General features: G+C 64.4%; 202 protein-coding genes, 1 tRNA gene and 1 pseudogene (2 of these 204 running past the window's edge). 95 read left to right on the top strand and 109 right to left on the bottom strand.

What is annotated here, in order from left to right; translation table 11 throughout:
* The 5 genes in view from iolD to C8J98_RS09280 are tightly spaced (at most 21 nt apart) and all read right to left on the bottom strand, a layout consistent with a single transcriptional unit that may run on beyond the window.
* Positions 1-1,825 carry the 5' portion of a 3D-(3,5/4)-trihydroxycyclohexane-1,2-dione acylhydrolase (decyclizing) gene (gene iolD / locus C8J98_RS09300; RefSeq protein WP_107912911.1) on the bottom strand. 59 nt of this gene lie to the left of the window's left edge, so 1,825 of the gene's 1,884 nt are visible here — the first part of the coding sequence; the start codon lies at positions 1,823-1,825; its stop codon lies off the left edge, out of view.
* Complete coding sequence (iolC, locus tag C8J98_RS09295) at positions 1,822-3,792, bottom strand: 5-dehydro-2-deoxygluconokinase (protein ID WP_107912910.1); 1,971 nt, start codon at positions 3,790-3,792, stop codon at positions 1,822-1,824. The genes iolD and iolC overlap by 4 nt, the downstream gene beginning before the upstream one ends.
* Before the next feature lie 13 nt (positions 3,793-3,805).
* Positions 3,806-4,594, bottom strand: a complete 789-nt coding sequence (locus C8J98_RS09290) for an ATP-binding cassette domain-containing protein (RefSeq protein ID WP_107912909.1) — start codon at positions 4,592-4,594, stop codon at positions 3,806-3,808.
* Positions 4,595-4,604: 10 nt separating this feature from the next.
* Complete coding sequence (locus tag C8J98_RS09285; RefSeq protein WP_107912908.1) at positions 4,605-5,738, bottom strand: ABC transporter permease; 1,134 nt, start codon at positions 5,736-5,738, stop codon at positions 4,605-4,607.
* 21 nt (positions 5,739-5,759) lie between these two features.
* Positions 5,760-6,803 carry a sugar ABC transporter substrate-binding protein gene (locus C8J98_RS09280; protein ID WP_107912907.1) on the bottom strand — a complete coding sequence of 348 codons (1,044 nt, stop codon included), beginning with the start codon at positions 6,801-6,803 and terminating at the stop codon, positions 5,760-5,762.
* Between the two features lie 52 nt (positions 6,804-6,855).
* Here C8J98_RS09280 and C8J98_RS09275 point away from each other — a divergent pair, with 52 nt between their 5' ends.
* The 5 genes from C8J98_RS09275 (at position 6,856) to C8J98_RS09255 (ending at position 11,720) form a co-directional block, all read left to right on the top strand.
* The gene (locus C8J98_RS09275) at positions 6,856-7,872 is read left to right on the top strand and encodes a MurR/RpiR family transcriptional regulator (RefSeq protein ID WP_233260176.1); all 1,017 of its coding nucleotides are present in this window, start codon (positions 6,856-6,858) and stop codon (positions 7,870-7,872) included.
* Positions 7,865-8,857 carry an inositol 2-dehydrogenase gene (gene iolG, locus C8J98_RS09270; protein ID WP_107912905.1) on the top strand — a complete coding sequence of 331 codons (993 nt, stop codon included), beginning with the start codon at positions 7,865-7,867 and terminating at the stop codon, positions 8,855-8,857. Before C8J98_RS09275 ends, iolG begins: the two co-directional genes overlap by 8 nt.
* A 15-nt stretch (positions 8,858-8,872) precedes the next feature.
* Positions 8,873-9,889, top strand: coding sequence for a Gfo/Idh/MocA family oxidoreductase (locus C8J98_RS09265; protein WP_107912904.1), 1,017 nt, complete (start codon positions 8,873-8,875; stop codon positions 9,887-9,889).
* Positions 9,890-10,106: 217 nt separating this feature from the next.
* A complete protein-coding gene (locus C8J98_RS09260) occupies positions 10,107-11,294 on the top strand; it encodes an MFS transporter (RefSeq protein WP_233260175.1) in 1,188 nt (395 codons plus the stop codon).
* Positions 11,295-11,324: 30 nt separating this feature from the next.
* Positions 11,325-11,720 carry a hypothetical protein gene (locus C8J98_RS09255; RefSeq protein WP_107912902.1) on the top strand — a complete coding sequence of 132 codons (396 nt, stop codon included), beginning with the start codon at positions 11,325-11,327 and terminating at the stop codon, positions 11,718-11,720.
* Positions 11,721-11,827: 107 nt separating this feature from the next.
* On the opposite strand, the gene C8J98_RS09250 is transcribed toward C8J98_RS09255, so the two are convergent.
* Positions 11,828-12,592 (bottom strand): prolyl oligopeptidase family serine peptidase, encoded by a 765-nt coding sequence (locus tag C8J98_RS09250; protein WP_107912901.1) that lies wholly within the window; start codon positions 12,590-12,592, stop codon positions 11,828-11,830.
* Between the two features lie 161 nt (positions 12,593-12,753).
* A complete protein-coding gene (gene cls, locus C8J98_RS09245) occupies positions 12,754-14,163 on the bottom strand; it encodes a cardiolipin synthase (protein WP_107912900.1) in 1,410 nt (469 codons plus the stop codon).
* 128 nt (positions 14,164-14,291) lie between these two features.
* Between cls and C8J98_RS09240 the strand changes: the two genes are divergently transcribed.
* Both C8J98_RS09240 and C8J98_RS09235 read left to right on the top strand, forming a co-directional pair.
* Positions 14,292-15,479 (top strand): MFS transporter, encoded by a 1,188-nt coding sequence (locus C8J98_RS09240; RefSeq protein WP_107912899.1) that lies wholly within the window; start codon positions 14,292-14,294, stop codon positions 15,477-15,479.
* A gap of 17 nt (positions 15,480-15,496) precedes the next feature.
* Positions 15,497-16,543 (top strand): zinc-binding alcohol dehydrogenase family protein, encoded by a 1,047-nt coding sequence (locus C8J98_RS09235; protein WP_107912898.1) that lies wholly within the window; start codon positions 15,497-15,499, stop codon positions 16,541-16,543.
* Here C8J98_RS09235 and C8J98_RS09230 read toward each other — a convergent pair.
* Together C8J98_RS09230 and C8J98_RS09225 are read right to left on the bottom strand one after the other, a co-directional pair.
* A complete protein-coding gene (locus C8J98_RS09230; RefSeq protein WP_107912897.1) occupies positions 16,540-17,934 on the bottom strand; it encodes an FAD/NAD(P)-binding protein in 1,395 nt (464 codons plus the stop codon). The two genes, C8J98_RS09235 and C8J98_RS09230, sit on opposite strands and share 4 nt — an antisense overlap.
* Before the next feature lie 46 nt (positions 17,935-17,980).
* Positions 17,981-18,553 carry a cysteine dioxygenase family protein gene (locus C8J98_RS09225; RefSeq protein WP_233260174.1) on the bottom strand — a complete coding sequence of 191 codons (573 nt, stop codon included), beginning with the start codon at positions 18,551-18,553 and terminating at the stop codon, positions 17,981-17,983.
* Between the two features lie 172 nt (positions 18,554-18,725).
* Between C8J98_RS09225 and C8J98_RS09220 the strand changes: the two genes are divergently transcribed.
* Positions 18,726-19,019 (top strand): hypothetical protein, encoded by a 294-nt coding sequence (locus C8J98_RS09220; protein ID WP_233260173.1) that lies wholly within the window; start codon positions 18,726-18,728, stop codon positions 19,017-19,019.
* Between the two features lie 42 nt (positions 19,020-19,061).
* On the opposite strand, the gene C8J98_RS09215 is transcribed toward C8J98_RS09220, so the two are convergent.
* Positions 19,062-19,724 carry an energy transducer TonB gene (locus C8J98_RS09215; RefSeq protein WP_107912895.1) on the bottom strand — a complete coding sequence of 221 codons (663 nt, stop codon included), beginning with the start codon at positions 19,722-19,724 and terminating at the stop codon, positions 19,062-19,064.
* Positions 19,725-20,040: 316 nt separating this feature from the next.
* Positions 20,041-20,868 carry a universal stress protein gene (locus C8J98_RS09210; protein WP_107912894.1) on the bottom strand — a complete coding sequence of 276 codons (828 nt, stop codon included), beginning with the start codon at positions 20,866-20,868 and terminating at the stop codon, positions 20,041-20,043.
* An 85-nt stretch (positions 20,869-20,953) separates the two neighbouring features.
* Here C8J98_RS09210 and C8J98_RS09205 point away from each other — a divergent pair, with 85 nt between their 5' ends.
* Entirely contained in the window at positions 20,954-21,622 is a 669-nt protein-coding gene (locus tag C8J98_RS09205; protein WP_107912893.1) for a hemolysin III family protein, read from the top strand.
* A gap of 164 nt (positions 21,623-21,786) precedes the next feature.
* Here C8J98_RS09205 and C8J98_RS09200 read toward each other — a convergent pair whose 3' ends face one another.
* The 3 genes from C8J98_RS09200 to C8J98_RS09190 form a co-directional block, all read right to left on the bottom strand.
* Positions 21,787-23,559 (bottom strand): DUF885 domain-containing protein, encoded by a 1,773-nt coding sequence (locus tag C8J98_RS09200; RefSeq protein ID WP_107912892.1) that lies wholly within the window; start codon positions 23,557-23,559, stop codon positions 21,787-21,789.
* Between the two features lie 72 nt (positions 23,560-23,631).
* On the bottom strand, positions 23,632-24,114 hold the full coding sequence (locus C8J98_RS09195) for a DUF456 domain-containing protein (protein WP_107912891.1): 483 nt from the start codon (positions 24,112-24,114) through the stop codon (positions 23,632-23,634).
* Entirely contained in the window at positions 24,114-24,884 is a 771-nt protein-coding gene (locus tag C8J98_RS09190; protein WP_158272659.1) for an RsiV family protein, read from the bottom strand. The genes C8J98_RS09195 and C8J98_RS09190 overlap by 1 nt, the downstream gene beginning before the upstream one ends.
* Before the next feature lie 83 nt (positions 24,885-24,967).
* Between C8J98_RS09190 and C8J98_RS09185 the strand changes: the two genes are divergently transcribed.
* On the top strand, positions 24,968-25,630 hold the full coding sequence (locus tag C8J98_RS09185) for an RIO1 family regulatory kinase/ATPase (RefSeq protein WP_107912889.1): 663 nt from the start codon (positions 24,968-24,970) through the stop codon (positions 25,628-25,630).
* 164 nt (positions 25,631-25,794) lie between these two features.
* On the opposite strand, the gene C8J98_RS09180 is transcribed toward C8J98_RS09185, so the two are convergent.
* Positions 25,795-26,571: a ferredoxin--NADP reductase gene (locus tag C8J98_RS09180; RefSeq protein ID WP_107912888.1), complete on the bottom strand. Its 777-nt coding sequence runs from the start codon at positions 26,569-26,571 to the stop codon at positions 25,795-25,797.
* A 187-nt stretch (positions 26,572-26,758) separates the two neighbouring features.
* Here C8J98_RS09180 and C8J98_RS09175 point away from each other — a divergent pair, with 187 nt between their 5' ends.
* On the top strand, positions 26,759-27,145 hold the full coding sequence (locus tag C8J98_RS09175) for a hypothetical protein (protein WP_107912887.1): 387 nt from the start codon (positions 26,759-26,761) through the stop codon (positions 27,143-27,145).
* Between the two features lie 128 nt (positions 27,146-27,273).
* On the opposite strand, the gene C8J98_RS09170 is transcribed toward C8J98_RS09175, so the two are convergent.
* Positions 27,274-30,318: a TonB-dependent receptor gene (locus C8J98_RS09170; protein WP_107912886.1), complete on the bottom strand. Its 3,045-nt coding sequence runs from the start codon at positions 30,316-30,318 to the stop codon at positions 27,274-27,276.
* A 621-nt stretch (positions 30,319-30,939) separates the two neighbouring features.
* Between C8J98_RS09170 and xth the strand changes: the two genes are divergently transcribed.
* The 5 genes from xth to C8J98_RS09150 all read left to right on the top strand — a co-directional run bounded on the left by xth (position 30,940) and on the right by C8J98_RS09150 (position 38,905).
* The gene (gene xth / locus C8J98_RS09165) at positions 30,940-31,803 is read left to right on the top strand and encodes an exodeoxyribonuclease III (protein ID WP_199229861.1); all 864 of its coding nucleotides are present in this window, start codon (positions 30,940-30,942) and stop codon (positions 31,801-31,803) included.
* Positions 31,804-31,945: 142 nt separating this feature from the next.
* Positions 31,946-34,120, top strand: a complete 2,175-nt coding sequence (locus C8J98_RS09160) for an ATP-binding protein (RefSeq protein ID WP_107912884.1) — start codon at positions 31,946-31,948, stop codon at positions 34,118-34,120.
* A complete protein-coding gene (locus C8J98_RS22030; protein WP_158272658.1) occupies positions 34,117-34,974 on the top strand; it encodes a lysophospholipase in 858 nt (285 codons plus the stop codon). Before C8J98_RS09160 ends, C8J98_RS22030 begins: the two co-directional genes overlap by 4 nt.
* A gap of 41 nt (positions 34,975-35,015) precedes the next feature.
* Positions 35,016-38,066: a sensor histidine kinase gene (locus tag C8J98_RS09155; RefSeq protein WP_158272657.1), complete on the top strand. Its 3,051-nt coding sequence runs from the start codon at positions 35,016-35,018 to the stop codon at positions 38,064-38,066.
* Entirely contained in the window at positions 38,063-38,905 is an 843-nt protein-coding gene (locus C8J98_RS09150) for a class I SAM-dependent methyltransferase (RefSeq protein WP_146171606.1), read from the top strand. Before C8J98_RS09155 ends, C8J98_RS09150 begins: the two co-directional genes overlap by 4 nt.
* A gap of 16 nt (positions 38,906-38,921) precedes the next feature.
* Here the strand turns inward: C8J98_RS09150 and C8J98_RS09145 are convergent, their stop codons facing one another.
* Together C8J98_RS09145 and C8J98_RS09140 are read right to left on the bottom strand one after the other, a co-directional pair.
* Entirely contained in the window at positions 38,922-39,419 is a 498-nt protein-coding gene (locus tag C8J98_RS09145) for a hypothetical protein (protein ID WP_107912881.1), read from the bottom strand.
* Between the two features lie 104 nt (positions 39,420-39,523).
* Positions 39,524-40,330, bottom strand: coding sequence for a plasmid replication/partition related protein (locus tag C8J98_RS09140; RefSeq protein ID WP_107912880.1), 807 nt, complete (start codon positions 40,328-40,330; stop codon positions 39,524-39,526).
* 216 nt (positions 40,331-40,546) lie between these two features.
* Between C8J98_RS09140 and C8J98_RS09135 the strand changes: the two genes are divergently transcribed.
* From C8J98_RS09135 to C8J98_RS09125, 3 genes are read left to right on the top strand one after another with little or no spacing between them, the layout of a single operon-like run.
* A complete protein-coding gene (locus C8J98_RS09135) occupies positions 40,547-41,386 on the top strand; it encodes a DUF2167 domain-containing protein (RefSeq protein WP_107912879.1) in 840 nt (279 codons plus the stop codon).
* Positions 41,387-41,394: 8 nt separating this feature from the next.
* Positions 41,395-42,108: a hypothetical protein gene (locus C8J98_RS09130; RefSeq protein ID WP_107912878.1), complete on the top strand. Its 714-nt coding sequence runs from the start codon at positions 41,395-41,397 to the stop codon at positions 42,106-42,108.
* Positions 42,105-42,434, top strand: coding sequence for a J domain-containing protein (locus C8J98_RS09125; protein WP_107912877.1), 330 nt, complete (start codon positions 42,105-42,107; stop codon positions 42,432-42,434). The genes C8J98_RS09130 and C8J98_RS09125 overlap by 4 nt, the downstream gene beginning before the upstream one ends.
* Positions 42,435-42,444: 10 nt before the next feature.
* On the opposite strand, the gene C8J98_RS09120 is transcribed toward C8J98_RS09125, so the two are convergent.
* Positions 42,445-42,687, bottom strand: a complete 243-nt coding sequence (locus tag C8J98_RS09120; protein WP_107912876.1) for a hypothetical protein — start codon at positions 42,685-42,687, stop codon at positions 42,445-42,447.
* A 184-nt stretch (positions 42,688-42,871) separates the two neighbouring features.
* Here C8J98_RS09120 and C8J98_RS09115 point away from each other — a divergent pair, with 184 nt between their 5' ends.
* Positions 42,872-43,342: a MarR family transcriptional regulator gene (locus C8J98_RS09115; RefSeq protein WP_158272656.1), complete on the top strand. Its 471-nt coding sequence runs from the start codon at positions 42,872-42,874 to the stop codon at positions 43,340-43,342.
* 6 nt (positions 43,343-43,348) lie between these two features.
* On the opposite strand, the gene C8J98_RS09110 is transcribed toward C8J98_RS09115, so the two are convergent.
* Positions 43,349-43,855 (bottom strand): GNAT family N-acetyltransferase, encoded by a 507-nt coding sequence (locus C8J98_RS09110; protein ID WP_107912874.1) that lies wholly within the window; start codon positions 43,853-43,855, stop codon positions 43,349-43,351.
* 132 nt (positions 43,856-43,987) lie between these two features.
* On the opposite strand from C8J98_RS09110, the gene C8J98_RS09105 reads away from it, so the two are divergent.
* Positions 43,988-44,188, top strand: coding sequence for a hypothetical protein (locus C8J98_RS09105; protein ID WP_199229860.1), 201 nt, complete (start codon positions 43,988-43,990; stop codon positions 44,186-44,188).
* On the opposite strand, the gene C8J98_RS09100 is transcribed toward C8J98_RS09105, so the two are convergent.
* From C8J98_RS09100 to C8J98_RS09080, 4 genes are all read right to left on the bottom strand, one after another.
* Entirely contained in the window at positions 44,142-44,903 is a 762-nt protein-coding gene (locus C8J98_RS09100) for a hypothetical protein (protein WP_107912872.1), read from the bottom strand. The two genes, C8J98_RS09105 and C8J98_RS09100, sit on opposite strands and share 47 nt — an antisense overlap.
* The gene (locus C8J98_RS09095; RefSeq protein WP_146171605.1) at positions 44,900-45,337 is read right to left on the bottom strand and encodes a hypothetical protein; all 438 of its coding nucleotides are present in this window, start codon (positions 45,335-45,337) and stop codon (positions 44,900-44,902) included. The genes C8J98_RS09100 and C8J98_RS09095 overlap by 4 nt, the downstream gene beginning before the upstream one ends.
* A 1,021-nt stretch (positions 45,338-46,358) precedes the next feature.
* Positions 46,359-46,967: a mobile mystery protein B gene (locus C8J98_RS09085; RefSeq protein WP_199229859.1), complete on the bottom strand. Its 609-nt coding sequence runs from the start codon at positions 46,965-46,967 to the stop codon at positions 46,359-46,361.
* Positions 46,960-47,445 carry a helix-turn-helix domain-containing protein gene (locus C8J98_RS09080; RefSeq protein ID WP_107912868.1) on the bottom strand — a complete coding sequence of 162 codons (486 nt, stop codon included), beginning with the start codon at positions 47,443-47,445 and terminating at the stop codon, positions 46,960-46,962. Before C8J98_RS09080 ends, C8J98_RS09085 begins: the two co-directional genes overlap by 8 nt.
* Positions 47,446-47,675: 230 nt before the next feature.
* Between C8J98_RS09080 and dusA the strand changes: the two genes are divergently transcribed.
* The 4 genes from dusA to C8J98_RS09060 all read left to right on the top strand — a co-directional run bounded on the left by dusA (position 47,676) and on the right by C8J98_RS09060 (position 51,146).
* Positions 47,676-48,656: a tRNA dihydrouridine(20/20a) synthase DusA gene (gene dusA / locus C8J98_RS09075; protein WP_107912867.1), complete on the top strand. Its 981-nt coding sequence runs from the start codon at positions 47,676-47,678 to the stop codon at positions 48,654-48,656.
* 65 nt (positions 48,657-48,721) lie between these two features.
* On the top strand, positions 48,722-49,009 hold the full coding sequence (locus C8J98_RS09070) for a PepSY domain-containing protein (RefSeq protein ID WP_107912866.1): 288 nt from the start codon (positions 48,722-48,724) through the stop codon (positions 49,007-49,009).
* The gene (locus C8J98_RS09065; RefSeq protein WP_036115892.1) at positions 49,009-49,701 is read left to right on the top strand and encodes a response regulator transcription factor; all 693 of its coding nucleotides are present in this window, start codon (positions 49,009-49,011) and stop codon (positions 49,699-49,701) included. Before C8J98_RS09070 ends, C8J98_RS09065 begins: the two co-directional genes overlap by 1 nt.
* Positions 49,702-49,757: 56 nt before the next feature.
* Positions 49,758-51,146 (top strand): ATP-binding protein, encoded by a 1,389-nt coding sequence (locus C8J98_RS09060; RefSeq protein ID WP_107912865.1) that lies wholly within the window; start codon positions 49,758-49,760, stop codon positions 51,144-51,146.
* A 23-nt stretch (positions 51,147-51,169) separates the two neighbouring features.
* On the opposite strand, the gene C8J98_RS09055 is transcribed toward C8J98_RS09060, so the two are convergent.
* Entirely contained in the window at positions 51,170-51,934 is a 765-nt protein-coding gene (locus C8J98_RS09055) for a M90 family metallopeptidase (RefSeq protein ID WP_233260172.1), read from the bottom strand.
* Positions 51,935-51,953: 19 nt separating this feature from the next.
* A complete protein-coding gene (locus tag C8J98_RS09050) occupies positions 51,954-52,292 on the bottom strand; it encodes a hypothetical protein (RefSeq protein ID WP_107912863.1) in 339 nt (112 codons plus the stop codon).
* A 169-nt stretch (positions 52,293-52,461) separates the two neighbouring features.
* Between C8J98_RS09050 and C8J98_RS09045 the strand changes: the two genes are divergently transcribed.
* The 4 genes from C8J98_RS09045 to C8J98_RS09030 all read left to right on the top strand — a co-directional run bounded on the left by C8J98_RS09045 (position 52,462) and on the right by C8J98_RS09030 (position 55,209).
* Complete coding sequence (locus C8J98_RS09045; RefSeq protein WP_107912862.1) at positions 52,462-53,442, top strand: biotin--[acetyl-CoA-carboxylase] ligase; 981 nt, start codon at positions 52,462-52,464, stop codon at positions 53,440-53,442.
* The gene (locus tag C8J98_RS09040) at positions 53,439-54,197 is read left to right on the top strand and encodes a type III pantothenate kinase (protein ID WP_107912861.1); all 759 of its coding nucleotides are present in this window, start codon (positions 53,439-53,441) and stop codon (positions 54,195-54,197) included. The genes C8J98_RS09045 and C8J98_RS09040 overlap by 4 nt, the downstream gene beginning before the upstream one ends.
* Positions 54,198-54,262: 65 nt before the next feature.
* Complete coding sequence (locus tag C8J98_RS09035) at positions 54,263-55,117, top strand: SPOR domain-containing protein (protein WP_107912860.1); 855 nt, start codon at positions 54,263-54,265, stop codon at positions 55,115-55,117.
* Between the two features lie 16 nt (positions 55,118-55,133).
* A tRNA-Thr gene (locus C8J98_RS09030) sits at positions 55,134-55,209 on the top strand.
* 91 nt (positions 55,210-55,300) lie between these two features.
* On the opposite strand, the gene C8J98_RS09025 is transcribed toward C8J98_RS09030, so the two are convergent.
* The 4 genes from C8J98_RS09025 to C8J98_RS09005 form a co-directional block, all read right to left on the bottom strand.
* The gene (locus C8J98_RS09025; protein WP_107912859.1) at positions 55,301-55,741 is read right to left on the bottom strand and encodes a helix-turn-helix domain-containing protein; all 441 of its coding nucleotides are present in this window, start codon (positions 55,739-55,741) and stop codon (positions 55,301-55,303) included.
* A gap of 407 nt (positions 55,742-56,148) precedes the next feature.
* Positions 56,149-56,595 carry an RES family NAD+ phosphorylase gene (locus tag C8J98_RS09015; protein ID WP_107912857.1) on the bottom strand — a complete coding sequence of 149 codons (447 nt, stop codon included), beginning with the start codon at positions 56,593-56,595 and terminating at the stop codon, positions 56,149-56,151.
* On the bottom strand, positions 56,595-57,050 hold the full coding sequence (locus C8J98_RS09010) for an antitoxin Xre/MbcA/ParS toxin-binding domain-containing protein (protein WP_158272655.1): 456 nt from the start codon (positions 57,048-57,050) through the stop codon (positions 56,595-56,597). Before C8J98_RS09010 ends, C8J98_RS09015 begins: the two co-directional genes overlap by 1 nt.
* A gap of 67 nt (positions 57,051-57,117) precedes the next feature.
* Positions 57,118-58,014, bottom strand: a complete 897-nt coding sequence (locus tag C8J98_RS09005; protein ID WP_107912855.1) for a LysR family transcriptional regulator — start codon at positions 58,012-58,014, stop codon at positions 57,118-57,120.
* A gap of 98 nt (positions 58,015-58,112) precedes the next feature.
* On the opposite strand from C8J98_RS09005, the gene rocF reads away from it, so the two are divergent.
* The 3 genes from rocF to C8J98_RS08990 all read left to right on the top strand — a co-directional run bounded on the left by rocF (position 58,113) and on the right by C8J98_RS08990 (position 60,830).
* Positions 58,113-59,033: an arginase gene (rocF, locus tag C8J98_RS09000; protein WP_107912854.1), complete on the top strand. Its 921-nt coding sequence runs from the start codon at positions 58,113-58,115 to the stop codon at positions 59,031-59,033.
* 94 nt (positions 59,034-59,127) lie between these two features.
* Positions 59,128-60,501, top strand: a complete 1,374-nt coding sequence (locus C8J98_RS08995) for a tryptophan--tRNA ligase (RefSeq protein ID WP_107912853.1) — start codon at positions 59,128-59,130, stop codon at positions 60,499-60,501.
* Positions 60,502-60,503: 2 nt separating this feature from the next.
* Positions 60,504-60,830: a hypothetical protein gene (locus C8J98_RS08990; RefSeq protein ID WP_107912852.1), complete on the top strand. Its 327-nt coding sequence runs from the start codon at positions 60,504-60,506 to the stop codon at positions 60,828-60,830.
* Between the two features lie 106 nt (positions 60,831-60,936).
* Here C8J98_RS08990 and C8J98_RS08985 read toward each other — a convergent pair whose 3' ends face one another.
* The 4 genes from C8J98_RS08985 to pdhA form a co-directional block, all read right to left on the bottom strand.
* On the bottom strand, positions 60,937-61,398 hold the full coding sequence (locus C8J98_RS08985) for a DUF1456 family protein (RefSeq protein ID WP_107913060.1): 462 nt from the start codon (positions 61,396-61,398) through the stop codon (positions 60,937-60,939).
* Positions 61,399-61,557: 159 nt separating this feature from the next.
* Entirely contained in the window at positions 61,558-62,946 is a 1,389-nt protein-coding gene (locus C8J98_RS08980; protein WP_107912851.1) for a dihydrolipoamide acetyltransferase family protein, read from the bottom strand.
* A 13-nt stretch (positions 62,947-62,959) separates the two neighbouring features.
* The gene (locus C8J98_RS08975) at positions 62,960-63,940 is read right to left on the bottom strand and encodes an alpha-ketoacid dehydrogenase subunit beta (protein ID WP_063573737.1); all 981 of its coding nucleotides are present in this window, start codon (positions 63,938-63,940) and stop codon (positions 62,960-62,962) included.
* 12 nt (positions 63,941-63,952) lie between these two features.
* Positions 63,953-65,032 carry a pyruvate dehydrogenase (acetyl-transferring) E1 component subunit alpha gene (pdhA, locus tag C8J98_RS08970; RefSeq protein ID WP_107912850.1) on the bottom strand — a complete coding sequence of 360 codons (1,080 nt, stop codon included), beginning with the start codon at positions 65,030-65,032 and terminating at the stop codon, positions 63,953-63,955.
* Positions 65,033-65,257: 225 nt separating this feature from the next.
* On the opposite strand from pdhA, the gene C8J98_RS08965 reads away from it, so the two are divergent.
* Together C8J98_RS08965 and C8J98_RS08960 are read left to right on the top strand one after the other, a co-directional pair.
* Positions 65,258-66,106, top strand: a complete 849-nt coding sequence (locus tag C8J98_RS08965) for a tryptophan 2,3-dioxygenase family protein (protein ID WP_107912849.1) — start codon at positions 65,258-65,260, stop codon at positions 66,104-66,106.
* Positions 66,107-66,176: 70 nt separating this feature from the next.
* Positions 66,177-67,685 (top strand): peptide MFS transporter, encoded by a 1,509-nt coding sequence (locus C8J98_RS08960; protein ID WP_107912848.1) that lies wholly within the window; start codon positions 66,177-66,179, stop codon positions 67,683-67,685.
* Between the two features lie 79 nt (positions 67,686-67,764).
* Here the strand turns inward: C8J98_RS08960 and C8J98_RS08955 are convergent, their stop codons facing one another.
* Positions 67,765-68,214, bottom strand: a complete 450-nt coding sequence (locus tag C8J98_RS08955) for a MarR family winged helix-turn-helix transcriptional regulator (protein ID WP_107912847.1) — start codon at positions 68,212-68,214, stop codon at positions 67,765-67,767.
* Between the two features lie 89 nt (positions 68,215-68,303).
* Here C8J98_RS08955 and hppD point away from each other — a divergent pair, with 89 nt between their 5' ends.
* The 3 genes from hppD to C8J98_RS08940 all read left to right on the top strand — a co-directional run bounded on the left by hppD (position 68,304) and on the right by C8J98_RS08940 (position 71,786).
* Complete coding sequence (hppD, locus tag C8J98_RS08950; RefSeq protein ID WP_107912846.1) at positions 68,304-69,392, top strand: 4-hydroxyphenylpyruvate dioxygenase; 1,089 nt, start codon at positions 68,304-68,306, stop codon at positions 69,390-69,392.
* 87 nt (positions 69,393-69,479) lie between these two features.
* Positions 69,480-70,790, top strand: a complete 1,311-nt coding sequence (gene hmgA, locus C8J98_RS08945) for a homogentisate 1,2-dioxygenase (RefSeq protein WP_107912845.1) — start codon at positions 69,480-69,482, stop codon at positions 70,788-70,790.
* 15 nt (positions 70,791-70,805) lie between these two features.
* Complete coding sequence (locus tag C8J98_RS08940; RefSeq protein ID WP_107912844.1) at positions 70,806-71,786, top strand: fumarylacetoacetate hydrolase family protein; 981 nt, start codon at positions 70,806-70,808, stop codon at positions 71,784-71,786.
* Positions 71,787-73,480: 1,694 nt separating this feature from the next.
* On the opposite strand, the gene gap is transcribed toward C8J98_RS08940, so the two are convergent.
* Positions 73,481-74,497 (bottom strand): type I glyceraldehyde-3-phosphate dehydrogenase, encoded by a 1,017-nt coding sequence (gene gap, locus C8J98_RS08935; RefSeq protein ID WP_107912843.1) that lies wholly within the window; start codon positions 74,495-74,497, stop codon positions 73,481-73,483.
* A 174-nt stretch (positions 74,498-74,671) separates the two neighbouring features.
* Here gap and C8J98_RS08930 point away from each other — a divergent pair, with 174 nt between their 5' ends.
* The 6 genes from C8J98_RS08930 to C8J98_RS08905 all read left to right on the top strand — a co-directional run bounded on the left by C8J98_RS08930 (position 74,672) and on the right by C8J98_RS08905 (position 81,923).
* Positions 74,672-75,493, top strand: coding sequence for a S1/P1 nuclease (locus tag C8J98_RS08930; RefSeq protein ID WP_107912842.1), 822 nt, complete (start codon positions 74,672-74,674; stop codon positions 75,491-75,493).
* Positions 75,494-75,497: 4 nt separating this feature from the next.
* Positions 75,498-76,967 (top strand): pyruvate kinase, encoded by a 1,470-nt coding sequence (gene pyk, locus C8J98_RS08925; protein ID WP_107912841.1) that lies wholly within the window; start codon positions 75,498-75,500, stop codon positions 76,965-76,967.
* Between the two features lie 253 nt (positions 76,968-77,220).
* Entirely contained in the window at positions 77,221-77,664 is a 444-nt protein-coding gene (locus tag C8J98_RS08920) for an energy transducer TonB (RefSeq protein ID WP_107912840.1), read from the top strand.
* 82 nt (positions 77,665-77,746) lie between these two features.
* Positions 77,747-78,772: a class I fructose-bisphosphate aldolase gene (locus C8J98_RS08915; RefSeq protein ID WP_107912839.1), complete on the top strand. Its 1,026-nt coding sequence runs from the start codon at positions 77,747-77,749 to the stop codon at positions 78,770-78,772.
* A gap of 84 nt (positions 78,773-78,856) precedes the next feature.
* Positions 78,857-81,076: an RICIN domain-containing protein gene (locus C8J98_RS08910; RefSeq protein WP_158272654.1), complete on the top strand. Its 2,220-nt coding sequence runs from the start codon at positions 78,857-78,859 to the stop codon at positions 81,074-81,076.
* 136 nt (positions 81,077-81,212) lie between these two features.
* Positions 81,213-81,923, top strand: coding sequence for an outer membrane beta-barrel protein (locus C8J98_RS08905; RefSeq protein WP_158272653.1), 711 nt, complete (start codon positions 81,213-81,215; stop codon positions 81,921-81,923).
* Positions 81,924-81,983: 60 nt separating this feature from the next.
* On the opposite strand, the gene C8J98_RS08900 is transcribed toward C8J98_RS08905, so the two are convergent.
* Together C8J98_RS08900 and C8J98_RS08895 are read right to left on the bottom strand one after the other, a co-directional pair.
* The gene (locus tag C8J98_RS08900; RefSeq protein WP_107912836.1) at positions 81,984-82,565 is read right to left on the bottom strand and encodes a porin family protein; all 582 of its coding nucleotides are present in this window, start codon (positions 82,563-82,565) and stop codon (positions 81,984-81,986) included.
* A 216-nt stretch (positions 82,566-82,781) separates the two neighbouring features.
* The gene (locus tag C8J98_RS08895; RefSeq protein ID WP_107912835.1) at positions 82,782-83,513 is read right to left on the bottom strand and encodes an outer membrane beta-barrel protein; all 732 of its coding nucleotides are present in this window, start codon (positions 83,511-83,513) and stop codon (positions 82,782-82,784) included.
* Between the two features lie 225 nt (positions 83,514-83,738).
* On the opposite strand from C8J98_RS08895, the gene tkt reads away from it, so the two are divergent.
* On the top strand, positions 83,739-85,751 hold the full coding sequence (tkt, locus tag C8J98_RS08890; protein ID WP_107912834.1) for a transketolase: 2,013 nt from the start codon (positions 83,739-83,741) through the stop codon (positions 85,749-85,751).
* A 447-nt stretch (positions 85,752-86,198) separates the two neighbouring features.
* Complete coding sequence (locus C8J98_RS08885) at positions 86,199-88,301, top strand: acyltransferase family protein (protein WP_107912833.1); 2,103 nt, start codon at positions 86,199-86,201, stop codon at positions 88,299-88,301.
* A gap of 24 nt (positions 88,302-88,325) precedes the next feature.
* Here the strand turns inward: C8J98_RS08885 and C8J98_RS08880 are convergent, their stop codons facing one another.
* The gene (locus tag C8J98_RS08880) at positions 88,326-88,976 is read right to left on the bottom strand and encodes an HAD hydrolase-like protein (RefSeq protein WP_107912832.1); all 651 of its coding nucleotides are present in this window, start codon (positions 88,974-88,976) and stop codon (positions 88,326-88,328) included.
* The gene (locus C8J98_RS08875) at positions 88,976-90,157 is read right to left on the bottom strand and encodes a phosphoglycerate kinase (protein ID WP_107913059.1); all 1,182 of its coding nucleotides are present in this window, start codon (positions 90,155-90,157) and stop codon (positions 88,976-88,978) included. Before C8J98_RS08875 ends, C8J98_RS08880 begins: the two co-directional genes overlap by 1 nt.
* A 91-nt stretch (positions 90,158-90,248) precedes the next feature.
* Between C8J98_RS08875 and maiA the strand changes: the two genes are divergently transcribed.
* On the top strand, positions 90,249-90,896 hold the full coding sequence (maiA, locus tag C8J98_RS08870) for a maleylacetoacetate isomerase (RefSeq protein WP_107912831.1): 648 nt from the start codon (positions 90,249-90,251) through the stop codon (positions 90,894-90,896).
* A gap of 123 nt (positions 90,897-91,019) precedes the next feature.
* On the opposite strand, the gene C8J98_RS08865 is transcribed toward maiA, so the two are convergent.
* Positions 91,020-92,129 (bottom strand): PilT/PilU family type 4a pilus ATPase, encoded by a 1,110-nt coding sequence (locus C8J98_RS08865; protein WP_107912830.1) that lies wholly within the window; start codon positions 92,127-92,129, stop codon positions 91,020-91,022.
* A 220-nt stretch (positions 92,130-92,349) separates the two neighbouring features.
* On the opposite strand from C8J98_RS08865, the gene C8J98_RS08860 reads away from it, so the two are divergent.
* The 6 genes and pseudogenes from C8J98_RS08860 to C8J98_RS08835 form a co-directional block, all read left to right on the top strand.
* A complete protein-coding gene (locus tag C8J98_RS08860) occupies positions 92,350-92,754 on the top strand; it encodes a DUF4398 domain-containing protein (RefSeq protein WP_233260171.1) in 405 nt (134 codons plus the stop codon).
* Complete coding sequence (locus C8J98_RS08855) at positions 92,754-93,413, top strand: DUF4398 domain-containing protein (RefSeq protein ID WP_158272652.1); 660 nt, start codon at positions 92,754-92,756, stop codon at positions 93,411-93,413. The genes C8J98_RS08860 and C8J98_RS08855 overlap by 1 nt, the downstream gene beginning before the upstream one ends.
* 294 nt (positions 93,414-93,707) lie before the next feature.
* Positions 93,708-93,935 (top strand): YdcH family protein, encoded by a 228-nt coding sequence (locus tag C8J98_RS08850; protein WP_107912828.1) that lies wholly within the window; start codon positions 93,708-93,710, stop codon positions 93,933-93,935.
* A gap of 183 nt (positions 93,936-94,118) precedes the next feature.
* Positions 94,119-95,489: a pyridoxal-phosphate dependent enzyme gene (locus C8J98_RS08845; RefSeq protein WP_107912827.1), complete on the top strand. Its 1,371-nt coding sequence runs from the start codon at positions 94,119-94,121 to the stop codon at positions 95,487-95,489.
* An 18-nt stretch (positions 95,490-95,507) separates the two neighbouring features.
* On the top strand, positions 95,508-97,337 hold the full coding sequence (gene glmS, locus C8J98_RS08840; protein ID WP_107912826.1) for a glutamine--fructose-6-phosphate transaminase (isomerizing): 1,830 nt from the start codon (positions 95,508-95,510) through the stop codon (positions 97,335-97,337).
* Between the two features lie 29 nt (positions 97,338-97,366).
* A pseudogene (locus tag C8J98_RS08835) lies at positions 97,367-97,819 on the top strand (acyltransferase); the annotation flags it as partial.
* Here C8J98_RS08835 and C8J98_RS08830 read toward each other — a convergent pair.
* Entirely contained in the window at positions 97,819-98,775 is a 957-nt protein-coding gene (locus C8J98_RS08830) for a glycosyltransferase family 2 protein (protein ID WP_107912824.1), read from the bottom strand. The pseudogene C8J98_RS08835 and the gene C8J98_RS08830 sit on opposite strands and share 1 nt — an antisense overlap.
* A 116-nt stretch (positions 98,776-98,891) precedes the next feature.
* Between C8J98_RS08830 and C8J98_RS08825 the strand changes: the two genes are divergently transcribed.
* A complete protein-coding gene (locus C8J98_RS08825) occupies positions 98,892-100,490 on the top strand; it encodes a glycosyltransferase family 39 protein (protein WP_146171604.1) in 1,599 nt (532 codons plus the stop codon).
* Positions 100,491-100,539: 49 nt separating this feature from the next.
* The gene (locus tag C8J98_RS08820) at positions 100,540-101,883 is read left to right on the top strand and encodes a phosphomannomutase (RefSeq protein WP_107912822.1); all 1,344 of its coding nucleotides are present in this window, start codon (positions 100,540-100,542) and stop codon (positions 101,881-101,883) included.
* 49 nt (positions 101,884-101,932) lie between these two features.
* Here C8J98_RS08820 and C8J98_RS08815 read toward each other — a convergent pair whose 3' ends face one another.
* From C8J98_RS08815 to rfbB, 5 genes are read right to left on the bottom strand one after another with little or no spacing between them, the layout of a single operon-like run.
* Positions 101,933-103,345 carry a mannose-1-phosphate guanylyltransferase/mannose-6-phosphate isomerase gene (locus C8J98_RS08815; protein WP_107912821.1) on the bottom strand — a complete coding sequence of 471 codons (1,413 nt, stop codon included), beginning with the start codon at positions 103,343-103,345 and terminating at the stop codon, positions 101,933-101,935.
* Positions 103,346-103,352: 7 nt separating this feature from the next.
* A complete protein-coding gene (gene rfbD / locus C8J98_RS08810; RefSeq protein ID WP_107912820.1) occupies positions 103,353-104,282 on the bottom strand; it encodes a dTDP-4-dehydrorhamnose reductase in 930 nt (309 codons plus the stop codon).
* Positions 104,279-104,836, bottom strand: a complete 558-nt coding sequence (rfbC, locus tag C8J98_RS08805; protein ID WP_107912819.1) for a dTDP-4-dehydrorhamnose 3,5-epimerase — start codon at positions 104,834-104,836, stop codon at positions 104,279-104,281. The genes rfbD and rfbC overlap by 4 nt, the downstream gene beginning before the upstream one ends.
* Entirely contained in the window at positions 104,833-105,717 is an 885-nt protein-coding gene (gene rfbA, locus C8J98_RS08800) for a glucose-1-phosphate thymidylyltransferase RfbA (protein WP_107912818.1), read from the bottom strand. Before rfbA ends, rfbC begins: the two co-directional genes overlap by 4 nt.
* Positions 105,714-106,763, bottom strand: a complete 1,050-nt coding sequence (gene rfbB / locus C8J98_RS08795) for a dTDP-glucose 4,6-dehydratase (protein ID WP_107912817.1) — start codon at positions 106,761-106,763, stop codon at positions 105,714-105,716. Before rfbB ends, rfbA begins: the two co-directional genes overlap by 4 nt.
* Before the next feature lie 207 nt (positions 106,764-106,970).
* On the opposite strand from rfbB, the gene C8J98_RS08790 reads away from it, so the two are divergent.
* The 8 genes from C8J98_RS08790 (at position 106,971) to C8J98_RS08755 (ending at position 120,407) form a co-directional block, all read left to right on the top strand.
* Positions 106,971-108,140, top strand: coding sequence for a PLP-dependent aspartate aminotransferase family protein (locus tag C8J98_RS08790; protein ID WP_107913058.1), 1,170 nt, complete (start codon positions 106,971-106,973; stop codon positions 108,138-108,140).
* Positions 108,141-108,177: 37 nt separating this feature from the next.
* Complete coding sequence (locus C8J98_RS08785; protein WP_107912816.1) at positions 108,178-109,005, top strand: ABC transporter permease; 828 nt, start codon at positions 108,178-108,180, stop codon at positions 109,003-109,005.
* Positions 108,995-110,347 carry an ABC transporter ATP-binding protein gene (locus tag C8J98_RS08780; RefSeq protein WP_107912815.1) on the top strand — a complete coding sequence of 451 codons (1,353 nt, stop codon included), beginning with the start codon at positions 108,995-108,997 and terminating at the stop codon, positions 110,345-110,347. Before C8J98_RS08785 ends, C8J98_RS08780 begins: the two co-directional genes overlap by 11 nt.
* A 6-nt stretch (positions 110,348-110,353) precedes the next feature.
* Positions 110,354-112,330, top strand: a complete 1,977-nt coding sequence (locus C8J98_RS08775) for a class I SAM-dependent methyltransferase (RefSeq protein WP_107912814.1) — start codon at positions 110,354-110,356, stop codon at positions 112,328-112,330.
* Entirely contained in the window at positions 112,330-114,624 is a 2,295-nt protein-coding gene (locus tag C8J98_RS08770; protein ID WP_107912813.1) for a glycosyltransferase family 2 protein, read from the top strand. Before C8J98_RS08775 ends, C8J98_RS08770 begins: the two co-directional genes overlap by 1 nt.
* Positions 114,625-114,671: 47 nt before the next feature.
* Complete coding sequence (locus C8J98_RS08765) at positions 114,672-116,957, top strand: glycosyltransferase family 2 protein (protein ID WP_107912812.1); 2,286 nt, start codon at positions 114,672-114,674, stop codon at positions 116,955-116,957.
* Positions 116,958-117,136: 179 nt separating this feature from the next.
* Positions 117,137-118,357, top strand: coding sequence for a hypothetical protein (locus tag C8J98_RS08760; protein ID WP_107912811.1), 1,221 nt, complete (start codon positions 117,137-117,139; stop codon positions 118,355-118,357).
* A 187-nt stretch (positions 118,358-118,544) separates the two neighbouring features.
* Entirely contained in the window at positions 118,545-120,407 is a 1,863-nt protein-coding gene (locus C8J98_RS08755) for an alkaline phosphatase family protein (protein WP_158272651.1), read from the top strand.
* A 16-nt stretch (positions 120,408-120,423) separates the two neighbouring features.
* Here the strand turns inward: C8J98_RS08755 and C8J98_RS08750 are convergent, their stop codons facing one another.
* From C8J98_RS08750 to C8J98_RS08685, 14 genes are all read right to left on the bottom strand, one after another.
* Entirely contained in the window at positions 120,424-122,727 is a 2,304-nt protein-coding gene (locus C8J98_RS08750) for a hypothetical protein (RefSeq protein WP_146171603.1), read from the bottom strand.
* Between the two features lie 92 nt (positions 122,728-122,819).
* Positions 122,820-124,274: a hypothetical protein gene (locus C8J98_RS08745; protein WP_107912808.1), complete on the bottom strand. Its 1,455-nt coding sequence runs from the start codon at positions 124,272-124,274 to the stop codon at positions 122,820-122,822.
* 33 nt (positions 124,275-124,307) lie between these two features.
* The gene (locus C8J98_RS08740; RefSeq protein WP_107913057.1) at positions 124,308-124,700 is read right to left on the bottom strand and encodes a GtrA family protein; all 393 of its coding nucleotides are present in this window, start codon (positions 124,698-124,700) and stop codon (positions 124,308-124,310) included.
* Positions 124,701-124,744: 44 nt separating this feature from the next.
* Positions 124,745-126,031, bottom strand: a complete 1,287-nt coding sequence (locus C8J98_RS08735) for an NAD(P)/FAD-dependent oxidoreductase (RefSeq protein WP_107912807.1) — start codon at positions 126,029-126,031, stop codon at positions 124,745-124,747.
* Between the two features lie 80 nt (positions 126,032-126,111).
* Positions 126,112-128,160, bottom strand: coding sequence for a hypothetical protein (locus C8J98_RS08730; protein ID WP_146171602.1), 2,049 nt, complete (start codon positions 128,158-128,160; stop codon positions 126,112-126,114).
* 120 nt (positions 128,161-128,280) lie between these two features.
* Entirely contained in the window at positions 128,281-129,225 is a 945-nt protein-coding gene (locus C8J98_RS08725; protein ID WP_107912805.1) for an NAD-dependent epimerase/dehydratase family protein, read from the bottom strand.
* A 2-nt stretch (positions 129,226-129,227) separates the two neighbouring features.
* Positions 129,228-129,965 carry an SDR family oxidoreductase gene (locus tag C8J98_RS08720; protein WP_107912804.1) on the bottom strand — a complete coding sequence of 246 codons (738 nt, stop codon included), beginning with the start codon at positions 129,963-129,965 and terminating at the stop codon, positions 129,228-129,230.
* A 2-nt stretch (positions 129,966-129,967) separates the two neighbouring features.
* Positions 129,968-131,272 carry an FAD-binding oxidoreductase gene (locus C8J98_RS08715; protein ID WP_107912803.1) on the bottom strand — a complete coding sequence of 435 codons (1,305 nt, stop codon included), beginning with the start codon at positions 131,270-131,272 and terminating at the stop codon, positions 129,968-129,970.
* Positions 131,272-132,717: a UbiA family prenyltransferase gene (locus C8J98_RS08710; protein ID WP_107912802.1), complete on the bottom strand. Its 1,446-nt coding sequence runs from the start codon at positions 132,715-132,717 to the stop codon at positions 131,272-131,274. The genes C8J98_RS08715 and C8J98_RS08710 overlap by 1 nt, the downstream gene beginning before the upstream one ends.
* A gap of 89 nt (positions 132,718-132,806) precedes the next feature.
* Positions 132,807-133,748, bottom strand: a complete 942-nt coding sequence (locus C8J98_RS08705; protein ID WP_107912801.1) for an electron transfer flavoprotein subunit alpha/FixB family protein — start codon at positions 133,746-133,748, stop codon at positions 132,807-132,809.
* A gap of 22 nt (positions 133,749-133,770) precedes the next feature.
* Positions 133,771-134,517, bottom strand: coding sequence for an electron transfer flavoprotein subunit beta/FixA family protein (locus tag C8J98_RS08700; protein ID WP_107912800.1), 747 nt, complete (start codon positions 134,515-134,517; stop codon positions 133,771-133,773).
* Positions 134,518-134,607: 90 nt separating this feature from the next.
* Positions 134,608-136,662, bottom strand: a complete 2,055-nt coding sequence (locus tag C8J98_RS08695; protein ID WP_107912799.1) for a glycoside hydrolase family 99-like domain-containing protein — start codon at positions 136,660-136,662, stop codon at positions 134,608-134,610.
* Complete coding sequence (locus C8J98_RS08690; RefSeq protein ID WP_233260170.1) at positions 136,659-138,740, bottom strand: glycosyltransferase; 2,082 nt, start codon at positions 138,738-138,740, stop codon at positions 136,659-136,661. The genes C8J98_RS08695 and C8J98_RS08690 overlap by 4 nt, the downstream gene beginning before the upstream one ends.
* Positions 138,741-138,744: 4 nt before the next feature.
* Positions 138,745-140,352, bottom strand: coding sequence for an electron transfer flavoprotein-ubiquinone oxidoreductase (locus tag C8J98_RS08685; RefSeq protein ID WP_107912798.1), 1,608 nt, complete (start codon positions 140,350-140,352; stop codon positions 138,745-138,747).
* Positions 140,353-140,503: 151 nt separating this feature from the next.
* Between C8J98_RS08685 and C8J98_RS08680 the strand changes: the two genes are divergently transcribed.
* A complete protein-coding gene (locus C8J98_RS08680) occupies positions 140,504-141,904 on the top strand; it encodes an amidase (protein ID WP_107912797.1) in 1,401 nt (466 codons plus the stop codon).
* 100 nt (positions 141,905-142,004) lie between these two features.
* On the opposite strand, the gene C8J98_RS08675 is transcribed toward C8J98_RS08680, so the two are convergent.
* Genes C8J98_RS08675 through C8J98_RS08660 form a run of 4 tightly spaced genes read right to left on the bottom strand, consistent with a single transcriptional unit; the run spans position 142,005 to position 145,474 of the window.
* Positions 142,005-142,613 (bottom strand): ABC-type transport auxiliary lipoprotein family protein, encoded by a 609-nt coding sequence (locus C8J98_RS08675; RefSeq protein ID WP_107912796.1) that lies wholly within the window; start codon positions 142,611-142,613, stop codon positions 142,005-142,007.
* Entirely contained in the window at positions 142,610-143,548 is a 939-nt protein-coding gene (locus C8J98_RS08670) for an MlaD family protein (RefSeq protein ID WP_107912795.1), read from the bottom strand. Before C8J98_RS08670 ends, C8J98_RS08675 begins: the two co-directional genes overlap by 4 nt.
* A gap of 4 nt (positions 143,549-143,552) precedes the next feature.
* Positions 143,553-144,335, bottom strand: a complete 783-nt coding sequence (locus tag C8J98_RS08665; protein ID WP_107912794.1) for an ABC transporter ATP-binding protein — start codon at positions 144,333-144,335, stop codon at positions 143,553-143,555.
* A complete protein-coding gene (locus C8J98_RS08660) occupies positions 144,332-145,474 on the bottom strand; it encodes an ABC transporter permease (RefSeq protein ID WP_107912793.1) in 1,143 nt (380 codons plus the stop codon). Before C8J98_RS08660 ends, C8J98_RS08665 begins: the two co-directional genes overlap by 4 nt.
* A gap of 108 nt (positions 145,475-145,582) precedes the next feature.
* Here C8J98_RS08660 and gcvT point away from each other — a divergent pair, with 108 nt between their 5' ends.
* Positions 145,583-146,692, top strand: coding sequence for a glycine cleavage system aminomethyltransferase GcvT (gcvT, locus tag C8J98_RS08655; protein ID WP_107912792.1), 1,110 nt, complete (start codon positions 145,583-145,585; stop codon positions 146,690-146,692).
* A gap of 87 nt (positions 146,693-146,779) precedes the next feature.
* On the opposite strand, the gene C8J98_RS08650 is transcribed toward gcvT, so the two are convergent.
* Positions 146,780-147,949: a DUF3103 family protein gene (locus C8J98_RS08650; protein WP_158272650.1), complete on the bottom strand. Its 1,170-nt coding sequence runs from the start codon at positions 147,947-147,949 to the stop codon at positions 146,780-146,782.
* 246 nt (positions 147,950-148,195) lie between these two features.
* Between C8J98_RS08650 and gcvH the strand changes: the two genes are divergently transcribed.
* The 3 genes from gcvH to C8J98_RS08635 all read left to right on the top strand — a co-directional run bounded on the left by gcvH (position 148,196) and on the right by C8J98_RS08635 (position 150,977).
* Complete coding sequence (gene gcvH, locus C8J98_RS08645; protein ID WP_107912790.1) at positions 148,196-148,597, top strand: glycine cleavage system protein GcvH; 402 nt, start codon at positions 148,196-148,198, stop codon at positions 148,595-148,597.
* A 432-nt stretch (positions 148,598-149,029) separates the two neighbouring features.
* On the top strand, positions 149,030-149,671 hold the full coding sequence (gene metJ, locus C8J98_RS22475) for a met regulon transcriptional regulator MetJ (protein ID WP_107912789.1): 642 nt from the start codon (positions 149,030-149,032) through the stop codon (positions 149,669-149,671).
* A 274-nt stretch (positions 149,672-149,945) separates the two neighbouring features.
* Positions 149,946-150,977: an energy transducer TonB gene (locus C8J98_RS08635; protein WP_107912788.1), complete on the top strand. Its 1,032-nt coding sequence runs from the start codon at positions 149,946-149,948 to the stop codon at positions 150,975-150,977.
* Between the two features lie 423 nt (positions 150,978-151,400).
* Here C8J98_RS08635 and C8J98_RS08630 read toward each other — a convergent pair whose 3' ends face one another.
* Positions 151,401-152,741, bottom strand: coding sequence for a serine hydrolase domain-containing protein (locus tag C8J98_RS08630; RefSeq protein ID WP_107912787.1), 1,341 nt, complete (start codon positions 152,739-152,741; stop codon positions 151,401-151,403).
* Between the two features lie 249 nt (positions 152,742-152,990).
* Between C8J98_RS08630 and C8J98_RS08625 the strand changes: the two genes are divergently transcribed.
* Complete coding sequence (locus tag C8J98_RS08625; RefSeq protein WP_343125720.1) at positions 152,991-154,274, top strand: translocase; 1,284 nt, start codon at positions 152,991-152,993, stop codon at positions 154,272-154,274.
* Here the strand turns inward: C8J98_RS08625 and C8J98_RS08620 are convergent.
* The 3 genes from C8J98_RS08620 to mtgA all read right to left on the bottom strand — a co-directional run bounded on the left by C8J98_RS08620 (position 154,271) and on the right by mtgA (position 156,472).
* Positions 154,271-154,699 carry a CBS domain-containing protein gene (locus tag C8J98_RS08620; RefSeq protein WP_107912786.1) on the bottom strand — a complete coding sequence of 143 codons (429 nt, stop codon included), beginning with the start codon at positions 154,697-154,699 and terminating at the stop codon, positions 154,271-154,273. The two genes, C8J98_RS08625 and C8J98_RS08620, sit on opposite strands and share 4 nt — an antisense overlap.
* A gap of 78 nt (positions 154,700-154,777) precedes the next feature.
* Positions 154,778-155,722 (bottom strand): glycosyltransferase family 2 protein, encoded by a 945-nt coding sequence (locus C8J98_RS08615; protein ID WP_107912785.1) that lies wholly within the window; start codon positions 155,720-155,722, stop codon positions 154,778-154,780.
* Positions 155,723-155,731: 9 nt separating this feature from the next.
* A complete protein-coding gene (gene mtgA / locus C8J98_RS08610) occupies positions 155,732-156,472 on the bottom strand; it encodes a monofunctional biosynthetic peptidoglycan transglycosylase (RefSeq protein ID WP_107912784.1) in 741 nt (246 codons plus the stop codon).
* Between the two features lie 106 nt (positions 156,473-156,578).
* Between mtgA and C8J98_RS08605 the strand changes: the two genes are divergently transcribed.
* Positions 156,579-157,496 (top strand): Hsp33 family molecular chaperone HslO, encoded by a 918-nt coding sequence (locus tag C8J98_RS08605; RefSeq protein WP_255417731.1) that lies wholly within the window; start codon positions 156,579-156,581, stop codon positions 157,494-157,496.
* 233 nt (positions 157,497-157,729) lie between these two features.
* Here C8J98_RS08605 and C8J98_RS08600 read toward each other — a convergent pair whose 3' ends face one another.
* On the bottom strand, positions 157,730-160,630 hold the full coding sequence (locus C8J98_RS08600; RefSeq protein WP_107912782.1) for an EAL domain-containing protein: 2,901 nt from the start codon (positions 160,628-160,630) through the stop codon (positions 157,730-157,732).
* Between the two features lie 260 nt (positions 160,631-160,890).
* Here C8J98_RS08600 and C8J98_RS08595 point away from each other — a divergent pair, with 260 nt between their 5' ends.
* Positions 160,891-161,847: a hypothetical protein gene (locus C8J98_RS08595; RefSeq protein ID WP_107913054.1), complete on the top strand. Its 957-nt coding sequence runs from the start codon at positions 160,891-160,893 to the stop codon at positions 161,845-161,847.
* Positions 161,848-162,282: 435 nt separating this feature from the next.
* Here C8J98_RS08595 and C8J98_RS08590 read toward each other — a convergent pair whose 3' ends face one another.
* From C8J98_RS08590 to C8J98_RS08570, 5 genes are all read right to left on the bottom strand, one after another.
* Positions 162,283-163,191 carry a DUF4097 family beta strand repeat-containing protein gene (locus C8J98_RS08590; RefSeq protein ID WP_107912781.1) on the bottom strand — a complete coding sequence of 303 codons (909 nt, stop codon included), beginning with the start codon at positions 163,189-163,191 and terminating at the stop codon, positions 162,283-162,285.
* Between the two features lie 25 nt (positions 163,192-163,216).
* The gene (locus tag C8J98_RS08585; protein WP_107912780.1) at positions 163,217-163,636 is read right to left on the bottom strand and encodes a hypothetical protein; all 420 of its coding nucleotides are present in this window, start codon (positions 163,634-163,636) and stop codon (positions 163,217-163,219) included.
* Positions 163,633-164,187 (bottom strand): sigma-70 family RNA polymerase sigma factor, encoded by a 555-nt coding sequence (locus tag C8J98_RS08580; protein ID WP_107912779.1) that lies wholly within the window; start codon positions 164,185-164,187, stop codon positions 163,633-163,635. Before C8J98_RS08580 ends, C8J98_RS08585 begins: the two co-directional genes overlap by 4 nt.
* 176 nt (positions 164,188-164,363) lie before the next feature.
* Entirely contained in the window at positions 164,364-166,154 is a 1,791-nt protein-coding gene (locus C8J98_RS08575; RefSeq protein WP_107912778.1) for a phosphoenolpyruvate carboxykinase (GTP), read from the bottom strand.
* Between the two features lie 96 nt (positions 166,155-166,250).
* Positions 166,251-166,841, bottom strand: coding sequence for a TetR/AcrR family transcriptional regulator (locus C8J98_RS08570; RefSeq protein ID WP_107912777.1), 591 nt, complete (start codon positions 166,839-166,841; stop codon positions 166,251-166,253).
* A 191-nt stretch (positions 166,842-167,032) separates the two neighbouring features.
* Between C8J98_RS08570 and C8J98_RS08565 the strand changes: the two genes are divergently transcribed.
* Together C8J98_RS08565 and C8J98_RS08560 are read left to right on the top strand one after the other, a co-directional pair.
* Complete coding sequence (locus C8J98_RS08565) at positions 167,033-167,869, top strand: alpha/beta fold hydrolase (RefSeq protein ID WP_233260184.1); 837 nt, start codon at positions 167,033-167,035, stop codon at positions 167,867-167,869.
* Positions 167,870-167,874: 5 nt separating this feature from the next.
* Complete coding sequence (locus C8J98_RS08560; RefSeq protein WP_107912776.1) at positions 167,875-170,346, top strand: acyl-CoA dehydrogenase; 2,472 nt, start codon at positions 167,875-167,877, stop codon at positions 170,344-170,346.
* A 362-nt stretch (positions 170,347-170,708) separates the two neighbouring features.
* Here C8J98_RS08560 and C8J98_RS08555 read toward each other — a convergent pair whose 3' ends face one another.
* The 3 genes from C8J98_RS08555 to C8J98_RS08545 are packed head-to-tail and all read right to left on the bottom strand — an operon-like array spanning position 170,709 to position 172,566.
* Entirely contained in the window at positions 170,709-171,761 is a 1,053-nt protein-coding gene (locus C8J98_RS08555; RefSeq protein ID WP_146171601.1) for an XVIPCD domain-containing protein, read from the bottom strand.
* Entirely contained in the window at positions 171,736-171,942 is a 207-nt protein-coding gene (locus tag C8J98_RS08550) for a hypothetical protein (RefSeq protein ID WP_107912774.1), read from the bottom strand. The genes C8J98_RS08555 and C8J98_RS08550 overlap by 26 nt, the downstream gene beginning before the upstream one ends.
* 12 nt (positions 171,943-171,954) lie before the next feature.
* The gene (locus tag C8J98_RS08545) at positions 171,955-172,566 is read right to left on the bottom strand and encodes a hypothetical protein (protein ID WP_107912773.1); all 612 of its coding nucleotides are present in this window, start codon (positions 172,564-172,566) and stop codon (positions 171,955-171,957) included.
* Between the two features lie 643 nt (positions 172,567-173,209).
* Here C8J98_RS08545 and C8J98_RS08540 point away from each other — a divergent pair.
* Complete coding sequence (locus tag C8J98_RS08540) at positions 173,210-173,509, top strand: hypothetical protein (RefSeq protein WP_107912772.1); 300 nt, start codon at positions 173,210-173,212, stop codon at positions 173,507-173,509.
* Positions 173,510-173,768: 259 nt separating this feature from the next.
* Here C8J98_RS08540 and ptsP read toward each other — a convergent pair whose 3' ends face one another.
* From ptsP to C8J98_RS08480, 12 genes are all read right to left on the bottom strand, one after another.
* Positions 173,769-175,517 (bottom strand): phosphoenolpyruvate--protein phosphotransferase, encoded by a 1,749-nt coding sequence (gene ptsP / locus C8J98_RS08535; RefSeq protein ID WP_107912771.1) that lies wholly within the window; start codon positions 175,515-175,517, stop codon positions 173,769-173,771.
* A 3-nt stretch (positions 175,518-175,520) separates the two neighbouring features.
* Entirely contained in the window at positions 175,521-175,790 is a 270-nt protein-coding gene (locus C8J98_RS08530; RefSeq protein WP_107912770.1) for an HPr family phosphocarrier protein, read from the bottom strand.
* Complete coding sequence (locus C8J98_RS08525; RefSeq protein ID WP_046967004.1) at positions 175,783-176,175, bottom strand: PTS system fructose IIA component family protein; 393 nt, start codon at positions 176,173-176,175, stop codon at positions 175,783-175,785. Before C8J98_RS08525 ends, C8J98_RS08530 begins: the two co-directional genes overlap by 8 nt.
* 39 nt (positions 176,176-176,214) lie before the next feature.
* The gene (gene rapZ / locus C8J98_RS08520; RefSeq protein WP_107913052.1) at positions 176,215-177,096 is read right to left on the bottom strand and encodes an RNase adapter RapZ; all 882 of its coding nucleotides are present in this window, start codon (positions 177,094-177,096) and stop codon (positions 176,215-176,217) included.
* 20 nt (positions 177,097-177,116) lie between these two features.
* Positions 177,117-178,067, bottom strand: a complete 951-nt coding sequence (gene hprK / locus C8J98_RS08515; RefSeq protein ID WP_107912769.1) for an HPr(Ser) kinase/phosphatase — start codon at positions 178,065-178,067, stop codon at positions 177,117-177,119.
* Positions 178,068-178,144: 77 nt separating this feature from the next.
* Complete coding sequence (raiA, locus tag C8J98_RS08510) at positions 178,145-178,495, bottom strand: ribosome-associated translation inhibitor RaiA (protein ID WP_107912768.1); 351 nt, start codon at positions 178,493-178,495, stop codon at positions 178,145-178,147.
* A gap of 117 nt (positions 178,496-178,612) precedes the next feature.
* Positions 178,613-180,094 (bottom strand): RNA polymerase factor sigma-54, encoded by a 1,482-nt coding sequence (locus C8J98_RS08505; RefSeq protein ID WP_107912767.1) that lies wholly within the window; start codon positions 180,092-180,094, stop codon positions 178,613-178,615.
* Between the two features lie 99 nt (positions 180,095-180,193).
* On the bottom strand, positions 180,194-180,913 hold the full coding sequence (lptB, locus tag C8J98_RS08500; protein WP_107912766.1) for an LPS export ABC transporter ATP-binding protein: 720 nt from the start codon (positions 180,911-180,913) through the stop codon (positions 180,194-180,196).
* Positions 180,914-180,917: 4 nt separating this feature from the next.
* Positions 180,918-181,580: a lipopolysaccharide transport periplasmic protein LptA gene (lptA, locus tag C8J98_RS08495; RefSeq protein WP_107912765.1), complete on the bottom strand. Its 663-nt coding sequence runs from the start codon at positions 181,578-181,580 to the stop codon at positions 180,918-180,920.
* Positions 181,543-182,133, bottom strand: a complete 591-nt coding sequence (gene lptC, locus C8J98_RS08490; protein ID WP_233260182.1) for an LPS export ABC transporter periplasmic protein LptC — start codon at positions 182,131-182,133, stop codon at positions 181,543-181,545. Before lptC ends, lptA begins: the two co-directional genes overlap by 38 nt.
* Before the next feature lie 5 nt (positions 182,134-182,138).
* Positions 182,139-182,687, bottom strand: coding sequence for an HAD-IIIA family hydrolase (locus tag C8J98_RS08485; protein WP_107912764.1), 549 nt, complete (start codon positions 182,685-182,687; stop codon positions 182,139-182,141).
* Between the two features lie 20 nt (positions 182,688-182,707).
* Positions 182,708-183,721, bottom strand: coding sequence for a KpsF/GutQ family sugar-phosphate isomerase (locus tag C8J98_RS08480; protein WP_107912763.1), 1,014 nt, complete (start codon positions 183,719-183,721; stop codon positions 182,708-182,710).
* Between the two features lie 169 nt (positions 183,722-183,890).
* On the opposite strand from C8J98_RS08480, the gene C8J98_RS08475 reads away from it, so the two are divergent.
* Complete coding sequence (locus C8J98_RS08475; protein WP_107912762.1) at positions 183,891-184,130, top strand: BolA/IbaG family iron-sulfur metabolism protein; 240 nt, start codon at positions 183,891-183,893, stop codon at positions 184,128-184,130.
* Positions 184,131-184,181: 51 nt separating this feature from the next.
* Positions 184,182-185,441: a UDP-N-acetylglucosamine 1-carboxyvinyltransferase gene (gene murA / locus C8J98_RS08470; RefSeq protein ID WP_107912761.1), complete on the top strand. Its 1,260-nt coding sequence runs from the start codon at positions 184,182-184,184 to the stop codon at positions 185,439-185,441.
* Between the two features lie 171 nt (positions 185,442-185,612).
* Here murA and C8J98_RS08465 read toward each other — a convergent pair whose 3' ends face one another.
* The 3 genes from C8J98_RS08465 to purM form a co-directional block, all read right to left on the bottom strand.
* Complete coding sequence (locus tag C8J98_RS08465) at positions 185,613-186,314, bottom strand: DUF3108 domain-containing protein (RefSeq protein ID WP_107912760.1); 702 nt, start codon at positions 186,312-186,314, stop codon at positions 185,613-185,615.
* A gap of 286 nt (positions 186,315-186,600) precedes the next feature.
* Positions 186,601-187,239, bottom strand: coding sequence for a phosphoribosylglycinamide formyltransferase (purN, locus tag C8J98_RS08460; RefSeq protein WP_107912759.1), 639 nt, complete (start codon positions 187,237-187,239; stop codon positions 186,601-186,603).
* 8 nt (positions 187,240-187,247) lie between these two features.
* Positions 187,248-188,285 (bottom strand): phosphoribosylformylglycinamidine cyclo-ligase, encoded by a 1,038-nt coding sequence (gene purM, locus C8J98_RS08455; RefSeq protein WP_107912758.1) that lies wholly within the window; start codon positions 188,283-188,285, stop codon positions 187,248-187,250.
* A gap of 136 nt (positions 188,286-188,421) precedes the next feature.
* On the opposite strand from purM, the gene C8J98_RS08450 reads away from it, so the two are divergent.
* The 3 genes from C8J98_RS08450 (at position 188,422) to hda (ending at position 191,328) form a co-directional block, all read left to right on the top strand.
* On the top strand, positions 188,422-189,408 hold the full coding sequence (locus C8J98_RS08450; RefSeq protein WP_107912757.1) for a DUF2066 domain-containing protein: 987 nt from the start codon (positions 188,422-188,424) through the stop codon (positions 189,406-189,408).
* A 70-nt stretch (positions 189,409-189,478) separates the two neighbouring features.
* Positions 189,479-190,636: an AI-2E family transporter gene (locus C8J98_RS08445; RefSeq protein ID WP_107912756.1), complete on the top strand. Its 1,158-nt coding sequence runs from the start codon at positions 189,479-189,481 to the stop codon at positions 190,634-190,636.
* Entirely contained in the window at positions 190,633-191,328 is a 696-nt protein-coding gene (hda, locus tag C8J98_RS08440; RefSeq protein ID WP_107912755.1) for a DnaA regulatory inactivator Hda, read from the top strand. Before C8J98_RS08445 ends, hda begins: the two co-directional genes overlap by 4 nt.
* 103 nt (positions 191,329-191,431) lie before the next feature.
* On the opposite strand, the gene C8J98_RS08435 is transcribed toward hda, so the two are convergent.
* Positions 191,432-192,484: a metallophosphoesterase gene (locus C8J98_RS08435; RefSeq protein WP_146171600.1), complete on the bottom strand. Its 1,053-nt coding sequence runs from the start codon at positions 192,482-192,484 to the stop codon at positions 191,432-191,434.
* Between the two features lie 264 nt (positions 192,485-192,748).
* A complete protein-coding gene (locus C8J98_RS08430) occupies positions 192,749-193,552 on the bottom strand; it encodes an inositol monophosphatase family protein (RefSeq protein WP_107912753.1) in 804 nt (267 codons plus the stop codon).
* Positions 193,553-193,686: 134 nt separating this feature from the next.
* Between C8J98_RS08430 and C8J98_RS08425 the strand changes: the two genes are divergently transcribed.
* Positions 193,687-194,463 (top strand): RNA methyltransferase, encoded by a 777-nt coding sequence (locus C8J98_RS08425; protein ID WP_107912752.1) that lies wholly within the window; start codon positions 193,687-193,689, stop codon positions 194,461-194,463.
* A 349-nt stretch (positions 194,464-194,812) separates the two neighbouring features.
* Here C8J98_RS08425 and C8J98_RS08420 read toward each other — a convergent pair whose 3' ends face one another.
* Positions 194,813-196,135 (bottom strand): hemolysin family protein, encoded by a 1,323-nt coding sequence (locus tag C8J98_RS08420; protein WP_107912751.1) that lies wholly within the window; start codon positions 196,133-196,135, stop codon positions 194,813-194,815.
* Between the two features lie 210 nt (positions 196,136-196,345).
* Between C8J98_RS08420 and C8J98_RS08415 the strand changes: the two genes are divergently transcribed.
* Positions 196,346-196,975, top strand: a complete 630-nt coding sequence (locus C8J98_RS08415; RefSeq protein ID WP_107912750.1) for a pit accessory protein — start codon at positions 196,346-196,348, stop codon at positions 196,973-196,975.
* A 13-nt stretch (positions 196,976-196,988) separates the two neighbouring features.
* Positions 196,989-198,113, top strand: a complete 1,125-nt coding sequence (locus C8J98_RS08410; protein WP_107912749.1) for an inorganic phosphate transporter — start codon at positions 196,989-196,991, stop codon at positions 198,111-198,113.
* A 1-nt stretch (position 198,114) separates the two neighbouring features.
* On the opposite strand, the gene C8J98_RS08405 is transcribed toward C8J98_RS08410, so the two are convergent.
* Positions 198,115-198,519, bottom strand: coding sequence for a hypothetical protein (locus tag C8J98_RS08405; RefSeq protein WP_107912748.1), 405 nt, complete (start codon positions 198,517-198,519; stop codon positions 198,115-198,117).
* A gap of 76 nt (positions 198,520-198,595) precedes the next feature.
* Between C8J98_RS08405 and C8J98_RS08400 the strand changes: the two genes are divergently transcribed.
* On the top strand, positions 198,596-198,955 hold the full coding sequence (locus C8J98_RS08400; protein ID WP_107912747.1) for an MGMT family protein: 360 nt from the start codon (positions 198,596-198,598) through the stop codon (positions 198,953-198,955).
* Positions 198,956-198,968: 13 nt separating this feature from the next.
* Here the strand turns inward: C8J98_RS08400 and C8J98_RS08395 are convergent, their stop codons facing one another.
* A complete protein-coding gene (locus C8J98_RS08395; RefSeq protein ID WP_107912746.1) occupies positions 198,969-199,259 on the bottom strand; it encodes a hypothetical protein in 291 nt (96 codons plus the stop codon).
* 177 nt (positions 199,260-199,436) lie between these two features.
* Between C8J98_RS08395 and recQ the strand changes: the two genes are divergently transcribed.
* The 4 genes from recQ to zwf all read left to right on the top strand — a co-directional run bounded on the left by recQ (position 199,437) and on the right by zwf (position 206,797).
* Positions 199,437-201,254 (top strand): DNA helicase RecQ, encoded by a 1,818-nt coding sequence (recQ, locus tag C8J98_RS08390; RefSeq protein WP_107912745.1) that lies wholly within the window; start codon positions 199,437-199,439, stop codon positions 201,252-201,254.
* A 130-nt stretch (positions 201,255-201,384) separates the two neighbouring features.
* Complete coding sequence (gene ybaL, locus C8J98_RS08385; protein WP_107912744.1) at positions 201,385-203,049, top strand: YbaL family putative K(+) efflux transporter; 1,665 nt, start codon at positions 201,385-201,387, stop codon at positions 203,047-203,049.
* A 68-nt stretch (positions 203,050-203,117) separates the two neighbouring features.
* Positions 203,118-204,944, top strand: a complete 1,827-nt coding sequence (locus tag C8J98_RS08380; protein WP_107912743.1) for a glycoside hydrolase family 15 protein — start codon at positions 203,118-203,120, stop codon at positions 204,942-204,944.
* Positions 204,941-206,797, top strand: coding sequence for a glucose-6-phosphate dehydrogenase (zwf, locus tag C8J98_RS08375; protein WP_107912742.1), 1,857 nt, complete (start codon positions 204,941-204,943; stop codon positions 206,795-206,797). The genes C8J98_RS08380 and zwf overlap by 4 nt, the downstream gene beginning before the upstream one ends.
* A 163-nt stretch (positions 206,798-206,960) precedes the next feature.
* Here zwf and C8J98_RS08370 read toward each other — a convergent pair whose 3' ends face one another.
* Positions 206,961-208,727, bottom strand: a complete 1,767-nt coding sequence (locus C8J98_RS08370; protein WP_158272649.1) for a DUF3300 domain-containing protein — start codon at positions 208,725-208,727, stop codon at positions 206,961-206,963.
* A 595-nt stretch (positions 208,728-209,322) separates the two neighbouring features.
* Between C8J98_RS08370 and C8J98_RS08365 the strand changes: the two genes are divergently transcribed.
* From C8J98_RS08365 to C8J98_RS08345, 5 genes are all read left to right on the top strand, one after another.
* Positions 209,323-211,944 carry a TonB-dependent receptor gene (locus C8J98_RS08365; protein ID WP_107913050.1) on the top strand — a complete coding sequence of 874 codons (2,622 nt, stop codon included), beginning with the start codon at positions 209,323-209,325 and terminating at the stop codon, positions 211,942-211,944.
* The gene (locus C8J98_RS08360; RefSeq protein WP_107912740.1) at positions 211,944-214,571 is read left to right on the top strand and encodes a glycoside hydrolase family 2 protein; all 2,628 of its coding nucleotides are present in this window, start codon (positions 211,944-211,946) and stop codon (positions 214,569-214,571) included. Before C8J98_RS08365 ends, C8J98_RS08360 begins: the two co-directional genes overlap by 1 nt.
* 53 nt (positions 214,572-214,624) lie before the next feature.
* Positions 214,625-216,004, top strand: a complete 1,380-nt coding sequence (locus C8J98_RS08355) for a glycoside hydrolase family 125 protein (RefSeq protein WP_233260181.1) — start codon at positions 214,625-214,627, stop codon at positions 216,002-216,004.
* Positions 216,005-216,028: 24 nt separating this feature from the next.
* Entirely contained in the window at positions 216,029-218,461 is a 2,433-nt protein-coding gene (locus C8J98_RS08350) for a GH92 family glycosyl hydrolase (protein ID WP_107912739.1), read from the top strand.
* Positions 218,462-218,550: 89 nt separating this feature from the next.
* Positions 218,551-218,994: a hypothetical protein gene (locus tag C8J98_RS08345; RefSeq protein WP_107912738.1), complete on the top strand. Its 444-nt coding sequence runs from the start codon at positions 218,551-218,553 to the stop codon at positions 218,992-218,994.
* Here C8J98_RS08345 and C8J98_RS08340 read toward each other — a convergent pair.
* Entirely contained in the window at positions 218,969-219,178 is a 210-nt protein-coding gene (locus C8J98_RS08340) for a hypothetical protein (RefSeq protein ID WP_107912737.1), read from the bottom strand. The two genes, C8J98_RS08345 and C8J98_RS08340, sit on opposite strands and share 26 nt — an antisense overlap.
* Positions 219,179-219,331: 153 nt before the next feature.
* Here C8J98_RS08340 and C8J98_RS08335 point away from each other — a divergent pair, with 153 nt between their 5' ends.
* The 3 genes from C8J98_RS08335 to C8J98_RS08325 all read left to right on the top strand — a co-directional run bounded on the left by C8J98_RS08335 (position 219,332) and on the right by C8J98_RS08325 (position 221,993).
* Entirely contained in the window at positions 219,332-219,622 is a 291-nt protein-coding gene (locus C8J98_RS08335) for a hypothetical protein (protein WP_199229856.1), read from the top strand.
* Positions 219,623-219,711: 89 nt separating this feature from the next.
* Entirely contained in the window at positions 219,712-220,632 is a 921-nt protein-coding gene (locus C8J98_RS08330; RefSeq protein WP_107912736.1) for a PAS domain-containing protein, read from the top strand.
* A 101-nt stretch (positions 220,633-220,733) separates the two neighbouring features.
* Entirely contained in the window at positions 220,734-221,993 is a 1,260-nt protein-coding gene (locus C8J98_RS08325; RefSeq protein WP_107912735.1) for a hypothetical protein, read from the top strand.
* Here the strand turns inward: C8J98_RS08325 and C8J98_RS08320 are convergent.
* The 3 genes from C8J98_RS08320 to crcB are packed head-to-tail and all read right to left on the bottom strand — an operon-like array spanning position 221,922 to position 224,955.
* Positions 221,922-223,358: an MFS transporter gene (locus tag C8J98_RS08320; protein ID WP_107912734.1), complete on the bottom strand. Its 1,437-nt coding sequence runs from the start codon at positions 223,356-223,358 to the stop codon at positions 221,922-221,924. The two genes, C8J98_RS08325 and C8J98_RS08320, sit on opposite strands and share 72 nt — an antisense overlap.
* A gap of 35 nt (positions 223,359-223,393) precedes the next feature.
* Entirely contained in the window at positions 223,394-224,518 is a 1,125-nt protein-coding gene (gene cfa, locus C8J98_RS08315; RefSeq protein ID WP_107912733.1) for a cyclopropane fatty acyl phospholipid synthase, read from the bottom strand.
* Between the two features lie 47 nt (positions 224,519-224,565).
* Complete coding sequence (gene crcB / locus C8J98_RS08310) at positions 224,566-224,955, bottom strand: fluoride efflux transporter CrcB (protein WP_107912732.1); 390 nt, start codon at positions 224,953-224,955, stop codon at positions 224,566-224,568.
* A 90-nt stretch (positions 224,956-225,045) separates the two neighbouring features.
* Here crcB and C8J98_RS08305 point away from each other — a divergent pair, with 90 nt between their 5' ends.
* Positions 225,046-226,314 carry a multidrug effflux MFS transporter gene (locus C8J98_RS08305; RefSeq protein WP_107912731.1) on the top strand — a complete coding sequence of 423 codons (1,269 nt, stop codon included), beginning with the start codon at positions 225,046-225,048 and terminating at the stop codon, positions 226,312-226,314.
* 98 nt (positions 226,315-226,412) lie between these two features.
* Here C8J98_RS08305 and C8J98_RS08300 read toward each other — a convergent pair whose 3' ends face one another.
* The 5 genes in view from C8J98_RS08300 to C8J98_RS08280 are tightly spaced (at most 34 nt apart) and all read right to left on the bottom strand, a layout consistent with a single transcriptional unit that may run on beyond the window.
* A complete protein-coding gene (locus tag C8J98_RS08300; protein ID WP_107912730.1) occupies positions 226,413-226,892 on the bottom strand; it encodes a hypothetical protein in 480 nt (159 codons plus the stop codon).
* Positions 226,889-227,158, bottom strand: a complete 270-nt coding sequence (minE, locus tag C8J98_RS08295) for a cell division topological specificity factor MinE (RefSeq protein WP_107912729.1) — start codon at positions 227,156-227,158, stop codon at positions 226,889-226,891. Before minE ends, C8J98_RS08300 begins: the two co-directional genes overlap by 4 nt.
* Positions 227,159-227,160: 2 nt before the next feature.
* Positions 227,161-227,973, bottom strand: coding sequence for a septum site-determining protein MinD (gene minD / locus C8J98_RS08290; protein WP_046980031.1), 813 nt, complete (start codon positions 227,971-227,973; stop codon positions 227,161-227,163).
* 34 nt (positions 227,974-228,007) lie between these two features.
* Positions 228,008-228,778 (bottom strand): septum site-determining protein MinC, encoded by a 771-nt coding sequence (gene minC, locus C8J98_RS08285; protein ID WP_107912728.1) that lies wholly within the window; start codon positions 228,776-228,778, stop codon positions 228,008-228,010.
* Positions 228,775-229,165: the 3' portion of a GNAT family N-acetyltransferase gene (locus C8J98_RS08280; RefSeq protein WP_107912727.1), read on the bottom strand. It continues 206 nt past the right edge of the window; only the last 391 of its 597 coding nucleotides appear in the window; the start codon falls outside the window, past its right edge; its stop codon occupies positions 228,775-228,777. Before C8J98_RS08280 ends, minC begins: the two co-directional genes overlap by 4 nt.

The raw sequence follows: 229,165 nt of genomic DNA, 5'->3' as shown, positions 1-229,165 counted from the left end.
CGTCGCGCACGGCTTCCCGCGTGGAAACTTCCGGCACCGCCACTTCCCACCATACGCCGCCTTCTTCGGTCGTGCGCGTGTGGTCGGTATCGATGCAGATGAGATAGGTACGGTCGGCGTCGCGGGCGCGTTCCATCGCCGCTTCCAGCCCGGCGATATCGGCGACGTGCTCGGCAATCGCTCCCAGCGAACGGGCGTGCGCGGCAAAGTCGATTTTCGGCATGCCGTGGCTGCCTTGTACGCAGTCGTCGAACATGTTGTTGAACGGCGCACTTCCGGTCGCCTGCTGCAGGCGGTTGATGCAACCGTAGCCGCGGTTATCGAGCAGCACGATGATGAGTTTGGCGTCGAGCATCACCGAGGTGGCGATCTCCGAGTTCATCATCAGGTAGCTGCCATCACCGACCATGACGATGACCTCGCGTTCGGGCGCGGCCATCTTCGCGCCAAGCCCGCCGGCAATCTCGTAACCCATGCACGAGTAGCCATATTCCATGTGGTAGCCGCCCGGGGTCTCCGTGCGCCACAGTTTTTCCAGTTCGGCGGGCAGGGTGCCTGCGGCACAGACGACGATGTCGTCGATGGTCGACTGCAATGAGGAACGCTGTACCGCACCGATTACTTCACCGTCGTACGGCAGGCGTCCTGGGGGCGCGCTGCGCTGTTCGGTGATGCGCGAGACCACGTGCACCCACTCGCTGGCCGCATCGCGGGCGCGGGTGGTCCATGCATCGGGTGCGGCCCAGTCTTCGAGGCCGAAGCTAAGGTCGTCGAGTACCTGTCGCGCGTCGCCGATGACTTCAAGGCCTTCGCCCTTCAGCGCGTCGAATGCGTTCACGTTGACCGAGAGGATCGGCACGTGGGAGAACAAGGCGTTCGAGCCTGTGGTGAAATCCTGCAGGCGCGTACCCACCGCGATAATCAGGTCGGCATCACGAAGCAAGGCATTTGCGGAGGAGGAACCGGAAACGCCGGCCGGTCCCAGGTGCAGCGGATGGTTCCAGGGCAAGGCGCCCTTGCCGGCCTGGGTCTCGCACACCGGTACGCCGTGCTTGTCGGCGAAGTCGAGTAGCGCGTGCGAGGCCTTCGCATAAAGGACGCCACCGCCGGCGATGATCACCGGGCGCTCCGAGGCTTCGATCGCGTCGAGCGCGTACATCAACTCGTCGTCGGTCGGTTGCGGTGCGCGGAAGACGATCTCGCGCGGCTCGAAGAACGCGACCGGGAAATCCCACGCTTCGGCCTGCACGTCCTGCGGAAGGGCCAGGGTCACCGGGCCGCAGAGCGCGGGATCGGTCAGCGCACGAATCGCGCGGGGCAGCGCGACGAGGAGCTGTTCGGGCCGCACGATACGGTCGAAGTAGCGCGACACCGGGCGCAGCGTATCGTTGACCGACACCGTGCCGTCCGAGAAATCCTCGAGCTGCTGGAGTACCGGATCCGGCGCGCGGGAAACGAAGATATCGCCTGGCAGCAACAACACCGGCAGGCGGTTCACGTGGGCGAGCGCGGCGGCGGTCACCAGGTTGGTCGCACCGGGGCCGATCGAGGTCGTCACGGCCATCATGCGGCGACGCATGTGGGTCTTCGCATAGGCGATGGCGGCATGCGCCATCGCCTGCTCGTTGTGGGCGCGGTAGGTCGGAAGCACGTGGCGCGATTCGTACAGCGCTTCGCCGATGCCGGCCACGTTGCCATGGCCGAAGATGGCGAAGACGCCGCCGAATAACGGCGACGAGTCATCGGAATCCGCGTCCCGGCCACGCAGTGCGGCGAGATAGCGGATCAAGGCCTGGGCGGTGGTAAGGCGGATGGTTGCGCTCATGCGGCGGCGCCTTCCTTCATCCGCTGGTCCGGCGTGCGCCGTCCGTCGCGCCACAGCGCAATCATCCGCTCGAAGGCGGCCCTGGCCTGCGCGATCAGGGTGGCGTCGTCGATCTTGCCGGCCAGCCAGGCGGACGCCGGCTCGATGAAGAGGGTGCGGCCCACCGCGAAACCACGCACGGTGGTGCTGTCCGTGGCATCGGCAAAACCGGCGGCCAGCGCTTCCGCCGGCGCGTTGAGGCCGAGCAGAAGCACGCCGCGGCAATAGGGATCGCGCTCATGAATCAATGCATCGATGGCGCTCCATGCCTCGCGGCGCGGCGGGCATAGCTTCCACCAGTCCGGACGGATGCCGAGGTTGTAGATACGCTTCATCGAGCGGAGCACCTGGTCGTCGCGGTGCGCGGCGTCCTTGCAGCCAGGCGGAATGACCTCGAGCAGCAACTCATGGCCGCTGACTTTGGCAGCGTCATAGAGGGCCAGTAGCTGGGTCTCCTGCTCCACGCGATGCATGGGGTCGGCATCCGGATCGAAGGCGACCAGGCACTTGATGACGTGCTCCTTCGGCCAGCTGACCAACTGGGTGCCAATGGAGCGGCCGCGTTCGAATTCGAGCGGGTTGGAGCCGGGTACTTCCACCGGCCGGCCGATCCACCAGCCGCGGCCACTGGCCGCGTTCAGTGCGTCCTGACCATAGCGGTCGTCGGCGAGCAGGCCGATGTGGCCGTGCAGCTGGCCGGCGCGCTCGGTGGCGGCGACGGCCTCGACGAGCAACTCCTTCAGACGCGGAATCTTCGCTTCGTTGCCGCCGACGTCGCGGCACAGTTCGAAGAACGGCGTGCGGTGGTCGAAGGCGAACACATAGAGTTCGTCCCACCGCTTGCGCGGCACGGAGGTGCGGTGCAGGTGGGAAAGCTCCTTGTCCAGGTCCGGCCGCGGAATGCCACCTTCGCGAGCGAGGAAGGCGTCCAGCTCGGCGCGGCTCGGCATGGCCGGTGCGCAGCCGTGCCGCGACACGACGATGGCGCCGCAGGCATTGGCGAAGGCACAGGCGCGCTCGACGGTTTCGCCGCTGAGCCAGCCGGTGAGGAAGCCGGAGAGGAAGGCATCGCCGGCGCCGAGGACGTTGAGTACCTCGACGCGGCTGCCCCGGTAGGTGGGGGCATCGTCGATGCTGGCCGGGATGGCCCCTTCAATGACGCTGCAGCCGACGGCACCGCGCTTGACCACCAGGGTCGCCGCGGTGATGCCGCGAACGGCGCGCAAGGTGGCCATGAGGTCTTCACTGCCACCGGCGATATGGAACTCTTCTTCCGTACCGACGATGAGATCGAAACCGGGAAGAATGGCCTGGAGGTGGCGGGTGACGTGGTCGGCGGCGACAAAGCGCTGTTCGCCTTCGCCGCGTCCGGTCAGGCCCCAGAGCACCGGGCGGTAGTCGATGTCGAGCACGGTGCGCACGTCGTGCTTGCGCGCCAGTTCGATCGCACGCGAGCTCGCCGCGTGTACGCCGGGCTCGGAGAAATGCGTGCCGGTAATGGCCAGCGCGCGACAGCCGGTGATGAAGGCTTCATCGATATCGTCGGCGGTCAGCGCCATGTCGGCGCAGTTCTCGCGATAGAACAGCAGTGGAAAGGTTTCCCGATCCTTGATGCCAAGGATGGCCAGCGCGGTCAGGCGCTCGTGGTCGATCCGGATCTGGCTGACGTCACTGCCCTCGGCGGCGAGCGTCTCGGTAAGGAAGCGGCCCATGTGGTCGTCGCCGACGCGGGCGAGCATGGCCGAGTGCATGCCAAGGCGAGCCGTGCCGAAGGCGACATTGGCCGAGGAGCCGCCGAGGTACTTGGCGAAGCTGGTGACATCCTCGAGGCGGGCGCCAATCTGCTGGGCGTAGAGATCCACGGCGAGCCTGCCGAGGCAGGCGACGTCGATGGGGCGGGAGGGGGAACGGGGCAGGGGGCTTCGCATAAGGGTTCCGTGATCAGGCCGCGCGGCCTTCCAGTTCGTCGACCAGGCTCTGGATCTCCGTGCCACCGGCCATCATGTCCAGCACGGCTTCCTTGGTGATGTCTTTCTTGGAGAAGGTGCCCATGGACTGGCCGCGGTTGAGCAGCGTGAAGCTGTCCGCGATGGGATAGGCGTGGTGCACGTTGTGCGTGATGAAAATCACCGAGATGCCGCGCTCGCGTGCCTGGTGGATAAGCTTGAGTACGTTGCACGACTGCTTCACGCCGAGTGCGGCCGTCGGTTCGTCGAGGATCAGTACCTTGGCGCCGAAGTGAATCGCGCGGGCGATGGCCAGGCACTGACGCTCGCCACCGGACATCGTGCCTACCGGCTGGCTGGCGTCGCGTACGCGAATGCCCATCTCGGCCAGTTTGTCGCGCGCGGTCTCGTTGGCGTAGTTCATGTCGATGACGGGAATGACCCCGAACAGTTTCTTGCGCGGTTCGCGACCGGCGAAGAAGTTGCGCGCCACGCTCATCAGCGGAACGAGTGCCAGGTCCTGGTAGACCGTGGCGATGCCGCGGTCGAGCGCCTCACGCGGCGAGTTGAAACGGACTTCCTCGCCGTCGACGCGATACGTGCCGGAGCTCGGCAGGTGCACGCCGGCCAGGGTCTTGATCAGCGTGGACTTGCCGGCACCGTTGTCGCCGAGCAGGCAGTGCACCTCACCGCGCTTAAGGCGCAGCGTGACACCCTGCAAGGCAATGACAGTACCGAAGAACTTGCTGACGTCGTCGAGTTCGAGGATGTAATCGTCGGCCATGGTGGCGCTCCTACTTCGTCGCCGCAGCACGGCTGCGGATGTAATGGTTGAACAGCACCGCCAGCAGCAACATGCCGCCGAGGAAGACGCGGTACCAGTCGGAATCGATATTGGTGTACGAAATGCCGATCTGCACGACACCGAAGATCAGCGCACCGAAGCAGGCGCCGATGACCGAGCCGAAACCACCCGTGAGCAGGGTGCCGCCGATGACCACGGCGATGATCGCTTCGAACTCCTTCTGCAGGCCGCGATCGGCCGCGGCGGAACCCACGTCGGCCACCTGCAGCACGCCGAACAGGCAGGCGCAGAAAGCGGTGAGCACGAACAGGGAGATCTTCACGCGGCGCACCGGCACACCGACGTTCTTCGCGGCGTTGGAATCGCCACCGACGGTGTAGATCCAGTTGCCGAAGCGGGTGCGGGCAAGCACGAAGCCAGCCGCGAGCGCCATCACGATCCACCACACCAGCACCTTGGGCAGGCCGCCGACCACCGGGTCGCCACTGGGCAGCTTGGTGATCAGGTCCATGCTGGCCAGGCCGTTGAACAGCCAGTGGAAGGTGGTGCCCTGGAACAGGGCGGAGATCACCGGATCGTCGGTGAACTTGTCGCCGATGCCGCTGACGATGGTGCTGTTGGCGAAGCTGGTCGAAAGCACCAGCGTCAGGCCACGCAGGATGAACATGAAAGCCAGCGTCACGATGAAGGACGGTAGCTTGGTGCGCACGACGAGGTAACCGTTGAGGGCGCCCAACGCCATGGAACCGACGAAGGCGAAGATCACCGCCGCCCACAGGGGCCAGCCCAGATACATCGGTGGAATGGCCACCATGACACCGGCGAAGCCGATCATCGAACCCATCGACAGATCGAATTCACCGGCAATCATGAGGAGGCAGGCGCCCACGGCGATGATGCCGAGGTAGCCGGCCACCTGGGCCCAGTTGATGATGCCATCGAGCGCGAACATGCCCGAGCCGCCGGCGAAAATGCCGAAGAAGGCGAAGACGAGCACCGTGCCCGCGATGGACCCCAGTTCGGGCCGGTCGAGCAGGATGCGCCACGGTGACAGCTTGCGTACGCGTTCGTCCGTGGGTTTCTGTTCAATCATGGTTGTAACGCTCTGGTTGATGGCACTCATGTCAACTTTCCTTCCGATCGCTTAGCGGTACGTGCCCGCGTACTTCTCAACCGTCGCCACGTTGTCCTTGGTGACGAACGCAGGACCCGAGCTGACGCCCGTGGCGGTGTAGACCGGGTGCAGGTCGTACTGCTTCAGGCGCGCCTCGAACTTCGGGTTGGCCTTCAACGCGGCAATGATCTTTGCCGGGTCGTTAGTCTTCTGGTCATGCGCGATCACCAGCGCGGCGATGCCCATGTAGCCCTGCAGGTAGGGCTGTTGGTCGATCGCGTACTGGATGGTCCCGGACTTGATGCCCGCGATGATCGCCGGCGACAGATCGAAGGTGCCGAAGTTGATCTTGCCGGCCAGGTGCATGTCGTTGACCACCTTGATCGTCGGCTCGGCGGCATTCGGGCCAAGGGCCAGGATGGCCTGGGTCTTCGGGTTGCTGCGCAGGTACGCGCTGACCTTGCTGGCGACGACGGTCGGGTCCATGCCTGTATCGATCATCGAGGTCTTGCGCCAGTCCTTCACGCCGATGGCGTCGGCGAAGCCCTGGCAGCGCTCAAACGAGGCGTTGTTGGTGGCGTAATGGTTCACGCAGACGAAGCTGGTGACGCCGGCGGCCTTGGCGCGGTCACCCGCGGCCTTGCCCGCGTCGTACTCGCCCTGGCCCACGTGCATGATCGCGCCGAGCTTCTTGCTCTCCTCCGGCGTACCGGAGTTGATCGTGACGATGGGAATGCCCTTGGCCGAAACCTTGGCGGCCGGGGATTTGAGCACGGCGAAGCTGGCGATGTCGAAGGCGACACCCTGGTAGTTGCGGGCGGCGGCCGATTCCAGCTGGCGGGCCATTTCGCTGAGGTCGCCATTGCCGGAACCGCGGTAGTCCACGTCGACGCCGAAATCTTCACCGGCCTGCTTGATCGAGTTCTTGATGGTGTTCCACCACGAATCCGAGTCGGCGGCGTGGGTAACCAGGACATAACGGTCGCCCGGGGCCGCCTGGGAGGCGGGGGCGGCCAGGCCGAGGCCGAGGGCGAGGGCTGCAGCCAGGGTGGCTTGAATCAGTTTGGATCGCATATTGCCTCCACAGGAGACCGGGTCTACCGGCCGGACGGGGTGTCGAATCGCGATGCGGCCGTACGAGCCGCTTTTTTGCCGAGAGCGGACCGAGCATGGACCCGCCGTTCCAGCGTTGCAATTTGCATTGCAGCAAAAAAATAAATGGAAAATACGTTCCATCGCGTGCTTCAATGCGGCCGGTCCCCTGATGGAGCTCGTGATGGCCAAACGCAGCGAAGCCGATGCCCTCATGCAGCGCATCGCCGAGGAGTTCGAGGCCTTGCCGCGCCAGCTGCAGGGCGTCGCCCGATACCTTGAGGAACATCGCAGTTCGATCATGGTCCGGCGCGTCGGTGAGATTGCCGAAGGCTGCGGGGTGCATGCGTCGGCGGTGGTCCGTTTCGCCCAGCGCTTCGGCTATTCAGGCTTCACCGAGATGCAGTCGGTGTTCCGCGACGCGTTCACCGCGCAGACGTCGCCTTCGCGCAGCTACCAGCAGCGCATCCGCAGCGTCATCAAGAACCGCGCCTCGACCATGCCGGCGGTGGAGATCGCCTCGCGCTTCATCGACGCCAGCCGCGCAGGCCTGGACGAACTCGCCGAGGAGCTCGACGAGACGCGCTTCCAGAAGGCCGTGGACTTGCTTGCCACCGCTGAAAACATCTATGTGATGGGTGTGCGCCGTTCGTTCGCCATCGCCACGTATATCGCTTATGCGCTGCAGCACACGCAGAAACGCGTGCATCTGGTCAGTGGCCTGGGCGGGATGTTCCGCGAGCAGCTGCGCAGCATGGGCAAGGGCGATGCGCTCATCGCGATAAGCTTCCCGCCCTTCGGCAAGGAAACCCTCTACGCGATGCGCGTGGCGCAACAACACAAGGCTAGTGTGCTTGCCATCACCGAGAGCGATCTCGGTCCGCTCGCCCGCCATTCGGACGTTTTACTCAAGGTGAAGGAGGGGAGCGCCTTTGCGTTCCGTGGCCTCACCAGCACCATGTGCCTGTGCCAGGCGCTGTTCGTCGCGCTGGCCTACCGGCTCGAACTCACAGTTGAAGAAACACTTCCCCGAGGAGAATACGATGATTGAAGTTGCCGTTTTCGGTGCCGGTCGCATCGGCAAGATTCACGCGGGCAATGTCGCCCGCCACCCGCAAGCGCACCTGCGCTACGTGGTGGACGTGCACGCGCCTTCGGCGCAGGAACTTGCGGAGAAGCATGGCGCGAAGGTCGCCACGGTGGACGAGGCCCTCAATGATCCCGCCGTCGGTGCGGTCGTCATCGGCTCCAGCACGGATACGCATTCCGACCTGATCCACCGTGCCGCCGCGGCGGGCAAGGCGATCTTCTGCGAGAAGCCGGTGGATCTGGACGTGGAACGTGCGCGTTCCTGCCAGGCCGCCGTCGAGAAAGCCGGCGTGGTCTGCATGATCGCGTTCCAGCGCCGTTTCGATCCGACCTTCTCGGCGCTTAAGAAGCGCCTGGAAGAGGGCGAGATCGGCACGCCGGAACTGCTCATCGTCACCAGCCGCGATCCGGGTGCACCGCCGGTGAGCTACATCAAGAGTTCAGGCGGCATCTTCAAGGACATGCTGATCCACGACTTCGACATCTTCCGCTGGATCCTCGACGACGAGGCCGTGAGCGTGCATGCCACCGGCAGCTGCCTGACGGATCCGGCGATCGAAGCGGCGGGCGATATCGACACCACCGCCGTGACGATCCGCACGAAGAGCGGCAGGCTCTGCCAGATCAATACCTCACGTCGCGCTGCTTACGGTTACGACCAGCGCTTCGAAGTACTCGGCAGCAAGGGCATGCTCCAGGCCGGCAATGTATCGCCGACCGAGGTGGTCTCGCATACGTCGAAGAACATCGCGCACGATCTCCCGGAGCATTTCTTCCTCGAGCGCTATCGCGAAGCGTATGCCGCGGAAATCGCCCATTTCTTCGACGCACTGGCGGCAGGTACGCCGGTACGCACGACCATCGCCGATGGCATCAAGGCGCTCGAGCTGGCCGAAGCCGCCGCACGGTCCTGGCGTGAAGGCCAGGCCGTGGCCGTGAACATCTGACGCGGAGCGCCTTACATGACTTCCCTTCGCATCGGCCTGGCCGGCCTCGGCCGACTTGGCCAGCGTTACGCCGAGAACCTCGCCCGCGCGGTGCCGCGGGCAGAGCTGGCTGCCGTGTGCAGCCCCGTCGAGAGCGAGCGTGCCTGGGCGCGTGACACGCTCGGCATCTCCAGGATCTACAACGATTACGAGGAGATGCTGGCCGATCCCTCGCTCGACGCGGTCTTCCTGGTCACGCCGACCTCGTTGCATGCGACGCAGATCGAGCGCGCGCTCGACGCCGGCAAGCACGTGTTCTGTGAGAAGCCGCTTTCCCTGGAGCTGGACGATTGCCGCCATGCCGCCGCGCATGCGGCCAAGGCGGGCAAGCGCGCCATGGTGGGCTTCGTCCGTCGCTTCGACGAGAGCTATCAGCATGCGTTCCAGCACATCGAGGCAGGCGGCATTGGTCGTCCTTTCCTGGTCTATTCGCAGACCACGGATCTGGCCGACCCGAGTGGCGCGTTCCTGAAGTTCGCTCCCACCAGCGGCGGTATCTTCCTCGATTGCAGCGTGCACGATGTGGACCTCGCCCGTTGGCTGCTGGGTCGTCCGAAGGCGAAGAAAGTTTATTCGGCCGGCACCGTGGCGATGTACCCGCCGCTGGAAGCGATGGGCGACGTTGACAATGGGATCGCCATCGTCGAGTTCGAAGGCGGCCGCATGGCGATGTTCTATGCCTCGCGCACGCAGGCGCATGGGCACGATACGCACACGGACATCACGGGTACGGCGGGGCGGTTAAGCGTGGGTCGCAATCCGCGCGCGGACCGCATGGAGATTGCCGATGCCAATGGCGTTCGCAACACCGTCGTGCCGTCGTTCTATGAGCGGTTTGCCCCGGCCTTCGTGACCCAGGCGAAGCACTTCGTGGATGCGGTATTGGATGACACGCCGTTCGAGCTGACGATGGATGATGCGGTCGAGGCGACGCGGATTGCGATTGCGTTGCGGGAGTCGTTGCAGAGTGGGCAGCCGGTGTTGTTGGATTGAGAGCATCGCCGCTGAAGCGGCTCCCACAGGAAGCGGGCCCACAGGAAGCGGGCCGCGCCCGTTGTGGGAGCCGATTCATCGGCGATGGGTGCCAGAGGAAACCCCTCATGAAAATCCCTTCATAAACCCGCCATGACGCACCGCAACAAGCCCACGGTATAATGGCCCAGCCATGTCTCTCCCCTCCCTAGTTCCCACCCGCGGCCGGCGCTTTGCCGTGACCGCGCGCATCCTTTCTTCGGTCGTCTTCTCCTTCGTCTGCTACCTGTGCATCGGCATACCCCTTGCCGTGCTGCCGGGCTTTGCGCACCTCGACCTCGGCTATTCGACGATCATCGCCGGCCTGGCGGTGAGCGCGCAGTATCTTGCGACCCTGCTCAGTCGCCCCCACGCCGGGCGCATGGCGGATGCGATGGGGCCCAAGCGGACTGTCATCGCGGGTCTGGTGGTGCTGGCGATTTCCGGCCTGTTTCTCGCCCTCGGTGCCATCGTGCCGAAGATGCCGGGGTTATCGCTCACCCTTATCCTGCTCAGCCGGCTCGGCCTCGGTTTCGCCGAGAGCTGGGTGAGCACGGGAGCGATCACCTGGGGCATCGGTGGCATCGGCGGCGAGCACACCGCCCGGGTGATCTCCTGGAACGGCATTGCCACGTACGGTGGTATCGCCGTGGGCGCGCCGCTCGGCGTGATGCTGGCGCGGGACCATGGCCTGATTTCCCTGGGCATCCTCACCTTTGTACTTGGTCTCGTGGCGCTGCCCTTCGCGCTGATGAAGGCACGCATCGCGCCGAGCCATGGTGAGCGTCTGCCGTTCAAGAGCGTGCTGACGCGCGTCATGCCTTACGGCGTGGGGTTGGCGCTTGGCTCGATCGGCTTCGGTTCGTTATCGACCTTCGTGGCGCTTTATTACGCCAGCCGCGACTGGTCGGACGCGGCCCTTTCGCTCTCGGTGTTCGGCGGCTGTTTCATTGGTATCCGGCTGATCTTCGGCAACGCGATCGACCGCTTCGGTGGGTATCGCGTGGCGATCGTGTCGTTCGTCGTCGAGTGCCTGGGCCTGATCCTGCTCTGGTTGGGCACGACGCCGCATGCCGCTCTTGCTGGCGCCGCGCTGACGGGCTCGGGCTTCGCCCTGGTCTTCCCCGCGCTGGGTGTGGAAGCCGTGGGCCGGGTCAGCACGCACAACCGCGGTGCGGCGCTCGGCGCCTATTCGGTGTTCCTGGACGTCGCGCTGGGCCTTACCGGCCCAGTGGGTGGCTGGATCGCAGGCTTGTACGACTATCCGGCGATTTTCCTGCTGGCGGGTTTTGCCTCGCTGGCGGCGGTGATCCTTTCGGTGTCGCTGTACCTGCGTTTCGGTCGCGATACGTTGCCACGCGATCAACGGGCCGATGCACGGGCATAATGCCTGCCTGATCCCTCACGAGTTCTCTTCATGCCGTACGATCGCAGCTGGATGGGCTTTGGCATTATCGGTGCCCTCGAATCGGGCGGCATCGCCCTGCTGGCCGGCATTGTCGTCTACGCGCTGCTCCATGCCTTCGTCGGCAAGAGCAACGGCTGGAGCGACGGCAAGGAGCTCTCGATCGCCTTCGTCCTCACCGCCGTGCTTGGTGGCGGCCAGGACATGTGGGACCTGCTCTACTTCACCATGGCGCCGCTGCAGTCCCTGACGCTGTTGCAGCTGAAGCTGGCTGCCGTGCATGATCCGGACGCCATCGGCCTGCGCGTGTTCTTCGACATCGTCGGCGCGCTGATCGGCGCATGCATCGGCTGGACGATGTTCTCCGGCGGCCTCAAGCGCCTCCTCGCCGGCATGCGCTCGTCGTAGTGTGCTTCTCCCTGTAGGAGCCGATTTATCGGCGATCCCGCGGCAGCGGGCCAGTTCATCGCGAGCACCCATCGCCGATGAATCGGCTCCCACAGTGAAGCCGCGGCTCAGGATTTGTGAGCGAACATCCAGTCCCAGAGGTCCGGCGTGGCATACGCCTTTTCCCAGGAGCCGTGATTCACGCCGGGGAACTCCGTGTACTTCACTTCGGCATGGCGCTTGAGCAGCGCGGCGTTCATGCGGCGCGACTGTTCGGTCGGCACGACGTTGTCGTCGCCGCCGTGGAAAATCCAGACCGGTAGCTTGCCGATCTTCTTCGCCACCGCGGCGTATGCATCGTCGCCCTTGGGCACGCCGTGAACGTAAAGGTTGCGGCCATCGTCCGGAAGCGCGTTGACGCCACCGCAGATAATGGCGGCCGCGGCGAACATGCCGGGATGGTCGGCGGCGATCTGCCATGAGCCGAAACCGCCCATCGACAGGCCGGTAAGGTAGAGGCGTTTACGGTCGCCGTGGAACTCCTTCACGCTCTTGTCGAGCGCGGCCAGCGCCATGTCCGCATCGGCCTTGTCGGTCCACTCGGTATCGTTCGGGGCTTGCGGGATCACCACCACGGCAGGGAAATCCGTGTGCTGTTTCAGCCACGGCGGCAGGCCCTGCGATAGCTGTGCCTGGTTGTCGTTGCCGCGCTCACCGCTGCCGTGGAGGAACAGGACCACGGCAGGCTGCTCGCCTTCGACATCGGCGGGGACGAAGACCTGGTAGCGGTAGGTTCTCCCGTGGACATCTACGCTGCGCTCGACGAACTGCGCGGGCGCGGCGGAGGCGCCGGTGGCGATGATGGCGGTGGCGAAGGCGAGGCTGCGAAGCATGTCGGGTTTCCTAAGCTGTCGTGTGTGTGTAGGAGCCGATTCATCGGCGATCCCGCGGTAGGGGGGTGGTGTGTCGCAAGGACCCTATCGCCGATGAATCGGCTCCCACAGGAAAGCATCGCCGATGAATCGGCTCCTACAGGGGGAGGGCGGCGGGCACGTCATAGGACGGGGTCGAAGAGGCGGGCTACGTGCAGGGCTACGCGTTGCAGGTAGGTCAGGCGCTGGTAGTCGTTCTGGTTGACCTCTTCGGACTGGGCGAAGTCATGGGTCAGCATCATTTCGACCTCGGTGGCGAAGGTCGTGTCCACGTTCAATGCCGAGATTTCGAAGTTCAGGCGGAAGCTGCGGTTATCCATGTTCATGCTGCCGACCACGGCGGTGTCGTCATCGATCAGCATTACCTTCTGGTGGATGAAGCCAGGCTGGTAACGGAACATGCGGATGCCGGCCAGCGTGGCCTCGTGTGCATAGAGCGTGGAGGCCATGAACACGGTGCGATGGTCGGGGCGGCAGGGAATCAGGATGCGCACGTCCACGCCGCGGAACACGGCCAGGCGCAGCGCACCGAACACGGCCTGGTCGGGCACGAAGTAGGGCGTGGTGATCCATACACGCTGCTTCGCCGCGTGGATGGCCTGGGCGAAGAACAGCGAGCAGCTTTCCTGGCGGTCGGCCGGGCCCGTGGCGACAATCATCGTGTTGGCGCGGCCGCAGCGCTCCGGTGGCGGTGAAGACGGCGGCCGTTCGCCGGTGACCCAGTACCAGTCTTCGGCGAACACGCGTTGCAGGTCGGCCACGGCGGGGCCTTCGATTTCCATGTGCGTGTCGCGCCATGGCGACAGCGGCGGCTTCGCACCGAGGTATTCGTCACCGGCGTTGAGGCCGCCGACGAAGCCGCGCACACCGTCGACGACGAGCACCTTGCGGTGATTGCGGAAGTTCAGCTGGAAACGGTTGCGCCAGCGACGCGTCGCGAAGCGGCGCACGTTTACGCCACCCGCGCGCAGCGCGTCGATATAACTGCCGGGCAGGTCGTGGCTGCCGATACTGTCGTACAGCAGGCAGACCTCGACGTCGGCGGCGGCGCGCTCGAGCAGCGCATCGCGCAGGCGCCGACCCAGCACGTCGTCGTGGATGATGAAAAACTGCACCAGTACGTAATGTTCCGCACGCGCGATGGCGGCGAACATCGCCTTGAACGCGTCCTCGCCGTCGATATGCAACGCCAGCCCGTTACCACCATGCATGGCCGTCTTCAGCATGCGGCCGATGGCGTCGTAGCGTTCGTCGCTTACCGGCGTGGTCACCGGGAGCAGGCCTGGTCGGGCGGAGAGCTCGGCCTCCTCGTGGAGCATGAAGAAACGTGCCTGGCGCTGGCGGTGCAGGTCCACGTAGCCGCCAAAGTGGCTGGCGCCGAGGAAGAAATAGGGAACCAGGGTCACATAGGGCAGCAACACCAGGCCGAGTACCCAGGCGAACGCACCTTGTGCCGTGCGCGTATGCATGACGGCGTGCATGGCGGCGAAGATCCCTGCCACATGCAGGGCCAGCGCGGCGATAGCGATCATTGATCCGATCACAGGCTTTCCACTCCGATCTTCAATCCTGCGGCAAGAGTCTTTGTCGCGTACGGGTGTATGTGCATAAGGGCCTGGGGCGGACAATCCACGTTATCGCTTTCCCACGAGCCTAACCCATGAACCCCTCTCCGTCCCGCCTGCCCTTGCTGGCACTGGCAGTAGCCGCCTTTGCGATCGGTACCACCGAGTTCGTGATCATGGGCCTGTTGCCGGAAGTCGCCACCGACCTCAAGGTGAGCATTCCCTCCGCCGGCATGCTCGTCTCCGGCTACGCCCTGGGCGTGGCCGTTGGCGCGCCACTGCTCGCCGCGCTCACCGCGAAGATGGAGCGCAAGCACGCCCTGTTGCTGCTGATGGGCCTGTTCATCCTCGGCAATGCCTTGTGTGCCATCGCGCCGAACTATGACGTGCTGATGGTGGCGCGCGTCGTGGCCGCCTTCTGTCACGGTTCGTTCTTCGGCATTGGCGCGGTCGTCGCCGCCCACCTCGTTCCGGCCAACCAGCGCGCACGCGCCATCGCCCTGATGTTCGCGGGCCTGACGCTGGCCAATGTGCTCGGCGTTCCCTTCGGCACCTTCCTCGGCCAGTGGGCCGGCTGGCGTTCCACGTTCTGGGCGGTGACCGCGCTGGGCGTGATCGCCGCGTTGGGTGTGGCCCGCTTCGTTCCGTCGCTGCCGGACCTCAAGGCACCGGACATGCGCCGCGAGCTGCGCGTGCTGCGCGAACCACAGGCCCTGATTGCCCTGGGCATGACGGTGCTGGGCTTTGGCGGGGTGTTCACCGTGTTCACCTACATCGCGCCGATCCTGCAGGAGCAGTCGCACATCAGCCCGCACTGGACCGGTGCGGTCCTGATCCTGTTCGGCATCGGCACCACCATCGGCAACATGCTGGGTGGCCGCCTGGCGGACTGGAAGCTGATGCCGTCGTTGATGGGCATCCTCGTGGTGCTCACCGTGTTGCTGGTCGCCTTCGCCTGGACGATGCATTCGACCGTCGCTTCCATCGTTACCGTGTTCCTCTGGGGCATCGCCGCGTTCGCCACGATCGCGCCGCTTCAATCGCGCGTGGTGCACGTGGCTGGCGATGCGCCGAACCTGGCATCCACGCTGAATATCGCCGCCTTCAACCTCGGCAATGCCGGCGGCGCGTGGCTCGGTGGCGCGGTGCTGGCCGCGGGCTATGCGATGCCGACGGTGAGCCTGACCGGCGCTGCCGTCACCGTGACGGGCCTGCTTGCTACGATGGCCAGTGTTGCGCTCGAACGCCGCCGCCCCATGGTGGCGGTGGCCGAAGGCGCCTGACTTCCAGGAGATTTCCCATGAAAGCCGTCGCCTATCGCACCCCGCTTGCCGTGAACGATCCGCAGAGCCTGCTCGATGTCGAGTTGCCCACGCCTGAGGTGCGGGGACGCGACCTGCTGGTGAAGGTCGAGGCGATCTCGGTGAACCCCGTCGACACCAAGATTCGCAAGAACACCGATCCCGAAGGCGCCGACAAGGTGCTTGGCTGGGATGTGGCGGGTACCGTGGTCGCGGTCGGCCCGGAAGTGCGTCGCTTCAAGGTTGGCGACGCGGTGTGGTACGCCGGTGCACTCGACCGTCCCGGCGCCAACAGCGAGTTCCATGTGGTCGACGAGCGCCTGGCCGGGCGTAAGCCGTCCACGCTTACGATGGCTGAAGCCGCCGCGCTGCCGCTGACCACCGTGACCGCCTGGGAACTGATGTTCGAGCGCATGGGCATCCCGCACGGCACGCAGGGTCGTCCCGCCACGTTGCTGGTGGTGGGCGCCGCGGGCGGTGTCGGTTCCATCGCCGTGCAGCTCGCACGTCGGCTCACGGGTCTGACTGTGATCGGCACGGCTTCGCGACCGGAAACCCGTGAGTGGGTCGAGGCGATGGGCGCGCATCATGTGGTCGACCACTCGAAGTCACTGGTCGACGAAGTGCGCGCGGTGGCGCCTGACGGCGTCGACTATGTGCTGAGCCTGACGCGTACCGAAGACCATTTCCCCGCGCTGGTCGAATTGCTCAAGCCCCACGGGAGGTTCGGCCTGATCGACGATCCTGCCGAGCCGATCGATATTCGCCTGATGAAGCGCAAGAGCCTGTCACTGCATTGGGAACTGATGTACACGCGCTCGCTGTTCCACACCGACGACATGGCCGAGCAGGGCCGTATCCTCGACGAGGCGGCGAACCTGGTGGACGCGGGTGTGCTGAGGACGACGATGCGCCAGAACGTGGGCACGATCAACGCGGCTAATCTGCGCAAGGCCCACGCCGTGCTCGAGAGCGGCACGACGATCGGCAAGGTCGTGCTCGAAGGCTTTGCCTTAAGAGGCGACTCCCGCGACTCCCGCGCTTAGCGGGAGTGCGCGCGTTCGGCGCTCTCGGCCATGAGCATGTTCGCCACGCTCTGGGCCTGCTTGCGGATTTCCGGAATCGCCGTGGATTCCCATAGTGCGCCGCGAAGCAGGCTGCCGATCGCAAAAAGATTCGCGCGAGGCCGGCCATTGCCATCGAGCAGATGGCCGTCGGCCACGGCGGCGAAGCCCAGGCCGAGCGGATCCGGCTTGACCAGGCCGTCGATGACCAACTGGCGCACCAGGCGATGCTCGGTGCGCAGGGTGTCGGTGTTGAGGCCGACGGTCTGGATCACGATGTCGTAGGACTCGACCGCTTCACCGCCGCCGGGAAGCGCGCGTTTGACGTCCAGCGCGCCTTCGGAGGACAGCGACACGCCACGCATTCGCCCACGGCCGCGCGTGAGGCGACCGGCGCGCTCCAGTTCGGCAATCGAGGCCGCGACCTGCGGTGGCATGCGATGGCGCGCCCGCTCCCACGCCCAACGGGCGTGACGGAGAAAACGTGCGCGCTCGCCCGTAGGCAGTTCTGCCCACAGCGATTGCGTATACGGACGCAGGCCGTCGACCAGCGTGCGCCAGTCCTCGGCTTCGGCCGCAGCGTCGCGCAGGGCGCGTATCCAGGCGCGCACGTTGGCGTCGTCGCGAAACGATTCGATGAGCTCCGCGTCTTTCTCGCCGGGGGCGGAGGCGGCAGCCAGGTGCGGCTCAGGTAGCTTGCCGTGGCGCGAGAGCGCGGTGAAGCGTGCGTTCGGCCAGCGCGCCGAGAGGTCAAGGAGTACGTCGACGGCGGTGAGGCCCAGGCCGATCACCAGTACGCGCAGCGGCCGCTCATCGGCGCGCGCGGCGACGAGGTACGGCCACGGATCGGTGACGTAGCGGCCACTGGCAATGGCGGCATCGTCGACGCCTGGCAACGGGCGAGGCGGCAACGAGCCGATCGCCAGGACCGCGGCTTCCGCATGGCCCACTTCATCGCCATAGCCGATCGTGACGCCTTCGCTCGACGGCACCAGCGATTCGGCGACAAAAGGGATGATGTTCACGTCGTGTCCGAACGAGCCGGCGTTCTTCACGGCCTGGTTCACGCGAGACTGCAGGAAATCGCCGTAAAGGCGGCGAGGCAGGAAGTCCGAGCCCTTGACGGTCGGATCCAGCGCCTGCGCGTATTCGAGGAAACCGCCCGGCTTGCCGACGAACATGCCCATGGATGCGGCGCGGACGTTGAGAAGATGGCGTTCCGACGGCGTGCCGTACGCGACACCGCGCCCGGCGCCCGCGGCGCCGGTGTACCAGTCCAGGTGTAACGGCCGGGGCGTACGACGCTCCAGCAATTCGCTCACCAGCGTCGCCGCTGCTGCGCCACCGCCGATGATGGCGACCTTATGAAACATGCTTTGGTCCTTCGCCCTTGGGTTGGGGTGGAGGGCCGTTAGACCGTCAGGCCGTCAGGCGTCCCGCAATAATCGATTGCCTCGGTCGTGCGATCCAGTGTCCGGACGGACCGGGCTGCTCATACGCGAGGTACTGTGCCAGATCGCCACCGTACACGTGAAGCGTGAGCGCCGTGTCATGGCGCGACAAATTGCGACAGCGGTGGGCGTGCACTTCCGTAGCTTCGAACCACGTCGCGTCTCCCGGACCGAGCCAGGTGCGGCCGGTGCTACGCAGCGAATGGTCGGTGTCGTCCTTGTCGAAGGATTCCACTTCGAGGGCGCCGGCGATCGTGGCTTCGAGGCCCCAAAGGCCGCCGTGGTCGTGCACCGGCGTGGCATAGCCCGGTGGCCACGCCAGGACCAGGATGCTGACACCCGGGCGCGCGCGCTCGGCGACCATCCAGCGCTCGAAACCGCGGCGACGTTCGCGCAACGGCCCCAGTGCTTCGATGACGTCCGCGCTGTGGCCATGCAGCACCCGGCCGATCTCACGCCCCATCGAGGCGAGGTCGGGGTGCTCCACGTCCGAATGTTCGAGCGCGATGTCCCGCAAGGTTTTGATGATGGAGGAACGCATACCCATGGCCCAGGGCCACCCGCATAAATCGACTGGCGGGAAGTGGAGCATGGCGCCCGTTAAACCCTCGTAACCCGAAAACCTGCGGACGGCTTTAAACTCTTCTGGCGCAGGCCGCATCGAACTGTCGGAACCGCCCCCTGGCGGCTGTCGTCCCACGGAGAGCAAAGCCATGATCGTCCTCACCTCGCTCGTCGTCCTTGCCGTTGGTTTCTGGCTGGTCTTCGCGCTGCTCGGCGCCGTGCTGAAGCTGGTGTTCGGCATTATCGGCGGTGTTTTCAGCCTCGTCGGCGGCATCCTCGGCGCCGTCATCGGCGGCGTAGCGATGCTGCTGGTGGCGCCCGTCGTCGCCCTGGCGCTTCTGCCGGTGCTGCTGCCGGTGGCCTTCCTCGCGTTCATCGTCTGGGCCATCGCGCGGTCGTCGCGCCGCCCGGATGTGGTCGTGATACCAGCCGCCAACCGCTGAAACGGAACGCCCCCGGCCCATGCCGGGGCGCGTCGGCCTGCCTTAGATACTTCTGAGGTCGAAGGTCACCGGGATGCGCGCCCAGGCCTGGACCTTGCGGCCATTGGACTGCGCTGGCTGAAAGCGCCAGTTGGCGAGCACCTGATCGCGCGCCGCACGGTCGAGCAGGTCGTGGCCGCTGCTGGACTCGATGACGACATTCAGCGGCTTGCCCGTCTCGTCCACCAGAACGCGTAGCGTCACCGTGCCCTGCATGTGACCGCGGATGGCCTGTGCCGGATATTTCGGCGCGGGTGCGGCCACGTAGGCCAGGGTCGCCTCGACCGGTCCTGCCTGCGCGGAGGGTGGTGCGATGGTATCGACCACGGGGGCAGGTGGAACCATGGGTGCCGAGCCTTCGACGCTGGCGACAGGCGGGCTGACCACCGGCGGCGCCTCCACGTGTCGGGTCGGCTGGGTCGGTGGCGGCCTGACAGGCAGACGCTCGAGCTCGATCGGTGGTGGTGGTTTGACCGGCGGAGGCGGTTCGAGGAACTGGATCACGAACGGCTGGGACAACGCCGGGGCTTCCACGATGTGCGCGACCATGGGTCGCATCACGGTGATAAGCGCGGCAGCGTTGAGCGCGATGGCCGCACTCATGGCGACAATGCGGACGGTATCCGGGTGAACCCCGGCCAGGGACTGCGGACGAGCGAACGACATGAGCCACCTCCTGCAACATGGGGGGAAGGTGATGCGCGGTCGGGAACACGGCCGGGTGGGGGCCGGCGGGGATCGTGTTCAGGTCCAGTTGCAGAGTAGGCAGGGTTCGAAGGAAGTTGCAAGTTAGACGTTTGGACGGCCGTTTGCGTTATCGGTTACGGTTTTGGCGAGCACCCATCGCCGATGAATCGGCTCCCACAGAGAGCATCGCCGATGAATCGGCTCCCACAGAGAGCATCGGCGATGAATTGGCTCCCACAGGGAAAGGCAGCCTGCTCTTTGTGGGAGCAGCTTCAGCGGCGAAAACCAGCTCGCCTCAGTGCGCAACCAACATCGGTACATCCGACTGCATGAAGAGGAACCGGGTCGTCCCCCCCAGCACCATCTCCGACAACCGCGACCGCCCCCATGCCCCCATGACGATCAGATCGGCATTTTCCGCATGGGCAAGGTCGAGCAGCGCCGGCCCGGGCGAAGCCTGGGCGGCCGCATCCAGCCGTCGCACTTCGGCCTTCACGCCGTGGGTGTCGAGCCAGCCGCAGATGTCGGTGTCGGGCAGGGCGCAGGTGTCGAGGTCTTCATCGCGGCTGCCGTCGATGACGGTGACCCGCGCGGCCTTGCGCAACAGGGGAAGGGCAGAGCGCACGGCCAGTGCGGATTCGCGGCTGCCGCTCCAGGCCACCAGCACGTGTTCGCCGAGGGTCTCGACCGGCGCCGCCTCGGGCACCACGAGCACGCCGCGGCTGGCACCGAAGACGGTGCGCGAGACGATGCCGAAACCGACCGGCGCGTCGCCGCGCATGGTCGAGGAACGTTCCATCACGAGCATGTCGTAGCCGGCCGAGGCATGGCAGAGCAGGGTGACGGTGTCGCCATTGGCCACTCGCCAGTTGCCTTTGAGGCCGCGTGATTCGAGAAGAACCGACCAGTCCGCGCCGACCGCCTTGGCGTCCGTCGCGCGCTGGCGCACCGCGTCCAGTTGCATGGGCACCGCCTCCGGTACCGTGAACGCCGCCGCAGGCAGGTCGACCACGTGCATGGCGTCGAGCCTCGCGCCGATGCGCGTGGCCATGGCCAGTGCGGCGCGAAGGCCTGCGCCTTGCGGGGGAAGACGACCGATGTGCAGGAGCAATTCGAGAGTCATGTCTCAATAAAGCACCAATTGCGAGCGTTTCGCAACAAGGGGGGCATCGGTTACCCTCGGTACTTTAGTTTTTCCCGGAATCACCATGGCCACCGAAATCGCTCAGCCCAGTTATCCCTTCGCTGAGGAAGTCGCCAGTAGCGTGATCCATGCCGTCGGCCTGGTGCTGAGCATCGCCGGCCTGGCCATCCTTGTCGCGTTCTCGGCGATGTATGGCGGGACGCGCGCGGTGGTCGCCAGTTCGGTCTTCGGTGGCACGCTGATCCTGCTGTACACCGCTTCGACCCTGTATCACTCCATCCCCGGCGTCATGGCCAAGCGCGTGCTTCGCACGTTCGATCACATTGCGATTTTCTTTCTTATTGCCGGCACCTATACGCCGTTCACCCTGCTGGCACTGCCGGGTGCGTGGGGGTGGGGCCTTTTCACCACCATCTGGAGCCTGGCGGTCATCGGCAGCCTGGCCGAGCTTGGCATCCTCAAGCGTTATCGCAAGGCTGCCGTGCTGATGTATGTGTTGATGGGTTGGGTGGCCGTGATCGCGATCGAACCACTGCGTGAGCATGTGGAAACCGGCGGACTGGTCCTGCTCTTCGGCGGCGGCATGGCTTACATGCTGGGCGTGCCCTTCTACATGGCGCGCAAGCTGCCGTATCACCACGCTATCTGGCACGTGTTCGTGCTTGCAGGCAGCGTGCTGCATTTCCTGGCGGTGTTGCTTTACGTCATCCCGGATGCGCCACGGCCCACATAAATGTGGGAGCCGCTTCAGCGGCGATGGGGTGCTTGCCTTAACCTGGCCCGCTGCCGCGGGATCGCCGATGAATCGGCTCCCACGGTGACGAATCGGCTCCCACCGTTACGGTGCGAGCACCCCATCGCCGATGAATCGGCTCCTACAGAAAAGCTAAACCGGCCTCAGCCTTTCTTTTTTTCCTGCTCGGGAATGAAGCGGGTGCGCACCGCGTCGGCCAGGAGGTCCGGCGGGAGCAGGCCCTGGGCGATCAGGAAGTCGTTGAAGGCCTTGCGGTCGAACTTGCTGCCCAGCTTCGTCTGCGTCTCTGCGCGTAGCTGCAGGATGCGCGTGTAGCCGTAGAAGTAGGCCGTGGCCTGGCCCGGGCTGTTCAGCGTGTAGCGATCCAGCTCCTGGCGTGCCATCGGCTCGGACAGGCCGACGTCGTTGACCAGGATCTCGTGCGCGCGCTCACGATCGATCAGGCCCAGGTTGAGCATCGGATCGAGGAAGGCGCGCGCCGCACGCAGCAGGCGGAACTGCAGCGCGATGAACTGACCCGCCGGCGGCTCGTACGGCATCATTTCCATTTCGGAATAGAGCGCCCAGCCTTCCACGTTCACGCTGTTGAAGGCGAACAGGCTGCGCGTCAGCGATACACCCTGCTCGACCATCGCGGCGAACTGCAATTCGTGCCCCGGTCGACCCTCATGCGCGGTCAAGGTCCACGCTGCGGCCTCGAAGGTGAAGTCGTCGTAGGTCTGCGTCTTCTCGCCGCTCTTGGGCGGGTTGCCCGTGGTGAGCACGAAGGTGCCGCGCTGCCCGGTATTGCCGACGAACGGCGGCGGATCCATGTGCGGTGCCGGGGTGCGTGCGTTTTCGGCTTCGGAAGCCAGGCGCATGGCCATCTGCCGCTTCGGCAGCTCGACGATGCGCTGCTTGCGGATCGTGTCTTCGATCTTCAGCAGCACCTCGTGGTAGGTGGGTTCGACCTTGTCCTTGGCCAGCTGCTTCTTCTTCAGCCCCTTGAGCACCTCGCGATAATCGCCCTCGGGCAGCCCTTCGGCCTTCGCGACCACGGGTGCGAGTGCCTGCAGCGCATAGGTGGTTTCCATGAACTCCAGCTCGGCACGACCGATCAGGTCGCGCGGTGTGATGTCCAGGCCGACCTGTTCGAGGTTGTATGCATAGAGCGGCTCGGGCAGCCGGAAGTCCGTGCGCGCGCGCGGCAGCACGGTCTTCTTCACCCAGGCGTTGTAATCCTTCAGTTGCTTGTCGAGCTTCGCCATGGCTTCGTCGCTGCCGGCGACTTTCTTCTCGACGAAGAGTTTGCGGATGCCATCCACGTAACGCTGCGTGTTGCCGAGCTTCTGTTCCACATCGGCCTTGACCGGGCCAAGCAGCGCCTTGTCGTTGAGTTTCTCGTTGGTGCGGGCACGCGCTTCGTCGACCAGCGCCGTGCAGCCCTGGGTCATGCCGACGTAGCACTTGAGGCGACCGAGGGCAGCCTGGTTCTGTTCGGGCGTGCTCTGTTCGTTGAGCAGGGAGAATTCACCACTGAAGACGATCTGCCCGGCGTCGTACCAGGGCAGCAGGTACTTGTCGTTGAGGTCGAGGCCCTTGATGCTGCCGTCGATCTGCTTGATCAGGATCTGCAGGTCCTGGTGCACATTCGGGTCCTTCTCTTCCGCCAGGCGCTGCGCGTATTTCGCGCGCGCGGCGACGAGCGCCTCGCGTTGACGCTTGTCCGTGTCGGGGCCCAGATCGGCGGTTTTCTCGTCGTAGCCTTTCACGCCGATATCGGTTGCCGATTCCGGGCTGAAGCGAGCCGTGATGTCGAGCAGGGCCTGGGCGTCCGCATTGCTGCGCGCGATCCAGTCAGCCGGCTTGGCGTCCTGCGCATGGACAGTACCGATGGCGAACGTGACGGCGGCAGCGAGGGTCAGTCGTCGGAACATGGGTATCTCCCCTTGATGGTCCGCCGAGACTAGCCGCTGCGCCCGGGCCCCGCCAATGTGCCGGAAGGCCCGTCAGCTGAAGAGCAGGGCCACGCCGGCCATGCCGATCATCAGGAACGAAAGGACCACCTTGGCGACGATACCCAACAGCATGCCGAACCAGGTGCTGACGCCGACATGGGCCGAACGCAGGATGCTCTTGCCCGACCACAGCTCGCCGATCACGGCACCGGCGAAGGGGCCGATGAGCAGGCCGGGCAGGCCGAAGAACATACCAATGGTGGTGCCGATGCCGGCGCCCCAGAGTGCGCGTGGACTTGCGCCGATCTTCTTTGCACCCAGCGAGCCGGAAATGAAGTCCACGGCGATCCCCAGGGCCGCCACGATTCCGATCGCCACCAACCAGCCCCAGCCCAGGTGCCGGTACTCGTCCACGGCGGCTGCCAGCCAGATACCGCCGAAAATCATCGGGACACCAGGCAGAATCGGCAAGATCGCACCCGCCAGACCGCCGACGACCAGGGCGGCGGCGAGCACGTACAGGAACAGGTCCATCAACGGAAAGCCCCGCGGTACTCCGGTTTCAAGTAGGCCGAGAAGGCATCGCTGGGCACGTCCACGGCCTGTGGACCGGCCGCGTAGGAGGCCACCTGGTAGGGCGGGAAGATGAAGGTCAGGCCGTGCACCTTGTTGTCCGGGCCGGTGAGCAGGCTGAAGACACGGAAGTGGTCCTTGCCCGGCTCCGTGCCCGCGTCGATCTGTTCACTGTCCGAAGCCAGTGGCTCGTCCTGGTCGTCCAGCGCGGTGAGTAACTGGCGCCGTGCTTCGGCGGCGAACGCCTTTTCGGCCCCGTGCGGATCGGCGAACAGCTCACGAATGCCGATGACGCGGTGGGCTTCGACGTCATAGGTGAAGCTGTCGACGATGGGCGCCGGATGCGACGCGCCGGTGAAGGCCGAGCCATCCACCTGGACGTTGATGAAGCGGTCGGTGCGCGAGGCGACAGCGATGTCGAGGTTGAGGTCCCAGGGCAGCGCGCGTGCGCGTTCACGGGCGCCGGGAGCGTCCAGGCTGTCCATGAAGGCGCGTTTTTGCCGGTCTACGTAGCGTTCGATCGTCGCGCGCAGCGGCGCGGCCCTCGGCGGCAGGTCGGGCAGGGACAATTCCATCGTATAAAGGCCCTCCTGGCCGGATTCGGTATCCTTGTCGACGCTCGCCCGCGCGGGCGGCGGCGAGTCTCCGCCGTTCGTCCGGTCCGTTCCGCCACGGCAGGCTGCAAGGCCGGCCATGGCAAAGACCAGCGACAGAATGTGTCGCACCAACATGTCGGCAATTCCTCCCTGCAAGGCTCGCATCTTAGCGTAGCCCTCCCGCAGCGCAGGTAGCGTCAACGAACTAAAGGAACAGCGTGCACGACACGACCAGCGAAACCGTCACCCTCCTCAAAGCCGACGAACTCGGCCGCATCGAGCGTGTCGAGCGCAATGGCGTGCTGTTGATTCGTCGCGATATCGACTCGGCCCGCTGGTGGGCGCGTGGGTTTGCCCGCCGCGCCGCGGCGCGTGAGGCGCGTGCGCTGGCTCGTCTGGATGGGATCGACGGCGTGCCGCGGCTGCTTGCGTGGAACGGGCGGGTGCTCGAGCGCAGCTATATGGCTGGCGAGCCGATGCAGGTCGGCAAGCCTTTGGACCCGGCGTATTACCGTGACGCCCTGCGCCTGCTCGCCAGGTTGCACCGGCGTGGCATCGTGCATAACGACCTGGCCAAGGAGCCGAACTGGCTGGTACGTGAAGACGGCTCGCCAGCGCTGGTGGATTTCCAGATCGCCTGGACACGCGGACGCCGGGGCAATCTGTTCCGGCTGCTGGCGCGCGAAGACCTGCGTCACCTGCTAAAGCACAAGCGTACCTATGCACCGGACCGACTTTCCACCCGCCAGCGGGCGATCCTGTCCACCCCGGCGCCACATTCGCGGCTCTGGCGCGCCACCGGCAAGCGCCTCTACAAGCTCATCGCCCGGCGCATCTTCGGCTACTGGGACAACGAAGGCCAAGGCCGCATCCGCCGCTAAAAGAGCCCCTGTAGGAGCCGATTCATCGGCGATTGCTCTTATGGGAGCCGATTCATCGGCGATTGCTCTTGTGGGAGCCGATTCATCGGCGATGCTCTGGCCCGCTTCGCGGGATCGCCGATGAATCGGCTCCCACATCGCCGCTGAAGCGGCTCCCACAGGGATCACTTCTCTACAAACGCCCGCTCGATCACATAATCCCCGGGCTCCCGCGTACGCGGCGAGGCCTGAAACCCTTCACCGTCCAGCAGTACACAAATATCGTCCAGCATCGACGGACTACCGCAAAGCATCACCCGGTCTTCGGCCGGATTGATTTGCGGCAAACCCAGGGCGCGAGCCATCTCGCCGTCCGCAATGGCGTCCGTGATCCGACCCCGATTGCGAAACTCTTCGCGCGTCACCGTGGGGTAATACCGAAGCTTCTCGCGCACCAGTTCACCCAGGTATTCATGCTCGGGCAGCACCTTCTCGATGTACTCCGAGTAGGCCAGGTCGTTCACATGACGAACGCCGTGCGCCAGCACGATCGTGTCGAAGCGCTCGTAGGTTTCCGGGTCGCGGATGATCGACAGGAACGGCGCCAGGCCCGTGCCGGTGCCCAGCAGATACAGGCGCTTGCCAGGCTTCAGGTCGTTCAGCACCAGGGTGCCCGTGGGCTTGCGGCTGACAATGATCGGGTCGCCCGGCTTCAGGTGCTGCAGGCGTGAGGTCAACGGGCCGTCCTGCACCTTGATGCTGAAGAACTCCAGGTGCTCTTCGTAATGCGCGCTGGCGATGGAATACGCACGCATCAGCGGGCGGCCCTCCACTTCCAGGCCGATCATGACAAAGTGCCCGCTTTCGAAGCGGAAACCCGGATCGCGCGTCGTGCGGAAGCTGAAAAGCGTGTCGTTCCAGTGGTGCACGTCGATGACGTGCTCGGTCGCCAATGCCACCATGGTCTGTTCGAACCTCGAAAACGAAAGTGACGGAGCTACCGCGCCGTGCGCGGTAGCCGGGGGATCAGCTGGGGAAGCGGCCTGCGGGGCCGCGCTGCCTCGCGCGTCGTGGCGGTAAGGATAATCCATATCCTCGGGTGGCCCCAACCTCTAAGATGCAAAGCCCTGCTGGAACAAGGCGCTACCGATGACGAAGCCCGACTATGCCGAGGGCCAGGTCTGGACCTACGACCACCGCCCCGGTGAGGACGGCTCGCGCGTCGTCATCCGCAAGATTGGCGTCGAGCCGGAAGACGGCGAGGTGTTTCACGTCTCCATCCTCGGCGTGAGGCTGCGTAACCACCGCGTTCCCGGTGGTGCCCAGCCCGCCATGCACCATGCGGCGGTGCTGCGGACGTCGCTGGATAAGAGCCTGCGCGAACTGACCACGGCGTCCGACCAGGACACCGCCTGGGAGAACGGCTATGCCGTCTGGCGCCAGGCTTACGACAACGGCGACGCCGGGGTTTTCGAGCTCAGCGTCGCGGAGATCCTGGGTTACATCGAGATGGTCGTGGCGGCTTCGGGCGAGTAGGAGCCGATGAATCGGCTCCTACATTGCCTATAAAAAAAGAGCGCCCGGCTTCGGAAACCGGCTGGGGAGGAGCCGGAGTCCGAAGGGGGCGCAAGAGTTACACAGGGATGTAAAGGGTTTAAGCGTTCTTAGAAGTCGTACGAAACCGCCAGGCGCGCGTAGCGGGGGTCCTGGGTGTACAACCCAACGCCGTAGATCGGACTCGGTGTGCCCGGTGAGGAGAACTCGGTCGGATAGCGGAACGTGGGACGCTGCTCGTTCAGTACGTTGAAGACGTTCGCCGAGAACGCCAGCTTTGACGCAGCCCATTCCGGACGGTACGTGACGCCGAGATCCAGCTGGAACGTCCACGGCAGGCGACCCGCGGCACCCGGGGGTGACGGCTTGCCATCGCATGAGTGGTACGAGCTGCCGTAGTGGGCGGGATCCGGATCGGTCACGCCGTCACCGTAGTAACCGAGGCAGTTCTGCGGCGCGCCACTGGCGGCCGTGAAGTTGCCCGAGGCCTGCCATTCCGGTGCGAACTGCCAGTAACCGTAGGCCTTGAACACGTGCGGGTGATCGTTGCCGAGCACGCCGTTGGAGTTGGCCATAACGTACTGGTTGTCCCAGTCGACGCTGCCGGCGGCACCGGACTGGCGCGTATCGGTGCGCGACTGGCCTTCGGTATCGCCGTACGAGCGCGAGAAGACGTAGTCGAACTTGCCGTACCACACGCCGTCGAACTCGTGCGTCATGAAGAGCTCGGCGGAGTAGTAACGCCGCTTCGGCTTCGGCATGCCCATCTCTTCGCGGCTGAGCGGCACTTCCTGCGCATTGCCGGCAGTGTCGAGAATCGTGAAGGTGTTGGCCTGGCCGCCGTTGACCAGGTAGCAGCTATTGGTCGAGCCGACCGTATAACCGAGGGCAGCGGCCTTGTCGGTCACCAGACCGATGTCGCAGAAGTCATCGATGACCGAGTTGAGCTTGCGTACCGTCAGCTTGGCGCCGTAGGTCCAGTTGGCGGACAGGAGCTTATCGAAGCCCAGGATGTACTCGTCCTGGTTCTCGGCCTTCAGCCCCTTGCCGGCGACCGTACGCGGGTCGGGCGGAATACCGTACGAGTTGTTGCCCGAGACGACATTACTGAACTGCGTGAGGCCCGTCGGCGCGCCGGTCACCGGGTCGATCCCGGAGTACGTGAAGTACTGCTGGGTGGCCGTGTAGCCAGCGGCAGCGCCGGTCGCCGGGCTCAGCGGCAGGCCAAGGTAGTAGCGGCCTGCATTAGCGTAGATTTTGAAGCTGCCGTCGCCATTCACGTCCCACGCAGCACCCAGGCGCGGGGCCCACTGCGGTGAGGTCTGCTTGATGAAGGACTCACCGTTCTGGTTGTAGTCGGTGAACTGGTCATTGCGCAGGCCGATGGAAACCAGCCAGCGGTCACTGACCTGCCACTTGTCTTCGATGTACTGCGCCTTCTGGTCGGAGCGCACGTTCACCGAGTTGGCGACGACGGCCTTGTTGACCCAGTAACCGCTCTGGCCGTTCGGGAACAGGGCTGGCGCCGGCACGAAATTCTGCCCCGGCGTGTTGTCGATGGCGATGTTCGGATCCTTCTGCACGCCGTACGTCCAGGTATAGCCTGGCCCGGGACTGTTGGTGCCGAAATCCAGGATCTGCGACTTCACGTTGTCGATACCGACCGAGATCGTGTGGTCGCCCGCTTTGTAAGCGACATCGAAGCGCAGGTTGTTGGTCTTGTTGCCACGGCCCGCCGAGCTGATGTCGCCAACCTGGCTGTTCTGGATGGGCTTGCCGCCGTTGAGCGCGGGGTTCTGCAGGGTCGAGCTGTCGACGCGCGACAGGGTCGGGTCGTACTCACCACCGGGCTGGTCGTAGTTCTTGTTCGACATCTTGCCGTAGCTGGCGCTTACGGTGAGATCGTCGGTGATGTAGCCGGTGTACTTGGCCAACCACAACGTGCCGCCGGTCTTGGTGTTGTCCACGGGGCCGATGGTCGAGGTACGTGTCAGGTTCTGGTAATCGTACTTGTAACGCGTGCCCGAACCCTCGCGCTTGTCGCCAACGTCAGTGAGTTCGATGATGTTGTTGTCGTTGATGTTCCAGTCGAGCTTGGTGTACCAGCGCGGGTCCTTGTAGACGTTGTTCGACGCAGGCGTGGTGTTGCCGACTTCGTTGACGGTATTCGAATTCTGCTTCTCGAATTCACCCGCGACGAAGAAGAACAGCTTGTCCTTGATCAGCGGGCCGCCGGCATAAACGCTGGTGGTCGTGGTCCACTGGGTGTTCTGGCTCTTCGGCTGGTACAGGTCACCTGCCGGGGCCGACGCCGGGACATTGGCGTAACGGAGGTTCGGACCCGAGGCGCGTGCCCACTCCGGCTCCCAGATCACCTGTGCGCCGAAGTGCCATTCGTTCGTGCCGCGCTTGCCGACCTGGCTGATCACGCCGCCATCGGAACGGCCGTACATGGCGCTATAGCCGCCCGACAAGGCCTCCTGCTGGTCGATCGCGCCGTACGGCAGCTGCAGGCCACCGAGCGCGTTGAGCGGATCGGTCGTGTTGAAACCGTTGATGTAGTACGCGTTCTCGTTGGCGGCGGCACCGCCGAAGCTGACGACCGAGTTGCCGTTGTCGCTCTTGAAGTTGCCGCCGTTATTGACGACGCCGGGCGCCAGCGACGCGATGGCCTCGGCGCTACGACCCAACGGCAGCTTGGCAAGCTGCTCGGAGGTGATAACAGTGCGCGAGTCGGTGGAGGTCACGTCGATGTTGGGCAGGGCGGTACCGGTGACGGTGACACCACTGAGCGAGGTGGCGTCGGCGGCATCGCCGGCAGATGCCGCGGCTGCATTGAACGACACATCGGTACTGGCGCCGACGCGCAGGCTCACGTCCTTGCGCGAATCGACGGTGGCACCGTCGCGCAGCAAGCTGACCGAGTAGGTGCCGAGCGGAAGCTGGTTGGCGGCGTACTTGCCGCGTGCGTCGACCTGAACCTCGCGGCGGAAGCCGTTGGTGTTCTCGATGACCACGGTTTCATTGCCCGCAACCGGCACGTTGCCGTTGATACTGCCGGTAGTGGACTGCGCGTAGACGCTCGAAACGCCGCCCAGGCAGGTACATACCGCCAGTGCGAGTGCGCTCCTGCGAGAGAGAAACTGGTTTTTCATGCCTTCCCCGAAATGTCTTTTGTCCCGAAATGACGGCAGCACGGGACCGCGGCGACAGGCCCCCGCCTTTCGCCGCGCATGGAGCCTCGAAGACCCCTCCCCGCGCTCCGTCGCTGATCCGTTCATTTGTCTCGATCCAAATGAACTGGTCTTACGGTTTACACGAGGCCTCAGTCGTTGTCCAGAGGTCCGAACGGACGTTTGGATGGCCGTCCAGCCGTCTAAACGCCATGGCGCGGCGCAGCAGAAAACGGTGTAACTATGGGTATTTGAGCGAGTTTTTGTGTTTAGTCAGTCTTGCCGAAATTGCGTAAGCGCACGCTCTCGGGGGTCGCAAAAAAAACCGGAATAAAGGGGTGGTTTGGTATTTCGCGTTCACAAATCGTGCACATCGTTGGATCGTGGCAAATCTTGTGCCAGCCCGAGCACCCAGGGCAGAGCTGAACTTGTGGGAGCCGGCTATGCCGGCGATCCCGCGGCAGCGGGCCAGGTCGAGGCAAGCACCCATCGCCGCTGAAGCGGCTCCCACCATGAAGCGGCTCCCACCGTGAAGCGGCTCCCGCAGGGAGTTGCTGTGTCCCGTCACCGGGCGTCGACTGGGGCTGCCGGACATTGCCCGCCATGAAGATCGCCACCTTCAACGTCAACGGTATCCGCTCGCGGCTGGACCATCTGCTGGCCTGGTTGGAGCGGGAGGCGCCGGATATTGCCTGCCTGCAGGAACTCAAGTCGACGGATGTTGCCTTTCCCGTCGACGCGATCAACGACGCCGGGTACGGTGCCCTTTGGTCCGGCCAATCGGCCTGGAACGGGGTGGCGATCCTGGCCAAAGGTGTGGACCCCGTCGAGAGCCGTCGTGGCCTGCCCGGCGACGTAAAGGACACCCAGAGTCGTTACCTGGAAGCGGCGGCCCACGGCGTCCTCGTCGGTTGCCTCTACCTGCCCAACGGCAATCCCCAGCCGGGTCCCAGGTTCGACTACAAGCTGGCCTGGTTCGAGCGCTTCGTGCGCCATGCGGGCGCGCTGGTGAAAAGCGGGCATCCCGTGGTCCTGGCCGGTGACTACAACGTCGTGCCTACCGACGAAGACATCTACGACCCCAAGGGCTGGCGCCGTGACGCCTTGCTCCAGCCGGAGAGCCGGGCGGCGTATGAGCGCCTTCTGGCTCAGGGCTGGACAGACGCCCTGCGGGCGGCGCACCCCGATGAGCGCATCTATACGTTCTGGGATTACTTCCGCCAGCACTGGCCCCGTGATCGGGGCCTACGCATCGATCACCTGCTCCTGTCGAGGGACCTCGCCGCCCGGTTGAAGGACGCCAACGTGGACCGCTGGGTGCGCGACCTGCCCAAGGCCAGCGATCACGCGCCCACCTGGGTTGAACTGGGCGCGGCGTCGGGGAAGCCAGCGGCCAGGAAGGCCGTAGCCAGAAAGACAGCCGCGAAGAAGTCGGTCAGGACGCCAAAAGTGGCAAAGCCCGGTTAGTCTGATGGCTGAAATCGGTTAATTCGCGCCCGAACGCCAATGTAAGCGTTTACGGGGCACCGTCTCCGCAACCCCCACTTGCCACCACCCGCACAGGTCCTAGACTAGGCAGCTATCAGGGGAGGGGGCGGACCGGGCGGTAATGAAGATCGATGGCGGCAGCTTTAATCGCCCCGAACCGGTAATGCTGAGCGAGGTTGCCGAGCGGCTGCGCAATCCCCGCATCGACCGCATCGTGGCGAGCTTCCGCGAGTACCGCGTATCGCTCATGCGCACGGTCATCCTCGGCTTCGTGGTCATCTGGACCGCCGCCTGGCTTCACGGCCCCACCACCATGGCGCTCGAAGCGCATCGTGTCTTCCCGGTCGCGCTCGCCCTGTTCGCGGTAAGCACTCTGTGGATGCTGTTTATCCGGGCGCAACAGGAAGGCCAGAGCAGCACGATCGACGTGATAGGCAGCGTGGCCAACTTCGTCATGGTCGCGCTGCTGCTCAAGGCCGCCTTCATGCTGGTGATCACGGTGACCGCCGTGCTGCCGTTCCTGTCGGTCGCCGTGGGGGTGCGGTACAGCCGCCGGGCCTTCGCCGCCGGCGTGGTCGCCTCCGTGGCGATCCTGCTGGTCAGTGCGCCGGATGGCTACTGGATCGGACGGCCCGCCTATGCGCTGTACGCGCTGGCCCTGGTGATCGTCCTGCCGATGACGCTGTACCGGATGATGGATGCGCTGCGCGAGGTGTCCGCCGAGGCGATCGCCTCTCGCGAAGCGCAGCACCGTTTCATCTCGATGATGAGTCATGAGATGCGAACGCCGTTGAGCACGGTCATCCACTCGGCCTCGCTGATCGACACCGCCGTGATGAGCGACGACCAGCGTCGCCTCGTCGCGCTGCTGGCGACCAACGCCAACGCGCTCCTGCACCGGGTTAACGCGGTGCTCGACGTGGCCTCCTTCGCGGGGGGCAGTTTCACGCTGCGCCACCAGGCGTTCGCCTTCGACGAGGTGCTGGCGACGGTGGGCGCGGTATGCCGCCCCTTCGCCGCGGAGAGGCGCATCGCCTTCAGCCTGGCTCGCGATGCCTCGGTGGAGGGTGTCTTCAATGGTGACCCGGGACGCATCGAGCAGGTGCTCTCCAATCTGGCGTCCAATGCCTTGAAGTTCACCCCGCCGGGTGGCTCGGTCAACGTGCACGTGGAACTTCACGAGGGCGTCGGTGGCCGCGATCCGACCATCACGTGCAGTGTTTCGGATACCGGCATCGGCATTGCCGACGTCGACAAGCAGCGCATTTTCGACCCCTTCCATCAGCTCAGCGCGGGCGAGAGCCGGCGGCAGGAGGGGGTGGGCCTGGGCCTGTATATCGTGCGCAACGTGTCCGAACAGATGCAGGGCGGCCTCGATGTAACCGATAACCCGCTGGGTGGGTCGGTCTTCACCTGGCGCTTCCCGCTTCCGCGTGCGGCGGCGGGTGCGCGTAGCGCGGCGGACACGCCACTGGTCGAACTGCTGGACGATCACCGGGCGCGCGTGGAGTCGCAGCGCTGCCTGGTGGTGGACGACAACGCGGCCAACCGCGAGATCGTTGGACGCATTCTCGAGCGTGCGGGGCACCAGGCCGTTTTCTGCGCGAATGGCGACGAAGCGCTCGAGCGCCTGGGCATGAACGGCTTCGACCTCATTTTCATGGATCTGCACATGCCCGGCAGCTCCGGCTGGGACGTGCTCGGCCGCATCGACGTGATTCGCCGCACCGAGAGCGTACCGCCCATCGTCATGCTCAGCGCGGATTCCAGCCATGACGCGGTGCGCATTGCCTTCAAGGCGGGTGCACGCGCGTACCTGACCAAACCCATCGCCGCGCAGCGCCTTCTCGACGTGATCGAGTCCATCGCGGCGGAACGGCGCATGGAAGAGACCGCGCGCGGATGGCAACAGCCGCTGCAGGACGTGCCAGCGGAACGCCGCACCGCCGGCACGCCGCTGGATGAGATGCGTGCCTTGACCAGTGTCGAGGAATACATGGGCTTCATCGACCTGTGTTCGCGCTCTGCGCAGACCCACCTGGACACCTTGCGCAACGCGGTGCTGTCGCGCGATATCGCCACGGCGGCCGAATGCATCCACGCCCTGCGTAACGTGCTGGGCAACCTTGGCGTGCCGGGCGCGTCGAGGGTCTGCGACGACCTCTCCGTGTTGATCGATGCCGGTGGTGACATGCGCGCCGCCGTGGTCGAACTGGATGCGCTGGATCGCTCGGTGCGCCGTTTCGTCGAAGCCCAACGCCAGGGCACGCGCTCGTCGGCGGATGCCGGCGCGTGAGCGAACTCGACTGCCTCGCGCGCGAGATCGAACAAGGCGAGCTGGCGGCGGCGGCGATCAAGCCCGACAACGAGGCACGCATCGTCTTCCACGGCGAGGTGCCGCATGGCCGCTTGCCGCTGGCCGTGGTCTACCTGCACGGATTCACCGCAAGCCAGGCCGAGGGTGCACCGGCTCACCGGGAAATCGCGCACGCCGCTGGCGCCCATCTCTACCTCAACCGCCTGAGCGACCATGGCAGCGACGCACCCGAGGCCATGGCCGGCGCGTCACCGGAGCGCTGGCGCGACGAGGCCCGGCACGCGCTCGACATCGGCCTCCGCCTCGGCGAGCGCGTGCTTCTGGTCGGTACGTCCATGGGTGCTTCGCTGGCGCTCGACCTGGCGGCGAGCCGGCCGGATGTTGTCGCCGGCGTCGTTGCCTGGTCGCCCGGCATTCGCGTGCACGACCCCGCGCAGCTGCGCGCCGCGGTGATGCTCCAGGGCGCCGTGGCTTCCCCGGGCGAGCGCAGCACCTTCCAGCGCCGCTACTGGTCATCGATGGTACATACCGATGCCTACCGCGCCATCGCCCGCCTGTTCATCGAGCGGATGCGGCCTGAAGTCCTGCAGGAGATAGTCTGCCCGGCGTTCTTCGGCATGTGGGATGGCGGGGAGGGCGATCGCGACACGCTCACGTCGGTCAGTGCCATGCGCCACGCGTTCGGATGGCTGGGCACGCCGGCATCGCAACGTCGCATGGTGGCGTACGACCATGCCGCGCATGTGCTCGCGTCACCGGAGCGTTCGCCTGCTGCCGGTCGTGTCCTCGCCGATTCGCTCGCCTTCCTGCGCGACGTCGGTCTTACGCGCTGAAGCCCGGCGCGCGCTATCGTGCAACCTCGACGGGTGTGGGGGTGAACGGGGTGCGTTTCGGTCGCGCGGCGCTTGCGTGGATACTGCTGGCTCTTGGCGGCTGGCTCGCCGTCGTACCCGGTGTTCGCGCGGCGGACAGTCGCGACCGCGCGATCGACCAGTTCTATCACACCGCCTGGACCGTTCGCGAAGGCGCGCCCGGCCAGGTCACGGCGCTGGCGCAGACCAGCGATGGCTACCTCTGGCTCGGCACGCAGACCGGTCTTTACCGCTTCGACGGCGTGAAATTCGAACGGTACCGGCCGCGCGAGGGCGGTGATTTTCTCGCCTCCAGCGTCGCGTCGCTTTATGCCCCACCCTCCGGTGGGCTATGGGTCGGCTTTCGCTATGGCGTCGCCAGTTTCATCGAGGGCGACCGCGCCACGCACTATGCCGCCTCGTCGGGGTTGCCCACGGCCACTATCTACGCGATCGATGGCACCCGGGATGGCCGCATCTGGGCCGCGACGTTCAATGGACTGGCTCTCCTGAACGGACAGCGCTGGTCCGTCGTGGGCGCATCGATGGGATTGCCGGGCAATCGCGCGCGCAATCTGACGGTCGATCGCGAAGGGCGCCTGTGGGTCGCTACCGACCAGGCCCTTGCGTGGCTGCCCAGGGGCGGTACGCGCTTCGAGCTGGCGACGCGGGCGATCGGCCGGGTTAACCGGATCGCCGAAGCGCCGGATGGCACGATCTGGGTGGCCGAAGCCGATGGTGGCGTGCGGCCTGCCTGGGCCGGCGAGTCACCTCCCGAGGACCACGGCCCCAGCCTCAATCTTTCCTCCGCCGGGCTGCTGTTCGATCGCGATGGCGCCTTGTGGATGCCCACGCTTGGCGACGGCATCCGCCGCGTACCGCGTGTGCGCGATCTGCGGCGCCAGCAAATCGAAGCAAGCGGCACCGCAGGACAAGGTTTCACCGGGCGCGAGGGGCTCAGCTCCGACTATCTCAGTGCGGTCATCCAGGATCGCGAAGGCAACATCTGGGTCGGCGGCAGTCGTGGGCTCGACCGCTTTCGCGTCAGTCGTCTGCTGCCCGCACCGCTATCGCCGGGCGCGACCGACTTCGCGCTGGTTGCCGCGCAAGGACACGGCGTCTGGGTCGGCACGAAGAACCGCCCGTTGACGCGGGTGGATGCGATGGCCGTGGTCCCCGGTGATTTTCCGGAAGCGATCACGGCGGCATCGCGTGATCGCGAGGCTACCTGGCTGGGCGGCCCGCAGGGGCTCTGGCGCCTGCACGATGGCGTTCCCGAGCGCTTTGCTCCGCTACCTGCCGAGGATTACACCGGCGTACAGGCTGTCGTCGGTGATGGCAAAGGCGGTGCATGGTTGTCGATCAACCGACCCGGCATCTACCACTACACCGACGGCAAATGGGCTCATGACCCGATGCCGACGATCGCCAACGATCCGGCCCCGTTGGTACTCATGAACGATGCCAGGGGACGCTTGTGGATGGCCTTCGCACGCAACACCATCGTCATTCGCGAGGAAGGGCACGACACGGTGCTCGGGCCGGCGGACGGCCTGGCCGTAGGTAACGTGACAGCGCTGCTGGAGGATCGTGGCGCGGTGTGGCTGGGTGGCGAGCTCGGTATCGGCGTTGTCGTCGGCAGGCAGGCGCACACGGTGGGCACGCTGGGCGAACCGCTGCGTGGCGTGTCGGGCCTGGTGCGCGATGCGCGCGGCGATTTCTGGGCGAATACCGCGCAGGGTGTGGCACGGATCGGTGGTGCTCACATGGCGCGCGCCCTGCAGGACCCCTCCTATCGCCCACCGGTCACCCTGTTCGATTCACTGGACGGGCTTCCCGGCACGCCGGCCCAGTTCCGGCCGCTGCCCACCGCCGTGGTCGCCGACGACGGCCGCTTGTGGTTCGCCACCACCAGCGGCGTCGTTTCGATCGATCCGGCCGACGTGCCGCGCAATCCACTGCCGCCGCCGGTATCCATCCGCTCGATCACCACCGATACGGGAAGCTGGCCCGTGGCCTCCACGGTACATCTTCCTGCGCATACGGAGCGCCTGCGGATTGCCTACACGGCCACCAGCCTCTCGATGCCCGAGCGCGTGCGCTTCCGCTACCGCATGGAAGGCATCGACACACGCTGGCGCGAAGCGGGGACGGAGCGTGAAGCGGTGTACACCGACCCGCCGCCCGGCAGCTACCGGTTTCGGGTCACGGCGGCCAACGAAGACGGTGTGTGGAATGAAGACGGCGCCTCGGTCACGATCGTGGTCGCGCCGACCTTCTTCCAGACCACCTGGTTCGTCCTCATCTGCATGGTCGTCGCGTTCGCCGCGCTGTGGCTGGCTTTCTACCTGCGAATGCGCCGGATGGAAGCGCAACTGCGTGCGCGCCTGCACGAACGCCACGCCGAGCGCGAGCGTATTGCCCGTGAGTTGCATGACACGTTGCTGCAGAGCATTCAGGGCCTGACGATGCGGTTCCAGGCTATCGCCAATCGCGTGCCCGCCGAACAGCCACTACGCGTTGCGATGGAAAGCGCGCTGGATCGCGCCGAAGAAGCCCTTGTGGAAGCGCGCGATCGCGTACGAGACCTGCGTGGGCACGCTGGCGAATCGTCCGCACTGGACGTCGCACTTGTGGAACTCGCGCGCGTCTATGCCACGGAGCACACGGTACCTGTACTGGTACTGGCGGATGCGGCGATCGATATGCGCGATATGGACCCGCTGGCGCGCGACGAGCTTTACGGCATCGCGCGTGAAGCGATGCATAACGCGATCGCCCACGCCGAAGCGTCACGCATCGATGTGGTGATCGCATCCGAGGGCGGGGAGCTGGTGTTGCGCGTTCGCGACGATGGCCGCGGTATCGACGATGCCGTGCTTAGCGGCGGTGGCCGTGCCGGACACTGGGGCCTGCGTGGTATTCAGGAACGAGCCCACAACATCGGTGGTACCGCCATCTTCTCGTCGCCTGCGGACGGTGGCACCGAAGTCACCGTGCGCACGCCGATGAACCGGATCTTCCCCTCGCGCGCCGGGTGGTGGCGTCGCTGGTGGCGGGAACGCGCGTCTTGAGCGAGAGCGCCGTACTGAATACGTGGATCGCCCGACTGCTGGCAAACGAAGGCTGGCGCGAACCGGCGGCATTCGTCGATCGCGCGGACGCGATGGACCGGCTCGACCTGCATCTGGTGGGTGCGCCCTACGGTGATGCGCGCGACCGGGCCGAGCGCTTGATCGAGGCGATGGAAGCGATCGACCGCGACCTCTTCGATCATCTGCGCCAACGCATCCGTGTTGGCGAAGGGCGGCAGGCGTTGTCGCCATGGCTTGGCGGCGCGGTGTCGCCGGGCCAGCATTATGACGCGCTGGATGCCTTGCTCGCGGGCGTGCTGGCTATCGACGAACCGGAGATAGACGATCCCTCACCGCCGCCCGAGATGGTGTTCTATCAGCCGACGCCAGCGCGCCACATCGTGGATGGCATCCGGCGCGCGTCGATCTCGGCGGGCGACATCGTGCTCGACCTGGGTTCGGGACTCGGTCACGTGCCGATGCTGGTGCACGTTCTTACCGGGGCGCGTACGCGTGGCGTGGAGCGCCACCCGGCATACGTCGACAGCGCCGCGCGGGCGGCCTCGGCGCTGGCTTTAGGGGGCGTGTCGTTCGTGGCGGGCGATGCCCGCGAGGCGAGGCTGGCCGGGGTGGACGTGTTCTATCTGTTCACGCCGTTCCTCGGCGGCGTGCTGCGGGACGTGCTGGCGAGGATCGAAGCGGAGGCGGCTTCCCGTCCGCTGCGGGTCGTGGTGCTGGGACCGTGTGCACGCACCTTCGCCCGGATGCCCTGGCTGCGAAGTGACGACCCCGACCCGTCGGCGACGGATCGCATCGTGGTGTTTCGTTCGTCGCCCTAGGTCGACCGGCGCCGGCTTACCAGCGCCCGCGACCGCCACCGAAGTTGTTGTTGCCGCCGCCGACCGAAATGCTGACGCCCCCGGTGGGGTGCTCGCAATCGCCAAAGGCCTGGCTGAGACTGACCACGCCGGCCTGATAGCTGCCGCTGCCGCCATGGCTTGCGCTGACGACGCCCGTGCTGAGGCTGCCATGGACCTGGGGCTTGTTATAGGTGGCGTCATCGCAACGCGGCACGCCGCTATCGGCTTCCGTGTTGGCCATGCGACCGCTGGTGTCACCGTAATAGGCGCCCGGTGGGTCCTTCGGGCGTGAAGGGGTCACTGCCACGCTGTCGCCGTTCTTCGGCGCGGTCCCGGTGACGCTGCTGGCCGACGCGGGCGCCGCGGCGGTGCTGCTGGCCGGCGCCGGCACGTAGTCCGCCGGCAGCCGCAGGTTCAGGGGCTTGCTGGCGTCCTGTGCCCACGTGGAGGTAGCGACGAGGGCGAGGGTGGCGAGAACAACGATGGCTTTCATAGGGACGCTCCGGGGACAGACTCTCGAACGCTCGAGAGCGCGTCCGGTGTACCGGCCTTTGAAAGCCGGATGCCGGTCGGAGTTCCCGGCCGGCGCCGCTAACCTTACTCCGCGAGTGCCTCGTCGGCGTCCTCGGGGACGCTTTCGCCCAGACGGGCGCGCAGGGTATCGATCTCGCGGCGCAGGTTGCGGTTCTCCGCTTCGAGGTCGGCCACCTGCTCGCGCAAGGCGATCACGTCGTCCGAGGGTTTTTCGCGGGGCTTGCGCTTGGACTCACGCACCCGCTTGGCGGCCTGCTTCAGTTCGTCGTCGCCTCCGGTGGCGGCGGCACGCTGTTCGTCCTCGGGCAGGCTGGCCACCGCGGCGGCGGCACTGATCGACAGGGCGCCGGACTTCACCGCGGCAACCACCTCAGGGGCGGCTTCCTTGCGGATCTTCTCGATCATGCCGACCTGGTTGCTGCTGATCCGGGCCTCGCGGGCGATGTCCTTACGACTATCGGCCTGTGCGGGCCTGGGCGGCTTGGGTGCGGCGGGGTGCGCGTCGGTGGTGTCGAAGGGCACGTCCGCCTCGGCCAGCTGTGCCCGGCGCTCGGCGAGGATCTCGCGCTTGCGCAGGGCGAGCACACCGCGCTGGAAGTCCGACACGCTGCGCCGGCCCAGGTGTTGCTCGATCATCCACAGGTGCACGTCGTCGATCGAGCGGAAGCGCTCGTTCTGCACGGTCTGGAAGGGGATGTCGTGCTTGCGGCAGATGCCGTAGCGGTTGTGACCGTCCACCAGGGTGTCGCCCCACAGGACCAGCGCATCGCGGCAGCCCTCGGTGAGCAGGCTGCGCTCCAGCGACTCGTACTCGTCGGGCGTCAGCGGGTCGATGTAAGCCTTGAGTTCTTCGTTGACGACGATGTGCATGAGGGGCTGCCCTGTAAACCACAACCCACCATTCTACCGGAAGCACCCGATGGGGACGGGGCGCAACCCTGCGTCCAATTCCATCGGGCCGACTTTTGTTGCAAACTCCTGAGGGTCGTGGCAGGGGCTTCCACGACCCATGAAGGACACCGGATTCGCGCCACGGCGCGCGTCTGATCGCGCTTGCGCTCGGCGCATGGTTTGGGAAAAACGCAGATGACCGGATTTTCAAGGACGTTGGCAGTCGCGCTCACATTCGCGCTGTCTTTGCTGGCGCTCGTGGCACAGGCTTCTGAGATATCGGAGCTGCCGTGGAAGGTCGGACCCGTCACGGTGCAGGTTGGCCCGCAGGCGACGCTGGACGTGCCCAGGGGCTATGCCTTCCTTGACCCGGAAGGCACTAAACGCCTCAACGTGCTGATGGAGAATCCGCCCGACCAGACCGACACGTATACGCTGGCCCCGGAGGGCATGGCGTGGGCCGCGTACTTCGACTACGACGATATCGGCTATGTGAAAGACGACGAAAAACTCGACGCCGACGACATCCTGAAGAATGTTCGCGAAGGTATCGAGGAGGGCAACAAGGAGCGCCGCTCGCGCAACTGGGACACGCTCACCCTCATCGGCTGGAAGAATCCGCCGAAGTACGACAACGAGTTCAAATCGCTGGCCTGGTCGTTCGTCGCGCGCAATGACAAGTCGCAGACCGACGTGGTGAATTACAACGCGCGCCTTCTCGGTCGCAGTGGCGTGATGAATGTCGTGCTCGTTGCCGATCCTGACGCGCTCACCACCGCGGTCAACCAGTTCAAGGGCACGATGGGTGGCTTCACGTTCGCGCCGGGTCAGGCCTATACCGACTTCCACAGCGGCGACAAAGTCGCCGAGTACGGTCTTGCTGCGCTCATCACCGGTGGCGTCGCTGCCGTGGCCGCGAAGAAGGGCTTCTTTGCGGTGATCGGTACCTTCCTCGCGGCCGCGTGGAAATTCATCCTGATCGGTTTCGCCGCGTTGGGTGGTGCCATCAAGCGCCTGTTCGGCCGCAAGGCGTAACGGGCACCATGCCGCTGCAATCGTGGTGGCTGCTCGCTGGTGTCGTCGGCATGTATGTGTACGACGCCACGTTGCTGCTGTACCACAACGAGGTCGTGTTCTTCGAACGGCGTGACGGCACATGGTCGTTCTCGGTGGGTTCGGAGTTCGAGCTCGCCGGGCGCCATGTCTACGTTCCCGCGTTGCTTGCACCGCATCGCGCCGTGCTTCGTCTTCGCTGGTCGTCGGCGCAGACGCTGTCCGCGTCGAGACCGCTGCGCGGGCTACGTGCGTGGCGGGTCGGCGTGTCGGCATCGGCATGGCCGGTGATGCTCCTGGTCATGGTCTTTGCCGCGCTGCCGGTCGTGCTGTTCAACTCCGTACTCGTGCTGCTCGGTTGGATGATCGTGCTCTATGCGGTCATCGTATTCGCGGTGCTCCGCGTATGGCGCCTGCGCAAGGTCACCGGTATCGGCGGCAAGGAATTCACTGGTATCGCTTCCGATGCGCTCCTGTGCGCGCCGTATTCCCTCGACCTGGTGCGCAAGCAGGGTTTACGCGCCGCGGAGAGCTTTGACGTGGTGTCTACCGCACACCGCTTGCTGGATGCGAGTGAACGCCTGCGTCTGTCCGCATCCATCCGTGCCAAAGTGCAGCGCCAGATGGATATCGAAGAGACAGGCAGCGAGCGCCACGCTCAACTGACCACCTACCTCCAACAGATCGAAGGCGCGCTGGCATGACCCTGGTCGACATCATCGTTATCGCGATCTGCCTTGCACTCGGCTACAAGTTTGCTTCGGCGATGATGAGCAAGTCGGACCCGGTGAGCGAGAGCCGCCGCCCCGAGCCGCCCAACCTGTTTCAACGTCAACCGCCCTGGCACGACGTGCTCGGGGTATCGCCCGACGCGACCCACGATCAGATCGTCAGTGCCTACCGTGCGCGGATGAGCGAGTACCACCCGGACAAGGTAGCCAATCTCGGCCCGGGCATCCGCGCGCTGGCCGAGCAGAAGGCAAAAGAAATCAACGCGGCCTATGCCGAAGCCACGGCCGGACGGGCATAGCTGGCTGGGCTCACATCCGTTTCTCACAGGCACGAAGTCCTTCCGCAATGAACGGTTGGAGCTCGCGTGTCGCTTGGTGGTCGGGGTGGGTGTCGAACCAGGTTCTTGCTTTCACCAGGGCCTTGCTCTCGTAGTTTTGGCAGAACCAGCCGTCGTCTTTCGATGCGAGCGCAACGAAGGCAGTCCTGAGCCTGGTAATAGCGAGACTTTCGGAAAACGCGAGGTCGTTCCTTTCCAGCTCGGCCAGGGACACGGAGATCTTGGAGCACGGTGGCGAACCAGGCCATGTGGACGTTCCATCGGCGCTTGATCATGCACTTCCCCTGTGACGTGGCGACGGGAGCTTGCTTGATGGCGGGTTGACTCGCAAGGGGCTTGAAACTCTTGTTGACAGTCAACTATATTGACTGTCAACCCAGTTGATGAGGTGCGCCGCCATGGCCCGTGAACAGTCCGCCTGGTATGAAGACATCGTCGTGCCCGCGTTGCTCAGGCACGCCCGCGGCACCTATGCCTCCGCCATGCGCGGCGCCCTCGATGAAGCCGGCTATGACGACATTCCTGAGAATGGCCTCTACGTGATCGGCGGTCTGGCGATGGGTGCGGGCGACGTACCGCTGGGCCGCCTGGTCCAGGAGCTACGCATCTCCAAGCAAGCCGCCGGACAGCTTGTCGACACGCTGGTCACCCGCGGCTACCTCACCCGCGAAGGCGATCCGGTGGATCGCCGCAAGCTGGTCATCACGCTGACCGAGCGCGGCCGCGATGCCGCCGCGGTGCAGGGCGCCGCGCGGGACCGCATCGACACTGACCTGCATGCGCGTATCGGCGACAGCGGCCTTCGTGGTTTAAAACGTGGACTGGCTGCGCTCGTGGAAATCGGGCGCAAGGATCGCGAGTCGGCCTGAGCCTGCCTAGGGGAGGCGCTCGAACATCGTCACCGTTTTGTCCTTGTACGCTGCCTCACCGAACGGGCGATAGCCGATCCGCTCCGCCACTCGAACCGAGGGTAGATTCTCGGGGGAGATGATGCATACGGTGCGGACCGCTTCGCGCCGGGTGAAGAACCATTCGTGCGCCGCCTGGATGGCTTCCGTGGCGTAGCCCTTTCCCTGTGCCGACCGGGCGAGCACCCATGCCGCTTCCGGAAAAGGGTCGAAGTTCGCGCCGAGATCGCGATGAAACGTGGCAAGGCCCACGTCACCGACGAAGCGACCGCCATGTCGTTCCCGCACGGTGAACAAGCCGTGCCCGTACGCGGACCAGTGGCCTATGTTCCTGAGCAGCTTCAACCAGGTCTCCTCCGACGATGCCGGTCCGCCGATGAAGTGCATGACCTCCGGATCGGTACGCGCCGCGTGGCAGTCGTCGAAATCGGAGACAGCGGTGGGGCTGAGGATAAGACGTTCGGTGACGATCATGCGCGTGGCTCGCAGGGACGACGGTACTCCGCAGTCTAAGCGTCATGGCCGTTCGGGTGCGAGCTGATCCGGGTTGCCGAGCGGATGCCGATCGGGAAGAATCGGGCTCGATGGATGATCGAGGGCAAGCGCATGAAGAAGTCAGATCCGATCGAGACCGAGAAAGATCCGGCGAAGCTCTTCAACTCCAGTCTCGACGGCGGCGTACGACGTGCCATCGATATCGGCGAAGGTGAGGAAGTTGACGCGAAAGCGTTCAAGGCGCTCGTTCGTGCTGCCGTGGAGCTCAATGCGGCTGGCAAGAAGACGGGTGTGGCAAAGAAGACGAAGTAGTCCGCATCCGCATCAGAATCAGCACGAACAGAAGCGCGATGAAGCCGGCGTACGCGTACTGGCCCCGTGCCACTCCCGTTCCGTAAGGAAACCAGATCCCTGGTACGCCCAGCGCGTTGAGCTCCGTCGCGAACAGGCCGATGCCAACCAGGATCGCGGCGAGCGCTCCAGGATAAGACAAGGGCTTCGCCGATCGGATCACGCCCAGTCCGGTGATCCATAGATAGAGCGCGGCAAGGGCCAGCCGAATGCCTCCGACTACGGAATCGGCAGCCACCTTCAGGCCTTGAGGCACGTCAGGCACAAACCACGGGCGGCCGAGAAGTGCAAACACGATGTACACCACGGTAAGCACACCGATGACGTAGTGCAGCCATGGACGCTTGCTGATGCGAAACCAGTCGCGCCAGGCCAGGGTCCACGCCGCAAGCACGAGAGGTCTGAGTAGCACGGTAGTCAGGGCGTCATACCAGCGCAGACTGAGAATGTCCGTCCAGTAGAACAGCACCTGATTGACGCGCAGGAGCGCAAGAAGAACCAACGCAGTGATCAGCCAGTGGTATGGGGCACGGGTTCGGCACGAGACCAGCCCAAAGAGCATGAGGGCAAGCAGAACGAAGGCGACCGGCTCGATTGCATCGACCACGTAGCCTTTGAATGTCTGTAACCATTGCACTTGATGCAGGAGCTCGATGCCAGCCGCATCGCCGATCACCGGCGCGACATGAATGCCACTGTACCTGTGAACAAGCCCGGGCCGCCGAGCAGTTTTCCATCTACATAGAGTTGGTATGTCGAATCGACCAGGGTCGGCCCGGCCAACGCAAGCGGAGTATCCGTGTCGCTATCGACGCTGACTTTCATCCGATACCACGCATACCCCGTGTACCCCGCGTGGCCGCGTCGGCTCCAGCCAGGAACGTACCCCGGTAAACCGACATCGCCGTCATGGGCACCCGGAGCAGGTGTGAGGTCGACGGTTTCCCACGAACTGTCGTCGAAGTCGGGCGAGGACCAGCGATGGTCGTCACCGACCTGGAACCGCCAGGGTCCATTCAAGGGGACGGTCGAATGACCAAGGACGATGTGCGAGCTGGGAGCAGGGTCCGCCGCCGCCATGCGACTGTTGGTCGTGAGAGCGATAAGCATGCATACGAAAGCCATAAGCACTGAACGTCGCATCACGTCATTCCCCTTTGCATCTGCCACGAAGGCTAAGTGGCGACTCGCCGCGGTGGCCCTACTCGGTTGGCGACCTGGAATTTATCTCGTATCTGACTCGTGGCTCTGGAACGGTCGTCTCGTCCGTCGGTGCTATCTCAACGATGTCCGAAGGTGAAAGCGGGTGCTGTACCCAGTCATACAAGTACTTCTTCCCATCTTCCATGCAGACGGCGCTCGCGAATAGTTCGGACCCTTCGCTATCCTCATGGCGATGGCAAACCCACTGCACTGCCAGGTGCATGTTCAGGACATGGGGGTGACCGAACACGCCGAAGTCTGATCCGTTGATCCGTACCTTGAAGTACATGCGTGGCTTCCGTTGCATCTGGTCGCTGGATGCTACCAATATAGTGACAGCAGGCCGAGAGCGCGTACTCAGGACCGGCGAGTGGACCTCATGGCGGGTGATGGCGTCAGCCGCCCCGTCATCGGTGACATCGTCGAGCTCGACCACGGGTTCACCGGCCAAACGGCGAATCGATGGGTATCGTTGCCTGCGTCAATGACGATCGAAGCATTCGTTGGGCTGCGGACGTGATGGACTCGGCGATCGAGCTGATACCGAAGAATTCTGTCCATTAGCCATCATGGTGCGAGAGCTTGAAGAAGGGAGTTCGATGAAGGAATTCATTGCCGGGTACCGACGTTTCGTCCTGGATAAGCCCAGACGTTCCGCTTATGCCGTCGTCGGGACACCGCTGGCGCTCTCGACGTGACCTACCTTCGTGGGTACCCGTCGGTGAGCATCGGCGGGAGCATGCACACGTGGTGGCAACAGCTTGGGTGGGATGTGGTTCTTGGCGCCGTGGTCCTGGGTCCCTTCGTCTTGCTGATGATGTTCCTGCGAAAGCGGCTCGACAGCCGGCTTACTTAGGTTGTCGTCGGTTCGTCCGATACAAGGTGACTATGGGTCGGCACCCGGTCACGTGCGATATGAGTGTCCGTACTATCGGCTGCGCACGAACTCCAATAGCTGACGCATGTCTCCGGTGTCCGCTTGGCGGATGGCTGCAAGGTATTGCTGCCTCACAGGCGCACCGTGCGGTGCCGGACCCCAACTGAAAGGCTCGGCACCATGAAGCTGCAGGAACAGGTCGGCCATCACGCGTGAGCAACGGCCATTCCCATTCGGGAAGGGGTGGATGAAGGTCAGCTTGTGGTGCAGGCGTGCGGCCTGCTCATCCAGGGAGTAGAACCCGAAATCCCGCCAGGCCTGCGCGTCATCGAAGAGCTGCCGCAGTTGCATCGCGATCTGGTACGGCGCTACACCGATGTTGCGTTCGGTCTGACGAAACGTTCCGGCCCATTTCCAGACGTCCCCGAACATACGGGTGTGCAGTGCGCGCAGGAAGGCCTCGGTTGCCACCTCCATCGGTTTCTTGGCTCGGCTCTGACGGCTACCCCATCGCATGCTGGAAACGATGTTTGCGCCTTCGGCGTCGTTGAGGTCCGACCTTGTTGCAACCCAGGCGAGCTTGAGGCCGGTGGCTTCGTCACGATCGAGCGGAGTCTGGCCGTCTTCAAGCTCGAAGAGTGCAGTCGGTCGATTAGCCAAGACCGGACTCCCTCCAAAGGGAACTGTCCGGAATCGATTCCTCGGCATCCCTGAGCATGACCTGCTTGAGTTCGGGGGATACCGATTGATCCTCAAGGCTCATGTGGGCCGCTGCTTTGTCATAGAGCTTGCCGTAGAGCTGCAGCCGGCGCTGATCGACGCTGGCCTGCAACGACTGCCGAGGCACCATCAGGACGACCAGCTCGCAATCCATGGCATGGGCGGCACGCCTTAGGCTGTCCATCTGGGCGGATCCGGCCCGCTCCCTCATTTCCAGCTTAGCCACTGCGCTTTGGCTTAGGCCCATCCGATTGGCTAGATCTGCTTGGGACATGCCCAGTGCGTCACGGATGCTGGCCACCCAACCCCCGTGCGGTGCTACAGAGAGCGCGTTGAGGTTTGAGCGTAGCCAGCTGCCTGTCTTGTCGAGCTTAGAGCGCGCGAGGCGCCGCATGTTCTGGCGAGCTGAGACGGACATAGTTGCTCCAGAGGCCGACGGTACCGCCAACTTTATGAGTCATACGGAATTAGTTTTACTATTTTAAGTCGCCATAGTGACTTAAAAATATCAGATACATGAATCATAGCGACTTGAAGTTCGTATTTACAAGTCGCTTTAAGTCATATTTAACCTGATTTCCAACCCGCTATGGGGACTTGCGGTCTACATGGAGGCGGCAGCCCTGCTGGGGTTGCTACCATATCCCGATGCAATCCATTGACCCCTCAGCCTTCCGCCTCACCGTCGCCCCAATGATGGATTGGACGGACCGCCACTGCCGCTATTTCCACCGCCTGCTGTCGCCCCATGCCCGTCTCTATACCGAGATGGTGACCAGCGCCGCCCTCGTGCGCGGCAACCAGATCCGCCTCCTCGAGCACAGCCACGAGGAGCATCCGGTGGCCTTGCAGTTGGGTGGGAGCGATCCGGTGGAGCTGGCCAAGGCGGCGGTGATGGGTGCCGAGGCCGGGTACGACGAGATCAACCTCAACGTGGGCTGCCCGTCGGACCGCGTGCAGTCGGGCAAATTCGGCGCCTGCCTCATGCGTGAGCCAGCCCTGGTGGGCGAGTGCGTCCGGGCGATGGCCGGGGTGGTGGACATCCCGGTGACCGTGAAGTGCCGCATCGGTGTGGACGACCAGGACGAATACGCCGACCTTCAGCGTTTCACCACCACCATGATCGAAGCCGGTGTGGGCATCCTCGTCGTGCACGCGCGCAAGGCCTGGCTGGAGGGTCTCAGCCCCAAAGAGAATCGTGAGATCCCGCCGCTCGACTACGAGCGGGTGTATCGCCTGAAGCGCGAGTTCCCGGAGCTGACCGTCGTGATCAACGGCGGCATCACCACGGTGGAGGCGGTCCGCGAGCACCTGGGCCAGGTGGATGGGGTAATGATCGGCCGCGCGGCCTACCACGACCCCTTCGTGCTGGCGAAGCTGGAAGCCGACCTCTACGGTACGCCGCTGCCGGAGCGCGGCGAGGTGCTGGAGCGCATGCGAATCTATATCGAGGCCGAACTGGCCCGGGGTGGCCAGCTCAAGCACATCACGCGGCACATTCTGGGCCTCTACCAGGGCGAGCCAGGCGCCCGCGGTTTCCGCCGTCAGCTCAGCGAGGGTGCCCACCTTCCGGGCGCCGATTGGGGCCTGATCGAGGCCGCCATGGCGCCACTTCGTCAGGCAGCCTGATTTCGTTCAGCTTCGGGCTGGTCGGGCGTGGGCATGATCGGTCGACCAGTCTTTCTGCGCCAGACATGAAAATCACGTTTCGTCCGCTATTTTTCGCCGCACTTTGCCTTGCGTCGCCCTTTGCCGTACAGGCCGACCAGTCGTTGACGCTGGAGCAGGCGGTAAGCAAGGTGCAAAAAGATACCGGGGGCAAGGTGCTGTCTGCGGACACGCGGCTCGTCGAGCGCGGTCGCTTCACCGAATACCGGGTCAAGGTGCTTACGCTGGACGGTCACGTCCGCGTGGTGCCGGTCCGTACCGAAACCGCCAAGCCCCTGGACGCCAGCGCCGGGGATAACAAGGAGAAACATTGATGCGAATCCTGCTTGTAGAGGATGAAGCCCCGCTGCGCGAGACCCTCGCTGCGCGCCTGAAGCGCGACGGCTTCGCCGTGGACGCCGCCCAGGATGGCGAAGAAGGCCTGTACCTGGGTCGCGAGGTGCCGTTCGATCTGGCCATCATCGACCTGGGTCTGCCCAAGCTGTCGGGCATGGATCTGGTCAAGGCCCTGCGTGAGCATGGCCAGCGCTACCCGATCCTGATCCTTACGGCTCGTGGTAGCTGGCAGGACAAGGTCGAGGGCCTGAAGCATGGCGCCGACGACTACCTGGTCAAGCCGTTCCATGTCGAGGAACTGCTCGCCCGCATCAATGCCCTGGTCCGTCGTGCGAGCGGCTGGTCCAAGCCGGTGCTGGCCTGCGGCCCGATCAAGCTGGACACCACGGCGCAGACGGTCACCGTCGAAGGCCGCCAGGTCGACCTCACCAGCTATGAATACAAGGTGCTGGAATACCTGATGCTGCACGCGGGCGAGCTGGTCTCCAAGGCCGACCTTACCGAGCACATTTACCAGCAGGACTTCGACCGCGACTCCAACGTGCTGGAGGTCTTCATTGGCCGCCTGCGTCGCAAGCTGGACCCGGAAAGCGCGCTCAAGCCCATCGAGACCGTGCGCGGCCGCGGCTACCGTTTCGCCATCCCGCGGAACGAAGCGGACGAAGATTGATCCATCCGCGGGTGGCGCGACCCAGTCGTCGCGCCACCCCGAGGTAAGCTCGAAGCATGGACAACGCTTCATCCACCAAACGCCGGCCTCTTTCGCTGGCCGCGCGCGCGGCGCTGGCGACCGGTTTTGCGCTCGCCGCGTTCCTGGGCCTCACCGGCCTGGCACAGAACAAGGCGAACTACGCCTCCGAGCTGTCGGCCATGCACGACCGGCTGCACAACTACGCCATCGCCTATATCACCGGCACGGACACCACGCGCGCCGGCAAGGTCACCACGCCTGACAGCCAGCCGAACCCCGACTTCTCGCGTCCGGGCTCGGGCCTCTACGCCATCATCGTGGGCAATGACGGCTTTCGTTGGGAGTCGTCGTCGGCCCTGGGTCGCGATTTCGATTTCGTGCGGATGTTGTCGCCGGGCGAGACCGCTTTCGAACCGGTGGAAACGCGTAGCGGCAAGCTCTATGTCTTCAGCTACGGCGTATCGCTGGACACCACCGACAAACGCAGCGTGCCGCTGACCTTCGCGGTGGCGCAGACCGAAGACCAGTTCGAACGCCAGGTGGCCACCTACCGGCGCACGCAGTTCCTGTGGCTGGCCATGCTCGGCATGATGCTCATGCTGCTGCAGCTATTCCTGTTGCGTTGGAGCCTGCTGCCATTGCGTCGCGTCTCGAGCGATCTGGCGCACATCGAACGCGGCACGCGCGATCACCTCGACGGGCCGTATCCCGTCGAGCTCACCGTGCTCACCCGTCGCCTCAACGCCTTCATCGATAGCGAGCGAGAGCAGCGCTCGCGCTATCGCGACACACTGGCGGATCTCGCGCATAGCCTGAAGACACCACTGGCCGTCGTGCGATCGCAGCTGGAAACCGATGGTGATGCTCCCAGCCTGCGTGGCGACATCCTCGACCAGGTGCGCAAGATGGACGAGATCGTCGCCTACCAGCTGTCGCGCGCAGCCACCTCCGGCCGACGCACCATTGCTGCGGAAGAGCCTATCGCTGGCCACGCCGAAGATCTCGTGCAGAGCCTGGAGAAGGTCTACGCCGCCAAGAACGTCCTGTGCGAATTCGAAATCGACGACGGCGCGGCCTTCGCCGGCGAGCAGGGCGACCTTCTCGAGCTGATGGGAAACCTGGTGGAGAACGCCTTCAAGTGGGCCTCGCATCGGGTGTTGCTCACCGCGCGTAGCAGCAGCGGCAAGGGCAAGGGGCGTCGCGGCCTCGAGCTGATCGTCGAAGACGATGGCCCCGGCATCGCCGACGACAAGATCGAGAAGATCCTGCAGCGCGGCGTACGTGGTGACGAGCGCGTCCAGGGGCACGGTATCGGCCTGTCGATCGTGCAGGACATCGTCAAGGCGTATCAGGGCGAGCTGCACGTCGATCGTTCCGAGGAACTCGGTGGCGCCCGTTTCAGCGTTCGTCTTCCACCCGGTTGAGCGGCAGGCTTCGGCGAGACGCTTCAGCCGGCCGGTGACGGCCCGTAAAAAGCGTCAAGCAGGCGAGCGACATCCGGTGCGGCTTCACGAAGCAGCGCCGGTTGCGAAAAATGCAGTTCGCTTGTCACCGCGAAGTACTCCTCCGGCGCCTCGGCGGCATACGGATCGATCGCTGTCTTGCGGCCACGACCGACCTGTTTCGAAAGCGTGTCGAAGCCGCGTTGCATCGTTTGAATCCACTCGCGCCGATTCATCGACGACGGCAGCGGCGGCACGCCGTTCGCGGGTCCGGCCAGCATGTCGAGTTTGTGCGCCATCTCGTGCACGACCACGTTGAAGCCATCCCACGGCGCGTCGATATCCAGTGCCACGTCGGCCAGCGACAGCACCATGGGTCCGCGTTCCCACGCCTCGCCGATCAGGGTGTCATGGCTGTCGGTCACCACGCCGGTCGGTGCGTCGTAGTGGTTACGCCGCACGTTGAACTCGCCGGGATAGACAAGCACGTTGGTCCAGCCCTTGAAGGCTTTCGGGCCGTGGGGCAGGGCGGGCAGGCTGGCCTGCATGGCGATGACCAGGCGCCAGAAATCGTCCAGCGCCGCGTCACCCAGCGCATGAAAGTGCTTGGTATGCAGGAAGCCGGCGGCCAGCTGGCGCAGGTAATTGGCGCGGGGCGCATCGAGGGCGCGGACCAGGGGAAGGCGGGAAACCGCCTGGCGCCATAGTGTGTCGTCAATGGGCGGAACCGGCGCACGGAACCGCGCTAGCAACGACTGGATGAAGCTCACTACGGACGACCGGGGAGGCTCAGAGCATCGAGCCGGGAAGCATCGACTGCCAGCTGGGAGCGGGCGAGCGCATCGGGGCCGCGCCGTCATGCGGGCCCTCGTCGGTGTCGACGGGGGAGGGGGCGGGTGCCGGCGTGGTGCTGCGCTGGGAGGCATTGCCGGAACGGTTCGACATGACATCGCCCGAACTGTTCTCGCGATTGCCCGACGACGAGTGCGCGCTATTGCTTTCGAACGACGACGAAACGGCGCTGCCCAGCGAGAGCAGGCCACCGGTCAGGTCGATGTCGGAAGCGGCGGCGGTGCCGGTGGCACCGACGAGGCACAGACATCCGAAGATGTAGGGTCTGGCGTTCATCGGTAAACCCTGAGAAACCTCCGGACATGCCGGGGGACGACCGATCCTCTCAGAAATTTCACAAGGCCGCCAGTGCTGGAGGTCCGGCAGGCGGTGCCTGCTAGAATCCCGGAATGTCCCGGCTTTCCCCACCCCCGACAGCGGCCACCTGACGGCCCGACGGCTACCCATGCTCGCACGCGATCTTCTCGAAGCCCTTGCTGGAGGCGACGCCGTGTCCGGCGCCACCCTGGCCAGGACGGCCGGCGTCACGCGCGCGGCGGTCTGGAAACAGATCGAGTCCCTGCGCCTGAAAGGTGTGCCCGTCGAGGCAAAGGTCGGCGGTGGCTATCGCCTGCCGTGGCCGACCGAACTGCTCGAGGCACAGCGTATTCGCGCCGGCCTTTCTCCTGAGGCGCTGGCCGATGTGGGCATGGTCGAGGTGCACTGGGACATCGACTCCACGTCGAGCGAACTGGCCCGGCGCATCCCCGTGCTGGACGACCTTGCCTTCGTCATGGCCGAGACCCAGTCCGCCGGCCGCGGCAGGCGAGGGCGCACCTGGCTCTCGCCGCCAGGCATGAACCTTTATCTGTCCGTGTTGAAGCGTTTCGACTCGGGCTTCGCTTCGCTGTCCGGCCTGTCGCTTGCCGTCGGCGTCATGCTGATTCGTGCCCTCGACGACCTGGGCATCCGTACCGCGGGGCTCAAGTGGCCGAACGACGTGATGGCCGGCAACGCCAAGCTGGCCGGCATCCTCGTGGAACTCTCCGGTGAGTACTCGGGCCCGTGCGCGGCGATCATCGGCGTCGGCCTCAACATTCGTCTTCCTGACTCCCTGCACGAACGCGCGGGCCAGCCGATCACCGACCTCGCGTCGCTGAGCGGCGGTCAGCCGCCGGGGCGCAATCGCGTCGCCGCCGCCGTCGTCGCCTCACTCAGTGAGGGCCTTCTCAGCTTCGAGCGACACGGCTTCGCCGCGTTCGCCAGGGAGTACGCCGCGAGCGACCTTCTCCAGGGGGAACCGTTGCGTGTTATCGACCCGCGCGGCGAGTACAACGCCACGGGCGAGGGTGTCGACGAGCGTGGTGCCCTGCGCGTGCGTCGGTCTACCGGTGAGATGGTGACGGTCGATAGTGCTGAAATCTCGGTCCGGCGGAGCGGCACATGATCCTGCTTCTCGACCTCGGCAACACCCGGCTTAAATTTGCGCTGCTCGACGGTGACACCTTCGTCCACCGTGGCGCCTTTGGCTGGGATGCGGACATCGCGCATGAACTGGCCACGCTATGGGCCGAGTGGCCGCAGCCGACGCGCATCGTCGGTGCGTCGGTGGTTGATACGGCCCGGGAAACAGCGGTCGCCGTCGCCGCCGGCAAGGCTTTCGATCATGCGCCCGTGTGGGTGCGTACGCCGGCTGAAGCCTGCGGCGTCATCAATGCCTACGCCGAGCCGCACCGTCTTGGTGTCGATCGGTTCCTTGCCATGGTCGACGCCTTCGCGGCCGGGCGGGCGCCTTGCGTGCTGGCCAGTGTCGGCACCGCGCTGACCCTCGATGCGCTGGACGCCGAGGGCAGGCATCTCGGCGGCTGGATCGCGCCGGGCCCCTTGCTCATGCAGCAGTCCGTGCTCGGGGCCACCGTGCAGGTGCGACCCGGGCATGCAGGTTCCATTCGCGACCTCGCAGACAACACGGCCGATGGCCTCACATCGGGTTGCTGGCAGGCCTGCGCGGCCTTGGTCGACCGCTTCACCGATCGCTCTGCCGCGCTGCTCGGTGGTTCACCGACCGTCACCCTGGGTGGCGGCGACGCCACCGTGTTGGCGCCCCTGCTCCAGCGTGAGGTGCTGCTCGTGCCCGATACCGTTCTGCGCGGGCTGGCGGTCTGGGCGAAAGCGCACACTCAAGCGGATTATTTCGCCTAGAATCGCGACGCCACCGGTTCTTACAGGGGAACGCGCGCTGGCCCACCCGGAAACCTAAGGCCGCCATGCTTCTGCGTTTGATGTTCGTCCTACTGATTGCCCTCAATATCGCGGTGGCCGCGTGGCTGCTGCTGGGCGAATCGGGCACGCATGCGGTAGATCCGGCCGATAAGGGCGTACCCAAGCTCAAGTTGCTCGCCGAACTTCCGACGCCTGCGTCGACCGCGCCGGCGGTCTCGGGTTCGGCCGCGACGTCGGCATTGGCTGCGGCTGCAGCGACCCCGGCGCCAGCATCCACGGAGAGGACCGCTGCAGTCGCGACGCCCGCTGTCGCGTCAGCTCCGCAGGCAGCAAAGCCGGCCCCGCGTGAGCGCGAGAAGAAGCCACCCGCCGAAGCTGTTGCGACTCCCGTCGCCCTGGCGACGCCTTCCACCGAGAACGCGCCGACGAGCGCCAGGCGCAGCTACAGCTGCCTGGCGATCGGGCCTTTCACCAACCAGGTCGACCTGCGCAGCACGCGCACCGCCCTTGCCCCGCGCACGGTACGTAGTCGCCAGCGACAGGAGCAGACCAGCGAATCCCATGGCTGGCGCGTCTTCCTCCCAGCCCAGGCCACGCGCGATCTTGCATTGGCGCAGGCGCGCCGTCTGGAAGCGAAGGGCGTTAAGGATTATTTCGTTGTCAGCGCCGCCGGCGAGCTGCAGAACTCCGTTGCCCTGGGCCTGTTCCACGACCCCGCGAATGCCAAGAAACGCCGGGACGAAGTCATCGCCGCCGGCTTCCCGGCGCGCATGAGCGAACGCACCGAAGTCACGCCCGTCTGGTGGCTCGATGTGGTCGTACCCGACGATGCCAATGCCGACATCCGCCGTGGCATTCGCAGTCCCGGCGCAAGCGCCAAACCGACCGGCTGCTTCTGATAAACTCCCCGCCTTCGCCGGCATAGCTCAGTTGGTAGAGCAACCGCCTTGTAAGCGGTAGGTCCCCAGTTCGAATCCGGGTGTCGGCACCACCAACGTGTATCTCGCTTAGCGCTACGAAACACCGGCATAAAGCCAGCCCGCAATCCAGTGGGCTTTTTTGTGCCCGACATGCGGCCTCGTTTAGCCGACCGCCTTCCATTTCTTGTCGGATTCCTGAAAGACAAGGCGCGCGGCATGATCTTCCTGATCGCGATGATTCAGCGCATCGATAGCTCGCCGAACAGTGACCTGGCCGCTGTAGTGGCCCTTTACAATCAGACGGAGCAGCTTGTCTGACGGCGCGGTAATGGGAGCTCGTCCTTTTTCCCACAAGGCAAGCGATTGATCGGTCACACCGATCAGCTCAGCGAGCGAAACTTGCGACATCTCCATCTGACGCCGCAGGAAGCGAATTTCAACGCCGGTTAGCCTACCCGCCTGCTCCACGATGGCGAGTGAGATGCTCTCATGGAGGCCAAGAATATCTTTGAACGCCACGGTCGGTCCGTAGGGCGTGTTCTCTTCGATGTAACCGTTCCGCAGCCAGATATTGTCCAGGCCGGATTCGACATAGTGGTACATGGTCGCTTCACCCAGAATGCAGTGATGATGGCGCGCGGTTCGTCGAGGTCGATCGCAACCGCGCAAGCTAGGTTCTCGCCACTGGCATAGCGCTCGACGCGCATCTGCCAGTTCCCTTTCACATTGAAAACGGGTGACTCGGTGATCATGCCCTTGCGCAAGCAGTTGAGAACGAGCTCTGGACCTATGCCGCGCCGTCGCATTTGCGAGCGAGCATGCTGCGTGAACTTCACGCGTTCGGCGTCAGCCGCGATGCGTTCGAGATGATGCTTTGCGGTGGCATCCGCCAGCCTGAAAGGCACGATTCCTGACTTGGGCATCGCGGACGCGTCCTGCGTTGAGGAAGAGTCTACGAACTATAGAAATTATAGGCAAGAACGGATGTAGGTAGCGACTGCGTCGGCATGTCAGCGAAGGTACCGGCGGTCGAACCAGAACGGCTCGATCTCCACCTCGCTGAGCAGGGTTGCTGCTTCGGGACGCGCCGGGTTGATCAGGTAGTTGGTCGAGTGCGCGAGGATCGCCGACGGTAGGCGCAGGAGAAGGGACTCTCCGCGCGCAATCCATGCATCACCGATGGCCTGGCTTGTGGGTTCGTTGGCCTGCCAGCCCGCAGGGAGGTCGGGTGTGGTGGTGATGGTCGCGGCATCGGCTACATCGATGGCGATCAGCTTGAGAGTTAACGGTATGGCCGTGACGCCGAGTCGCATGTGCGCCATCGCTTCCACCATCGCCAGGGCAGGGTGCTCGGACGCATAGAGAATGGCTTTGCCGCGCGTATGCCAGCGACCGTCCGCATGATGGCCGCCCACCCCGCTCAGGCCGGGGTAGGACGAGATGCGCCAGAGCCGCATCAGAACATGCCGTGGGCGGTGCGAAGGATGCGCGATTCGATCAGGCGGGCACCGTTGTCGGTGGCGGCCAGGGCCATGGGCGTGACCGGCTCGTCGCCTTCGAGGTAGTCGGCCGGCGTGGTGAACCACGTCAGCGCCATGTTTTCGTCACCGAAGAGTTCGACGGCCTCGGCGAAGACGCGCGCGACGCGCACGACGCGCTCGGACTCGACCTCGCTGAAACGGCCTTCGCTAAGACGCCGGCGCACGGTGCTTTCGGGGGCGACCAGGTTGACCGGAAAACGTAGCTTCTCGGCGACGTGCTTATAGGCGTGTACGGAGACGCCCTTGTTGACCAGACGGATGGCATCGGCATCCGATTCGAGCTTGAGATCGAGCAGGCGGCCCATCCGGGTGAAGACGGTTTCCCGGGCGAGATACGGCATGGGATCGGCATCGGCAACGTAGGCAATCATGGCTTTCTCCATTTGAGCGCCATTCTACGCCAATTGGCGGGTTGCTGCAGTATCGGCTTCTGGCGCGTCAAGGCAGCAGTGCAGCCAGTTTTTCTCGTAGGAAATCCCTTAGGTGCTGTACGGCGGGCGTGAGCTGGGCTCGGTGGGCGCTGACCATGTTCACGGGCGCGCGCTGACCAAGGCCGGGTAACAACTCGACCAGCCGCCCGGCGGCGATATCGGCCGTCACGTCCAGACTGGATTTGTAGATCACGCCGTGGCCGGCCAGGCCCCAGCGGCGAACCACGTCCGCGTCGTCGCTGACGCGGTTGCCACAGACGTCCACGCTGTGCGGCCCATCGGGCAGGTCGAACGTCCAGCGGTCGTGGACCTGATCGCCCCAGACGAAGCACAGGCAGTTATGGCTACGGAGGTCATCGGGATGGGTGGGTAACTCATGTCGCGCAAGGTAATCGGGCGCGGCACAAAGCACGCGGCGATTGTCGGCGGCGAGAGATTGCGCGACAAGTCCGGAGTCGTCCAGCGCGCCATAGCGGATCGCCGCGTCGATAGGGTGCCGGAGGAGGTCAGCGGCGCGGTCGCTGATCCAGAGCTGGAGGGACAGGCCCGGGTGCCGCGCCTGGAACTCATCCAGCCAGGGCAGCAGCACATTGCGGCCGAGGTCGGAGGGCAAGGACAGGCGCAGCGGTCCCGCGATCTCACCCCGGCTCTCGGCCAGGGCCTGGCTGCCACCAGCAAGCGAGGCAAGCATGGCGCGGGCGTGCGGGAGGTAGCGCTCGCCGTCATCGGAGAGCCGCATGCTGCGCGTGGACCTGACGAAGAGCCGCGCGCCGAGCTCGCGCTCCAGTCGCTGTATGGCGTTGCTGGCCATGGCCGGCGTGGTGTCGATCAGCCGGGCGGCGGCCGAAAAGCTGCCGGCGTCGGCCGTCTGCACGAAGACTTGCAGGTCATCCAGTCGGATCACTACGACGCACCAGTGGGAACGATCAGTCTATCGTGCCTGCTTTTCACCCCTGACGCGGTGCAACGTGGGTGTTCTAAAGGCCGGTGTAAACTTGCCGGATGAGTCCAACTACACGTTCGGTCGCCCTTATCGGCGCTCCCACCGATATCGGTGCAGGTCATCGCGGCAGTTCCATGGGGCCCGAGGCCCTGCGTGTGGCCCGGCTGGGTGAACGCCTCGCCAAGCGCGGCCTGCATGTGGTCGATCGCGGCAACCTTTCCGGTCCGCTCAACCCGTGGATGCCGCCAACCGATGGCTACCGCCACCTGGGTGAAGTGGTGGCGTGGAATACCTCGTTGCACGACGCCGTCTACGCCGAATTGAACGCGGGACACCTGCCCATCGTGCTGGGTGGCGACCATTGCCTGGCCATCGGCTCGATTTCCGCGGTATCTCGCTACTGCCGCGATACCGGCAAGAAACTGCGCGTGCTGTGGCTGGATGCCCATGCCGACTTCAACACCAGCCAGATCACCCCGTCCGGCAATATCCACGGCATGCCGGTGGCCTGCCTGTGTGGTTATGGTCCGGACGAGCTCACCCATATCGGTGGCACGGTGCCGGCGACGACGCCGGATGTATTCCGGCAAATCGGTATCCGCTCGGTCGACGAGGGCGAGAAGCGTTTCGTCCACGAAGTCGGCATCGACATCTACGATATGCGTTACATCGATGAGATTGGTCTGAAGGCAGCGATGGAAGAGGCGCTGGCCGGGGTCGACCAGGACACCCATCTGCACGTGAGCTTCGACGTCGACTTCCTCGACCCGAGCATTGCGCCGGGCGTCGGCACGACCGTGCGTGGCGGCCCGGGCTATCGCGAAGCCCAGCTGTGCATGGAGATGATCGCGGATACCGGGCGGGTCGGGTCGCTGGACATCGTCGAGCTGAACCCGGCGTTCGACAAGCGGAACCAGACGGCGAAGCTGGCGGTGGATCTTGTCGAGTCGTTGTTTGGTAAGTCGACTTTGATGCGCTGAGGCGAGCACCCATCGCCGATGAATCGGCTCCTACACAGGGGGCATGGCGCGGGCTAAACTCGAAGGGTTACCGTCTGCAGCCCTCAAGGTCCCCATGCATACCCGCGTCCTCACCGGCATCACCACCACCGGCACGCCGCATCTCGGCAATTACGTTGGCGCCGTCCGTCCTGCCGTCCTTGCCAGCAAGGACCCGAACGTCGACGCGTTCTATTTCATGGCCGATTACCACGCCCTGATCAAGAGCGACGACCCGGACCGCATCGAGGCCTCGCGCTTCAAGATCGCTGCCACCTGGCTTGCCGCCGGCCTGGATCCGAAGGTTGCGACGTTCTATCGGCAGTCGGATATTCCGGAAGTGCCTGAGCTGATGTGGCTGCTGACCTGCGTCACCTCGAAGGGCATGCTCAACCGCGCGCATGCCTACAAGGCGGCCGTCGACCGGAACGTCGAGGCCCAGGAGGACGCCGATGCCGGCATCACCGCAGGCCTCTACATGTATCCCGTGCTGATGGCGGCGGACATCCTCGCCTTCAACGCGAACAAAGTGCCCGTGGGCCGCGACCAGATCCAGCACATCGAAATGGCGCGCGATATCGCGCAGCGCTTTAATCACACCTTCGGCCGCGAGTTCTTCGTCATGCCCGAGGCGCTGATCGAGGAGCAGGTTGCGACATTGCCCGGCCTCGACGGCCGCAAGATGTCCAAGAGTTACGACAACACCGTGCCTTTGTTCGAAGGCGGGGCCAAGGGCATGCGCGACGCGATCATGAAGATCGTGACCGATTCCCGCGCGCCCGGCGAGCCGAAAGACACCGACGACTCCGCGCTGTTCACCATCTTCAAGGCCTTCGCCACGCCAGCCGAGACGGCAGCCTTTGCCGATGCGTTGCACGGCGGCATCGGCTGGGGCGAAGCGAAGCAAGTGCTGTTCGAACGTGTCGAGGCCGACGTCGCTCCCATGCGTGAGCGCTACGAAGACCTGATGTCGCGGCCGGACGACATGGAAGACATCCTGCTCGCCGGTGCGGCCAGGGCGCGCGCGATTGCCGCCCCGTTGGTGGAGACGCTGCGCGACGCCGTGGGCCTGCGCAGTGCGCGTCATCGCAGTGCGCCGGTCGCCGAGCCTGTCGTGACGAAGCCGGTAAGCAAAGGCAAACCGCCGCGGTTCGCCAGTTTCCGCGATGACGACGGCAGCTTCCGTTTCCGCCTGTTCGCCACCGATGGCGAAGAGCTGTTGTTGTCGAAATCCTTTGCCGACCCGAAGGAGGCGGGCGTGCTGCGCCAGACGCTGTCGACGGTGGGCGGGACGAATGCGGTGATCGAATCGCAGGGTGACCACGTTGCCTTGCTGCTCGCGGGTGAGGTGGTCGCCAACGGCGCCTCGTATCCCGACGAAGTGGCACGTGCCGGCGCGGTGCTTCGGCTGCGCACCGCGCTCGATGCACTCGCCGCGGCGCAGGACTGACCATGCGCTATCTCGCCCTCATGCTGCTGGCGCCCTGGCTCATCGTTCTGGGCTGGGCGTACTGGGCGTATCCGAAGGCGTTGCTGAAGAACGCCACACGTCGCGCGTTCGACGTGCTGGCGCTGATCGCAGCCGTTGCCGCCGCGGTGCAGGCAGCGATGACATCCTTCGACGCCGTGGTGCTACCGGCGGCGGACAAGTTCGGCCCGAAGAGCGGCGCCATCTGGCAGCAGGTAGTGCCGGCGCTTTGGGGCTACGGCGCGTTCGTCGCTGTGCTGGTAGTCGCGCTGATCATCCGCCAACTAGTGTGGAAGCCCCGAACGCCCTGATTTCTGTAGGAGCCGATTCATCGGCGATCCCGCGGCAGCGGGCCAGGTTAGCGCAAGCACCCAATCGCCGATGAATCGGCTCCTACAAAGGGCAACAGGCAGCTGTTCAGCCGCGCAGGCGCTTCGTCAGGCCCTTGAGGAAGTTGCGCAGGAACTGGTCGCCGCAAAGGCGGAAGTTGCTGTGCTTGGGCTGGCGGAAGAGAGCGTTGATCTCGCCACGGGTGACCTTGAAGCTGGCGGCGGACATGAGCTCGAGGATGTCGTCTTCCTTCAGTTCGAAGGCGACGCGCAGCTTCTTCAGCACCACGTTGTTGTTGATGCGGCCTTCCACGGGCCGTGCCGGCTGGCTGTCGTCGCGACCGCGGCGCTGCAGGATCAGGCCGTCGAGGAAGTGGGCCATGGCCAGGTCGGGCATCTCGACGAAGCCGGGTTCGTCTTCCTTGAGCAACCAGGGGTCGACGGATTCGCGGCTGGCTTCGAAGCCAGTGAGCTTGAGGATCTCGACCACATGGACCTCACCGAGGTCGAGCATGTAGCGGATGCTGCGTAGGGTGTCGTTGTTGAGCATGTGCATAGGGTAGCACTGGGGCAGGAGCATCGCCGATGAATCGGCTCCTACAAAAAAAGAAGCCCGGCTTGCGCCGGGCTTCGGTTCTCTGGTTCCCAAAAGACCTGCGCAGGTCTTGTGTGGGAGCCGCTTCAGCGGCGATGCCCTGCGGCGATGCCCTTAGTTCGGCAGGCCCAGATCGTCGATCATCGCCTTCAGGAACCGCGCCGCCTCACCACCCGTGGCAGCGCGGTGGTCGAAGGTCAGTGACAGCGGCATGCGGCGGTGCACTTCGATACCGCCCATCACGGCGACCACGTCGTGGCTGAGCTTGCCGGCACCGACGATGGCCACGGTCGGCGGGACGACCACGGGGGTAGCGTAACGACCGGCGAACATGCCGAAATTCGACAGGCTGATCGTGTAACCCGACAGCTCCGACGCGGCAATGCTGCGATCTTCCACCGAGCTGCGCAGGCGCTTGATCGCGGCACGAATGCCGGCACCGTCGAGCACGTCCGCATTACGCAGGGCGGGCACGAAGAGGCCGTCGTCCGTATCCACGGCAATACCGATGTCCACGTGCGGATGCAGCGTGCGCGTGAGGTCCTTGCCGTTGAACCAGGCGTTGAGTGCCGGCACGGCCTTGCATGCCACCACGACCGCGCGGATGAGGCGGGCGGTGATGTCCTGCTTGCCGATCCAGGCGTGCAGGTCGGCGTCGTCGACGATGGAGGTCGGGACAACCTGGGCGTGAGCGTCGGCCATGACGCGCGCCATGTTGCGGCGAACGCCCTTGAGCTGCTCGGGCTGACCCATCGCTTCCTTGCCCGGAGGCGAGGTGCGAACGGCCTTGCCGGCCAGCGACACCGGCGTACGCGTCGGCGCCGGACCCGGCTCCGGAAGCGTCGGGGCGAGGTGCTGTGCGGCAGCCGGACGAGCCGGTGCCGAACCGACGGCGGCGCTGCCGTTGGCGGCGGCGTTCTTTACGTCGTTCATGGTGATGACACCACCGGCGCCGGTCGGCTGCACGCGGGTGAGGTCGATCTTCATCTTCTTGGCGAGGGCGCGCACGGCCGGGACGGCTTTGACGCCACCGGCGCTGGAGACCTGCTCGGTGTGCACGGCGTTGCCGCTGACCATGGCGCCGACGACGGTACCTTCGTCTTCGCGCTTGGCCGGCGCGGGGCCGTCCGAATCGATCTCGCCGCCGTCGTCGGAAGCGATGACCTTGGACGCGTCGTCCGGTGCCTGGCTGCCGACGCTCTTCTTCGGGCCATGGTGATGGCCGGTGGATTCGGCCTCGGCACGCTGGCGGGCGTTCGGGTCGATCTCGAAATCGGCCAGCGACGCGCCGGTTTCGATGATGTCACCCACGGCGCCGTGCAGCTTCTTCACGGTGCCGGAATACGGCGAAGGCACGTCGACGACGGCCTTCGCGGTTTCCATCGACACAAGCGGAGCGTCGAGCTTGATCGTGTCGCCTTCCTTGACGTGCCATTCGACGACGGTCGCGTCGGGAAGGCCTTCGCCGAGGTCCGGCAGGTAAAAGGTCTTGATGTCGGCCATTGCGATAGGTTCCTCAGGATGCCGCGAGCGTACGCTCGGCGGCCTCGACGATGCGTTCGACGCTGGGCAGGTACTTCATTTCCAGGCGGAACAGCGGGATGTGGGTATCGAAACCGGTAACGCGCTGCACCGGTGCGAGCAGGCTGTAGAGGCACTCTTCGGCCAGGCGGGCGGCGATTTCCGCACCGAAACCGGCGGTCTTCGGTGCTTCGTGCACGATGACGCAGCGGCCGGTCTTGGTCACCGATTCGGCGATCGTGTCGAAGTCGAGCGGCGTGAGCGTCGCCACGTCGATCACTTCGGCGCTGATTCCCTTCTGTGCCAGTTCGTCGGCAGCTTCGAGGCATTCCTTCACCTGCGCGCCCCAGGTCACCAGGGTCACGTCGGTACCGTCGCGCAGCACGAAGCAGACGTCGAGCGGCAGTGCCTCGCCGTCATCGGGCACTTCTTCCTTGTACTGGCGATAGATGCGCTTGGGCTCGAAGAAGATCACCGGATCCGGATCGCGGATGGCGGCGAGCAGCAGGCCATAGGCACGCGCCGGTGACGACGGCATGACCACGCGCAGGCCCGGGATGTTGGTGAACAGGTGCTCGTTCGCCTCGGAGTGATGCTCCGGTGCACGGATGCCGCCGCCCCACGGGGCGCGCCACACGGCCGGCACGGTCATGCGGCCGCGCGTGCGGTTGCGCATGCGGGCAGCGTGGCAGGCGATGTGCTCCATCATCGGGTAGATGAAGCCTTCGAACTGGGCTTCCGCGACGGGCTTCATGCCCTGCACGGCGAGGCCGATGGTCAGGCCGGCAATGGTGGCTTCGTCCAGCGGCGTGTCGATGACGCGCATTTCGCCGAACTGTTCCTGCAGGCCCTGGGTGGCGCGGAACACGCCGCCGTTGACGCCGACGTCCTCACCGAGCACCACGACGCTTTCGTCGTTGCGCATCTCGTAGGCGAGCGCCTGGGTCACTGCTTCGATAAGAGTGATTTGTGCCATGGGAAGAATTCCTTACGACGTGCGATCGAGGGAAGCGACAAGCTCGCGCTGCGCTTCGAGGTCGGCCGGGAGTTCGGCGTACAGATAGTCGAACATCGCCGTTGCCGGCTGGTTCTTCGTTTCCAGGTACGCATTGACCTCGTTGTCCATCCAGTCGTCGCACTCGACCTTCCAGGCCTCTTCCTTCGCTTCGTCCCACTTGCCCTTGCCTTCGAGCCACTTGCGCAGGCGCGGAATGGGATCGCGTTCCCAGGCGTCTTTCACTTCCTGCTCGCCGCGGTAACGGCGGGCGTCGTCGGCGGTGGTGTGATCGCCGAGGCGGTAGGTCACCGCTTCGATCACGCTGGCGCCCTGGCCGGAGCGGGCGCGCTCGAGCGCGATCTCCATGGCGGCGCGCACGGCGATGATGTCGTTGCCGTCCACCTGGATGCAGGGCAGGCCGGCGGCGATACCCTTCTGGGCGAGCGTGCCGGAGCCGCTCTGGATGCGACGCGGCACCGAGATCGCCCACTGGTTGTTCACGATCACGGCGACCATCGGCAGCTGCTGCGCGCCGGCCACGTTGATCGCGCCGTAGAAGTCGCCCTTGGACGAACCGCCGTCACCGATCGTGCAAACGGCCACACGGGCCTCCTTGCGGATCTTGAACGCCAGCGCGGAGCCGGCGGCGTGCAGGCACTGCGTACCGATGGGCACGCACCAGGCGAAGTCGTGGGCGGGGGCGTCGGCGAAATCATTGCCGCGCTCGTCGCCACCCCAGTAGGTGTAGACCTCGCGCGGCTTCACGCCGCGGTACAGCTGGGCGCCGTACTCGCGGTACGACACGGCCAGCGAGTCTTCGCGGCGCATGGCGCTGCCGATGCCCACGTGCGCGGCTTCATGGCCGAGGCAGGAGGCGTAGGTGCCGAGCTTGCCGGTGCGCTGCAGGGCGATCGACTTGGCGTCGAACACCCGCGTGGACACCATCAGCTTGTAGAGCTCGACCATGTGGTCGAGGTCCTTGGCGAATGCGGGGAGTTCCTTTCCGGTTTCCTTGCCGTCCTGGTCAAGGTATTGCAGATATTCGATTTCGAACTTGGCGGCGATGGACACGACTCGCTCCCAGGGGAAGGGTTAGAAACGACACGCACGATTGGGGAAGCGGACGGGCCCATCCAGTGGGGCACGAGCGACTTTCGGGTTGTTGCGAGCCGGACTAGATATCAGGGGTATTATGGCCCGGCAAGGCACGGCGCAGCATAGAACCGGCCATCTCCAGTCCCGAAACCGCGCCACGGCGCCGTTTGTGGCCGGTCCACCCTGAATGTGAAATCGTCCATGGCCAATTCCCAGCGCGACCTCGAACCCGGTATCCGCACCGATCTCGACGGTCGCCTTACCTATGGCGAGTACCTCAGGCTGGACCAGGTGCTCAGTGCCCAGGTACCCCGCAGCCAGCCCGCGCACCACGACGAGATGCTCTTCATCGTCCAGCACCAGACCTCCGAGCTGTGGCTTAAGTTGATGATCCACGAGCTGGACGCCGCCCTGGCGCACCTTCGCGCGGATGACGTGGACGGCACGCTGAAGATTCTCGCCCGGGTCAAGGCCATCCAGCGCCAGCTCTACGAGCAGTGGGGCGTGCTGGAAACCCTCACGCCGGCCGAATACCTGCAGTTCCGCGACGTGCTGGGCCCTTCGTCGGGCTTCCAGTCCCTGCAGTACCGCATGGTGGAGTTCCTGCTGGGCAACAAGCACGCCGACATGCTCCGGGTGTTCGAGCACGATGCCGTCGCCCATGAGCGCCTCAAGGCGATCTTCGAGGCGCCGGGGCTCTACGACGAGTTCCTCCGTTACCTGGCACGTCGCGGCCATCCGGTCCCGGTCGACCTGCTGGAGCGCGACCTGACCCAGCCCTGGCGAAGCCAGCCCGCGCTGCTGCCCGTGTTCAAGCGGATTTACGAAGACACCGCCCATCATTGGCCTGAGTATCATCTCAGTGAGGAACTGGTCGACATCGAAGAATCGTTCCAGCTCTGGCGCTTCCGCCACATGAAGACCGTGGAGCGCATCATCGGCTTCCGCGCCGGCACCGGCGGTTCGTCCGGCGTGGCCTTCCTGCGCAAGGCGCTGGAACAGAGTTTCTTCCCGGAACTGATCGAAGTACGCACCATCCTGGGAACGTAAATATTTGACGGGCGGCTGCCCGGACGGTTAAACACCCTGCACGAAGCGTCTTCACGCCCAAGGGAACTGCATGACACCGACCGCCCCAGCCACCGCCCGGCCCGTGCCCGACTACCCGCAGACTCTGGGTCACCCGCGTCCCTTGTGGATGCTGTTCATGACCGAGTTCTGGGAGCGCTTCGCGTTCTACGGCATGCGCTGGGCGCTCACGCTGTACATCGTGGCGCAGTTCTTCCACGGCGATCAGGCAGGGCAGGGCTATGCCAGCCGCACCTACGGCTCATACCTCGCGCTGGTCTATGCCTCGGCGATCTTCGGTGGCTATGTGGCCGACCGCATCCTCGGTTACCAGCGCTCCATCCTGGTCGGCGCGGCGGTGATGGGCGCGGGCCTGTTCATGGTGATGGTGCCCAACCAGGACATCTTCCTCATCGGCCTGGCCACGGTGATCGTCGGTAACGGCCTGTTCAAGCCGAATATCTCGTCGCTGGTGGGCCAGATCTACCCGGTCGGCGACGACCGTCGCGACCGCGGTTTCACCATTTTCTACATGGGCATCAACATGGGCGGTTTCCTCGCCCCGTTGGTCACCGGCTGGCTCGCTTCGGTCTTGACCGACACGCCGCTGCAGGACAACTACAAGGCCGTGTTCGCCGCGACCGGCTTCGGCATGGTGGTCTGCTTCATCTGGTTCCTGATCGGCAAGCGCCAGCTCAAGGGCGTCGGCCTGCCGCCGCCGGAGCGCCATGAGGGCAAGAACCTGATCGGCGTCATCATCGGCATTCTCGTCGCCATTCCGCTGGTGTACCTGCTGATGGCCAAGGCCGGCGCGATCTTCATCGCCTGGTTGCTCGGTGCGCTGTTCATCGGTGTGGCCGTGATGCTCGTGATCGAGGCCGTACGCCACGACCGCATCCAGATCCATCGCGTTATCGCGATGCTGCTGCTGTTCGCTTTCAACGTGCTGTTCTGGATGTTCTTCGAGCAGGCCGGCAGCTCGTTCAACTTCCTCGCGCAGAACATCGTCGACCGGCACATGTTCGGCGGCTGGGAGTTTCCGACCGGCTGGTTCCAGTCGGTGAATTCGGCGGCGATCCTGGTCTTCGCACCGCTGGTGGCGCTGGCCTGGGGCTGGTCTGCAAGGCATCGCCTGGAGCCGTCGATTCCGCGCAAGTTCGGCCTCGGCCTGATCTTCAACGCGCTGGCCTTCCTGGTACTGATGTATGCGCTGCAGAGCCTGGTCGGCGGCGATGGCCTCATCCCGTTCTGGCCGCTGGCGGCGTGCTACGTGCTGCAGACCATCGGTGAGCTCTGCCTGTCACCCATCGGCCTGTCCATGGTGACCAAGCTGGCACCGATGCGCGTGGTCGGTCTGGCCATGGGTGGCTGGTTCCTCTCCACGGCCATCGGCAATAACCTCTCGGGCCTGCTCGCCGGCCACATCAGCGGCGAAACCGGCATGACGGTGGGCTCGGCGCTCAGCGGCTTCACCTTCAGCTTCGAACTGCTGGTAGGCGCCGGCATCGTGCTGTTCCTCATCGCTCCGCTGATCAACCGCCTGATGCACGGCGTGAAATAAATGTGGGAGCCGCTTCAGCGGCGATGCTCTTGCCAGAAGCATCGCCGCTGAAGCGGCTCCCACACGGAACTAGCCCCCTTCAGGTCGCCAGTAGCTTGTCCAGAATGCTGTTCAACTGCGCCTGCTCGCCCTGGTCGAGGCGCGCCAGCAACTCCCGCTCGTGCGCACGAGCCAGCGGCGCGACCTCGTCGTGAATCGCCCAGCCAGCCTCGGACAGCTTCAGCACCGAGCGGCGCTTGTCACCGTCGTGGATGCCGCGGTCCACCCGGCCCGCGTTGACCAGCCGTGCGACGGCGCGGCTCACCGCCACCTTGTCCATGGCACTTCTGTCCACCACTTCACGTGCTGAGATCTCCGGAAACCGCGCCAGGATGGTCATCACACGCCATTCCGTCATGCTCAGCTCGAAGCGGTCCTGGTATTCCGTGGCGATCGACTGGCTCACCGTGTTCGACAGGATGGACAGGCGGTATGGCAGGAAATGCTCGAGCTCCAGCGGGGCATGGGCGGCAACGGTTTCTGGGGTCATGCTGTGCTGGTCCTTGCAATTGGTTACAAGTGAAACTATAACGTAAGAGTAGTCGGCGCAAGCCGTGCCCAATGCCAGGAGTATCGCCTATGAGCGCCCAGCCCAATATCGGTATGGAAGTCACCACCTTCGAAAACCCGCAGGGTGTCGATGGCTTCGAGTTTGTCGAGTTCGCCGCGCCGGATCCGACCCTGCTGCACACGCTGTTCCCGAAGCTCGGCTTTTCGGCGGTGGCAAAGCACAAGACCAGGAAGATCACCCTGTATCGCCAGGGCGAGTGCAACTTCCTGGTCAACGAAGAGCCGGACTCGTTCGCCTCCGACTTCGCCGCCGAGCACGGCCCGAGCGCCTGTGGCTTCGCTATCCGCTTCAACCGCCCGGCGACGGACGTGCAGGCCACCGCGTTGTCCAACGGTGCGGAGAAGGTCGAGCACAAGGCCGACACCCTCGCACTGAACGTGCCGACCATCCAGGGCATCGGTGGTTGCGCGCTGTACCTGATCGACACCTACGGCGCCAAGGGTGACGTGTTCGACAGCGAGTTCGAGTTCATTCCGGGCGTGGACCGTCATCCGAAGGGTTTCGGCCTGACCTTCATCGACCACCTGACCCATAACCTGCACTTCGGCAACATGCAGAAGTGGTCGGACTACTACGAGCGTCTGTTCAACTTCCGCGAGATCCGCTACTTCGACATCAAGGGCGCGAAGACCGGCCTGGTGTCCAAGGCGATGACCGCGCCGGACGGCATGGTGCGCATCCCGCTCAACGAATCGGCGGACGAGAAGTCGCAGATCAACGAATACATCCGCGAGTACAACGGCGAAGGCATCCAGCACATCGCGCTGTTCACCGACAATATCTACGAGTCGGTGGAAGCCATGCGCGCGCTGGACGTGGCCTTCCTCGAGACGCCGGACACGTATTACGAAGTGATCGACATCCGCGTGCCGGATCATGGCGAGGACATTCCGCGCCTGCAGAAGAACAAGCTCCTGATCGACGCCGACGACGAGACCAAGAAGAAGCTGTTGCTGCAGATCTTCACGCAGAACAACATCGGTCCGATCTTCTTCGAGATCATCCAGCGCAAGGGCAATGAAGGCTTCGGCAACGGCAACTTCAAGGCGCTGTTCGAATCCATCGAACGCGACCAGATGCGCCGCGGCGTGCTCTGAGCGCGGAGCGCTCGCGAAGGTAGACTAAGCGCGGCGCGGTCCCGAGACGGACCGCGCCGCGATGCGTTCATCCCAAGGATCCCCCCGATGAGCCACACCGACGATACGCGCGGTTACCAGACCGGCTTCGGCAACGAGTTCGCCACGGAAGCCGTGGCCGGCGTGCTGCCTACCGGCCAGAATTCCCCCCAGCGGGTGGAGCACGGTCTCTACGCCGAACAGCTTTCCGGCAGCGCGTTCACCGCGCCGCGCCATCGCAATCGGCGCAGCTGGCTGTACCGCATTCGCCCGGCGGCGCAGCATTCGCCGTTTGCCGAGCTGCCGCACGCCACCTTCCACAACCGCTTCCACGAAGCGCCGGCCACGCCGAACCAGATGCGCTGGGACCCGTTGCCGATGCCGTCGCAGCCGACGGACTTCGTCGAGGGCCTGGTCACGCTCGGCGGTAACGGCGGTGCGGAAGAGCAGGCTGGCGTGGGTATCCACCTGTACTGCGCCAATCGCTCCATGCAGGGGCGCTACTTCTACAACGCGGACGGCGAGTTGCTCATCGTGCCGCAGCAGGGTCGCCTGCGCATCCGCACCGAGCTTGGCGTGGTCGAGGTCGAACCGCTGGAAATCGCGGTCGTGCCGCGCGGCGTGCGCTTTCTCGTGGAGCTTCCCGACGGCGAAGCCCGTGGTTATGTCGCCGAGAATTTCGGCGCGCCGCTGCACCTTCCGGATCTCGGGCCGATCGGGGCGAACGGGCTCGCGCATTCGCGCGATTTCCTGACACCGGTCGCCGCCTTCGAAGACCTCGACGGCGACTTCGCGCTGGTGGCCAAGTTCCAGGGTGTGTTGTGGTCGGCCAGCATCGATCACTCGCCACTGGACGTGGTTGGCTGGCACGGCAATTACGCGCCGTACAAGTACGACCTGCGCCGCTTCAACACCATCGGCTCGATCGCCGTGGACCATCCGGATCCGTCGATCTTCACCGTGCTCACCTCGGCAAGCGACACGCCGGGCACGGCGAACATGGACTTCGCCATCTTCCCGCCGCGCTGGCTGGTCGCCGAGCACACCTTCCGCCCGCCTTACTTCCACCGCAACGTGGCCAGCGAGTTCATGGGCCTGATCGATGGCGCGTACGATGCGAAGCAGGGTGGTTTCGTGCCCGGCGGTTCAAGCCTGCACAACTGCATGAGTGGCCACGGTCCGGATGCGGCGAGCTTCGAGAAAGCATCGAACGCCGACGTCTCCCGTCCCGATCATGTCGTTGGCACCATGGCCTTCATGTTCGAGACGCGCAAGGTCATCCGCCCGACCCGCCAGGCGCTCGAATCGCCGACGCTTCAGGGCAATTATTACGAATGCTGGCGCGGGCTGAAGAAACACTTCACACCGCCGTCGGCCTGATCGAAAAGGAATCGCATGAAACTCGCTTCGCTTAAGGAAGGCGGCCGCGACGGCACGCTCATCGTCGTCAGCCGTGACCTCTCGCGCGCCGTCAAGGCTACCGGCATCGCGCCGACCCTGCAGGCTGCGCTGGATGAATGGAGCAGCATCGCACCGCGTCTCAATGCGCTGTCGGAAGATCTCAACGACGGTAACGCGCAGGGCGCTTTCGACCTCGACATGAGCAAGCTCGCCGCGCCGCTGCCGCGCGCGTATGAGTTCGTCGACGGTAGCGCGTATCTGCCGCACGTCGAGCGCGTGCGCAGGGCGCGTGGCGCCGAGGTGCCGGCGTCGTTCTATACCGATCCGCTGATGTACCAGGCGACCAGTGCTGGCTTCCTTGGCCCCCGCGATCCGGTGGTCGTCGGGAGCGAGGAATTCGGGATCGACCTGGAGGCCGAAGTGCTCGTGATCACCGACGACGTTCCCATGGGCGTGACGCCGGCGCAGGCCGCTGCTCACATCCAGTTGGTCGGCTTGGTCAACGACGTCTCGCTGCGAGGTTTGATTCCCGGCGAACTCGCCAAGGGCTTTGGCTTCGTGCAGTCCAAGCCGCGTTCCGCGCTGTCGCCCGTGTTCGTGACACCGGATGAACTGGGCGATGCCTGGATCGACGACAAGCTGCACCTGCCGATGCGCACCTGGATCAACGGCAAGTGGTTCGGCGAAGCCGAATGCGGCGTCGACATGCAGTTCGATTTCTCGCAGCTCGTAGCGCATGTTGCGAAGACGCGTCCGCTGACTGCCGGCACGCTGGTCGGCTCCGGCACCATTGCCAACGAAGATACGGGCAAGGGCGCGTCCTGCCTGGCCGAACAGCGCACCGTGGAAACCCTGCGTGACGGCAAGCCGAGCACGCCGTTCCTTTCGTTCGGCGACACGGTGAAGATCGACGTCACCGACGCGAACGGTGCGACGATCTTCGGCGCAATCGAGCAGGTCATCGAAAAACTGTAGGAGCCGCTTCAGCGGCAATCCCGCGGCAGCGGGCCAGGTTGCCGCGAGCACCCTTCGCCGATGAATCGGTTCCTAAAGAAATCTGTCGGCTGAAACGAAAGGGCCTGCAAGTTGCCGTGCAGGCCCTCCTTTTTTTGCAATTCTTGCCTACGCATAAGACAGCTTGCGCTTGCATCGAAGACGATGTCCGACGCCTATCTTGATGTTCTCCAATCCGTCTGAATGAAGCACGGATCTGGAGTTCCTATTATAGACAAGGATGAACGGATGACCGTCACACGTTTAGCTGTAATAACGCTCATGTTTGTAAGCGCGCCCGCAATCGGTGCTGGCATGTGGCGCCCTAAGGCCAGTCCGTGCTTGTACAACTGTCCGGCCCCTGTGGGAAGCGTTTCCGCGCCAGCCCAAGTTGTTGTTCCAGCGAGCGGAACAGGCAATGCCACGATCCGGTGGAGTTGGAACCAATCGCGCAGTAAACCTGTGGCTGAATACAGCTGCCTTTGGATTAGTAGGGCAGAGGAAACCGTTGCGCGCGTGCTTCAGTGCGAGCATCCGGGCCACACCTACTCGCAGAACTTCTCATGGATCGGTGTTGGCGTACAGACCTTCCGCGTGGCGCCGGGGAACCCCAGCGGGCCCTATACGAGGCCGATTAGCGCGCTTCGAACGGTCGCCCAGACGACGGTGGTCGGCATTGCTCAGTAAAGGTCAGGGGCCTGTTGGTGGGCCTGCGCGGATATGCGCAGGCCTTTGCGCAAGCGGACCTAGGGTTTGTACGGCAAGAGTTAGAGACCCCTACGTCTGATACAGAAAATGCCTACATTCGAAACAACTTTGACGGGATACGGTGTGGTGATCCTCCAACTAGGATTAACGCATGAAGGCGATATGTTGGATCATCGGATGTTCCGTGATCGCCGTAATCATTTGGCTTTGCGGTCCACTCAGGTCAGAGGGTGGCGGGCATGATGATGTGATCGCCGACGCCATCTCGCGCACCACGAAACTAGTCGATGGCAAGCCTCGTGTTTATGACCCTTCTCCACAGCAAAGGACTGAGCTCACTTACGCTCTGTCTGTTCCTCCCGGCGATGGTGGGGCTCGAGCAATGCGAAGTCGTGATATTCGGTGTTATCACAACTGCCCACCACCGGTGGGTAGCGTGACTGCGTCACCACAGGTCGTGAGCGTACCTGTCGGTACTCTCGGCGACGCCAACATTCACTGGCGGTGGGATCAATCTTCCACGCAGCCGGTTACCCAGCACAGCTGCCTCTGGGTGAGTAGCGGCGAGGAAAGCGAAGCGCATCTAGTGGATTGCGGGACTCCAGGTCATACGCACCAGACCAGTGTGCGTTGGATCGGCAGGGGCAACTACGTTTTTCGCGTCGCGCCCGGTAATCCGGAGGGGCCTTTCACCAAGCCCGTGGCAGGGTTGTTCCAGTTAGCCCAGACCATCGTAGTCGGTGCCCCGTGGTAAGCCCGCGCGGTGCACTCCGGTAGCTTTAGGAACCGATTTATCTGCGATCCGCGGCAGCGGGCCAGGTTGCCGCTAACACCCATCGCCGCTGAAGCGGCTCCTACAGAAGCGTGGCAGCGGGGCAACTCCTCGTAAACAAAAGAAGGCCCGCACGTTGCCGTGCGGGCCTTCTTTCGCCGATAAATCGGCTCCTACAACAGCGGGAGCAGCCAGATTACCTGGCAGCCATCAGCGCCTTGGTCATGTCGAGCATGCGGTTCGAGAAGCCCCACTCGTTGTCGTACCACGACAGGACCTTGACCAGCGTGCCTTCCATGACGCGCGTCTGCGTCGCGTCGTAGATCGACGAGTGCGGGTTGTGGTTGAAGTCGATCGACACCAGCGGCTGCGTGTTCACCGAGAGGATGCCCTTCAGCGCGCCGTTGGCGGCTTCGTTGATGATGGCATCGATCTCTTCCTTCGTCGTCGCGCGGGCGGCGGTGAAGACGAGGTCGACCACGGATACGTTGATCGTCGGCACGCGCATGGCGAAGCCGTCGAGCTTGCCATTGAGTTCCGGCAGCACCAGGCCGACCGCGGCGGCAGCGCCGGTCTTGGTCGGGATCTGGCTGTGCGTGGCGCTACGGGCGCGGCGCAGGTCCGAGTGGTAGACGTCGGTCAGCACCTGGTCGTTGGTGTACGAGTGGATGGTGGTCATCAGCCCGTGCACGATGCCGATCTTCTGGTGCAGCACCTTGGCCAGCGGAGCCAGGCAGTTGGTGGTGCACGACGCGTTGGAGATGACTTCGAGCTTCGAGGTCAGCTTGTCGTCGTTGACGCCCATGACGAAGGTGCCGTCCACGTCCTTGTCGCCCGGTGCCGAGATAATCACCTTCTTGGCACCGCCGGCGATATGCGCGCTGGCCTTGGCCTTGGACGTGAAGAAGCCGGTGGACTCCAGCACCACGTCGACGCCGTGCTCGCCCCAGGGCAGCTTGGAGGGGTCGCGCTCGGCGAAGACCTTGATGCGGTCGCCGTTGACGATCAGGTCGCCGCCGTCAACCGAGACTTCACCCGGGAAACGGCCGTGCGCCGTGTCGTACTGGGTGAGGTGGGCGTTGGTGTTGGCATCGCCGAGATCGTTGACCGCGACGATCTGGATGTCCTGGCCATTCTTGTTGGCTTCGTAAAGCGAGCGCAGGATATTGCGACCGATGCGACCGTAACCGTTGATGGCGACCTTGATGGTCATAGGGCAAGCCTCCGGATGGGATGTGCTGACTAGGTAAGGGCGGGTGGCGTAAACGTCCATGGTAACGGAAGGTCGCAGGGGCCGGCTTGCTGCGCCGCCGCGATCTGTCATCCGGGTCTCAGTCCGGCTGTGGCACACTTGGCCGTTCGCCCGTCCGGAAACGTTTACAGCTCCATGAAAACGACTCATAAGCGCGCGCTAGCCGCCTTCCTGGCCCTCACCGTCCCCGTCTTCGCCAGCACCGTGCAGGCCTGGGGCGACATCGGCCACCGTATCGTCGCCGAACTGGCCTGGCGCCAGCTCGACCCCTCGGCCAGGGCCGAAGTGGAGCGCCTTCTGAAGGCCGACGGCTCCGATTCCCTGGCTGACGTCGCCAGCTGGCCCGACCACCTGCGCAACGACCCTGACCAGAAAGAGCTGGGCAAGGCCACGGCCAAGCTGCACTACATGGACTTCCCTGACGGCAAGTGCGTCTATGTGCCGCCCCTGGACTGCAAGGACGGCCAATGCGTCGTCGGCGGCCTGGAAAAGTACGTCGCCATCCTCGGCGACCGCCACAAATCCAATGCCGAGCGCGCCGAAGCGCTGAAGTTCGTCGTCCACTTCGTGGGCGACGTGCACCAGCCGCTCCACGCCGGCAACCGCGACGACAAGGGCGGCAACGACTTCCAGGTGCAGTTCGATGGCAAGGGTTCCAACCTGCACAAGGTCTGGGACTCCGGCATGCTCTACACCCGCGACCTCCAGTGGCCTGCCTATACCGACCGCCTTGCCGCCCAGGGCCCGGTAACGTTGCCCAAGCCGATTCCACCGCTGGACAACCCGTACGCCCAGTGGGCCGAGGAATCCTGCTCGATCGTCGCCGCCAACGGGTTCTACCCGGACAACCACGCGGTCGACGATGCCTACGTGGCCAAATACCTTCCGGTCGCCGAGACACGCCTGCGCATTGCGGGAAAGCGTCTCGCCGACTTGCTCAACCATACGCTGGACTAAAAAAATGACCGATATCCAGGTTCGCCGCACCAAGATCGTCGCCACCCTCGGACCCGCCACGGACGCGCCGGGCATGCTCGAGAAAATCCTCGAGGAGGGCGTGGACATCGTCCGCCTGAATCTCTCGCATGGCACCCCGGACGACCATCGCGCCCGCGCCGCCGCGGTCCGCGCGGCAGCGGACAAGGTGGGTCGCGAGGTCGGCATCCTGGCTGACCTGCAGGGTCCGAAGATCCGCATCGAGAAGTTCGCCGACGGCCCGATCGACCTCATGGCCGGTGACAGCTTCGTGCTCGACTGCCGCGCGGATGCTCCGGCTGGTAACCAGGCGCGTGTGGGCGTCAGCTATTACGACCTGCCCAAGGACGTGGTTGCCGGCGACGTGCTGCTGCTCGACGACGGCCTGATCGCCCTTTCGGTGATCGAGATTGCGGGCAGCGAAATCCGCACCCGTGTCGTCATCGGTGGCCGTCTGTCCGCGCGCAAGGGCCTCAACCGCCAGGGCGGTGGCCTCAGCGTCAGTGCGCTTTCCGACAAGGACCGCAACGACATCAAGCTGGCCGCCGAGATGGGTGCCGACTTCCTTGCCGTCTCCTTCGTCCGTTGCGCTGAAGACCTGCATGAAGCCCGTCGCCTGATGCGCGAAGCCGGTGGCGATGCCGCCATTGTCTCCAAGATCGAGCGCGCCGACGCCATTCCCGTCCTCGGTGAAATCATCGACGCGTCCGACGTGGTGATGGTCGCTCGCGGTGATCTCGGTGTGGAAATCGGCGATGCCGAGCTGCCGGGTCTGCAGAAGAAGATCATCCGCGAGTCCGTGCAGCGCAACCGCTCGGTGATTACCGCGACGCAGATGCTGCAGTCCATGGTCCGCGCGCCCATCCCGACCCGCGCCGAAGTGCTCGACGTGGCCAATGCCGTCATCGACGGCACCGACGCCGTGATGCTTTCGGAAGAAAGCGCCGCCGGTGCGCATCCGGACAAGGCCGTCGCCGCCATGCGTCGTATCTGTCTCGGTGCCGAGCGTCAGTTCGAGCCGCGCGACGACCTGCGCCCGGACACCCACTCTCTGGATCGCAGTGACCAGGCCATCGCGCTGGCCGCGATGCTGCTGGCAGCCCAGGTGGGCGTGCGCGCCATCGTCGCCCTGACCGAGTCCGGTGCGACCGCCCAGTGGCTGTCGCGTTATCGCTTCGCCGTGCCCATCTACGCGATGTCCCCGTCGGACATGGCCCGCCGCCGCATGCTCATGCTGCGCGACGTGCAGCCGGTGGACTTCGAGCAGAGCAACCTCGACCCGGCGCACACCGCACGCGCCGCGCTCCAGCACCTGTTCGCGCTGGGCAAGCTGGCCAAGGGCGACCGCGTCATCCTGACCCACGGTGACCACATCGGCCGTGGCGGCGGTACCAACACGCTGAAGCTGCTCGTCGTCGGCGAAGACGGCATCGCCGACAGCCTGCGCGACCTTTAAGGCCGGCTCTTGTGGGAGCCGATTCATCGGCGAAAACCAGGGTGAGGTAACCCTCATCGCCGCTGAAGCGGCTCCCACACAAGGCCCCACACAAGGCCCCACACAAGGCCCCACACAAGGCCCCACACAAGACCTGCGCAGGTCCTGTGTGGGAGCCGCTTCAGCGGCGATGCTCTGCCACCGCACGATTTCACACGCATCGCATGCGTGCGCAGGGTTAAACTTGAGGTCCTGGCAAATCACCGAGGGCGTCATGATCCGACTCAAGCTCCGTACCGGCGCCATTGCCGCCACCGTTCTTCTGCTGGTCGCCGGCGCCGCCGAGGCGCAGAACCTCCGCCGTGTCGCCCCCGAGCGCCTGACCGGTTACTGGTTCCTGACCAACAAGTCGGTCAATCCCGACGTTCCCAACACCGGCAAGAACCTCGACCAGCCCACCTGCGTCGCAGTGAGCTACATGATCGGCTCCGACGGCCGCACGCAGAACGCCAAGATTGAAAAGGTGGTCCCCGCAGGCGACCTCGGCCAGGTCGGCGTGAGCATCGTCAAGCAGCTCACCTACGTGAAGGGCTCCCAGAACGGCACGGCCGTACCGGTGCAGACCTACTACGTGACCGGCTTCAACCTGCCGGAAGATCCCGCTAAGAAAACGGCGATCCTGGACAAGTGCAAGCTGCCGGGCTACCAGACCACTTGATCGCGCCGCACAACGGTTTTCGCGGAGTCGTCCCTTATACTCCGCCGGTTTTTGCATACCACTACACCTAAACGGAGTTGTCATGAGCATCGAAAATCTCGATCAGGTCGCGCTGGCGATGGTGGCCACGGGGAAAGGCATCATTGCCGTCGACGAATCCACCAACACCATCAGGAAGCGCTTCGAAGCCGCCGGTGTCGAGAACACCGAGGAAAATCGTCGTCGCTATCGCGAGTTGCTGCTGACCGCGCCCGGCCTGGGTGAGCACATTTCCGGTGCCATCCTGTTTGACGAAACCATTCGCCAGAAGACCAGCGACGGCACGCCGCTCGTCGACGCCATGAAGAAGGCCGGCATCATCCCGGGCATCAAGGTCGACAAGGGTCCGGTGCCGCTGGCGGGTTTCCCGGGCGACGTCATCACCGAAGGCCTCGACGGCCTGCGTGACCGCCTCAAGGAATATGCGCAGCTCGGCGCGCAGTTCGCCAAGTGGCGCGCAGTGATCAACATCACCGACGACAACCCGAGCTCCACGGCCATCGAGGCCAACATGGAGAATCTGGCTCGCTACGCCGCGTTGTGCCAGGAAGCCGGTCTGGTGCCGATGGTCGAGCCGGAAATCGTCATGGACGGTCCGGAGAGCACGCACGACATCGACGTGAGCTACGAAGTGCACGAAGCCGTGCTGCGCAGCCTCTTCAATGCGTTGTATGCGCATAACGTCATGCTCGAAGGCCTCATCCTGAAGGTCAGCATGGTAATTCCGGGCAAGAATGCGCCCGCGGATGAGCAGGCTACGCCGGAACAGGTCGCCGAAGAGACCGTGCGCGTCCTCCGTACCACGGTGCCGGCAAGCGTGCAGGGCATCGTGTTTCTTTCGGGCGGCCAGAGCGACGAGCAGGCCACCGAGCACCTGGACCTTATCAACAAGCTGGGCCCGCATCCGTGGCCGGTCAGCTTCTCTTACGGGCGCGCGCTCGTTGCCGAGGCGCTGAACGTCTGGTCGAAGGACCTGACGGGTAACTACGAGAAGGCGCAGAAGGTTGTGCGTGAGCGCGCCAAGGAAAATGGCGACGCTGCACTGGGTCGTTGGACCAAGCGCGGCTGATCGAAAGCACATTTGTGAAGACAGACGCCGGGTTCATCCCGGCGTTTTTCTTTATTATCGAAAGAAATGCCTGGGGGGGGACGGATGAAGCGCAAGGATCGACTCGCATTGGGGTTGGCGTTGGGGGGCGTGCTGCTGGTTGCAGCATGGGTGGCGGTGGCGCCGCCGGCGAAGCTTGTGGGGCAGGGTAGTGCGTCGAAGCCAGTGTCTGCCGCCAGCACGCCGTCACGGGTCGTTTCCACACCGCTCCCGGCACAGCGGCGGACGGCGGGTGTACCTGTGGGGCTGGCCTCCATAACGGCCACGCCGGGTGCCGAACCGCCGCCTCTCTTCACGTACAACCAGGAGGTGACGCCGCAGAAAGAGGACGGCTACACCCTGTACCCCGTGAAGATCGACGTGGACCAGGCGCTCGCCGCCGCACTCTCGGGGCGGATGACACTGGTGACGCCGGATGGAACGAAGGTGTCCCTCGCCTACGATCGTCATATCACGCACGATGACGGCAACTGGACCTGGATCGGCAGGGAAGATAGCGACGACACCAAGACGGACAGCGTCATTACGTTCGGCTCCAACGCTACCTTCGGCACGCTTCCGTCGGTAAACGGGCAGCAGTTGAAGTTGACGACCATTCACGGCAAGACCTACCTCGCGTCCGCGCCGCTGGCGCAGCTCAAGGAAGGCGTGCGCCCCGGCGGTGACACGCTGGTCACGGCTGGAGGAACGAACGTGGCCGCATCTGCCTCGCCATCGGTTGTCACGTCGGCTGCTCCGTCATTGTCGGGCACGATTCCTACCGTCGATGTCATGATCGGGTTCACCACCGGATATGCGGCCTATCGCGGCGGTACGGACGTGGCTACGACGGCTATCACCAACCTGGTGGACAACGCCAACAGCATTCTCTTGAACTCCAATGTGCAGGCCGATTTCAGACTCGTCGGCACGATGGAGGTCGCGTACCCGGACACGGGCGACAATGGCGACACGCTCAGCCTCTTGGCATCGGGCAGCACGGCAGCCACTCCCGGCTCGTTGCGCTTCTATCGCGACCAGTACGGCGCGGACCTCGTATCGCTTGTTCGGCGCTACGACACCAGCCAGAACGGCTGCGGCATCGCCTACATCCCCCAGGCCAATTACGCCACGACTGGGCCCGACCAGGCGTTCTCGGTCATCGGCGATGGTTCCGTCGATCTGGGGAACGGCTACACGTCGTATTGCGCCGTGACCACGCTGGCTCATGAAATGGGGCATAACCTCGGCGCGCAGCATAATCGCCAGACCAACTCGACGGGTGGTCTGTTTGCGTTCTCGTATGGATACAGGAACGATTCGGCGGGATTCTACGACGTCATGTCCTATGGTCTCGACGGGCAGGAAGCTGAACGCCTTTACTCGACACCCAACCGTTCCATCTGCAAAGGGCTTCCCTGCGGCGATGCGGCTTCCGCCGATGTCGCACGGACCCTTAGCCAGACCATGCCTATCGCGGCGACATTCCGCGCGACGGTGGGACCTCCTGTCGACACGTCGCAGCCCGGCCAGATCGTCGGACAGAATGGACGTTGCCTCGACGGCCGCGGCGGTAGCACCGCCAATGGCACCGCTGTGCAGGTATGGGCTTGCAACGGCTTGCGCCAGCAGCAATGGGTGCAGCACCCGTTCGACGATACGATCTGGGGTGGCGCGGACCTTGTCCTGGATGTGACCGGATACGGAACCACTAGCGGTACACCGGTGCAACTGTTTGCACCAGAGAAGACGTCCAACCAGCGGTGGTCGTTCCATGAATCGGCGATAGTCGCAGCCGGCGGTCGCGTCCTCGACGCCATCAGCTTTGGCAGCGCAAACGGTACGCGGCTACAGCTTTACGATGATGTCGGATCGCCCAATCAACGATGGATGTTCTATCCAGCATCCGGCCAGATACGCATCGACACCGGGCGGTGCCTGGATGTGCAAGGCGGAGGTAACTCGCTTGGAACGCCGGTCCAGCTGTGGGATTGCCTGGGGAATCCAAACCAGACATTTCACCTCGGCCCCAACGGAAGCATCGTAAGCGCCGGTGGGCTTTGCCTGGACGCAACGGGATACGGCATGACAAACGGCACGCTTCTGCAGATGTGGAACTGTACGGGCGCGGCGAACCAGCGCTGGCGCCTGCGCGGCGAGATCCGCGCGTTGAACTCGGACATGTGCCTGCAGGACCCGGGCAACGGCCAGATCAATGGTGCGCAGACCCAGGTCGGCGCTTGCCAGGGAACAGCCAATCAACGTTGGGAATATCAGCCGAACTAAAGCACTGTGGCCGCCCCGTTGCCAATCCGCATAGGGGTTCGCAATCGACGATTGGTAGTTGCGTTAGAATCGCGTCCGTCCCGCCATGCGGGGCCTCGCGTCTTGCACGGACGCGGGCAACGGAACAGGGAAATTCATGAAGAAAGTTCTTCTTACGGCGGTCCTGACGGTCGCCACTGCGGCAGCTTCTGCCGTTCGCGCAGATACCGCGGAGACCGGTGAAGCGTTCCTCTCCGTCCAGGCGGGCCGCAGTCAGTTCGCCTCGAATCAGCTGCTGATGCCTCGTCCATCGGGTCTTTTCATCGGTACGCGCGACGATCATTCCGATCGTAGCGATCAGGCATTCGGCATCTCGGGCGGGTACCGATGGCCTGTGTCGGAGTCGATCAAGGTCGGTATCGAGGGAGGTTACGTCGACCTCGGCAATGCGACCGCGCGCTATAGCCAACACCAGGATTTTATCGGTTCGTACATCGACTCCCGGGAGAACCGTCGCGAAAAGGCGCAAGCGCCTTTTGTTGGCTTCAACGGTCGCTGGATCATCGGTGACGCCTGGTCGCTAACGGCCAGGGGCGGTATTGCCCGTTATCGGTCCCGCCTTGACGTCGACGGCGCCTCGACGCTCAGCAGCGGCTCCTCATCTGAAAGCCATGAAAAATACGAGCGTACGAGCCTGTCCTACTACTACGGCCTGTCGTTCGGCTACGACATTACGTCGCGGCTTGGTATTGCGCTCTCGTTCGACCGATACAACCCCGAGGTCAAGGGGCAGGTTTTCGGCCAATTGCGGAAAGAAAATGTGCGGGTGACGGTCCCCGGCCTTCGCGCCGAGTACCGGTTCCAGTAACGCGAAAGGCCGGCACTCCAGGGCGCCGGCCTTTTTCTTGCTACACGTTGAGCCGCTCTATCAGAAGCGGTATTCAGCACTCACCGAGGCCACGTTCGTGGACAGGTTGAGACCGTTCTTCTTCGCGTCGTAATGGTCGTAGTTCACGCCGAGGCTGAAGTCCTGCGTGAGGTTGTAGCCCACGCCTGCGCCGGCATACCAGCTGGTCTTGTCAAAGTTGTGGCGCGTGATGTCGTCGTGGCTCACACCGTCGCCCTTCCAGGCGTAGAGACCGGCACGGCCGCTGATGTACCACTTCGGATCGATGTTGAAGCGACCGTTCACGCCGGCGGTCCAGCCATGCAGGCTCGACTTGCGGCCGTCGATGGCGTTGCCACCGGTGACCAGGTGCTTGGCGTGGATGTTGCCAAGGTCGTTGTAACCGCCTTCGACACCCAGCGCGAGCGACGGGCTTACAGCCCAGCGATAACCGCCGTTGATGTCATAGGCGACGTCATGCCCGTCGTAATTGCCCTTGTTCACTTGCGCGCGTCCGGCACTGCCGTTGACGAAGAAGCCGGCGCCGCTGGCGTCCTGCGCGAAAGCCGGGGCCGCAACCATACCGGCCGCCATGAGGCCAAGGGCGATGAGGGTCTTTTTCATGGGGAAAACTCCTGCTTATTCTTTATGCGTTCGATGCGGGTGGCATGGGGATGCCAACTCGCCACAACACACGAGCGGGGGTGCCGTGCGTCCAGAAATGAGATGCGGCGTCGCCGCAATAGATTCAATACCCATAAGTTCACTATTAAGAGAAGATTAAGCCACGGCGATTTCGCGCCGTGGCTCATCACATCTAAACAACGAACGGGCATTCGATCAGAAGCGGTATTCGCCAGCCAGCGAAACGATGCCGGTCGAGCGCTTCAGGCCCACGCTGGTGTCGCCCGTGGCGTTGTCCATGACCTTGCCCGCATTCGCATGGAAGTAGTCATAGGTCAGGCCCACACCGAAGTGCTCGTTGATGTCCCAGCCGGTGCCGACGCCGGCGTACCAGCTGCCGCGGTTCGGGCGACCGCCGTTGGAGAAGCCGAGATCCTGGCCGACGCTGTTGTTGTAATTGTTGTTGTTGTCATTGGCGCGGAAGTAACCGCCGTGACCACTGAGGTACCAGCCCGGCACGAGGTTGATCTTGCCGTTGACACCGAGCATCCAACCGCGCAGCGCGTTCTTGGTCTTCTTCTGGTCGACGTCCTGGTCCGCCTCAAACGCGTTCTTCACGCGGAAATTGCCCAGATCCGTGTAGCCCGCCTCGACGCCGAGGCCGAGATCGGGACCGACCTTCCAGCGGTAACCGCCGAGAAGACCGTAGCCGGTGCGACGACCCTGTTCGCCGTGCAGGGGATTGAACCCACTGGTATTGCTGCCGAAGCCGCCGGTGTCGCTACCGTTGGTGCGACCGACGTTGGCGCCGATGAACCAGTTACCGCTACCCACGGCCTGGCTCGGCTGGTAATTGCCGGTGACAGCCGGGTTGCTGTCCTGGGCGAAGGCCGGAATGGCCGCAAACGAGACGCAAGAAACTGCAAGGGCAAGAGCTGCCTTTTTCATGGGAGTGTTCCTCTTATTTTCGGGGCGGCAACCGACCCGTGGGGGTGGGGGAAGATCGGCTGCCGTGGTCGATTAGAGTCCTCCGAACCTGAAGAGATTCAAAAAAGCGAAGGGAAAGATTAAGGCGGAGTTAACTTTGCGCTTGCAGCATGAACGTCCACGACAAGCTGCGACCAATGCGCGACAATCATGGTTTTTCCGCCGCCTGTTAACTGGAGAACGCCGATGACGACACGTCGCGAACGCGCAAACGCGATCCGCGCCCTGGCCATGGATGGTGTGGAAGCCGCCAATTCCGGCCACCCGGGCATGCCGATGGGTATGGCCGATATCGCCGAGGTCCTGTGGGGCGATTTCCTGCATCACAACCCGACGAATCCGCATTGGCCCAATCGCGATCGCTTCGTGCTGTCGAACGGCCATGGCTCCATGCTGCAGTACGCGCTGCTTCACCTGACCGGCTACGACCTGCCGATCGGTGAACTCAAGCGCTTCCGCCAGCTCGGTTCAAAAACCGCTGGCCACCCGGAGTTCCATCACACCCCCGGCATCGAGACGACCACCGGTCCGCTCGGCCAGGGCCTGGCCAACGCCGTCGGTTTCGCGATCGCCGAGGAAGTTCTCGCCGCGCGCTTCAACCGCCCGGGCCACGACATCGTCGACCATCACACCTTCGTGTTCGTGGGTGACGGTTGCCTCATGGAAGGCATCTCGCACGAAGTGTCCTCGCTTGCCGGCACGCTCAAGCTCGGCAAGCTCGTCGCGGTTTACGATGACAACGGCATTTCCATCGACGGCGAAGTCCACGACTGGTTTACCGATAACACCGCCGAGCGCTTCCGCGCCTACGGCTGGAACGTGGTCGTCGGCGACGACGACAAGCCGGTCGACGGGCACGACGCCGACGCGATCAAGAAGGCGCTTGCCGCCGCCACTTCGCAGAGCGAAAAGCCCTCGCTGGTCATCTGCAAGACGATCATCGGCTTCGGTTCGCCGAACAAGGAAGGCAAGGAATCCTCGCACGGCGCCGCGCTGGGCAAGGAAGAGGTTGCTCTCGCCCGTAAGCAGCTGGGTTGGGAATACGGTCCGTTCGAAATCCCGCAGGCCATGTACGACTCGTGGAGCGCGAAGAAGAGCGGTGCCGATTCCGAAAAGGCCTGGAACGACAAGTTCGACGCCTACGCCAAGGCGTTCCCAGAACTCGCCAGCGAGCTCAAGCGTCGTCTGTCCGGTGAGCTGCCGGTCAACTGGAAGGAAGGCGCTGCCGCCTTCATCAAGAAGATGCAGACCGAAGGTCCGGTCGTCGCTTCGCGCAAGGCATCGCAGATGTCGCTCGACGCCTATGGCCCGCTGCTCACCGAACTCATCGGTGGCTCCGCGGATCTGGCCCCGTCGAACCTGACCATCTGGAAGGGCTCGAAGAACATCGCCACCGGCGGTGCCGAAGGCAACTACATTCATTTCGGCGTGCGCGAGTTCGGCATGACGGCGATCTCCAACGGTATCGCGCTGCACGGCGGCTTCATTCCGTACGACGCCACCTTCCTGGTGTTCTCCGACTACGCCCGCAACGCCGTGCGCATGTCCTGCCTGATTCCGGCTCACGCCATCCACGTGTACACGCATGACTCGATCGGCCTGGGCGAAGACGGCCCGACCCATCAGCCGGTCGAACATCTGGGTTCGTTGCGCCTGATTCCGAACAACCGCGTGTGGCGCCCTGCCGATGCGGTCGAGTCGGCGGTGTCCTGGAAGGTGGCGATCGAGCGTGCGGGTAACCCGTCCTGTCTGATCTTCTCCCGCCAGAACCTCAAGCATAATCCGCGCACCGACGAGCAGGTGGCGAACATCGAGAAGGGCGGTTACGTCCTTTGGGAACCGGCGGAGAAGTTCAAGGCGATCATCATCGCCACGGGCTCGGAAGTCGGTATCGCCGTGGAAGCCGCGCAGGCGCTGGGCGACCAGGGCGTGCCGGTCCGCGTCGTATCCATGCCCTGCACGGAAGAGTTCGACGCACAGCCGGTCGAATATCGTGAAGGCGTCCTGCCGTCGTGGTGCCGCGCACGCGTCGCCGTCGAAGCGGCCAGCGTGGACTTCTGGTTCAAGTACGTCGGCCTGGACGGCAAGGTCATCGGCATGACCACCTTCGGCGCTTCCGCCAAGATCGACGACCTCTACCAGCACTTCGGTATTACGACACCGAACATCGTCGATGCGGTCAAGAGCGTGATCAAGTAAGCGGTAAAGCGTTACCGCGTGTATGAAAAGGGCCTCCGAAAGGAGGCCTCTTTTTTTGCGCGTTTGTTAAGGTCGATGGCGTGTTTTCGCCTCGCATGTTCTCCAGTTCTCATAGCAGTGCGGCGGGGTACCTCGGCGGTCGAAGTTCTTGTCAACGGGGCTCATGAAGACGGGGACGACGCGCAGGCGCTGGTAGAGCGGAAGGAGCGCGCCGGGCGTTGTCCAATGCACCTGCCCAGGTGCCATTCGAGTCACCATGGGTCTTTTTCCTCTTACTAGTTGAGCCCTCCAGGGGCGTCATCAAGTTAGGGGTGTCGACGTGTAATCAGCAGGTCGCCAGATGGCCGCGAAAGGCGGATCCGTGGCGGCGAAGGACTACGCGGCAACTTTTTCAGGGGCGCGTCCCGTCTGGTAACCTTGCCATTCCGGGCACCGAATCCACCGTTCATGACACCGACCCCCCAACGACACGCGTACCTCCCGTACGTCGACGGACTGCGAGCCATCGCGGTCCTCGCGGTGGTGCTCTATCACCTGAATCCGGCATGGTTGCCGGGCGGGTTCGCGGGCGTCGACATCTTCTTCGTGATCTCTGGCTTTGTCGTAGCGGCCTCGGTCGGCGAGCGCGAGCGCACGTCGCTGCCCTCGTTCATCAGTTACTTCCTGTCGCGACGCATGTTGCGCATCGCCCCCGCGCTGATCGTGTGCCTGCTGGTGACCGGACTGGTCGCGGCGGTGTTCATCCCCGATGCCTGGTTGAGCGAAAGCAACCAGCGCACAGGAACCTACGCCTTTTTCGGCTTCGGCAACCTGATGCTGGCGCGCTACGGCAACGACTACTTCTCGCCGATCTCCGAGTACAACCCGTATACGCATACCTGGTCGCTTGGTGTCGAAGAACAGTTCTACCTGTTGTTCCCGCTCCTGTTCTGGGTGTGGAGCTTTCGCGGGCGCTGGCGCAGCGTCGTCGCGGGGGCTTTCATTGTCGGTGGCCTCTGGTCGTTCGTTCATGCCATGCGCATGGGGTCGGTCGACCACGCTGCAGCGTTTTACCTGCTGGCGAGTCGGTTCTGGGAGTTGGCAGTGGGCGTGTTGCTGTACCTGGGCATGTCCATGGCGGGGCGCAGGTTCGACACGTTCGATCCGGTAACGCCTCGCTGGTTGCTTCCGGTGGCCGGCCTCGCCTCCATCGCCTTGTTGCTAAGCCTTTTCACGTCCCAGCCGAGCACCTTCCCCGCTCCCGGCGCCGTGCTGCCGGTGCTCGCCACGGCGGCCTTGCTCGGCTTGTTGCACGGGCGGCCGATGAGCTTTCCGCTGGTGCGCGCACTGACCTGGCATCCGATGCTTCGGATCGGTCGGCTGTCCTATTCGCTTTACCTGTGGCACTGGCCGGTGTTCGTCCTGTTTCGCTGGACCGTCGGCACGGGTTCGCTTGCCACGCGTATCGCCGCGCTGGCGATCGCCGTGATTCTCGCCGTACTGTCCTGGCGTTACGTTGAAACTTCCGTTCGTCGGGCGCCGCGACTCAAGGCCATGCCGCGCATCGCGGTGGTCGCCTGTGGCGTGGTGGCGCTTTACGCAGGCATGTGGATCAGCAGCTGGGTAGATCGTCGCCAGCCCGTGCTTTCGGTCAGCTCCGTTTCGCGTCACGCGGAGGATTGGTACCCGTCGCGGAAAGCCACGGTCACGAGTGCGGCGGGATGTTCCGTGACGCCGATTCGCGAGCCGGTGGGCGACGGCTTCCGGGTGATCTTCGAACGCAAGGCCTGTACCGGTCCGGTGACGGCGCCGGATGTGTTCGTGATCGGCGATTCGCACGCCATGGCCTACGGCACGATGTTCAGCGATTACGTGCTGGATACCGGTGCCCGCGTCGTCCTCTACAACAACGGCGGCTGTCCCTTCCTGAGCCTGCAGCCATGGCGCGAGCAAACACCGCGTTGCCTCAAGGTGGCGGGACAGGCGCTCGAGCATATGCTGCCGAAGCTGGGCTCCGGCGATGTGGTTTTCATGCCGTCGTTGCGGGTGCCGCGCTTTGTCGACCAGTGGGATCGTCTGCCTCAGGACGATATCCCGGCGCGCGTGTTCAGCGATGCCGCGGCGAAGGAGCGCGACGCCGCTGTGCTTGCTGGAGCGCACGTGCTCCAGCGCATCCAGGCGACCGGCGCACGCACGATGCTCGAAGCGCCGGACCTGGTAATGAAGGCGCCGCTGTTTCGCTGCGCCGATGTATGGACCACAAGCAATCCGGTCTGCGCCGATGGCACCGTGGTGAACCGCGCCGAGTTCGAGCACCTGCGCGCGCCCATGCTGGGCTCGATCCATTCGCTGGCGGGCCAGGTACCCGGCTCGTACGTCTGGGATCCATTCCCCGTGCTTTGTCCCGCCGGCGTGGAGTGCAACGGGTTCCTTGACGGCAAACCGCTGTTCTTCGATGGCGATCATCTCAGCGGCTTCGCCAATCATCTGCTGTTGCCGTCATTCACACAGGCGACCCGGCAGCTCCAATCGACTGTCGTGCCGACGGCCGCAGCAGCGACCGTCGACTAACGACGCGGGGCCAGCAAGGCGCCGCTAGTCCGCCATGACCGCCGCAGTGAGCGTCGCGATATCGGCAGGCGTGTTGGCGACCTTCCAGGCACCGGCGGCTTCCAGCTCCTCGCGATCGCCGAAGCCCCAAAGCACGCCGATGGCACGTACGCCATTGGACACGGCGCCTTCCATGTCATAGAGGCGGTCGCCAACCATGATCGTTTCCTCGGGCGGTTGGCCGAAATCGGCCAGTGCGGCTGCGATCATCGTGGCCTTCTCGCTGTGCGCGGTCGACAGGTCGGGCGCGTAGACGCGCTCGAACAGATGACCGAAGGGCAGGTGGGCGATGATCGGACCCGCATGCGGCAGCGGCTTGCTGGTCACGACAGCGAGGCGATGGCCGGCCGCGGACAGCGAAGCGATCAGCTCGGGGATGCCGTCGTAGACGGTATGTTCCGACCAGCCCACGTCGCGGAAGCGTTCGCCGTAAGCTGCGACAGCAGCCTCGATGCGTTCGTTGTCGTCACCGAGGATCGCCGCGTAGCTGACGCGCAGCGGCGGGCCGACCCAGGCGCGCAACGCGGCGTCGTCCGGCGACTCCGCGCCGACGGTCGCCAGGGAATGGCGAACGCCGGCGAAGATGCCGATTTCGGAATCGATGAGGGTGCCGTCGAGATCGAAGAGGTACAGCATCAGTTCTTATCCGCGCGGGCCTTGAGCGCCGCGACCGCCGGCAGCTCCTTGCCTTCGAGGAATTCGAGGAAGGCACCGCCGCCGGTGGAAATATAGGAGACGCCGTCTTCAATGCCGTACTTGTCCACGGCAGCCAGCGTGTCGCCACCGCCGGCAATGGAGAAGGCCTTCGAGGCGGCAATCGCGCGGGCCAGTGTCTCTGTACCCTTGCCGAAGGCGTCGAACTCGAACACGCCGACCGGGCCATTCCAGACCACGGTGCCTGCCTTGGCGATCAGCTCGGCGTAGCGCTTTGCGGTGTCGGGGCCGATGTCGAGGATCATCTCGTCGTCGGCGACCTCGCTCACCTTCTTGACGGTGGCCTTGGCCGTGGCGGCGAATTCGGTGGCGACGACCACATCGGTCGGCACCGGCACGTCGGCGCCGCGCGCCTTGGCGTCGGCGATGATTTTCTTCGCGATGTCGAGCAGGTCGGCTTCGACCAGCGACTTACCGACCTTGTGGCCTTCGGCGAGGATGAAGGTGTTGGCGATGCCACCACCGACGATGAGCTGGTCCACGCGGCCGACGAGGTTCTGCAGCAGTTCGAGCTTGGTCGACACCTTGGAGCCGGCGACGATGGCGAGCAGGGGCTTGTCCGGGTTTTCCAGGGCCTGACCCAGGGCATCGAGCTCCTTCGCCAGCAGCGGACCCGCCGCGGCAATCGGCGCAAAGCGGATCACGCCATGGGTGGATGCCTGGGCGCGATGCGCGGTACCGAAGGCATCCATGACGAAGACGTCGCAGAGTGCGGCGTACTTCTTCGACAGGGTTTCGTCGTCCTTGCCCTCACCGACGTTCATGCGGCAGTTCTCGAGCACCACCACTTCGCCCTCGGCCACGTCGACACCGTCGAGGTAGTCGCGCACCAGGCGCACGTCCTTGCCGAGCTTCTTGCCCAGCCACTCGGCGACCGGCTTCAGCGAGGAGGCTTCGTCGAACTCGCCTTCCTTCGGCCGTCCCAGGTGGGAAATGACCATGACCTTCGCCCCGGCGTCACGCGCGGCGACGATGGTCGGCAGCGAGGCGTCCAGGCGCTGGGTGGAGGTGATCTTCCCGTTTTCCACCGGGACGTTGAGGTCCTCGCGGATCAGCACGCGCTTGCCGCGCAGGTCGAGGTCTTGCATGCGGATGACGGACACGTTGGACTCCAGCTTCGGTTCGGAGAAACGCCCATTGTATGTGGGAGCCGCTTCAGCGGCGATAATTCCGCGGTCCGCCAAAGGAAGCCCCATGCCCCTCGTCCTCTATACCTACTGGCGCTCCAGCGCCGCCTATCGCGTCCGCATTGCCCTGAACCTGAAGGGCCTGCCTTACGAAGCCCGTCCGGTGCATCTCCTCAACGAGGGTGGCGAGCACCTCAAGCCGGCCTACCGCGAGCTCTCCCCGCAGGCGCAGCTGCCGACCCTGCTCGATGGCGACCGCACGATCCGCCAGTCCATGGCCATCCTGGAATATCTGGACGAGACCCGCCCCGAGATACCCCTGATGCCGGCCGATGCGCTGGGCAGGGCGCGTGTTCGCGAGCTGATGCAGGCCGTGGGCACGGATATCCACCCGCTGGGCAACCTGCGGGTTCTGAGAGCGATCGAGGCGGAGTTTGGGGCGGACCAGCCAGTCAAGGAGGCGTGGTCGCGGCGCTGGATCAAGCAGGGTTTCGACGGGATCGAGGCGCTGCTGGCGCAAGGGCCATCAGGGCGCTTCAGTTTCGGCGACACGCCGACACTGGCCGATTGCTGCCTGGTGCCGCAGTTCTACAACGCGGTGCGCTGGAGTGTGGACCTGACGCCGTACCCGACGATTCGCCGGGTAGTCGAGGCTTGCCAGGCGCTGGAGGCATTCCAGAAGGCCGCGCCCGAGGCGCAGCCGGACGCTCCATGAGATAGGGCAGGTAGGACAGGGTCTTTATGTGGGAGCCGATTCATCGGCGATGGGCCTTACAGCTTCCTCGCTCCGTTGGCTTTTCGCCGCTGAAGCGGCTCCCACATGTCTCCTATTCGCCTCTCAGACGCCGATGCCGTAGGGATCGCTGGAAGCGAACTCGTTGCTCGTCGAGCCTTCGGACAGGCGGATCTTCAGGGCCAGGCCATCGCGCGAGTCCGCCTTATTCAGGGTTTCCTCGAGGGTGATGTAGCCGTCCTTGTACAGCCGGTACAGCGACTGATCGAAGGTCTGCATGCCTTCCTGCAGGCTGCGGTCCATGGCGTCCTTCACCTCGTGGATCTGGCCGCGACGGATCATGTCGCGGATCAGCGGGGTGTTGAGCAGCACCTCGGTCGCCGGCATGCGGCGGCCGTCCTTGCCGATCACCAGACGCTGGCTGATCACCGCGCGCAGGTTCAGGGCCAGGTTCATCAGCACGTTCTTGTGCGCCGACTCGTTGAAGAAGTTCAGGATGCGCTCGAGCGTCTGGTCCGCATTGTTCGAATGCAGGGTGGCCAGGCACAGGTGACCGGTTTCCGAGAAGGCGATGGCGGCCTCCATGGTCTCCGTGTCGCGGATCTCGCCGATCATGATCACGTCCGGCGCCTCACGCATCGCGTTCTTCAACGCCTCGTGGTAGCTGTGCGTGTCCAGGCCTACTTCGCGCTGGTTGATGATGGAACGCTTGTGGCGGTGCAGGTACTCGATGGGATCCTCGATGGTGAGGATATGGCCCGAGCTGTTGTTGTTGCGGTGGTCCAGCATGGCCGCCAGCGTGGTCGACTTGCCGGAACCGGTGGCACCGACGCAGAGGATCAGCCCGCGCGGCTCCATGATCAGGTCACGGAAGATGGTGGGCAGGCGCAGCTCTTCCAGCGACGGAATCTCGCTCTTGATGGCACGGATGACCATGCCGATCTCGCCGCGCTGCTTGAACACGTTGATGCGGAAGCGCCCCGCCTCCTTCACGGCCAGGGCCATGTTGAGCTCGAGATCGCGCTCGAACTGGGGCACCTGGCCCTCGTCCATGAGCGAATAGGCGATTTTCTTGACCATGCCGCTGGGCAGGCCTGTGTTTCCTAACGGGTAGAGCTTGCCTTCCACCTTGATGTTCACAGGGGCGCCGGTCGTCAGGAACATGTCCGACGCGCCCTTGTCCACCATTAGCTTCAGGAAATAACCGATATCCACCTAAACCCCCGGGCGTTCGCATTACAATCGAGATGAGGTCTGCCTAGACCTTCATATATCGACAATATCTCGCAAACCTGTAAGAGGATAACGAGTGATGGTGCACATCTTGCCGTCGAAAGCCCTTTCCAAGGGCCGCCGGCTCCTCGCCCTGGCCTCCTTAGGCCTGGCGATTGCTACTCTCGCTGGCTGCGCCAGTGCTCCGCCGCCGGATGGTGCCATGAATCAGGCACTAGCTCAGCTACAGGCGGCGCGCGACGCAGGTGCAGCCGATTATGCGCCGGTCGACCTCGACTATGCGCAGGGTAAGTTCCGCCAGGCGCAAACCGCCATGGCGAGCCGCAAATACGACGAGGCGGCCGTGCTGGCCGACGAGTCGCGTGCGGATAGCGAACTGGCCCGGGCCAAGGCCCGCCTGGGTGCCGCCCGTGCCCAGAACCAGACCAAGAGCCAGGAAAACTCGCATATGCGCGTCGAGATGATCGACAACCACGCGAACGACACGGTGCCGATCCCGACCAACGTGCAGGAAACCGAAAGCGTCCTGCCCGAGCCGACCGACTCCACGCCGCCGCCCGTGGGCGGTGAGACCCAACCGCTGAACGACCATCAGGGAGGCCAGTGATGAAGCGCTCGACTATCCTCCTTGCCGCCCTGGCTCTTGCCGTTTTCTCGGCAGGGTCGGCCATGGCCGCCACGGACGACCTCGATATCCGCCGGCTGAACTCGAGCCTGGACCAGCTCTCGGCCGATCCCGTCCTCGGCGGCTACGCCCAGGCCGAGCAGGCCCGCGCCCGGGAAGCCATCAACCAGATGGCCCAGTTCAAGCCCAAGGAAAAGGAGCACGCGCACTACCTGTACATTGCCGAGCGCCGCGTGGACATCGCCAAGGCGATGGCGCAGTTCCAGGACGCTCAGGGCAAGTCGGCGCAACTGGACCGCGAGCACGACTCCATCCTGCTCGAGGCCAGCCGCCTCGACGCCGAGATGGCCCGTCGTCAGCTTGAGCAACAGCGTGCCCAGAACCAGATGATCCAGGAAGAGGCCGCCCGCCTGCAGCAGCAGGGTGTGGAGTACTCCCAGGCGCTGGACCAGGCCAAGGCCGAGGGCGACAAGGCCCGCCAGGTCGCGGCTGCCCAGGCCAAGGTCGCCAACGCGGCCAAGAAGCAGGCCGCCCTGGCCGAGGCGGCGGCACGCGCCATGCGTGACGCCAGCTCTTCCGACGGTGCCGCCGACCCGGCGCCCACCCCGAAGAAGTCGAAGAAAAGCAGCAACGGCAACTGAGCCGGCCTGACCCTGTGGGAGCCGCTTCTGCGGCGATTGGGTGCTTGCGGATGAGTTGGTTGATCCGCTCTGCAGGAATCGCCGATGAATCGGCTCCCACACCAGTAAGTCCCAGCCCCGCCATCTGGCGGGGCTGGCGGCTTGGTTGAGGCGTAAACCGTTGCGCCTGCAACCGTTTTTTCGTGCGTGAATTGAGAAAGATCGGTCTTGCGACACCCCTCTGGGCGGAGTAGCTTCGAACTCCCGTCACGCGAAAAACACGTGACGGCCCCTCCCCAACGCGAGGAGTTCGCTATGTTCGAAAACCAGCAGCGCGACGACGTAGAGCAGTTCATCCACGCCGATGCCGACACCCGTCGTCTCTTCTACCGCCACCAGGAACTCGACACCAAGTTGCATGACGCCAACACCGGCTGTCTGCCTATGGACGATCAAAGCCTGGCGGGACTCAAGAAAGAAAAGCTGCACGCGAAGGAAAAGCTCCAGCGAATGTGGGATAGCTGGCAGCAATCACGACACTGACCCGGTCTTCGGGTACACAAATTCATAAGAACGGGCACGGGAACGTGCCCGTTTTTTTTGTCCGTCGCCTACACCGAATGGATCGGCCGATCAGCCGGGCATCGGTTCAGGGCGTCACCCTTTATCATGTGCGCCCATAGGGCGAGGTCGCAGGGACCGTGCCCGGAAAAAGACGGAGTTCCAATGAGTGTTCATGACAGCGTCCTCGATCTGATCGGCCACACCCCCATGGTGCGCGCCCAGCGTCTGGATACTGGCCGTTGCGAGCTCTTCCTGAAGCTGGAAAGCGCCAATCCCGGCGGTTCGGTGAAGGATCGTATCGGCATGTCGATGATCGAAGGGGCTGAGCGCGCCGGAAAGATCAAGCGGGGCGACACCCTCGTGGAAGGCACGGCCGGCAATACTGGCCTGGGCCTCGCCCTCGTCGCGCAGCAGAAGGGCTACCGCCTGGTCCTGGTCGTGCCCGACAAGATGAGCCGCGAGAAGATCTTCAACCTCAAGGCCATGGGTGCCGAGGTGGTGCTTACCCGCTCCGACGTGGCCAAGGGTCACCCCGAGTACTACCAGGACATGGCCGAGCGCATCGCCCGCGAAACCCCTGGGGCCTACTTCATCAACCAGTTCGGCAACCCGGACAACCCGCTGGCGCATCAGCAGACCACCGGCCCGGAAATCCTCGAGCAGATGGATGGCAAGGTCGACGCCATCGTCGTTGGCTGCGGCTCGTCCGGGACGATGAGCGGCCTCACGGCCTACCTGCGCGAGCATTCGCCGCATACGCGCATCGTCCTGGCCGATCCCGTCGGTTCCATCCTGGCCGAGTACATCAACGAGGGCACGCTCTCGGAGAAATCCGGTAGCTGGATGGTCGAAGGCATCGGCGAAGATTTCCTCCCCTCGATAAGCGACTTCTCCATGGTCGAGAAGGCCTACGCCATCAGCGACAAGGAAAGCTTCCTGGCCGCGCGCGAACTGCTGGCGAAGGAGGGCGTCCTCGGTGGTTCGTCCACCGGCACACTGCTTGCCGCCGCGCTGAAGTACTGCCGCGAGCAGACCGAACCCAAGCGCGTGGTCACCCTGGTCTGCGACACGGGTAACAAGTACCTGTCGAAGATGTACAACGACTACTGGATGCTCGACAACGGCTTCCTCGAGCGCGAACGCTACGGCGACCTGCGCGACCTGATCCTGCGTCCCTATGCGCAACGCGATACGGTCGTGATCAAGCCGGACGACATGCTGGTCACCGCCTATAACCGCATGAAGCTGTACGACGTCTCGCAGCTGCCGGTGATGGAGGGCGAGCGCATCGTCGGCATCCTCGATGAGTCCGATGTGCTGATGCACGTGCACTCGGACGAAACCCGGTTCCGCGATCCGGTCTCCACGGCGATGATGGCTTCGCCGGAAATGCTCCAGGTCCGCGAACCGATCGATGCACTATTGCCTGTGTTCGAGAAGGGGCACGTGGCCATCGTCGTTGATGGCGAACAGTTCCTGGGGCTGATCACCCGGATCGACCTGCTCAACTACCTGCGCCGCAAAGTCAACTAAGCATCAAGGGGAAGCGTCATGTGTGGAATCGTCGCCGCTGTTGCGCAGCGTGATATCGCGCCCATCCTCATCGCCGGACTAAAGGCCCTCGAATACCGCGGGTATGACTCCGCCGGCATGGCCATCGCCGACGGCGGTGAAATTCGCCGCGTCCGCGCGAAAGGCAAGGTTCGCGAGATGGAAGCCCTCTACGACGCCGATCCGGTGCCGGGCAGCACGGGTATCGCGCACACGCGCTGGGCCACGCACGGCGTGCCTAGCGAAGTGAACGCGCACCCGCACGTGCAGGGCCGTATTGCCATCGTGCACAACGGCATCATCGAGAACTATGCCTCGCTCCGCGACTCGCTTCGGGCCAAGGGCCGTACCTTCCATTCGGAAACCGACACCGAGGTCATGGGTGCGGTGATCGACGAGCACGTGCAGGCCGGCAAATCGCTGCGCGAGGCCGTGACGGCCGCCGTACGGGAACTCGAAGGTGCTTACGCCATTGCGGTGATGAGTCTGGATGAGCCCGAGCGCATCGTCGGCGCCCGCCGTGGTTGCCCCCTGTTAGTCGGTATCGGCATCGGCGAGCACTTCCTCGGGTCCGATGCGCAGGCGCTCATCAAGGTCACCAACCGGATGATGTATCTCGAAGAGGACGATGTGGTCGAGATCACCCGCGAGACCGTCGAAGTGTTCGGCCTCGATGGCCAGCGTGTCGACCGCACCGCGCATGAGAGCGAGATCAGCGCAGATTCGGTTGAGCGTGGCGAGTATCGCCATTACATGCAGAAGGAAATCTTCGAGCAGCCGCGCGCCGTCGCCGACACGCTCGAAGGCCGCATCGGTCCGCATGGCATCCTGCCGAACATCTTCGGTATCGACGCCGACCCGATCCTCGAGAAGACCCGCGCCATCCACATCGTTGCCTGCGGCACCAGCTATCACGCCGGCATGGTGGCGAAGTACTGGATCGAGCAGTTCGCCCGCATCCCGGTCGTGGTCGAAGTGGCCAGCGAGTATCGCTATCGCGACGTCGTCGTTCCGGAGAACACGCTTTTCGTCGCCGTGTCGCAGTCAGGCGAAACCGCCGATACGCTGGCCGCCATGCGCGAATCGCGCCGCCGGGGTTACCTTGCCACGTTCGCTATCTGCAACGTGCCGGAATCATCGGTGGTCCGAGAATCCGACCTGCGCTTGATGACGCGCGCCGGCCCGGAAATCGGTGTCGCCTCGACCAAGGCATTCACCACCCAGCTCGCCGCGTTTGCCTTGCTGGCGCTGGACCTCGGGCGCCGTCGTGGTCTGGATGGCGCAAAGTACCTGGAGCACTGCAAGGAACTGCAGTCACTGCCGCGTTACATCGAGAACGCACTGAAGATCGAGCCGGAGATCCTCAGGATTGCCGACCACTTCATCAACAAGCAGCACGCACTGTTCCTCGGTCGCGGTGCGCAGTTTCCCGTGGCGCTGGAAGGCTCGCTCAAGCTTAAGGAAATCTCGTACATCCACGCCGAGGCTTACCCTGCGGGCGAGCTGAAGCACGGTCCGCTGGCGCTGGTCGACGAGAACATGCCGATCGTGGCCGTGGCGCCGAACGGCCCGCTGCTCGACAAACTGAAGTCGAACCTGCAGGAAGTGCGGGCTCGTGGCGGTGAGCTGATCGTCTTCGCGGACGAGCGTGCCGAGATGGATGAAAGCACCGAGCACGTAGCCATGGTTCGCGTCGATGGCGGTGGCGACCTGATCGCGCCGGCGGTGTTTACGATTCCGCTGCAGCTACTGGCTTATCACGTGGCGGTGCAGCGGGGGACGGATGTGGATCAGCCGCGGAACCTGGCCAAGTCGGTCACCGTGGAATAGCGGCTCCTCACGTGACCGACCAAGCCACCATCCACGCGCTGTCCGACGTTCAGTCGACGAACGTCGGCGCTCGCACGCGAGTCTGGCAGTTCGTCGTGATCCTGCCTCTGGCTGTGATTGGCGAAGACTGCAATATCTGTTCGCACTGTTTCATCGAGAACGACGTGGTGGTCGGCGATCGGGTTACGGTGAAAAGTGGGGTGCAGTTGTGGGACGGCGTCCGGCTCGAGGACGACGTTTTCGTCGGGCCGAACGTGACATTTACGAACGATCGAAAGCCCCGGTCCCGCGCCTACCGAGGCACCTTTCCGCAGACCCTCGTACTCCGGGGCGCGTCGATCGGTGGCGGGGCGACGATCCTGCCGGGGCTGCAGATTGGTGAGCGGGCGATGGTTGGCGCAGGCGCGGTGGTCACGAAGGACGTGCCGGCGCGGGCGATCGTCGTCGGATCGCCCGCGAAGGTGATCGGTTACGTAGACGACTAGTCGACCGCCTCGCCCGGGGCGGGGATGCCGAGATAGAACAATCGCTTCATTTCCCGACGCCCCCTCGTCACGGCATCCATGACCACGCCGCAGACCAGGGACAGCGCGGCAATGAGCGCCAACCCCGTCGAAAGCATTGCCGTCGGCAGTCTGGGAACCTCGTGCGTCGCCAGGTAGGTGCCGAGCAGCGGAATCGCAATGGCGACACCCGTGGTGAACGTGACCAGAGCTATGGTCCCGAAGAATTGCAGGGGGCGCTCCGCGACGAAGAGGCGGAGGATCATCCGGAGGATCCGGTAGCCGTCCTTGTACGTTGACAGCTTGCTCTCCGAACCCTCGGGCCGCGATGCATAGGGCGTGTCGACCTCGCTCCAGGCCATGCGCAATTCAAGCGCGTGTACTGTCAATTCGGTTTCAGTCTCGAAGCCGACGGAAAGTGCCGGGAACGACTTGACGTAGCGCCGGGTGAAGACACGGTAGCCCGAGAGCATGTCGGTGAACCGGCCGCCGAAGATAAGGGCCACGCACCCGGTGAGCATCCGATTGCCGAGGCGGTGGCCACTGCGATACGCACCCGTGACATTGTCGTCCTTGCGCACGCCGACCACCATATCGGCACCTTCCTGGAGGAGTCGCCCGATCATGACGGGCGCGCTTGATGCGTCATAGGTGGCATCACCATCCACGAGTACGTAGATGTCCGCGTCGATGTCCGCGAACATCCGCCTGACGACATTACCCTTGCCCCGGAGGCCCACCATGCGAACGGAGGCGCCCGCCGCCCGGGCGACCTCGACGGTCCGGTCGGTCGAGGCATTGTCGAAGACGTGGATACTGGCGTCGGGAAGGGCCGACCGAAAACCCTGGACGACCTGGGCGATAGCGAGCGCCTCGTTGAAGCAGGGAATGAGCACGGCGACCTTCTGATCGGGTAATGCGTCGTCGTTGGGCATGTGTCGGTCATCCTTGCTTCGTGAGTTCCCGCGGGTGCGCCCGGCGGATTCGTCTGGCGATTGTATAATCTTGCGGGCAAACGCCGCCGCTGGGTAGGCGGAATCGGGAGATCGGTTTGACTCATTGGAAAGAGGGGTGGCCTGCACGCGCTTCCTGGCTGATGCCGGTGTTCGCCTTCGTTAGCCTGGTGCTGCTGCACTCGGACCTCCCGGGCATCTACATGGACGGGGTCAATCCCGATTTCATGGCGGCGCAGTGGTTGCACCGTGGACATAACCCTGGCGCAGGCATTCCGTCGAAGATATTTCCGATTCTCGGCAGCTTCTACCATGGCTTGCAGAACGCTTACCTTGGCGTGCCGCTCTTTGCCATCGGAGGGTTCAGCGTCACCTCGTTGCGCCTGGAACAGGCGGTGTTCGGCGTCATCCTGCTCGTAGCCCTTTCCCACCTGGCGCGAAGGCTGACGGGCTCGCTCGGGTGGGCGCTCCTTGCCGCCATGGGCTTGGCCACGGAATTGGCATTTACCGCGTCATTCCGGACACAGTTCTACATTGTCGTGGGTGGGGCCGCCTGGCTGTTCGTCTCGATGCTTCTTGCGCTTCCCGCCGATGAGCAGTCTCGCATCGTCAGGCGGCGCGTCTTCTGGTCAGGCTTTTTCTTTGGGTTGGCAAGTTATGGCTACTTCGTGCTGGCCTTCTTCGCACCGGCGATGGTGTTGCTTGTGGCGATATCCACGCCTCGTCGGCAGTGGGGAAGCTGGATTATCGGCGCCGCTGTTGGTGTTTCGCCGTTCTTACTCGGCTTCTTATCCCTCCTCGCCAAAAAGCACGGGATCGAGCCGACGCTGGAGTTCGTGCGGGGGATGCTCGGCCAACTCAAGCCCTTCGACGCAGGTGACGTAACCGGCTCTCGCGCGCAGTATGTCTGGGAGCTCATCCGGCTCGCGACCAGCGATGCGGCGAACGAAGAAATGATCTTCGGTGAGCCGACGTCAGGTAAGTGGGTGCAGGCAAAGGCCTGGGTTCTTGTAGCGAGTGTCCTGTTCCTCCTTGTTTGTGCGGGCATAAACCTTGCGAGGAAGGACGAGCGCCTGGTTAAGGCGTTGCCTGTGCTGATGCCGCTCTCTTTCGTCGCCATAGCATCGCTGTTCGGGCATCGCCTCTGGGCGCACCACTTTAGTGTGCTGGTACCGTTTGTCTATCTTCTGTTGGCTCTAAGTCTGCACAGGCTGTCGGCAGCGTTTGATCTGTCCGGGCGGCGTGAGCAGGCCATCGTCGGGGTTCTGGTCGCGGCATTGGTTGCCGGCAATCTCGCCCAGCAGGCGAATTTTCACGAGAAGCTGGTAGCCACGGGTGGGCGAGGGCACAGTACCGACGTGCTGACGCAGCTCGGCGTCGAGGCGCGCCAAGCGCCTGAGAACGTGGCTTATGTCTTTCCAGAGTGGGGATTCTTCACGTCGTTCTGTTTCCTCACCGGTAATCGCGTACGTTACGTCATTGACGCCGAGCCGAAGACGATCGCTCGCCTCCAGCGCGAAGGAATTACCGAGATTCGACTGGTCTATTGGGACGCCGGCAGCGAGTCATCCTACGATCACGTGCTGCGGGACGCTGGCGCTATACCCACGGACCACAGGGCCTTCGTGTCGCGCGAGCAACGGGCGGTCTTCCACTGGATTCGAGCAACCCTGTCGCCGCCTCCATCGGCACCTTGAGCCGAAAGCCCGAGTGATCGAGAATGTTTCTTTCCCAGGGAACGCCGCAATGAAGTGTTTCAAAGCCTACGATATCCGTGGCCGCGTTCCCGATGAGCTCGACGAAGACGTTGCCTATCGACTCGGACGCGCCTTCGCGCGCACGGTGGGGGTGGGCGAAGTAGTGGTGGGCTACGACATCCGCCGCGACAGCCCTGCGTTCGCCAGGGCGATCGTTCAAGGCCTGAACGACGAAGGGCGCGATGCCATCGACATCGGTCTCTGCGGAACGGAAGAGGTCTATTTCCAGACCTTTCACCGCGGTGTGGCCGGCGGCATCATGGTGACCGCCAGCCATAACCCGATCGACTACAACGGTATGAAGCTGGTTCGCGAAGGCTCGCGTCCGATCAGTGGCGATACGGGGCTGCGCGATATCGAGCGCATGGTCGAAGACAACGCCTTCGGCGAATTCGCCGAGGTTCGCGGGCGCGTCGTTCACGACCACGACAAGTCGGCCTATGTTGCCCACCTCCTGAGCTATATCGACGTAAGGGCCCTTCGTCCGCTGAAGATCGTGGCCAATGCGGGTAACGGTGGTGCCGGTCGCGTGATCGACCTTCTCGAGGCCCACCTGCCGTTCGAATTCATTCGCGTGAACCATGAGCCCGATGGCAGCTTCCCGAACGGCATTCCCAATCCGCTCCTCCCGGAGAATCGCGACGCCACGGCTTCCGCCGTTATCGCGCATGGCGCCGACTTCGGCATTGCGTGGGACGGCGACTTCGACCGCTGCTTTCTCTTCGATGCCCACGGGCGGTTTATCGAAGGCTATTACATCGTCGGTCTGCTTGCGGCTCAGCTACTCGCGAAGCACCCGGCGGCGAAAATCATCCATGACCCGCGCCTGACGTGGAATACCATCGAGATGGTGAAGGCGGCGGGAGGCGTGCCGATCGAAAGCAAGACGGGGCATGCCTTCATCAAGGAGCGGATGCGTGCCGAGGATGCGGTGTACGGTGGAGAAATGAGCGCGCATCACTACTTCCGAGAATTCGCTTATTGCGACTCGGGGATGATTCCGTGGTTGCTCGTGGCCCAGCGGCTTTCAATGGCAGGGACAAGCCTGGCCGCCATGCTCGCCGAACGCATGGCCGCCTATCCGTGCAGTGGCGAGATCAACTTCGTCGTCGACGACGCAAGGGCGACAGTCGCCCGCGTGCTCGACTTCTATGCGAGAGACGAACCGCGCCTCGAGCGCGTCGACGGCGTGAGCGTTGAGTTTGCCCAGTGGCGTTTTAACCTCCGTTCGTCGAATACGGAGCCGTTGCTTCGTCTCAATGTCGAGTCGCGTGGCAATGCCGCGCTGATGGAGGCTAAGACGGCGGAACTTTCGGCACTTATCAACGGATGAAGCAGGGGCCGCAATGCGGCCCCTTTTTTTCACTTTTAACGCGGGAGCATCAGGTTCGTCCGTAGACGTCATCGAAGCGGACGATGTCGTCTTCACCGAGGTAGGCGCCGGACTGAACCTCGATCAGCTCCACCGGTACCTTGCCCGGATTGCGCAGGCGATGACGGCTACCCAGTGGCAGGTAGGTGCTCTGGTTCTCCGCGAGCAGGAACACCTTGTCGTCGCAGGTGACTTCGGCAACACCTTTCACCACGATCCAATGTTCGGCGCGGTGATGGTGCATTTGCAGGCTCAACGCAGCGCCAGGCTTCACCACGATGCGTTTCACCTGGAAGCGGTCGCCCGATTCAAGCGAATCGTAGCTTCCCCACGGTCGACGAACGACGCGATGCAGGTCGTGCTCGGTGCGGCCCGCCGCCTTTAGTTGATCGACGATTTTCTTCACGTCCTGCGACGAGTCGCGGCGGGCAACAAGCGTTGCATCCGGCGTCGTCACGACGACGACATCGTCGAGGCCTATCGTGGCCACCAGGTGGCGGTCGTGGGAGCGGACGAGGGAGCCCTTCGTGTCCAGCGCGATGACGTCGCCCTCGAAGTGGTTGCCGTCCGCATCCTTGTCGGCGGCCATCCAGAGCGCATCCCAGGAGCCAATATCGCTCCAGCCGCAGCCGACCGGTACCACGGCGGCACGAGCCGTCTTTTCCATCACCGCATAGTCGATGGAATCGTTGGGCGCCGCAGTGAAGGCCTCGGTATCCAGACGAATGAAGTCGAGATCGGTGTTGGCCTTCTCGAATGCTGTCCTCGCGGCCTCGAGCATGGCGGGCGCCTGCTGCTGCAGCTCCTCGAGGTATCGCGAGGCACGGAACAGGAACATGCCCGAATTCCAGTCGTAATCCCCACTCGCCAGGTACTGCTCGGCGACCTCCAGCCGGGGCTTCTCGACGAACTGCTCGACGCGGAAGGTATCGCCTTCAAGCGCCGATCCGCGCCGGATGTAACCGAATCCGGTCTCTGCGCGGTCCGGCCGGATGCCGAAGGTCACCAGCCATCCCTGCTCGGCAAGCAGCCGCGCACGAGCGACCGAGTCGGTGAAGGCTTCGGCATCGCCGATGAGATGGTCGGCGGGAAGGACGAGGATCAGGGCATCCGCGTCGCGCTTGAGTGCTTGCAGCGCGCCCACGGCGATGGCCGGCGCGGTGTTGCGGGCTACGGGCTCGAGCAGGATGCTGGCGCCGGAAATCCCTAGTTCCTGCAGCTGCTCGGCAGCCAGGAAACGGTGGTCGTCACTGGCGACCACGACGGGCGGCGCGGCATCGGGAAGCGCTGCCGCGCGACGCAGGGTCTGCTGGAAAAGGGTCTCGCTCCCGGCCAGGGAGAGGAACTGCTTTGGCAGGTTGCGGCGCGAGATCGGCCACAGGCGCGTGCCACTACCGCCGCTGAGGATAAGGGGAATCAGCATGACAGCCTCACTGCGTGGAGAGTTGACCCAGTGTCGCGCGGAGTCCGTCGCGCCAATCGGCCAGCGGGTATCCGAAAGTAGTGGCGAAGCTCGTCGTGTCCAGTACGGAGTACGCCGGCCTTTTTGCGGGCGTCGGGAATTCGCTGCTGGCGATAGGGTGGACCGTTGGTCGCCTGGCAATAAGACCGGCGCCGGCCGCTTCGTCGAAGATGGCCTGGGCGAAGCCATGCCATGTCGTCTCACCCGATGCGGTGAGGTGGAACGTACCCGTCAGCTTGCCGCGATCCGCGCCAGCCGCCAGGTAACGGTCGATGGCCGCCAGCGTTCCCTCCACGATCAAGCTCGTGGTCGTGGGGGTTCCACGCTGGTCGGCCACGACGCGGAGCTCGTCGCGGTCCGCGCCGAGCCGCAGCATCGTCTTGAGAAAGTTGTGCCCAACTGCGGAGTAGACCCAGGCGGTGCGCAGAATCAGGTGCGGCGCACCGCTATCGCGCAAGCCGTCTTCGCCGGCGAGCTTGCTTTGGCCATACATGCCCTGCGGGCCGGTGAGGGCGTCGGGGGCATAGGGTACCGAGGCGTCACCCGGGAACACGTAGTCTGTTGAGAAGTGAACGACCAGCGCGCCATGACGAGCCGCCCAGCGACCGATGGTCCCGGGCGCCTGTCCGTTGACGAGCATGGCGGTCGCCTCGTCATTCTCGGCCTTGTCCACGGCGGTGTAGGCGGCCGCGTTGACGACAATGTCCGGTTGCTCCGTATCGAGCAGGGCTTCCAGCTGCGCCAGGTCGGCGAGGTCGCCGGTGACAGCGTTGGCCGCCTTGACCGTGAGTTCGCCGTTGCGGGACGCCGCAGCCACGTCGCCTCGCGAGGCGAGACCACCGTGTATCAGGAAGGTCTGGCCGAGCTGTCCATTGGCCCCAAGCAACAGGATCTTCAAGCCCGGAACTCCGGCAGACGCTCCGGGGCGATATCCGCGAGCAACGGTGCCTTTTTGTCTTTGTCCGACAACAACGGCTCCGAGATGGGCCAGTCGATGCCAATGGCCGGGTCATCCCAACGGACGGCGCCGTCAGCCTTGGCGTCGTAAAGATCGGTGCACTGGTAGGAGAACGTGGCGTGCTCGGACACGACGCAGAAACCGTGGGCAAAGCCTTCCGGGATCCAGAAGTGACGATGGTTCTCAGCGGTCAGCATGACGCCGGCCCACTGGCCGAAGGTCGGCGAGCCACGGCGGATATCCACGGCGACGTCATATACCTCGCCCTCGAGCACGCTCACAAGCTTGCCCTGCGGGTGTGGCCACTGGTAATGCAAACCGCGCAGAACGCCACGCGCGGAGCGCGAAACGTTGGACTGCACGAAACGGCGGTCGATGCCGGCTTCGCGATACTTCGCGTCGTTGTAGCTCTCATAGAAGAAGCCGCGGGCATCGCCGAACACCTGCGGCTCTATGACGACACAACCGGGCAAAGCGGTTTCGTTGAACTTCATCCGACGTAGCCCTGCTTGATCAGGTTCTGCAGGTACTGGCCGTACCCGGTCTTGGCGAGCGGCTCGGCGAGCTTCAGCAACTGCTCGGCATCGATCCACTTGTTGACGTAGGCGATCTCTTCCGGGCAGCAGACCTTGAGGCCCTGGCGGTTTTCAATCGTCTGGATGTATTCGCCCGCTTCCATCAGCGACTCGTGCGTTCCCGTGTCCAACCAGGCGTAGCCGCGACCCAACTGCTCGAGGTGCAGCGACTGGTCGTCGAGATAGCAACGGTTGAGATCGGTGATTTCGAGTTCGCCGCGCGGCGACGGCTTCAGGTTGGCGGCGTAGTCCACGGCACGGTTGTCGTAGAAGTACAGGCCGGTCACCGCGTAGCTGGACTTCGGGATCGCCGGCTTCTCTTCAAGGCCGATGACCTTACCGTTGGCGTCGAATTCCGCGACGCCGTAGCGTTCCGGATCCTTGACGAAGTAGCCAAAGACGGTGGCGCCGCTGTCCCGCGCCGCTGCCCGCTTCATGCGCTCGGTCAGGCCGACACCATAGAAGATGTTGTCACCGAGCACGAGACAGCTGGGGTCCTTGCCGATGAAGTCCTTGCCGATGATGAAGGCTTGGGCAAGGCCATCGGGCGAGGGCTGGACGGCATAGGTGATGCTGATGCCCCACTGGCTGCCATCGCCGAGCAGGCGCTGGAACAGCTCCTGCTCATGCGGCGTATTGATGATCAGGATGTCGCGGATGCCCGCCAGCATCAGCGTCGCCAGCGGGTAATAGATCATCGGCTTGTCGTACACCGGCAGCAGCTGTTTGCTGACGGCCTTGGTGATCGGATAGAGGCGCGTGCCCGATCCGCCTGCGAGGATGATGCCCTTGGTCGTCATGCGCCGAGTCGCTCCATTTGGTAGCTGCCGTCGAGGATGCCCTGCACCCAGGCCCGGTTGTCGAGGTACCACTGCACCGTGGCGCGGATGCCCGACTCGAACGTGTGCGCCGGGGTCCAGCCCAGTTCGTCCTTCAGCTTGCTGGCGTCGATCGCGTAGCGGCGGTCGTGGCCGGGGCGATCGCGCACGAAGGTGATAAGGCTTTCGTGAGGCTTGCCGCCGGCCAGCGGAGCGACCTCGTCCAGGATCGCGCAGATGGTCTTCACGACGACGAGGTTGGCCCGCTCGGAGTTGCCGCCCACGTTATAGGTCTCTCCGATACGGCCCGCGTCGAGTACGCGGCGAATCGCGCTGCAGTGGTCTTCAACGTAGAGCCAGTCGCGAACGTTCATGCCGTCGCCGTAGACCGGCAGCGGCTCGCCGGCCAGCGCCTTCTGGATGACCAGCGGGATCAGTTTCTCGGGGAACTGGTAAGGGCCGTAGTTGTTCGAGCAATTGGTCGTCAGGACCGGCAGGCCGTAGGTATGGTGGAAGGCGCGGACCAGATGGTCGGACGCGGCCTTCGACGCGGAGTACGGCGAATTGGGGGCGTAGGGGGTGGTTTCGGTGAAGAAGCCTTCGGCACCCAGCGATCCGTACACCTCGTCCGTGGACACGTGAAGGAATCGGAACGCTTTTCCACCGGCGTCATCAAGCCCGCGCCAGTAGTCGCGGGTGGCCTCGAGCAGGCCAAGGGTGCCGACGACGTTGGTTTCGATGAACGCACCGGGGCCGTCGATCGAACGGTCGACGTGGCTTTCGGCGGCGAAGTTGACGACCGCGTCCGGCTGGTGAGTCGCGAGCAGGCGTGAGATTAGCTCGCGGTCGCCAATGTCGCCCTTGACGAAGAGGTGGGACGGATGATCCTTGATCGAATCCAAAGTCTGAACGTTGCCGGCGTAGGTCAGCTTGTCCAGGTTAATAACCTTCAGGCCATCGGCGACTGCCTGCAGGACAAAATTGGCGCCAATGAAGCCCGCGCCGCCGGTCACTAGTAAGGTTTTCATGTAGTTACGCGTAATCCGTTGATAGCCGGGCCGCTATTCTCGCATGGCTCGGACGGTAGGGGACCGGGGCTTCCGACGCGTTCAAAAACATGAATGGGCGCGTCCGGAGGCGAAGCGTACGGGTCCGGATTCCTTAATCTGGGTATCATACGCGGTCATCTGCGCCCGGCGCAGCCCGCCGCGCGGCGGCTCCAGAAGTCAGAGTCCATGGCCAAGAAATCCTTAAAATCACCCGTTCACGGGCTCGGCACCCGCGCCATCCATGCGGGACAGTCGCCGGATCCCTCCACCGGGGCGATCATGACCCCGATCTACGCGACCTCCACCTATGTGCAGCAGAGCCCAGGCGTACACAAGGGCTACGAGTACTCGCGTACGCAGAATCCCACACGAATGGCGTACGAACGCTGCGTCGCGGATCTGGAAGGTGGTGTCGCCGGTTTCGCGTTCGCCTCAGGCCTCGCGGCAGCGGCGACGGTGCTGGAATTGCTCGATTCCGGTAGCCACGTCATCGCCATGGACGACCTCTACGGCGGCAGCTACCGGCTATTCGACAAGGTCCGGCGTCGCTCCGCCGGACTGGACTTCAGTTTCATCGACCTGAACGACACGGCGGCGCTCGCCGCGGCGCTCCGTCCGGAAACGAAGATGATCTGGGCGGAAACCCCTACCAACCCCATGCTTAAGCTGGTGGACCTGGCAAAGCTCGCCAAGTTCGCCCGTAAACACGAACTGATCCTGGTGGTGGACAACACCTTCTGTTCACCCATGCTCCAGCGGCCTATCGAATACGGCGCGGACCTGGTCCTGCATTCAGCGACGAAGTACCTCAATGGTCACTCGGATATCGTTGGCGGCATCGTCGTCGCCGCCGACGATGAGCTGGCGCAGCAGATGGCGTTCCTGCAGAACTCGATCGGCGCCGTCGCCGGCCCGTTCGACGCTTTCCTGGCCATGCGTGGCCTGAAGACCCTGCATCTGCGTATGCGTGCGCATTGCGAGGGTGCACTCGAACTCGCGAAGTGGCTCGAAAAGCACCCGGCTATTGAGCGGGTTATCTATCCCGGCCTGAAATCTCATCCCCAGCATGCCCTGGCGCGCAGGCAGATGGATGGGTTCGGCGGGATTATCTCCGTCGAGGTAAAGGGCGGGCTCCGCAAGGCCCGGCGTGTACTAGAGCGGTGCGAACTGTTCGCCCTCGCTGAGTCACTGGGCGGCGTGGAGAGCCTGATCGAGCATCCGGCCATCATGACCCACGCCTCGATTCCTGCCGCCAATCGCAAGCGTCTTGGTATTTCCGACGGTCTCATACGTCTATCAGTAGGTGTCGAAGATATCGGCGACCTGCGCGCCGAACTCGCCGCCGCTCTGAGTTGACAAAGAAAGGGCGTCTGCGCCCTTTGGAGGAAACCCCTTGACCCAAATTGCTGACGCCAAGACCCGCTCCGACGGGCCATTCGGCGCGTTCTTCCGACATCGTTCGCTGACTGTCGAGCTGGCCCGGCGGGAAGTGCTCGGGCGCTATCGCGGTGCAAGCTTCGGGCTTCTCTGGTCGCTGATCAGTCCGTTCCTCATGCTCATCGTCTACACGGTGGCGTTCGGATACATCCTCAAGAGCCGTTGGCCGCATACGTCGGGCAGCACGACCGAGTTCGCCTTGATCCTTTTCCTGGGCCTCATCGTGCATGGCTTTTTCGCCGAGTGCCTCACGAGGGCGCCAACGTTGATCGTGGGCAATACGAACCTGGTCAAGCGGATCATCTTTCCGCTCGAGATCCTGCCGTGGCCGATGGTGCTTTCGGCGCTGTTCCATGTGTTTGCAAACTGCATCGTCTTCGCCATCCTCTTCCTGGCATTCAATCACTACCTGCCCTGGACGATCGTGTTCTTGCCACTGGTGATCCTGCCGCTGGTTATCCTGACCGTAGGCGTCGTCTGGTTCCTGGCCGCTCTCGGCGTTTACATGCGCGACATCAGCCAGATCACAGGTGTGCTTGCCACCGCCATGCTGTTTCTGTCCTCGGCCATCGTGCCCGTGGAGACGTTGCCGGAGCGGTACCAGTTCGTCTTCGCGCTCAATCCGCTGACATACATCATCAACCAGGCGCGAGCCGTCGCGATCTGGGGCAATCTGCCGAACTTCATCGGCCTGGGTCTGTACACGATCATTGCGCTTGCCGTTGCCCAGCTCGGTTTCATCTGGTTCAACAAGACGAAGCGGGGTTTTGCCGATGTCCTCTGAGAGCGCGCTCCAGCCCGTGCAGGCTGCCGACGCCGCTGACGCGGTTATCACCGTCTCCGGCGTGGGCAAGTGCTACCAGATATATGCCCGTCCCATCCATCGCCTCATGCAGGGGATCATGGGTACGCGCAAGCGTTACTTCCGCGAGTTCTGGGCATTGCGCGACGTGAACTTTTCGATCTCGCGCGGGCAGACGCTGGGTATCATCGGTCGCAACGGATCGGGCAAGTCGACCCTTCTGCAGATGATCGCCGGGACACTCTCCGCCACGGAAGGATCCGTTCAGGTGAACGGGCGCGTTGCTGCCCTGCTCGAACTGGGTAGCGGCTTCAACTCCGAGTTCACCGGACGCGAGAATGTCTACATGAACGCTTCGATCCTCGGCCTGAGCCGTGCGGAGATCGATGCGCGTTTCGATGACATCCTGGCGTTTGCGGATATCGGCGAGTTCATCGAGCAGCCGGTCAAAAATTATTCAAGCGGCATGGTCATGCGCCTGGCCTTCGCGGTCATGGTGCACGTTGATGCGGATATCCTCATCATCGACGAGGCGCTGGCCGTTGGCGATGCGTTCTTCACCCAAAAGTGCATGCGCTACCTGCGTGAATTCAAGGAGCGGGGCACGCTGTTGTTTGTCAGTCATGACGGTGGCGCGGTCACGGGCCTGTGCGACAAGGCGATCTGGCTGGATCAGGGTCACGTCAAGGCGAGCGGTGACGCTAAGGATGTCATGAGCGCCTACGTCGAGGAGTTCCTGGCGAAACGAAGCGTGGATCCGGTGCGGACCGAAGCCGCGCTGCGCGCTCACACGCGCCACGATCCCCGTCGGGAACTGATCGACAGGTCGACATTGCGCAACGATATCCAGGTGTTTCCGTTCGACCCCGATTCGCCTGGCGCCGGTACGCTCCACGCCCGCGTCGCCGACGTCGCGATGTTGAACGCCGAAGGCGATCCGATCGCCTGGATCATCGGCGGAGAGTGCGTGATCCTTGAGATCGCCGTCGTCAGCGACATCGATCTCGACAGCGTCATTGTCGGCTTCTACGTGAAGGATCGCCTCGGACAGTACCTGTTCGGCGACAACACCTACCTTACATATCACGACGCAGCCTTCAGCATGAAGGCCGGCGAAACCGTACGCGCCCGGTTCAAGTTCGACATGCCGCGCCTGCAGCACGGCGAATACTTCGTAACCGCCGGTATCGCAGAAGGTACGCAGGACCAGCACGAACTGCAGAACTGGTTGCATGAAGCGCTGATGTTCAAGTCGCAGGCGTCGAGCTCCCCTGTGGGAATCATCGGCCTGCCGATGCTTGATATCGAACTCATCAAGGACTAACCGACGATGTCGGATTTTCGTTTAGAAGACCATCCGGTCGTATTCCTGAAGCCGCGTCTTTCCTACCCGTATGCGTGGGTCGGACATATCCCGTTTGCCTACCTGCTGATCGATCTGTTGCGACCGCGGCAGTTGGTCGAACTGGGCACGGATTCCGGTAATTCATACCTGGCCTTTTGCCAGGCCGTACAGATCCTGGGCAGCGACACGCGTTGTACCGCCATCGATTCGTGGCAGGGCGACCCGCATGCCCGTCGCTATGGCGAGGGCGTGTACGAAACGCTCAAGCGGTACCACGATCCGCGTTACGCGGCGTTCTCCCGTATGCATCGCAGTTTTTTTATCGATGCGCTCGGCGAGTTCGAAGATGGAAGCATCGACCTGCTGCATATCGATGGACTGCATACCTACGAAGCGGTCAGCGAAGACTTCAATACCTGGCTGCCTAAATTGAGCGACCGGGCCGTCGTGATTTTTCACGACAGCCAGGTCCGCGACCGGGGCTTCGGCGTCGCTCGTTTCCTCGACGAGATTCGCGGTCGCTACCGCATCGCCGAGTTCGAGCACAGCAACGGCCTGGGTATCGCGCTGGTCGGCGCCAACGTCCCGGAAGCGTTCGTCGCCTTCATGGATGCCTTCGAGCAGCGTCCTGAGGCTCTGCGCCGCTTCTTCAACGAGCTCGGCGATTCGCTCGTGGACGACGGCGGTCGGCCCGGTGGCGCGCGTGCCGAGCAGGTCACCCCCGATGTCACCTGCCGTGTCTTTTATCGAGACGGCAACCAGGATTACGACGAATCCCGGGTGGTCATGGCCGAATTCGCTGCGCCCGAAGGGCCGCTGGCGCTGGATTTTGCTTTTCCCGAGGGCGTCCGTCCCGAGTTCATCCGTATCGATCCCGCCGATCACGCGGGCGTCTTCCGGCTGTCCGGCATGGCTTTCTCCGTGGCTGGGACGTCCTCGTCGATCGACGATCCCGCCGCTCGCGTCGGCCATGTCAGCGGCGACCTCCTGCCGGACGTTCCGCGTGGTGAAATACGGCTGGTGGCGTTCACCGAGGATCCGCACGTTGAGTTCTCCGTGCGCGATGTCGTGCAGCGGCTGCCGGAAGACGGCGACCTGCAGTTGGCGGTCACGATCGGTTTCGACGTGGTGCTCAACGAGCCATCGCTGTGGTCCCTGGCGCGTGCCCAGGAGCAGGCGCTGCAGACCCTCAAGCAGACGATTTACGCGGCCGCTCCTGTCGTGCAGGCGGGCGCCGCGCTTGGCGATATCGCAACCGCGGTGAGTGCTCTCCACGTGGCGGGCATGGTGATGATTCCCGGGACCGGCCCCAGCTTGTATACCCGCGGCCTGAACGAGGGCTTCGGACCGGAGCGTCGCGTCCGGGGGCACCTCACGGGGCTGGAAGATGTTGCCGTCGTGCGGTTCGACATCGCCGCCGGCGAGCAGCCGGCGTTCGTTCGCGTGGATATTCCCGCTTTGCCGGGGGCCTATCGTCTGTCGAATCTGGTTGTCGACGGAGTCGCCGTGCCAGATCTGCGCCGCCGTGTGGTTGCCGCCCATGGGCAGATCATCGGTGCCGAGGAGCCGGGAGCCGTCACAGTGGCCTCGCCGGATTCGCCCCCGTATATCGAGCTGGATGTCAGTGACCTGACCATCGCGCGGTCGATTGGCATCTCCGCGGGGCGCGATCTTAGACCATCCTGGTCCGGCCTCTCGGCCGTGGCCGATCTCGGCGTCGGTCCGTCCGGTGGCGTGCCGCAGTCGCTCGCCGCCGTTGAGGCGGCCGCTGCTGAGCAGGCCGAAACCCTTAACCTCAAACTCGATCGCATGCTCCACGGCATGCAGCTGCTGAACGAGCAGAATGCCGTGCTGCGCGGCGATGTCGAGGCGGGGCGCCAGGAACTTGCGGCCCTCACGCGATTTGAGCAAAGTCGTGGCATTCTTCGACGTATCTTGCGACGGGCACGTAGGAAAAGTTGATGAGCCGAATTTCGATGTCTCTCGCTGGGTCGCCAGGTATCCTGGTTGACTACCAGCCGATCCATCAACTCACGCGCTGTGAGACCAGTGGGTTGTTCCGGGCGACTGGAGAAGACCCGCAGGTGCTTTTGCACCTGCCGGACGGGACATTGGGGCCAGGCTTTCATCGTATTTCGGTCGAGCTGTCGCCGGTGGATGGCTCGCTGGGTAAGCCCTTACTGTATGTGCACAACGAGCCCTTCCTGTTGCGCCCGCGCATGTACGGCACCGAATGGACGGCCATTGTGTTGGCGCCGGCCACGGGTACCACCCATGTTCGCCTCGATCCGTCGGATCGGGAAGCGACCTTTATGCTCGGTGATATTCTGATCGAGAGCCTGACCGAGCAGGACGCCATCCACGAACTCACCGAAGAGCTCCGTCGAAGACCTCCGGTCGGCTTTGTGTTCGGCTCAACGGTGTTGGGCGACCAGGCGGACGCGCTCTACAAGCGCTACGTGGCGGGTAATGCCGTGGCGTTGGGCGGCGGCAGCGAGCAGCCTGCCGGCACCTATCAGGAGTGGGTGGCACAGTTCGACACCCCGGACGCGAACACGGTCAGCCGTTGGCGCCAGGAAGTCCTGGGCTGGTCGCGGCGTCCCTTCATTTCGATCCTCGTCCCGGTTTACAACACCGCAGAGCAGTGGCTCCGGGCCTGCCTTGACTCGGTCAGGGCCCAGGCGTACCCGGACTGGGAGCTGTGCATCGTCGATGACGCATCTCCGGAGCCCCACGTGCGGCGGGTGCTGGAAGAATACGCGGCGGGCGACAGCCGGATCAGGCTCTGCTTCCGCGACGAGAACGGGCACATTTCCCGGTCGTCGAATTCGGCGCTGGCGATGGCGAGAGGCGATTTCGTCGCGCTGCTCGATCATGACGACGCCCTTCCTCCCCATGCTTTGCTCGAAGTCGCCCGGGTCCTTGCTGCGCGCCCCGATGTCGGCATCGTTTATTCGGACGAGGACAAGATCGACGAGGCGGGGGTGCGCTTCGATCCGTACTTCAAGCCTGCCTGGAATCCCGACCTCTTCCTCTCTCAGAATTACGTGAGCCATTTCGGCGCCTACCGGACGTCCCTGGTTCGCGAGGTGGGCGGCTTCCGCATCGGCTATGAAGGAAGCCAGGACTACGATCTTGCACTTCGTTGCATTGAGCGTCTGAGTGACCAGCAGATCGTCCATGTTCCGCAGGTGCTCTATCACTGGCGAGCCATCGCCGGCTCGACGGCACTCGCCCTCGGCGAAAAGAACTATGCCGTGGACGCTGGGCAGCGCGCACTGACTGACCACCTTCAGCGCAAGGGTGTCGAGGCGGTTGTGACGCCCTCGCCCGGTGGTTACCGCATCCGCCGCGCACTGCCTGCGAAGCTGCCCACCGTCGAACTGATCATTCCTACCCGGGACCGCGTCGACCTGGTTCGTATGTGCGTCGAAAGCATCCTGGCGAAGACGGCCTATGCGGCCTACTCCATCATCATCGTGGATAACGGCTCGGTCGAGCAGGAGACGCTGGAGTACTTCGCACACGTGAGCGAGGACCCTCGAGTCCGCGTAATACGGGACGACAGTCCGTTCAATTATTCAAGGCTGAACAACCGGGCCGTGCGCGAGAGCGCGGCAGACATCGTCGGGTTGATCAATAACGACATCGAAGTGATTTCCGCGGACTGGCTCGACGAGATGGTGAGTCAGGCCGTGCGCCCGGAAGTCGGTGTGGTCGGGGCGATGTTGTACTACCCGAACGACACGATCCAGCATGCGGGCGTTATCCTCGGCATGCATGGCGTTGCCGGGCACGTGTACAGCGGTGCGGAACGCGGCCATAACGGCCAGATGGGACGCGCGCGCCTTGTTCAGAATCTTACTGCGGTCACCGCGGCGTGCCTGCTGATCCGTCGTGACGTGTGGGACGACGTCCAGGGTCTGGACGAGACACTCACCGTGGCGTTCAACGATATCGACCTGTGCCTGCGCGTTATTCGCGCCGGGTACGTCAATGTCTGGACGCCCTTTGCCGAGCTCTACCACCACGAGTCGGCCTCCCGGGGGAACGAAAACACGCCTGAGAAGAAGGTGCGCTTCCTGGGTGAGATCGCGACCATGGATCAGCGCTGGTCCTCGTGGTATGTCGCGGACCCCGCACATAACCCCAATCTTTCGCTGTACGCATTCGCAATGGTGCCGTCGTTTCCGCCCAGGCCCGGCATCGCGCGGCTCGGAGGCCGTCAAGGCGTCCCGCAGTCGTCCGTGGCCTAGCGCCTCAGGCGCCGCCCCGACATCCTTCCGCAGGCTCATTCATACGCATGTCCGACGTTCTTGCTTTTCATCTCATTCCCAACGAACAGATTGAACCTGTCTCCGAGAGGGGCCTGGGCCACTGGGAGGCAATCGGCAACGGTGGCATGTTCGAATGCGTCGCCGAGGGCGCATTTCCTCTCGCTGGCGGCTGGTATCGCTTTTCGTCGCGGATGATTGCTCGCGGCGGCGAGCTCGTCGGTCCCGTGTTCTACCCCGACTACGGTTTTGGCGCGATCGAAGGTGCTCGCGTTCCGTTGCCGTTCGTGCCCACGGCAGAAGGTAGTTGCCTGGTGCGATTCGCCTCTGACGTCCAGTCGTTGCGATTCAAGCCATCGCTCGCAATCAGTGAGTTCGAGCTGGATGGTATTCGTTTGCAACGCGTCGGTCGTATTGGCGCCTTCGCGGATATGTTCAACAACCTCTTCGATCGCACGCCGGGCAAGAGGGCCAGGCTCGGCCTGGTGAAGCGCGCGTTGCAGCGGCTCATATCGGGAGGGCCGCGGTCGCTTGGCGACTGGCTCTACGCCACCTACTCGGGCGCCGATCAGGCGGAGGCTGCGGATACCTACGCTGAGTGGATCAAGTTCTACGATCGCGAGGGCGCTGCCCAGAAGCGTGTCATCGAGCGCCGGATCGACGCGCTGAAGCACAGCCCCCTGATCTCTATTGTCATGCCGGTCTACAACACGGATCGCATCTGGTTGCGGGCCTGCATTGAAAGCGTGCGGGCACAGCAGTATCCGCATTGGGAGCTGTGCATCGCCGACGATGCCTCGCCCGCGCCTCACGTAAAGGCGGTGCTCGACGATTACATGGCCCGGGACTCGCGCATTCGCGTGGCCTACCGGCCGGAGAATGGCCATATTTCTGCCGCGTCCAATACAGCGTTGGAACTGGCGACGGGCGAGTTCATCGCCTTGCTCGACCACGACGACGAGCTTCACCCGAGTGCCCTTCTTGCCGTCGCTGAGGCAGTCAACGCGCATCCGTCATGGCGGATGATGTTCTCTGACGAGGACAAGGTCGACACACGCGGCCGCCGTTACGAGCCTTACTTCAAGCCTGATTTCAATTACGACCTGTTCCTTGGACAGAACTGTATCTCGCACCTGGGTATTTACTCGACGCAGCTCCTGCGCGAAATCGGTGGATTCCAGTTGGGGATGGAAGGCAGTCAGGATTGGGATCTGGCCTTGCGCTGTGTAGAGCGGTTGAGGCGCGACGAGATCGGGCATATTCCTCAAGTGCTGTATCACTGGCGTGCCATTCCGGGCTCAACGGCGCTTTCAGGCGACCAGAAGAGCTACGCGCACGATGCGGGCTACAAAGCGGTGACGGCACATCTTTCCCGTGTGCGCCCTGGGGCAACGGTACTGCCAGTCGCCGGATTGCCGGGGAACTATCGGGTCCGCTATCCGGTGCCGTCTCCCGAGCCTCGGGTGAGCTTGATTGTCCCGACACGGGACCGTCTTGGCTTGCTGAAAATGTGTGTCGAATCGATTCTCGCTAAGACCGATTACCGGAACTTCGAGATCCTGATTGTCGACAACGGATCCGTCGAAGAGGAAACGCTCGCGTATTTCCGCGCGGTGGTGGCGGATCCCCGCGTTCGCGTGCTGCCTTATCCACATCCGTTCAATTACTCCGCGATCAACAACTTCGCCGCCGCGCATACCGATGCGGAAATCGTCGGACTGGTCAATAACGACATCGAGGCCATCGCGCCGGATTGGCTCGGCGAGATGGTTTCGCAGGCCGTTCGTGCCGACGTCGGCTGTGTGGGTGCGCTTCTTTACTATCCGAACGACACCGTGCAGCACGCTGGCGTCATCACTGGCTTCGGTGGCGTCGCTGGACACGGGCATCATGCGCATCCGCGCGGCAGCCTCGGGTACTTCGGGCGGCTCGCCCTCGTGCAGGAATACTCTGCGGTGACGGCGGCGTGCCTGCTCGTTCGTCGCGCCATATTCGAAGACGTTGGCGGTCTCGATGAAGCCCTGCAGGTGGCGTTCAACGATGTCGACTTTTGCCTGCGGGTTCGAGCAGCTGGATTCCGGAATGTATGGACACCGTTTGCTGCGTTGTACCACCACGAATCGGCGAGCCGTGGCACCGAGGACACGCCGGAGAAAGTCGCCCGGTTTGAAAGTGAGATCCGATTCATGCGGGAGCGTTGGGGAGACCTGCTCGATTCTGACCCGGCCTATAGCCCGAATCTGTCCCTGAATACGACACCTTTCGCGTTCGCGTTTCCGCCCCGCGAGGCAACGGCGGCGACACCGGTCCCCTAAGCGAGTCTTCGCTCCGAAAGTTATGCGGTAGAGACGCCGAGGCGACGGGTTTCGATTGCAATTCGTAAAATAATCAATAGTATCGTCGGTAGTTGCGGAGCCCGGGGGGAATCGGGTTGCGAGAATTCGGCGCTGTGCCAGCGCCCGCACTCCCGAAACTTTCGAATTGGAATCCGCGGATGTCGCATTCACTCAGGCGATGGCTGTCGTCTTGGCCTGCCTTTATCATGCTGCTCGTCGCCATTTTCATATGGCGGCGGCCCGACCAGTTCCTGCACCCTTATGTGTGGGTGGAAGAGGGAACGGTAACTCTTCCTGCTTATCTGGCCGAAGGGTGGAAGTCGCTTTTCGCTCCGGTGGCTGGCTACCTGGTCGTGCCGGCGAAATTGATCTTCTTGATAGCGGCTTCACTGTCGTTTGCGCACCTGCCCAGCATTGAATATTGGCTCACGCTGATTTTCGAGGTCGGCACCCTCGCGCTTGTGGCGTTTAGTCCGACGCGCCTCCGCTTTCCGAAGCTTGCGGCGCTGGCGATCGCTTTTCTGCCGACCGACTCGGAAGTCTTTGCGGTGTCGGAGTACGTGTTCTGGTGGGGGACCATCTGGGCTTTTGTCGCCATTTTCTGGGATGAAGGGGACAAGCCGCGAACCCTATGGCGCTGCGTGCTGGTAGCTGTTGGCGGTCTGTCGTCCCCGATGGCGATGCCAATTGCCGCGATCCTGGGTTTCCGTGCCGCGGCCCTGCGAAAGCGGGCGGATCTCGTGGTGTTTGCGGTAGCTGTATGTGTCGCTGCCGCGCAGTGGGTCACGATGCGTGCGACCGGCGCGCTCAAACCTCCAGCGGGCATGGCAGTGGAAGTCTCTGCCGTGGTCACGCGTTTCTTCGGGCATTTTTTCCTCGCCTCCGCCAGCGTGCCCGTGCCAGTCGCACTTATCGTGGGTTCTGCCATAGTTCTTGGTGGCGTGGTTTTCGTGGTCGTCCGAAAGAAGTGGCAAGACCCGTATTTCCTGATGCTCTCAGCATGCCTGGCGGCGGCGATCCTGGCATCGGCGACGCGAGTCCCGGTTGAGATCATTCATCCCTTCAATGCCGGTCCTCGATACTTCTTCTTTCCGTATATATTCCTGGCCTGGCTTCTTCTCTATGCGATTCCCGAGATAGGGCGCGTTCCAAGATCGCTGGTCTATGTGATCTTCGCCGGTGCATTTGCGCAGTTCGTGTTTCATTCGCAGCGAAACCACGAACGAGTCTCATGGCGTGCTGAGTTGAACAAATGCGTTGCTGTGGGCCCAGCTGTTTACCCGCTACCCATCCATTACGATGGAGCGCAGTCGAGGATGTGGCATGTCGACCTCACGGGGAATCAGTGCAGCGACCTTAAATCACGAAGCATCTTCTGATCTGATCTGATCTTACGGCACGTGCGCATGCCAGCATGTTATTGCGAATCCTGCTTTGACCCGTGCAATCGACTCCCCATCACATTTCCGTAATAATTGGGAATCTGTAGGGGGTGGCGAGCTTACGGGTTTCGCTTCTATGCAAGTTTCGACTTGTCCCCTTGGCGTTTGCCTAGGAGGGCTCATCGTGCTTAAGCGTCGTGTCGGTTGGTATTTGCTCGGGTTGTACTTGGCGTATACCCTCGAGTTGTTCGGGTTCTCCTCATTTCCCGACCGCGGGAATGTGGGTCACGATCTGGTGCGTTTGGCCATGCCGTTTGTCGAGCTCGGCATCGCGTTCTTCGCCATGGTCTGGCTGCTCGGACGTCGCCCGGAGGCTAGGTCATGGTGGCGTCGTGCCTCTTTCATTACTGGCCTCGTTCTCGCCTTCGCCGTAGCCCTGGCGTATGCCGCGCAGATCGTATCGCTCGATATGTCGGATAACTTCATCACGGTGCTGGCGCTCGAGAACGGCGGTGAGGGGCGGCTCGTCCGTGGAACGAGCCTGTACTCACTCCTTGCAATTGGTTTCGCCTGGTGGTGTCTGTTCGCGTGGTTGAGCCTTCGCGAGAGGACGTCGGGACATGTGTCGAAGGCATCACTGTCGCGTACGGAGATCTGGGTGCTTATTGCACTTGTCGCTTTGCTGCCGTGGGTATCGCGGGCGCAGGCGGGTAATGGACGACTGGAAGTGCGCTATCGCCAGGCGCCTGTAGCGTCGCTTCTGCGCAATGTCGTCGAGGTGCAGAAGGCAAGGAGCTTCTTTCAGTCGGGTCGGGACCCCCAAGCCGCGCTGGACTTAAGCAAGCTAGGCGCCAATGCCTACCCTTTCGAGCGGCGCACGATTTATGCTTCGCCACTGCCGTTTCCCGCGAAGGAAGGCGTGCCGGGTCGTCCGAATGTCGTTGTCATCTTTAGTGAAGGGCTGTCAGCGCGGCTGATTGGGGCATACGGTGGAACGTATCCCGGTCTGACACCCAACATCGACCGGTTTGCCAAGCAAGGGATGCGGGTCGACAACTACTTCAACCACACCGCAGCGACCTACCGCGCGTTGCAGGGGCAGCTAGATTCCGGGTATCCGGAGGCCGGCGGCAAAGGTGAGGTGGTTTCGTGGGAAGGATCTGAGGGAACCGAGAAGCTGGTGCGAACGCGATATCAGACAGTCCCGCTTCTGCTGCGACAAGCTGGTTATCAAAGCTATTTTTTCTCGCCCCATGCGGACACCGTCACCCTCAACACGATGATTCGAGCCATCGGTTTCGATACCGTTTTCAACCTCGAATCCGCGGTGAAGGTTTCGCCACGCTATGGCGAGAACCTGATTTTCGGTTCACTCAATGACGTCAGCCTCTTCGATGAAATGATCGACTTCCTCAAGGTGAGGGAGGGCGATGCGAAGAAACGACCGATGTTCGTTGGTGCGTACAACATCGGGACCCACGCCTTCATGGATCGGATCGACGGTGCTGAGCCATACGGCGACGGTTCGAACAAGGTCCTGAATCGCGTTCACGACTTCGACCTCGCATTCGGCCGATTCCTGACGTACTTCCTCGCCAGCCCATACTCGAAGAATACTATTCTCATCTTCACCTCCGATCACGCCTCCTTTCCGGAGCCGGCCTACAGGGAAGTCATGGTCGAGCCTTTCAAGGCTTACTTTGTCGACCGAATTCCTTTGATCGTCTATGACCCGGGTCATGTACTGCCCGCCCAGTACGACGCATCGGGGCGTACGTCGCTCGACTTCGCTCCGACGCTCATGCACTTGTTGGGAGTCAAGACGGCGAACAACAGTTTCCTGGGCGACACCCTGTTCGAACCCAGCGAAAGTCCCTTTGGCTTCTCAGCGATCGGTAACGACTTCTTCATGAGCAAGAAGACGGGTGTATACGCAGAGGCCGAGGTGCCTGCCACCGACAGGAAGGAGTTCGACCGCCGCAAGGCGGCAATCATGATGTACTACCGCCTTGCGCGCGAGGACCGCATTTTCAATGCGGCCCCGTAACCTGGGAGTGCGTCCCTCAGTCGATGCGTATCCGCGAGCGAGCGCTGCTGCACAGGAGTTCGCGGTTGCCGGACTTCTGCATCACACGCACGTCAAACTCGCCATGCAGACCCCGCGTGTCGATGAATGATTCGAAGCCCGCACCGGTCAGGGCCGGATGTCGGAAGTGGTCGCCGATATCGCCCCGTGGCGTAGTGCGAACTCCGGCAAGGTAGGTCGCATCGCCCTGGATCAGGGCGATGTCTCGCGTATCCGCGAGTCGTCCGTCTACGCCGGATGCAAGCGCCCATCCTGTGACCGTGATCAGTCCACCCTTCGCCTGAATAAGCGGGGTAGTTCCGGGTTGGCCATCAATAAAGTCGATCGAACAATCGCCACCGGGCACCGCGTCGGCTGCCGTATGCTGCAGGTCGGGATGGGCAAGAAGCAGTGCGTCGGCCTGGGGCGATGGCCCAATGTCGACGTCCTGTAAGGTCAGTCTGTATTCCGCACGCCAGAACCAGCGGGTACCCGCGTCGCCAAAGACGTCGATGTGCGTCACATAGTTGCCCGCAAGGAGCGATTGCTGCTCACGCGAATGGAGTGCGACGAAGGCTGTGCTGTCGGCGACCGTGGGCGAGAGCAGGAAGCCCTCGGAAGCCATGCCGGGAACGAACCGATACCGGCGCGAACTACCATTGTCGTAGCCGACATCCAACGTCAGGAGCGGTAGCTTGTATACGAGGGACGCTATGCGTCCAAGCCATGTGGGCTGAATGTCGATCTTCGCCCAAATCGGCCTTTTGGCCGCTCCCAAAGCGATCGTAGCCCCTGTGGCGACGGTGCGAGTGACTTCGGGTCCGAACTGTACCTTACCGCCAGCACGGCCATGCTCCAGCACCGCATAGGTGCCTGCGAACCCCGATACGCTGTAGTCCTCAAGGAGGATCGGCCAACTCAGCCCGTCATCCAGCGAAGGATATCGTAGGTCTACGGTGCCGATGTCAAAGTAGATTCGTGAGGGCGGACGCTCACGCAGGTGGTCCGCGTCGGCCTTCGCAAGCGATGGCGTGTAGGCGGTGTAGCTCAATATCGTCGGTCTCGGATTCCAGGGGGTTCCGCTTGCGATCAGGGCCGCGGCGTTCACGGGGTAGATGTCGGCCGTCCCGCCATAAGCTGGCAACGGAAATACCTGGCGAAGCCGCGCGTTCTCTTCGGCGAACCGCTTACCCAGGTCATCGGGGTGGGTGATACGTTGGCCCAGACCCCTCGCGGATTCGCTCAGAAGCATGGACATACGATGTTGCATCTTGTCGACGTCATACGATTGATAAGCCATCGACGTGACGACCGCGCCAGAAAATCCTGCGAGCAGCCCGAGGACTGCCTTACGGCTGACCGCTGGCTTCTCGACGAATGCGATCAGCCCAGCGAAGGCGAGGGCACACGCGGAGATTGTCGGATGTGTGTCGTGCCTGACGAAGCCAGCCTTGAACGCAATGAACAAGAGGATCGCCGCTGCCAGGGTAACGTGCCATCGCTGCAGGATGGGCGCGCCCAGCACTGCTAGAACGACGCAGAACGCGAACAGCGGAAACACGACGGCTTCCCAAGTGTTGCCATTTATGGCCATCGCTGAGGTGTAGCCCGTCATGACCGGCACTTGGCTGACGAAAAATGTCGGAAGCGCCGCCAGTGGCTGACCTACGTACAGCCAGGTGCCCGTGAGTACGGCTGCGCAGGCGGCGATCATCGTCACTGCAACGACTGGCCGCCGACGAACGAGCGCCAGGAAAGCAAGTCCTGCGCACGCTACGACGGCGACGGCCATCGTGCCCTTGATCAGGGGCAGCGTCGTGCATGCCACCGCAACGATGAAGAGTGACACGAGAAGTCGCCTGCCACCCTCCTTGGCGGTCTTCTCCGCCACGAGGACGAGCAGGAAGGGCAGCGCGAGCAGCATGGCTCCCTCGAAAGGAAGCTGGCTTATCAGCAGCGGCACGAACAAGAGCCATGGCCGGCGTTGGGGTGGGGTGATCGCGGCCATACCCATGCAGAGGGCCACGGCAAGGAGCGCCGAACCGGCAAGGAGGATCCCGTCGGTCGCAGGGTGATACGCGCGGGTATAGATGGTGCTGAGGGGACCTGCGGTAAAAATGATGTCACGACCGAACACCATGTGGTCCGCGACAGCGACATTCATCGCATACCTCCAGGGCTCACCATCTAACCCAGCGACATACGGCGAAAACGGTATGACGAGGAGTACCGTCAGGATGAGGGTCAGCAGCACGCTCCCCCGACTGACCAGCATCGCGTAATCGGCGCGCGGCATTCTCATGCAATTTCCCTTTCTGGAACCCGGTTTGTCCGGCTAAGCGATCGAAACGACCTCATGGCGATCTCCGAGCCATGGCGACGATTGCAAATGGATTATGACTTCTGTTGTACGAAAGCCTGGAGGTGCCTCGCCCACAGCGTGAGCGTACCGTCCCTGCTTGCTGGATCGCCCGTCTTGTCTCCGGCCGGAGAAACAGGGTTGATCGTCGAAGGTAGCGAAGACCGGATCGTTGGGTTGTCCAGCAGCGACTGCAAGCGCTTGGCGTCAGGGTAAGGTATTTCGAAAAGCGGTTTGATCAGCCACTGGGGGTCGTTGGTGCGAATATACGCAGCGACGTTGTCCGTTTGTGCCGTTCCGAAGCGAGCCGTTGCGCGTACATTCCAGAGATCCGCGGGTGTACGCGACACGAGGCCGGATCCGGCGGCAATCACGAACAAGATTGCGGGTACGCCAAGGACAGGCCATCGGGCACCGGGCGCCGTCAGCATTCGCGATGCCAGCCAGGCATTGCAGATCAGGCCGATGGCAAAGATATCCGTGTACCGCGACGGGACACTGAGCAAGTCGTGACCGCGGGAATGGGCGATGGCGGCGAGTTGAAGCGCCACCCATAACGCGACGGCGACGACGAACAATTCATCGGTTTCGAACTCCCGGACGCGAATGCGCTGGATCAGCCACGTCAGCAAGGGCGCCCAGACGCAGGCTGCGTAGACGATCTTGCGGCCTTCGTGCCACTCACGCCCGCTGCGTGATTGCATCGGCCACATGAAGTTCGTCGACAACGCATGGATATGTCCTTCCACGCCGCTCGCAGCCAGATTGCTGCCGAGGATCGGGAACAGGATCACGCCGAGAGCGACGGTCGCAGCGAGCCCCAACGAGGCGGCGATGAGAAAGCCTCGGTTCTTCGGATTGTTACCGTGGCAGATCCACAGCATGGCAATGGCGAGACCCGGTGCGAACATGCCCGAGGCCATAGTGAACAGCGATGCAAGTCCCAGAGCCGTCAAGCCGGCTGCAGTTCGGTAGGTCGGCCTTGCGTAGCATGCGGTTGCCAGGATGAGTAAAGCAAACTCGGCCATGAAATAGAACTGGCTCTGGAATCCGACCAGGGTGTTCTCGAAATCGAAGGGAAGCATGGCGAGTGCGCAAGCGGCGAACGCGCCGACCACCATCGGGATTCGTGATCCGCCGTTCCGTGAGGCAAGCCAGACGAAGGTCGCCGGGACCGCCGCGTAAATGACAGACGACGCGTAGGCCTCGACGAGGTTGTTCCATTGGCCGCTATTCAACTTGAACAGCGCCAGCGAAAGCAGTCTGGAGAAGAGAATTCGATGCTCGTTGTGCGAAGCGAACATTTGTCCTAGCGAGAGTGACGATTCCTGGAGCGGACGAAGGAGGCGGTCTGCTTCGGCGTCCCACTGATCCCAGAATGGAATTTCATGCGCATAGAGCGACACGTAAATGACGTGCGCGATGAGGCAGGCCAGATAGACGGCAAGGGTGACGCGTCGGGTAAAGGACGCGTTCAGCGTGTCAGCCATTGGATACATGTCCTGGTTGCTCATCTACCTTACTCAGTGGCGAAACGACAGATACTTGTGACCGAAGTAACTGGACACCAACGGCAGCATGATCCCGATCATGTGAGCCACTGCATCCGGATGCCAATGAAACCCAAGCGCAGGAAAGACGATTCTTGCGAGAAGCACGCTGACGGCGAGCGTTTGAAGCAGAGCGAATGCGTTGACCAACACGAACCACGTGGCCTGGTGACGCATGGGTCGCGTTGACTGCTTGAAGACGAACAGGCGATTGAGTACAAAAGCCGTTGCCATGCCGATGCAGTAGGCGAGAGCGACAGACCATGCATAACCCGTCCACTGGTTGATAAGCATGCGTGAGCCGAAATTGACCGCCGCCGCCACGCCTCCGACGATTAGGAAGAGGACGAACTGCGATCGCAGCAGGGCGTGCACGCGTTCACTGAGTGCTCCGAACGCGGGGCTCGCCGTCACGCGGTGACTTCCCTGGCCAGCATCCGGCCGAAATCGATGCTTTCCGAGATGCCGCGATCCTCCGGGTAGTAGTGCGACGTGTCGGCGGCCCAGAGACCTTCCACGGGTAACTTGCGCTGCGGAATACTGTCGAGGTAGGCGGGTGGACAGATCGGCTGGGCGTAACGATAGCGATTGGCCCTGATATCGATGAAATCGTCGTCCATAAGGTCGGGATTGATTTCCTTCAGGTAGCGCTTGACCTTGTCGGTAAACACCTGGTCAGTGTCGCCGTATTTCGGATGCTCGCCGGGCATGTAGAACGGCACGTAGACGACGTGCTCGGGCAACGGACGCAGGTTGGTGTACTCGACCAGTCCGGGTATGTCCATATCATCGTCGTTGATGTTTAGCCAGAAGTTCTCGGTGACTGGCTTGCGCAACTTGGCGATGACACAAACGACGGCAATATTCTTGAGCGCACTGAAGCGCGCCAGTATGTCGGCGGGGAGATCCGGTATCAGGCGCGGCACGAACGGCAGCGGAATCGTGCTCACGACCTTGTCGAACACTTCCATGCCCGCCGCGGTCTGCAGGCCAGCCACAGCCCCGTTCTCGATGACTACCTTCTGCACAGGCGTCCCGAGGCGAATCTCCCCGCCATGGGATTCGATCCAGGTCTTCATGCCCAGCAGCAGCGTATCGGAGCCGCCGTCGAGGTAGCCGAGCTTTTCGCGAAAGAGGTTGTAGCGCGAATTGCCGATTCGACGGATGCGGCTCCAAATCCAGGCGGCAGAGAGGTTGTCGCTGTAGTCGTAGAATTTGTAGTCAAACAGACGCTTCCAGAGCACGCGATATGCCTCGGCTCCGACCCAGCGACGGATCCATCCGGTGGCTTCCACGTTATCGAGTGGCCGCCAGTCCTTGCGTTTGGTCGACAGGAATGCGTGCAGGCCGTAGCGTAACTTTGCGACGAGACCGAGGCCCTTGAATTTAAGCAGGGCGACCGGATTACCCCACGGCTGGAGCCGCTTCCCGTACCAATAGCCCATCTTCGTTTCCGTCCACTTCATGTGTCCGGCCAGGCCCAATTCGTCGAGCATGGTGAGAAAGCCTGCGTCTGAGATGCAGTGGAAGTGGTAGTAGCGCTCGATCTTCAGTCCGGAGAAGTCGAAGCTGGCGGTCATGCCTCCGACGCGATCGTCGGCTTCGAACACCACGGGGTGATGTCCATCGCGAGCCAGTTGGTATGCCACTGCCAGACCCATGGGCCCCGCTCCGAGGACGGCGATGCGCTCTGCCATGTTGGAAACTCCGTTGGGGCGCCATGGAGCGCCGGATAGGGAATGATAACGGTTGTACGGTGCCGGGCCGAGCCGTGCGGCTATGGCGCTGGCAGACTGTCACCAAGTGCGATGGCGGACCACTCGCCCCAGCCGTCACCGTCGTCACGGATGGTGACAAGGAATGCATCAGGCAAGTTGGGATCGTCGAACGAGACTCGGGTCCACTCGCGGAGCGCGGGAAGGGGGATCGCCGCCGTTCCCGTGCCGACGAGCAGCCGTTGGCGCCCCGCCATGGGGCCCGAGCGATAGTAGATATGTTCGCCCCGATGAACCGTGAAGCTTACGGAGCCCGTGTCCTTGTCGGCGTGGATCCATGAGCCGAGAACGCGAATCCCGTTGAACCGGCTTCTATCCACATCGCTTCCGGAGTAACTGGAGTCCCCGGCGAGGGCAGCCGCGGGGACCAGCCCCGCGCCCGGCGCCGGGGTTTGCGTAGCGATGCTGAAGACCCGGAGCGGCGTCACGGAGAACGCGCAACCGTCCGCCGTTACCAGTGACACCGGTGCATCGGCGGCGCTGGAGAGGATATATCCGACGAAGTCTGATGCCTGCAGGCGTTCTTGCCCCTGATGGGGGCCTGGTGAGGTGATCCTTGGCGCGCCATCCAGCGCCAGGCCGACGATTCGTCCGTCGGTGGCAACGACCTCGATACGCTCGGTGACCGTAGCGGTGGCCCGGCGTTGGATGCGGCCGCGTATGCGTGAGAATGCCTGTCCGTCCGCCACGGCTTCGATCGTGATGTCGGATCCCGCGCAATCGCCTGCCGTGTGTCGCTCCGACCTGCTGCCTATGCTGGCGCGAGCATCGATCAGGGGCGGGTAGCCGAACACGGAAAGGTGACGTTCGCTTGCTTTGTCCGCGATCGTCATTGCCCAATCGGTGAAAGGAAAGATGGGTGCGATGGCATGTTCGTCCCGCACATCGAGGGCCAGCGCGAGGGCGCCCAGCTCCTTCTGGAAACGTAGGTCACTTTGCCTGCGCACGGCGGTTGCCTGTGTCGGAAGGAATGCCATCAGAGCAGCGGGGGCGAGGGCCAGGGCAAGCCGACGAAAGACTTTCCGGGTGGCGACGTCGGGCAACGAGGCGACGAGCAGCGCGCACCATGCCATGAGGGGAGGTGTCGTATATCGGCTGATCAGCGCCTGGTCGAGGGTACCCGTCAACCGGCCCAAAGCCGTGCCGAGAGCCGTCGCACCCACGTACGCGATGAACGTCAGCATGGCGTACGTGAGTGGGCGCTCGCCGCGCGATCGCCAGCCGCTCACCGCGACGGCCAAGGCGGTGAGCAACATCACTGCGCCGGCGGCCATGGGGGCGATCTTCCCGGCACCGCGGAGCACAGGGATATAGGCAACCGGATTGCCGAGGTACGTGAGTACGAAGCCAACGATGCCCAGAGGATCGGCTCGCAAGGTTTGCAGAAGGGGAGCATGGCCTTCGCCTGTGGCGTAGCCGCGCATGTAGATCAGGATCGTCGTTACGGTCACCGTGACGAGGACGAGGACGTCACGGCGTCGGATGCCTACGACCAACGCGTAGGCGACCATGAATGGCAGGGCGAGCGCCCCGTTGGCCATGGTGCCGCAAGCGGCAACTCCAAGGGCGCAGCTGACTGCCATAGCCGACATTCGCCTCTGCGGCGCGGCTTTTACCCGTGCAAGGACGGACAGGGCGGCCAGTGGCAATAATTGGGCCAGGAAGAACTGGCTCTGGAATCCCCAGGTAAGGTTTTCTTGCTGGGACCAGAAGAAGACGCTTGCCCACACCAGGGACTGCATGGCCGTCGCCAGCGGTGCGTCCACGGTCCCTGGGAGCACCCTGCGAATACCGAGACACAACACGGACGCGCTTGCCGCGACCAGCAGATAGTTGGCAACGATCAGGCTCGCGCCACGCCCGTCGAAAAAAGACAGGTCCAGCCAGAAAAGCAGGCGGGCCAGTACGATCCGGTGTTCGTTGTGCTGCGCCCACCACGCGGCACGGTTGCCGTTCTGAACCTCCATGAAGAAGTCCAGATACCCATTCCACATGTCTCCGAGCGGAACTGGCGAGTAGTACCGCACAGCACCGATGATGGCTGCAGCCACGAACCCGGCAGCCAGCAGCACCATGACCAAGCGGTATGCGGCCTCGATACGAGGATGGCGGGAAGAAGGGTTCTGGACCATGACGATGGTGAGGCAGCCCGCTTTTCGTGATTCGACGCCTCAGCGCTTCAGGACGATGGAGGAATACCGCGGATCGCAATAGCTCTCCTTAACGGCCTCCGCAAATGGCGTTTGCTTCACACCGAACTCCGCGACTGTATCCACGCCCTTGAAGTCGTCGCCCGCGCTCAGCGCCTTGAGCTGGCTTTCAGTAAATGGCGGCTTGCCGCTGAACAGCGCGAATACGCGCAGCAGGAAGCCAAAGAGCCCGTACGGAATATGCAGGATGAAGGTTTTCAGCCCCTTCGCGCGCTTGATCGTATGGATGATGTCGACATAGTCGATGCGCGTATCGCCCACGACGTCGTAGATCTCGCCATTACGCTCGCGGACGATGCAGTCGGCGATGCAGCGGCAGAAATCGCGCTCGTAAAGTGGCTGGCGCATGTAGCGGCCGTCACCGGGAATCGGGAACACCGGCGTCTTCGCCATGAAGCGCGAGAGCCAGCCGAAGTGCTTCGGATCGAACCAGCCGAACATCAGGGTCGGGCGTAGGGCACAGTGCCGGATACCCGATTCGACGACCAGTTTCTCCTGGGCCTTCTTCGTATTCGTGTAGTCGTCGTTGGAGACGGACACCACGACCGACGAACTGATGTGCACCAGGTATGGCACCTCGTGGCGCTTGATCGCGTCCAGCACGACGCGCGTGGCGTCGATGTTGTTGCGCACGAACTCGTCGGGGAACTTGCTGGTGATCTGCGCGTGCAGCTGCACCGCGCAGGAAGCGCCGGCGAAGGCTTCTTCCCAGGTGCCCGGTACCGCCACGTCAGCCTCGATGGCGACGACATCGGGGTGGAGTTCGCGCAGGATGCCCATGTTGTAGGCATGCTTGTCGATAGCGACGAGCTGGGTAAACCCCTGGCTCTTCAGTTCGACGATCAGGTTCTGGCCGACGAGTCCGGCGGCGCCGGTGATGACGATCTTGCTGTTCTTGTCTGCCATGGTCAGAGGCTGAGGCGCTTGAAGAGGAATTCGGGAATGCTGCGGATGATCGTCATGATGCCGAACCAGAACCACGGTAGGTACGCCACGGACCGGCCCTTGTCGACAGCCTTCACGATGCCCGATGCGATGGCCTCGGGTTTCGCCCAGAGGGCGCCCTTCTTGAACTCACGGGTCATCGGCGTATCGACGAAGCCGGGCTTGATGGTGATGACATCCACGCCGTGCCTGGCCATGCGCTGGCGCAACCCGCTAAGGAACGCGGACACTGCCGCCTTGGCCGAGCCATAAAGGTAATTGCTGGAACGGCCGCGGTCGCCGGCGACCGAAGAGATCACCGCAATGCTGCCGCGGCGCGCTTGCTGCATGCGGTTGGAGATAAGCGTCAGCAAGGCGATGGTCGACGTGGCATTGGTCGCGAACTCGGCCAGCGCCGTCTCCACGGATGCCTCGCATGCCTTCTGGTCCGGGAGCGTGCCATGGGCAATCAGTACGACATCCACATCGCCGAGGTCGGCCCACGCGGCATCGAGGACGGCGGCGTGCGCGGACACATCGTTCACATCAAGGCTGCCGTGGCCGATCTCCGCCGCGCCGCGGATACGCAGGTCTTCGGTGATGGTCTTGAGGCGATCGGCGCTACGTGCGACCAGATGCAGCCGGGAGCCCCGCTCGGCATAGATGCGAGCCGTGGCTTCGGCGATGGCGGATGTGGCGCCGATGATCAGAACTCGTTGCATCGTTACTCCGTGACCCTACGCCAGAAACTTGAAGAAATACCCGGATCGACGAACCGGGAGAAGGCTTCCCACTGGGGGAAGTAGCGACGGAAATGCGCGCCGGACATGCGGGCATCCTTCGCTGGATACACAGCGCCGCCGACTCCGTCCACGATCGCATCGAGGCGGTCGAGCAGCGCAAGCGTCGGCGCGCCGCCATTCGGGAAATCCAGTGCGAGCGTGGCACCGGGCCGTGGAAACGACAGCATCCCCGGCGACGGTTTGTCGCCGAACTGTTTGAGCACCGCGAGGAACGACCCCGCGCCCCCGGCCGAAATGGTCGAAACCAGTTCGGCCATGGCGGTCTCGGCGGCTTCCGGTGGCACGACGCACTGATACTGGAGGAAGCCCCGGGGGCCGTAGATCCGGTTCCAGTTGGCGATGCTGTCCAACGGATAGAAAAAGGGCTGGTAATGCGTCGTCGCGTGGACCACCGACTTCCGCTGGCGATGATAGTAGAGCTGGTTGAACGCACGCAGACTGAGCGGGTTGATCAGTGATATCGGGGGCGTGAATGGCACGCCGAGCGTCCTGTTTCCTGCGGCCGGGCGCGAGTCGGGGCTGGCCGGCGCGTGATTGGCGCGGCTGAACAGACCGCGCCCAAGCGCTTTGCCGCTCGCGACGCAGTCGATCCACGACACCGTGTACTCGTAATCACGATCCGATGCGCGCGAAAGCTCGAAGAATTCCGACAGGTTGCCGAACCGGTGATTCTCCGCGGACATCCAGGGCCCGGCGATGCGCCGCAGCTGGATCGCTGCCCAGGTCACGACACCGGTGAGGCCAAGGCCGCCGACGGTTGCCGCGAACCACTCAGCATTTTCCGTGGGGGTGCAGCGCAAACGCGTGCCATCGGTACGCAGCAGTTCGAACGCGAGCACATGGTGGCCGAACGTCCCCGCGCGATGATGGTTCTTCCCGTGCACGTCGTTGGCAATGGCGCCACCGACCGTCACGAAGCGCGTGCCAGGGGTGACCGGAAGAAACCACCCTTGCGGCACGGCAAGGTCGAGGATCTCGGAGAACAGCACGCCCGCTTCGCAGGTCAGGGTGCCGCTTGCCGGGTCAAAGGCGATGAAGTGATCGAGACCACGCGCGGCCAGCAACACGCCACCGTCATTCAGGCAACTATCGCCGTAGCTGCGAGCGTTGCCCAGGGGAAGTACAGGCACGTCGCTCTTCGGCAAGGATGCGTGGCGGTCCGACAGGGCGACGACCTTCTCGGTCGTGACCGGGTAGCGGCCCCAGGAGCGTCCCGCGGCCGCCATCAGATCGCCGCGGCAACGATGACGGCCGCGATCACGCCGAGAATCTGGCTGGTCCGGTCCATCACGGCGAATACCACCGGATCGTCGTGCATGACGCCACGATGAGCGATGGCCCAGGTGCGGCTGATCCAATAAAGCAGGAGCGGGCAGAGCATCCACAGGTAGTGCGGATGGCGGTAAAGCGACATGCTTGCCGTGCTGTCGATATAGAGCGCGAGCACCAGGACGGCGAGGTAGCCGCTCGAGCTGCCCATCGACTGGATCAGCGGGATGTCGTCGACGTCGTAGCCGCGACCGCTGGCCTTGACCTTGCCGCTGGCCTGCAGGGCGAGCAGTTCGGTGTAACGCTTGACCATGGCCAGGCTGAGGAAGATGAACATCGAAAAGGCGAGCAGCCAGAAGGATGGCTTGGTGTGTATCGCCGCGATGCCAGCAAGGATACGGGTGGTATACAGGGTGGCAAGCACGACGACATCGAGCATCATGATCCGCTTCAGGCGAATCGAATACGCGCTCGTGAGCAAGTAATAGCCGAGCAGCACGGCGACGAACTGGTGCGAGACAAAGAAAGCCAGCCCGAAGCCCGCGATGAGCAACAGTACCGCTGCGATCGGCCCGGCGATCAACGGAAGCGTTCCTGCCGCAAAGGGCCGGTTGCGCTTGCGGTGATGCTGCCGGTCGGATGGCAGGTCCAGCAGGTCGTTGGTCAGGTAGACACTTGACGCGCACAGCCCGAAACACAGGAACGCCAGCAATGTCGTCGCCAGGGCATCGATTTCGAATACTCGGTGCGATGCCAGTAGCGGCAGGAAAACGAGGACGTTCTTGATCCACTGGTGCACGCGCAAAGCCTTGGCCCACGCCTTGATGCCACCAGCGCGCACTTCGAAACGCTTCTCGATCGGGGCAACCTTGGCGGCAGCCTTCGACAGCGCCTGGCCGCTTTCAACGACAAGCGCAGCGCGAGCGTGCTTCCACACGGCAAGATCGACCGGCGCGTTGCCGATGTAATCGAAACCCTTGTCGCCAAAGCGATCGACCAGTGCTTTGGCCTTGTTCGATCCGGAGAGATTGACGTGGCCGTCGCTGGCGATGATTTCGTCGAAGACCGCCGCGTGCTCGGCGACGGGCGTCGCCAGTTTGACGTCCGAGGCGGTGCAGAGGACGACATGCCGTTCCGCCCGCTGCTCCCTCAGCCAGGCGATCAACTCACCGTTGTATGGGAGTGCGGAGGGGTCCAGTTCGACCCGCCGCGCAATCTGTTGCTTGAGATGCGCTTTGCCCCGAAGGAGCCAGCCGAACATCGAAAAGATCGCCAGGGGCTGGTGGGCGAGCAGCGCCAGCGCCGACTCGACCAGCAAGTCGGATCGGATCAGTGTTCCATCCAGGTCCACGCAAAGCGGTACACCCGTCTTTGCTGCGTGATCCGTCGCCGTAGCCGCCATTTGTATCCCCTTTCAACCATCACAGCCGCGGTATGTGCCGCGACTCACTCGTACAAGACCCGGGCCGCCATGACGGCCCCGATCGCGAATCAGCCAATCGCCGCTTCCAGCTCCGGCAAAATCTTAAACAGATCCCCCACCAGGCCGATGTCCGCAATTTCAAAGATCGGCGCTTCACCGTCCTTGTTGATCGCGACAATCGTGCCGGCGTCCTTGATACCCGTCAGATGCTGGATCGCACCCGAGATACCAATCGCCATATACAGCTCCGGCGCAATGATCTTGCCGGTCTGGCCAACCTGCATCTCGTTCGGGCAGTAACCGGCATCGACCGCGGCGCGCGAAGCGCCCACGCCCGCACCAATCTTGTCGGCGAACTTGTAGATGATTTCGAAGTTCTCCTTCGAGCCCACGCCACGGCCGCCGCTGACCACCTTGGAAGCGCCCTGCAGATCCGGGCGGTCGCTCTTGCCCTGCTGCAGGTTCACGAAGCGCGTATGCGAGGGCAGGGTAGCGTCGACAGTCAGTGCTTCGACCGGCGCACTCCCGTTCGAAGCAGCCGCCGGCCAGGAAGCCGTGCGGATCGTGGCGACGACGGTCGAGGCGGCGTCCACTTCCACCGTGACGATGGCGTTGCCGGCATAAATGGGGCGCTTGAAGCTGTGCGCACCTTCCACGCTCATCACGTCGCTCACCTGCGACACGCCGAGCAGGGCGGCCACGCGCGGGGCGAGGTCCTTGCCGAAGGTGGTCGAGGGGGCGAAGACGTGGGAGTAACCGACGGCCGCCTTTGCGATCTGCGGCGCGAGAATGGCGGCGAGCGTGTGCGCGTTTTCGGCACGAGCCACAGTCAGCACTTTGCTGACGCCATCGATCTTCGCGGCTTCGGCGGCAACCGCGTCGGGCGCGTCAGACAGTACGATGACGTCGATGGATTCCGGCTTGGTGGCGACCGCGGCGCTGACCGCACGGGCCGTGGCGCCGTTGAGCTTGCCGTCGAGGTGTTCGGCGATAACGAGGATCTTGGACATGTCGGTTCTCCGGTCGGCTGCTTTACAGCAGGCCCTTCTGCTTGAGGGCCGCGACGAGCTCGGCGGCGTCCTTCACCATCACACCCTTGGTCCGCTTGGCCGGGGCAGCGTAGTGCGTGGTTTTGATGTGGTCGGCGGCATCGATGCCCAGCGAGCCCAGCTCGATCACGTCGATCGGCTTCGCCTTCGCCTTCATGATGTCCGGCAGCTTGATGAAGCGCGGCTCGTTCAGACGCAGATCCGTGGTGATCACGGCTGGCAGGTCGGCTTCGATGGTCTCGAGGCCGGCATCGACTTCACGGGTCACCGTGGCCTTGCCGTCGGCAATCTCGACCTTGCTGGCGAACGTGGCCTGCGGGCGGTCCCACAGGGCCGCCAGCATCTGGCCGGTCTGGTTGGCGTCGTCGTCGATGGCCTGCTTGCCCAGGATCACCAGGCCGGGCTGCTCTTTCTCAATGAGCTTGAGAAAGGTGCGGGCGGCGGTCAGCGGCGAGACGGCGTCGGCGGTCTGCACGTGGATGGCGCGGTTGGCACCCATGGCCAGGCCGTTACGCAGGTGGGCCGTGAGGTCCGCCGGGCCGATACCGACCACGATGACTTCCTCGGCCACGCCCTTCTCGCGCAGGCGCAGGGCCTCTTCGAGGGCGATGTCGTCGAACGGGTTCGCGGAGAGCTTCACGCCGTCCGTGACGACGCCGGTGCCGTCAGGTTTCACCTGGATGCGGACGTTATAGTCCACGACGCGCTTGTAGCCGACCAGAATCTTCATTCGCGGTTCCTGTGGGGAAAGGGCGCCCGGAGGCGCTCAACGTAGAGGTAGACGGAGCATTCTAGCGAATCTGGGCCAAGGGGCCGAAACTTACGAGCGCCGGGCGTAGGCGTAGGGGCCTGCGGGCTCGGGTTCGCTCATGATCGACGCCGCGGTAGACGTGCGGAAACCCAGGCTGGACGCGGACAGGGAAACGATCCGCTCCACGGCGTGCGCCATGGTGCCGTCGACCTGGCCTGCCTCCGGGGCGAACTCCGATTCCGTCAGCGGCGCGTCGACCAGCGGCGTCAGGGCGCTCAGGCGGCACCAGAACATGCTTCCGGCCACGAAGCTGTCCGACTCGGTGGACGGTTCAGGCACGCCGGCCAGTGCGCACAGATAGGCGACGTGGGCGGCGTTGGCCCCCCAGTAGAAGCTGAGAGGCTGGACATGCCCTTCCGGTGCGACGACGCCCAGATCCGCGTGCGTGGCGAACGCCTCGACGATGGCCCCGGCACGCTCAGGCGCGGCGAGCCGATCCAGTAGCTCCATGCGCCAGACCCCACCGTCTTCCCGATGCGTCGACCGCTTGGTATGCAGCTTGAGGACCACGTCCTCGCCCTCGTCACGCAACCGCGCAGCCACCTTCAGGAAAGGCAGGATGTCCCGCCCCCGGTTGGGCGACACGAACAGTTCCGCCTCGAACGACAGCCTGGCGAGCTCGCGGCGGACGGCATCCTCGCGCTCGGTAGGCACCGTAAGGACCACGCGGAAGGGTAGCCCCGTCGCCCGGATCGCGTCGACGATTTCCTCCAGCAGTTCGACGTACCAGACATGGACCACGGCGCAGGGACGCGTCGGCGCGGCCCGCTCGGCGGTGAATGCTCGGCGGATCGCCTCGAGCCACGCATAACCGTATTTCGTATCGGGCTCGAGCACAGCCCCTTCAGCCCACTCGTTCCATGCATTCACGAAGACGAGGGGCGCGGTCGGCGCACGGCGCCGGGCGAGCGCGATCGCCTCGCGAGTCCACGACGAAAACGCGCGGGGCGTTGCGTGCACCAGGCTGCGTCCGCGTCCCGCACGGCGCGCCTCGTTGTCCCAGCCCGGATTCACCCCGGGATAGAGAAGGTAGGAAGGCTCCGGCGCGGCGACGCTCGCCTTGGCCAGTTCGCGCCAGTCCAGCACCTGGCCGGCGAAATCAGGATTGATCAGCCGCTTGGTCGCGGTGATCGGAGCGAGACTGGTGTTGTTTGGCGGGAACGCCACGGCGGCATCGAAACCGATGCTGGACGGATCGACGTTGTCGAAACTCTGTACGTACGCAAGGTGGATCTCGCCGATGCCGTTCTCCCGGCACCATGTGCGCCAACGCGTCGCCGTTGCACGCGGTTCTGGAAGGAGCCCCGGGCGGTAGACCAGCAGCATGGGTTTGCCGTCGACGCGCAAGTAGCGTGCGTCGCGCAGGTAGGGTGCTACGTACGCGATAAAGGCTAAATCGTCCTCGGCGCTGTGCTTCTGGCTGATCAGCAGGTCTTCTTCACGGCCATCCCAGCGGCGCGACCAGTTCTCATTGGCCCAGCACAGGCAGACCGGCAGGTCGAGCGATGGGTCGTCCAGCCACTGCCGAAGCGGCGCTTCGAGAAGCGTCTTGCCGGCAAACCAGTAGAAATACGTGCAGAACGCTCCGACACCGTATTCACGCGCAAGCGTCATCTGTTCGCGCATCACCTGCGGCAGGCGCAAGTCGTAATAGCCGAGGTCGGTCGGAAGTTTCGGCTGCAGGTGTCCTTCGAACTGCGGCAGTGCCCGCGTGACGTTTCGCCACTCGGTGAAGCCCGGACCCCACCAGCGATCGTTCTCCGGGATCGGGTGGAATTGTGGAAGGTAGAACGCGACTACGGTCGCGGGCAACGGATCGGGCACGGGCGCGTGCTTCCGTTCCACGTAGCCGAGCGTACGGTGCGCCGCATGATCGTACGGCCGCATGGACACCGTGGCTGCCGCCTGCCCGATGGGGCCTGCAGGGACGAGGTCGGCATGACGGGCAAGAAATCGCTGGCGCAGACGGTCTCGCGTCGCGGTAGGCATGGGCGTAAGCCGGAAGCCGAGACGAAGGCTGCGAAAGACCAGGGAGCGGAGGCGGCGTTTCAAGGGCATGCTCAGAGTATCGCGCGACGCAAGGCGTCACGTGCCGCTTCCGCGGAAAAGTGGGCACGGACGTTTTCAACCGCGTGGTCGGACAGGGACGCCCACAGTGACGCGTCGCGGACAAGACGCAGGTAGGCCGCCGCGAACGCATCGGCGGTATCCGCGACCAGCACGTCCACGCCGTTTTCGAGCCGCATGCCTTCGACCGCTACGGTGCTGCCAATTACGGGCAGCCCGTGGCTCATCGCCATGTTGATCTTTCCCTTGACCCCCGCGCCGAATCGCAATGGCGCGATCGAGGCGAGCGACGACGACATCAAGGGCTCGAGGTCGGGCACGCGACCGAGCATGTGGAGGCCTGCGTCGGACAATAACCGGCGATTGCCCTCAGGGACGTCGCCCGCGACGAGGATGTTCGCGCCGGGCACCACGCGACGCAGCTCGGGCAGGATCTCCGAAGCCATCCAGTTCATGGCATCCGCATTCGGCGGATGCCCAAACCCACCAACGAAGAGCAGGTCGCGACGCCCCTCATGACCGCCGGTCCGGCCATAAACCTCGTGGATATTCGAAAGCAGATCGACGTTCGCACTCGGCATCAACCGGCTTAACAGGTCCCGCTCGTAATCGCTGACGACGAAGGTGGTATCGGCCCCGGCGATCAATCTCAGTTCCTGTTCGCGCGTCGTCGCCGCCTGTCGCGCGAGCGATGCATTGCCCGCGCGCTCGGCCGCGCGTTCCTCGCGCAGGAAGTGCAGGTCCACGGTGTCGAAGATCACTTTCGCGCCCGGCGCATACCGCCGAACGAAGCTGGTGTATTGCGACGCGACCATGTGCCGGCTGAGGATCGCCGCATCCAAGTCCTCAGCAAATCGAAGCAGCCAGGACGGAACGCCATCCACCCAGGGGCGTACGATCACCTCGATGCCGAGACGGCCCAGTTCGCGGATCGCGCCATCGTCGGCGCGGCCATCGTCGGGTGCGAATACGACGTGCCAGCCGTCCTCGACAAGCAGGCGCATCATCGATATCAGGCGCAACGAACCCGAATCGCGCGATGCGTCCGGCGTCGCCACATCGACGACGAGGATCGTGCCGCGTCGCCTCGCTTTCGCCACCTCGGCGAGCGCGGTACCCACCGCAGGCTGGGCGGCCAGCGCCTCACGCCATTTGTCCGCGAGCTTCTTCCGGTTGATCGCCTGGAACCGCTTCATCCCGGTGTCCATGCTGCCGTTGGAGCTGACGCCCTCCGCGTGCACCACGACGCTGGTCGGCACGTACCACACCGAATAACCTGCCGCGCGGGCGGCAAAGGCGAGGTCGGTGTCCTCGTAGTAGCCCGGCGCGAAGCGCAGATCGAAGCCGCCTAACTCGGTGAAGACCGTGCGGCGAATCGCCAGCGAAGCTCCCGATACGTAATCCACCTTGCGCGCGTAGCGCACGGCAGGATCGCTCCGCGAATCGAAGCGACCGATGTTCCAGGCGGAGGCATCGGCGAACACCCAGGCACCGGCTTCCTGCAGGCGGCCATCGGGATAGACCAGCTGGCTGCCGGCAATGCCGCAATCAGCACGCAACTCGAAGCAGCGAAGCAACTCCTCGGTCCAGCCTGGCAGCACCTGGGTGTCGTTATTGAGGAAGACCAGGAATTCGCCATGCGCCGCTGCGGCGCCGGCGTTGCAGCTGCCGACGAAGCCAAGGTTGCTGGCGTTGCGCAGGACGCGTAGGCCCGACACCCGGATCAGTGTGTCGACGCTGTCGTCCGGCGACGCATCGTCCACCACGATGACTTCGAAGGCATCGGTCGGTGGATTCGCGGCGATCGATCGCAGGCAAGCCAACGTGTATTCAAGCTTGCCGTAGACGGGAATGACCAGGGAGATTCGCGGCTGTTCGCTGGACGGCAGCGCAAACGGTTCGAATGCCATGTCCAACGGTAGCAGGCTGAGCGAATCGTCCACCTCGGGCCGTGAGGCGAACTCCTGTGAGATGCGCGACACGGTTCCGCGCCATCCACGCAGGGCAACGCTGGAGCGAAGGCGCTGCGCGATGGAAATGGCCCGTCGGTAACGCCAGGTAAGCTTTCCGGACACGTCGTCAGAGGTTCTGGTAATTCGGGCCCGAGCCACCTTCCGGTGTTACCCAGGTGATGATCTGGTAGGGATCCTTGATGTCACACGTCTTGCAGTGCACACAGTTCGCCGAGTTGATCTGCAGGCGTTTGCCCGCGTCATCCTGGACGATCTCGTAGACGCCCGCGGGACAGAACTTCTCGCAGGGGTTGCCGTATTCGGTCGTGCACCGATCGATGCAGATGGACGTGTCGGCCACCTTCAGGTGCACCGGCTGGTCTTCGTCGTGCTCAGTTGCAGCGTAGTAAACGCTGGCAAGCCGATCGCGCGGCGCGAGGGTACGGTCCACGTAATCCTTCGTCGGTGTCTCGTACTGGCCCAGCTTGCCCAGCGACGACCAGTCCGCGTGGTTCTTCATCGTCCACGGCGACCGACCACCCGTGACGGTTTCCCATGCGGCATTGATCAGGCCGAACCACAGGCCCTTGTTGAAACCGGGGCGAATGTTGCGCACCTTCTTCAGCTCGCTCATCACCGCCGAGGCGCGCAGCTTCGCGTCCCAACCGGCAGGATTCAGCGTGCTGGCGACGAGGTGTTCCGCAGCGAGCATGCCCGAGGCGATGGCCTGGTGGGTGCCCTTGATCTTCGGCACGTTGACCAGGCCGGCGGAGTCGCCGATCAGGATCGCACCGGGCATTTCCACCTTCGGCAGCGACTGGAAACCACCTTCGATGATGGCGCGCGCGCCGGCCGAGAGGATGGTGCCACCCTCGAGCAGGCCCTTCACGTTCGGATGGTGCTTGAACTGCTGGAAGGCTTCGAACGGCGAAAAATTCGGATCCGGGTAGTCGAGGCCGACCACGAAGCCGACCGCCACGCGGTCCTTGTCCAGGTGATAGAGGAAGCTGCCGCCGTAGGTGTCATTGGCCAGCGGCCAGCCGGCGGTGTGCACCACCTTGCCCGCTTCGCCGCGACCCGGCGGGAGCTGCCACAACTCCTTGATGCCGATGCCGTAGGTCTGCGGATCGCTGTCTTTGTCCAGGTCGAAGTGCTTGATCAGCGACTTACTGATGTGGCCCCGGCAGCCTTCGGCCAGCACGGTGACCTTCGCGCGAATGTCGATGCCTTCGGTATAACCCGGCTTGTGGGTACCGTCGCGCGCCACGCCCATATCGCCGATACGTACGCCGTTCACTGCGCCGGCCTCGTCGAACAGGGCCTCGGAGGCGGCGTAGCCGGGGAACACGTCCACGCCGAGCGCTTCGGCCTGCGGGGCGAGCCACGCGCACAGCGCGCCGAGGCTGACGATCACGTTGCCGTGGTTGTTCATCTGCGGCGGGTTCACCGGCAGCTTGGTGCCCGAGGCGTGATCGCGCAGTAGCCAGAACTCGTCCTTGGTCACCGGTACGCTCACCGGCGGCGGATTGCTGCGCCAGTCAGGCAGCAGGCGATCCAGCGGCGCGGTTTCGATCACGGCACCGGAGAGGATCTGTGCGCCGATGGTCGAGGCCTTCTCGATCACGCAGACCGTGACCTCCGGATTGAGCTGTTTCGTACGCATCGCGAACGCCAGGCCGGCTGGGCCGGCCCCGACGACGACGAGGTCGTATTCCATGGTTTCGCGTTCGCTCATGGCTGGCTCACTCAATCTTGGCTGGCTTCGGGGATCAACCCGTCATTGTCCGGCTTCCCCCGCGTGCGGGCAAATCGCCGTTTCAAACGGGTCGACTTGCATGAAGTTCACATAGCGCGTTTATGATCGGATCCATGCGCAAGGAGAGTTCATGAATACGATGCCGCCGGTGGCCGACACCGACATGCGCCGCGCCACGCTGCTGCAGATCCTGCACTGGCTGGCGATAGGAAGGGTCCAGCCTCAGGCCCTGTCCGATGTCTACCAGAATGCGATCGAGCGCCTGAATCCGCGGCTCAACGCCTTTGCGGACGTCAGCGTGTCCCTTATCCAGGAGCAGGCGCTCGCCGCCGACCGGCGCCGCCGTGACGGGGTTATCGGCCGCCTCGACGGTATGCCCATCGCGATCAAGGACAACTTCGACGTAGCCGGCGTCCCGACACGTGCCGGCATGCGGCGGCGCAGCGTGTTGCCGGCAGGAGACGCGCATGTGGTGGCTCGCCTGCGTGCCTCGGGTGCCGTCCTGTTGGGTAAGACCAACATGGATGAAGGTGCGCTTGGCCTGGTCACCAACAATCCGTTCCATGGCGCAACGCACAATCCGCACCGTCTCGGCTACACCGCCGGCGGTTCGTCAGGTGGTGCGGCTGCCGCCGTCGCCTCCGGCATGGCCGTCGCGGCGATCGGCTCGGACACCCTGGGTTCGGTTCGCGTGCCAGCGAGCTACTGCGGCGTCTACGCGCTGAAGCCGACGCACGGCGAGATCTCGGCCCGCGGTCTCGTGCCGGCGGCTCGTCGCCTCGATGCGGTGGGCCTGCTGGCGCGCGGCGTGGACGACCTTACCGTCCTCCTGCAGACCCTGGCCGGTTACGACGCCGACGACGCACGCTCGCGCCGCCGTCGCGTCGCGTTTTCGCCGCCGGACTGGGAGCCGGGCAACCTGCGCGCAGGCTTCCTGCCGGATCTCGCGGCGGTCGGCGTCGAGCGCGATGTGATCGACGTGTTCGAGGCTGCGCTGGGCAAGCTCACCGGCGAACTGGGCGAGCGTCGGACCGTCGATTTCTCCGACTGGGACTTCGCCAGGACCCGACGTGCCGGCCTCCTGCTGATGGAAGCTGAGATGCTCAATACCTTCGCGGATGAACTGGCAGACGAGGCCTACCCGGTCTCGCCGGGCTTCCGCCATATGGTCGATTTCGCCGCACGCAAGTCGGCGGCCGACTATGTCGCCGCCGATCGCGTGCTCGACGATGCCACGCTGAAGATGCGCCGGCTGTTTGCCCAGGTGGACGTGCTGGTCATGCCGACCACGTCGCAGGGTGCCTTCCCGCTGGACGGCCCGGTGCCCGATTCGCAGGCTGACCTATGCAGTTTCGCCAGCCTCGCCGGGTGTCCGGCGGTGAGCATTCCGATGGGTACCCTGGCGAACGGCATGCCGATCGGTATGCAGCTGGTCGGTGCGCGCGGTTCGGACCTGAGGTTGCTGGAGCTGGCGGCGGTGTGTGCGTCGTCGCTGGATGCCGAGCCGGTTTATCCGGTCGAGCCCGCTTAAGAATCGCGGTTTCTTCCTGTGGGAGCCGCTTCAGCGGCGATGCTTTTCATTGGTGCACGAGCATCGCCGTTGAAGCGGCTCCCACACAAGCGCGGCCCGGCTATCTGGACGCGCTACCCGTCTCGAAAGTCCACCCCACCACCTCCCGCGACACCTTATCCATCGCCCGCCCGAACGCCTCGACCACCTGCGGCACGTCCTTGCCATCCACCGGCTCGTGCACTTCGAAGCGACGGCTGCCTACGATCTGATGCTTGCGCGTGGCCGCGAGCACGGCGTCATAGCGGATCACTACTTCCGGCTTGCCTGTGGCGTATTCGGCCTGGAACGCGGCAAGACTGCCGCCCAGTTCAAAGTCCGCGCCGAGGTTGCTCTCGTCCGTGCTTAATGCGGCGATCCGGCCACTGTCACGGAACGCATCCGCCAGGCGGTCGCGGAACAGGTTGGTCGAGGTGTCGCTCCACCGGGCGCCGGCATACACCGTGAGCTGGTTGGACGCCGGCACAACCGCGATGCGCACGTTATCCAGCGAGCGCGGCGCGCTGGGCGCGGCGATGCGCAACGCCCACGGCACGGGTGTCGCGGTAGCGGGACGTGCGCCGGGCGCGGCGGGCAGGGTGTAGATCTTCGGCGTCTCAGCCTTGGGCAGGATCGAACACGCCGTCAGCAGCGCGATGAGCAGCGGAGCGGCGAGGCGGGCACGGTTCATGGGGTGAACTCCTTAACTTTCTCACGGCCAAACAGGTAGCCGCTGGGATTTTCGTCGAGGCGACGGGTAATCGAGCGCAGCGACGTCAGGGTGTCGCGCAGCTCGCGAAGCGCAGGGGCCAGTTCGCCCAGGCTTGCCGCACCGCCGTTGATGGCGTCGCTATTGTCATTGAGCAGACGATCCACCGAGGCCATGGAGTGCTCGAGCGAGGCCATGGCGTGCTGCGCACTTTCCAGCGTCGCCTTGCCCTGGCCTTCGATCAGGCCGTTGGCGTTGTGCACCAGCTTCTGGCTTTCGGCCAGCGTTTCGTTGGCCTGCTTCGTCGCGGTGGCGAGCTGCTTGATCAGCGTGCGGATGTCTTCGCGCTCGTCGGCGATCACGCCCGTGGTCTGGTCCAGGTGATCCAGCGTGCGTTCGATCCGATGGACATTCTCTTTAGAGAGCAACTCGTTGGCGCGCGCGGCGGCCTGGCTGATATTCGTGATGAGGTCCTGGCCATTGGCCAGAAGCCTGGCGAACGGTGAGGGATCGGCGATGATCACCGGCACTTCGCCGTCGTGCCCGACCAGCAGCGGGCTGCCGGGCGAGCCGCCCGACAACTGGATGATCGCCACGCCGGTGACACCGGTGAGGGCGAGCTTGGCGCGGGTGTCCTTGCGCAGCGGCGTGTCGCCGACCACCCGCACGCGGGCCAGCACACGGCGTGGATCTTCGGGGTCAAGTCGCAGCTGCATGACATCACCCAACCGGATGCCGTTGTACTGCACGGCACCGCCCTTCGACAGGCCGGTGACCGCCTCGTTGAAGACAATGTCGTAGTAGTTCCACTCCTGGTCCGAATGGGCTTTGGCCAGCCAGACACCGAAGCCGAGGCCGGCCATGACGATGAGGACGGTGAACAGTCCGATCAGGATGTGATGTGCGCGCGTTTCCATGGTGTCAGTCCTTGCCTTTGTGGGCGGCGAAGGTGGCCGCGCGACCGCGCGGTCCGTTGAAATAAGCCTGTACCCAGGGATCGTCGGTGCGGGCGACCTCGTCGATAGGCGCAGCGGCGAGCACGCGCTTCTGCGACAGCACGGCCACACGGTCGCAGGTGGAGTAGAGCGTGTCGAGGTCGTGCGTCACCAGGAACACGGTGAGGCCCAGCGCATTGCGCAAGGTCACGATGAGGCTGTCGAAGGCCGCGGCGCTGATCGGATCCAGGCCGGCGGTCGGTTCGTCGAGGAAAAGAATCTCCGGATCCAGTGCGAGCGCGCGGGCGAGGGCGGCGCGCTTGATCATGCCGCCGGAGAGTTCCGACGGATATTTTCGGCCCGCATCCACCGGCAGGCCGGACAGGGCGAGCTTCACGCCGGCCAGGCGCGTCGCGTCCATGCGAGGCAGGCCGGCATGTTCGATCAGCGGCAGCGCCACGTTCTCGGCCACGGTCAGCGACGAGAACAACGCACCGCTCTGGAACAGCACGCCGAACCGACGTTCCACCTGCGAGCGGCGTTCTTCCGGAAGTGACAGCAGGTTCTCGCCGAAGACGCGCACTTCGCCGGCGATCGGCCGCACCAGGCCAATGATCGTGCGTAGCAATACCGACTTGCCCGTGCCGGACCCGCCGACGATGCCGATGATCTCGCCTCGGTAGACATCGAGGTCCAGGTTCTCGTGGACGGTCTGGCTGCCGAACCGGTTGATCAGTCCGCGCACTTCAATGACGGTTTCACCCTTCACCAGCCCATCTCCATATAGAAGAGTGCGGCGAGGGCATCGAGCAGGATCACCACGAAGATCGACTGGACCACGGCCGACGTCGTGTGTTCGCCCACCGACTGCGCACTGCCGGACACCTTGAAGCCTTCCATGCAGCCGATCACCCCGATCATGAAAGCGAATACGGGTGCCTTGGCGATACCGACCAGGAACTGGGTCAGCGACATGTCCGCCTGCAGCATCGACAGGAACATCGACGGCGACATCTTGAGTACCGCGAGGCAGACCACGCCGCCGCCGACGATGCCGGCGATCATGGCGATGAAGGTGAGTAGCGGCAGCGACACCAGCAGGGCGAGTACGCGCGGGAGCACGAGCAGCTCGACCGGATCGAGGCCGAGCGTGCGGATCGCATCGATTTCCTCGCGCGCCTTCATCGAGCCGATCTGGGCGGTGAACGCGCTGGCGGTGCGGCCGGCGAGGAGGATGGCGGTGAGCAGCACACCGAACTCGCGAAGGAAGGCGAAGCCGATCAGGTCGACGGTAAAGATGCTGGCGCCATAACTGGCGAGCGCCGTTGAGCCGAGGAAGGCGACCACCGCGCCGACCATGAAGGAAAGCAGGGCCAGGATCGGCACCGCGTCGAGCCCGGTCTGCTCGATGTGCGAAACCAGCGCGGTCATGCGCCAGTGCCTGGGCCGCAGCACCGTGCTGGCGAAACCCTGCAGGGTGATCCCGATAAAGGCCAGCAGCTTTAACGTCTGTTTCCAGAACGAGCCCATGCCCTTGCCGATGCGCTCGAGCAGGACCACGAAGCCGGCATCCCTCGGCTTCTTCACACCCTTGCAGTAGGTGTCGATTGCATCGCCGACGGTCTTCAGCAGGGCCCGCCGCGCCGGTGGCAGCGACTCGTCCTGGGACAGCGTCTGGGTGCGCCGGCTGCCCAGCATCTCGGCGATGACGAACGCGCCGGAGGTGTCCATGGCGCCGAGGGCGTGGATGTCCACGTGCACGTCGTTACCTACCGTCCCGGCCAGTTCGTTGGCCCGGGCCTGCAGTTCCATGTAGTGGACGAGCGTCCAGTCCCCGGTCAGGGCAAGGCGCGCACCGCCCGCATCGCGGGTGAGAATGGCCGAGCCGGGAGCGGATGGGAGCGTCATGGGCGAAGGCTAGCAGATGCCGATGCTGCGTTTGCGCTTGGCCTGACGGGCACCGCGGCCCGATAATACGAGGCTGTTCCCGCCGACATTCCCCTGCAAGGTACGACGATGACCGACAAGACCGAACTCAACGCCTCCCACCGTGAACTCGGTGCCCGCATGGTCGACTTTGGCGGCTGGGATATGCCGATCGCCTACGGTTCGCAGATCGAGGAGCATCACTCGGTGCGCAAGGACGCCGGCATGTTCGACGTCTCCCACATGACCGTGGTCGACCTCACCGGCGAGCGCACCCGCGAGTTCCTCCGCAGGCTGGTCGCCAACAATGTCGACAAGCTGACCAAGTCGGGCAAGGCGCTCTATACCTGCATGCTCGACGAGACCGGCGGGGTGATCGACGACCTCATCGTCTATTTCCTGCGTGAGGACTTCTTCCGCCTGGTGGTCAACGCCGCCACGCGCGCCAAGGACCTGGCCTGGATCGAAAAGCAGGGCGCCGCCTTCGGCATCACGGTGCGTGAGCGTCCGGAGTTTGGCATGGTCGCCGTGCAGGGCCCGAACGCCCGCGAGAAACTGATCGGCCTGCTGCCGGAAGACGTTCGCGTGAAGGCGACCAAGCTCGGCAAGTTCGCCGCGATCGAATGTGAAGGCCCGAACGGCATGCCGCTGTTCCTGGCTCGCACCGGTTACACGGGCGAGGACGGTTTCGAAGTGGTCGTGCCGAACACGCGCGTCGTCGAGCTCTGGAATCTCCTGCGTGACGCCGGCGTCGCCCCGGCCGGCCTGGGTGCGCGCGACACGCTCCGCCTGGAAGCCGGCATGAATCTCTACGGCCAGGACATGGACGAGACCGTGACCCCCTGGGAGGCCTCGCTCGCCTGGACCATCTCGCTGGACGAAGGTCGTGACTTCATCGGCCGCGACGCGCTCGAGAAGCAGAAGGCCGACGGTGTACCGCGCGTGATGGTCGGCCTGGTCATGGACGAGAAGGGTGTCCTTCGTCACGGGCAGAAAGTCCTCGCCGCCAACGGTGAAGGCGAAATCCTTTCCGGCGGTTTCTCGCCGACCCTCGGCAAGTCGGTCGCCTTCGCGCGCCTGCCCGCCGGTGAGCACGGCGAGGTCCGCGTCGACATCCGCGGTCGCGAGGTACCGGTGCGCGTGGTGAAGTTCCCCTTCGTCCGCGACGGCCAGCCGATGCCGGGCATCGTCGACGGCTGATCCCGCTACACACATATATATATATGTGTGAATGGCGAAGGGGCGGCCGGGAGGTCGCCCCTTCGCGTTTGTCGGCGATGGGGCGTCTCAGCGGTTCTTCACCTCGTAAGGCGTGAGCACCATCCGCGCGTTATCGCGCGCGCCCGACAGTGGTCGTTCGTCGGTGCCGTAGTTGCCGCCGCGCTCGATCACGTAGAACGAATCGATGTAATCGTTTGAGTTCGTGAACCACTGTTCCGGCATCGCCTTCAGAACCTGGTCAGCGATCTTCGTCACGCCTGTCACGATAAGGGCCGGCGGTGCTTCCGGTGCGATCAGCAGGGAAAGATCGCCCACGGCGGCGATCACGGACGTGGCGAGTGCCTGGAAGTTCGTGTTGCCGTCTTCCTCGAACAGCTGCACGTTGACGTAGTTGCTGCCGTAGTCGGTCCAGTTGATGAGATCCATGCCGGGGGTGTACCAGCGCTTGTCGCGGTCCAGCCAGGGCATGTCCTTGGTGATGACCTGAGCCTTTCCATCGGGTCCGATGCCCGACACGATCGCGAAGACCTCGGCGTCGCCCTCGATGTCCGGCTCCTGGTCCCTCGTCAGATAAATGCTTTTAAGCAGGGTGAGCTGCTCGACGGGGCGGTCGGCAGTGAGGCGAGCGGACATCGCGCTGGGGCGCGGCGCACGGCGCTGGGGTGAAGCGCTGTTGCCCTGCAGCGCTGAGTTCATCACGCCGACACCGGCGCGCAGCGCCGCGCTGCTGTCCGATTCGACGATCAGCATGGGGACCGAGGGCACGGCGTCGAGGTTATAGCGATGCTCGACACCGGCGGGGTCGAACGCGACGACCTGCTTGGCCCCCGAGGCCGGATCGCGACTGATCGTGCCGCTCCAGAATTCGTCGGCCGCCGGAAACGGCCGTGTCACGTCGACGCCGTGGACGCGCACGTCGATCATGGCGTCGAGTGCGCCGGTCAGTCCGCGCAGTTCGATCGCCCGCCTTTCCAGGTCGCGCAAGTGGGTAACTTCGTCGACGCTGGCTGGGGTGTGGATGTCGCGAAGGACATCGGCAAGGGATGCCTTGCCCTTGACCAGGTGCTCATGCAGGGCGCGGTCGAAGGCCGGATCGGCCGCGAGGGTCGCCACGCTGCGGGCGAGCTCCTCACGGGCTTCGCCGATCGTGGCGATGTCCCTGGCCATGAGGGAGGTGGGTACCACGGCAAGCGCGAACGCCGTGCCGAGCAGGCGGGTAGTGAGAATCCGATTCATGGGGTGCTCCATTTCGAGAGAGAGGGCGTGCGCCTTATAAGGGGGAAGGGCAACGCCATCGCGGTGTCGGGAATCCCCGGGGCCGCCAGACGAAACTAGCGCGCATGGAAAGCGGTGTGATGCAGGCGAAAGCACCGGCGCTGTGTCAGCGATTGCCCCGCAACGACGCTTTCCCGCGCCGCACATCCCGGTACAATTGACCGGCGCACCACCCAGCCCCGGCCCCGATACAACGAGGATCTCCCCATGAGCGACAAAGAAATTCCCGGCGACCTGAAATTCCAGAAGACCCACGAGTGGGTGCGTGTCGAGGATGACGGCACGGTCACGGTCGGTATCTCCGACCACGCGCAGGGCGCGCTCGGCGATCTCGTCTACGTCGAACTGCCGGAAATCGGTGCGAGCGTCCAGGTTGGCAGCGGCGTCGCCATCGTCGAGTCGGTCAAGGCGGCCTCTGACATCTACGCGCCGGTCTCGGGCGAAGTCATCGCCGTGAACGTGGTCCTCAGCGACAAGCCGGAAACGATCAACGAAGACGCATTCGGTGACGGCTGGATTTTCAAGTTGAAGCTCAGCGACAGGTCCGAACTCGACAACTTGTTGACCGCCGATGAGTACGCCGAGGTGGCCGAGAACGACGACCACTGATCCGGTTCGGCACGTTCGATTCGCATGCCGGTCGTCCTCGACCGGCATTTTTTTGTCCCGAACGGCCCTTCGGCGAAATTTTTTTTCACCCTCAGTAGCGCTCCGTTCATCCGCAAAATCGACCCCGACAGGTCGTGTCGGACGGCGCCTATTTTCTTCCCGGTCGTCGTGTGCCGTCGGCTCATTGTTCGCAACGACGAACGAAAAAACATCTTTATTTAAGCTATTTGCTGAACCGATTCTCTGTGCGAGTGTTTTTTATTTTGGATGTCCATTAGCTTTCGGACGTCCCGGATAATCCCTCATCGCGGTCCGCGAGAGGCCGCCGGTGGACGAGGTATGTACCCGCAAGGTCTTCAATTCATAGCCAAAGTTTATTGACAGCGGATATGTTCAGGAATAGCTTTTGCACCAATTGACGGGGAACCCGATATGGAATTAGGAAAATTCATCAGGCCGTACGTCGAGCACGGCAACAAAGCGGGAGCGGTTCGCAAGATCACTGTGTCCATTCCGCTCCACGTGCTTCGACTGCTTTCCGATGAACGTACTCGCCGCCAGGTGAACAATTTAAGGCACGCAACGAACAGCGATCTGCTGGTTGAAGCGTTCCTTCATGCTTTTACTGGGCAACCACTGCCAACTGATGAGGAGCTGAGACGAACCATGGCCACTGCCAAGAAATCCACTGCCAAGAAGTCCGCCGCCAAAAAGGCGTCGAAGAAGTCCACCGTGAAGAAGACCGCCGCGCGCAAGTCGCCGGCAAAGAAGGCCTCGACCCGTAAGGTCGCGGTGAAGAAGGCTGCGACCCGCAAGTCGCCGGCCAAGAAGGCTGCTGTCAAGAAGGTCGCCCGCAAGGCTGCCGTCAAGAAGGTTGCCGCCAAGAAGGCTGTCAAGAAGGCCGTCAAGAAGGCTTCCGTAAAGAAGACCGCGCGCAAGGCAGCACCGCGCAAGGCCGCGCCGCGTAAGGCTGCTTCGAAGAAGGTTGCCGCTGCCAAGGTCGTTCGCGCGACTAAGGCTGCCAAGCCGGTCAAGGCACCGAAGGTCGCTAAGGCCGCCAAGGCCGCCAAGTAATAAGCTTCACCTTCCAATAAGAAAGCTCGTTACGAATTATCTCCCCGCGGTGCCCAGCGCGGGGAGACACTTCGAAACCTTGACCCCGGCCCTGCCGGGGTTATTCATTTCCGGGGCGCGGTTTCTTGCCCCCCGAAAACCTCCTAGGCCGCCGTGCTGGATTCACGGGCCCATTACGGTTACCTTGTCGCCACATCGCGCTGCGGGGGACGGGGGGTTCTCCGCGTCAAGCCATCAGGGGGCGCGCGCTATGCGGAGTCTGCTTTCGACCGCCATGGATAATCGTCAACGCATTCCTTCGCGCCATTTCTCGCGCGGCGCCGTCAATCCCGTGACACTTACTGTCCTCGCCATCGTTTTGGCGCTGGCTGTCGCGGCCTGGTTCCTCATCATCAAGCCTTACCGCGACGCCAATGCCGGCGTCACGCCGGCAACCGCCACGGCGACGAAGCCGGGCGCTACCCGCGACACGCCGGCCAACGTCGATGCGCTCAGCGTCGACCAGCTCCTGGCCGAGGCCCGCACGGCGATGAACGAGCAGCGCCTCGTCGCGCCCTCGGGCAACAACGCCTTCGAGTTCTATATGAAGGTGCTGCAGAAGCAGCCGGGTAATCCTGTCGCCGCCGATGCGCTGCGCGAGACCTTCTCTTACGGCGCCGCCGCCACCGAGCAGACGATCAACCAGCGGGACTTCACCGAAGCCCAGCGCGAAATCGATCTCCTCGCCAAGGCCGACCCCGAGAACTACACACTGACCATCCTGCGTTCCAAGCTCGATGCCCAGCGCAAGACGCTCGACCGTGAGCAGCAGCAGGCAGTCGATGCACAGAAGGCGCAGCAGCTGGCGCAGCAGAACGCCGCCAGCGCGGCCAAGCTGCAGGCCGAGCAGCAGGCCGCGGCCGCCGTCGAGGCGCAGCATCAGCAGGCCGCGCGTGAACAGGCGGCACGTGTCGCGCAGCAGCAGCCTGCTGCCGCGGCAGCACCCGCCGCAGCAACACCTCGACCCGCGGCCCGCGCCGCGTCGGACGAGTCCATCAGCGAAGCCGTGCTGATCCGCCAGGTGAACCCGCGTTATCCGACGGCCGCCATGCGTGCGAACCAGGAAGGCTGGGTAGACGTCGAGATGACCGTGGGTGCCGACGGCACCGTGGGCAACGTCTCGGTGGTCGACGCACAGCCCAAGCACGTCTTCGACCGCTCGGCGATCGACGCGGTGAGCAAGTGGGAATTCAAGCCCGCTACCCGCAACGGCGAGGCCATGCCAGTCACTCTCCGCCGACGATTGCAGTTCAACCTCGGCAGGTAAGAAATCACGGCCCCGCAAGGGGCCGTATTCTTGTGGGCTCGATCTTTGTGGTGTGGGAGCCGCTTCAGCGGCGAAGGACGGCCGCGATGCGTCCCATGTAACCAGCGGCTTGTGCCGCCTCGCGATCGCATGTGCACGAAGCCGCGAGGGGCAAGGCCCTTGGGCCGCAGGCGCAGCTCTTCGAGGCGGGCGGTAGCTGGTCTTAGCTCCGTTGAACCCGCGCGGCTGCCGCTGTTGTAGGAGCCGACTGTGTCGGCGAACCCTCATCAGTGATATTGCGAATGAGGCATTGCACAGCATCGCGCCGGCGGTTCAACCGCTCGCCCAATCAGCTCAAGGCTTCATTCGCAAACTCGACAGGCTGAGGGTTCGCCGCTGAAGCGGCTCCTACGAGAGCGGGGTGTTGCCGAATCCAGGAAACCCTCAGGGCTTCTTTTTCTTCGTCGACCTGGCCGGCGCCGCTTTCTTCGTCGCGGCGGCCTTTTTCGTAGTGGCTGCTTTCTTCGCAGGCGCAGCAGCAGGCGCGGTATGAACCGAGCCTTCCACGCCGGCCCAGTCCACGTGGTTCAGGCCGAGGAGATCGTCGAAGACCATCGGCATCAGTCCGGCGGGGATCGGGCCCGTGCCGTTCCACATGGCGACCACGCCGGCGTGGTACTTGGGGAAGAAGCCGATCATCGTGCGGTAACCCGAGACGGCGCCTGCATGGAAGATCAGGTCTTCGTTGGCGTACTTGAAGACACGCCAGCCCAGCGCGTAGTGGGCGTCGGTGACGCGCGCGCGGCGCCAGGGCAGGGAGTGCACCTCGGAAGGCGTGGCGACCTCGGGTGCGTGCAGCACGTCCAGCGAGGGCGTGGGCAGCACGTCGGGGCGTCCGCCCATCTGGGCCATCAGCCACTGCTCCATATCGCGCAGGCTGGCGTTGACGCCGGCAGCGGGGGCGACACGGTAGTAGCTGTCGTTGGGCTCGTAGGGAATCCAGTTATGCGGGCCGCCGCGGTGCGGTCGTGCCCAGCTCTTGCTCGCCTCAAGGGCGTCGCGGCCATAGCTGGCGGTGGTCATGCCCAGCGGCGCGAAGATACGACGTTCCACCTGTCGAAAGAAATAATCGCCGGTCGTGGCGTAGATGACGTCGCCGATCATGCTGAAGGCCACGTTCTGGTAGCCGTAGCAGGCGCCCACCTTGCAGGACAGGTCCACTTCGTCGAGCTTGCGTACGAGTTCCTCGTACGGCGCGTCGGCTTCGAGCAGGTTGTCGTAGGTGTTGCGGGGCAGGCCCAGGCGCTGGCCAAGGATGTCGCGGACCGTGGCCTGCTGTGCGGCCTGCATGTCCTTGAGCTTGAAGTAAGGGATGGTGTCGATCAGCTTGGTGTCCCAGCTCAGGAAACCCTCACGGACGAGTACGGCTGTGACGCCGGTCGCGAAGGCTTTCGACAACGAGGCGAGGCGGAAGACGGTTTCCGGCGTGGCGGGTTCTTTCGTTTTCGCATTGGCGTAGCCGATGGCGCGCTCGTAGACGACCTTGTCGTCCACGATGACCGCCGTGACGAGGGCGGGCGCGGCATCGCGCGCTTCGGCGGCGTCGAGCCAGCGCTTGTAGTCCTCGACCGTTTGCTTGATGCGCTCGGGCGGGAGCTTGACGGATTCGGGATCGGCATGAACCACCGGCGGTTTCTGCGGCGGTGGCGGTGCGGCCACGGCGAAGGGAGCGGCGATGGCGCAGGCGATGGCACAAGCGAGCAGGGAAGCGGAACGAAACGACATGCTTATCTCGCGGGTCGAGGCGTGGGGACACGCCGCGGGAAGGGGGACGTCAGCGTGCTGATCGTCATCCGGGTCATTGTCTTTTACTTCCCGGCTGGGGACAACGCATTGCGGTTGCCGAATGTGGGAGCCGATTCATCGGCGATTCCAGGGTGGAGGGGAGCATCGCCGATGAATCGGCCCCCACATGGCCCCACAGGCGCCGTGCTAGGCTTTCGCCAGCTCCCACCGGACCGAAGTCGGCCACCTGTGAATACACGTCGACCTGCTGCCATGGGCGAGGGCATGACCCTGGTCCTTTCGGTCATCGCCTTCTTCTTCGTGATGACCTCCTACTACGTGATCCGGCCGGTTCGCGACCAACTGGTGGGGGCCGCGGGGTCGTCCTCGCTGCCTGTGTTCTACGCCATCGTCCTGGTGGTGATGCTTGCGCTGACCCCCGTGTTCGGCTGGCTGGTCTCGCGTTTTCCGCGCAAGCGCGTGCTGCTGGGCAGCTACCTGTTCTTCTCCGCCTGCCTGATCGGATTCATCCCCGCCTTCATCGCCCAGGACCGCATTGGTGCCGTGGTGCTCGGCCGGGTGTTCTTCGTGTGGGTGAGCGTGTTCAACCTGTTTGTCGTGTCGCTCTTCTGGAGCTTCATGGCGGACATCTACCGCAGCGTGCAGGCGCGGCTGATGTTTCCATTCATCGCGTTCGGTGGCATGGCGGGGGCGCTTGCCGGGCCCCTGCTGACGTCCTTGCTCGTCGCGCGGATCGGCGTACCCGCACTGCTGGTCGTCTCGGCGACGACGCTGTTGATCGCGCTGGGCCTGCTGCTGGCGCTGTTGACAGGAGGGACGGCTAACGACACCAGCGGCGGTGCCCCGGTGGGCGGGTCGTTGCTCGATGGCGCGAAGGCGGCTTTCGCCCAACCCTTCCTGCGCCACATGGCCATCCTCATGCTGCTCAGCGACGGCATCGCCACGCTGGCCTACGCCCTGATGGCCGATTACACGAAACTGCACTACCCCGGTATTGCCGCGCGCACGGCGTTTTACGCGGACCTGGATCTTGCGATCAACGGCTTCGGCGCGTTATTGCAGCTCACCGTCACGCCGCTGATTCTTCGCGGGCTGGGTGCCCTGTGGGCCATGGTGCTGCCCACCCTCGTCAATTTCATCCTGCTGGCCCTGCTGGGTATCTATGGGCCTGCCGATATCGCCGTGTTCGGCTCGGTGGTGTCACTGCTGACCATCGTGCAGATAGGTACGCGCGGCATGACCTACGGCATGACCAAGCCCGCCTCCGATGCGCTGTATACGCGCATGCCGCGCGAGGCACGGTACAAGGGAAAGAACTTCATCGAGACCACGGTATGGCGCTTTGGCGACCTGCTGGTCACAGGGAGTCTTACCGCGTTGCGTGGGCTGGGCATGGGTATCGCGGGCCTCGGCCTCATCAGCGCGGCGCTCTGTGGCGTGGCCGCCATCGTGGCCCGTCGCGCAGCGACGTCGCCCGACCTCCTTCCGGAATCGGGCGCGAAAGACGCCTAGCTGGTGATGTAGTTCTCGAGCTGGTTGATCGTCTGTTTCTGCTCGGAGATCACCGCCTTGACCAGGTCGCCGATGGAGATCACGCCGACGACGCGGTCGCCGTCGAGTACCGGCAGATGGCGCAAGCGGCTGTCCGTGCACAGGCGCATGCATTCGTCCACCGTGGCGCTGGTCGATACCGTGATGACGGTTGGCGTCATGATGTCGGCCACCGGGGTGTCGCGAGACGACCTGTCCTTCAGGATGACCTTCCGGGCGTAGTCGCGCTCGGAAACGATCCCGACCAGTTCACTGCCTTTGATGACCACCAGCGCGCCGACATTCTTCTCGGCCATCTGGCGGATGGCGTCGTAGACGGGCGCGTCGGGCGCCACCGCGTAGACTTCCTTGCCCTTGGATTCAAGGAGATGCTTGACCTGCTGCATGCTCGACTCTCCGGGTGGAGGCGGCGCGTCGCCGCGATAACGCAGTGTAGCGCCGCTTGCGGCTCCAGGGGGTCATGCTCAGGTGAAGGGCGGCTCGCCACCATGGCGGGACTCCACGTAGTAGAGCGGGCGCCGTTTGCTTTCGGCGTAGGTACGACCCACGTATTCTCCGATAACGCCCAGGGCGAGAAGCTGAATGCCGCCGAGGAACAGGATCACCACCATCAAGGTCGGGTAGCCGCGCACCGGATCGCCAAAGAGCAGCACCTTGAGCAGCACCCAGAGGCCGTAGACGAAAGCGAGGATCGCGGCCGAGAGGCCCACCCATGTGGCAACGCGCAAGGGTGCGGCCGAAAACGAGGTGATGCCTTCGATCGCGAGGTTGCCCAGGCGCCAGTAGTTCCACTTGGTGGCGCCGGCGTAGCGGGCGTCGCGGTGGTAGGTGACGGCAGTCTGCCGGTAGCCGATCCAGGCGAACAGGCCCTTCATGAATCGCTGGCGCTCGCGCAGGCCGCCCAGGGCCGCCACGGCGCGGCGGGACAGCAGACGGAAGTCACCGGTGTCGCGCGGCAGCGGGGTATCGGACAGGCGCTCCATGACGCGATAGAACACGGCGGAGGTGAACTTCTTCAGGCGTGTTTCGCCGTCGCGCTCGCCGCGCGTCGCATAAACCACGTCGAAGCCCTCGCGCCAGCGCGCGACGAGGTCGGGAATGAGTTCGGGAGGGTCCTGAAGGTCGGCATCGATGACCACCACGGCATCGGCGTCGGCGACGTCGAGGCCTGCCGTCATGGCGGCCTCCTTGCCGAAGTTGCGCGACAGCCGCAGCGCCGTCGCGCGGGTGTCGGCGCCTGTGATCGCGCCGAGTTTGTGCCAGGTATCGTCGCTGCTTCCGTCATCGACGTAGATCACGCGAGAGGTGGCATCGATCTGGTCGAGCACGGCGCCGAGCCGCGCGTGGAACGCGTCGATGACGTCGCTTTCGTTGAAGGCGGGAACCACGATGGCCAGTGAGAACGTCATGGAGATCCTTCAGCGAACGCGGCCGGCGACAGGCGCGGGACGGGTGAGGTAAGCGGGGCCGCCGAGCTGCCCCATCTGCTGCGCGATCCACGCGGTGCGCTTCTGTACATAGGCACTGGGTGCGTCCACGCGGAAACGGCGCGGATTCGGCAATACGGCCGCAAGGCGTGCGGCCTGGATCACGCCCAGGCGATCGGGCGAGGTGCGGTAGAACACGTCGCTGGCCGCGCCGACGCCGTAAATACCGTTGCCGAGCTCGACGATGTTCATATAGACCTCGAGAATCCGCCGCTTCGGCCAGGTCGCCTCGATCAGCACGGTGAAGTACGCCTCCAGGCCTTTGCGGATAAAGCTGCGGCCGTTCCACAGGAACAGGTTCTTCGCCACTTGCTGACTGATGGTGCTGGCGCCGCGCAGGCGCTTGCCTTCATCGGAGGCATCGATGGCATCCTGGATCGCGTCGATGTCGAAACCGTGGTGGAACGGAAATTTCTGGTCTTCGCCGGCGACCATCGCCAACCCTACCTGGGGCGAGACAGCATCCGACGGCACCCAGCGATGACGAAACGTGAAGTCGGGCTCGCGCGTGACGAAGGCCTCGACGCGTCGCTCCATCATCATGGCGCTGGTCCACGGCGGCACGAAGCGCAGCATGAGCACGACCAGCCACGACAGGGCGAACCAGGCGAGGATGACCAGGCCGACGAAGCGGGCTAGGCGAAACGGCAGCGAGCGGGGCGTCGGGCTCATGGCAGCGCTGTGGCAAAGGATGGCGCAGTATAGGGGGCCCGCTCGTGCCGGGCTTGTCGGCATGCCGGGTTGGCCCCATCTTTCGTCGGATCACCAGGAGGCCACCGTGACCGATTCGATCGTCGAGACCCTGTCATCCGAAGACGTGCTGCACCGCTTCATGCTGGAGAAAGCGGGCGTGCGTGGTGTGCTCGTGCGCCTCGGCGCCAGCTGGCGCGAAATCGCTTCACGTGGCGATTACCCCGCGGACATTCGCAACACGCTGGGCGAAGCCGCGGCGGCGAGTGCGCTGCTTACCGGAAATATCAAGTTCGATGGCTCGCTCTCGCTGGAGTTCAAGAGCCAGGGCGCATTGCGCCTGCTCTTCGCCGAGTGCACCGATCAGGGGCACCTTCGCGGCCTGGCACGTTACGACGCCGACACGATGCCCCCGGCCCTGCACCTGAACGAGCTTCCGAACGCCTTGCTCGCTATCACCATCGGGCAGGCGGACCGCGGGCGCTACCAGGGCGTGGTAGACCTGGCCGAACCGTCGATTGCGAAGGCGCTGGAGAACTATTTCGAGCGCTCGGAGCAGTTGCCCGCGCGGATCCTGCTGGCGGCGAACGCCGAACACGCGGTCGGGCTGATGCTCCAGCCGATCGCGGGCGAGGGCGGTCACAGCGCGGCCGAGAATGACGACGACGCATGGGCGCGTGTCGGCATGCTCACCGACACCCTGAGCAGCTCGGAGATGCTGTCCATCCTGCCCGAAGAACTGCTCTACCGGCTGTACCACGAAGAGACCGTGAGCGTGTACGAGGCGAAGGGCCTGGCCTTTGGCTGCACCTGCTCGCAGGAGAGGGTGGAAGGCATGCTGCGTGCGCTGGGCCGGACCGAGGTGGAGGCCACGCTGGAGGATCGCGATGGTGAGATCGAGGTGGTGTGCGAGTTCTGCGCCACGCGCTATGTGTTCGATCGCGTCGACGCCGAACGCCTGCTCACGCAGGTCGAAACCCCGCCCTCGCCCTCGACCCTGCAGTAAAGGCCAGCACTCTGGCGGATCTCTGTAGGAGCCGATTCATCGGCGAATGAGGGACATGTGGGAGCCGCTTCAGCGGCGAAAGAGGCACATGTGGGAGCCGCTTCAGCGGCGAAAAGCCAACGGAGCGGTGACGCCGGATGGCCCATCGCCGCTGAAGCGGCTCCCACAGAGAGGTGCCCACAGAGAGGCTCCCACAGAGAGGCTCCCACAGAGAGCTGCCCAGCAGATTTGCCCTAGGCGTCGAGGGAGAGGGGAGCCGCCAGCCATTTGCTTGCCGGCTGCGGCTGGGCAAACAGGAAGCCCTGGCCGAATCGACAGCCGATACGGCGCAGGGCACGCATCTGCGACTCGGTTTCGATGCCTTCGGCGATGACCTGCATGCGCAGCGAATTGGCCAGCGCCTGGATCGCCCTGACGACCGCCGTGCTGTGCGCGTCGGTGTCGGTGTCTTCGGATGGCAGTTCGATCACGAACGAGCGGTCGATCTTCAGCGTCTCGATCGGGTACTGGTGCAGGTAGCTCAGCGACGAGTATCCGGTGCCGAAATCGTCCAGCGCGATGCCTACGCCATGATCGCGAAGGTTTTCCAGGATGCGTTTGACCTGCGCCGGGTTCTCCAGCAGGGCGCGCTCGGTCACTTCCACGCGTACGCAGCGAGCCGGCACGCCGTGCTCGGCGAACAGGTCGAGCAGGCGCTGGTCGAGGTCCGGCGAGCGGAAGTGGCTGCCCGAGACGTTGATGCTGACGAAACCTTCGTCGCGCGTGAGTGCGCGCACCTGGCGCGCCACCTGTTCGAAGATCTGCCAGTCGATGGCCTCGGAGCAACCGGTGTCCTCGGCCACGGAGAGGAAATCCCCCGGCGGCAGCAGGCCACGTTCCGGATGGCGCCAGCGCAGCAAGGCCTCGTAGCCGACCACGCGGCTGTCTTCGAGGTCCACGATGGGTTGGTAGAAGGGCACGAATTCGTTTCGCGTGAGCGCGCGGCGCAGATCGCCCTCGAGCTCGAGCAGCGACAGCGCTTCGCGACGCAGGCGATCGTCGAATACGGCGGCACGGTGGCGACCCTCGTCCTTCGCGCGATACATAGCCGAATCGGCGTCGCGCAGCAATTCCTCGGGACGTGTGTATTCGGGCGTCGGTAACGCGATGCCGATCGACGCGGAGGTGAAGATTTCCTTCGCGCCGAGCCGGAACGGCGTCTGCAGCTGCGCGATGATGCGCTCGGCGATATGCGTGGCCGCTTGCGGGTCGGTAATGCCTTCCACGAGCACGGCGAATTCGTCACCGCCCAGGCGTGCGACGACATCGCGCGTTTTCAGGCACGCACGCACGCGGCCACCGACCTGGAACAGCAGGTCGTCGCCTACCAGATGGCCGACCGAATCGTTGATGACCTTGAATCGGTCAAGGTCGATGAAGAGCACGGCGAAGAGATCCGCCGGATTCTCCCGGTAGTGATTCAACGCCTGTTCCAGACGCTGCAACAGCAGTGTGCGGTTGGGCAGCCCGGTGAGCGAATCGTGCAGGGTTTCGTACTTGAGCCGCCGTTCGACGCGCTCGCGTTCGGCAATCTGCTCGCGCAGGTCGCGGTTGGCCAGGGCCAGGGCACGCGTACGTTCGGTCACCCGGCGTTCGAGGCTGGCGTAGGCCTGCTTGAGCGACTCCGTGGTGTATTTGCGCTGCAGCGCATTGGCGATGTGGTAGCTGACGAAGGTCAGCAGCTCCTGGTCGCGTGCGCTGTAGGTATGCTCGGGAGAGTAGCTCTGCACCGCCAGCACACCCATCGACTTTTCGTTCCAGATGAGCGGCACGCCCAGCCAGTGCAATGAGCGTGCGCCGCTGGTGGAAAGCACCTGGTCGCGATTGAGCCGGTCGATTTCTTCGCGGTCCGCAAGCAGGGCCTTGCCGTTACGCAGGACGAACTCGGTGAGTCCGCGGCCGAGTTCGCGCGGCTCGCGCGAGCCGTCGAGTTCGTCGACCGAATAAGGGAAAGTCAGCTTGTTCTGGTCTTCGGAGAGCAGCGCGATATAAAAATTGCGTGCATACAGCAGGCCGCCGATGACGCGATGCACGGCGGCGTAGAAGTTCTCGATGCTGTCCGAGGTGTTCGCCAGTTCGGCGATACGGAACAGCGCAGCCTGCAGGCGCTCGCCACGCTGGCGCTGCAGGACCTGCTGGCGGAGCACGCGATTGGCTTCGCGCAGCGCGGCCGTGCGCGTGGTGACGCGGCGCTCGAGTTCTTCGTGCGCCTGGCGGCGTTCCAGTGCCGTCTGCACGTGCTGGGCAACGTAGGTCAGCAGCTCGCGATCGTTCTGCGTGTAGCGCGTGTCGTCGCGATAGCTCTGCACGACCAGGGCGCCCACCACGTCTTCGCCGCGCTTCATCGGCACGCCGAGCCAGTCGTCGCTGGGCGGACCGATCGACACGCGCGGGCCGGGGAGATTCTTCTCCAGCTCCGTGCTCGCGCCCATCAGCGACTTGCCGCCTTGCAGGACATGCCAGGTCAGCGAGTTCTCGATGGCGTCGATCGGGCGGATGCCTTCCGGATCCGGGATATCGGGATCCAGCGAGTCGACGAAGTACGGGAAGCGCACCGTGCGGTTCTGCGCATCGAACAGCACGATGAAGAAGTTCTCGGCATACATGAGGCTGCCCACGATGCCGTGGAGCGCGCTCATCATGTCGTTCATGTTGTGCTCGGCGCCGGCCTGTTCGGCAATGGCATAGAGCGCGCGCTGCAGTCGCTCGGCGAGCGCCAGGCGGGATATCGCCTCGTAGAGATTTGCGGTCTCGGCCAGCTGTCGCAGGCGGACCGAGGTGAGCCGACCGAGCCAGTCGATCAGTTCCGCCGAATCGGCGGCGCCGGCTTCGTCGCTAATCAGTTCGAGCACGCGCCCTGTCTGCGGATCGATGCCCAGCTCGACCACCGCGTGGCCGTTTGGCCTGACCTCGTCCGCGCCGCGCCAGGCCACGCAGGCGTCCGGCATCAGGTGACGCGCGAAGGCCTCTCCCTCGCTGCGGACCACGTCGGCCTCGGCTGCCCGCAGCAACCGCTCGACAGCCTCGTACAACGGTGTACTTTCACCGTGGCCGGGCGCCTTCAGGGAGGGGCTTTGAGTAGGAGCGATAGTCATCGCCTGGCGAGGGTTCCGGTCTGGTTCGGGTCAGTCTATATGCGATAAGGCGGGCGCGCGATGGGCGCGGAGCCCCGGTCTCAAGGGCCTTGCGCCAGCATGCGACGATTCCCCCTGATGGTCATAAACGGCAGCTGGCCTGATTCCTGAAGGCCACCTCGTGGGGTGTTAGTAAAACGTAAAACGCGATACACTGAGTCTGTTCTCGCGAGGCTGAAGCGGGACCTCGGGGAATTCAGCCACCTGCCGATAAGATGAACATGCGCAGATCCTTTCTCACCTTGCTACTGCTGATGCCGCTCGCCGCGGCAGGGCAAGTTGTGCCGGTGGGTTCGGACGCCACGGCAAACCGACTCCTCGGCCAGCAAGCGGACGGCTACGCCCAGAATGCGCAGGGCTCGGTGCCGCTCTGGCGCGCCCCGGACGGTCGCACGCTCGCCTTGACGACGGATGATCGTACCGACGCTACCCAGCCGTTTGCCTTGCATGCGGTGGACGCCGGTCCGTTCATTTCCAGCGGTCTTCAGTACGACCTCGGTCCGCACGTACAGGCTCATGCCAACATCACCGGCCAGGGCTGGATGAATTCCGTGGAATCCTGCGGCAGTTCCGCTACGGCGCGCGGCGACCTCTGCAATGCGCCGGGTGCGCCGCCGCGCATCGTCGGTAGTGAAGTCGGCGCTACGTATAATGGTACCGGTTACAGCCTCGGTCTCGGCGTGGGCTCGAGTCGTCCTACCGGCACGGGTGCCGCCTTGCCTCGCGTGCTCCCGGGCCTGGCCACCGCCTCCGGCTTGCCGATTACAGCCTTGTCCTCGAGCACCGAATTCAACGCGCACGGCAGGCTCGACCTGGGCGCGCGCAGTGGTATCGATCTCGGCGCCAGCATCGGTCGTATCCGGCTCACGCCGGGCAACCTGCTCGGCATCGGCTCGGTCGACCAGAAAGCGCTGAGCTTCGGTGTCGACCGCGGCCCTGTCTCGGGCCTGATCACGGGCCGCACGATGCAGCCCGAGGCGACAGCTCTCAACCAGATCAACGGCGACCGTCGCTGGAGCGCTATCGACCTCGGTGTCACCTGGCATCTGCCTTGGCGCGGCCAGCTCTCGGTCGGTGCCCAGAATGTCTGGTCATCGGGTAACGCGCCCACCGGACCCGCCGGTCCCGAGCCCGATCAGGCACGAACCCCTTACGTCCAGTACCACCAGGACCTCTGAAAGCCGCCCACGAGGCGGCTTTTTTGTGGCTGCACTTTGTGTGACTACCCTTTGTGTGGGAGCCGCTTCAGCGGCGAAAGGCCGGTCGCTACGCGCCCCATATCACCAGCGGCTTACGCCGCTGCCATTGAAGGAGCCGGCTGCGCCGGCGAACCCTCAACGGTGATACCGCGAATGAGGCGTTGCACCGCATCGTGCAGGCGGTTCAACCGCTCGCCCGATCAGCGCAAGGCCTCATTCGAAGACACGACAGCCGGAGGGTTCGCCGATGAATCGGCTCCTACAAGAGGCAGCAGGGGGCGGTCGTCCATCCCATAGCGAGCGGTTGCTCGACCCCACGAACCTCAGCGCTGGCTCTTGCGCCGCAGCGCGAGCGTGAACTCGATGCCGAAGGCGAGCCTGTGTCCTGCAATGTGCGATGGACGGGCTCGCGACTCAGCGACCCTGGCCGCGTAGCTTCACATCGCCGCTGAAGGACTCGACGTGGATGTGTCCGTCGCCGCCGCCGATGGTGGTCTTCAGTTGCTTGCCGGGGCCGTCTTCACCGCTGGAAGGCGTGCCGAAATCGCTGCGGATGCTGCCGCTGAAGGTGGAGGCATCCAGCTTGGCGGAAACGTCGGACGGAAGCTGGAGCTGGACATCGCCGCTCATCGAGTCGACGTCGATCTTGCCGTCTCGCGAGGGACCGCCGGTGATCTGGGTGTCGCCGGACACCGTGCTGAAGTTGGCCTGCTTCCAGGGGCCGCCGCCGATCGTCATGCGGCCGGACACGGTCTGGGCTTCGATCCGCTCGGTGACGTTCGGTGCGGTGATGTCACCGGAGACCGTCTGTAGATCGGCCTTGGCCGCGCTGCCGGCCAGATCGATGCTGCCGCTGACGGTCTGCATGTTGATGTCGGGCGAGCGCAGGTTGCCGCGGACGCGGCCGCTGACCGAGTTGATCTCGACCTTGCCGCCGTCGAGGCCGTCGATACTGACCGGTGCACTGACCACGTTGATCTCGACGCTGACGGCTTTCGGCACGCGCACGTTGAGCACCGTGGGCTGCATGCGGGTATCGCTGCCCCAGCTGAACATGGAGTGCTCTTTCGAGTCGCTGTCCACGTGGATTTCCACGTTGCCGTCGCTGCCTTCGATCTCCAGCGGACGGGCGCCGTCGCCCAGCGTGCCAGAGACCTGGATCTGGTTTTTGTCCCAGGCGGTCACGGTGACCTCGCCCTTGACGTTGTCGATGCTGACCTTCGCATTGGGCCGGATGTCTTTCGACAGGTTGATCGGGGTGGAGGCGAATGCCTGCCCGATCGAGAACGCCAGCAGCAGGGGAGTGACATAGAGCGTTTTCATGAGTGGGGTCCTGGCTGTTCGCATGTTAGCCGGCTTGCTTTTCGAGGTTACGCAGACGGTCGCGCTGGCGTTCGGTCTTCAGCAGCAGGCGCTGCAGGGCGGCCGAATCGGGGGAGTCCTGCATGGCCTGGGTCAGCTCCATGCGCGCGGCGTCGAGTTCTACCGCGGCTCCGGAGAGGCGCGGGTCGGTCGGTTTCCAGTGGGTTTCACTGGCAAGGGCGTCGCTGCCGGTGGGCGCGACGAGATGGAGTCCGAGGCTTCCGCCAAGCAGGGCCACGCCGGCGATGGCGGCGGCCATCAGCCAGGGCTGGGCGCGTCGGTGTCGTGGAGCCACGGCGACAGGCGCCTCGTCGAGACGGGCTTCGATGCCGGCCCACAGGTCGCGACGAGGCGCGACCTGCCGGTTGAGGGAGCGCATCTGGCGCAGGTAATCGAGGTCATTCATGGCTTATCTCCCAGTGCGCGGCGGAGCAGTCCGCGTGCACGGTGTAACTGCGCTTTCGAGGAACCGACCGCCATCCCGAGTTCAAGGGCGATCTCCTCGTGTTTCCAACCTTCCACGTCGTACAGGACCAGCACCGCACGGGCCCGCGGCGGCAACGCCGAAATGGCCTTTTCCAACTCGTCGCGCTCCACGGCGCGGAAGGGATTATCGAGGTCGGCGATGTCCGGCAGATGTTCATCGTCGACGATGCTGACGGGGTCGGCGTTGCGGGCACGTATGGACATGAGTGCCACGTTCACCGCCAACCGGTACACCCAGGTGCCGAACGCGCTCTCGAAGCGGAAGCCGTCGAGCTTCTGCCAGGCGCGGATGAAGGCTTCCTGGGTCAGGTCTTCCGCGCGGGCATGGTCGAAGGCGGCCAGGCGAAGGATGGCGCCATAGACCCGGTCCGAATGCTTGCGGTAGAGCGTCTCGAACGCCTTCCGGTCGCCGCCGACGGCAGCGCGCACCACATCGTCATCGGACGTGGCAACAGGCAGCTCAGGCTGCATGAAGGAAGTGGCGGCGAGGCATAGGGCATTCATCTTGCCAGCTTGGATGCCGGCAAGGGGAGAAGCGTTTAAGGGCTAGGACATGTGGGAGCCGCTTCAGCGGCGAAAGGCCAACGGAGCGGAGACGCCGGAACGCTAATCGCCGATAAATCGGCTCCCACACAAAGCCCCCCCAATCAGGCGACGTTGGTCGCCCGACGTTCCACGGCCGCTTTCAGGGCCTTGCTCACCCGAAGGCGCTCGGCCTTCAGGCGCTCGGGCATGCGCGCGCCGAAGCCGTCGAGGTACAGGCCGATGGCGTTGAGCTCTTCGGTCCAGCCTTCCACGTCGACGTGGAGCAGCTCGTCGAGGGCGCCCGGCTTCAGGACCAGGCCCTCGGCATTGAGCTCACCCTTGGCCGGCACCACGCCGATCGGCGTTTCCATGCCTTCGGCCTTGCCGGCTACGCGCTGGATCATCCAGTCGAGCACCCGGAGGTTCTCGCCATAGCCGGGCCACATGAAGCGGCCGTCGGCGTCCTTGCGGAACCAGTTCACGTGGAAGATCCGCGGCAGCTTCGCGCCGGGCTTGTCGAAGGAGAGCCAATGCGCGAAGTAGTCGGCGAAGTTGTAGCCGCAGAACGGCTTCATCGCCATGGAATCGCGACGCAGTACACCGACCGCACCGGTAGCGGCAGCCGTGGTCTCCGAACCCATGGCCGCGCCGACGAGCACGCCGTGGGCCCAGTCTTTCGCCTCGAATACCAGCGGCACCAGCGAGGGGCGACGGCCGCCAAAAACGATGGCCGAGATGGGTACGCCAGCGGCGTCTTCCGATTCCGGCGCCCAGCTCGGGCACTGCTTCGCGCTGACCGTGAAGCGGGAATTCGGATGCGCGGCAGGGCCGTTGGCCGCGTCGTACGGACGCCCCTGCCAGTCGGTCACCGGTTCGCCTTCGCCGAGGCCTTCCCACCACGGACGCGCGTCGGCGGTGACGGCGACGTTGGTGAAGATCGCATCCCGGCCGAGCGTGGCCAGGGCGGTCGGATTGGTATTCGCACCCGTACCCGGGGCGACGCCGAAGTAGCCCGCTTCGGGGTTGATCGCCCAGAGGCGACCATCTTCACCCGGCGTCATCCAGCAGATGTCGTCGCCGACGGTCCAGACTTTCCATCCGGCCTTGAGGTAGCCCTCGGTGGGAATGAGCATGGCCAGGTTGGTCTTGCCACAGGCCGACGGGAACGCCGCGGCGATGTAGTGCTTCTCACCCTGCGGGTTCTCGATGCCGACAATCAGCATGTGCTCGGCCAGCCAGCCTTCGCGACGGGCCTGGTGGCTGGCGATGCGCAGCGCGTGGCACTTCTTGCCGAGCAGGGCGTTGCCGCCATAGCCGGAGCCGATCGACTTGATCGAGAGCTCTTCGGGGAAATGCATGATGAAGCGACGCTCGGGATCGAGGTCGCCGGTGGAATGCAGGCCTTTGACGAACTGGCCTTCGCGCTCGATGCGCGCCAGGGCCGGGGCGCCCATGCGCGTCATGATGCGCATATTGGCGACCACGTAGGGGCTGTCGGTGATCTCGACGCCGCAACGCGAAAGCGGTGAATCGATCGGGCCCATGCAATACGGAATGACATACATGGTGCGGCCGCGCATGGCCCCCGCGAACAGGGCGTCGATCTTCGCGTGCGCCTCGGCCGGCGCCATCCAGTGATTGTTCGGGCCGGCTTCTTCCTCCTCCGGCGTGCAGACGAAGGTCAGGTGCTCGACGCGCGCGACGTCCGACGGATTCGAGCGATGCAGGTAACTGCGGGGGTTGGTCTCCTCGTTGAGCGGGAGGAGATCGCCACTGGCGAGCATCGTCTGGACAAGTTCCGCGTGTTCCGCGTCCGAGCCGTCACACCAGCGAACGGAGGTGGGCTCCGTCAGTCGGGCGACATCGTCAACCCATCGATTCAATGTTTCCAGGGAACTTCCGTACGAACGCATCCGTTGTGGTCTCCAGTTAAACGCTGTGAAGACAGTAGTTTGCGAGCGTTGGTATTGGCAAGGCACGGCGCAGCAAATCGCGCCGTGCCGTTCAGCTCACGCGGACGGTTTGGCCGGCGTCAGCGTAAAGATCACGTGCTCGACATAGGCGTCGAACTCGTCGTGGCTCAGGCGCGGCAGACCGAGGGTGAAGTTCAGCTGCAGAAAGCCGACGTAGGCTGCATAGGTAAGGCGCGCGCGATGCAGGGCGACGACGGGTTCGAGGCCGGCTTCCTGGTACATCGTGGTGAGGAACTCGATACGCCGTTGCGATACACGCGCCATCACCGGCACGACCTGCGGATGGTCGAGCGCCTTGAGCAGGGCGGCGTAGACGCGATGCGCCTGCAGTTCGTGGGCGACGCGACGAAACAGTTCCGGTAAACGCTTACGCGGATCGGCGATGCGCTCGATCTCGCCGAGAACCTCGCGTTCGCCGTATTCTTCCCAACGCTCCAGCGAGGCCTGGAGCAGGGCTTCGCGCGTACGGAAGTGCCAGTAGAAGCTGCCTTTGGTCACGCCCAGGCGGCGCGCAAGCGCCTCCACGGCGAGCGCGCCGACGCCTTGTTCGGCGATAAGGGCTAGGGCGCCATCTTCCCAGTCTTCTGCGGAGAGGCGGACTCGTTCGTTCTTGGCACCGTCGGTCATCGACGCATGGTAGCCGAGACGCCGCCGTTTGCAATCCGGCAGGCTCCCGGCTTGTTGCATAAGACCTTGACTTGGTTGCCATTGCGTGACCGTACGCAACCGTATTGACGCACCCGGCCCAGGGCTACATACTCGCCCGTATGGTCGCTCAATCCACGCCGCTGTCATCCTCCCTGTCGAGCCTGGTCTCGATGGACGGTATCGCCCTCGCCACGCAGCGCTGGACGGGCGTGCGCTCGCCGGCGCTGGTCTTCGCGCATGGCTTCGGGCAGACGCGCCATGCCTGGAACGGCGCGGCACGGACCCTGGCGGAACAGGGCTTCGACGCCACCACCTTCGATGCCCGCGGGCACGGCGAAAGCGAACGTGTGCCGCGCGGCGACTACCACATGGAGCAGTTCGTCCACGATCTGCTCACGGTGTCGGCTGAAGCCATCTCGCCCGACGGCCAGCCGCCGGTGCTGGTCGGCGCCTCGATGGGCGGGCTGCTCGGCCTGATGGCCGCCGGCGAAGCCGAGGAGGGCCGCCGGCCGTTCTCCGCACTGATCCTGGTCGACATCACCCCGCGCTGGGAAACCGCCGGGGTCGAACGTATCCTCGGCTTCATGCGCGCGCACCCGGACGGTTTCGCGAGTTATGAGGAGGCGGCCTCGGCGATCGAGGCGTACCTGCCGCATCGCCGTGAGCGCAAATCCGAAGCGCAGCTCAAGCCGCTTCTGCGTCAGGACGAGAACGGTCGCCTGCGCTGGCACTGGGACCCCGCCCTGCTCGATGGCGGTCTGGTCCAGGAAAGCGAACGTTACCAGCCGCGCCTGTTCGAGGCCGCCGCGCGCGTCAAGGTGCCGGTACTGCTGCTTTCCGGCAGCCGCAGCGACGTAGTCTCATCCCAGACCGTCGACGAATTTCTCCGTCTCGTGCCGCATGCGCGTCATGTTTCCCTCGCCGACGCCACGCACATGGTGGCCGGTGACGCGAACGACGCCTTTACGCGCGAGATTTCCCAGTTCATGCAATCGCTCCCGAGGTAATACCGATGTCTGCAATCCTGGTTGTACTGGCGGCACTCATTGCCTCCGGTGCCTGCGCTTACCACCGCACGTCGCTGCGCACGTGGGCTCTCGCCACGGCGGCCACGACCCTCGTCGTCGGCCTGCTCGCGCGTGCGCCGGTAACCACGGTCGTCGTGCTGATCCTGCTGGCGCTGGTCGCCGCGCCGCTGCTTATGGTCGACTTCCGCCGGAAGAAGATCAGCGCGCCGCTGCTGTCGATTTTCGCCAAGGTGACGCCGAAGCTGTCCGAAACCGAGCAGACCGCCCTCGAGGCTGGCACGGTCGGTTTCGAAGGCCAGCTGTTCTCGGGCAAGCCGGACTGGTCGGAGCTGCTGCGCCAGCCGAAGCCGGAACTCTCGGTGGAAGAGCAGGCCTTCCTCGACGGCCCCGTCGAAGAACTCTGCGGCATGATCGACGACTGGCAGATCACCCACGAGCTGGCTGATCTGCCGCCGAACGTGTGGGAGTTCATCAAGAAGAACAAGTTCTTCGGCATGATCATCCCGAAGACTTACGGCGGCCTCGGCTTCTCGGCACTGGCTCACTCGGCCGTACTGCAGAAGCTCTCGAGCATGTCGCAGACCGTCGCCTCCACGGTCGCCGTGCCGAATTCGCTCGGGCCCGGCGAGCTTCTCATGCACTACGGCAGCGACGAGCAGAAGAACCATTTCCTGCCGCGCCTGGCCGATGGCCGTGAAATCCCGTGCTTCGCGTTGACCGGCCCCTACGCCGGTTCGGACGCCACTTCGATTCCGGACTTCGGCATCGTCACCAAGGGCATGTGGAACGGCGAAGAAACCGTCGGTATCCGCCTGACCTTCGACAAGCGCTACATCACGCTGGCGCCGGTCGCGACCATCGTCGGCCTCGCGTTCCGCATGTACGACCCGGAAAAACTGCTGGGCGAGAAGGAAGACCTGGGCATCACGCTGGCACTGCTGCCGCGCGAAACCCCGGGGATGGAAATCGGCCGTCGCCACTTCCCGCTGAACACCCCGTTCCAGAACGGCCCGGTGCACGCGAAGGACATGTTCGTGCCGCTGTCGGTGTTGATCGGTGGTCCGCACATGGCTGGCCAGGGCTGGCGCATGCTGGTCGAATGCCTCTCGGTCGGTCGTGCCATCTCGCTGCCGTCCAACGCCACGGGAGCATCGCGCATGGCGGTTTCGGCCACGGGTTCGTACGCACGCATGCGCAAGCAGTTCGGTCTCGCCATCGGTCGTTTCGAAGGCGTGGAAGAAGCGCTCGCCCGCATCGGCGGCCTGACCTATGCCATGCAGGCCCTCTCGCGCGCCACCGCTGCCGCGGTCGATCGCGGCGAGAAGCCGGCCGTGCCCTCGGCCATCGCCAAGTACCACGCCACCGAATGGTGCCGTCAGATCGCCTCGGACGCGATGGACGTGCACGGCGGCAAGGGTGTCATCCTCGGCCCGAAGAACTATATGGGTCGCGGCTGGCAGTCGGTGCCGATCGCGATCACGGTGGAAGGCGCGAACATCATGACGCGCAGCCTGATGATCTTCGGCCAGGGTGCGATCCGCTGCCATCCTTATGTGCTGAAGGAAATGCAGGCACTCGGCATTGCCGACTACCGCGAGCGCCTGAAGACCTTCGACAAGGCGCTCTTCGGCCACATCGGCTTTGGCTTCTCCAACGCCGTGCGCAGCTTCGTCCTCGGTCTGACCGCTGCGAAGATCGGCGAGACCGCCGGCGACGCCTACACGCGCCGCTACTACCGCAAGCTCAACCGTTACTCCGCGGCGCTGGCACTGTGCGCCGACGTGGCGATGGGTGTGCTCGGCGGCAAGCTCAAGTTCAAGGAAAAGCTCTCAGCCCGTCTGGGCGACGTCCTCTCCTACCTGTACATCGCCAGTGCGATGCTCAAGCGCTACGAAGACACCGGTCGTCCGGAAGCGGATCGTCCGTTGCTGGCCTGGGCTTTCCACCAGTGCGTGTGGAACATGCAGATGGCGCTGGATGGCGTGATCCGCAACTTCCCGGTGCGCCCGGTCGCCTGGGTGCTGCGTGCCCTGGTCTTCCCGTTCGGTCGCCGCGAAGTGCCGCCGTCGGATCGCCTTGGTCGCCGCGTCGCCGCGCTGATCACCGCGCCCAGCGAAGCCCGTGACCGCCTGACCACCTGGACTTACCTCACCCCGACGGCGAACAACACGGTGGGTCGCATGAACGCGCTCCTGCCGGACGTGATCGCCGCCGAGCCGGTGGAGCGCAAGTTCCTGAAGGCGTTCAAGGGCGGTCAGCTGAAGTCGCACACGTATAACGAACAACTTGCCGAAGCCGAAAAGCTCGGCGCCATCACCACCGCCGAGCGCGACCTGCTCCAGCGCGTGCGCGACGGCGTCGCCGAGTTCATTTCGGTCGACGACTTCGACAGCGAAGAGCTGCAGGCTGGCGTGAAGCGCAACGCCGAAGCCATGCAAAAGGTACGCGCCGCCTAAGGCGAGGCGTCCCTGTGGGAGCCGATTCATCGGCGAAAAAGGCCGCGAGCAATCGCGGCCTTTTTTGTTTGCTTCGTCGGCAGGCTCGGCTTCCCCATCGCGGTTGCGCCTGCGCACTGAGGGGAGGGAGCCGCCGGCTGCCATTCTCGTCGCTAAGTCCTCGTCCGGCCTACGCCTCCCTGCGGAGTCGCTCCGAGAACGGCAGCCGACGGCTCCCTCCCATGCCTGCCACTGGGCTGTAAGGAGAGCAGGGCGCGGTCGTTTGCGCTCCCCAAGGGAACGAATCACCGCGTCATTGTGGGTGCCGTGGCTGCTTGCTGCGGTACCTCGATGGCCGGCGTGGCCATCTGCTGTTGTTGCTGTTATTGCTGATTGGCTTGCGTCCATGCATGGCTGCTTTGTTCGAGCGGCTGAACGACGGCCTGGGCGACGTCGACGGATGCGTGTTGTTTGAAGGGCGAATTCAGATCCCCTTGGATGACATAGGCCCTGCTCGCGTCGTCGCTCAGGGCGATGTGATCAATCCTGGTCATGCCTTCTGCACGGGATTGCGCGCTCAAGGCTCCAGCAAGATTGGCGCTCATGTAGTCGGAGGGTCGGCCCTGTTGCGCGTCCAGACGTTGGACTACCTGCAGCGCTTGCCCATACATCGCGTGACCGGCATGTGCAGGATCGTCGAGGGTGATTGTCGATGCTGGCTGGGAACGGCTTAAGGTCTCCAGCGTACGGTCTCCTGCTATGCCGTCGACCGTCAGGTGATGGTCTTGTTGGAAGGCTCGAACAGCGGTATCCGTCGCCGGGCCAAGAGATCCATCCGCTTGAAGGGGGCGGCCCTGGCTGTCCTTGTATCCAAGCGCGTTGAGTTGCGTTTGCAAGTTCGCAACAGGACTACCGGAAGCGCCGGTGCGTAGGGGCGCAGTTGCATTGGATTGTGCGGCCGCCTGAGGCGGTTCGTTACCGCGGGTGGCGAGCTCTTCGAGTGAAATCGTGCCCTCTTGCACGCCGCGCACCAGATCGGGGGTGATGAGCGTGGCCCATTCGGCGGATCGCGAGACGCGCTCGTCCGCGCCATTCTCCCCACCGTTGATCGCGACACCCGCCGAATAAGCGTCTGTTCGATCGGCCTCCGGCACCCGATCTTTCCAGTACGCGACCGCTAGCTTGGCGGCGACCTCCGGATCCGCGGCCATGTCCGGGTTGCTCTTGAGGTCGTACCCAAACTTATCGCCGAAGCGCTCGTAGTTGTCGCGGCCGGTGTACTGAAAGTAACCCCGCCCGTGAAAATTCCAGCCATCGCCAGGCTCCGTGTTCTTCAGATCGGCACGACCGTCGTACAGAATGTGGGCCATCTGTTTCGGATCGTGGCTGTCGATGGCCTTCTGGATTTCTTCAGGGGGTGTTGCGCGTGCCAGCACTTCTTACTGCCGTGACGACCTGATCAACGGTCCGGTACCCCAATCGTTCGTGCATAGTGGAGAAGCTTCCCGTTTCTACGGAGGCATTCCCCATGACTTTGGCCAATTCCTCAGGGGAGGTGACTCCCGCATCGATGAACCGCTTCAGGAGCAGGGCAGAACTCTGATTGAGCTGGGGCATGGCGTCATTTCCTTATTTAACGGCTTTCCGATTTTTGGCAATAGGCTCGCGGATGAGCTTCGGGTCGAAGTCGGCCAGGGAAATCCAGGGCAGGCTCGAGGGATAGTCGAGGGTCGACCTATACACAACAACGCCGCTATCGCCGTTCTGCACGGACGTTGCCTCAACGTGCTGAAGATGCCACGCGGACTTCTCCTTGGACCACTCGAAGCTATAGGTCGTACCACCCCGAGCCAGCTCATTGAAATAGGTAATTTCGTTGGAGGTCGCGGTGAGATTGTTGTTGAGGCCGAGGACGCCAGCACTCTTGGTCGCCTGGTTATAGGTGCACTCCACGACCTTGTCGTTCTTCTCCGAAACTGCAAGCTGTCCGTTGTCGTTCGTCAGCACAATCAGGTCGCATAGATTGCGTTGCTGGCCATACGCGAGAGGGTGACGAACCACCACGACTATTCCCGCGTCATCTTTACCCAGAGGCTTGGCGCTCTTCATCGCCAGCACGGTGTCGTGCGCGCCGAAGAGCGACTGTAGGCCTGCCGGGACTTGGTTGGAGTCGGTGGCGTGTGTGGCGGAAGCTGCCAGGTATAGAGCGGTCGCGACTCCCATATATTGGAGCTTGTTCAAGATGTACCTCCGAAATGGCCGATGGATGGGATTTTGAGATACCGCGGATTTTGCAGCTACTGGCTTCGAATGGATGCAGGAATACGGAAATTCGCATCCATCATGTGTCGCCTATCTCCGTTCCAGATAGCGACATCGGGCCCTTGAGGTGAGGCCTACAGACAACCCAATGTTGTTTTGCTACGGTCGTTCCGTTGCCTGCGTCGTCGTTCGTCGTGTCGCGCAGGCAACCATCGCTCAATGCGGTGAAAAGCGCGAAGCAGGAGTGTTACGAGCACGCCTGCTTCGCTGGCCACAATCAACTAACCAGGAGTCAATCGTGATTGCTACCGATCATACGTCACTCGCTCGCCCGCCGGATCTCACCGGCGGCACCCCCTACGGTTACCGGGTTGTCTGCGTCCCTCGCAGATACGGTTGAAGAACCAGGGCGTCAGCGATTTCTGAGATGTTTCTTGGCCGTATAACCCGGCGCGTACCTACGAGCGCCGACGAAGCGGGCTGACGTCCACCCACTTCATCAATCAAGCCACCCGGCGCCCGGTCACGGGCAGTCGTGAAACCGCGAGTCCGTTAGATCCGCGGCACGTCGCTTTGTGGGCGTGCCGCACCTGGACGAGCGATGGCTTATCAAGGAGCAGTGATGTCTATTGTTAATGAGAGCGGCACGGTTCGCCGTGCTCGCTATTACATCGATCCCGATGCCTCAGCGCATGAGCTTCTCAACAACGCTGCCGAGCTGCTTCAGTACGCGGGTGGGCTGACGGAGTTGCTCGCTGAATTCGTGCATGAGTCCGACACCGTCGATTGCCGGCGGATGGCGTTGTCGCTTGATGCGGTTGCGGCGCTTACACAGATGGGAGCACATTGCGCGGCCGAGGCGCATGCGCGGCTTGCGTGGGAGAAGGGTGAAATGAGTGGGAACGCGGTGGGTCCACATTGAAGCTTCGCCGCTGAAGCGGTTCCTACAATAGGGCTTGCGGGCGATTCAGCGCAGCCGCACAACTGCTCTTTGCTCGCCTTGCAAGCCAGTGTCACGTTTGGAGGGGAGTCGACGGCTGGCGTTTTCGGAACGACTCCGCAGGGAGGCGAAGGCCGGACGAGGGCTTAGTGACGAAAATGTCAGCCGTCGACTCCCTTTCCCTCAGCGTCCGAGCGTAAGCGCGATGGCGAAGCCGAGCCCTACAGAGTCTGCAGGCTGGTCAGCCGCAGCCATCCTGCCGAGCCACAACCTCCAGCAACCGCGCCTCCACCTCATCGCGCGAATGCGCACGGAACAACCGCGGGGCCGCACGCCGAAGCGCCTTGCAGTCCAGCGTGGTGAGGCGGTCGCGCACCTGGAGCAGCTGCCCCGGGTGCATGCTGAATTCCTCCAGGCCCATGGCCAGGAGCAGTGCCGTGAACTGCGTATCGCCGGCGATTTCGCCGCACAGGCTCACCGGTTTCTTCGCCCGCCGCGCACTCGCGATCACATGCGCAATCAACCGCAGGAACGCCGGCTGCAACGGATCGTAGATGCCTTCCAGCGCGTCGTTGTTACGATCGGCCGCAAGCACATACTGCGCAAGGTCGTTTGTGCCGATGGCGAGGAAGTCAGCCTTCTCGAGGATCGAGGTGACACCGATCGCAGCAGCCGGCACTTCAATCATCGCGCCGATATCCAGGCGCTCCGGCAATTCCTGCCCTTCGCGAGCGAGATCCTCACGCGCCTTCTTGATCAGCCGCCGCACGTCGGTCATTTCACCCAGATGGGTAATCATCGGAATGAGAATACGCACAGGCCCATAGCAGGCGGCACGCAGAATGGCCCGCAACTGCACGCTGAAAATGTCGGGGTAACGCAGTGAAAGGCGAATGCCACGCACGCCCAGCGCAGGATTCTCTTCCCCACGAATGGCGAGTCCGGCGGCATCGGCCTTGTCGGCGCCGAGGTCGAGCGTGCGAATGGTCACAGGCAGGCCGCCCATGCCAAGAACGACATCGCGGTAAGCGATGAACTGCTCCTCTTCCGAGGGCAGGCCACGCTGGCGCAGGAACAGGAATTCGGAGCGATACAGGCCGACACCGTCGGCACCGCGGGCACGGGCCAGCGTGATGTCGCCGATGAGTTCGGCATTGGCGTAGAGGCGCACGTGGGCGCCGTCTTTGGTCAGCGTTGGCGCGGAGGCGAGGGCGGCAAGGCGACGGCCTTCGGCGGCGGCCTGGCGCTGCCACTGGCGATAACGGGCGAGATCCTGTGCGGTCGGATGCACGATGACTTCGCCGTGCTCGGCGTCGATCAGGACGAGGTCGTCGTCGTTGATCGTGGCGAGTGCGTCCTTGGTGCCGACCAGCATCGGTAGGTTGAAGCTGCGCGCGAGGATGGCGCTATGCGAATAGATGCTGCCCGCGCTGGCGATGACGCCGAGCATGCCCTGGCCGGCCATGCTGGCCAGGTCGGCCGGGGCGACGGTGTCGCTCACCACGATCTCGCCCACGCGCGCGGCGAGCTTGCGCTCCTCGCGGCTGGATTGCTGGAGCAGGGCGGACATCACACGGCCGATCACCTGGTCGATGTCTTCACCGCGACTCTTCAGGTAAGGGTCGTTCATGGCGTCGAACACCGCGGCGAGGCGGTCGCGTTGCATTTTCAGTGCGGCGCTGGCGGTGTAGTGGCCGACGGCGACGAGTTCGTCGAGGCCGCGCAGCAGTTCTTCGTCGTCCAGCAGCAGGCTGTGGGCGTCGATGAAGTCGCCGACCTCGCGCGCCAGTGCGCCATGCAACTTGCCGCGTAGTTCACGCAGTTCCGTGCGGGCGCTGTCGATGGCCTTGTGCAGTCGCTCGATCTCAGGCGCGATCTCCGCGTCCTCGAGCATGCGCGTGTCGACCGCATAGATACTCGGCTGGACCAGACGCGCGCGACCCAGGGCCATGCCCCGGGCGGCTTGCGTGCCGGTCAGCACGACTCTCATCGGTCAGGCACCCTCATCGAACTTGCGGTCGAACAATTCGACCACCGCCGCCAGGGCGGCTTCTTCGTCTTCACCGACAGCCCGCACGCCGAGGGCGGTGCCCATGCCGGCGGCCAGCATCATCACGCCCATGATGCTCTGGGCATTCACTTCGCGACCCTTGCTGATGATCCAGACGGTCGATTTGAAGCTGGAAACCAGCTGGACGAGTTTGGCTGAGGCGCGTGCGTGCAGGCCCAGCCGGTTGGATACCACGATGTCCCGTTCAAGCATGGTCGATGAAAATCCCTCCGCGACCGCCACTGGCCGCGATCTCGGTCAGTTCGGTCAGCGATTTATCTGAATAGTTGAGCACGCGAAGCAGCATCGGCAGGTTCAGTCCCGAAACGCAGCGCAGGTGCACGCCCAGTTCGCTCAGGGAAAGGCCGATGTTGCAGGGCGTTGCGCCGTAAAGGTCGGCGAGGACGAGCACGCCGTCGCCATGGTCGAGGTCGCGGGCATGCTTGGCGGTGAGCGTGCGCATGACGTCGGGGTCCGCGCTGGGCGGCACTTCCACGGCATCCACGTCCATCGGCAGCCTGGGCATGACGTGACGTGCGGCGGAGATCAGCGCTTTGCCGACCGCTTCGTGGGTCATCAGGAGGACGCCGACGCTCATCGCCCGGACTCGTCGTGTTTCTTGGGCTGGGTCATGGCGTTATTCGAGCTCACGATGAAATGTCAGTACGTTGCCGCGTTCCGAGCGGAAATGCTGGGCCAGCTTCTCGACGAGGTAGACCGAGCGATGGCGCCCGCCCGTACAGCCGATCGAAACGGTGACGTAGCTGCGATCCTCGCCCTCGAAGCGTGGCAACCACGTTTCGAGCCAGCGAGTCACGTCGGCATAGTATTCGCCTACCAGGGGGTTCGCGTCGAGGAATTCCCTGACCGGCTGGTCTTTGCCCGAGAACGGGCGCAGGCGGGGGTCCCAGTGCGGGTTGGGCAGGCAGCGGGCGTCGAAGACGAAATCGGCGTCGGACGGCAGCCCACGGCGATAGGCGAACGACTCGAACAGCAGGGTGGTGCCGTCCGAGGCCGCCGCATAGCCGGTGGCGAACAGGCGACGCAGCTGGTGCACGTTGAGGTCGCTGGAGTCGATGACCTTTTCGGCGATGGCGATCAGCGGGCGGAGCAGCTTGCGTTCCTGGGCGATCGAATCGGCCAGCGAGAGCTTCTCCGCGGCCAGCGGATGGCGCCGGCGCGTCTCCGAGTAGCGCTTGATCAGCACGTCGTCGCGGCTGTCCAGGAAGATCAGGTGCACGTGCACGCCGGCCATGGACAGCTCGGAGAGAACGTGCGGCATGCGGGAGAGGTCGACGCGGCGGTTGCGCACGTCCACGCCAACGGCGATGCGACGGCGCGGGCCGTGCTCGCCCTGGCTCACCGCCGCGACCAGCTGCGGTATGAGCTCGGCCGGCATGTTGTCCACGCAATAGAACTCGAGGTCCTCCAGCGCGCGCAGCGCGACCGTCTTGCCGCCACCGGACATGCCGGTGAGGACGATCAGGTGGATGGCGTCGGGTTCGACGATGGGGCTCATGACTTCATCGATCACAGGGGTCACCAGGGTGGCAGCCGGCGCATCTGGTGTGCCTGGCGGTCGATGAAGGTCTGCGCAGGGTCGATACCCTTGCTCTTGAGTACGTGACTACGCACGGCGGCCTCGACGAGAACCGCGAGGTTGCGGCCAGGAGCCACGGGGATGGTGATCTTCGGGACGTCCACGTCGAGCACGTTGCGCCGGCTGACGTCGCCGGTGAGGCGGGTCATCGCGTCGGTTTCCTCACCCACCAGCATCGGCTTGAGGTGGATGACCAGACGCAGGTACTTGGAGGGTTTCACTGCGGTATGGCCGAACATCTCGCGGATGTTCAGTACGCCCAGGCCGCGCACTTCGAGCAGGTCCTGGAGCAGGTCGGGGCAGGCACCGTCGATCACGTCGGGCGCGATCAGGGTGAACTCGGTGGCGTCGTCGGCGACCAGGCGATGACCGCGGCTGACCAGTTCAAGCGCCAGCTCGCTCTTGCCCGACCCGGGCTCGCCCGTGATCAGCACGCCGATCGAGAACACCTCCAGGAACACACCGTGCAGGGTGACCCGCGGTGCGAGCGTGCGCGCCAGGTGGTATTGCAGGTAGGTGAGCAGTTCATGGCCGCGGCGCGTGCTCTGCCACAGCGGGGTGTCGGTTTCCTCGGCCACTTCGCGCAGGTCCGAGGGGATCGCCTGGTCCTTGGTGACGACGAGCGCGGCAGGCTGGTAGGCAGCGATCTTGTGGATCACTTCCCAGCGCTGGCGGGGCTCCAGGCCGTCGAGGAAGTTGAGTTCCTCGGTGCCGATGATCTGCACCTTGTTCGGGTAAATCACGTTCAGGTAACCGACCAGCGAGGGGCGGCGGCTCTGCTTGGTGTTCGGTTCGAGCACGCGCGACTCGCCACGCATGCCCGCGGCCCAACGCAGCGCCATGCGCTCGTGTACCCCGTCGAAGAGTTGTCTGGCGGTCAGCCGGTCCACGCTGGATCCCTTGATATGGCGAAGCCGGCGCGAGGGCGCCGGCTGGGGCTATTGTGCCATCAAGCGTGGACGGGGGTTCAGGGAGCGGCGACGCGTGCGTCGCGGCCCTCGGTGTTGTGGTGATCCTTGAGCTTTTCCTTGTGCTTCTTCAGCTGGTCGGCAAGCTTGGCGATCATCGCGTCGATGGCTTTATGCAGGGCGTCGGGTTTCTTTTCGTCTTCGAGGCTGGCTATGCCCTCGGCGTGGAGGCGGACGCCCGCGCAATGCAGGGTGCCACTGGCTTTGTGCTCGTTCTTGTCGACGGAAAGGACCACGTCGAGAGCAGTGATGTTGTCGAAAAGGCGTTCGAAGCGGCCGATTTGCTGTTCCACGCGCTCGCGCAGGGCAGGGGTGGGATGGATGTGCTGGCCGCTGATCTGGATTTGCATGACGCCTCCTTCTTGCTGAGGGTGCCGCCTTGGTGGCGACGAGTGCGGAACGACGGAGTGCCGTTCCTCAAGCCTGAAATAGTCGGACCGTGGACCTCCGTGAGGGTTCCCCGCGCCTCAACTGGCGCGGACACGTTCGCTGGAACTGGGGATGCGCAGGGCTTCCCGGTATTTGGCCACCGTACGACGGGCCACCTGAATTCCGCGTCGATGCAGTTCCTCGGCCAGGGCCTGGTCGGACAGCGGGCGCCGCGCGTCTTCGCCCGTGATGAGCTTGCGGAGCATGGCCTGGATGGCGGTGGCCGAGGCGCTGCCGCCGTCCTCCGTGGCCACGCCACTGGAGAAGAAGTGCTTCAGTTCGAAGGTACCGCGCGGCGTGTGCATGTACTTGCGCGTGGTCACCCTGGAAATGGTCGATTCGTGCATGCCGACCTCCTCGGCCACCTCGCGCAGTACCAGCGGATGCATCGCCTCCGGGCCGTAGTCGAGGAAGGCGCTCTGCCGGCGCACGATCACGTCGGCGACCTTGGTCAGGGTCTCCGCACGCGACTGTAGGCTCTTCAGCAGCCAGCGGGCTTCCTGGAGCTGGCCCTTCATCCATGTGGCGTCGTCGCCACGGGCGCGGGCGATGAGGTTGCAATAATGCTGGTTGAGGCCCAGCCGGGGCTGGGCGTCGGGATTGAGGCTGACCTGCCAGCGGCCGTTTTCACGGCGCGCGTAGACGTCGGGGGCGACATATTCGACCGGCGTGGCATCGAGCGCCGAGCCCGGGCGCGGGTCCAGGCTGCGGATCAGGGCGGCCGCGGCGGCCACATCCTCTTCGGCGGCCTTGAGTCGGCGGGCGATCTTGGCGGCATCGTTACGCGCCAGCAGCTCGAGCTCGTCGGTCACCACGCGGATGGCAAGATCGCGGTGTGGGGTATCCAGGGAAAACTGTGACAGCTGGCAGAGCAGGCAGTCGCGCAGGTCCAGGCTGGCAATGCCGGTGGGATCGAAGCGCTGCACGCGCTGGCGCACGCGTTCGATCTCTTCGGCGCTGGCGTACAGCTCGGCCGGCAGGGCGGCCTCGACCGCCTCGACGCCGTCGCGAAGGTAACCGTCTTCGTCCAGCGCATGGATGATCGCCGTGGCGACCGCATGGTCGCGCGGCGAAAACTGGGACAGGTTGAGCTGCCATTCCAGATGCTGCTGGAGGCTCTCCGGGGCGGCGTTCTGTGGTTCGAAGCCGTCCTCGTCGCCGCTGCCGGACCGCGAAGGCGCGCCGGCGTAGTCGCCAGCCTCACCATGAAAGCGGTCGTCGTCCCACTCGGGGGCGAGCTCTTCGGAGGGCGTGACCGTGGATTCTTCGTCGGCCTTGGACGTTTTGGCGGGGACCTCGTCGCGTGACGGGAAGTCGGGGCCGTCGTAATCGCCTTCTTCGGGCGGCTCGGCCTCGGCTTCGGCGTCCTCGGCGAACTCGAGCAACGGATTGCTTTCCGCGATCTGGCGGAGTTCGGCCTCGAGCTCCAGCTGCGACAACTGGAGCAGGCGGATGGCCTGCTGGAGTTGGGGCGTCAGCGTGAGCTGCTGATGCAGGCGAAACTGAAGTCCGGGTTTCATGCCTTCGATGCGTGAGGTGTCGAATCCATCGTAACCCCTTGCGACCTTTCCAAACCAGCATTCCGGCGAGCTATGCCCACCGGTCGAAGTTGTAGTGTGTCAGATACGGAATTCACGGCCCAGATACACCTCGCGCACCTTTTCGTCGGCGAGGATGTGCTGGGGCGTACCCCGGGAGAGGACTTCGCCGTCATTGAGGATATACGCGCGGTCGCAGATGCCAAGCGTCTCACGTACGTTGTGATCGGTGATCAGCACGCCGATGCCACGTTCCTTCAGGTGACGGACGATGCGCTGGATCTCGCCGACCGAAATCGGATCGACACCGGCGAAGGGTTCGTCCAGGAGCATGTAGCGCGGACGGGCGGCCAGCGCGCGGGCGATTTCCACGCGGCGACGCTCGCCACCGGAGAGGCTGATGCCTTTCTGCTCGGCGATGTGCGCGATCTTCAGTTCGTCCAGCAGGCTTTCCAGCTCTTCCTCGCGCTGCCTGGCGGTCATGTTGTCGCGCAGTTCGAGCACAGCCAGGATGTTGTCCGACACGCTCAGGCGGCGGAACACCGAGGCTTCCTGAGGCAGGTAGCCGATGCCGAGTTTGGCGCGGGCGTGCATGGGCAGGCCGGTGATGTCCTGTTGGTCGAGCTTGATCGACCCGGCGTCGGCCTGGATCAGTCCGACCACCATATAGAAGCAGGTGGTCTTGCCGGCGCCGTTGGGGCCGAGCAGGCCAACCACTTCGCCTTCGCGGATGGAGAAGGCGAAATCACGGACTACCTGGCGCGCGCGAAAGCGCTTCTGCAGGCCTTGGGCTGAAAGCATCGGGTCAGGGCTTCTTCGGTTGGGGCGGCTTGGCGGCCGGCGGTGTCGCGGCAGGCGGCGTGGCAGGCTTCGCCGGGGCGGCGCCAGGCGGCTGGGCCTTCGGCTGGAAGGTCATGTGCACGGGCTCGGGGCCATTGCTCTCGCCCGTCATCGTGCTGTTCGTGGTGTTGTAGGTGATCTTGTCGCCGTCGCTCTGGTTGAGCTTGCTCTTGTCGGCCGCGTCGGTCTGCTTGTCCACGTGCGCGTTGCCGGTGAGCACGGCAATACCGTTGCCACTGTTGGCGGCGTCATCCGGCTTGTAGTCGATGTTGGTGGCGTGGCCACGCATCAACAGGTCCTGGTCGTCCATCTGCTCGACGTGGGCCGGGGTGCCGTCCACGATGACGCGGATGATCTGGTTGTCGGCGTCGAGAAAGCCGGTGGCCTTGTCGCCGGTGATCTTCAGCGTGCCCTGCGTCAGCACGACGTTCCCGGTCCAGATGACTTTTCCTGGCTGCGTGCTGTTCGCCTGCTGCTGCGTACCGTCGAACGACTTCGAGGTGACGTTGGTCGGCTGGCTGCGATCCGACTGCTTGGCCACAGCGGGCACGCTCGTCACGAGCGCCACGCCGAGTACCGCGATGAGGGCCCTAGCGCTTGCGCGGCGGGTAGACGGTGTGGACTGCATCGAGGAGCTCCAAATGCTTGGTGTCGAGATTGGCGCGCATGCCAACGCCATCCATTGTAGAGGCTCCCTGAACGATCCGGGCCCACTCTGCCGTCTCCAGACGGTTCTCCTTGGGCCATGCCGTGACCTCGGAGGTATCGATGCTGGCCGGTGGGCTCTGCGCAAAGGCGATGCGGTCCATGTGGACCTTGCCCTGCAGCTTGAGCAGGCTGCCGTCCTTGTTTACCCAGCCGTACTGCGAATGTCCCTTCCACGGGGGTGCGGTCAGGTCCTTGGTCGGAGGAAGCACGAAGTCCGGCGCGTTGATGTACAGCGACTCGTCGCCCTCGCGGCGCTCGACATGGGGCGCGATCAGCGTGAAGGCCGGCTGGCCCAGGTCGTTATAGGAATCGAGAGTGAAGTTGGTCACCACGTAGCCCGACCGCGGCGGACCGACGAAGTCGTCGACCTTCGCATCCGGTGCGACCCAGTAATACAGCAGCACGCTGGCGCCGAGAGCGACCGCGAGCACGCCGGCCATACCCGCGGCACTGCGGTCCTTGAACAGGAGCATCAGGCTCACAGCCAGCGGTCCCGCTCGGCTTCGGCCTTGCCCTGCACGGCGAGGATCAGGTCGGCCACCTCACGGGCGGCGCCATAGCCACCCGAGAGCCGGGTGCGCACGTGTGCACGCTCGGCCACCCAGGGATGGGCATTGGCCACGGCCACCGCGAGTCCGGCGATGCCCATGGCCGCGAGGTCCGGGAGGTCGTCGCCGACGAAGGCGGATTGTTCGGGTGTCAGGCGCAGGGCGTTCAGCAGCTCGGTCAGGCAGGCTCGCTTGTCCTTCTGGCCCTGGTACACATGCTGGATGCCGAGTTCTTCGGCGCGCAGTGACACCGGATGACTGATGCGGGCAGTGATGATCGCGACCTTGATGCCGTTTTCCTGCAGGCGCTTCAGGCCTAGCCCGTCGTGCACGTGGAAGACCTTGGTCTCGCGACCGTCCTCGGCGTACCAAAGGCGGCCGTCGGTGAGCGTACCGTCGACGTCGAACACGACCACGCGTACGTTGGCCGCGCGCTCGGCGACATCGGCGGAAATCTCGGTGTAATGCGTGTAGGCCATGGGCTTCTGGTTGCTGGGCGTCAGACGACGCGGGCGCGGAGCAGGTCGTGAATATTGAGCGCGCCGACCACGCGCCCGTCGGCATCGGTGACCAGCAGCGCATTGATCTGGTGCTTTTCCATCAGCTGCGCGGCTTCCACGGCGAGCTTGTCCGAGCCGATGGTCTTTGGCCCGCGGGTCATCAACTCCGCGACCGTGGCGCTGCGCAGGTCCACGCCTTCGTCGTCGAGGCAGCGACGAAGGTCGCCGTCGGTGAAGACGCCCAGGAGGCGCCCGTCGTCGTCGACCACGGCGGTCATGCCCAGGTGCTTGCGGCTCATTTCGACGAGCGCTTCGCTGAGGGTGGCTTCGAGGTGCACGCGGGGGACATCGTCGCCCGCGTGCATGACATCCGCGATATGCAGGAGCAGGCGGCGGCCGAGGCTGCCGGCCGGGTGCGAGCGCGCGAAGTCGTCCGGGGTGAAGCCGCGCGCTTCAAGCAGTGCCACGGCGAGGGCATCGCCCATGACCAGCGCGGCGGTGGTGCTGGCCGTCGGCGCCAGGCCGTGCGGGCAGGCTTCCGAGCCCACGTTGGCGTCGATATTCACGTCGGCCTGTTTGGCCAGCGACGACTTCGGGTTGCCCGTGATCGCGATCAGCTGGATGCCTTGACGCTTGATCGCCGGGATAATGAAGAGGAGTTCGTCGGTCTCGCCGGAGTAGGAGATTCCGAGCAGGATGTCGTCCGGCTGGATCATGCCGAGGTCGCCGTGGCTGGCCTCGCCCGGATGGACGAAGAACGACGGCGTGCCGGTGGAAGCCAGGGTCGCGGCGATCTTGCGGGCGATGTGACCGCTCTTGCCCATGCCGGAGACGACCACGCGGCCCTTGCAGGCCATGATCATCTGGCAGGCCTGCACGAAGGATGCGTCGACCTTCTTTTCAAGGGCGCGGATCGCCGCCGCCTCGGTGACGATCACGGTACGCGCGCTACGGACGACGATATCGGCATTCACGAGCGGGTGATCGACAGGCGGAGCGGTGCGGGCATTCATGCGGCCTCGGGGGTCCGGGTTGGGGCGTTTGACCCGGGATGTCCATTTCTGCGACACCGGATTTCCATTACCATTACATATTCTCATTTTATCGTCGCCGCCATCGAACGGTGGTTCAGGGTCCGTTTCGGAACCCTTCGGCCCGACGACCCCTTCCTACGGAGAATCCATGGACGCTGCCCGCATCCAGGCATTGATCGAAGCCGGCTTGCCCGGTGCCCTGGTGAACGTTCGCGGCGACGACGGCGTGCACTTCGAGGCCGATGTCATCTCGGAACAGTTTGCCGGCAAGCTGCCGCTGGCGCGTCATCGCCTTGTTTACGCCACGCTCGGCGAGCTCATGGGCGGTGCCATCCACGCCCTGGGCCTGAAGACCCTCACTCCCGAAGAGGCCGCAGGCCGCCGCTGAAGCGCGCCGCGACACCCTTCGCACGACCTCCCTTTCTGAGTATTCGACAACATGGCCAAGATCCTGATCACCGGCGGTAACCCGCTCGTGGGTGATGTGAGCATTTCCGGTGCGAAGAACGCCGTACTCCCCATTCTCGCTTCCTGCCTGCTTGCCGACGAACCGGTAAGCATCGGCAACGTGCCGCACCTGCACGACGTCACCACCTTCATCGAACTGCTCGGCCGTATGGGCGTTCGCGTGGTGCTGGACGATCGCATGAAAATGCACATCGATCCGCGCCCGGAAAATTCCTGCGTGGCGCCGTACGAACTGGTTCGCACCATGCGGGCCTCGATCCTCGTGCTTGGCCCCCTGGTGGCGCGCTATGGCAAGGCCGAGGTTTCGCTGCCCGGCGGTTGCGCGATCGGCTCGCGCCCGGTAGACCAGCACATCCGCGGACTCCAGGCGCTCGGCGCCGAGATCACCGTGGAGAACGGCTTCATCAAGGCGAAGGCCGGCCGCCTGAAGGGTGCCCGCATCGTCATGGACATGGTCACCGTCACCGGTACCGAGAACATCCTGATGGCCGCCACCCTGGCCTCGGGCACCACGATCATCGAGAACGCCGCGCAGGAGCCCGAGGTGGTCGATCTCGCCCACTGCCTGCTCGCCATGGGCGCGAAGATCGACGGCATCGGCACGTCCACGCTTATCGTCGAAGGCGTCGAGCGCCTGCACGGTGCGCACTATGAAGTGCTGCCCGACCGCATCGAAACCGGCACCTTCCTGGTCGGCGCCGCGATGACCGGCGGCAAGGTGCGTGCGCGCGGCGCGCGTTCGGACACCCTGGACGCCGTGCTGCAGAAGCTCGAAGAAGCCGGCGCGCACATCAGCACGGGCAAGGACTGGATCGAGCTCGACATGGGCGGTCGCCGTCCCAAGGCCGTCAATCTGGTCACCGCACCGTACCCGGCGTTCCCGACCGACATGCAGGCGCAGTTCACCGCGCTCAACTGCATCGCCGAAGGCGTGGGCGTGATCACCGAGACGGTGTTCGAGAACCGCTTCATGCATGCGCTGGAACTGCAGCGCCTGGGTGCGGACATTCGCCTCGAAGGCAACACGGCCATCATCGCCGGCGTGCCGAAGATGAGTGGCGCACCGATCATGGCGACCGACCTGCGTGCCTCGGCGTGCCTGGTGCTCGCTGGCCTGGTCGCCGAAGGCGATACCACGGTCGACCGCGTGTACCACATCGATCGCGGCTACGAGAATATCGAAGAGAAGCTGGGCGTGCTCGGCGCGACGATCCGTCGCCTGCCGGGCTGAAAGAAAGGCCGTTGTGGGAGCCGGCTATTGCCGGCGATTGTGGGAGCCGCTTCAGCGGCTGTGGGAGCCGCTTCAGCGGCGATCCCGCGGCAGCGGGCCAGATTACCGCCAGCACCCAATCGCCGCTGAAGCGGCTCCCACAAGGAGCCGCCATGCCGCCGCTGGTCAGCGTTAGTTGCCCTTGAAGCTGACGAGCTCCAGGGTCAGGTCACCGCCATCCTTCTGCGCGAGCTTTACCGGTACCGGATATTTCGTCGGCACGTACCACGCGCTGAAACTGGCGGCTTCGTCGGCGCGGTCCACGCGTTGGGCGTCGAACGAGCCGGCGGGAACAGTGACCTTCTCCTTGCCCGACACCTTGAACGACTGGTTCTCCACGGCCTGCTTCACAGCGACGGGGAAGGTGACCTGCTGCTGGCCTGCGGCCAGCGCGACACCGAGCGCGAGCGGCAGCGTATTGCGCTCCACCATGTTCGGCACCGCCGCATAGCTATAGCTCTTCTTGGTGTCCTGCACCTGCACGGTGTTGCCGTGGATGGTCAGGTCACGTGTCTTGCTCTTGAACGAAGAGTCGAGCTGGTAGTGGTAGCTGATCGCCGCCGGCACCTTGCCGGACCAGGCGAACTGCGAGACCTCCACCACATTGGCGCCGGCGATCGCCGCGAGGCCGCCGGTACCCTTGGTCTGGTTGCTGTACTCGTACTTGCCGCCACCGATGGACTTCAGGGTGATGGTCGCGTCGCCGAGCGGATCGCCGCCCTGGAGCACGTGATATGTCGCGGTGAAGGACTGCGGTACGTCCGCGGCAAACGCGGCGACAGGCAGGGCGAGGGCCAGCGCAAAGCCGGCGCGGAGCAGGGGGGTGGTCTTCATGCCGCCGAGTTTAACGGCGGCGCCTGAATGTGGGGCAATGGGGACATGTGGGAGGAGACATACGGGAGGGGACATGTGGGAGGAGACATGTGGGAGGAGACATGTGGGAGGAGACATGTGGGAGCCGCTTCAGCGGCGAAAAGCCGACGGAGCGGTGATGCTGCCCGACCTATCTGCAATCTGGCAATCGCCGCTGAAGCGGCTCCCACAAGGGGCGGCTCCCACAAGGGGCGGTTCCCACAAGGGGCGGTTCCCACAAGGGGCGGTTCCCACAGGCGCCGGGCGATTACAGGAGCTGGTTGATATCGAGGGGGCTGGTCAGCGGCAGGCCGTCGAAGACGGCCCCGTCTTCCCAGCGCAGCCGACCGCTGGCGATCGCGCCCACGACGGCGGGCAACAGCCGGTGCTCTTCGACCAGCAGCCGTGTGGCCAGCGAAGCTTCGGTGTCTTCAGGCCGCACGGCAATACGTGCCTGTGCCACAACCGGGCCGCCATCCAGTTCCGCCGTGACGAAATGCACGCTGGCACCGTGTTCGGCGTCGCCGGCTTCGAGGCAGCGGCGATGCGTGTGCAGTCCGCGATACTTAGGCAGCAGCGACGGATGCACATTGATGGCGCGGCCTTCCCAGTCGGCCACGACGCTCGCGTCGATGATCCGCATGAAGCCGGCCAGCACCAGCAGGTCCGCACCCGCGTCCGCTACCCGTCCGAATAGTGCGCGATCGAAATCGGCACGCGTGGCGTAGTCGCGGGGGCTCAGCGCAACCGTCGGAATGCCTGCCTCGGCTGCGATCGTCAGGGCGCCGGCCGAGGCCTTGTCGCTGCCGACCAGCACGAATTCGATGGGCAGCCGCGCGGCGATGAGCGCGGCGAGGTTACTGCCGCGCCCCGAAGCGAGCGCGGCGACACGCAAGGGTCGATCCACGGAACGGATCAGGCGATGTGGACGCGCTCGTCACCGCTGGCGGCGACGACCGAGCCGATCGCCCAGGAGGCGAGACCGTGAGCAGCGAGTGCGGCCCTGGCGGCGTCCACCTGCGTCGGCGCCAGCAGCACGGTGAAGCCGATGCCGCAGTTGAAGGTGCGCCACATTTCTTCGCGGGCGACGTTGCCTTCGCGCTGCAGCCACTGGAACACCGGCGGCAGTTCCCACGAGGATGCGTCGATGCTCAGGCCGAGGCCATCGGGCACCACGCGGATGATGTTTTCCTTGAGGCCACCGCCGGTGACATGGGCCATGCCGTGCACGTCCACCCGGGTCAAAAGGTCGAGGATCGGCTTCACATAGATGGTGGTGGGCGCCATCAGCGCGTCGCCCAGCTTCACGCCACCCAGATCCAGGTCGAGCGGCGAGCCGGCGCGCTCGAGGATCTTGCGGATGAGCGAATACCCGTTGGAGTGCGGGCCGGAGGCCGCCACGCCGAGGATGACGTCGCCGGCGACGATCTTCGAACCATCGTTCATCGCGGACTTTTCCACCGCGCCGACGGTAAAACCGGCGAGGTCATACTCGCCCGGCGGGTACATGTCGGGCATTTCCGCGGTCTCGCCGCCGATCAGGGCGCAACCGGCCAGCTCACAGCCACGGGCGATACCGCTGATGACCGACGCGGCCGTGTCGACATCGAGCTTGCCGGTGGCGAAATAGTCGAGGAAGAACAGCGGCTCCGCGCCCTGGACGAGCACGTCGTTGACGCACATACCGACCAGGTCGATGCCGATCGTGTCGTGCCGGCCCAGGTGCTGGGCCAGTTTGAGCTTGGTGCCCACGCCGTCGGTGCCCGACACCAGTACCGGCTCCTTGTAACGGCCGGAGAGGTCGAACAGGCCGCCGAAGCCACCGAGCCCGCCCATGACTTCAGGGCGGAAGGTCCGCTTGACCATGGGCTTGATGCGTTCGACGAGGGCGTTGCCAGCGTCGATGTCGACGCCCGCGTCGCGGTAGGTAAGAGAGCCCTGGTCGGAGGACATAAGCGATTCCGGCGCGTATTGGAAACCGTGCATGATAACAGCAAGCGACCTCGCGGCCTGCCCTGCACGCGGTCTGGATGGACGGCATGGCAAGGTTTGGGCAGACTCCCCGTCTTCATAAAGCGACGCCAAAATCATGCGCCCAGCCCGTTTCCTCGCCTTCCTGATGCTTTTCCTGCTGTCCTTCGTCGGCACGGCGGCGGCGCAGACCGCGATCTACACGGTAACGGTGCCGGTAGCCGATACCAGCGCCGCGGTGCGCGACCAGGCTTTCGCCAACGGCCTGACCCAGGTGCTCGCCCGCGCCTCGAACGGCGCGGATCCGCGCTCGAAGCCGGGCTACGCCGAGGCCATGAAGCAGCCCGGCGGTCTGGTCCAGCAGTACCAGTACGCACGGACCGGCGGGGCCAACGGTGCGCCATTGAGCCTGGATATCGTGTTCGACCCCGGCGCGATCCGCCGCGTGCTGGCTGTCGGCGACGCCGCCGCGGCCGCGCCGAAGCCGCCGGTGCTGGTGATTGCCCACGACGCCAGCGGCAAGCTGCTTGGGCAGCAGGACCTTCTCCCGCTATCGCAGATGGCCGATACCCGCGGCTACCAGACCGTCTTGCCGAAGCTGGATTCCACCGTCGATGCGAATGCCATCGCCGGCGGCGACGCCGCCGCGATCGCCACCGTGGCCCGCCAGTACAACACCGCCGTGATCCTGATCGGCAAGGTCGGCGGCGACCAGACCGACTGGACCCTGGTGTCGGCGGGACGCACGTCCAACTGGAAGGACAGTGGCGAGGCCCGCGCCGCGCTGCTCTCCAATGGCGCCAACGCCATGGCCGACAAGCTCGACCGCCAGTTCACGGCGGCCCAGGGCGGCAGTTCCAGCGGTAAGGTGTGGGTTTCCGGGATGCGCTCGGCGGCCGACTATGCTGGCCTGCTCTCGACGTTCCAGAATGATCCCGCAGTGAAGTCGGTAGCCCCGATAAGCGCCACGACCGATGGCGTGCTGCTGAACGTGAGTGCCACCGCTCCACTGGCCCGCCTCATCGCCGGCTACGCCTCCGCTGGCCATGTGCTTGCCGCCGACGCCCACGACGGCGCCGACCTCGCCGTTCGCTGGATCCCCTGATCCGCGACAATGGCGTCACCGCCGCCGCGGGACGATGGCGGCGTCACCTCTATGTCGAAACTGGAATCGCATGACTCACGACACTTCGCGCCGCTGGCAGATGCTTGCGATCGCCGCCGTCATCATCTTCGTGATCTGGCTGCTTGCGCCGGTGCTCATGCCGTTCGCCGTCGCCGCGATGCTTGCCTACCTGGGTGACCCGCTGGCGGATCGCCTGCAGCGCCTGGGCATGGGTCGGTCGTGGGCGGTGAGCATCGTCTTCACCGTCATCGCGCTGATCGTCGTCGGCACGCTGCTCCTGCTGGTCCCACTTATCCAGCACCAGTTCGAGAACCTTGCCGAGAACCTGCCGCGCTACGTTGAATGGGCGCGGAGTACGGCACTGCCGTGGATCCAGCAGCGCCTGCACCTGGACGCCGATGTCTTCGACAGCGATCGCCTGATCGCGACCATCAAGGAACATATCGGCTCGGTCAGCAGCGTGCTGGCGACGGCGGTGGCGAAGGTGTCGCAGTCCGGCATGGGCATCGTCATGTGGCTGACCAACCTCGTGCTGATTCCGGTGGTCGCGTTCTATCTGCTGCGCGACTGGGACACGATGATCGCGCACATCCAGCGCCTGCTGCCGCGTTCCATCGAGCCGACCGTGGTGCGCCTGTCGCGCGAATCGGACCAGGTGCTCGGCGCCTTCGTCCGCGGCCAGTTGCTGGTGATGCTGGCGCTTGGCCTCTTCTACGGCATCGGCCTCACGCTGTGCGGCATCTCGATCGGCCCGCTGATCGGCATGGTCGCCGGCCTGCTCAGCTTCGTGCCCTACCTGGGCTTCATGATCGGCTTCGTCGCTGCGTTGATCGCCGCACTGGTGCAGTACGGCGACTGGACGCACGTGATCCTGGTGGCAGTGGTGTTCACCGTCGGCCAGCTGCTCGAGGGCTACGTGCTGGTGCCTCGCCTGGTCGGCGGCAAGATCGGCCTGCATCCGGTGGCAGTGATTTTCGCCGTGTTGGCCGGTGGCCACCTGTTCGGCTTCCTTGGCGTGCTGCTGGCGCTGCCGGCCGCCTCGGTCGTGGTGGTGTTGATGCGCTACGTGTTCGCACGTTATCGCGAGAGCGATCTGTACATGGAGCCGGCGGCCACGGCGGAGCCGGAACGGATCGACGTGGACGTGGATGTGGATGTCAACGTGACGCCGGCTCGACCCACGATTCCGGGTGACGGCGGTCCATGACGACCCAGCTTCCTCTCGCTCTGCGCTGGCCACGTCGTCAGCGGTTCGAGCATTTTCATGCTGGTGAGAACGCGGTCGCGGTCGAAGCGGTGCAAGCCGCCGCGGTCGATCCGGCAGCGCCCTGGGTTTTCGTTGCCGGGCCTGTCGGTAGCGGTCGCACGCATTTGCTCATCGCCGCGTGCCAGGCGGCGATCGACGCCGGGCGCACGGCGCAGTACCTGCCGCTGGCGGGGTTGCGTGGTTCGCGGGCAGCGGCCATCCGGGGCATGGCTGGCAGCGACGTGCTCGCGATCGACGATGTCGACTCCATCGCCGGTGAGGCCGATGCCGAGCACGCGCTGTTCGACACCTTCAACCGTTATCGCGCGGATGGCTGCACATTGCTGTTTGCCTCGGTGGGCGCGCCGGTGTCGCTGGAAATTGCCTTGCCGGATCTTCGATCGCGTCTGGGCTCGCTAACGCAGGCCCTGCTGAAGCCGCTGGCGGACGTTGAGCGCCGCCAGGTGCTTCGCGATCATGCAGCCGGTCGCGGCATCGAGCTCGACGACACCGTGCTCGATTGGCTGTTTGCACACCACGCACGCGATCTGGGCGCCTTGCTCGACCTGCTCGATACACTCGACCGCGCGTCGCTCGCCGCGCAGCGGCGGGTCACCGTACCGTTCCTGCGCAATCTGCTGAAGAACGACTGAAATTGTGGGGCCGCTTCCGTTGTGGGAGCCGCTTCAGCGGCGATGGGTGCTTACCGTCACCCGGCCCGCTCCGCGGGATCGCCGATGAATCGGCTCCCACAGGTCAGCGGTTGCGGTGGACGGGCACGCTGCGGATCAGTTGCTTCTGCCCGGGGCTGTTCTCACGCACGCCGTACACCCGCAGCACATCCTCGTCGGTGTCGTGTTCGACAATCAGGTAGGTACGCTGCGACGCTGATCCGCTGAGGAAAACCGGCACGCTGCCGATCGTACGGTAGAGGCCCATGTCCTTGTGCAGGTGACCTGCGAAGATGGCTGGGACGTCGGCATTGATGACCAGTCTTGCGAAGTTGCCATCGAAATGATCCGGGTCATGCATATGGATGATGGCGAAGTCGTACTCGCGGTCCTTCCAGTCTCCGAACGTGGGCTTTTCCAGTTTGGTCTCGAGCAGGTTGCGCAGCCAGGGCAGGGGCGACACGAGTTCGTAGCGATTGACGCGAAGCGCCTCCGTCGACTCGAACGTTACCTCGTACAGCGGGGAATAGTTGAGCTGGATGTTCAGTACGCGATCGAGCCCTCGTGCCTTCGTGGCATAAGCGAGGCTACCCTGGTGAAGGGTCTTGAAGACGCCCTGGTTCGCCGAGTAATCGAAGGCGACCTTGCCGGCTTTGTCGGTGACATGCCTGACGAGGTCCTGGATGCTGTCGCGCGTGCAGCCGTTGTTATAGCAGGCGGCGCTGTTGTAGCCGCCCTCCGGCGTGACATTGTTCTTGTAGTCGTGATTGCCCAGCCCCAGGTGCACGTTATCGCCGAGGATGGGAAGGAGCCGCGCCATCACACTACGTTGCCAGCCATGCCCGTGAGCCGTGATGTCGCCGTTGATGAATACGGGAATGTCTTCACCGGGTCGCGCCGCCCGATAAGCCGCGATGCTTGTGTACTGCTCGGTGATGAGCTCTTCGGAACGGCGGTTGCGTTCGCTCTCGGTTTCGGGGATGGATGGCTCTTCCTCCATGCGGTCGGTCCACGGGTACTGGGGATCGGAGGTCACGATCATCGTCCGGACCTCCGCCGTGGTGTTCGCGGCAAAGGCGAGGGCGCCCATGGCGATCGCCAGGGTGAGGGCGCGGTGGGTTAAGGGTTTTCTTGTCACGGCATTTCGTCCTTGTGTCGGTGCGGATGCATGCGAACGTCCGGTTCGCAACGACAGATTAGGCGGACAGCAAGCGGGCGCCTGTAGGCCTATGCCAGGGCGATGTCAGGTCTGAGACCACACGCTTCAGCGCAAAGGCGGTCTTTATTTTTTGGGCGGCCCAACGACAAAGCGCGCGCCCTGTCAGGGACGCGCGCTTTGGTGGTCGATCGTGCGGCGCAATCGCCCATGCAGGCGAACCAATCGCCTACATTGCCTGTCGGATTAAACCCCGAGCAGGCGTGCCGTGGCGTTGGCTTTGATCACCTCGGTCATTGCCTTGGCGACGCTGATGTTGCCGGCGATGATGTTGCCACTCTCCGGCAGGCCTTCACGGCCGGCAAAGTCGCCGTAGATGCCGCCGGCTTCGCGTACGAGCAGGGCGCCCGCCGCGATGTCCCAGATGTTGAGCGCCGGCTCGAAGAAGCCGTCGACGCGACCGGACGCCACGTAAGCCAGGTCCAGTGCCGCCGAGCCCATGCGACGGATGTCTTCGGCCTCGGTGAGCAGCGCGGCTGTCATCGCCAGCTGCGACTCGAGATGGTTGCGGGCGCGGTACGGGTAACCGGTTGCGATCAGTGCGCCGGAGAGGCCTTCACGCTTGCCCACGCGGATGCGGCGATCGTTGAGGTAGGCGCCATCGCCCTTGCTGGCGGTGAAGAGCTCATCGCGCAGGGGGTCGAAGACCACGCCATAGACCGGTTCGCCCTTTTCGACCAAGGCGATGGAGACGCAGAAGTGGGGAATGCCACGCAGGTAGTTGTGCGTGCCATCGAGCGGATCGATGACCCAGGTCAGCGGCCCCTTGCCGATCTGCCCCGATTCCTCACCCAGAATGGCGTGGGTGGGGTAGGCGCGGCGGAGTTCCTTCACGATCTCGGCTTCGGCGAGGCGATCGACCTCGGAAGCGAAGTCCATGCGCTGCTTTTCGACGACCGCGAGGCCTTCGAGGCGATTCATGTAGCGCAGGATGATGTTTCCTGCGGAGCGCGCGGCGCGCGCCGCAACGTTGACGGCGGGTCTGGGCATGGGGATCGACTTGGTAAAAGAACAGGTGAGCGCGGTCGGGCCGCGTCGGTCGGGCAGTTTAACACCGCCTTGCGGCTCACCCAAGTCATTGCCGTTGTAGACTTTCCGGTCCTCCCGTTCAGCCTCCCGATGCCATGGCCCTTTCCGAGCTCAACGACCGCCTCCGTTTCGTCCTCGTCCGCACCTCGCATTCGGGCAACATCGGCTCGGCGGCGCGCGCCATGCGCACCATGGGCTTCGACCAGCTGACCCTGGTGGCGCCCCATCGCTTCCCCGACCCGGAGGCCACGGCGCTGGCGGCTGGCGCGGACGATGTGCTCGGTAAAGCGTCCATCCAGGACGATCTGGTGGCCGGCCTGACCGGCACGACCTTTGCCCTGGGCCTCTCGGCGCGTCGGCGGGGGGTGAACATCCCCGAGCTGGATCCCCGCGAGGGCGTGGCCCAGGCCCTTGCCGCTGCCCGTCGGGGCGAACAGGTCGCCCTGGTCTTCGGTAACGAACGCACCGGCCTGGAGAACGATGAGCTCTCCCGCTGCCACGCCATGATCCGCATCCCGAGCGTGGACGACTTCAGCTCACTGAACCTGTCCCAGGCGGTGCAGGTCGTTGCCTACGAGTTGCGCTCCGCTCTCCTGGCCGACGAGGCGAAGGATGTGGCGAGAGTCCCGGAGGCTGTTCTCGACCCGGACGAAGTTCCCGCGGACGCCGAGCAGCTCGAGCGATTCTTCACCCACCTGGGCCAGACCCTCGACGACATCGAGTTCCACAAGGGCCGGTCGCCGGTCACCATCATGCTGAAGCTGCGCAAGCTCTTCCTTCGCGCCCGCCCGGAACTGCGCGAACTCCGCATCCTCCACGGCATCCTCGCCGACGCCCAGCGCATGGCTGAAATCGCCCACAAGAAAGATTGATCGGACAGCTCGCTTCGCGAGCTCCTGTTTCCATGGTGGGAGCCGATTCATCGGCGAAAGGCCGTTCGCGTCGCGCCCCATGTATCCGGCGGCTTGCGCCGCCACATGCTGTTTCGGCGTTGGAGCCGCGAGCGGCAAGGCCCTTGGGGCCGCGGGCGCAGCTCTTGTAGGAGCCGGCTGCGCCGGCGAACCCTCAGCGGTGATGTCGCGAACGAGGCGTTGCATTGCATCGTGCAGGCGGTTCAACCGCTCGCCCCATCATCGCAAGGCCTCGTTCGCATACCCGATAGCCTGAGGGTTCGCCGCTGAAGCGGCTCCTACGGATGCGAGGCGCAGCGGCTATCCGCAGCTACTGCTCCTGCACGAGCGCCTCGTTCTCGCCGACCACGCTGACCAGAAGCTTGTCGATGCGGGCGCCGTCCATGTCCAGCACTTCGAAACGGATACCCTGCCAGACGAAGGACTCGCCGGCATGCGGTATGTGTCCGAAGTTGGTCGTTACCATGCCCGCGGCCGTCCGGAAGTCGTGCTCTTCCTCGTTGGGCAGGCGGTCGATCTGCAACAGTTCGCGCAGGTCGTCGGCTGGCAGTGCGCCATCGACGAGCCAGCTGCCGTCCTCGCGACGGACGATGGGGCCGTCGTGCGTGGTGGTGTCGGTGGAGGGCGCAGTGGCACCGACCACGGCCGAGAGCAGGTCGTTGAGGGTGACCAGGCCTTCGATGTCACCGTACTCGTCCACGGCCAGGGCAAGCTGGGTGTCGGCATCACGGAAGGATTCGAGCAGATCCAGGGCGCGCGCGGTCGCCGGCACGAAAAGCGGGCGGGAGATGTGCTTGAACAGGTCCACCTCGCCCCGTTGCAGGGAGCCGAACAGCGATTTCACTTCGACGGTGCCGATGACCTCGCTCTCGTCGCGGCGATAGACCGGGTAGCGCGAGAACGGCGTCTCGCGCAGTACCTCGAGGTTGTCCTCCTGCGACGCATTCGTGTCGAGCCAGGCGATCTTCATCCGTGGGGTCATCACTGAGCCCACGGTACGGTCGCCGAGGCGAAGCACGCGGTTGACCATGTTGCGTTCGTCGAGGTCGAGGATGCCTTGCTCGGCGCTTTCCGCCACGAGCAGGCGGATCTCTTCTTCCGTGGCCGCCGAGGCATCGCCGCGGCGCAGGCGGAGCACGTGCAGGATGCCGCTGGAGAGATGGTTGAGCAGCCAGACCATCGGCAGGGTGATCCGCGAGATGACCAGCATGGGCACGGCGATCTGCGAGGCGATGCGTTCGGGCGCGGTCAGTGCGGCGCGTTTGGGTACCAGTTCGCCAATGACGATCTGGACCAGCGACATCAGCAGGAAGCCGAGCAGCCAGCCGATGATCTTCGCGTAGGGCTCCAGCCAGGCGGGCTCGCCGTCGTGGAGCAGGGCGGTGAACTGCGCGCCGAGCGTGTCACCTGCCACGGCGCCGGTGACCAGGATGATCAGGGTCATGCCGACCTGCACGGTCGACAGGAAGCGCTCCGGCGACTCGGCCAGGCGCAGGGCCACGCCGGCCCGGCGACTGGTGCGGGCCATCTGTTTCAGGCGGCTCTTGCGCGAGGCGACGACGGACATCTCGGACAGCGCGAAGAAGGCGTTGCCGAGGGAAAGGACGAGGACGAGCAGGATTTCGGAGAGCATTGGGGGGATATATATCAGACCGGGGGGGATTGGGGGTTTGGGGATCGTGGCGTTGCGGCGTCGCCGCTCCGTTGGCTTTTCGCCGATGAATCGGCTCCCACATGTCCTGATCGCCGATGAATCGGCTCCCACATGTCCTGATCGCCGATGAATCGGTCTCTTCCGGTAACATTGCGGTCACAAATCCCCCAGGTTCCTCCAGGCGACCCCATGTTTTCACTCCAGACGATGTTCGGTAAGGGCGACAAGTTCTATGGCCTGCTCGAGGCCAGCGCGGAAGCCGCCCGCGAAAGCGCCAAGGCGATGCATGAGCTGGTCACCCAGGCCGACCGTAACCCCGTGATGGCCGCCTTCAGCACGGCCCGGGCCCGGGAGAAGGCCTTGCACGGCCAGATCGGCGAAGAGCTGGTCAACACCTTCGTGACCGCCCTGGATCGCGAAGACATCGAAGCGCTGAACTCCGCGCTGTACAAGATTCCCAAGACCATCGAGAAGTTCGCCGAGCGCTACGTGATCGTCGCCGAGCGGCTCCAGGGCATCGACTTCAGTCAGCGCGCGGCCCTGCTGGAGCGTTCGGCCGAGGTGGTGGTCGCCATGATTGGCCAGCTGCGCCACGGCCTGAAGATCGACCCGGTGAAAAAGCTGCGTGACCAGCTGCAGGCGCTGGAGTCCGAGGCCGACCGCCTCTTGCTCGATCCCTACCGTACGCTCTACGCCGAAGCTTCCGATCCGCTGCGCGCCATCCTCGCCAAGGATCTGTTCGAGCTGGTGGAAAAGGCGGTGGACAAGTGCCGCGATGTCGGCAACGTCGTCTATTCCATCGTGCTCAAGAACTCCTGAGGGCGGCCGTCCCATGAGCATGGTCATCGCGGTCGTCCTGATCGCCCTCGCGTTCACCTATATCAACGGTTTCCACGACACGGCGAACTCTATCGCCACCGTGGTCGCGACCAAGGTTCTCACCCCGGGGCAGGCCGTTCTGCTGGCCGCGGTCACCAACCTGGCGGGTGCGCTGTGGGGAACCGCCGTCGCAGCGACGATCGCCTCCGGGCTGATCGACACTGGTGTGGTGGACGTGGGCTCGCAGCTGCTGATCAGCGCACTGCTCGGCGCCACCATCTGGAACCTCATCACCTGGTGGATGGGCCTGCCCTCCAGCTCCAGCCACGCCCTCGTCGGTGGCCTCTGCGGCGCGGCCCTCGCTGCCTCGGACGGCAACCTCCACTCGATCATCTGGTGGCAGGGCGGGGCACACTGGTGGCTGGGCAAGGGCGTCATGCCCAAGGTCATCCTGCCGATGATCGTCTCGCCCTTCCTCGGCTTCGTCATCGGCTACCTCCTGATGGGCGGTCTGTACGCGTTGCTCGGCTTCTTCTCGAGCCGCAAGGGCCCACTGCGCCGTTTCGGCCGCACGCCCTTCGTCAACAGCTTCTTCGGCAAGGCGCAGATCGTCTCGGCCAGCGCGATGGGCCTGTCCCACGGCATGAACGACGCGCAGAAAAGCATGGGCATCATCGCCCTGGCCCTGGCCGGTGCGACGGCGGCCGGTCACTTCGACCACCTGCCGACGATCCTGCACTTCCTGCGTATTCCGCACGATCCGGCGGCGCCGGGTGGATTCCCGATCCCGGTCTGGGTCAAGGTGGTTTGCGCCCTGACCATGGCTGCGGGCACCGCGGGCGGTGGCTGGCGCATCATCAAGACGCTGGGTCACAAGATGGTCAAGCTGCATCCGATCAACGGCTTCGCGGCTGAAGGCAGTTCGGCCGCGGTGATCCTCACCGCATCCATGCTCGGCGTGCCGGTGTCGACCACGCACAACGTGTCGGCGTCGATCATGGGCGTGGGCGCGGCAAAGCGCTGGAACGCCATCCGTTGGTCCGTGGTGGAGCGGATGGTCTGGGCCTGGATCCTGACCCTGCCGATTACGGCGGGTATCGGCTACGGCCTGGTCAAGCTCAGCCGGCTGTTCCTCTGACTCAGAGGGCGTCGGCTTCGCCGTTGACGACTTGCTCGAGCTGGTCGCCGGTCGCGCCCAGTTCTTCGATCAGGCGAGTGAGTTCACTCTCGTCCAGGTAGTCATACGGGCGGTTCTCGCACAGGTGCAGGTAGGGCGAGCCGTCGAGGTCCGCCTCGGCCAGGTATCCCGTGCGCTGCTCCCAGTTGAAACGAAGGCAGCGCCGCGCGTCGACGCCGGCCAGTGGGCCGATCGGGGTGGACAGGCGCAGGAAGCGGAGGCCTTCGGAATCTTCCAGCTCGGCCAGGTAGATACCCTGGTGGCGTCCGTCGGGCAGCTCCAGGTCGAAGCTGATCACATAAGGCTCATTCTGGCGGAGCTTGTGGACGCCGCCGACATGGGAGCGGATTGCCTCGAAGTGTCGCATGGCCGTGGGTAAGGTCCGTCACTGGGGAGGGTCGATGGTACGCTCCCTGCCGTTTCCAGACATGCACGAAACGACCATGACGGATGAACTCGACAACGACGAGGCCCGCGCGCTCCGCGCGACACGGATCATCGACGCGGTGGCGGCGATTCCCCGCGGCCGTGTCGCCAGCTACGGTGCCATCGCCGCGCGCGCCGGCTACCCCGGACGCGCCCGGCTTATCGGCCGGGTGCTCGGCGATGCGCCCAACCGCCTCGACCTTCCCTGGCACCGCGTGCTCCGGGCCGACGGACGGATTGGCATACCGGCGGGGACGCAGGGTTTTCGTGAGCAGTGCCGGCGGCTCAAGGCCGAAGGAGTCACCGTGAAGGATGGTCGCGTGCCGATGAGCGCTTTTGGTCTTGACCACGACCTGGACCGGGCCATCTGGGGCTGACGCGCAGGTCGCCTCAGCGGTAGGTGATGTCGACCACCTGCCAGTCGGCGGAACGGTCCCTCTGCAGTGCATAGGCCAACAGCGAGGCGCGAATCTGGCGCCGTGCCGACGTCATGTCGAGCGAGCGGACGACGGCATCTACCCGTCGCCCGGGCGGACAATCGAGCGTGTTGCCGCGAACGGGGCAGCCCTGCTCGATAATGCTGCCTGCGAAGACGATACGGCCGCCTTCCGCGTGGACCCAAGGGGCGCCTGCGATAAGGCAGCAGGCAAGACAGGAAACGGCGAGACATCGAATCTGCATGGGCCTTCTCCACCGAAGGACACGAACGGCCGATGGGCCGCGGATGCTGGCCCGGCTCCATTACCTGCTCCCTCGCCGTGAAAGAACATCGCTTTCATCCCAAATCGGAGTGAGCCCACAGCCCGTTCAGCTGCCAGCGCATAACGGATCAAAGCGCCGGTTTGTTAGCATGGCCGCATGCAGTCCCAGGCCCACGACCTCCTTCATTCCGTTTTTGGTTACCCCGAGTTCCGCGGCCAGCAGCAGGCCATCGTCGAGGAGGTCGCCAACGGCGGCGACGCCCTCGTCCTGATGCCTACGGGTGGCGGCAAGTCGTTGTGTTTCCAGATTCCCGCGCTGATGCGCCATGGCACGGGCATCGTCGTCTCGCCACTCATCGCCCTCATGCAAGACCAGGTCGACGCGCTGACCGAGGCCGGCGTCCGCGCCCGTTACCTCAACTCCAGCCTCGACTCGGCCACCCAGCGCGAGGTGGAAGAGTTGCTCCTCGCCGGCGACCTGGACATGCTCTATGTCGCGCCGGAACGTCTCCTCACCGGCCGCTTCCTCGGCTTGCTCGACCGCATCCCGATCGCCTTGTTCGCTATCGACGAGGCACACTGCGTCTCTCAGTGGGGTCACGACTTTCGCCCCGAATACCGCGAACTGGCGATCCTCCACGAGCGCTTTCCCGAAGTACCGCGTATTGCCCTCACCGCCACGGCGGACGACCGAACGCGCGAGGAAATCGTTGAAAGGCTCGGCCTACACGCTGCCCGCCGCTTCGTCTCCAGCTTCGACCGTCCCAACATTCGCTATCGCGTCGCACCGCGGCAGAACGCACGGCGGCAGCTGCTGGACTTTCTCGACGCGCATCGCGGCGAAGCCGGCATCGTCTATTGCCTGAGCCGCCGCAAGGTGGACGAAACGGCAGCGTGGCTGGTCGAGGCAGGCGTCGAAGCCTTGCCGTACCACGCCGGTCTCGATGGCGACATGCGCACGCGACACCAGCAGCGCTTCCTTCGTGAGGATGCCGTGGTGATGGTGGCCACCGTTGCCTTCGGCATGGGCATCGACAAGCCCGACGTGCGCTTCGTCGCTCACCTGGACCTTCCACGCAGCATGGAGGGCTATTACCAGGAGACCGGTCGTGCCGGTCGCGACGGACTGCCGGCCGAAGCCTGGATGGTTTACGGCCTGGGTGACGTCGTCACCATGAGCCAGATGATTTCGCAGTCCGAAGCCGGCGACGATCGCAAGCGGATCGAGCGCCTCAAGCTCGACTCCCTGCTCGGCTTTGCCGAGGCCACGCGCTGCCGCCGGCAGCTGTTGCTCGAGGCATTCGCCGAGGTTTATCCGCAACCCTGCGGTAATTGCGATAACTGCCTGGTTCCGCCCACGACATGGGACGCCACCCTTGCCGCACAGAAGGCCATGTCCTGCATCTATCGCAGCGGCCAGCGCTATGGCGCAGGTCACCTCATCGAAATCCTTCGTGGCGAAGCCGGCGAACGCGTGCGCGACCTGCGTCATGACCAGCTCACCGTGTTCGGCGTCGGCGCCGACATGGACGCCACCCAATGGCGGTCGGTGTTTCGCCAGTTGCTGGCGGCCGGCCTGATCGAAGCCGATCCCGAGGGCTACGGCACGCTCCGCCTTTCACCGACCAGCGGCCCGGTACTGAAAAGCGAACGGAAGGTGTGGTTGCGCGAGGATGCGCGTCCGGCCAAGGGTCGTCGCAGCTCGCGGCCATCGCCGGCAACCACGGGTGGGTCGCTTGGCATCGAGGAGATCGAGCAGCCGTTGTGGAGCGAACTGCGTCGCGTGCGCTCGGAGCTCGCCAAACAACATGGCGTGCCCGCGTACGTGATCTTCCACGATGCCACCCTGCTGGCCATGCTACGCGCGCTGCCGGCCAACGAAGACGAACTCGGTTCGATCAGCGGCGTTGGCGAGAATAAGCTCAAGCGCTACGGCAAGGATTTCCTCGCCGTGCTGACGGCGAGCGGCGCCTGAGCATATCCTCAGACGTACCGGGCTGTGAATGTAGGAGCCGCTTCAGCGGCGATAGCCAACGAAGCGGTTTAGCCGGCGCCCCCATCGCCGGCATAGCCGGCTCCTACACACATGTTGTATAGGACATCCCATGCACGACGCCACGCCACTCATCGCCACCATCGTCGGTGGACTCGTCCTCGCTTTCATCTTCGGCGCCATTGCCAATCGCCTTCGGCTGCCGGTCCTCGCCGGCTATCTCGTCGCCGGTGTCGTGGCCGGGCCCTTCACTCCGGGTTACGTCGCCGACGCGGGTATCGCCCAGGAGCTGGCCGACCTCGGCGTCATCCTGCTGATGTTTGGTGTGGGTCTGCACTTCTCCTTGAAGGACCTGCTCTCGGTCAAGGCCATCTCCATCCCCGGCGCCGCCGTGCAGATGAGTGTCGCCACCGGGCTCGGCATGCTGCTTGGCTGGGGACTGGGCTGGCCCCTCGCGCAGGGCTTCGTGTTCGGGCTTGCGTTATCCGTGGCCAGCACCGTGGTCCTGTTGCGTGCGATGGAAGAGCGCCGCCTGCTCGACAGCGATCGCGGTCGCATCGCGGTCGGCTGGCTGATCGTCGAGGATCTCGCAATGGTCCTGGCGCTGGTCCTGCTGCCGGCGATCGGCGGCTTCCTGGGCTCGGAGAAGGGTGGCGCCGCACCGTCGATGGGTGAACTGTTCGAGACCGTGGCCTGGACCATCGGCAAGGTCGTGGTTTTCGTCGCCCTGATGCTCATTGTCGGCAAGCGTGTCATTCCCTGGACGCTGCAAGCGGTGTCAGCCACCGGTTCGCGCGAACTGTTCCGCCTCGCGGTACTGGCGATGGCCCTGGGTGTCGCCTTCGGCGCCGCCCACCTGTTCGACGTCTCGTTCGAACTGGGCGCGTTCTTCGCCGGCATGATGATGGGCGAATCGAAGCTGTCGCAGCAGGCGGCGGAGGAAACCCTGCCGTTGCGCGACGCCTTCGCCGTGCTGTTCTTCGTTTCGATCGGCATGCTGTTCAACCCGCACGTTCTTGTCGAGCATCCGTGGGTCGTGCTGGCCGCGTGCCTGATCATCATCGTCGGCAAGTCCGCCGCCGCGTTCGTCATTGTGCGGGCCTTCGGTCGACCGGTGAAGACGGCGCTGACCATCGCGACCAGCCTCGCGCAGATCGGCGAGTTTTCCTTCATCCTCGCCGCTCTCGGCGTGTCGGTCGGCCTGATCAACGCCCAGACGCGCGACGTGATCCTCGCCGCAGCCATCGTGTCCATCCTGGTCAATCCGCTGCTCTTCGTGGCGCTGGATCGCTGGATCGCCAAACACGACGCCGATGCACCTGAGCAACATCCGGCGGCGACCGGTGGCCATACGGTGCTGGTCGGTTTCGGCCGCGTCGGTCGCCGCGTGTTCGCCGAGCTACGCGCGGCCGGCGCGCGCGTGCTGGTCATCGAGACCGACGAGGATGCCGTACGCAGCTTGCGCGATTCGGGCGAGGCGGACGTGGTTATCGGTAACGCCGCCGCCGCTCTGGTCCTCGCCGAGGCGAATCTCACCAGTGCGCGGGCGCTGATCGTCGCGGTGCCTGATCCGTTCGAAGCCGGGCAGGTGGTTCGTGCGGCGCGGCAGCTTCGCGCCGATTTGCCCATCGTGGCTCGCGCACACTCGCAGGAGTGCATGGATCACCTCGCCGGCCTCGGAGCCAGCGAAGTCATCTACGGAGAGCAGGAACTTGCGCATAGCCTGTTCGAAGCCGCGCGTGGCGACCGTGCTCCAGCGGCTACGTCAGGTCACTGATCGCTACGCGGTTCTAACGTCCCGGCGGCTACCGTGAACGGAATAGCGCCCCCCGCGACGAGGACTTCATGGCATCCCGGATCGAAGACTACGCGATGCTCGGCAACTGCCGAAGCGCCGCCCTTGTGGCACGCAACGGTTCCATTGATTGGCTGTGCGTGCCGCGTTTTGACGCCGCCGCCTGTTTCGCCGCGCTGGTCGGCGACGAAAGCAACGGACGATGGCGCATCGCGCCTGCCGATCCCGACGCCGCTTGCGAGCGTCGCTACATCGACGGGAGCCTCGTGCTGGAGACGGAATGGCGAACCGCCACCGGCCGCGCCCGCGTCATCGACTTCATGCCCTTCGCCGGCGAGCAGGTAGGCGTGACCCGGATCGTCGAAGGCATCGAAGGGCGCGTGGACTTCGAAAGCGTCCTCACCATCCGCTTCGACTACGGCAGCGCCGTGCCGTGGGTCACCCGCGTCGACGACGAGACGATCACCGCCGTCGCGGGGCCCGACCTGCTGGTCGTTCGCAGCCCGATCGCGGTCGAGGGCGAGGGCATGCACAGTGTGGCCCGCTTCGCCGTGGGCGCAGGCGACTCGGTGCCCTTCGTCATGGCCTGGGGGGCATCGCACCTTCCGCCGCCCGCGGCCCTCGATGCGCACCAGGAGCTGAAGGACTCCCTGGCCTTCTGGGAAGACTGGTCCGATCGCTGCAACGACTCCGGCGAATGGAGCGATATCGTGCGTCGCTCGCTCATCGTCCTCAAGGGCCTGAGCTATCTGCCCACCGGCGGCATCGTCGCCGCGCCCACGACCTCGTTGCCCGAACAGCTCGGCGGCGAACGGAACTGGGATTACCGCTTCTGCTGGGCGCGCGATGCGACCTTCGTGCTCTCGGCCCTGGTCAATGCCGGCTACCACGACGAAGCCAGCGCCTGGCGGGAATGGGTGCGCCGCGCGGTTGCCGGTTCGCCCGGCCAGTTGCAGGTGCTTTATGGACTGGCCGGCGAACGACGGCTCGAGGAGTACGAGCTGCCCTGGCTCGCCGGCTACGAGGGTGCGAAGCCCGTTCGCGTCGGCAACGCCGCCTCTGCCCAGTTCCAGCTCGATATCTTCGGCGAACTCGTCGGTGCTTTCGCGCACGCCGTGCGCCATGGCGTGGCCTTGCAGCCCGACGCCGACGACGTGCAGACGGTGTTCCTCGAGCACCTGGAAAGCATCTGGCGCCAGCGCGACGAAGGTATCTGGGAAATTCGCGGCGAGCCGCGGCATTTCGTCCATTCCAAGGTCATGGCCTGGCTGGCCTTCCAGCGCGCTGCCGAGCAGAACCGTGACGGCCGCGACCCGGGTTTCGTCAGGCGTTGGCGCGGCGTTGCCGAAGAGATCAAGGCGGACATTCTTGCCAAGGGCGTGGATCCGGTGCGCGGCTGCTTCACCCAGTCTTACGGTTCGACGGAACTGGACGCGAGCCTGCTCCTGGTCACGCTCACTGACTTCCTCCCGCCGGACGATCCGCGCATCGTCGCCACCGTCCGGGCTATCGAGGAGGATCTGCTTGTCGAAGGCTTCGTCCGCCGCTACGACACGCGCAGCGGCGTGGACGGCCTGCCGCCGGGCGAAGGCGAGTTCCTGCCATGCAGCTTCTGGCTGGTGGAGAACTATGTGCTGCTGGGGCGGATGGACGAGGCGAGGACGCTTTTCACGCGTCTCGTGGGGCTCGCGAACGACCTCGGATTGCTCGCGGAGGAGTACGATCCTCGGTCGAAACGACTACTGGGCAATTTCCCACAAGCCTTTTCCCACGTAGCGTTGGTTAATGCCGCTTTCAGTCTCGCGCACGGTTTCAGCGCGACTGCCGACATCCACGCTTCCCCCAATACCACCGATCCCCAAGGAGTCCGTGCATGAGCCAAGCCCAATCGAAGCGCGTTACCTCGCGCGCTCACCCGGCCGACCCGTGTACCGTCGTGATTTTCGGCGCTGCCGGTGACCTCACCAGCCGCCTCGTCGTTCCCGCCCTGTACAACATGCGTCGCACTGGCCTGTTGTCCGACAACTTCTCCGTGATCGGCTTCAATCACGGCAAGATGGCCGACAACGCCTGGAAGAAGAGCCTCCATACGGCCCTCGAACGCTATGTCGGCAATGCCGGCGCCAGGCTCGACGAGGAAGCATGGGGCTGGCTGAGCAGCCAGATGAGTTACCACGCGGGTGACTTCGACGATCTCAGCGCGTTCCAGAGCCTGGCGACCAAGCTCAAGGACGCCGAGCGCCGTCGCGGCACCCAGGGCAACGTGCTCTTTTACCTGGCCACGCCGGAGCGTTTCTTTGGCGACGTGATCGAGCAGCTGAAGACGGCGGGCCTGGTCGACGATGGCGGTGCGGACGGCAAGTTCTGGCGCCGCGTAATCATCGAGAAACCGTTCGGCCACGACCTCGCCTCGGCGCATGCGCTGAACGAACGGATCCTCAAGGTGCTGCGCGAAGACCAGATCTACCGCATCGACCATTTCCTGGGCAAGGAAACGGTGCAGAACATCATGGCCTTCCGTTTCGCCAACGGCCTGTTCGAGCCGATCTGGAACCGCGACCGCATCGACCACGTACAGATCACCGTGGCCGAGACCGTCGGCGTCGAACGTCGCGGTTCGTTCTACGAGCAGACCGGCGCGCTGCGCGACATGGTGCCGAACCACCTGTTCCAGCTGCTGGCGATGGTGGCCATGGAGCCACCGACCTCGTTCGACGCCGAAGCCGTGCGCACGCGCAAGGCCGAGACGATCGAGGCGATCCGCCCCATCCAGCCCGAAGACGCGGTGCGTGGCCAGTACGGCCCGGGCGCGGTGAACAACCAGCTGGCAACCTCGTATCGCGACGAGCCGAACGTGGCGCCGGACTCGGTCACCGAGACCTTCGTCGCGCTCAAGCTTTCGATCGACACCTGGCGCTGGTCGGGCGTGCCGTTCTACCTGCGCACCGGCAAGCACATGGGGCGCCGGACGACGGAGATCGCCATCCGCTTCAAGTCCGCACCGTTCGCGCCGTTCCGCGGCACCGGCATGGACGCGTTCGGTCCCGACTGGCTGGTCCTGCAGATCCAGCCTGACGAAGGCATCTCGCTGCAGTTCGACGTGAAGCGTCCCGGCCCGCGCGTGGAGCTCGCACCGGTCCGCATGGACTTCAAGTACGCCGACTGGTTTCGCGCCGAGCCGAACGTAGGCTACGAAACGCTGCTCTACGATTGCATGACCGGTGACGCCACGCTGTTCCAGCGCGCCGACATGGTCGAGGCCTGCTGGCGCGCCGTGCAGCCGATCCTCGACGACTGGGCACAGCGCACGCCCGCGGATTTCCCGAACTACGCCTCCGGCAGCGCGGGTCCGGCCTCGGCCGATACGCTTTTGGCGCTCGGCGGCCGCTCGTGGCGTCCGCTCAATTCCGCTGCGGAACTCAATGCGCGGCGCACGGCCAAACCCAAGGTGGACGCGTCGGCATCGGCCGAGAAGAAGCCGGGAGCTCGCAAGACGGCCAAACGTGCAGCGGTCAAGAAGACCGCGCGCGTCGCCGCCCCGAAGAAGGCTGCGACGAAGAAGGCCACGCCGGCTCGCAAGGTCGCCGTGAAGAAGGCTCCCGCGAAGAAGGCTGCGGTGAAGAAGGCGCCGGTGAAGAAATCCGCGGCGGCGCGGAAGGCTGCGCCGGTGAAGAAAGCAGCCGTCGCCGTGAAGAAGGCGGTTGTCGCGAAGCGCGCGCGGAAAAAGTAACGGTGTAGCGTTCGCTTAAGAAGAAGGGCCCGGCTTTTGCCGGGCCCTTTTTTATGCGAGATCCGGATGTGTGTGGGAGCCGGCTATGCCGGCGATGGGGTTGAGGCAACCTGGCTATCGCCGCTAAAGCGGCTCCCACAGAGAGCAGGCTCGTTATGGCGAATTACCCGCCGTGATCGTCCTTCCTGTCGCGACGCTGCGGGGCCGCCTGCTTCGGCTGCGGGGCCGCCTGCTTTGGCGCAGGCGCGCGATTCTCGTGCTGCGGTTCCGGGCGCGGAGGCGCGGCCCGCTGTTGTTCGCGTTGCGGCTCTGCATGCTGTGGCTCCACACGCTGCGGCGCCGGGCGCTCCTGAGTGGGCGGACGTTCGAACTGTTGCGGCCTCTGCGGTTGGGGCACAGCCTGTGGTCGCTGCGCCTCGGCGGCACGTTGTTGTGCCTGGGCACGTGAGTGCTCCGCTTCCTGCTCACGTTGGTCGACGCGCTGCGGCTGCGCGACCTGCTGCTGGCGCGCATCCTGATGTCCGGGTTGCGCGGCGCGCTGCTGCTCGCGCGGATCCACGTGCGGCACCTGGCCCGCGACTTGCTGCCGTGGATCGAAGCGCGTCGGTTCATTGCGTGCTGCAGGCTGGCCGGGCTGCGCCTGGCCGGGACGCAGTTGCTGCCCCCCGGTTTGCCCGGGGCGCTGGGCGAAGTCGGGCGCGCGTCCGTCGCCACGCTGTCCCTCGCCACGTTGCGCTTCCGGACGCAGCGCCTGCGGCGGTGGCAGGGCAGGGCGTGCGTTGGGCGCGGTGGGGCGGGTCATCCCCGCGGTGAAGTTCGGACGCTGCATGTGGGCGTAGTCGGGCGCCGCCGGGCGGGGTGCCGCGGCAATCGGCGCGGCCTGGCGACGGTTGTCGACATGGTTATTGTTGAAATCGTGCCGATTGTCGATGTGGGTCGAGCGATCGATGTTCACCGTGCGGTTGATCACCGTCGTACGGTTCACCGGATAAGGGTGGTTGTCGTAGACGATCGCGGGGCGGCCGTAGTGTGGGCCACCGGGGCGGCCACCGCCCCATGAGGTGTTCCACGAGTTCCAGCCCCAGCGCGGCGGTTCGCGGTGCTCGTGCGAGGAGAACAGCTGCCCGACGAGCACGCCCACGCCGAACGACACCAGACCAGTGACCACGAGATCGTCCCGGCGTGGCGGTGCTTCGTACCAGCCTTGCGAATAGACGCGGGTGACGATGGGCTCGCCATACACCGCGTCGGGATCGTAATCGGGCACGTAGACCACGTCCGACTCCGCGGGCTCGATCAGGATGGTCTGTGCGGGTGCCGCGACGATGCCGCCGTCTTCGGCCACCGTCTCGTCGTCGGAAGGGCCACGGGCATCGACCTGGACCACCTGCTGCGCGGAGTTCTGCAGGTTGCCGTGCGCGCGAGCCCGCCCACGCATGACCTGGATGGCGTTCATGACGTCGGTGGGTTCGCTCGCGTACGCCGCGCCCAGCGCGGCCGTCCATTCGGTGTTGTTGGCCAGTTGATCGAGCACGGCGGGAAAGGCCACCAGCGACTTCACGCTCGGATCCCAGGGTTGGCCGTCGGCGGCATCGATAAGCCCGCTGCCGGTGAGGTTTCGGTTCTGCTGCAGGAAATCGCGAGCGGCTCCGACGTCGTCCGGATGCGTGGAAGCGGCCAGCGTCTGCGCGACGAGACGGTCGGGGAACAGGGCGATAGGGGCGACGAGTGCGAAGAGTTGTTCGGCCGTCGGCGGCTGGTACGCGGCAGGCGCCTGTGTCGTGGCGGAGGCGGGAGCGGCAGCTGTCGTCGCCGCAACCGGCGCTGGCGCGTCGTCCGGCGCCTGGCGCTGGCAGCCCGCGAGGGCGCCGATGAGTGATACGGACAGGATGGACATCATCGGGATGTCCAGTGCGAATCGCTTGATCACCATGAGTTCCTTTGCTCGATCGTGGGCCTTCGTACGTTCAGCTTCGACGAAAAGAGGTGACTGATGGCTGTCTGAAACGATATTCCGCAAGGACTTGCTGATGTCGTTCATCGGCGCGTTGGGAAGGGATAACAGCTGTTTTTTCGCTGCAACGCAGCAAAGGAGGCATCCCAAGCGGGCCTCTGCGAAGCCTTCCGGTCATTCGACCTGACAAATTAAGTAAAACAGCTACTTACACGCAACCGTCAAATGTCTCGCTGGCGCATGGATCGATCCAAATGGACTATGAGATTTTCCGCAGTGCAGTATTTTGATCATTTCAATAATGTCAATATAAACAAATGGTTGTATTAATTTGTCTGACTTTAGATCGAGTTAAAAAATCGGTTGACAACGTTGTCACTGGACCCTAAAAATCCGCCTCGTAACAAGGTTGCAACAGCAACCCGTCGGCTCCCCCGGCGCGCAGGGCAAGTGACTTATTCAATGGAACGGACGACGACCGCAGGCGAAAGCTTGCGTGGTGTCGTTCGTCCCGAAAAAACATTCTCATCCCCAGGAGATAGCAGTGAATTACCGGATCAGCGCCCTTTCCATGGCCATCATGGCCGGGCTGTTCGCCACAGGCTCCGCCACGGCGCAGGACGCCGGCGCGACGAACCCGCCGCCCGCCACGACCACCAAGAAGGCGGAGCCGGCGACGAAGCCGGCCACCGATGCCAACGCGCAGAACGCGGCGAACCTGGAGGGCGTGACCGTCACCGGCATTCGCGCCAGCCTGCAGAAGTCGCTGGACCTCAAGCGCAACTCGGACTCCATCATCGAAGCCATCTCGGCCGAAGACGTGGGCAAGTTCCCGGACCGCAACGTGGCCGAATCGCTGTCGCACCTGCCGGGCATCAGCGTCGACCGCAACTTCGGCGAAGGCGACAAGGTCAGCATCCTCGGTACCGATCCGGCGTTGAATCGCCTGCTGCTGAACGGCCAGACCCTGGCCTCGACCAACTGGACCTCGGATCCGAACAACCCGGACAGCCGCTCGTTCGACTACAGCCTGCTCACCTCGGAAATCATCGGTAACGCCCAGGTCTACAAGACCCCGCAGGCGAACCTCGACGAGGGCAGCATCGGCGGTACCGTCATCGTCAACACGCGTAAGCCGCTCGACCTCAAGGCGAACACGCTCACCGGCAACGTGAGCTACGGCTACAACGACCGTGCCGACACGGGCAAGCCGAACGCTTCGGTGCTGTACAGCTGGAAGAACAACGACTCGACGTTCGGCGTGCTCGGCTCGGTCATGCATTCGGACCGCATCATCGATCGCCAGGGCACCGAGGTGTTCGGCTACCAGCGCGCGAACGATCCGACCGATACGGACCCGAACCACCAGTTCAATCCGAACGTCGTCGCACCGGGCACCAAGGGTGTCTACCCGACCGCGATCAACACGGCCTGGTTCCAGCAGCAGCGTAAGCGTGACGGCGTGTCGACCGACCTGCAGTGGAAGCCGAACGATGCGTTCGAGCTGAACTTCACCGGCCTGTATGTCACCGAGAAGTTCGACAACTTCAACCAGAGCCATTACGGCGACTGGTCGGGCAGCGCGCAGGACGCGACGGCACTCAACTTCCAGAACGGCGTCGGCACCAGCGGCTCCTACGGCCCGGGTGCGGCGACCTACCTCGACGGTTACGAGCGCGAGTCCAAGGTCAATACCGGCACCGCGCAGCTTCGCGCCGACTGGTACGGCGACGGCTGGTCGGCAACCAGCCAGGTCGGTTACACCGGTTCCACCGGCGGTTCCGAAGGTATCTGGAACGCCCAGTTCCAGGGCTTCGGTGGCTACAACTGGAACCTCGACGGCCAGCACCCGCAGATCAATTTCAACAGCGCGGACAACCCGTCGGCGATGCTCGCCCACGGTGCCGGCTACAGCTATGCACCGAGCTACGACCGCGAGCGCTACTTCCAGACCGACTTCCGCCACGACGTGACGTGGGGTCCGCTGAACCAGATCGAGGTCGGCATCAAGGCGACCAACCACCTCAATGGCCAGGACGCCTACGCGGCTCGCATCCCGTCGCCCGATGGCAGCGGTGTCTCGTTGTCCGACCTTGACGGTGGCGGCACGCCGGGTGGCTACCTCGGTGGTCTCGATGGCACGGGCAGCATGGCCAACTGGACGACGATCAGCCGCGGTGGCCTGCAGGACTACGTCAACAGCCTCGTCACCAGCACGCCGCTCGATCCGAAGGCCACGTACAGCATCGCCGAGCAGAACCGCGCGTTCTACATCCAGGGCGATTTCTCCGGCGATTCCTATCGCGGCAACCTCGGTGTGCGCTACTACCGCACGCGTGACACGGTGAACGGTTACAACAGCATCGGTCCGGACCAGTACGCGCCGGTGAACAAGCGCAGCACGTACCACGACTGGCTGCCGTCGTTCAACATCGCCTATGACCCGATCGAAGACGTGACATTGCGTTTCGGCGCGGCGCAGACCATGGCTCGCCCGCGTTACCAGGAGATGACCCCATACATCGCGCTGGACGACCGCACGCTGACTGGTTCGGGTGGCAATACCGACCTCAAGCCGTACAAGTCGACCAATTACGATGCCTCGGCAGAGTGGTACTTCTCGGAGAACAGCGTGCTGTCCGCCGAGTTCTTCTTCCGCCGCATCTCCGGTTACATCCTCAACACCAACGTCAAGCAGACCCATTACAACCTGACCAACCTGCGCGACGACGTGTACGACATGGAAGTTCCGGTCAACGCCGGCGTGGCCAAGGTCAAGGGTGTGTCGCTGACCTATCAGCAGTCCTTCAAGTACGGTTTCGGCATGCTGGCCAACTACACGTACTCCGATGCGAGCACGAGCAACGATTTCCCGCTGCCGTACAACTCGAAGAACGCGTTCAACCTCAGCCCTTACTACGAGAAGGGTCCGTGGGACGCGCGCGTGACCTACAGCTGGCGCTCGGCGTACTTCACCCAGATCGCACAGTTGGAGTCGGCGCAGATCACCGGTATCTTCCGTGAGCTCGACGCTTCCATCGGCTACCAGGTGAACGACCATATGCGCGTTTCGCTAGATGGCACCAACCTGCTCGACGAAACGTACTACGTGTACAACAACACGCCGGCGGAGCCGCTCAACGCTTACAAGAACGGCCGCACGTACACGCTGACGCTGGGCTTCAAGCTGTGATGCGCGGCGCGTCGCTGGCGGTGGTGGCCTGGCTTGTCGCCAGCGCCGCCACGGCGGCCACGCCGGTGGAGAGGGGCCTCTCCGCCGGCTGGCAGTTCCGCCTCGCTCCCGGAGCGGCGCCAGCGATCGCGCAGAAGGCCCCGACGGACTGGCAACCGGCCATCGTGCCGGGTGCTGTCCAGACGGACCTGCTGGCCCTGGGACGGATCGGCGATCCGTTCTGGCGTGACAACGAGGCCGGTCTCCAGTGGATCGGTCTCGCCGACTGGGACTACCAGCTTTCCTTCGACGTCGACGCGGCCGCGCTCAAGCGTGGCCACGTCGATCTGGTTTTCGATGGCCTCGACACCTTTGCCGAGGTCAGCCTCAACGGCAAGAAGCTGCTCGCCGCGGACAATATGTTCCGTCGCTGGCGCCTGCCGGTAAAAAACACGCTTCACGCCGGCGGCAACACGCTGCGGGTGCATTTCCAGTCACCCATCGCCCGCCTGCAGCCCTGGCTGCTGAAACAGCCGTATGCGCTGCCGGGTGAATTCGATTCTTCCTTCGGCGACGAGCCGAAGGGCAAGCAGACCTCCAACTACGTCCGCAAAGCCAATTACCACTACGGCTGGGACTGGGGTCCGCGTTATCTCGCCGCCGGCATCTGGCGGCCCGTGCGCCTGGAAAGCTGGGACGACCTGCGTCTGGCGGATTTCCACATCGCCCAGGTGAAGGTCGACGAAGCCAATGCGCATGTCGATGCGCAGCTCGAGCTGCACGCCGACAAGGCCGGCCCGGTCAAGGTCGCCGTCGAGTGGACCGCGCCGAACGGCACGCACGGCGCGCAGGAACGCGACGTCACGTTGTCCACCGGCGAGAATCACGTCGCGCTGCCGATCGATATCGATCATCCGCAACGCTGGTGGCCGGTCGGCTACGGCGATCCGAATCTGTATCGCTTCCACACCAGCGTGAGCGCAGCCGGTGCGAAGGTCGCCGAGGCCGATCGCGAGACGGGCCTGCGCAGCGTGGAGCTTCGTCGGGAGAAGGACCAGTGGGGCAGGGGTTTCGCCTTCGTCGTCAACGGTGTGCCCATTTTCGCCAAGGGCGCCAACCTGATTCCGTTCGACAGCTTCCCCGCGCGGGTCACGACAGCGCGCATGGAGGCCATCCTGCGTTCGGCACGCGACGCCAACATGAACATGCTGCGCATGTGGGGCGGTGGCACGTACCAGGACGATGCGTTCTACGCCGCGGCCGACCGCATGGGCCTGATGATCTGGCAGGACTTCATGTTCGGTGGCGCGATCACGCCTTACGACGCGGCGTTCCGCGAAACCTCGCGCATCGAAGCGGTGGAACAGGTCACGCGCCTGCGGGATCACCCGTCCATCGTGCTTTGGGCCGGTAACAACGAAGTGCAGACCGGTTGGGAGTCCTGGCCGGATCGCGAGGACTTCCGCAAGTTCATCAATGCCGACGAAGTGCGCCGCCTCGACGAGGGCATGCGCGAACTGTTCGGCAGGACGCTGCGCAAGGTCGTTGGTGATCTTTCGCCGCAGACACCTTACTGGGCCAGTTCACCGAGCACCGATTTCGACGGTGAAGCCAACGTCGAGAACGACGGCGACTTCCACTACTGGAAGGTGTGGTCCGGCTCCGAGCCGATTTCGCACTACCTCGATATCACGCCGCGCTTCCAGTCCGAGTACGGCCTGCAGTCCTTCCCGGTCATGGCGACGATCAAGGCTTTCGCCGAGGCCGGCGACATGCAGCCGGAGTCGAAGGTGATGCGCGCCCACCAGAAGTTCGCTAACGGTGACGGCAACCAGCGCCTGCTGCTGTACATCCGCCAGGAGTATGGCGAGCCGAAGGATTTCCCCTCGTTCGTTTACCTCAGCCAGGTGATGCAGGCCGAAGGCATCGAACTGGCGGCCGAGCACCTGCGCAGCGCGCGTCCGCGCAGCATGGGCTCGCTGTATTGGCAGCTCAACGATGTCTGGCCGGGCGCTTCCTGGGCCAGCGTGGATTATTTCAATCGCTGGAAGGCCCTGCAGTTCCACGCGAAGCGCTTCTACGCGCCGGTGGACGTGGTGCCGCTGCGCCGCGACGGCAGGACCGAGGTGTTCGCCGTGTCCGACCGCACAGCCGATTTCGATGCCAGCCTGCGCACGCGCGTCTACGACATGGGCGGCAAGCTGCTTCGCGACGAGAGCCGGCCCGTGCACGCCAGCGCGCTCTCCAGCACGAGCGTCGAGCACGTGGACGACGCCGGGCTGCTCAAGGGCGCCGACCCCCGGCATACCGTGGTTGCCTTCGACCTGATCGAGCAGGGCAAAACCCTGGCCCACCACCTGCTGTACTTCGGCGCGGCGCGCACGCTCGCCTTGCCGACGCCGGAACTCACCACAAACCTGCGCGACAGCGGAAACGGCCTCATGCTGACGGTCACGGCGAAACGACTGGCGCGTGGGGTGTGGATCGACACGGGCGACCTCGACGTCCGCTTGTCCAACAACGCCTTCGACCTGCTGCCCGGTGAGAGTGTCGATATCGTGATCGACGGCAACGTCAACCTCGATACGCTTCGTCATGCTGTGTCCGTACGCTCGCTGGTCGATGCCCTGAAGGAGAGTCAGCCGTGAATCCCCGTCGTCGTAACCTCATCAAGTGGATGTCGCTGGTACCCAGCGTCGCCATGATGGGTGGCATCAGCGCGAGCGCGTTCGCCACCTCGCGCTTCCCCAGCAAGCGGCCTGCGGCAGGGCAACGCAAGTTCACCAGCGATGCCGTGGAAGCGCTGATCGCTTCGACCAAGAAGAAGATCACCGATCCCGAGCTGGCCTGGCTGTTCGAGAACTGCTTCCCCAATACGCTCGACACGACGGTGGAGGTCGGCCGCCTCGACGGTTACGAGGACACCTTCGTCGTCACCGGCGACATCGACGCGATGTGGCTGCGTGATTCCTCGGCCCAGGTCTGGCCTTACCTGCCGCTGGCGCCGAAGGACGAAGCGTTGCGCAAGCTGTTTCGTGGACTGATCCGCCGCCAGGCCCGTTGCATCGCCATCGATCCCTACGCCAATGCCTTCCTTCCCGATCCCAAGGGCAAGAGCAAGCTGGACTGGGCGCAGGCCGACCAGACCGACATGCATCCGGGTGTGGCCGAGCGCAAATGGGAAATCGATTCACTCTGCTACCCGGTGCGCCTTGCGCACGGTTACTGGCAGACCACGGGCGACCGCGAGCCCTTCGACGACGCATGGCGCGCCTCGACGCGTCGTATCGTCACGACCTTCCGCGAGCAGCAGCGCAAGGACGGTCCGGGCCCTTATCACTTCCAGCGGCAGTCGCCCAATCCGACCGAGAGCCAGTTCCTGAAAGGCTACGGCCAGCCGACCCGCCCGGTGGGCATGATCCACCAGATGTTCCGTCCGTCGGACGATGCCACCGTTTATGCATTCAACATCCCGGGCAACCTGTTCGCCGTGGTGACGCTGCGTCGTCTCGCCCAGATGCACGGCAGCTTCTACGGCGACCAGGGATTCGCCGACGAGTGCCATGCACTGGCCGACGAGATCGCCGCGGCGGTCGAGCAGTACGGCGTGATCAAGGATCCGGCCGGCGACTACTGGGCCTACGAAGTGGACGGTTACGGCAACCAGCTGTTCATGGACGACGCCAATGTGCCGAGCCTGCTCGCCATGCCTTACCTGGAGAGCGCGCCGCACGATGCGCGCTACCAGCGTACGCGTGACCGCGTGTGGAGCACGCACAACCCGTACTTCTTCAAGGGCAGCGCCGGCGAAGGCGTCGGCGGTCCGCACGAAGGCCTGCGCATGATCTGGCCGATGTCGATCATGATGAAGGCGTTCACCACGGACGACGTCGCCGAGCAGCGACAATGCCTGCACTGGCTGAAGACCACGCATGCCGGTACCGGCTTCATGCACGAGGCGTTCGATCAGGACGATCCGAAACAGTTCACCCGCGTGTGGTTCGCGTGGGCCAATACGTTGTTCGGCGAGCTGGTCGTCCACCTCGCCGATAAGCATCCCGATTCCCTGCGCCGCGTCTGACGCGGCATTGAGCTGGAGCGATTCATGGTTACCCGTCGACGTTTTCTGCAAGGGATGGCCGCTGTGTCGGCCGTCGGTCAGCTCGGTTCCCTCACCGCACTGGCCGGTGGCGTACACAAAGGCCTGAACGCGCCATCCGCCAGCGGCGGCACCGCTGCGGATAGTGTCTTGCGTTACGTCGACGTCTTCGTCGGAACGGACGGCCACGGTCACACCTACCCGGGTGCGACGCGGCCGTTCGGCATGGTCCAGCTGAGTCCCGACACGAACAACGCCGAGTGGGACGGTTCGTCCGGCTACCACCAGGGCGACGGTTCGATCATGGGTTTCTCGCACACCCATCTGTCCGGCACCGGTGCGGCCGACATGCTCGACTTCCTGGTCATGCCGGCGATGGGCACGGTGCACCTGCAGCCGGGCGATCGCGACTACGACGGCGTGAACTACGTGTCGCGCTTCGATGCGAAGCATAAGGGCGGGCAGAAGCCGGCTATGGGCTTCCGCACGCATGCCAAGGGCTACCGCTCGCACTACACGGGCGAACAGGCGCATCCGGGCTATTACCGGGTGAAGCTCACCGAGCACGACATCCTTGCCGAGCTGACCGCTACGCTGCGTGCGGGCATCCATCGCTACACCTTCGCGAAGGACGGTGATGCCCACCTGATCGTCGACCTCGCGCATGGCTACCAGGACAACATAGAGACGCCGACCCGGCTCAGCGACGTGGAACTCACCATCGTCGGCAACGACACCGTCGTCGGTGGCCGCCGTGTTTACCAGTGGGCGACCGGGCGCGTGATCTACTTCGCCATGAAGCTGTCGCGGCCGATCGTGAACGCCACGCTGTATAGCGACGACAAAGCGCTGCCGAAGGGCACCACCACGGTCAAGGGCGACCAGCTGAAGGCGGCGCTGCATTTCGACAAGGCGTCGAGCGAGCCCCTGCTTGTCAAGGTTGGCATCTCGGGTGTCGACATCGATGGCGCGATGCGCAACCTCGACAGCGAAATCCCGGGCTGGGACTTCGACGGGGTCCGCGCCTCGGCGGAAGCCGAGTGGGAACATGAGCTTTCCCGCATTCGCATCCAGTCCTCGTCGGACAAGATCAAGCGCACGTTCTATAGCTCGCTGTACCACACCATGCTCGCGCCGACGGTGTTCAGTGACTTCGATGGTCGCTATCGCGGCATGGACAAAGCCGTCCATACGCTGCCCGAAGGCCGGCACAACTACAGCACGTATTCGCTGTGGGACACGTACCGCGCCGAACATCCGCTGTTCACGCTGTACCAGTCCGAGCGTGTGCCCGACCTCGTCGATGGCCTCGTACGGCTCGCGGTGGAGAGCCCGAGCGGCGCGCCGGTGTGGCCACTCCAGGGCATCGAAACGGTGTGCATGATCGGCTACCACTGCGCACCGGTGATCGCCGAGGCGCAGGCCAAGGGTTTCACTGGCATCGACTATGCCAAGGCCTGGCCGGTGCTTCGTCGTCGTGCCCTGCAGGACGACTACTTCGGGCTTCCTGCTTTCCGCGCGAAGGGCTATATCCCCAGCGACAAGGAAGGCGAGGCGGCCAGCAAGACCCTCGAATACTCGTATGACGCCTGGGCCGTGTCGCACATGGCCGATGCGCTTGGCCATGCGGAGGACGCGACGCTCCTGCGTACGCAGTCGCAGAACTACCGCAACGTGTTCGACAAGGACACGCAGTTCGTCCGCCCTCGCGCGGACGACGGCAGTTGGTTGCTGCCCTTCGACCCGATCGCGATCGGTCATTCGAAGCGTTGGCGTGACTTCACCGAATCGAACGCCTGGCAGGCCACCTTCCTCAACCAGCACGACGTCTACAACTATATGGCGCTGTTCGGCGGCGAGACTGCCTTCGAGGCCAAGCTCGACGGCCTCTTCAACGCGGATCCTGCGCTACCGGACAACGCGCCGCCGGACATCGCCGGCATGGTCGGCCAGTACGCCTTCGGTAACGAGCCGGGCCATCACATGCCTTACCTCTATGCGTACTCCGGGTCGCATTACAAAACCCAGGCACGCGTGCGCATGCTGCTGGAATCGATGTACCTGCCCGAGCCCGATGGCCTTCCCGGCAATGAGGACTGCGGCCAGATGAGCGCCTGGTACGTGATCAGCGCGATGGGCCTGTACGCCGTCGACCCGGTCAGCACCCACTACGTTTTCGGTAGCCCGCTGCTCGACCGTGCCGAGGTGCAGGTCGGTGGTGGACGAACGCTGGTGATCGAGGCAAAGGACAACGGCCCGGGCCGTCCGTATATCCAGTCGGTCAGCTGGAACGGCCAGCCCTGGACGAAAAGCTGGATCGCCCATAAGGACCTGGCCGCCGGCGGTAGCTTGACCTTCGTCATGGGCGAGACGCCTAACGAGTCGTTCGGCAAGGCGAAAGCCGACCGACCGCCGTCCTTCGGTGCGGCAGCGGGCTGACCGACCTTCGTTTTCGTTCACGGCGGCTAGACCCCGTAAGCTCCAACCTGACCCCGCCGGGAGCATCCGGCTGGGGAAGGGGCCGCCACATGTCGTACGCCGGACGTATGTATTTCCGAATGTTCTCGCCGGGCCTGGTGATACTCGGCTTGGGGGCAGTCGCGGCGGCAGCGATGAAAGCCGTGCAGCAAGTGCCCGGCCAACTAGGCATCCTTTCCCTGTATTCCGACCTGCCGGGCTGGATCGTTGCCGGCGCGGTCATCGGGGCGATTGGCTGGGTGGCCGCGCAGGCGGTCCGGGTGAGGCTGTGGGACCGCGGCGCGATCGCCAGCTGCTATGTCTGCGGTTGCCTGTTGAGCACCGCGCGGGCATCCCGTCGCGGGCTCGGCATGACCCGCCACTGCCTCGGTTGCGGCAAGGTGCATGGCGTAAACCATCGGCTGGCGCCGGTGGTGGTGCCGTTGGCCGTGGCGGTGACCGCGGTCGCGGACACCGCGACTGCCCAGGTCAGGCGCGTACGTTCGTTACCGTGAGGCGGTGACCCACCCGCTCCAGCAGCGAGCGCAGGGCCTCGGCGTCCTCCAGGCTGGCATCGTCCTCCAGGGACAGCCATAGCGTGTCGCCGGAAATACCGTGGATTTTCTCATTGAATTCGATTTCGATGGCGACCTTGCCACCGGGCTGGACAACCGATACCGCGAAATTACGTGCCTGCACGCCCTATATCCCCTGGTGAACCTTCTCTCGGATGGGGCCATGTTACCCACCCGCAGCGAAAAGTGGTGTCCGCGTCCGGTGATGCGTGATCGACGGCACGTTCACTCTGGCCCCACGCGGCTTTGGGGCTAATCGGCCCACGAGGAGGACACCATGCTGCAACTGAATCCACCACTTCCCATGAACACCCCCAAGGGCGAAGGCTTCGCCCATTTCCTGATCGACTATGGCCCGGAGTCGGATCTCTACTGGACCGTGTTCATTACCGAAAGCGGCGAGATCTGGACCTTCGCGAACAGGGAGGTGCGCGCCTCGAAGAACATCACCCTGGGGCGCACGTCGCCCTCGCTCCCGCGTCCGGCGCCGCCAGCCCGGCGTCCGGCATCCCTGGAGGCCCGCGAACCCGGCGTCGTCCCCTTCGCCGTGGCTGACGGGCAGATGTGAAATGACGAAACTGGTATCGTCCGGCTAAAGCCCGGACCGCCTCCGGCCGATAAGCCAGTTTGAATCACATTGCAGTACGGGGCGCGACGATGGGTATGTTCGGATGGGTGCGCGGCAGGCGCAGCGCCCGCACGGAGCGCGCGATCATCGCCGCACTCTCGCGCAGCCAGTCGGTCGTCGAGCTCGGCCTCGACGGCGTGGTGCGCTCGGTCAATGAACGCTTCCTTGCCGCACTGGGCCTGCGCGCCGAGGCCGTGGTAGGCCAGCCGCACAGCCAGTTCTTCATGGTGGATGATGCCGAACACCTCTGGCGCGCCCTGAACCGCGGGGAACAGGTCGCCGGTACGTATCGCGCCAAAGGCGCATCGGGCCGGGAGGCCTGGTTCCAGGCCGTCTACATTCCCCTGGCCGGTCGCCGCGGACGGATTTCCTCCGTGCTGCTGTATGCCTGCGACATCTCCGACGAGCGGGCGGCCATCGTCACGCGGGAGCATCACGTGGACACGGTCGATCATACCCAGGGCGTGGTCGAGTTCTCGCTCGATGGCATGATCCTGGATGCCAACGACGTGTTTCTCGGCTTCACCGGCTACCGCCTCGACGAGATCGTCGGCAAGCACCACAGTGTTTTTGTCGATGAGCAAGAGAGTCGTTCGGATGCGTATATCGGCTTCTGGCGGCGCTTGCGCTCCGGCCTCCACGATGCGGGTCTGTATCGTCGCCTGGCCAAGGGCCATGTGGTGGTCTGGGTCCAGGCCACCTACAACCCGGTCTTCGATGCCAACGGGCGTCCGGTGAAGATCGTGAAGTACGCGACCGTAACGAGCGCCGAAGTCCTCGATGCAGCGCCGGCGAAGCCATCTGTCGCGCCGCCGTCCATCGCAACCTCGTCGGCCGCGGTGGCGAACGTGCTCGACCTGATCGACAGCGCTTCCCTGCGCGCGGGCGCGCTTGCGATGGATGCTGCCATCGACGCCGCACTGGCTGAGCAGCGCAGTGCCCTCCAATAGGGCATAGGCCGTGTGGCGATCTATCTGGTCGCCGGAACCGATGTCACATTCCTGCTGCAGGGTGCGCCATTCCGGCGTCGAAACCCGCCACAGGGGGCGGTATGGCAAAGTGCGGCGACGAGCGGGAGCGGGTGCCCGCGATCGTGATGGGGCGCGGGCCTACTGCGCTGGGTATTCTTCGCAGTCTTCAGCTCGCCGGCATTCCTGCCTATGTGGCCTGCCCACCGCGCGATATCGTTACCCGTTCACGCTGGTACCGGCCGACCCCCGGCAATCTGCCCTGGGATGGTCAGCCGGGCGACCATGCGCTGGCCGCCCTGAGGGCGATGCCCTTGGACAAGGCGGTGATCATTGCCGGTGCGGACGACGCGGCGCTCTGGCTCACCGACCTGCCCTCGACCGATCTCGGCGATCGCTTCCTGATCAGTACATCGAGCCGCGACGCGCAGGAGCTGCTGCAGGACAAGGCGATTTTCGCCGGATACCTGGCGGCGACACAGATTCCGCATCCCCGTACGTATCGCATCGCCTGCCTGGATGACATCGAGGCGATTCCGTTCGATTCGATGGACCGGGTCTTCGTCAAGCCGGTGAACTCGCAGAGGTTCAGCGACGTTACCGGGGTGAAAGGCCTCTGGGTCGACCGGCCCGAGGCGCTTCGTGAGGTATGGGCACGCCTGCACGCACAGGGTTTCAGCGTCATGGCCCAGGAGTACGTGCCCGGCCCGGCCAGCGAGCACTTCTTCGTCGACGGTTTCCGTGACCGGAACGGTGCCTACACCGGCGTATTCGCGCGGCGGCGCCTGCGCATGTCGCCGCCTGACTTCGGCAACAGCTCGTGCTGTCACTCCGTGCCGCTGGCGATCCTGCCGGACGCGATCCGTGATCTGCGTCGACTGCTGGACGGACTCGATTATCGCGGCATCTTCAGCGCCGAGTTCAAGCATGATCCGCGCGATGGCGTCTATCGCATCATCGAGGTGAATACGCGCGCATGGACCTACGTGGAATTCGCCGCACGCTGCGGCATGAACGTGTGCGAGATGGCCTGGCAGGACGCGCAGGGCCTGCCGGTATCACGCGCGACACGCGATTACCCGGAAGGGGTGGCCTGCGTCGATCTTTATCACGATATCCCGACCGTACTCGCCCTTCGGAAACGCCAGTTCGTGCCGTGGCTGTCCGTGCTGACCCAGTGGGCACGGGCCCAACTGCACACCTTTCGCTGGGACGATCCGCAGCCGGCCCTGTCCTTCATTCATGCACTGGTGCGCAAACGCTTCCTGCGCTCAGTCGGCGCGCCCCAGGGGAGCGGCGATGTCCTCCAGGGCGCGCCGCTCGGCCGCGATCCCAAGGCCTAGCGCGGCAGCGGCGCCCAGGAGCATGAGGCAGGCGCCGAGCGCGTAACCCCAGCCAATGGCCGAGCGCTCGCCGGTGCCGATCAGCGAGCCGAACAGCCACGGCCCGACCACGCCGCCGAGCGCCGTGCCAAAGGCGTAGAACAGGGCAATGGCCAGGGCGCGAAGTTCCAGCGGGAAACTCTCGCTCACGGTGAGGTACGCGGAACTCGCCGCTGCGGACGCGAAGAAGAACACGACGCTCCAGGCGACGGTCTGCGTGCGTGCATCGAGCACGCCGTGGACGAACAGCCATGCGGTGGCGAACAGGAGCAGCCCCGACATGGCATAGGTGATCGCAATCATCGGTTTGCGCCCGACCGTGTCGAACAGCCGCCCAAGCAGCAACGGGCCAAGGAAGTTGCCTGCGGCGAATGGCAGCAGGTAGAGGCCGACGTCGCTATCGGCCACGCCATAGAAACGGCCCAGCACCAGGGCATAGGTGAAGAAGATCGCGTTGTAGAAAAACGCCTGGGTGGCCATGAGTATCAGGCCGAGCACGGTGCGTTTCGGATAGTCGCGAAACAGGGTACTGGCGACTGCGCCGAGGGTCAGCTTGTGGGGACGCAGGCGCAACCGCGGCAACGGTTCCTTCGGCGGCGAGACGCCCAGGCGCTGTTCGATCTGTCCGACGATGGCCTCGGCTTCGTCGATGCGCCCATGCAGCATCAGCCAGCGTGGGCTCTCCGGTATCCAGTGGCGAAGGACCAGCACGCCCAGGCCGAGCATGGCGCCCAGCCCGAAGGTGAGTCGCCAGCCGAGTTCGGCCGAGACCCAGCGGCTGTCGAGCAGGCCCACCGCGCCCAGCGCGCCCATCGCCGCGCCGATCCAGAAGCTGCCATTGATCACCAGGTCGGTATGTCCGCGATAGCGGGCTGGTATCAGCTCCTGGATGGCCGAGTTGATCGCCGCGTATTCACCACCGATGCCGGCGCCGGTCAGCATGCGAAAGATCACGAAGGTGACGAAGTCCGGCGAGAACGCCGTGGCGGCGGTCGCGACCAGGTACAGGCCAAGGGTGACGGTGAAGAGTTTCTTGCGGCCCAGTCGGTCGGTCAGCCAGCCGAAGAACAACGCACCGGCGACGGCACCGACCAGGTAAAGACTACCCGCCAGGCCGACCTGCACGTCCGTAAGATGCAGTACCGGGCTGGACTTGAGCGCGCCCGCGATCGAACCGGTGATAGTGACTTCCAGGCCATCGAGCAGCCAGGTGATGCCGAGCGCGACGGCGACGAGCGTGTGGAACCGCCCCCAGCTCAGCCGGTCCAGGCGCGCCGGTACATCGGTCTCCACGATGCCGTCGCCGGCCTTCGCCTGAACTTTCATGCCCCGACCGTACGGGGCATGAAGTCGTCACGGCGTCAGCGTGGCACGCGCAGGCCTCCCGCGACGCCCCGGGGCGAGAGGGTGAGCTGCCAGAGCTGGTCACGCCGGCTGCGGAAAATGCCGGCCGAGCAGCCGAGGTAGAACTGCCACATGCGGCGGAACCGTTCGTCGTAGCGCCCGGCCAGGCGCGGCCACGCCTCGTTGAAGTTGGCCAGCCATGCCGTGAGCGTGCGGTCGTAGTCGGTGCCGAAGTTGTGCCAGTCCTCGACCACGAACAGCCCCTCCAGCGCGGTCGCCACCTGGCTCATCGCCGGGATCACCGAGTTCGGGAAAATGTACTTCTCGATCCAGGGATCGGGCCGGCCCGGTTGCTCGTTGCTGCCGATGCTGTGGAGAACGGCGAGGCCTTCGGGATGCAGGCAACGTCGCGCCACCTCGAACCAGGTGCGGTAGTTCTTGCCACCCACGTGCTCGAACATGCCCACCGAGAGGATGGCGTCGAAGCGTTCGTCGAGCTCACGGTAGTCCTGCAGGCGGATCTCGATCGGCAGGCCCTTGCACAGCTCGCGCGCGTACTCGGCCTGTTCCTTCGAAATGGTCACGCCGACACCGCTCACGCCATAGCGCTCCGCGGCGAACTTCAGCGCCTCGCCCCAGCCGCAGCCGATGTCGAGCACCCGCTGCCCCGGCCGCAGTCGCAGCTTGCGGCAGATCAGGTCGAGCTTGGCCTCCTGGGCGTCATCCAGGTTGCTGGCATTGGCCCAGTAGCCACAGGAGTAGACCATGCGCCTGCCGAGCATGGCCTCGAAGAGGTCGTTGCCCAGGTCGTAATGCTGCCGTCCCACGTCCCAGGCGTGCTCGCCGCGCTGCAGGTTGAGGAAGCGCGCCTTGAGGTGCGCGATGAGGGTATCGAGCGTGCGCAGCGAGTCGTCCACATGGGAACCGAGCACGCGGGCGAAGAAGGCCGGCAGATCGCCCACGTCCCACCAGCCTTCCATATAGGCCTCGCCCAGGCCGAGCGACCCGTGGGCGAATACGCGGGGATACGTGCGTTCGTCGTGCACGACCAGGTCGGTGGGCCGGCTACCGCCGAGGGTGATGCCGGCCTGTTCGAGCAGGGCCTGCGCCCGTGCCTTGAGAGAAGAAGAATCGTGGCTCATCGATGTGATCCCTGGTGATCCTCTCGCCGCCCCGCGCGGCGTGGCGCTTAAAAATGCTTCAGTACTCCGCGTGTGATGAAGAGGCCGGCCATCGTCATGACGATGGAGCCGACCAGGTTCGACCCGACATGCGCGGCGAACCAGCCGTACTGCTCGCGAAGGAGTAACCCGGTGGTCTCGGCCGAGAAGGTCGAGAAGGTGGTGAGCCCGCCGAGGAATCCCGTGGCGACAAGCAGCCGCGCTTCCACCGGCAAGGCGGTGAAGTGGTCGAACACGCCCAACGTGACGCCCATGAGCAGGGCTCCGACAAGGTTGGCGGCAAGCGTACCGAGCGGGAGGTTCGGGAAAAGCGGGTTGAACATGACGGCCAGTCCCCAACGCAACCAGCAGCCAAGCGCGCCGCCCACGCCGACGGCAAGAAAACCGGTGTAACCCACGGTAGCTCCAGGTCAGGTCGATGGCACGATTATGGACCGAAATCTTGAAGCTATACTCGCAAAATCCCCTTGCCACCGCCTTGAAGGTCCATGACCTCAGCGACCCGCGACCCGCGGCGCCACCTGCCGCTCCTGCTTGCGGCCCTGTCCATGATCGGGCCCTTCTCGATCGACGCCATCTTCCCGGGCTTTCCGGATGTCGGGCGTGATTTCGGCGTGGGCGAAGTGGCCTTGCAGCAGTTGCTCAGCGTGTACCTGCTGGCCTATGCGGTGATGAGCCTCTTCCATGGCGCGCTTTCGGATGCATACGGGCGCAAGCCGGTGATCGTGATCGGCATGGCCATCTACGCCGTGGCCTCCGTCGGCGCCGCCGTGGCACCCAGTTTCGGCTTCCTGCTCGGCTGCCGCATCGTCCAGGGCATGTGCGGTGGCGCGGGCATCGTCATCGGCCGCGCCGTCGTGCGCGACACCATGCAGGGCGAAGAGGCCCAGCGGATGATGTCGAAGGTGATGATGATCTTCGGCATCGCACCGGCCATCGCCCCGATCATCGGCGCGTGGCTGCTCGGCATCGACGGCTGGCGCGGCATTTTCTGGGCCCTAGCGGCGTTCACCGTGGCGCTCACGGTGAGCGTGGCGCGCCTGCTGGTCGAGTCGCATCCGAAGGAGAAGCGCACGGTATTCCGTCCGCGCCCGCTGATGCACGGCTACCTGACGATCCTGCGCGACCTGCCGTTCTGGCCGCTGGCGATCGCCAGCTCGATCAACTTCGCCGGCCTGTTCCTCTATATCGCCTCGGCGCCGCAGTTGATCCGCGACCTTCTGCATCTGGGCGCGGACGGCTTCCCGTGGCTGTTTGTCCCTGTGGTCAGTGGCATGGTCTTCGGTGCCTTCGTCTCCGGCCGCGTCGCCGGGCGGGCAAGCGCAGCGCGTACGGTGAACTGGGGTTATGCGGCGATGCTGTCGTCATGTGCCCTGAACCTGATCCTCGCGCTGACGCTGGACCACCCGCGCGTGCCCTGGTCCACCTTGCCGCTGGCGCTCTACGGCTGCGGTGTACAGCTGGCGTTTCCCACCCTGACCCTGCTCCTGCTCGATCGGTTTCCCGAACAGCGTGGTGGCGTGTCGTCGGTGCAGGCCTTCGGCAGCCTGATTTTCACGGCCATTGTCGCTGGCGTGCTCTCGCCGGCGCTGTCCGGCAGCATGCTCACCCTGGCCATCGGCACCACGTGCATGTGCCTGATCGGGCTGGCTGCCTGGGCCGGCTACGCCACGCTGGAACGCCGCCGTCTTGCGCGCACGCAGGCGGCCGCCGCGTCGAGTGTCGTTTCGCAGATCGAGCGCAACGAGCCAGGGTAGGTTGAGCTTTGTGTGGGAGCCGGCTATGCCGGCGATGGGGTTGAGGCGACCTGGCTATCGCCGCTGAAGCGGCTCCCACAACGAACGGGCCGTGCCCCTCAGCCTGTCGGCAGTCCGCGTTCGCGTAGGAACGCCTGGGCTTCGGGTGCATCCTGCTCGAACCAGGCGCGGGTCGAGCCGAGGCGGTAGGTGTAGCCCCAGCGGTCCATGTCTTCCATCAGGCGTGCGGAACCGACTGACGGCAATTGCCCGGCGAGGACGATCTGCAGGTAGCAGGTCGCGTCTTCTTCTTCGATCGAATCGGTGGCGTCGGTGTGAACCAGCGCGCGCTTGTCTTCCGGAAGCACGATGAGGTGGCAGGCCTCATGGAGCAGCGAGTGCACGGGCGTGTCGGCGCGGGCGTAGACCGTCGTGCCGATGATGCCGGCCTCGGTGTCGCCCCAGAAACTACCGGGGATAGCCTCGCCATCGACAACCGCGATGAGCGTGAGGCCATGGCGGGCGAGCAGGGCACGGGGTTCGTCGAAGCCGATGGCACCGACGCGGAGTACCGCGTCGGCGGGATCGGAGGCGTTCATGCCGACGTAGCGGGCTTGCCTTCGGGGAGGGCGACCGAGAGTTCGAGAACCTCGTGGCCGCTGTCGCGGTCGAGCGTGACGTTCACGGCATCGACATCGACGTTGACGTACTTGCGGATGACCTCGAGCAGCTCGTTACGCAACAGTGGCAGGTAGTCGGGGCCGCCGCGCGTCGAGCGCTCCTGGGCCACGATGATACGCAGGCGTTCCTTGGCCACGCCCGCACTGGCTTCGGGTTTGCGCTTCAGGAAATCGAGAATACCCATGCTCAACCTCCAAAGACACGCTTGAGGAAGCCCTTCTTGACCGGCTCGATGAAACGCAGCGGAAGTTCGCGACCGAGGATGCGGGCGACGGTATCCTTGTAGGCGAGACCGGCGTTGGAATCGTCGTTGAGAATCACGGGCACACCCGCATTCGAGGCGGCGAGCACGTTCTCCGACTCCGGGATCACGCCGACGACGCTGATACCGAGGATGTCCTCGACGTCCTTCACGCTGAGCATCTCGCCGGCTTCAACGCGGTTCGGGTTGTAGCGCGTGAGCAGCAGATGCTGCTTGATCGGCGTTTCACCCTTTTCGGCGCGACGGGTCTTGCTGGCGAGCAGGCCGAGGATGCGGTCGGAGTCGCGCACCGAAGAGACTTCCGGGTTGACGACGACGACGGCGTGGTCGGCGAAGTACATCGCCAGGTGCGCGCCCTTTTCGATACCGGCCGGGGAATCGCAGACGACGAAGTCGAAGCCTTCCTTGGTCAGCTCGTCGAGGACCTTTTCCACGCCTTCCTGGGTGAGGGCGTCCTTGTCGCGCGTCTGCGACGCGGCGAGCACGAACAGGGTCTCGTGACGCTTGTCCTTGATCAGGGCCTGCTTGAGGGTGGCTTCGCCATGCACGACATTGACGAAGTCGTACACCACGCGCCGTTCACAGCCCATGATCAGGTCGAGATTACGCAGGCCGACGTCGAAATCGATGACGGCGACTTTCTTGCCTTCGAGCGCGAGACCGGTGGCGAGGGAGGCACTGGTGGTGGTCTTGCCGACTCCGCCCTTGCCGGAGGTGACGACGATGATTTCTGTCAAGAGATGTCTCCGCGAATAAGCGTGGGACCGCGCGTCACAGGCGCGCGACCATGAGTTTTCCATTATCGAGCCAGCATTGCACGGCCTGGCCCTCGAATTCTTTCGGCATGTCTTCGAACACGCGGTAATGCCCGGCGATCGCGACCAGTTCGGCGCGGAAGTCGGAGCAGAAGATGCGTGCGGATTCGTCGCCCTGCGCGCCGGCCATGGCGCGGCCGCGAAGGCTGCCGTAGATGTGGATCGAGCCATCGGCGATGACTTCCGCGCCATTGGCGACCGCCGCGGTGACGACCAGATCGCGGTCGCGTGCGTAGATCTGCTGGCCGGAGCGCACGGCGCTGCCGGTATGGTGCTGGGCGGTGGTGCTGCTGCCCGGTTCGTCGTCGTGGTCCAGCGGTGCCATGGCGGGTGCCGGTGCGCTGCGCGCGGGCGCACCGGCGCCAGGTGTGGCGGCGGCCTGGCCCGGCTCGTACTGCGCACGGAACTTGGCGATCAGCGGGAGGTTCATGCGCTCGGCGAGCGCCTCGGTTTCCGGCGTGCCATAAGCAATGCCCACCGGGAGCATGCCGGCGCTGCGGATGGCTTCAAGTAGCGCATCCACCATGCCGTCGTCGGGAAGTTTGGGCAGATGCGAGAGGTCCAGCACGACGGCGGCGCGGGCGAACATCTGCGGCGCCGCGCGCACGCGACGCTCGAGTTCCTCGACGAGGGCGGCGGCGTCCACGCGGCGAAGGCGCACGCAGGCGATACCGACCTGACCGAAACGGAGATCGCAGGCGGCTTCGAGTTCGGCGCGGGCGTTCATGCGCCCACCTTCAGGCCGTCGATCGGACGCTGACGCTCGCTCAGCCATGCGACGTCGGGCAGGCCATCCTGCTCGATGTAGCGTTCACGCACGAATGGGAAACTCGGCAGCTCGCGTGCGAGCAGGCTTACCTTCGGGCCGGTCTCGCCCATCTTCTGCTGGCCCACTTCCTGGAAGCCCATGGTGCCGTGGAATAGCACGGTCTGGTCGTTGCGTGGTTCGAGAAAAACTTCACAGGTCAAAAGCGGCACACGTACCTCGGCGTAACTTTGTACATCGCAATAAAAGATGCGGCCCAGCCCATGGCCGCGCGATTCGGACGCGATCACGATACGATCGATGTACACGAAGCTTTCGTAATGGGCCTGGAACCAGCGGAAATTCGGA

The sequence above is a fragment of the Luteibacter sp. OK325 genome, from assembly GCF_003050935.1.
Lineage (GTDB): Bacteria > Pseudomonadota > Gammaproteobacteria > Xanthomonadales > Rhodanobacteraceae > Luteibacter.
Note: the sequence above shows the minus strand (reverse complement) of the source record. Positions and strands in the feature narration are given on the sequence as shown.

What these genes read in the sequence shown, in the direction of transcription:
- iolC (WP_107912910.1), bottom strand. Translation starts at nt 3,792, where the DNA reads ATGCGAAGCCCCCTGCCCCGTTCCCCCTCCCGCCCCATCGACGTCGCC.
- C8J98_RS09290 (WP_107912909.1), bottom strand. Translation starts at nt 4,594, where the DNA reads ATGGCCGACGATTACATCCTCGAACTCGACGACGTCAGCAAGTTCTTC.
- C8J98_RS09285 (WP_107912908.1), bottom strand. Translation starts at nt 5,738, where the DNA reads ATGAGTGCCATCAACCAGAGCGTTACAACCATGATTGAACAGAAACCC.
- C8J98_RS09280 (WP_107912907.1), bottom strand. Translation starts at nt 6,803, where the DNA reads ATGCGATCCAAACTGATTCAAGCCACCCTGGCTGCAGCCCTCGCCCTC.
- C8J98_RS09275 (WP_233260176.1), top strand. Translation starts at nt 6,856, where the DNA reads ATGCGGCCGTACGAGCCGCTTTTTTGCCGAGAGCGGACCGAGCATGGA.
- iolG (WP_107912905.1), top strand. Translation starts at nt 7,865, where the DNA reads ATGATTGAAGTTGCCGTTTTCGGTGCCGGTCGCATCGGCAAGATTCAC.
- C8J98_RS09265 (WP_107912904.1), top strand. Translation starts at nt 8,873, where the DNA reads ATGACTTCCCTTCGCATCGGCCTGGCCGGCCTCGGCCGACTTGGCCAG.
- C8J98_RS09255 (WP_107912902.1), top strand. Translation starts at nt 11,325, where the DNA reads ATGCCGTACGATCGCAGCTGGATGGGCTTTGGCATTATCGGTGCCCTC.
- C8J98_RS09250 (WP_107912901.1), bottom strand. Translation starts at nt 12,592, where the DNA reads ATGCTTCGCAGCCTCGCCTTCGCCACCGCCATCATCGCCACCGGCGCC.
- cls (WP_107912900.1), bottom strand. Translation starts at nt 14,163, where the DNA reads ATGATCGCTATCGCCGCGCTGGCCCTGCATGTGGCAGGGATCTTCGCC.
- C8J98_RS09240 (WP_107912899.1), top strand. Translation starts at nt 14,292, where the DNA reads ATGAACCCCTCTCCGTCCCGCCTGCCCTTGCTGGCACTGGCAGTAGCC.
- C8J98_RS09235 (WP_107912898.1), top strand. Translation starts at nt 15,497, where the DNA reads ATGAAAGCCGTCGCCTATCGCACCCCGCTTGCCGTGAACGATCCGCAG.
- C8J98_RS09230 (WP_107912897.1), bottom strand. Translation starts at nt 17,934, where the DNA reads ATGTTTCATAAGGTCGCCATCATCGGCGGTGGCGCAGCAGCGGCGACG.
- C8J98_RS09225 (WP_233260174.1), bottom strand. Translation starts at nt 18,553, where the DNA reads ATGCGTTCCTCCATCATCAAAACCTTGCGGGACATCGCGCTCGAACAT.
- C8J98_RS09220 (WP_233260173.1), top strand. Translation starts at nt 18,726, where the DNA reads ATGATCGTCCTCACCTCGCTCGTCGTCCTTGCCGTTGGTTTCTGGCTG.
- C8J98_RS09215 (WP_107912895.1), bottom strand. Translation starts at nt 19,724, where the DNA reads ATGTCGTTCGCTCGTCCGCAGTCCCTGGCCGGGGTTCACCCGGATACC.
- C8J98_RS09210 (WP_107912894.1), bottom strand. Translation starts at nt 20,868, where the DNA reads ATGACTCTCGAATTGCTCCTGCACATCGGTCGTCTTCCCCCGCAAGGC.
- C8J98_RS09205 (WP_107912893.1), top strand. Translation starts at nt 20,954, where the DNA reads ATGGCCACCGAAATCGCTCAGCCCAGTTATCCCTTCGCTGAGGAAGTC.
- C8J98_RS09200 (WP_107912892.1), bottom strand. Translation starts at nt 23,559, where the DNA reads ATGTTCCGACGACTGACCCTCGCTGCCGCCGTCACGTTCGCCATCGGT.
- C8J98_RS09195 (WP_107912891.1), bottom strand. Translation starts at nt 24,114, where the DNA reads ATGGACCTGTTCCTGTACGTGCTCGCCGCCGCCCTGGTCGTCGGCGGT.
- C8J98_RS09190 (WP_158272659.1), bottom strand. Translation starts at nt 24,884, where the DNA reads ATGTTGGTGCGACACATTCTGTCGCTGGTCTTTGCCATGGCCGGCCTT.
- C8J98_RS09180 (WP_107912888.1), bottom strand. Translation starts at nt 26,571, where the DNA reads ATGGTGGCATTGGCGACCGAGCACGTCATCGACGTGCACCACTGGAAC.
- C8J98_RS09175 (WP_107912887.1), top strand. Translation starts at nt 26,759, where the DNA reads ATGACGAAGCCCGACTATGCCGAGGGCCAGGTCTGGACCTACGACCAC.
- C8J98_RS09170 (WP_107912886.1), bottom strand. Translation starts at nt 30,318, where the DNA reads ATGAAAAACCAGTTTCTCTCTCGCAGGAGCGCACTCGCACTGGCGGTA.
- xth (WP_199229861.1), top strand. Translation starts at nt 30,940, where the DNA reads ATGAAGATCGCCACCTTCAACGTCAACGGTATCCGCTCGCGGCTGGAC.
- C8J98_RS09160 (WP_107912884.1), top strand. Translation starts at nt 31,946, where the DNA reads ATGAAGATCGATGGCGGCAGCTTTAATCGCCCCGAACCGGTAATGCTG.
- C8J98_RS09145 (WP_107912881.1), bottom strand. Translation starts at nt 39,419, where the DNA reads ATGAAAGCCATCGTTGTTCTCGCCACCCTCGCCCTCGTCGCTACCTCC.
- C8J98_RS09140 (WP_107912880.1), bottom strand. Translation starts at nt 40,330, where the DNA reads ATGCACATCGTCGTCAACGAAGAACTCAAGGCTTACATCGACCCGCTG.
- C8J98_RS09135 (WP_107912879.1), top strand. Translation starts at nt 40,547, where the DNA reads ATGACCGGATTTTCAAGGACGTTGGCAGTCGCGCTCACATTCGCGCTG.
- C8J98_RS09130 (WP_107912878.1), top strand. Translation starts at nt 41,395, where the DNA reads ATGCCGCTGCAATCGTGGTGGCTGCTCGCTGGTGTCGTCGGCATGTAT.
- C8J98_RS09125 (WP_107912877.1), top strand. Translation starts at nt 42,105, where the DNA reads ATGACCCTGGTCGACATCATCGTTATCGCGATCTGCCTTGCACTCGGC.
- C8J98_RS09115 (WP_158272656.1), top strand. Translation starts at nt 42,872, where the DNA reads ATGGCCCGTGAACAGTCCGCCTGGTATGAAGACATCGTCGTGCCCGCG.
- C8J98_RS09110 (WP_107912874.1), bottom strand. Translation starts at nt 43,855, where the DNA reads ATGATCGTCACCGAACGTCTTATCCTCAGCCCCACCGCTGTCTCCGAT.
- C8J98_RS09105 (WP_199229860.1), top strand. Translation starts at nt 43,988, where the DNA reads ATGAAGAAGTCAGATCCGATCGAGACCGAGAAAGATCCGGCGAAGCTC.
- C8J98_RS09095 (WP_146171605.1), bottom strand. Translation starts at nt 45,337, where the DNA reads ATGCTTATCGCTCTCACGACCAACAGTCGCATGGCGGCGGCGGACCCT.
- C8J98_RS09080 (WP_107912868.1), bottom strand. Translation starts at nt 47,445, where the DNA reads ATGTCCGTCTCAGCTCGCCAGAACATGCGGCGCCTCGCGCGCTCTAAG.
- dusA (WP_107912867.1), top strand. Translation starts at nt 47,676, where the DNA reads ATGCAATCCATTGACCCCTCAGCCTTCCGCCTCACCGTCGCCCCAATG.
- C8J98_RS09070 (WP_107912866.1), top strand. Translation starts at nt 48,722, where the DNA reads ATGAAAATCACGTTTCGTCCGCTATTTTTCGCCGCACTTTGCCTTGCG.
- C8J98_RS09065 (WP_036115892.1), top strand. Translation starts at nt 49,009, where the DNA reads ATGCGAATCCTGCTTGTAGAGGATGAAGCCCCGCTGCGCGAGACCCTC.
- C8J98_RS09060 (WP_107912865.1), top strand. Translation starts at nt 49,758, where the DNA reads ATGGACAACGCTTCATCCACCAAACGCCGGCCTCTTTCGCTGGCCGCG.
- C8J98_RS09050 (WP_107912863.1), bottom strand. Translation starts at nt 52,292, where the DNA reads ATGAACGCCAGACCCTACATCTTCGGATGTCTGTGCCTCGTCGGTGCC.
- C8J98_RS09045 (WP_107912862.1), top strand. Translation starts at nt 52,462, where the DNA reads ATGCTCGCACGCGATCTTCTCGAAGCCCTTGCTGGAGGCGACGCCGTG.
- C8J98_RS09040 (WP_107912861.1), top strand. Translation starts at nt 53,439, where the DNA reads ATGATCCTGCTTCTCGACCTCGGCAACACCCGGCTTAAATTTGCGCTG.
- C8J98_RS09035 (WP_107912860.1), top strand. Translation starts at nt 54,263, where the DNA reads ATGCTTCTGCGTTTGATGTTCGTCCTACTGATTGCCCTCAATATCGCG.
- C8J98_RS09025 (WP_107912859.1), bottom strand. Translation starts at nt 55,741, where the DNA reads ATGTACCACTATGTCGAATCCGGCCTGGACAATATCTGGCTGCGGAAC.
- C8J98_RS09015 (WP_107912857.1), bottom strand. Translation starts at nt 56,595, where the DNA reads ATGCGGCTCTGGCGCATCTCGTCCTACCCCGGCCTGAGCGGGGTGGGC.
- C8J98_RS09010 (WP_158272655.1), bottom strand. Translation starts at nt 57,050, where the DNA reads ATGATTGCCTACGTTGCCGATGCCGATCCCATGCCGTATCTCGCCCGG.
- rocF (WP_107912854.1), top strand. Translation starts at nt 58,113, where the DNA reads ATGAGTCCAACTACACGTTCGGTCGCCCTTATCGGCGCTCCCACCGAT.
- C8J98_RS08995 (WP_107912853.1), top strand. Translation starts at nt 59,128, where the DNA reads ATGCATACCCGCGTCCTCACCGGCATCACCACCACCGGCACGCCGCAT.
- C8J98_RS08990 (WP_107912852.1), top strand. Translation starts at nt 60,504, where the DNA reads ATGCGCTATCTCGCCCTCATGCTGCTGGCGCCCTGGCTCATCGTTCTG.
- C8J98_RS08985 (WP_107913060.1), bottom strand. Translation starts at nt 61,398, where the DNA reads ATGCTCAACAACGACACCCTACGCAGCATCCGCTACATGCTCGACCTC.
- C8J98_RS08980 (WP_107912851.1), bottom strand. Translation starts at nt 62,946, where the DNA reads ATGGCCGACATCAAGACCTTTTACCTGCCGGACCTCGGCGAAGGCCTT.
- C8J98_RS08975 (WP_063573737.1), bottom strand. Translation starts at nt 63,940, where the DNA reads ATGGCACAAATCACTCTTATCGAAGCAGTGACCCAGGCGCTCGCCTAC.
- C8J98_RS08965 (WP_107912849.1), top strand. Translation starts at nt 65,258, where the DNA reads ATGGCCAATTCCCAGCGCGACCTCGAACCCGGTATCCGCACCGATCTC.
- C8J98_RS08960 (WP_107912848.1), top strand. Translation starts at nt 66,177, where the DNA reads ATGACACCGACCGCCCCAGCCACCGCCCGGCCCGTGCCCGACTACCCG.
- C8J98_RS08955 (WP_107912847.1), bottom strand. Translation starts at nt 68,214, where the DNA reads ATGACCCCAGAAACCGTTGCCGCCCATGCCCCGCTGGAGCTCGAGCAT.
- hppD (WP_107912846.1), top strand. Translation starts at nt 68,304, where the DNA reads ATGAGCGCCCAGCCCAATATCGGTATGGAAGTCACCACCTTCGAAAAC.
- hmgA (WP_107912845.1), top strand. Translation starts at nt 69,480, where the DNA reads ATGAGCCACACCGACGATACGCGCGGTTACCAGACCGGCTTCGGCAAC.
- C8J98_RS08940 (WP_107912844.1), top strand. Translation starts at nt 70,806, where the DNA reads ATGAAACTCGCTTCGCTTAAGGAAGGCGGCCGCGACGGCACGCTCATC.
- gap (WP_107912843.1), bottom strand. Translation starts at nt 74,497, where the DNA reads ATGACCATCAAGGTCGCCATCAACGGTTACGGTCGCATCGGTCGCAAT.
- C8J98_RS08930 (WP_107912842.1), top strand. Translation starts at nt 74,672, where the DNA reads ATGAAAACGACTCATAAGCGCGCGCTAGCCGCCTTCCTGGCCCTCACC.
- pyk (WP_107912841.1), top strand. Translation starts at nt 75,498, where the DNA reads ATGACCGATATCCAGGTTCGCCGCACCAAGATCGTCGCCACCCTCGGA.
- C8J98_RS08920 (WP_107912840.1), top strand. Translation starts at nt 77,221, where the DNA reads ATGATCCGACTCAAGCTCCGTACCGGCGCCATTGCCGCCACCGTTCTT.
- C8J98_RS08915 (WP_107912839.1), top strand. Translation starts at nt 77,747, where the DNA reads ATGAGCATCGAAAATCTCGATCAGGTCGCGCTGGCGATGGTGGCCACG.
- C8J98_RS08910 (WP_158272654.1), top strand. Translation starts at nt 78,857, where the DNA reads ATGAAGCGCAAGGATCGACTCGCATTGGGGTTGGCGTTGGGGGGCGTG.
- C8J98_RS08905 (WP_158272653.1), top strand. Translation starts at nt 81,213, where the DNA reads ATGAAGAAAGTTCTTCTTACGGCGGTCCTGACGGTCGCCACTGCGGCA.
- C8J98_RS08900 (WP_107912836.1), bottom strand. Translation starts at nt 82,565, where the DNA reads ATGAAAAAGACCCTCATCGCCCTTGGCCTCATGGCGGCCGGTATGGTT.
- C8J98_RS08895 (WP_107912835.1), bottom strand. Translation starts at nt 83,513, where the DNA reads ATGAAAAAGGCAGCTCTTGCCCTTGCAGTTTCTTGCGTCTCGTTTGCG.
- tkt (WP_107912834.1), top strand. Translation starts at nt 83,739, where the DNA reads ATGACGACACGTCGCGAACGCGCAAACGCGATCCGCGCCCTGGCCATG.
- C8J98_RS08885 (WP_107912833.1), top strand. Translation starts at nt 86,199, where the DNA reads ATGACACCGACCCCCCAACGACACGCGTACCTCCCGTACGTCGACGGA.
- C8J98_RS08880 (WP_107912832.1), bottom strand. Translation starts at nt 88,976, where the DNA reads ATGCTGTACCTCTTCGATCTCGACGGCACCCTCATCGATTCCGAAATC.
- maiA (WP_107912831.1), top strand. Translation starts at nt 90,249, where the DNA reads ATGCCCCTCGTCCTCTATACCTACTGGCGCTCCAGCGCCGCCTATCGC.
- C8J98_RS08860 (WP_233260171.1), top strand. Translation starts at nt 92,350, where the DNA reads ATGAATCAGGCACTAGCTCAGCTACAGGCGGCGCGCGACGCAGGTGCA.
- C8J98_RS08855 (WP_158272652.1), top strand. Translation starts at nt 92,754, where the DNA reads ATGAAGCGCTCGACTATCCTCCTTGCCGCCCTGGCTCTTGCCGTTTTC.
- C8J98_RS08850 (WP_107912828.1), top strand. Translation starts at nt 93,708, where the DNA reads ATGTTCGAAAACCAGCAGCGCGACGACGTAGAGCAGTTCATCCACGCC.
- C8J98_RS08845 (WP_107912827.1), top strand. Translation starts at nt 94,119, where the DNA reads ATGAGTGTTCATGACAGCGTCCTCGATCTGATCGGCCACACCCCCATG.
- glmS (WP_107912826.1), top strand. Translation starts at nt 95,508, where the DNA reads ATGTGTGGAATCGTCGCCGCTGTTGCGCAGCGTGATATCGCGCCCATC.
- C8J98_RS08830 (WP_107912824.1), bottom strand. Translation starts at nt 98,775, where the DNA reads ATGCCCAACGACGACGCATTACCCGATCAGAAGGTCGCCGTGCTCATT.
- C8J98_RS08820 (WP_107912822.1), top strand. Translation starts at nt 100,540, where the DNA reads ATGAAGTGTTTCAAAGCCTACGATATCCGTGGCCGCGTTCCCGATGAG.
- C8J98_RS08815 (WP_107912821.1), bottom strand. Translation starts at nt 103,345, where the DNA reads ATGCTGATTCCCCTTATCCTCAGCGGCGGTAGTGGCACGCGCCTGTGG.
- rfbC (WP_107912819.1), bottom strand. Translation starts at nt 104,836, where the DNA reads ATGAAGTTCAACGAAACCGCTTTGCCCGGTTGTGTCGTCATAGAGCCG.
- rfbA (WP_107912818.1), bottom strand. Translation starts at nt 105,717, where the DNA reads ATGACGACCAAGGGCATCATCCTCGCAGGCGGATCGGGCACGCGCCTC.
- rfbB (WP_107912817.1), bottom strand. Translation starts at nt 106,763, where the DNA reads ATGAAAACCTTACTAGTGACCGGCGGCGCGGGCTTCATTGGCGCCAAT.
- C8J98_RS08790 (WP_107913058.1), top strand. Translation starts at nt 106,971, where the DNA reads ATGGCCAAGAAATCCTTAAAATCACCCGTTCACGGGCTCGGCACCCGC.
- C8J98_RS08780 (WP_107912815.1), top strand. Translation starts at nt 108,995, where the DNA reads ATGTCCTCTGAGAGCGCGCTCCAGCCCGTGCAGGCTGCCGACGCCGCT.
- C8J98_RS08775 (WP_107912814.1), top strand. Translation starts at nt 110,354, where the DNA reads ATGTCGGATTTTCGTTTAGAAGACCATCCGGTCGTATTCCTGAAGCCG.
- C8J98_RS08770 (WP_107912813.1), top strand. Translation starts at nt 112,330, where the DNA reads ATGAGCCGAATTTCGATGTCTCTCGCTGGGTCGCCAGGTATCCTGGTT.
- C8J98_RS08765 (WP_107912812.1), top strand. Translation starts at nt 114,672, where the DNA reads ATGTCCGACGTTCTTGCTTTTCATCTCATTCCCAACGAACAGATTGAA.
- C8J98_RS08760 (WP_107912811.1), top strand. Translation starts at nt 117,137, where the DNA reads ATGTCGCATTCACTCAGGCGATGGCTGTCGTCTTGGCCTGCCTTTATC.
- C8J98_RS08750 (WP_146171603.1), bottom strand. Translation starts at nt 122,727, where the DNA reads ATGAGAATGCCGCGCGCCGATTACGCGATGCTGGTCAGTCGGGGGAGC.
- C8J98_RS08745 (WP_107912808.1), bottom strand. Translation starts at nt 124,274, where the DNA reads ATGGCTGACACGCTGAACGCGTCCTTTACCCGACGCGTCACCCTTGCC.
- C8J98_RS08735 (WP_107912807.1), bottom strand. Translation starts at nt 126,031, where the DNA reads ATGGCAGAGCGCATCGCCGTCCTCGGAGCGGGGCCCATGGGTCTGGCA.
- C8J98_RS08725 (WP_107912805.1), bottom strand. Translation starts at nt 129,225, where the DNA reads ATGGCAGACAAGAACAGCAAGATCGTCATCACCGGCGCCGCCGGACTC.
- C8J98_RS08720 (WP_107912804.1), bottom strand. Translation starts at nt 129,965, where the DNA reads ATGCAACGAGTTCTGATCATCGGCGCCACATCCGCCATCGCCGAAGCC.
- C8J98_RS08715 (WP_107912803.1), bottom strand. Translation starts at nt 131,272, where the DNA reads ATGGCGGCCGCGGGACGCTCCTGGGGCCGCTACCCGGTCACGACCGAG.
- C8J98_RS08710 (WP_107912802.1), bottom strand. Translation starts at nt 132,717, where the DNA reads ATGGCGGCTACGGCGACGGATCACGCAGCAAAGACGGGTGTACCGCTT.
- C8J98_RS08705 (WP_107912801.1), bottom strand. Translation starts at nt 133,748, where the DNA reads ATGTCCAAGATCCTCGTTATCGCCGAACACCTCGACGGCAAGCTCAAC.
- C8J98_RS08700 (WP_107912800.1), bottom strand. Translation starts at nt 134,517, where the DNA reads ATGAAGATTCTGGTCGGCTACAAGCGCGTCGTGGACTATAACGTCCGC.
- C8J98_RS08685 (WP_107912798.1), bottom strand. Translation starts at nt 140,352, where the DNA reads ATGAGCGAACGCGAAACCATGGAATACGACCTCGTCGTCGTCGGGGCC.
- C8J98_RS08680 (WP_107912797.1), top strand. Translation starts at nt 140,504, where the DNA reads ATGAATACGATGCCGCCGGTGGCCGACACCGACATGCGCCGCGCCACG.
- C8J98_RS08675 (WP_107912796.1), bottom strand. Translation starts at nt 142,613, where the DNA reads ATGAACCGTGCCCGCCTCGCCGCTCCGCTGCTCATCGCGCTGCTGACG.
- C8J98_RS08670 (WP_107912795.1), bottom strand. Translation starts at nt 143,548, where the DNA reads ATGGAAACGCGCGCACATCACATCCTGATCGGACTGTTCACCGTCCTC.
- C8J98_RS08660 (WP_107912793.1), bottom strand. Translation starts at nt 145,474, where the DNA reads ATGACGCTCCCATCCGCTCCCGGCTCGGCCATTCTCACCCGCGATGCG.
- gcvT (WP_107912792.1), top strand. Translation starts at nt 145,583, where the DNA reads ATGACCGACAAGACCGAACTCAACGCCTCCCACCGTGAACTCGGTGCC.
- C8J98_RS08650 (WP_158272650.1), bottom strand. Translation starts at nt 147,949, where the DNA reads ATGAATCGGATTCTCACTACCCGCCTGCTCGGCACGGCGTTCGCGCTT.
- gcvH (WP_107912790.1), top strand. Translation starts at nt 148,196, where the DNA reads ATGAGCGACAAAGAAATTCCCGGCGACCTGAAATTCCAGAAGACCCAC.
- metJ (WP_107912789.1), top strand. Translation starts at nt 149,030, where the DNA reads ATGGAATTAGGAAAATTCATCAGGCCGTACGTCGAGCACGGCAACAAA.
- C8J98_RS08635 (WP_107912788.1), top strand. Translation starts at nt 149,946, where the DNA reads ATGGATAATCGTCAACGCATTCCTTCGCGCCATTTCTCGCGCGGCGCC.
- C8J98_RS08630 (WP_107912787.1), bottom strand. Translation starts at nt 152,741, where the DNA reads ATGTCGTTTCGTTCCGCTTCCCTGCTCGCTTGTGCCATCGCCTGCGCC.
- C8J98_RS08620 (WP_107912786.1), bottom strand. Translation starts at nt 154,699, where the DNA reads ATGCAGCAGGTCAAGCATCTCCTTGAATCCAAGGGCAAGGAAGTCTAC.
- C8J98_RS08615 (WP_107912785.1), bottom strand. Translation starts at nt 155,722, where the DNA reads ATGACGTTCTCACTGGCCATCGTGGTTCCCGCCTTCAACGAAAGCGAC.
- mtgA (WP_107912784.1), bottom strand. Translation starts at nt 156,472, where the DNA reads ATGAGCCCGACGCCCCGCTCGCTGCCGTTTCGCCTAGCCCGCTTCGTC.
- C8J98_RS08600 (WP_107912782.1), bottom strand. Translation starts at nt 160,630, where the DNA reads ATGACTATCGCTCCTACTCAAAGCCCCTCCCTGAAGGCGCCCGGCCAC.
- C8J98_RS08595 (WP_107913054.1), top strand. Translation starts at nt 160,891, where the DNA reads ATGCGCAGATCCTTTCTCACCTTGCTACTGCTGATGCCGCTCGCCGCG.
- C8J98_RS08590 (WP_107912781.1), bottom strand. Translation starts at nt 163,191, where the DNA reads ATGAAAACGCTCTATGTCACTCCCCTGCTGCTGGCGTTCTCGATCGGG.
- C8J98_RS08585 (WP_107912780.1), bottom strand. Translation starts at nt 163,636, where the DNA reads ATGAATGACCTCGATTACCTGCGCCAGATGCGCTCCCTCAACCGGCAG.
- C8J98_RS08580 (WP_107912779.1), bottom strand. Translation starts at nt 164,187, where the DNA reads ATGCAGCCTGAGCTGCCTGTTGCCACGTCCGATGACGATGTGGTGCGC.
- C8J98_RS08575 (WP_107912778.1), bottom strand. Translation starts at nt 166,154, where the DNA reads ATGCGTTCGTACGGAAGTTCCCTGGAAACATTGAATCGATGGGTTGAC.
- C8J98_RS08570 (WP_107912777.1), bottom strand. Translation starts at nt 166,841, where the DNA reads ATGACCGACGGTGCCAAGAACGAACGAGTCCGCCTCTCCGCAGAAGAC.
- C8J98_RS08565 (WP_233260184.1), top strand. Translation starts at nt 167,033, where the DNA reads ATGGACGGTATCGCCCTCGCCACGCAGCGCTGGACGGGCGTGCGCTCG.
- C8J98_RS08560 (WP_107912776.1), top strand. Translation starts at nt 167,875, where the DNA reads ATGTCTGCAATCCTGGTTGTACTGGCGGCACTCATTGCCTCCGGTGCC.
- C8J98_RS08550 (WP_107912774.1), bottom strand. Translation starts at nt 171,942, where the DNA reads ATGCCCCAGCTCAATCAGAGTTCTGCCCTGCTCCTGAAGCGGTTCATC.
- C8J98_RS08540 (WP_107912772.1), top strand. Translation starts at nt 173,210, where the DNA reads ATGTCTATTGTTAATGAGAGCGGCACGGTTCGCCGTGCTCGCTATTAC.
- ptsP (WP_107912771.1), bottom strand. Translation starts at nt 175,517, where the DNA reads ATGAGAGTCGTGCTGACCGGCACGCAAGCCGCCCGGGGCATGGCCCTG.
- C8J98_RS08530 (WP_107912770.1), bottom strand. Translation starts at nt 175,790, where the DNA reads ATGCTTGAACGGGACATCGTGGTATCCAACCGGCTGGGCCTGCACGCA.
- C8J98_RS08525 (WP_046967004.1), bottom strand. Translation starts at nt 176,175, where the DNA reads ATGAGCGTCGGCGTCCTCCTGATGACCCACGAAGCGGTCGGCAAAGCG.
- rapZ (WP_107913052.1), bottom strand. Translation starts at nt 177,096, where the DNA reads ATGAGCCCCATCGTCGAACCCGACGCCATCCACCTGATCGTCCTCACC.
- raiA (WP_107912768.1), bottom strand. Translation starts at nt 178,495, where the DNA reads ATGCAAATCCAGATCAGCGGCCAGCACATCCATCCCACCCCTGCCCTG.
- C8J98_RS08505 (WP_107912767.1), bottom strand. Translation starts at nt 180,094, where the DNA reads ATGAAACCCGGACTTCAGTTTCGCCTGCATCAGCAGCTCACGCTGACG.
- lptB (WP_107912766.1), bottom strand. Translation starts at nt 180,913, where the DNA reads ATGCTTTCAGCCCAAGGCCTGCAGAAGCGCTTTCGCGCGCGCCAGGTA.
- lptA (WP_107912765.1), bottom strand. Translation starts at nt 181,580, where the DNA reads ATGCAGTCCACACCGTCTACCCGCCGCGCAAGCGCTAGGGCCCTCATC.
- lptC (WP_233260182.1), bottom strand. Translation starts at nt 182,133, where the DNA reads ATGCTCCTGTTCAAGGACCGCAGTGCCGCGGGTATGGCCGGCGTGCTC.
- C8J98_RS08485 (WP_107912764.1), bottom strand. Translation starts at nt 182,687, where the DNA reads ATGGCCTACACGCATTACACCGAGATTTCCGCCGATGTCGCCGAGCGC.
- C8J98_RS08480 (WP_107912763.1), bottom strand. Translation starts at nt 183,721, where the DNA reads ATGAATGCCCGCACCGCTCCGCCTGTCGATCACCCGCTCGTGAATGCC.
- C8J98_RS08475 (WP_107912762.1), top strand. Translation starts at nt 183,891, where the DNA reads ATGGACGCTGCCCGCATCCAGGCATTGATCGAAGCCGGCTTGCCCGGT.
- murA (WP_107912761.1), top strand. Translation starts at nt 184,182, where the DNA reads ATGGCCAAGATCCTGATCACCGGCGGTAACCCGCTCGTGGGTGATGTG.
- C8J98_RS08465 (WP_107912760.1), bottom strand. Translation starts at nt 186,314, where the DNA reads ATGAAGACCACCCCCCTGCTCCGCGCCGGCTTTGCGCTGGCCCTCGCC.
- purM (WP_107912758.1), bottom strand. Translation starts at nt 188,285, where the DNA reads ATGTCCTCCGACCAGGGCTCTCTTACCTACCGCGACGCGGGCGTCGAC.
- C8J98_RS08450 (WP_107912757.1), top strand. Translation starts at nt 188,422, where the DNA reads ATGCGCCCAGCCCGTTTCCTCGCCTTCCTGATGCTTTTCCTGCTGTCC.
- C8J98_RS08445 (WP_107912756.1), top strand. Translation starts at nt 189,479, where the DNA reads ATGACTCACGACACTTCGCGCCGCTGGCAGATGCTTGCGATCGCCGCC.
- hda (WP_107912755.1), top strand. Translation starts at nt 190,633, where the DNA reads ATGACGACCCAGCTTCCTCTCGCTCTGCGCTGGCCACGTCGTCAGCGG.
- C8J98_RS08430 (WP_107912753.1), bottom strand. Translation starts at nt 193,552, where the DNA reads ATGCCCAGACCCGCCGTCAACGTTGCGGCGCGCGCCGCGCGCTCCGCA.
- C8J98_RS08425 (WP_107912752.1), top strand. Translation starts at nt 193,687, where the DNA reads ATGGCCCTTTCCGAGCTCAACGACCGCCTCCGTTTCGTCCTCGTCCGC.
- C8J98_RS08420 (WP_107912751.1), bottom strand. Translation starts at nt 196,135, where the DNA reads ATGCTCTCCGAAATCCTGCTCGTCCTCGTCCTTTCCCTCGGCAACGCC.
- C8J98_RS08415 (WP_107912750.1), top strand. Translation starts at nt 196,346, where the DNA reads ATGTTTTCACTCCAGACGATGTTCGGTAAGGGCGACAAGTTCTATGGC.
- C8J98_RS08410 (WP_107912749.1), top strand. Translation starts at nt 196,989, where the DNA reads ATGAGCATGGTCATCGCGGTCGTCCTGATCGCCCTCGCGTTCACCTAT.
- C8J98_RS08405 (WP_107912748.1), bottom strand. Translation starts at nt 198,519, where the DNA reads ATGCGACACTTCGAGGCAATCCGCTCCCATGTCGGCGGCGTCCACAAG.
- C8J98_RS08400 (WP_107912747.1), top strand. Translation starts at nt 198,596, where the DNA reads ATGACGGATGAACTCGACAACGACGAGGCCCGCGCGCTCCGCGCGACA.
- C8J98_RS08395 (WP_107912746.1), bottom strand. Translation starts at nt 199,259, where the DNA reads ATGCAGATTCGATGTCTCGCCGTTTCCTGTCTTGCCTGCTGCCTTATC.
- recQ (WP_107912745.1), top strand. Translation starts at nt 199,437, where the DNA reads ATGCAGTCCCAGGCCCACGACCTCCTTCATTCCGTTTTTGGTTACCCC.
- ybaL (WP_107912744.1), top strand. Translation starts at nt 201,385, where the DNA reads ATGCACGACGCCACGCCACTCATCGCCACCATCGTCGGTGGACTCGTC.
- C8J98_RS08380 (WP_107912743.1), top strand. Translation starts at nt 203,118, where the DNA reads ATGGCATCCCGGATCGAAGACTACGCGATGCTCGGCAACTGCCGAAGC.
- zwf (WP_107912742.1), top strand. Translation starts at nt 204,941, where the DNA reads ATGAGCCAAGCCCAATCGAAGCGCGTTACCTCGCGCGCTCACCCGGCC.
- C8J98_RS08365 (WP_107913050.1), top strand. Translation starts at nt 209,323, where the DNA reads ATGGCCATCATGGCCGGGCTGTTCGCCACAGGCTCCGCCACGGCGCAG.
- C8J98_RS08360 (WP_107912740.1), top strand. Translation starts at nt 211,944, where the DNA reads ATGCGCGGCGCGTCGCTGGCGGTGGTGGCCTGGCTTGTCGCCAGCGCC.
- C8J98_RS08355 (WP_233260181.1), top strand. Translation starts at nt 214,625, where the DNA reads ATGATGGGTGGCATCAGCGCGAGCGCGTTCGCCACCTCGCGCTTCCCC.
- C8J98_RS08350 (WP_107912739.1), top strand. Translation starts at nt 216,029, where the DNA reads ATGGTTACCCGTCGACGTTTTCTGCAAGGGATGGCCGCTGTGTCGGCC.
- C8J98_RS08345 (WP_107912738.1), top strand. Translation starts at nt 218,551, where the DNA reads ATGTCGTACGCCGGACGTATGTATTTCCGAATGTTCTCGCCGGGCCTG.
- C8J98_RS08335 (WP_199229856.1), top strand. Translation starts at nt 219,332, where the DNA reads ATGCTGCAACTGAATCCACCACTTCCCATGAACACCCCCAAGGGCGAA.
- C8J98_RS08330 (WP_107912736.1), top strand. Translation starts at nt 219,712, where the DNA reads ATGGGTATGTTCGGATGGGTGCGCGGCAGGCGCAGCGCCCGCACGGAG.
- C8J98_RS08325 (WP_107912735.1), top strand. Translation starts at nt 220,734, where the DNA reads ATGGCAAAGTGCGGCGACGAGCGGGAGCGGGTGCCCGCGATCGTGATG.
- C8J98_RS08320 (WP_107912734.1), bottom strand. Translation starts at nt 223,358, where the DNA reads ATGAAAGTTCAGGCGAAGGCCGGCGACGGCATCGTGGAGACCGATGTA.
- cfa (WP_107912733.1), bottom strand. Translation starts at nt 224,518, where the DNA reads ATGAGCCACGATTCTTCTTCTCTCAAGGCACGGGCGCAGGCCCTGCTC.
- C8J98_RS08305 (WP_107912731.1), top strand. Translation starts at nt 225,046, where the DNA reads ATGACCTCAGCGACCCGCGACCCGCGGCGCCACCTGCCGCTCCTGCTT.
- C8J98_RS08300 (WP_107912730.1), bottom strand. Translation starts at nt 226,892, where the DNA reads ATGAACGCCTCCGATCCCGCCGACGCGGTACTCCGCGTCGGTGCCATC.
- minE (WP_107912729.1), bottom strand. Translation starts at nt 227,158, where the DNA reads ATGGGTATTCTCGATTTCCTGAAGCGCAAACCCGAAGCCAGTGCGGGC.
- minC (WP_107912728.1), bottom strand. Translation starts at nt 228,778, where the DNA reads ATGAACGCCCGCGCCGAACTCGAAGCCGCCTGCGATCTCCGTTTCGGT.